Below are 230,686 nucleotides of genomic sequence, written 5' to 3' on the forward strand. Positions count from 1 at the left end.
AGAGGCAGGCCTTCAAAAGAATGACGTCGTCCAAAGCATTGACGGGAAAGAAATTTCCACTTGGGATGATATAGTGACGATTATTCAAAAGCACCCTGGAGACGAGCTGAGATTTAATGTTGACCGGGATGGCTCAAATGCTGAGATTCCCGTAACACCAAAGCCTCAGGAAATCGAGGGGGAAGAGATAGGTATCATTGGTGTTCATAGTCCTGTGGAGAAATCACCGCTTAAAGTAGTGTCAAACAGTGCACAGCAAACCTATGAATGGACCAAAATGATTTTCGTCCTTCTTGGAAAGCTTGTGTCTGGTGAATTTTCCATTGATGCCTTATCGGGACCTGTCGGCATCTATCAGTCAACAGATGTTGTGGCGAAATCAGGAATATACTATTTAATGAGGTGGGCAGCCATCCTCAGTATCAACCTGGGTATCATGAATCTATTGCCAATCCCCGCACTTGATGGAGGGAGACTTCTATTTTTTGCCGTTGAAGCTGTAAGAGGTAAGCCTGTGGATCGTCAAATGGAAGGCATGGTCCACTTTGTCGGATTTGCCCTTCTCATGGTACTTATGCTCGTCGTTACATGGAACGATATACAGAGATTTTTCCTATAAAATTCATCATAGGAATCAAAAACAGGCAGTTTCTCCCTTTGTAATCAAAAAATGAGGGTGTCACTGCCTGTTCATTTAAGTTAAAATAGTGAGAAGGAAATTCTTACACTACATAAATAATTCATATGGTAACTGAGGTGCTAATAAATGAAGCAACAACATACATTCATCCCAACGCTGAAAGAAACACCTGCTGATGCAGAAATAAAGAGTCATCAGCTTCTATTGCGTGCAGGATTCATTAGACAAAATGCCAGTGGTATCTATAGCTTTTTACCGCTGGGAAATAAAGTATTGAAAAAAGTGGAAGAAATCATCCGTGAAGAACTGGACGCGGCCGGTGGTGTTGAATTGCTTATGCCTGCACTTCAACCATCCGAGCTTTGGAAGGAATCGGGTCGTTGGGGAACGTACGGACCGGAACTGATGCGAATGAATGATCGCCATGACCGGGAGTTTGCCCTTGGAGCCACACATGAAGAAGTCATTACAAGTATAGTGAGGGATGAAATTAAATCGTACAAGCGCCTGCCACTAACTATGTATCAAATTCAAACGAAATTCCGTGATGAAAAACGACCGCGTTTCGGACTTTTAAGGGGAAGAGAATTCATCATGAAGGATGCGTACTCTTTTCATTCATCATTTGAGAGCCTGGACGACACGTATAAGGGGTTATTCCAGGCATATTCTAATATTTTCAATAGATGCGGCTTGAATTTCAGGGCGGTCATTGCTGATTCAGGTGCCATGGGTGGAAAGGATACACATGAATTCATGGTGTTATCAGAAGTTGGAGAAGATACGATCGCCTATTCTGATTCATCTGATTATGCTGCGAATATCGAAATGGCTGAAGTGGTTGATTCCTACAACGAATCAACGGAAGAGATGCTGTCATTGGAAAAGGTTTCAACACCAGAAAGCAAGTCCATTGAAGAGGTATCCACTTTCTTATCCGTAGAGAAGGATCAATGCATTAAATCTCTTTTATTTAAAGTCGACGATGAATATGTATTGGTATTATCCCGTGGTGACCACGAAATCAATGAGATAAAAGTGAAGAATCTTTTAAATGCTGAAGTGGTTGAATTGGCGTCAGCCGAAGAAACGAAAGAGGTAACCGGATGCGAAATTGGATCGATCGGTCCAATCTCGCTACCAGTTAAGATTGTAGCGGACCAGGCAGTTAAATACATTCGCAACGGTGTTACAGGGGCAAATGAAGAAGGATACCATTTTAAGAATGTAAACCCTGACCGTGACTTCGAAGTATCCCGATATGCAGACCTCCGTTTTATTCAGGAAGGGGATCCTTCTCCTGACGGAAATGGTACGATTGTATTCGCTAAAGGGATTGAAGTAGGACATGTTTTCAAATTGGGAACGAGATATTCAGAAGCTTTAGGAAGCTCATTCCTGGATGAAAACGGCCGATCTCAGTCCATCATCATGGGATGTTATGGGATCGGGGTTTCCCGTACCCTGGCTGCTGTGGCAGAACAATTCAATGATGATAGAGGTCTTGTATGGCCAGCAAATCTGTCTCCATATGACCTCCATTTAATTCCGATTAATATGAAGGATGAAGCCCAAGCATCACTCTCAAACGAATTATATGACTCATTCAAAGAAAACAGATATGATGTATTAATGGATGATCGAGCTGAGCGTCCAGGTGTTAAATTTGCCGATTCAGACCTGATTGGCCTTCCAATCCGTATAACGGTCGGGAAGAAAGCGGGAGAAGGAATCGTAGAAGTAAAGATAAGAAAAACCGGTGAAATGTTGGAGGTTCATAAAGATGAACTTCTAACTAAACTGCAAGAACTATTCAAGACTCTTTCGTAAATCTTAAAGGGCTCGACTTTAAAGGAGGCAATCCTTTTGCTGTCAGCCCTTTTTATTCTGTAAATAATATGATACACAAGTAGAAAAGGGGGAAAACGAATATGGAAGAAAAGCCCCTGGGCAAAAGAGAAAGGTTTCAATTGTTGCTTCAACAGTTAGGCTTAACTGAAGATGCCTTTGTCCAATATTTCAGACATGCTGAAATTGAAAAATTGGCGGTCTTTCGAAAAGAAAAGAAATGGCATTTCCACTTTACATTTGAAGAAATCATCCCTTGTAACGTGTGGAGTAAATTTTCCATTGCATTGCAAACATCCTTTAAGCATATTGCTAATGTAGGTTATACAATTAAAGTGTTGAACCCTAATGTAACGGACCAGCATATTTTGGATTACTGGCAGGACTGTGTGAAGGAAATTCAAGGAATAGCTCCGCCTTTATTAAAATTATTAAATACTCAAAAGCCTAAAATCAATGGAAACAAAATCATTGTTCAGGCTTCTAATGATACAGAAGCTACACAGTTGAAAAGAAAATACGGTGAAATGATCACCTCGACATTTGAAAACTTCGGTTTTCCCAAATTGGTCCTGGATGCAGAGGTAAGTCAGGTTGAAGAACAAAGCAATGAATATGAGAAATTTTTAGAAGAAAAGCTTAAAGAGGATCAGGAAAGAGCGAAACAGGCTCTTATTGAAATGGAAAAAGCCGAAAAAGAGGGTGCAAGTGATGCACCGAGCGGTCCTTTCATGCTTGGTCTTACAATTAAAGACGATGCTGACTTCCGAAAAATTGAAGAAATTTATGATGAAGAGCGGCGGATAGCCATTGAAGGATATGTGTTCGATTGTGAGACAAGGGAACTCAGAAGCGGCCGTACCCTACTAACATTTAAGGTGACGGACTACTCAAGCTCTATTCTGGTCAAAATGTTCTCCAGGGATAAAGAGGACGCCGCTGTCATGAATAATATGAAAAAAGGTATGTGGGTCCGCTGCCGCGGAAGCATCCAAAATGATACATTTGTTCGAGACCTTGTGATGATCGCAAATGATGTGAATGAAATCAAGCCGGTTCTTAGACTGGACACTGCCCCTGCAGATGAAAAAAGAGTTGAGCTTCACATGCATACCCCAATGAGTCAAATGGATGCCGTTTCCTCAGTGGCAAGTCTGGTGGCCCAGGCAAAAAAATGGGGGCATAAAGCGGTTGCGATAACTGATCATGCTGTGGCACAATCTTTCCCTGAAGCATACAACGCAAGCAAGAAAAACGATATTAAACTTCTCTATGGTGTGGAAGCGAATCTTGTTGATGATGGGGTTCCGATTGCCTATAATGACCGTGACCTTCCCCTTGAAAATAGCACCTATATTGTGTTTGACGTAGAGACAACAGGGCTTTCTGCAGTGTATGATACCATCATAGAGCTCGCTGCTGTCAAAATAAAAGATGGAGAGGTCATTGATAAATTCGAGTCCTTTGCAAATCCTCATCATCCGTTATCTGCTACGACGATTGAATTAACTGGAATTACAGATGACATGGTGCAGACGGCTCCAGAGATAAATGATGTCCTTCACAGATATCATAAATGGGTGGGGGATGATATTCTGGTCGCCCATAATGCATCTTTTGATATGGGGTTCTTGAATGCAGGGTATCAAAAAGCCGGGATTCAAAAGGCAACCAATCCGGTCATTGATACGCTGGAACTGGCAAGACTCCTTTACCCGCAATTCAAGAATCACCGCCTAAATACATTGGCAAAGAAATTCGATATTGAATTGACCCAGCATCACAGGGCGATCTATGATGCAGAAACAACCGGATATTTATTATTGAAAATGCTGAAAGACGCCGTGGAAAAAGGGATCACAAATCATAATCAATTTAATGATTATATGGGAAAAGGTGACGCATATAAGCGGTCAAGACCGTATCATTGTACATTGATCGCCCAGACGGAACAAGGATTGAAAAATCTTTATAAGCTGGTCTCAATCTCCCATATGAATTATTTTTTCCGCGTTCCAAGAATTCCCCGCTCTCAATTGCAAAAGTACCGTGCGGGCATACTGGTCGGTTCCGGTTGTGATAAAGGCGAAGTATTCGAAGGGATGATGCAGAAAGGAAAAGAAGAGGTCGAAGAGAAGGCTCAATTCTATGATTACCTGGAAGTGCATCCGAAAGAAGTGTACCAGCATTTAATTGAATTAGATCTTGTACAAAGTCAGAAAAACCTGGAAGATATTATCCAGAACATTGTTGAACTGGGCAGGGAATTGGATAAGCCTGTTGTGGCGACTGGAAATGTTCATTACCTGAATGAGACAGATAAGATTTATCGAAAGATCCTGGTAGGGTCTCAAGGTGGGGCGAATCCCTTGAACCGCCATGAGCTCCCTGATGTTCACTTCAGAACAACGAATGAAATGCTCGACGCCTTCTCCTTCTTGGGAAAAGACACGGCTAAAGAGATTGTAGTCGATAATTCCAATAAGATTGCCGATATGATAGATGTCATTAAGCCGATCAGAGATGATCTTTATACACCGAAAATCGAAGGTGCAGACGAAGAAATGCGCCGTATGAGTTATGCTATGGCAAAAAGCATCTATGGTGAAGAGCTTCCTGAAATTGTCGAAGCCAGAATCGAAAAAGAATTGAAGAGTATCATCGGACACGGTTTCGCGGTCATTTATTTAATCTCCCATAAGCTGGTTAAGAAATCGCTGGATGACGGATACCTGGTAGGGTCACGTGGGTCCGTAGGCTCTTCTTTTGTAGCGACCATGACAGAAATCACAGAGGTAAATCCTTTACCTCCTCATTATGTATGCCCGTCCTGCAAGAAGTCCGTGTTCTTTGATGATGGATCTGTTGGATCTGGATTTGACCTGCCTAATAAGGACTGTGACGAATGCGGCGTTCCATTTAAAAAAGATGGTCACGATATCCCATTTGAAACTTTCCTTGGATTTAAAGGGGACAAGGTTCCGGATATCGATTTGAACTTCTCAGGGGAATATCAGCCGAATGCACACAACTATACAAAAGTTCTGTTCGGTGAGGACAACGTATATCGGGCAGGTACAATCGGTACCGTGGCGGAAAAGACCGCTTACGGGTATGTGAAGGGATATGCGAACGATCATCAGCTCCAAATCCGTGGAGCGGAAATTGATCGTCTGGTCAGTGGGTGCACCGGTGTGAAGAGAACAACCGGACAACATCCCGGGGGAATCATCGTAGTACCGGATTATATGGATATCTATGATTTCTCCCCTATCCAATTTCCCGCTGACGATTCAAGCTCGGAATGGAAAACTACGCATTTTGATTTCCATTCGATACATGATAACCTTTTGAAACTGGATATTCTTGGACACGATGATCCTACAGTCATCCGTATGCTTCAGGATTTATCCGGGATCGATCCTAAGACGATTCCTACAGATGACCCTGAAGTGATGAAAATTTTCAGTGGTACTGAATCACTAGGTGTGACTGAAGATCAGATCATGTGTAAGACCGGTACTCTCGGAATCCCTGAATTCGGTACGAGGTTCGTCCGTCAGATGCTTGAGGATACTAAGCCGACAACGTTCTCCGAGTTGGTCCAAATTTCCGGACTATCACACGGCACCGATGTATGGCTTGGTAATGCACAAGAGCTCATTCATAATAATATATGCAATCTGAGCGAAGTAATCGGGTGTCGTGATGATATTATGGTGTATCTGATCTACCAGGGACTTGAGCCGTCACTTGCCTTTAAAATCATGGAATTTGTTCGAAAAGGAAAGGGTCTGCAGGATGAATGGGTAGACGAGATGAAGAAGAACGGGGTACCTGATTGGTACATCGATTCCTGCTTGAAGATCAAATATATGTTCCCGAAAGCCCATGCTGCAGCATACGTATTAATGGCTGTACGTATAGCATACTTTAAAGTGCATCATGCCCTCCTTTATTACGCGGCATATTTCACGGTTCGGGCTGAGGATTTCGATATCGAAGCGATGGTGAGAGGATCTCAGGCAGTGAGAGCCAAGATAGAGGAAATTAATAGTAAAGGTCTGGATGCATCACCGAAAGAAAAGAATACATTAACGGTTCTGGAGTTAGCGCTTGAAATGTGTGAAAGGGGCTATAAATTCCAGAAAGTAGATCTGTACCGTTCAGAGGCTGCCGAATTTGTGATTGATGGAGACACATTGATTCCGCCGTTTAACTCAATTCCGGGACTCGGTACTAACGCCGCCATTAATATAGTGAATTCAAGGAAAGATGGGGAATTTTTATCAAAAGAAGATCTACAGCAAAGGGGCCGGGTATCCAAGACCATTATTGAGTACCTGGATAATCATGGCTGCCTGGAAGCATTGCCGGATAAAAATCAATTATCCTTGTTCTAAGAGCGATATCATGGGAATTGTTTGCATAAAAATGTTGATTATGGTATATTTTTATTGGAAATACTAAAGATAGCTCTAAAGGTAGAAGAGTGGGGTCGCACCCCACTCTTTCGTTATTACATGGAGATTTTTTGAACTATCATTTCTAGTCTTGGTGCAAGATTTTCATATAGACCAGGAGGTAAGTATGAGCAAAATAACAACACTTGTAGAAGAAATTGTTACACCAATCTTAGATGACATGTCTCTGGAACTCATCGACATGGAATATGTAAAAGAAGGATCCAATTGGTTTCTTCGTGTATTCATTGACAAAGATTCAGGTGTTGACATTGAAGAATGTGGAATAGTAAGTGAAAGACTTAGTGAAAAGTTAGATGAAATTGACCCGATTCCTCATAATTACTTTTTAGAAGTTTCTTCACCGGGGGCTGAACGTCCTTTAAAGAAAGACAAGGACTTCGAGAAAGCCATTGGCAAAAACGTTTATGTGAAAACGTATGAGCCAATAAACGGCGAGAAAGCCTTCGAAGGGACACTTCTTTCCTATACTTCAGACGAATTATCATTAGAAGTAACCATTAAGACTCGAAAAAAGAAGGTTGAAATTCCAACAGATAAGATAGCCATCGCTCGATTGGCTGTTACCTTTTCATAGGAACTAACCGCATTATAAAGGGGGATGAAACCACCATGAGCACTCAGTTATTAGATGCTCTTACTGTTTTAGAGAAAGAGAAAGGCATTGCAAGAGATGTCATCATAGAAGCAATTGAGGCTGCCCTTGTGTCAGCTTACAAACGAAATTTCAACCAGGCACAAAACGTTCGTGTAGACCTTAACCTTGATACGGGTACAATGAGAGTTTTCGCACGTAAGGAAGTTGTGGATGAAGTGTTTGATTCCCGTCTGGAGATTTCAGTCGAAGACGCCGGGGAAATCAATCCAAGCTATGAAGTAGGAGACGTTGTTGAGCTTGAAGTCACACCGAAGGATTTTGGACGCATTGCAGCTCAGACTGCTAAACAGGTTGTGACCCAGCGGGTGAGGGAAGCTGAAAGAGGCATTATCTATTCTGAATTTGTTGACCGGGAAGAAGACATTATGACTGGGATCGTTCAACGTCAGGATAATCGTTTCATCTATGTGGCATTAGGCAAGATCGAGGCACTTCTTCCTGTGAGTGAGCAAATGCCTAATGAAACATATAAGCCTCATGACCGGATCAAAGTGTTCATTACAAAGGTTGAAAAGACGACAAAAGGTCCTCAAATCTTTGTTTCGAGAACACACCCTGGATTATTGAAGCGACTTTTTGAAATTGAAGTTCCCGAAATCTTTGATGGAACAGTAGAAATCAAATCAGTTGCAAGAGAAGCCGGTGACCGCTCGAAAATTTCTGTCCACGCGGAAAATTCCGAAGTGGATCCAGTTGGTGCTTGTGTAGGTACTAAAGGTGCCAGGGTACAAGCCATCGTAAACGAATTAAAAGGCGAAAAGATCGATATCGTCCAGTGGTCGGAAGATCCGGTTACTTTCGTAGCCAATGCACTGAGCCCGTCTAAAGTATTGGATGTTCAGGTGAATGAAGAAGATAAAGCAACAAGAGTCGTCGTTCCTGACTATCAACTGTCCCTTGCCATCGGTAAACGTGGTCAAAACGCTCGTCTTGCAGCTAAATTGACAAACTGGAAGATCGATATCAAGAGTGAGACGGATGCACGTGAATTAGGGTTGTATCCTCGCGAAGAGGCATTTTTACCTAAGGATGAAGAGGACGAGTATGACAATGAGCCTTTAAATATTGATTTTGAAAATCAAGATTAAGAGGTGAGTAAGATGAGTGTCAATAAGAAGATCCCATTGCGAAAATGTGTGGCAACGGGTGAAATGAAACCAAAAAAAGAAATGATACGTATTGTGAGATCGAAAGAAGGCGATGTTTCCATTGATCCGACTGGCAAGAAATCAGGTCGTGGAGCTTATCTCTCAAAGGATAAAGACATCATTTTACAAGCTAAAAAGAAAAATACTTTAGCCAATCAATTACAGGCGAAAATAGATGAATCTCTATACGATGAATTGATTAGCCTTGTGGAGAAGGAGTAACGTTTAGCGTATGAATCAGAATCGTTGGATGTCACTTTTAGGATTGGCGAATCGGGCACGTAAGATTATTTCAGGTGAAGAGCTTGTTATTAAAGAAGTTCGTAATGGACGAGCGAAACTTGTCATTCTTTCCAAAGATGCTTCTGCTAATACAAACAAGAAAATCACGGACAAATGTAAATCGTATAATGTCCCGGTGTGCTTAGTGGAAAACAGGCATGATTTAGGTCAAGCCATAGGAAAAGAGGCCAGGGTAGTCGTGGCCGTCCTGGATGCAGGCTTTGCCAAGAAATTATCCGAACTGCTCGATGAATCTCAGTGGGGGTGAACATATGAGCAAGATGCGTGTATATGAATATGCAAAAAAATATAATGTTTCAAGTAAAGATGTAATCGAAAAATTAAAGCAACTGAATATTGAGGTATCAAACCATATGGCAACTATAGAAGACGACGCAGTAACGAAATTAGACGCGATGTACAAAGGTGATTCAAAAGGGCAAGGGAATAAAGCTGTCCAAAAAGACTCCAAAACAACTGCATCCAAGTCAGAGGAAGCTCCAAACAAGGAGAAAGTAAAAACAGCACCGAAAAGTCGTGAAGGTAAGAAACACGAACAACAGCACCAATCAAAGGAGAAGAAGGTCTTCAATAATAACAACAACAAAAACAAAAACAACAAACAAAATAAGCAGAACAAAAATTTCAGACAGGCACCTCAGCAGCAACAGCCTGTAAAGAAAAAAGAGCTTCCTTCCAAAATTACGTTCTCAGAGTCTTTAACAGTTTCAGAACTTGCCAAAAAACTTCATAAAGAGCCTTCTGAAATCATAAAAAAATTATTCATGCTTGGTATCATGGCAACAATCAACCAGGAGTTGGATAAAGACTCAATCGAATTGATTGCAGGTGAATACGGGGTCGAAGTGGAAGAAGAAATTAAAGTGGATGCTACCGATCTCGAAGTGTACTTCACTGAAGATACAGAAGAACAAGTTGAAGAACGTCCTTCTGTTGTTACCATAATGGGTCACGTTGACCATGGTAAAACTACGCTTCTTGACTCAATCCGTAATACGAAGGTGACCGCAGGGGAAGCTGGAGGTATCACTCAGCATATCGGTGCTTATCAAGTTGAAGTGGATGGAAAGAAAATCACATTCCTTGATACTCCCGGGCATGCTGCCTTTACAACAATGCGTGCACGTGGTGCCAAGGTTACGGACATTGCGATTATCGTTGTAGCTGCTGACGATGGTGTCATGCCTCAAACGGTCGAAGCAATCAATCATGCGAAAGCCGCTGAAGTACCGATCATCATTGCGGTTAATAAGATGGATAAAGAAGCTGCCAATCCAGATCGAGTGATGCAGGAGTTGACGGAATATGAATTAGTTCCTGAAGCATGGGGGGGAGACACGATCTTCGTACCATTATCCGCATTGTCTGGAGAAGGAATCGACAATTTACTTGAAATGATCGTACTTGTAAGTGAAGTGGAAGAGCTTAAAGCCAATCCAAATCGTCTTGCACAAGGAACGGTTATTGAAGCTCAATTGGATAAAGGCCGTGGATCTGTTGCCACTTTACTCGTTCAAAATGGAACGCTGAAAGTAGGGGATCCCATCGTAGTAGGAAATACATTCGGGCGTGTACGTGCTATGGTCAATGACCTTGGACGTCGTGTGAAAGAAGCCGGTCCTTCTGCACCTGTTGAAATCACGGGATTGAATGATGTTCCACAAGCAGGGGATCGATTCGTCGTATTTGAAGATGAGAAGACAGCACGTTCTGTTGGTGAATCACGTGCATCCCAGGCTCTTCAAGCCCAGCGTGGAGAAAAGTCCAAAGTAAGCCTTGAAAACCTGTTCGAACAAATGAAACAGGGTGAAATGAAGGACCTTAACCTTGTGCTTAAAGCGGATGTTCAAGGATCGGTTGAAGCCCTGGCAGCTTCATTGATGAAGATTGAAGTGGAAGGTGTAAATATCCGAATCATCCACACCGGTGTGGGCGCGATCAATGAATCGGATATTACACTGGCGTCAGCTTCTAATGCCATTGTCATCGGCTTTAATGTACGGCCTGATGTAAATGCAAAACGTACTGCCGAAGCAGAAGGTGTGGAAATTCGATTACACCGCATTATCTATAAGGTAATGGAAGAAATCGAAGCAGCTATGCAAGGAATGCTTGATCCTGAATTCGAAGAAAAAATCATTGGTCAGGCAGAAGTCCGTCAAACATTTAAAGTGTCTAAAGTCGGTACAATTGCGGGAAGCTATGTAACAGAAGGTAAAATTTCACGTGATAGCGGAGTTCGTCTCATTCGCGACGGAATTGTTATCTTTGAGGGCGAACTGGATGCCCTTAAACGCTTTAAGGATGATGCGAAAGACGTAGCAAAAGGGTACGAGTGTGGAATTACGATCAAGAACTTCAATGATGTGAAGGAAGGCGACGTCATCGAAGCCTTCATCATGGAAGAAATCACACGTAAATGATCACATATGTTGAATGTGAGTGCATGATTTATGACTCTCACTCATTAAAAGAAAAGCGGGCTGTCCTGCAGAGGATCCTGTCACGACTTAAACAAAAATTTAATGTATCTGTTGCTGAAATCGGACATCAGGATGTATGGCAACGCACAATGATTGCCATCGTCGTCGTCGCTTCCTCCAAAGGAGCGAGTGAAAGAGAGATCGAACATGCATTGAAGTTCATAGATTCTTTTCCTGAGTGGGAACGACTTGAAACCCAAATCGAGTCATTATAATGAACGGCTTATATCAACGTATAACCATTAACGAAATATAAGAGGTGATATTGATGAGCCATCGTGCGAATCGTGTTAGCGAGCAAATGAAGAAAGAGCTCAGCGATATTATCGGACGAAAAATAAAGGATCCACGCATTGGCTTTGTAACGGTTACAGATGTACAAGTATCCGGTGACTTACAACAGGCAAAAGTGTATATTACCGTTCTGGGTGGAGAAGACCAAAGAGAAAACACTCTTAAAGGTCTCGCGAAGGCAAAAGGATTCATCCGTTCTGAAGTAGGGCAGAGAATTCGTCTTCGTAAAACACCTGAAATTATTTTTGAGTTTGATGAATCGATTGATTATGGTAACCATATTGAATCTTTGCTAAGAAAAGTTCAAGATGAACCAGAAGAGTCTAAAGATACAGAAGAGTAACATGAAAGGGCTGATCCGGACGGAAGTACAATTCCTTAGGATCAGCTCTTTGTGTTTTCTATGTTTAACATCCAACAATGCATACCTGGAGGTAATGAAAATGAATGGAATCCTGCCCTTGTGGAAGCCACGGGGAATGACGTCCCATGATTGCATCTTTAAGTTGAGAAAACTCCTCAGAACGAAAAAGGTTGGCCATACCGGCACGCTGGACCCGGAAGTCTCAGGTGTCCTGCCCGTGTGTATTGGAAGAGCAACCAAAATAGCGGAATATATTACCGCATCCGGAAAGACTTATGAAGGAGAGGTTACCTTTGGATTTTCCACTACAACAGAAGACGCTTGGGGGGAGAAGGTTGAAGAAAAAAAAGTGGACCGGGTAATAACGAGAGTGGAGGTTGAGGAGGTCCTTCAACGTTTGACAGGAGACATCACCCAGACACCACCAATGTTTTCAGCTGTAAAAGTGAATGGAAAGCGATTATATGAATATGCAAGGCAGGGCATAGAAATTGAAAGACCATCAAGAACAGTTCATATCCAAAGGCTGCAATTACTTGAAAATTGGCATGAGTTAGACGGTGATTATCCTTCTTTTTCCTTTGAAGTGGTTTGTGGGAAAGGGACTTATGTTAGAACACTTGCTGTTGAAATCGGGAAAAGTCTGGGGTATCCTGCTCATATGTCCGCTCTTACACGGACGCAGTCAGCCAGTTTCAGAAAAGAAGATTGTTTCACTTTCGAACAAATTCAAGAATTCGTCTCGAATGAACGTCCACAAGACCTTCTTCTTCCACTGGAAATGGGGCTTTCTCATTTGCCGAAAATGACAATTAGTGATACATTAGCAGAGAAAGTGAAGAACGGAGCACGCTTAGAAGAGCCTGAGGATTGGCAGGATGGCCCCGAGGTAGTGATGGAACACCGAGGTAAGGTCATTGCCATCTATCAGCCGCATCCGGACAAGCCTGGGATTATCAAGCCTGTCAAAGTGCTTTTCAACGACTAGTGAAAAAGGTGAAATACTGTGAAAGTAATAACTGTACATCATCCCCATTCAATTAGTAAAAATGAGTTTCCACCCCTGGTACTAGCTCTCGGATATTTCGATGGAGTACATAAAGGACATCAAAGGGTGATCAGGTCAGCAGTAGAAAAAGCGGAAGAAATGGACATCAGCAGCGCAGTTATGACATTTGATCCTCACCCTTCCGTGGTTTTAGGTCATAAACATAAGCATATCCATTATATAACTCCTTTGGAAGATAAAATAGAAATCATAAAAGAACTCGGTGTGGATTATTTATTTATTGTCCGCTTCACATCAGAATTTGCAAGTTTGATCCCACAGGACTTCGTTGATCAATATATTATTGGGCTCAACGTAAGCCATGTAGTTGCAGGCTATGACTATTCCTACGGAAGATTAGGGAAGGGGACGATGGAGACCTTGCCATTCCATTCCAGGGGGATGTTTACTTCCACAACCATTCCCAAGCTGACAGACGATGATCTGGATTTGAAAGTGAGTTCTACATTTATAAGGGAAAGTCTTAAAGAAGGCGATGTAAATAGGGTGCACAACCTTCTTGGCAGACCTTATAAAATGAAAGGGACGGTCATTCACGGAGATAAAAGAGGGAGAAAAATCGGCTTCCCCACAGCTAATATTGAACTATCTGACGATTATCTGACACCCAGGGTAGGCGTCTATGCGGTGAGGATGAAAATTCATGATAAATGGTTCAATGGTGTATGTAATATCGGGTATAAGCCGACCTTTAAGAATCCAGACGACTATTCCCTTTCAATTGAAGTTCACCTTTTTGATTTTCAAACTTCCATATATGGAGAAGAAGTGTTCATTGAATGGTATGATAGAATCAGGGACGAGCAAAAGTTTGCCGGAATTGAGGAACTAATCTCTCAGATTCAGAAAGATAAGGACCATGCGATTCACTACTTTACGAAAATTTAAGGATTACACTTGATTTTTACTTGAAAGAGTAGTATTCTAAATAGCGTATGAAATGAACCTTTGCTTGGCATCTCGATTCACCAACGGCTGCTCAGTAACAGGGGATTTGAAAGAAATTATTAGGAGGTGAAAAGGATGGCTATCACTAAAGAGCGTAAAAACGAACTTATCAGTGAATACAAAGTACATGAGAACGATACTGGATCTCCAGAAGTTCAAATTGCTGTCCTAACTGAAGAAATTAACAACCTGAACGATCACTTACGCGTTCACAAGAAAGATCACCACTCTCGTCGCGGTCTTCTTAAAATGGTAGGTCACCGTCGTAATCTATTATCTTACTTACGTAAGAAAGATGTACAACGCTACCGTGAGTTAATTAACAAATTAGGTTTACGTCGATAAACAGACAAGGAAGCGGGATTATGTCCCGCTTTTTCTTTAGCTTTCATAAGTGGAAATCTTTGTATGATCCTCCACATCTTTTTATACATTTTCATCATTTAACGTATTCATTTTTCTCGTTTTTGTCTAAAATACATAATATGTATACTGAGTGGGTGGCACACCATCGTTAATGGGTCAAGCATCCGCAGTGATACAACATCCTGTATTTACATAGTCAGCAGGGATTCAAATCAAACGAATATAACAGCGCATATGTGCATGATATAGATTATTTTTTATGTTTATCAGGGTTGGGTACAGGCCGAACCTTTTAGTGATATATAAAGAGAGGGGTACACTTTATGGAACAAACTAAACAAACCTTTTCCATCGAATGGGCCGGAAGAGAATTGACGGTCGAAGTTGGCCAATTTGCCAAACAAGCGAATGGAGCGGTAATGGTACGTTATGGAGATACTGCGGTACTTAGCAGTGCAACAGCTTCGAAAGAGCCAAAACCTTTGGATTTCTTCCCATTAACCGTTAACTATGAAGAGAGATTATATGCAGTGGGTAAAATCCCTGGAGGATTCATTAAACGTGAGGGGCGCCCGAGTGAGAAAGCCATCCTTGCGAGCCGCTTAATAGATCGTCCCATCCGTCCATTGTTCGCAGATGGATTCCGTAATGAAGTACAAGTAATCAGCATTGTGATGAGTGTAGATCAAAATTGTTCATCCGAAATGGCTGCTATGTTTGGTTCTTCATTAGCGCTATCTGTTTCGGATATTCCGTTCGAAGGTCCGATTGCAGGAGTCATTGTTGGTCTAGTTGATGGGGAATTCATCATCAACCCTTCTGTCGAGCAATTGGAGAAGAGTGAGATTCATTTATCTGTAGCTGGTACGAAAGATGCCATTAATATGGTAGAAGCGGGAGCAGATGAGGTTCCGGAAGAGACAATGCTTGAAGCGATCATGTTCGGTCATGAAGAAATTAAGCGTCTGGTAGCTTTCCAGGAAGAAATCGTCGCTAAAGTCGGTAAAGAAAAATCTGCTATTCAACTTGTTGAATTGGATCAAGACGTTGAAGCAGAGGTTCGTTCCATATGTGAAAGTGAATTAATTCCTGCCATTCAAGTTCAGGAAAAACATGCACGTGAAGAAGCAATTGGAACTGTTAAAGATAAAGTGATGGCCGTTTATGAAGAAGAGAAGGAAGCCGATGAAGCTACCTTGAAACAAGTGAAAAAAGTATTGGATATGCTTGTGAAAAATGAAGTTCGCCGACTGATCACAGAAGATAAAGTACGCCCTGATGGCCGTAAAGTTGACGAAATCCGTCCACTGTCTTCAGAGGTCGGTTTATTGCCAAGAACTCATGGCTCTGGACTGTTCACACGTGGACAAACCCAGGCGCTGAGTATTTGTACACTGGGTGCTTTAGGAGATGTTCAGGTGCTTGATGGCCTGGGAATCGAAGAATCAAAACGATTCATGCACCACTATAATTTCCCTCAGTTCAGTGTTGGGTCCACAGGACCGATCAGAGGACCGGGTCGTCGTGAAATTGGACACGGGGCATTGGGTGAGAAGGCTCTGGATCCAATTATTCCAAACGAAAAAGATTTCCCTTATACAATCCGACTTGTATCGGAAGTACTCGAATCAAACGGTTCAACTTCTCAAGCAAGTATTTGTGCAAGTACCCTTGCAATGATGGATGCCGGTGTCCCGATTAAAGCGCCTGTAGCCGGGATTGCAATGGGTCTGATCAAGTCAGGTGAAAACTATTCCATCCTGACAGATATTCAAGGGATGGAAGATCACCTTGGTGACATGGACTTTAAAGTAGCCGGAACTTCTAAAGGTGTAACCGCTCTTCAAATGGATATCAAAATTGATGGATTATCCCGTGAAATTCTTGAAGAAGCACTTCAACAAGCTAAAAAGGGAAGAATGCAGATTCTTGATAGCATGTTAGCAACAATCGGTGAAGCTAGAACGAGCCTGTCCCAATACGCTCCAAAAATCCTGACCATGCATATTAATCCTGATAAAATCCGCGATGTCATTGGACCAAGTGGTAAGCAGATCAATAAGATTATTGACGAAACAGGCGTTAAGATTGATATTGAGCAGGACGGAACGATCTTCATCTCATCTACTGATGAAGAGATGAATAAAGTAGCTAAGAAAACGATTGAAGATATCGTAAGAGAAGTTGAAGCTGGGCAAATGTATCTTGGAAAAGTGAAACGAATTGAGAAATTCGGTGCATTTGTAGAAATCTTCAGCGGTAAAGATGGACTTGTCCATATTTCAGAACTTGCAGAAGAACGTATCCGCAAGGTGGAAGATGTAGTGGCGATCGGTGACGAGATCCTTGTGAAGGTTCTGGACATCGATAATCAAGGAAGAGTCAACTTGTCACGAAAAGCAGTTCTTAAGGAACAGCGCGAAAAGGAAGAACAAAACCAGGGTTAATCTTTTAAGATTGGCAGGCTGTCCTGTAGGGAGTATACTCTCCTCCGGGACGGTTTTTTTTATCTGTGCCGCCGTTAACTTTACCATATGCTCGTCGCCTCTGGTCAAAGCCCCTCCGCTTTTGTGTCATCCAGCTGCGGGGCTTAGAGGCTCGAGGTCATATGTCAAAGAGATCAAAAAGGCAAAAGAAGCCTTTCCGATCTCTTCGTCATATGCTTGTCGCCTCTGGTCAAAGCCCCTTCGCTTTTGTGTCATCCAGCTGTGGGGCTTAGAGGCTCGAGGTCATATGTCAAAGAGATCAAAAAGGCAAAAGACGCCTTTCCGATCTCTTCGTCATATGCTTGTCGCCTCTGGTCAAAGCCCCTTCGCTTTTGTGTCATCCAGCTGCGGGGCTTAGAGGCTCGAGGTCATATGTCAAAGAGATCAAAAAGGCAAAAGAAGCCTTTCCGATCTCTTCGTCATATGCTTGTCGCCTCTGATCAAAGCCCCTCCGCTTTTGTTCTACTAAGTCCTCTTCCCTCATATGTTTTTAGGAGAAGGAAGGTGGACAGGTATGGAAAAAAAATACTTGATTGGAATTGGTCTAATTGCTATTCTGACTTTAGTAGTGGTAGAAAATCCTTTATCTGATCAGTACGTGACTGGGTTAAAACAAGATGCAATTGAAGTGAACGGGGTAAGTGAGCCTACCAACCTATCCCGTATGATAAAAGAGGAAGCGAAATTGAGAGAGATCCCAGCACAGGATGCTGTGATAGATACAATTTGGAAAGCTACACCGGGATATAATGGCTTAAAAGTAGATGTAGAAGCGTCACTACAAAATATGAAGAAAGAAAAATCTTTTAATGAAGATAAGCTTGTTTACAAACAAATCCCTCCTGAGAAGCATTTGCCTGATCTGCCGGCTTCCCCTGTCTATAGGGGGAACCCTGATAAGCCGATGGTGTCCTTTATTATAAATGTTGCGTGGGGGAATGAATACATCCCTGATATGCTGGCAACTTTGAAAAAGCACCAGGTATATGCTACGTTCTTTCTAGAGGGGAGATGGGTAAAGAATAACCCGGACTTGGCGAAGATGATCGTGGATGCCGGACATGAGGTTGGGAATCATTCCTATTCTCACCCGGATATGAAAACGTTGGAATCAGCTAAGGTAAGAGAAGAATTGAAAAAGACGAATGAAATGATAGAAGTGACCACTGGTGAGAAAGTGAAGTGGTTTGCTCCGCCAAGTGGCAGTTACCGGGATGAAGTAGTGAATATCGCAGATGAAATGCATATGCGAACGATCATGTGGAGTGTCGATACGATTGATTGGCAAAAGCCACAACCTAATGTGTTAATCGAGCGTGTGATGGGAAAAGTGCACAAGGGAGCTATTGTGCTCATGCACCCTACTGCTTCAACGGCAAACTCATTGAATTCGTTGATCCTTCAGATTAAAGAAAAAAATTTAAGACTTGGTACGATCTCAAGCTTAGTGAAAGAAGAGAGAATCGTAGAAGAAGCCGATAATTCGTCACAACAAGGAAATAATAAGATGAAGCAGTAACTTTGCATCATGAATAGGAGGAGCTTTCTTGATTAAGAAATACACATGCCATAATGGACTGCGAATCGTGTTGGAAGAAATTCCACACGTTCGCTCCGTAGCAATTGGGGTCTGGATTGGAACCGGCTCACGTAATGAAACAGAACAAAATAACGGAATATCCCATTTTCTGGAACATATGTTTTTTAAGGGAACAAAGACCAAAACGGCGCGTGAAATAGCAGAGTCCTTCGACAGCATCGGCGGACAGGTCAATGCATTTACCTCAAAGGAATATACATGCTATTATGCAAAAGTATTGGACAATCATGCGGATTACGCATTACATACCCTTTCAGATATGTTTTTTAATTCCACTTACGTAGAAGAGGAATTAGGTAAGGAAAAAAATGTAGTGTATGAAGAAATTAAAATGTATGAAGATACACCAGACGATATCGTTCACGATTTACTCAGTAAGGCAATATATGAAGAACATCCACTTGGCTATCCGATCCTTGGAACGGAAGAAACACTGGATTCATTCAACCAGGCTAAATTAAAAGAATACATGCATCACATGTATACGCCTGATCAAGTAGTAGTATCTGTCGCAGGTAATGTGGATGAATCATTCATAAAAGAGGTTGAAAAGTTGTTCGGTTCTTATGAAGGCGGGAAAGGACCAGAAGATCGGATCAAGCCGGCATTTCATAATAATAAGCTTGCCCGTAAGAAAGATACGGAACAAGCGCATCTATGCTTAGGCTTCGATGGACTTGAGATCGGTCATCCGGACATCTACAACCTTATCGTACTTAATAATGTGTTGGGCGGCAGTATGTCATCCCGTCTGTTTCAAGAAGTACGGGAGCAGAGAGGACTCGCCTACTCGGTATTTTCTTATCACTCCGCATACGAAGACAGCGGCATGATGACCATTTATGGGGGGACGGGGGCAAATCAATTAGATCAATTATTTGATACGGTATACAGTACACTGCAGGCCCTTAAGGCAGAAGGTATTACGTCTAAAGAATTGCTTAACAGTAAGGAGCAATTAAAGGGAAATCTTATGTTGAGTTTGGAGAGTACCAATAGCCGCATGAGCAGGAACGGAAAGAATGAACTTCTGCTGAAACGACACCGGACCCTGGATGAAATCGTCGAAGAAATTGATGGAGTAACAATGGAGAAAGTCAATCGATTGGCGCTTGACATCTTTACAGAGGATTATGCTGCATCACTGATCAGCCCGGATGGGAATCTGCCTCAAAATATGAAAAAGTGAATGTGAAAAGCAGACCTTCAGAAGGTCTGCTTTCTTTATGGAACTTAAAAGTTTTTCTTCTAAAAAAAGTGGACAGTAAGTATACATTGTACTAAACAGCTTTTTTAGGGAGGTTATCTGCATGAGATTAAGTGAATTAAGCGGGAAAGAAATCGTTGATTATAAAAAAGCGGAACGTCTTGGCATTCTGGGACAGACTGATCTTGAATTTAATGATAAGTCAGGCAGTATTAGTGCACTAATTATACCGACCGGGAAATGGCTGAGAAAGCAAAGTGGAGAAATCTGGGTGCCCTGGCATCAAATCAGGACAATCGGTGCAGACATGATCATTCTCGAAGTATCCGATGATGAATAAATAAATCATGGCACCAAAACGAAAACGGGTCTTTACCCGTTTTTTTTTTTGCATTTTTTCTCAAACAATCATTCCCTGCTTTTCTTCTCACCCATTGGGGATGTGCAACATACACTGTTGAAGTGAAAAGGGATTTAGAATAGCGATTATGTAAAAAGTAGGTGAAATCAGTGATGCTGACCGGAATGCAGATCGCAGTTCTAGGCGGAGATGCTCGTCAACTTGAGATTATTCGGAAGCTTACGGAGTTGGATGCCAAAATATCTCTCGTAGGTTTTGAACAATTAGATCATGCCTTTACAGGAGCTACGAAGGAAAAACTTGATGAAGTGGATTTTTCGATGATAGATGCCATTATCTTACCTGTACCCGGCACGAATCTACAAGGAGAGATAGATACGATTTTTTCCAATGAAAAAATCATGTTAACCGAAGAAATTGTATCTGAAACGCCAGAGCACTGTACGATCTATTCAGGAATTAGTAATGCGTACTTGGATCAAATTATGTCTTCAACGAACCGTAAACTTGTTCAGTTGTTTGAAAGAGACGACGTTGCCATCTATAATTCCATTCCTACAGTAGAGGGAACGATTATGATGGCTATTCAACATACAGACTTCACCATCCACGGATCTGACATCGTCATATTAGGTCTAGGGAGAGTGGGTATGAGTGTAGCTAGAACATTTCATCATCTAGGCGGAAAGGTCAAAGTCGGAGTGCGTAAAAGTGAACATCTGGCACGGGTGACCGAAATGGGGTTAGTGCCATTCCACTTGGATGACTTGGAAAAAGAGGTTGAGAATTGTGATATTTGTATTAACACAATTCCAGTGCATATAGTGAAGGCTGCTGTCATAGCCAAAATGCCTGCCCATACATTAATTATTGATTTGGCTTCAAAGCCTGGTGGTACAGATTTTCGCTATGCTGAAAAGCGTGGGATTAAAGCGTTATTAGCTCCGGGTTTGCCAGGGATCGTGGCACCGAAAACCGCAGGACAGATCCTGGCGAATGTTCTTTGTCAATTATTAGAGGAAGATTTTGATTCAGGAAAGGAGAGTTCATCATGAGTGTGAAAGGAAAACGCATCGGGTTTGGTCTGACAGGGTCTCATTGTACGTATGATGCAGTATTCCCCGAAATCGAGCGATTAGTGAATAATGGAGCGGAAGTCATACCGATTGTAACATCAACCGTTATGAATACCGAAACAAGATTCGGTAAAGGAGAAGATTGGATCAAACGAATAGAAGACGTAACCGGTCATAGAGTAATCGATTCAATCGTCAAGGCAGAACCACTTGGTCCAAAAATTCCATTGGATTGCATGGTCATTGCACCTCTTACTGGAAATTCAATGAGTAAGTTTGCCAATGCCATGACCGATTCCCCTGTATTAATGGCGGCTAAAGCAACTATACGTAACCATCGTCCAGTAGTGCTCGGTATTTCCACAAATGATGCCCTTGGATTGAATGGTGTGAATCTGATGCGGTTAATTTCGACAAAGGATATATATTTTATACCTTTTGGGCAGGATGCCCCAGAAGCTAAACCGAAATCGATGGTGGCCAGAATGACGTTAATTCAGGAAACGGTCGAAGCGGCGATGGAAGGAAGGCAGCTTCAACCTGTCGTTATCGAAAGATATTTAGATTAATACTTGAAGAAGGTCATCGCCTTGTCAATTTCAGATGACCTTCTTTTCATGCAGATAGAACCAGATACCTGAAATGAACGAACCCCAGAAAAAATATTCCTATTGTCGAATAATTGTTTATGTTAAAATATTCTTTATTATAGTAATAGACTAAATTAATTACCTATTGTACTATGAAAATATTGACTGGTTGGAAGGAGAGAAGATTTTGAATACATCGGGATTTCATGTAGCTGTTGTGGGTGCCACCGGTGCCGTTGGACAGCAAATGCTACAAACATTAGAAAAAAGGGATTTTCCAATAAAACATTTGACCTTATTATCGTCAGCACGTTCTGCAGGATCCACAGTTATGTTTAGAGGGAAAGAATGGACGGTTGAAGAAGCGAAGCCTGAAAGTTTTGAAGGAGTCGATATCGCTTTATTTAGCGCAGGTGGAAGTGTATCCAAACTTCTAGCTCCAGAAGCCGTAAAACGCGGGGCGGTCGTTGTCGACAATACGAGTGCGTATCGTATGGATCCGGATGTTCCTCTCGTTGTACCGGAAGTGAATGAAGAAGACATAAAGAATCACAAGGGAATTATTGCCAACCCTAACTGTTCGACGATACAAATGGTTGCGGCATTAGAACCGATCCGCAAGCAATTCGGCTTGCAGAAAGTAATCGTATCTACTTATCAAGCTGTCTCAGGTGCCGGTGCCGTTGCGATTGATGAACTACATGCGCAGTCACAAGCCATATTGTCCGGGGAATCATTTGAGCCTGGTGTCTTACCTGTTAAAGGGGACAAAAAACATTATCAAATTGCTTATAATGCCATTCCTCAAATTGATACTTTTCAGGACAATGGCTTTACGTATGAAGAAATGAAAATGATCAACGAAACAAAAAAGATCATGCATATGCCTTCTTTAAAAGTATCAGCAACATGTGTCAGATTACCCGTTGTAACAGGTCACTCCGAAAGTGTATATATTGAAGTTGAGAAGGATTCTGTATCAGTGAAGGATATTCATTCACTTCTTCAAAATGCACCCGGTGTAACTCTGGAAGACATCCCTGAAGAGCAGATCTATCCGATGCCTGCACATGCCGTTGGGAAACCGGATGTATTTGTAGGTCGCGTGCGAAAGGATCTTGATGAAGACAACGGCTTCCATATGTGGGTAGTGTCTGATAACTTACTGAAGGGAGCGGCTTGGAACTCAGTTCAAATCGCAGAAAGTTTAATGAAGCTTGATTTAATTTAGTAATGAAGAGGGATCATTCCAGCTGAAAATCTGAATAATTCCACTAATCGTCTTCTAGATACCTCTTGAACATATGACAATGAGGTGTAGTCATGAAAGTGATCGTTCAAAAATTTGGTGGAACTTCTGTACGTGATGAGGCAAGTCGTTTGAAGGCAATTGCCCACACGAAACAGGCAATAGAAAAAGGCTATAAAGTAGTGGTAGTCGTTTCAGCCATGGGTAGAAAAGGTGAACCATACGCTACAGATTCCTTATTAACATTAATCGGTGGCAGAAACACTTCAATCAGTAAACGGGAGCAGGACCTTTTATTGTCCTGTGGAGAAATCATTTCGAGTCTGGTATTTTCTAACATGCTTCTTGAGCAGGGAATCCGTTCAACTGCCCTTACCGGAGCCCAAGCAGGATTCCGGACCAACAATGATTTTAACAATGCAAAAATTATAGAAATGAAATGCAGCCGATTGGTAAAAGAACTGGAACACAATGATGCCGTAGTGGTTGCAGGCTTCCAGGGAGCGACGAAGGATGGGGACGTCACAACCATTGGAAGAGGAGGAAGCGATACCTCTGCATCTGCACTCGGAGTCGCATTAAAAGCAGACTACATCGATATTTTTACAGATGTGGAAGGCGTCATGACTGCCGACCCGCGTATTTCAACTAAAGCAAGACCCATAACAGTTGTTTCGTATAATGAAGTATGTAATATGGCATACCAGGGAGCAAAAGTAATACATCCCAGGGCGGTTGAGATAGCTATGAACTCAAATGTTCCCATACGGATTCGTTCAACCTACTCAACAGGTGAAGGCACTCTTGTGACGACATTGGAAAATACAAAAGCACATAAAGAGTTCAGGAGTCATCCAGTCACAGGGATCGCTCATGTATCCAACCTCACACAATTTAAAGTTTTCGCTAAGGAAGATCAGTATAATCTTCAAGCTGAGGTTTTTAAAGCAATGGCAAAAGAGGGAATAAGCGTTGATTTTATTAATATTTCCCCGAGGGGTGTCGTCTACACTGTAGGTTCATCAGTAGCGGAAGATGCAATCAAAGTTTTAAGAAAGATAGGACATAACCCCTTAGTAGAGTCAGAGTGCGCTAAAATTTCCGTAGTGGGAGCGGGTATGACGGGTGTCCCCGGTGTAACTTCTGCCATCGTTTCCTCCCTTTCCAACGAAGGGATTCGCATACTTCAGTCTGCAGATAGTCATACCACCATTTGGGTTCTGGTAAAGGAAATGGATATGATCAAAGCCATTAATGCACTCCATGATACGTTTCAATTACAAGAGAGAAATGCTACATTCAGAGTGGGATAAACATACGAGGAGAGTGACTAGATTGAATTTTGGCCGCGTTTCTACGGCGATGGTTACGCCATTCGACCGTAAAGGGAATATTGATTTTACTAAAACGACGCAAATAATTCAGTATCTGATCGATAATGGATCTGATTCGTTAGTAGTAGCGGGTACCACAGGGGAGTCGCCAACTTTAACGAAAGAAGAAAAGATTGCCCTATTCCGACATGTCGTGAAAGTAGTGGATGGGAGAATTCCAGTCATTGCCGGGACGGGAAGCAATAACACCCATGCTTCAATCGAACTTACCAAAAAGGCAGCGGAGACAGGTGTGGATGCCGTCATGCTCGTGGCACCGTATTATAATAAGCCGAGTCAGGAAGGAATGTATCAGCATTTTAAGGTGATTGCAGAATCAACTGCCTTACCTGTCATGCTGTATAATATTCCGGGCAGATCAAGCGTCAACGTGTCGCCTGAAACGATTATTCGTCTCTCAAAGGTTGCGAACATCGTGGCCGTTAAAGAAGCAAGTGGTGATCTGGATAGCATGACTGAAATCATTTCACATACGTCCGACGACTTTATGTTGTATAGTGGTGATGACGGGCTTACTTTACCGGTATTATCCATAGGGGGGGCAGGGATTGTGTCAGTTGCCTCCCATGTCATCGGGAATGAGATGCAGGAGATGGTTTCAGCCTTTTTAGGAGGAAACCTCTTACATGCATCACAAATGCATCAAAGGCTCCTTCCGATTATGAAAGGGCTGTTTACGAGTCCGAACCCAACCCCGGTCAAAACTGCTCTGCAGATGAGAGGACTTGATGTAGGCTCGGTTCGTCTCCCATTAATACCCTTGACAGAAGTCGAAAGAGCAAAACTTTCTCACTTGCTGGAAGGGTTATCTTAATACAGAACAACTGCTAAATCCAAAAGACTGTGAAGATATGTCCTTCACAGTCTTTTGTGTGTTTCTATCAATAAGGATTTTTTCGATGGGATTGTTGTGTAGAGACAATCAATAATGAAGACAATCCTGTCTTTCACTTGGAAGAGATATTATTCCTCAAAAGAAGAAGGATTTATTCTCCCAGTATCGAAATAGTAACGTAGAATAAATGATTGCAGTCTTTTTCCTAATCCTGATTAGGAAGGATATAATTGGTTGTACTCCCAAAATAGTATCAAGTATAATGGATATAACTGATTGAAGATCGGGGAAGGAACAGCATAGGAGGACATAATAGTGAGTAAGACAAAGAATGAGAGCATTAAGGTGATACCCCTCGGTGGAGTGGGAGAAATCGGTAAGAACATGTACGTGGTCGAAGTGGATCATGAAATATTCGTAATCGACGCAGGACTGATGTTTCCGGAGAACGAAATGCTGGGGATCGACATTGTCATCCCTGATATTCAATATTTAATTGAAAATAAAGACCGTGTAAAAGGAATCTTCCTGACTCATGGACACGAGGACAGCATCGGTGCGATATCGTATGTAGTAAGTAAGATCAAGGCTCCTGTTTACGGGACGCGTCTGACAAATGCCCTTGTAAGGGCCCGTTTGAAGGATGAAAATGTCAGGGAAGACGTGAAATTCTATACAGTTCACTCAGACAGCTACCTTACTTTTGACGGTGTGAATGTGACATTCTTTAAAACCACTCACAGCATTCCTGATTCCGTCGGCGTTTGCATACATACATCCGAAGGGGTTATCGTCCATACGGGTGAATTCAAATTTGATCAATCTGCCAAACATCTTTACCGCCCGGATTTAGGCAAGATGGCGCAAATCGGTGAGAAGGGTGTCCTTTGTCTGTTGTCTGACAGTAAAGAGGCGGAGAGACCCGGGTTTACAACATCAGAAGCTGTCATCGAACAACATATCACAGACTCCTTGCGTACAGCATCAGGGAGGGTGATCGTGGCGTGCTTCGCTTCTAACTTAATAAGGCTGCAGCAAGTGTTTGATGCGGCAGAACAGAATAACCGAAAAGTGGCTGTGGTTGGAAAGAGTTTGAAACGGGTGTATGATGTAGCCTTGAAACTCGGCTATCTTCATGTCCGGGATGAAATGATCATCGGAATAGACGAAATTGGTAATTACCCAAAAGATGAAATCCTCATCATCGCAACTGGAACCCAGGGCGAACCATTTGAGGCACTGCAACGAATGTCCAAGCGTTCCCACCGCCTTGTAAACATTGAAGAAGGTGACACGGTCCTCATAACGGCCACACCATCTACCGGCATGGAAGTGATTGTAGGAAGAACCATCGACATGCTTTATAGAGCCGGGGCAAATGTATTAACAGCAACAAAAAAAGTCCATGTTTCGGGTCATGGAAGTCAGGAAGACTTAAAATTCATGTTGAATATCATGAAACCTAAATATTTCATACCCATCCAGGGTGAATATAAGATGCTTGTAGCCCATACTCAGCTTGCTCATGATACAGGACTACCTTATAAGCAGATCTTCATTTTGGATAAAGGAGATGTTCTTCAGTACAAGGACGGCAAGATGAGAATGAGCGGCCGTGTACAGGCAGGGAATGTATTGATCGACGGAATCGGGGTTGGAGATGTAGGAAACATTGTCCTTCGTGATCGGAAATTATTATCAGAAGACGGTGTTTTTACCGTTGTCGTCACCATCAATCGCCGTTCCAAATCAATCATCGCCGGACCTGAAATCATCTCCCGGGGATTCGTATACGTAAGGGAATCCGAGGAATTGATTGAAGGAGCAGGAAGCATCGTGACGGATGTGGTCCATTCCTATTTGCAAAAGGGTTCATTTGAATGGACAGCCATCAAACAGGATATCCGGGATCAGCTGAATTATTATCTATTTAATAAAACTCGAAGAAGACCGATGATTTTACCGATTATCATGGAAGTATAAAGTTTGAGGCTATTTGTTAGAAGCAAATAGCCTCATATTTATTTGAACCTTAAAGAATAAAGTATGAAAACACTCCCATATTAAAATAATAACAAGAGAATGGGAATGAAAAGGAGATGTTTTCATGGAACAAAATCGTGAACATATGCAGGATGAGCCGAATAAAGGGCAGGATGATCAAAAAGACAAACCATCTGGATTAATGGAAAAGATTCAACAATTAGGTCAAACGAACGTTCCACAGCTTTCTCAAGACTCTAATATTCATTGCCTGACAATTGTAGGGCAGATAGAAGGACATATGCAGCTGCCTCCACAAAATAAAACAACAAAGTATGAACACGTCATTCCGCAGCTGGTAGCCATCGAACAAAATCCAAAAATTGAAGGTCTGGTGGTGATTTTGAATACGGTTGGGGGAGATGTAGAAGCAGGATTGGCCATTTCTGAAATGATCGCCTCATTATCTAAACCTACCGTATCTGTTGTGCTTGGAGGAGGGCACAGTATTGGTGTTCCTATTGCTGTTTCGTGTGACTTCTCTTACATCGCAAGTACGGCTACCATGACGATTCACCCTGTACGATTAACCGGTTTGGTTATCGGGGTACCTCAAACGTTTGAGTATCTCGATAAGATGCAGGAGCGGGTGGTCAGTTTTGTCACGAAACACAGCAATATCACAGAAGAGGATTTTAAAGACCTAATGTTTGCAAAAGGGAACCTCACCAGGGATATTGGTACCAATGTGGTGGGAGATGATGCAGTGGAATATGGATTGATCGATGGAATAGGTGGAATTGGAACGGCAATACGAAAGATCAATGAATTAATAGAGATGAAAAAACAGACCGATCAACAAGAGGGGCTGGTCCAATGATACTCTATACTGTGGTTCCAAATGATCTCGTGTTCCCTACAGATGGAAGTGAATTTAGCGGCCAAATGATGATGGACTACCAGGGGGTCCCCTTACTGGTTCAGCAGGAGGAGAACAATTATAGGATCATCAGAGTCATGAGCAGTGATCCCGCACATTACCTGAATGATCAAATATGCCCGGGGGAATTTATCAACAATTAAGTGCCAAAGAGGATTTTCCCGGAATAGTGTATATGATATAATATACAGTATAATGTTACGATAAGTTCATGGGAAGGGTCTGACACCTTAGGCACAATGAATGCCCCAAAGGATCAGCCCTTTCTTCATCTTTATGTACATAACTCAGGTAGACTTCAATAGAATTTAGGTGAATGGATTGGCAAAACGAAAAAAAAGAAAAAAACGTTCTCAAACCGGCTCTACATTAAAACAGACGATTAAATATGAGATTATTGGACTGATCCTCGCGGCATTAAGCTTAATTTCCATCATAGAGCTTGGCGCCGTGGGGAAAGCACTGGTATATTTTTATCGATTCTTCCTTGGGGAATGGTACATGATTGCCCTCCTATGGATGCTCTATGTAGCGGGCTACCTTATGATTAAGCGAGAGGTTCCTATGTTATTCAGCCGCAGACTGGTAGGCGTTTATATCATGATTGCAAGCTTCCTTCTTCTAAGTCATGTGAAATTATTCGATCTTCTTTCAAATGGTGGGTCATTCGCTAATCCAAGTGTCATCATGAATACATGGGATTTGTATTGGATGGATGTCAGTGGTGAAACGAGTACATCGGATCTGGGGGGAGGTATGATCGGGAGCGTTCTATTTGCCGTTTCTTACTTTCTCTTTGATTCACAAGGGGCAAGGATTGTGAGCGCAACCTTCATCATGATCGGCATCATTTTAGTGACTGGTAAGTCCTTAGGGGATGTGCTGGGAAGGGCGGGGAAGCGCTTCGGCTCATTCATGAGTGGGCAATGGTCAGCATTTAAGCAAGATATGAATGACTGGAAAGAAGAGCAATCTAAGAAAAAAGAGAACAAAGAGAAGAAAAAGCAAGAAGCACCGAAGAAATCTGAAGAAGCGGCTGAACCAATGATTCCTCAGGAAGAAGAAACGCGGGAACCGATCATCTCAAATTTCGCAGAGCGTGCATATGGCGTGCAGCCTAAAGAAACCTCCGTTTCATCAGGAGCTCGTGCTGCTGACGAAACGGATGATGTTCCAACAGAGAAAAAGTCGGATTCAGGAGGGGAAACGGATGCCGCCCCGCCAATTACCTTCACGGAAGTGGAAAATAAAGATTATAAGCTCCCCTCTATCTCTTTATTAAAGAGTCCAAGAAAAACGGATCAAAGTAATGAGTATCAATTGATACATGCCAATGCCGCAAAGCTTGAGAGAACGTTCCAGAGTTTCGGGGTAAAGGCAAAGGTGACACAAGTTCATCTCGGCCCTGCTGTTACTAAATATGAAGTACATCCCGATGTAGGAGTGAAAGTCAGCCGTATCGTCAACCTGAGTGACGACCTGGCATTAGCCCTTGCAGCGAAAGACATCCGGATTGAAGCTCCGATTCCGGGGAAATCTGCCATCGGTATAGAAGTTCCCAATTCAGAAGTAGCTATGGTATCCCTGAGGGAAGTTCTCGAAGCGAAGGAACAGAATAAACCCGATGCCAAACTGCAGATTGGTTTAGGGCGTGATATCACAGGTGAAGCGGTTCTGGCCGAACTGAATAAAATGCCTCACCTATTAGTTGCAGGTGCAACAGGAAGCGGGAAGAGCGTGTGTATCAACGGAATCATAACAAGTATTCTTATGAGAGCAAAACCCCATGAAGTAAAACTTATGATGATTGACCCGAAAATGGTGGAACTAAATGTATATAATGGAGTTCCCCATCTCCTGGCACCTGTTGTAACGGATGCGAAGAAAGCATCACAGGCTTTAAAGAAGGTTGTAAGTGAAATGGAGCGAAGGTATGAGCTGTTCTCTCATACTGGAACAAGAAATATTGAAGGCTACAACGATTACGTTAAAAGACAAAATATGGAAAATGAAGATAAACAGCCTCTCCTTCCATATATTGTTGTCATTGTAGACGAACTGGCCGACCTCATGATGGTTGCCTCGAGCGACGTGGAGGATGCCATTACAAGGCTTGCACAGATGGCACGTGCTGCCGGGATTCATCTTATCATTGCGACACAGCGTCCATCTGTAGATGTCATAACAGGGGTCATTAAAGCCAATATCCCGTCACGGATTGCCTTCGCAGTATCCTCCCAAACCGATTCCAGAACGATCTTGGATTCCGGTGGGGCTGAGAAACTATTGGGACGGGGGGATATGCTCTTCATGCCAGTTGGGGCATCCAAGCCAACAAGGGTGCAAGGGGCATTTTTATCAGATGAAGAAGTAGAAGAGATCGTTGATTTTGTCATCTCTCAACAAAAGGCACAATATCAGGAAGAAATGATTCCCGATGAAGTGCAGGAGAATGAGAAGTCAGGAGAAGCGGAGGACGAATTATATAATGATGCCGTCCAGTTAATTGCTGAAATGCAAACAGCATCCGTTTCTATGCTTCAGAGAAGGTTCAGGATCGGCTATACGAGAGCCGCAAGATTGATCGATGAAATGGAAGTAAGAGGGATCGTTGGCCCTTATGAAGGCAGCAAACCGAGAACAGTCTTGGTCGGCAAACCTTCTGAAGAGCAAAGCTCATAACAGAAGGTGTGTTACCCTATTCAAAACGAATGGGATAACACACCTTTTTTAGTGAGTGAGATTATAGGGTATTTCTATTTTTAATACGGATGAATGAAAGTGATACGAGTTTATCCACGAATGTGTTATACTATTAAAAGCGTTTACAAATGTAACGACTTTGTTTAATGGGTGTAAAGAATGATAACGTAAAACAGTCTGACTGTAAAAAAGTAGTTAAAATATCCCATGTAAACCCATACAGAGCTCTGTTTTTTTCTATTTTTTTACATAAATAGATTCTAAATTGTCATTCTAATCATTTTTTTCGACAAAATCACACAATGCTATTTATTTATCAAAAGAAAAGTGTTATAGTATTTTCGATTAGTAGGAAAGATATACATCAGAGGTCTGATGTCTTGAGAAAATGTGGTGGTGGTTCCAGTGACAATAAAAACAGACAATCGGCATTTATACTTACAAGTAATTGATCGGTTGAAGAAGGATATCGAAGCGGGAATATATAAAGAAAAAGAGAAACTCCCATCTGAATTCGACCTTTCCAAACAATTAGGCGTAAGTAGGGCTACTCTTAGGGAAGCTCTCAGAATTCTTGAGGAAGAAAGTGTCATCGTACGACGTCATGGAGTAGGTACATTTGTAAATGCAAAGCCGCTCTTTACTTCTGGTATCGAGCAGTTGAACAGTGTAACGAACATGATTAAACAGGCTGGTATGGAGCCAGGGACCATTTTCTTAAGCTCAACAACTCAAGAAGCTACTGAGGATGATGTGCTGAGGTTTACGTGCAATGAAGAGGACGACGTGATCCTGATTGAGAGGGTTCGTACTGCAAACGGGGAACCGGTTGTATATTGTGTGGATAAAATTCCGGAAAAGGTCATGCCGAGGAATTTCACACATGAGGATAATTCGATTTTCACCGTTTTGGAAAAACGAGAGAATAAGAGAATAACTCATGCAGTGGCACAAATTGAACCGATGGGGTATCACGATAAAATCTCCCCTATTCTAAATTGTGAACCGGAAACGGCTTTACTCGTTTTGAAGCAAATGCATTTTGACGAAAACGATGAGCCTATCCTGTATTCAGTAAACTATTTCCGATCAGACAAATTTAGCTTCCAGGTATTAAGAAAGCGTGTATAACAGCAATCCATCTTACTACTAATTTATTACAATAATAGGGGGTACTCTAGGTGAAAAAACGTAAATTTGGTTTAGCGTTGTCATTTGTTTTGGCAGCAGGTACATTGTTAGGTGCTTGTGGAACAAGCGAGGACAAAGAAGGTGCATCTAGTGGTGAAGGTAAGAAAGAAGATCAATTTACAGTAGCGATGGTTACAGATGTTGGTGGAGTAGATGACAAATCATTTAACCAATCGGCATGGGAAGGTTTGAAAGCCTTCGGTAAAGAAAATGACATGGAAAAAGGTAAAGATGGATTTGACTATTTACAGTCACAATCTGATGCTGACTACGCTACAAACTTAAACAAATTAGCTCGTCAAGATTTTGACTTAGTATATGGTATCGGTTTCCTTATGGAAGGTGCGATCACTGAAATTGCACAACAACAAAAAGATTCGCACTTCGCAATCGTTGATGCTGTTGTAGATCAACCAAACGTTGCAAGCATCATGTTCAAGGAACAAGAAGCTTCTTTCCTTGCTGGTGTAACAGCCGGGTTAGCGACTAAAACAAATAAAATCGGATTCCTCGGCGGTATGGAGATTCCGGTAATCGAACGTTTCCACTCTGGTTTCATCGCTGGTGTGAAAGCAGTCAATCCAGATGCTGAAATCGTTTCAGACTATGCAGGTGCTTTCGATAAAGCTGAACTTGGACAAACCATCGCTTCAAAAATGTATACTCAAGATGTAGATGTAATCTTCCACGCAGCTGGAGGAACAGGTAATGGTTTATTCAAAGAAGCGCGTGACCTGAAAGAAAAAGATCCTTCACGTGAACTTTGGGCAATCGGTGTTGACTCTGATCAATCTGCAGAAGGTAAAGTAGGAGATCATAATATCATCCTTACATCTGCTCTTAAACGCGTCGATAACGCAGTAGTGGATCTTTCCACTAAAGCGAAAGAAGGAAACTTCCCAGGTGGGGAACAAATCCTTTACGGTCTTAAAGAAGACGGCGTAGGACTTGCTGAATTAAATGACGAACTTTCCAACAAAGACGAAGTCATGAAAAAAGTCGATGAGTGGAAAGAAAAGATTACTAGTGGAGAAGTAACAGTTCCTGAATCGATTAAAGATGCGGAAGCTTTCTCAGCTAACTAAATGAACATGTTGGATAAGCCGGCCAGAAAAATCTGGCCGCTTGTCCCTATAATAAGCAGGACAATGAATATTAATAGAAATTTAATTGAAGTATAGAACATTTCTATCTTTCATTTAGATTTTTATTCGGGGAAACCCCTTTTTTTCTGAGTAGTGAAGGTCTGACCTCTAACTACTAGATAAATATCCCTAGTCTATGCAAGGAGTGATTCGCAATGGATTATGTAATCGAGATGCTTAATATTCGCAAAGAATTTCCAGGCATCGTAGCAAATGACAATATTACCCTTCAGCTCGGAAAAGGTGAAATTCATGCACTTCTTGGTGAAAATGGTGCAGGTAAATCGACATTAATGAACGTGTTATTCGGGCTGTACCAACCTGAACAAGGAGAAATACGGGTAAAAGGACAAAAGGTAAATATCACCAATCCGAACATAGCCAACGATCTCGGAATTGGTATGGTCCATCAGCATTTTATGTTGGTCGATACCTTCACTGTAACAGAGAATATAATTCTCGGAAGAGAGCCGAAATCCGGAGCGACAGTGGACATTAAAAAAGCTGAAAAAGATATTCTCGATATTTCTGAGCGATATGGATTAAAAGTAGATCCAAACGCCAAGATTTCTGAAATTTCAGTAGGTATGCAGCAACGCGTGGAAATATTAAAGACACTTTATCGAGGAGCAGAAATCCTCATATTCGATGAGCCGACAGCTGTATTGACACCACAGGAAATCAAAGAACTCATACAAATCATGAAAACCCTTATTAAAGAAGGAAAATCAATCATTCTGATCACCCATAAGTTAAAAGAAATCATGGAAGTGTGTGATAATGTAACCGTTATCAGAAAAGGAAAGGGGATTGGGACAGTAAAGGTTTCAGAAACGGATCCTAATCACCTTGCCTCTCTGATGGTTGGACGTGAAGTGACGTTCAAGACGGAGAAGAAAGAAGCGAACCCTGGTGATAATGTATTGGAAATACGTGATTTGAACGTGAAAGACAATCGAAATGTACCTGTTGTGAAGGGTTTGAATCTTGAAGTGAAGGCTGGAGAGATCCTTGGAATAGCAGGGGTCGATGGTAACGGCCAGAGCGAGTTGATTGAAGCCATCACTGGTCTTTATAAAGTTGACAGTGGTTCCGTCAAGTTGAACGGGAAGGAAATAGCTAATATGAAACCCCGCAAAATCTATGAATCTGGTGTAGGTCATATTCCTCAGGATAGACATAAGCACGGACTTGTACTTGATTTTCCAATCGGGGAAAATATGGTTCTTCAGACCTATTATAAGAAGCCGTATTCCAACAAAGGCGTACTGAGTTATAAAAACATTTACAATCAGGCAAGAAAGTTGATTTCGGAGTTCGATGTGAGAACTCCTTCAGAGTACACCCTTGCACGTGCATTGTCAGGGGGGAATCAGCAAAAAGCCATCATCGGCCGTGAAGTGGACCGTGATCCGGATTTACTGATTGCTGCCCAGCCGACCAGGGGTCTTGATGTAGGAGCGATTGAATTTATCCACAAGCGTCTCATTGAGCAACGAGATAATGGGAAGGCGGTTCTTCTCCTATCATTTGAACTGGATGAAATCATGAACGTAAGTGACCGTATTGCCGTTATATACGAAGGACAGATTGTTGCTATTGTCAATCCTAAGGAAACAACCGAACAGGAACTTGGATTGTTAATGGCAGGTTCAAAGAGGAAGGAAACGGGAGGGAACACACATGTCTAATCGATTAACAAATATATTAATCCCGGTAATCTCAGTCCTTTTGGGTATCATCGTCGGTACGATTATCATGCTGGTAAGTGGATATGATCCGATTGCGGGTTACTCCGCATTATGGAATGGTATCTTCGGAGAGATTTATTATGTCGGGGAAACGGTGCGTCAAGTGACACCGTACATTTTAGCAGGATTGGCTGTTGCTTTTGCCTTTAGAACAGGATTGTTCAATATAGGGGTGGAAGGCCAATTGATTGTAGGGTGGCTTGCCGCTGTCTGGGTAGGGGTCGCATTCGACGACTTACCTAGGATGATCCATCTACCCCTTGCCATCATTGCTGCGGCATTGGCAGGTGCATTATGGGGATTCATCCCCGGGCTACTTAAAGCGAAATTCCGGGTACATGAAGTCATCGTTACGATCATGATGAACTATATTGCCCTACATGTTACGAATGCCATCATCCGTGATGTCATTACTGACCGTAAAGACCGTACGGGGAATATTGCTGATACAGCTTCACTGAAGTCTCCATTTTTTGAAAGCTTAACGGATTATTCCCGTCTGCATTGGGGAATTTTCATCGCACTGGCGTGTGTATTCATTATGTGGTTCTTGCTCGAAAAAACAACTCGTGGATATGAACTGCGTTCTGTAGGTTTCAATCAACATGCTTCTCAGTACGCCGGAATGAACGTGAACGGGAACATCATTCTTTCCATGGTCATTTCAGGCGCGTTTGCCGGACTTGCAGGAGCAATGGAGGGACTCGGAACATTTGGTTATGCTTCAATCAAAGGAGGATTTACAGGGGTCGGATTCGATGGGATCGCTGTAGCCCTTCTCGGAGGAAACGCGGCCATCGGTGTTGTGTTCGCCGCACTTCTATTTGGTGGACTTAAAGTAGGTGCACTGAATATGCCGCTGGATGCAGGAATCCCCAATGAACTGGTAGACATCATTATTGCTCTTATTATTTTCTTTGTAGCATCTGGTTATATGATTCGGTATCTGATTCAACGATTTAGTAAAAAGGGGGTGAAATAAGTGGGTTTTTTTGATATTTTGACAATTCTCATCCCATCAACATTGCTTTGGGCAACACCACTTATTTTCACTGCTTTAGGTGGGGCATTCTCAGAGCGTTCAGGCGTCGTGAATATCGGACTTGAAGGTCTGATGGTCATTGGTGCATTCTCAAGTATTGTATTTAACCTTGCTTTCGCGGATACTTTCGGTTCATCAACACCTTGGGTCGCGCTCCTCGTGGCCATGGTCATGGGAGGGCTGCTTGCCGTCCTGCATGCTGTTGCTTCCATTACATTCAGGGCCGACCAGGTTGTATCAGGTGTAGCCATCAACTTACTCGCAGTAGGACTGACTCTTTTCTTAGTCAAGCGTATTTATGGGAAAGGTCAGACGGATATTATTTCTGAAGGATTCGGTAAGGTCGATGTACCTTTGCTTCATAAAATCCCGGTCATTGGGGATATCTTCTTTTCTAACACATATTGGCCGCCTTTTGTCGCGATACTGGTATCCTTCATTGTCTGGTTCATTATGTTCAAGACCCCATTCGGTTTAAGGTTGCGTTCTGTAGGGGAACATCCTATGGCGGCTGACACAATGGGGATCAATGTAACGAAAATGCGCTATATCGGTGTCGTGATTTCCGGAGCTTTTGCAGGTGTCGGTGGTGGAGTTTACGCACAGGCGATTTCTTCTGACTTCAGCCATGCAACGATCAGCGGACAAGGGTTCATGGCCCTTGCAGCCTTGATCTTCGGAAAATGGCATCCACTTGGAGCCATGGGAGCGGCTTTATTCTTCGGATTCGCTCAAAGCTTAAGTATCATCGGATCTAGTATCCCGTTATTTGAGAACATTCCAAGTGTATTCCTACTGATTGCACCATATGTATTAACCATCCTGGCACTTACCGGCTTCATCGGTCGTGCAGATGCACCAAAAGCGTTAGGTACACCATACATTAAAGGAAACCGTTAATAAATCTAAAATACCAATCAAAAGGATATCCCGAATGCCGGGATATCCTTTTTTCAATAGGTAAGGTACTGAACGGGTTCTTTCAATCAGTTTAGGCTGGTTGGTGGGGCGAAAAATCCTCCTCACCCGGCGGAAAGTAAGTACATGCCGCGGAAAGGAACGGTCCAGGTTTCACACTTCACTCATCCAATGTGAAAATTTCTTTCAATCGTAATATACATAGAGGCAAGAAGGTTGTTACTCCGAAACATAATGAAAAAACCACAAGCATATAATAGTTTACTCGAATGGGTATTTTTCCAATAGAGGAAGATGCTTGAAATCAATCTCTCACTACATGTATAGTTATACATAAATACCGCACAATAAGGGTGTTTATTAATTTTGTTATTAAATTGAAGGAAGTATGGAACTAAGGAGGACGGTACGATGACAGCCATAAACGAAATAGTCAAGAAGAAACATGGGTACACGCTACATATCGTTCAAACGGATAAGTATAAAACCAACAGCCTCGTATTAAAGATGAAAGCACCCCTTGATCCTGAAACAGTCACATTACGGGGATTGCTTCCGCATGTAATGCAGAGCAGTACAAAGACCTATCCAAGTACCACTGAATTGCGCTCCTATTTGGATGAGTTATATGGAGCGAACTTTTTTGTGGATCTGGGAAAAAAAGGTGAGTACCATGTGGTCAGTATGTCTGTTGAAATCGCCAACGAAAAGTTTCTGAAGGATTCTGAACCACTGCTTCAAAAAGGAATCGAATTCCTGGCGGATGTCCTGCAAAACCCTCATATTGAAAGTAATGAATTTGACAAGAATACAGTTGAAAAAGAAAAACGGAACCAAAAGGTCAGAATTCAAGCAGTATATGACGATAAAATGCGCTATGCCAATTCACGACTCGTGGAAGAAATGTGTAAGGGTGAGCGATTCGCCCTCCATGTAAACGGTGTCAGTGAAGAAGTGGAGTCCATTACAGCGAAGAGTTTATATGAATACTATCAAAAAGTGATGTCTGAAGATCAGTTTGACCTTTATGTGATCGGTGATGTCGACGTCCAGGAAGTCGAAAGTCTCTGTGATCAACTCCTTGAATTAAGTGAACGCACCCCTAAAGAAGTGGATGCTTCTCAAGTGGAGCGAAAAGAAAACGAAAACATCGTGAAAGAAAAACAGGATGTGAAACAAGGAAAGCTGAATATAGGATACCGTACACATACTCAATATGGTGACGGTGACTACTTCGCTCTTCAAGTATTCAATGGTATATTCGGTGGTTTCTCCCATTCTAAATTGTTCATTAACGTGAGGGAAAAAGCGAGTCTTGCTTATTATGCAGCAAGCCGCCTTGAGAGTCATAAAGGATTATTGATGGTGATGTCAGGTATTGAGTTTGAGAAGTATGATCAAGCGGTAGGAATCATTAAAGAGCAACTGCAAGCAATGAAGGATGGGGACTTCACAGATGGGGAGATCGACCAAACCAAAGCGGTCATCAGGAACCAGCTCCTTGAAACCATCGATACATCGAGAGGTTTGGTAGAGGTACTTTATCATAACGCCGTAGCTCATGAAGAAATCGATTTGAACCATTGGTTGGATGAGATTGAAAAAACAACGAAAGAAGATATCGTGAAAGCTGCAAATAAAGTTGAACTTGATACGATCTACTTTCTAACAGGAATGGAGGGATAATGATGAAGAAAATTTCCTTCGATCAATTACAAGAAAATTTGTACTATGAAAAAATGTCAAATGGGCTGGACGTATACATCCTCCCCAAAAAAGGTTTTAATAAGACGTATGCTACCTTTACGACGAAATATGGAAGTATCGACAATCACTTCGTCCCTCTTGACGAAGAGGAATTCGTCAAAGTCCCTGATGGCATCGCCCATTTTTTAGAGCATAAATTGTTTGAAAAAGAAGATGGAGATGTCTTCCAACAATTCAGTCGCCAGGGTGCATCGGCCAATGCTTTCACCTCTTTTACACGGACTGCTTATCTATTCTCAAGTACAACGAATGTAGAACGAAATTTAGAAACACTCATTGATTTTGTTCAAGATCCGTACTTTACAGAAAAAACGGTGGAAAAAGAAAAAGGCATTATCGGACAGGAAATTACCATGTATGATGATAATCCGGACTGGAGATTATACTTCGGTGTAATCCAGAATATGTATAAAAATCATCCTGTGAAAATTGATATTGCAGGAACGATCGAATCCATAACCCCGATTACGAAAGATATGCTTTATCAGTGTTACAACACATTCTACCACCCAAGCAATATGCTTCTATTTGTGGTGGGCTCAGTAGATCCAGATCAAATCATGAATCAAATTCGCTCGAATCAGGAAAAAAAGGATTATGAAAAAATGCCTGAAATTAAGCGCAAATTCGAAGATGAACCTGAAACAATTGCGGAGAAAAAGCAGGTTCTTAAGATGAATGTTCAAAGTCCTAAATGCCTGGTCGGACTCAAAGCTCCGGAACCGAACCAACAGGGCCAGGAAATGCTCAGACAAGAGCTTTCCATGAATGTTTTCCTGGATATGCTGTTCGGGAAGAGTTCAACATATTATTCCGAACTTTATAATGAAGGATTAATCGATGAAACATTCCACTATGATTATACACAGGAAAATGGCTTTGGTTTCCTTACTGTGGGGGGAGATACGGAAAAGCCTGATGAACTGGCGGAGAAGGTACAATCACTGCTTCTGAAAGCAAAGCATGAGTCCCTATTTACAGAAGAAGGACTTGAGAGAACGAAAAAGAAGAAGATCGGTGCATTCTTGCGTGCCATTAACTCTCCGGAGTATATCGCGAATCAATTCACCCGCTATGCCTTTAATGAAATGGATTTATTTGAAGTCGTACCGACCCTTGAATCATTGAAATATGATGATATTCAGGCGGTTGCTGAGTCCATCATCAGTGAAGAACGATTTACCGTGTGTCAGGTAGTACCTAAATCATGACAGAAGGGGAGCTGCTCTTTTTCAAAGGGTAGTTCCTCTCTTTATGTGATCAATGTTTGGAGTGAAACAAATGAAATATGCATTAATTACTGGTGCCTCTGGGGGAATAGGAAGTAGTACAGCCCTTACGCTTGCAAAAGAGGGGTGGAATGTCTATTTACATTACCATTCCAATGAAGTGGCAATCAAGGAATTAGTCCATGAAATTGATGGCCTCGGGGTGGAGGCGATCCCCATTCGTGCAAATCTTGCCAATTCAAGAGAAGTAGGAAGACTTGTGGAGAATATCTTTCAACTTGATGCGATTGTTTATTGTAGTGGGAATTCTACCTGGGGTCTTTTTCAGGACCATTCTGAAGATGAAATGGATCAAATGATCAACCTTCATGTAAAAAGCCCTTTACTTCTTGTTCAAAGACTATTGCCGAAGTTGATTGACAAGAAAGGAACCATTGTCATGGTAAGTTCGATTTGGGGTCAGATTGGTGGTGCTTGTGAGGTTGTTTATTCTACGGTCAAAGGTGCTCAATTAGCATTTGTGAAATCTTTAAGCAAAGAACTCGCGTTAAGTGGCGTAAGAGTTAATGCCATTGCACCGGGGGTTGTAGAGACCTCCATGATGAGCTCATTCACTGATGAAGATAAACGTGGGATCCGTGAGGAAATCCCTATGGGCCGTTTCGCTCGCGCATCAGAAATTGCGGACTCCATTCAGTTCCTTCTTTCAACCAGAGCTTCTTATATTACAGGTCAAACCATTTCAGTCAACGGGGGATGGCATACATAAAAAGTTTTTTCTGTCAATTGATTATCACGCATAATTTTTTCTAAAGGGATACAAACTAAGGTTGTATTTCAATAAAGGAGGTCATGACAAATGTCTGTATTAGATAACTGGTCTGATTGGAAAAACTTTTTAGGGGACCGCCTTAACCAGGCTGAGCACGGCGGAATGGAGAACGAAACGGTGAACGACTTGGCTTATCAAATCGGTGATTACTTAGCCAATCAAGTCGAAGCTAAGAACGATCAGGAAAAAGTATTAGCGGATTTATGGTCTGTCGCGTCTCCCGAAGAGCAACATGCCATCGCAAACATGATGGTGAAACTTGTAAACAACAACGGTACTCGTTAAGGAGAGGGAATTCCCTCTCCTTTTTCTTATATAGGAATGATCAAATGTTCGAATCAGGGATGCTCCTTAAGGAAACGCCACCTTGTTAAATGAGAAATTGTACATATTTATATAGGTTTTGCTTTTCTATTGCCTCAAAATCATTTATTATAATACCTAGATGTTTAATTAATTTTTCGAATTATGTCTATTTATATCGAAACGGAATGTCACAGTTTTTAGGAGGGTACCGATGGAACGCAAAGAATGGTATTTAGAATATGAAATCCAGAAGAATCGTCCTGGCCTCTTAGGTGATATCTCCTCGTTATTAGGAATGCTTTCTATAAATATAGTGACGATAAATGGTGTAGATGAAGGAAGAAGGGGAATGCTTCTCCTCTCAAATAATGATGAACAGATCACGAGGTTGGAATCCATCCTGCAAACCATGGATACAATCAACGTAACAAAGCTCAGGGAACCAAAATTAAGGGACCGGCTTGCCGTTCGACACGGCCGGTATATCCAGCGGGATGCCGATGACAAGAAAACGTTTCGGTTTGTTCGTGATGAACTGGGCTTATTAGTGGATTTTCTGGCTGAGTTATTTAAGCAGGAAGGACATAAGCTTGTCGGGATCAGAGGGATGCCGCGTGTAGGGAAGACTGAATCCATCGTTGCATCAAGTGTATGTGCGAATAAGAAATGGCTATTTGTCTCTTCCACATTATTAAAGCAGACGATTAGAAGCAAACTGATAGAGGACGAATATTCGTCCGAAAACTTATTCATTATAGACGGGATTGTTTCAACACGCCGTGCAAGCGAGAAGCACTGGCAGCTGGTAAGGGAGATTATGCGATTACCTGCTGTGAAAGTAATCGAACATCCTGATGTTTTCGTTCAAAACTCGGAATATTCACTTGAAGATTTTGATTATATCATTGAACTTAGAAACGATCCTGATGAAGAAATTACATACGAATTAGTAGAACAAAATAACTTATTTCAAAATTCCGATTTTGGAGGTTTTGATTTTTAATATTGGAAGGTGTTAAGTAGTGACGGAATTAGGAAATCGTTTAAAGGAAGCAAGAGAGGCGAAAGATTACAGCCTTGATGATTTACAAAGAATAACAAAAATCCAAAAACGCTATTTGATCGGAATTGAAGAAGGCAATTACGATGCCATGCCCGGTAAATTCTATGTGCGGGCATTCATTAAACAATATTGTGAAGCGGTAGGACTTCCTCCGGAGGTCATCTTTGAGGAGCATAAGGAGGATATTCCAACTACCCATGAAGATGAAATACCTGTCTCCCTCTCAAGGGTTCAGTCCCGTAAGAGTGTTTCAGAAAGCTCAACAAAGGTATTTGACTTTTTACCGAAGCTGCTCATTGCTCTGTTTGTGATAGGAGCACTGATTGCACTGTGGGTATTTTGGCAGGGTAGAGTAGGAGACAAGGAACCGGAAGCCAATCCATCAGAAAATAGAACGCAAGTCGATGTTGATGAAAATCAGAGTGCTGAAAGCGAAAAGCCTGAAGAAGCGGCCGACGATGACAAGAAAAAAACTGATGAAAATAAGCTTTCCGACGATCAAAATGCAGGTGAAGAGAAAGAACAAAAGCCAGAACAATCCTTGGATGCAGTGAATACTTCGGGGTATAAAACCACTTATGAACTGAAAAATGCAGATGAGTTCAAGCTGCAATTATCAGCTAAGGGAGACACCTGGGTAGGCGTTTACAACACCGACGATGAATTGTTGTTTGAAGGTTTATTAAAAAAGGGTAATAAAAAGGATTTTGACTTCTCAGGGGAAAAGCAGGCATATCTCGTAATCGGGAATGCTTCGAACACAGATATAATAGTGAACGGCAAACAGCTCGAATACAAAGTCTCTGCAACGGATGTCGTAAGGCAGGATATTATCATTAATTACGAACCACAATCGGCTAATAATTAACATGAGAGGAGTTTTAATAACTCCTTTTTCTTACATACTAATAGTAGACAGGTTTTTTAAGTATTGGAGGTAGAAAGGTGAATTTACCTAATAAGATTACAGTATCAAGGATATTTTTAATTCCATTATTTTTAATCATTATGCTTTCACCCCTAAACTGGGGTGAAATGATGTTTCTCGGGGCAGAAATGCCGGTCAAGCATTTTGTTGGTGCCTTGATTTTTATCATAGCGGCAACGACGGATTGGATAGACGGTTATTATGCAAGGAAACTTGACCTCGTGACGAATCTGGGGAAATTTTTAGATCCCCTGGCTGACAAACTGCTTGTTTCTGCAGCATTAATCGTGCTGGTTGAGTTGGGTCTTGCTCCTTCTTGGATCGTCATCATCATCATCAGTCGGGAATTTGCTGTAACAGGTCTTCGTCTCGTATTAGCGGGGGAAGGGGAAGTGGTTGCTGCAGGTCAACTCGGTAAGATTAAAACTTGGGCACAGATCATTGCGATTTCAGCGCTTCTTCTGCACAATGCCATATTTGAACTGGTCAATCTGCCATTTGCGACCATTGCTCTCTGGATAGCTATGTTCTTTACAATTTGGTCAGGTTGGGACTACTTCAAACACAATAAAAAAGCATTTGTGAATTCGAAATAATAGAGTATACCAGGGGATTGATTCAAATTGAATCATCCCCTTCTTTTCAGCAAATTTAGGGGGAATATAGATGAATGCAGAAATTATCGCCGTCGGATCCGAACTGCTACTGGGGCAAATCGTCAATTCCAATGCTCAGTTCATTTCGGAGCAATTAGCAGAAATGGGAGTGGATGTGTATTATCACACAAGCGTGGGAGATAACCCTTACCGTTTGCAGTATGCCATTGAGGTAGCAAAGAAACGAGCAGACTTACTGATATTTACAGGTGGCCTTGGCCCCACAAAAGATGATTTAACAAAAGAAACGATTGCGAAAGCATTAGGTACGACTCTGAGCATTGACAAAGAGGCATTGGTATCGATACAAAGCTATTTTCAAAAAACCAATCGTGAAATGACACCGAATAATGAAAAACAGGCCCTTATATTAACCGGGGCTCAAGTACTGAAAAATGAAAACGGTATGGCTCCCGGGATGTTATTGAAGAAGGACGCCAAAGCCTATATGCTTCTTCCGGGTCCACCGTCTGAAATGAGGCCGATGTTCCATAAACACGGTAAACAGGCGATTCTAAATTTAATGAAGAAGAAAGAAAGCATCTATTCAAGGGTACTTCGTTTCTTTGGAATTGGAGAAGCGCAGCTCGAAACGGAATTAGAAGACCTGATCGACAAACAAACCAATCCAACTATTGCCCCTCTGGCAGGTGAAGGGGAAGTTACGTTGAGGCTGACAGCCAAGCACGAATCCCGGGAGATTGCCATGGCATTATTGGATTCGGTAGAAGCGGAGATCTTGAACACGGTCGGAGAGTATTTCTACGGATACAATCAGGATTCACTTGTCGATGTAGGGGTCAATCTGTTGAAAGAGAGGGGCCTTACTCTATCATGTGCTGAAAGTTTAACAGGTGGGCTGTTTCAGGCTCAATTGACGTCCATACCCGGGGCATCAGAGATCTTGAATGGTGGGGTGGTCTGCTATCAGGATGAGGTCAAGAAAAAGATTTTATCGGTAAAAGATTACACATTGGAACAATATTCATCAGTAAGTGGGCAATGCGCCCGTGAATTGGCGGAAAATGTGAGGGAGCTTTTTTCTTCCGAAATCGGGATCAGCTTTACAGGTGTAGCAGGACCGGATTCACTCCATGGCCAGCCTCCAGGTACTGTTTGGATTGGGTTGTCCATGGAGGGTGAAACGACGAAAGCATTCCGATTAAATCTAGCGGGTGGAAGAAATGGGAACCGTATGAGAACAACGAAATATGGCTGGCATTATTTGCTCAAGGAATTGAGTTAAGTTAGGTCTTAAACCGGCTGTCTTCTACTTAGGAGGCGGCTATTTACGTCTCCGGGTGAAAATCTGTTATTCTCTAAATCTCAGCATGGATGATTCCCTCTCTATTTCTACTACAAACCGATCTTTACATCCAAGATACCTATAGAAAAAAACCGAATGAATGTTCGATTTTTTTCTTGTTTTCTATTATAAAAACGTTTATAGTATAGATAGGTTGGATTTGAGACAAGCTTATAAGTTGTCAATTTCAAGTTCTATATTCAAAGGAGGAAGATTTGTGAGCGATCGTAAAGCAGCCTTAGATATGGCGTTAAAACAAATAGAAAAGCAGTTTGGTAAAGGCTCAATCATGAAGCTTGGGGAGAAAACGGATAGAAACGTAGTAACATGTCCAAGTGGTTCACTTGCGCTGGACGCTGCTCTTGGAATAGGCGGATATCCACGTGGAAGAATCATCGAGGTATATGGTCCCGAATCATCCGGTAAGACAACAGTAGCACTTCATGCGATTGCAGAGGTACAGGCTCAAGGAGGTCAAGCAGCGTTCATTGATGCTGAGCACGCACTTGATCCCGAATATGCTCAAAAGCTTGGAGTAAACATAGATGAATTATTGCTTTCACAACCTGATACTGGTGAGCAGGCATTGGAAATCGCTGAAGCACTTGTACGCAGTGGGGCGGTGGATGCCATCGTTATCGACTCCGTTGCTGCTCTTGTACCGAAAGCAGAAATCGAAGGAGAGATGGGAGATGCTCACGTAGGTCTTCAAGCCCGTTTAATGTCACAGGCACTTCGTAAACTTTCCGGTGCCATCAACAAGTCGAAGACCATTGCGATTTTCATTAACCAAATCCGTGAAAAGGTCGGTGTCATGTTCGGTAATCCTGAAACGACTCCAGGTGGACGCGCACTAAAGTTCTATTCTTCTGTACGTTTGGAAGTCCGTCGTGCTGAAACTCTAAAGCAGGGCAATGAAATGGTAGGGAATAAAACGAAGATCAAAGTTGTGAAAAATAAAGTGGCTCCACCTTTCCGTGTAGCTGAAGTCGATATCATGTACGGGGAAGGGATTTCTAAAGAAGGTGAAATCGTCGATCTTGGTTCTGAATTGGACATCGTTCAGAAAAGCGGTGCCTGGTATTCCTACAACGAAGAGCGCTTAGGTCAAGGCCGTGAGAATGCTAAGATTTTCCTAAAGGAAAATCCTGAGGTCCGTAATGAAATCATGCTGAAAATCCGTGAACATTACGGTTTGGATACCGGCCGTGCAGAAACGGATGATCAAGGTGAATTAAGTCTTTTAGAAGACTAAATGTGTGGATGAGAAGCAGCCGTGATTTGGTTTGCTTCTCTTTATTATGTATGGGAATAGAGGTATTGGTGGAAAATAGTAACAATCCTATTTCTCAATAACAGAGTGCAATCAGTGTAAATGAGAGATTACATACCTTGATTGTCCAGTTATACTTGCAACGGGTCAAAAAATTTGAAAAAGATGGTTTTGGTAAAAAAGCATTCTTAAGCCCACTGTAACAGTGTCATTTTTTGTCGATTGCAAAAAAACCCTTGAGAAATCTAGTGATAGAGGGCTCAACCCCTTGACAATAAATTTTCAGAGATTTAAAATTAACATGTATATTTTACAAATTTTTCGAATGAATATTTGAAAGCCTAGCGCTGTATATTTTGTTCAAAGTGAGCAATGTACAAGCCGACATGTAAAAAACATGATGACAGTTCATAGCAAGAGGAGGTGAAATAATGCAACCTATTACAATCATCTTCATTTTGCTTGGCCTAATCGTCGGTGTAGTTGTTGGATACCTAATTCGTAAGTCCATTGCTGAAGCAAAGATTGCTGGTGCTAAAGGTTCAGCGGAGCAGATTTTAGAAGATGCGAAGCGCGAGGCAGATGCTCTGAAGAAAGAAGCACTTTTGGAAGCAAAGGATGAAAATCATAAACTTCGCACTGAAATGGAAAATGACCTTCGTGAACGAAGAAATGAATTGCAAAAACAAGAAAATCGTTTGATGCAAAAAGAGGAAAACCTCGATCGGAAAGATGAAACGCTTGATAAGCGTGAAGCCTTACTCGAGAGAAAAGAGGGGACTCTTAACGAGAGACAACAACATATTGAAGAGACGGAAAGCAAAGTGGACGAGATGGTACGATCACAGCAAACAGAGCTAGAACGTATCTCGAGCCTGACTCGTGATGAAGCGAAAGGAATCATTCTTGACCGCGTTGAAAATGAACTCTCCCATGATATTGCTATTATGGTCAGAGAGCATGAAACCCGTGCGAAGGAAGATGCGGATAAGAAGGCGAAAGAAGTCCTTTCACTGGCTATTCAACGTTGTGCTGCTGAACATGTGGCAGAAACAACTGTTAGTGTTGTGAACCTACCGAATGATGAGATGAAAGGTCGAATTATTGGGCGAGAAGGACGTAACATTCGTACGCTGGAAACACTTACGGGTATTGATTTGATTATTGATGATACTCCTGAGGCAGTTATTCTTTCTGGTTTTGATCCGATTCGTAGAGAAACGGCTCGAATTGCATTAGAGAAATTAGTACAGGATGGTCGTATCCACCCTGCACGAATTGAAGAAATGGTGGATAAATCCCGCCGTGAAGTGGATGAATATATCCGTGAAATTGGTGAACAGACAACATTTGAAGTTGGTGTTCACGGTCTTCACCCGGATTTAATTAAGATTCTAGGACGTTTAAAATACCGTACTAGCTACGGTCAGAATGTTCTAAAACACTCAATGGAAGTAGCATATCTTTCTGGATTACTCGCAGCAGAGCTTGGCGAAGACGAAAGACTTGCTAAACGTGCCGGATTACTTCATGATATCGGAAAAGCGATTGACCATGAAGTGGAAGGAAGCCACGTGGAAATTGGTGTTGAACTTGCAACGAAATACAAAGAACACCCTGTAGTCGTCAATAGTATCGCCTCTCACCACGGAGATACTGAACCAACGTCAATCATTGCGGTCCTTGTTGCAGCAGCTGATGCATTGTCCGCTGCCAGACCTGGAGCAAGAAGTGAGACGCTTGAGAACTATATCCGTAGACTGGAGAAGCTTGAAGAAATCTCAGAGTCTTATGAAGGCGTCGAGAAATCCTTCGCGATACAGGCTGGCCGTGAAGTCCGTATTATGGTACGACCGGAAGCCATTGACGATTTGGAATCTCACCGATTGGCAAGAGATATCCGTAAACGGATCGAAGATGAACTTGATTATCCAGGCCATATAAAAGTAACGGTCATCCGTGAAACAAGGGCTGTCGAATATGCAAAATAAGAGGTTGACTTGAAAAGGGATATCCCTTTTCAAGTCAGCTTTTTTTATCGTCTATATGATCCTGGAATGGATGAATAGATGGCAAGTTATTTGTGTTACAATAACCACAAGACTGAATACATATGGAGAAGGGAATTTACATGAAAATATTATTTGTTGGAGATGTTGTCGGTTCAATGGGCCGAGAGATGATTAAAGAATACCTGCCAAAGCTGAAAAAGAAGCATTCACCTGATTTTACGATCGTTAATGGCGAGAATGCAGCATCAGGCAGGGGGATTACAGAGAAAATATATAAACAATTTTTACAAGATGGTGCAAATATGGTTACCCTGGGAAATCACACGTGGGATAATAAAGATATCTTCAATTTTATCGATTCCTCTAAGCAAATGGTACGACCAGCCAATTTTCCTGATGGAACCCCGGGAAGCGGTCTGGTGTTTGCTGAGGTGTATGGCAAAGAGGTTGCCGTCATCAACGCTCAAGGAAGAACCTTTATGCCTCCTCTGGATGATCCGTTTAAGGCACTAGATGAACTGGTTGATGAAGCCAAGAAGAGAACATCCATAATCTTTGTTGATTTTCATGCAGAAGCCACAAGCGAGAAGCAGGCGGTCGGATGGTTCTTGGATGGCCGTGTGTCAGCAGTAATTGGAACCCATACGCATGTACAAACGGCAGACAACCGCATACTACCGAATGGGACAGCCTTTATGTGTGATGTTGGTATGACCGGTCCTTACGATGAAGTATTAGGAATGAGTAAGGAATCCGTCTTAAAAAGGTTCCAAACCAGCTTACCTGTCCGTTTTGAAGTACCCAAAACGGGACGTAAGATTTTAAGTGCATGTTTAATCGATATAGATAACAAAACAGGTAAAGCGAAAAAAGTTGATCGTATTTTAATTAACGAAGATCATCCATTTATGGCAGAATATTAAATGTTTTCTCTCCTTTTTCGGTGTAGCCGGAATGATTTGTCCATTTCCTGAATATAGTATCAGTGGAATCATTTATACCAAGTTTGTTCTTTACCACGGACATACGGTATGGGGGAAATGACAAGGAGGAAAAGGAATGGAAATATTAAAAGTTTCAGCAAAATCTAATCCTAATTCTGTAGCTGGTGCACTCGCCGGTGTTCTTCGTGAGAGAGGAGGGGCCGAGATTCAAGCAATCGGTGCAGGAGCTTTAAATCAAGCTGTTAAAGCTGTTGCCATTGCAAGAGGATTTGTGGCTCCCAGTGGTTTAGATTTAATATGTATCCCGGCATTTACAGATATTCTGATCGACGGAGAAGAGCGTACGGCGATAAAGTTGATCGTGGAACCAAGATAATAAATCAAAGGCTGTTCATTAAAGGAGACTCTTTAGTGGACAGCCTTTATATTATTTATTAACATACTTACAAGGAAAAGGACTGAAAGGAAGAGCAAATATGATATTCGATGCACACTGTGATGTACTGCTAAAGCTTTACTTAGAAAAAGGGAGTGGGGCATTTCAATCCAAGAATTCATTACATATTACATATCCTCAATTACAGCAAAGGGAGAGTAAAGTTCAGCTGTTTGCAATCTATATCCCATCCAGCCTTAAGCCGGGGCAACGTTTTCAAGCAGCACTTGAGATGGTGAACTTGTTTCATAATCAGGTTCTTATTCCGAATCCTAAGATGAAATTAGTCACCTCGAAAAAGGAAGTAGAACGTCTTTCGCAAGATGAAATAGGGGCGATGCTCACCTTGGAAGGTGCTGAAGCAGTAGAAGAGGATCTCACGAAACTAGAGATTCTGTACAGGCTTGGTGTCCGTTCCGTAGGTCTGACGTGGAATTGGGCCAATGCTGCTGCAGATGGGGCACTTGAACCAAGAGGCGGAGGGTTGACCAATTTCGGATATGATATCGTCTCGTTCCTTAATAGGAAGAGACTTTGGACAGATGTCTCCCATCTTTGTGAAAAAGCATTCTGGGATGTGATTGAATCTGCTGAATATCCGATAGCCTCCCATTCCAACGCCTACTCTATTTGTCCCCACCCTCGAAATTTAAAAAATGATCAAATAGAGGCACTTATTAAAAAGAACAGCGTAATGGGTATTACCTTTGTACCACCATTTTTAAACAAAAGAGGTGCAGCGGAAATCTCTGATGTGATCAGACACATCGAACATGTCTGCAGTATTGGTGGGGAGGACCATATCGGATTTGGTTCAGATTTTGACGGCATATCCGAAACCGTCCAAGGACTATCCTCATACATCCAATATGATAATTTAATCAACACTCTCCAACGATACTACAATGAAAAGCAAGTGGAGAAATTCTTATTCCAGAACTTCTTTGAGAGATTACCTGATTGATTACAATTCAAGCCATTAAAGGGAAAACCTATAGTGGCTTATTATTTTGCCAAAGTGGACGTGCTTACTATCTTAATCTCTTTAATACAGTAGTGATTTAAATAGAAAAGTGATAAACTGATAGAGAGAATAAATTGAATAGATTGCAACAGTAATAGATGAATGATCCTAATGAAGAGAATATGCTTCAAAGATAGATGTTGCAAATAATGATTGAAGGGGTGTAGTAAATGAAGGAACAGCTTTCATGGAAAGTCGGCGGCCAGCAAGGTGAAGGAATTGAGAGTACAGGTGAGATCTTTTCCATGGCCCTCAATCGCCTTGGGTATTTCTTATATGGTTACCGCCATTTCTCCTCTCGTATAAAAGGAGGACATACAAACAATAAGATTCGTGTAAGTACTACTCAAGTACGTGCAATTGCTGACGATTTAGATATTCTGGTCGCATTTGACCAAGAAACGATTGATGTGAATTATAAGGAATTACATAGCGCAGGTGTCATTATCGCGGATGCGAAGTTCAAGCCCGTGAAGCCTGAAGATACGGAAGCTTCCCTATATGTTATTCCGTTCACTGAATTAGCGACGGAACTGGGTACTTCCCTTATGAAGAATATGGTGGCAGTAGGTTCGACATGTGCCGTATTAAATCTCGATCCAACTGTTTTCAAGGAAGTCGTGGATGAAATCTTCGGCCGCAAAGGTGATACGGTAGTAGAGAAAAACATGGAAGCCATTAAGCAGGGATTCCAAACGATGAAATCAGAACTCGGAGACAAGGTCGGTTCCCTGCAACTGAAAGAAGCTGACGGAAATAAACGCATGTTCATGATCGGAAATGACGCCATTGCTCTTGGAGCGCTGGCAGGAGGTGTTCGATTGATGGCTGCCTACCCGATCACGCCGGCATCTGAAATCATGGAGTACCTCATTAAAAAACTGCCAATGGTTGGTGGTACTGTCATTCAAACGGAGGATGAGATTGCCGCGGCCACAATGGCTATCGGAGCGAACTATGGAGGGATCCGTTCCTTCACGGCTTCAGCCGGACCCGGCCTTTCATTAATGATGGAAGCGATAGGACTATCCGGAATGACAGAACAGCCCCTTGTAGTAGTGGATACGCAGCGCGGGGGACCCTCGACAGGTCTGCCGACCAAACAGGAACAGTCTGATTTGATGGCGATGATTTATGGCACACATGGTGAGATTCCTAAGATTGTCCTGGCTCCAAGTACTGTTCAGGAGGCTTTCTATGATACAGTTGAAGCCTTTAACCTGGCGGAAGAATATCAATGCCCGGTCATCATTCTTTCCGACCTCCAGCTCTCTTTAGGGAAACAAACCGTGGAACCCCTCGATTACAGTAAAGTCGAGATACGCAGAGGAAAGCTTGCAGCGAACGAATCTGAATTAGAGGAATTAGAGCCTAAGAAGTATTATAAGCGATTTGAAGTGACAGAAGATGGTGTATCGCCTCGTGTCATCCCGGGGATGAAAAACGGTATTCATCACGTCACAGGTGTAGAACATGATGAAACCGGAAAACCATCTGAATCTCCGGTGAACAGACAAGCACAGATGGATAAACGTATGCGTAAACTTGAGAAAATCAAATTCCAGAAACCGATCCATACCCGTGCACCTCATGAAGAGGCCGACTTATTATTAGTTGGATTTAACTCAACACGAGGAGTGATTGAAGAAGCGATGGGGCGTTTGGAAGCAGATGGATTGAAAGTGAACCATGCCCATGTCCGTTTGATTCATCCTTTCCCGGCAACGGAACTGGAACCACTTATGCAATCTGCGAGGAAAGTGGTTGTGATCGAGAATAATGCCACCGGTCAATTAGCCAACATTATCAAAATGAATGTAGGGTATGGGAATAAAATCGTTAAAATGACAAAGTATGATGGAACACCATACTTGCCAAATGAAATTCATTCAAGATGTAAGGAGTTGAACTAATCCATGGCTACCTTCAAAGATTTCAGGAATAACGTTAAACCAAACTGGTGTCCTGGGTGTGGAGACTTCTCAGTACAAGCAGCGATCCAACGGGCGTCTGCTAATATAGGTCTTGACCCGGAACAGTTAGCGGTCGTTTCAGGGATCGGATGTTCAGGTCGTATATCAGGATACATTAATTCGTACGGTTTTCACGGAATCCATGGACGATCGCTTCCGATTGCCCAAGGATTAAAGATGGCCAACAAAGATTTAACGGTCATCGCTTCAGGAGGGGATGGTGATGGATTTGCTATCGGTCTTGGTCATACGATCCATGCGATCCGTCGTAATGTCGATGTGACATACATCGTCATGGACAATCAAATATACGGATTAACCAAGGGACAGACGTCTCCGCGTTCGTCTTCCGGTTTCAAAACCAAGTCAACGCCGCAGGGATCAATCGAGCCTGCCCTAGATCCAATGGAAATGGCCTTGTCAGCTGGTGCAACCTTTGTAGCCCAAAGCTTCTCCTCTGACTTGAAAGAGCTGACAGCATTGATCGAAGCAGGACTTAACCATAAAGGTTTCTCCCTGATTAATGTGTTCAGTCCTTGTGTAACCTATAATAAAATCAATACGTACGATTGGTTCAAAGAAAACCTCACAAAACTTGCTGACGTAGAAGGCTATGACCCATCTAATCGGGAACAGGCCATGAATACGCTAATGGAGAAAGATGGACTGGTCACTGGTTTGATTTATCAAAACAAAGAACAGCCTTCCTATCAGGACCTCGTGTCAGGCTATTCAGAAGAGCCTCTCAGTACTCATGATTTAAGATTAGATGAAAGTAAATTTGATGAATTAGTAAAAGAATTTATGTAATGGAAGAAACCGGACATCTTTAGGGGTCCGGTTTGTTTTTTAATTTGTTGATTTCTTCATTCAGGAGTGCGTTGGTAAATTGAAGGTGATGAATAGTATTCTCATAATTTTTCAGAGTATCTTTCATCGTGCCAGAGTCTTTATCATCGAAGGCGAAGACTTCATCCTTCATTTCTTTGATGCTCATTCTTACTGTTTGGAGTGAATGGGTGTATAGATTTTTATCATCCTGCAATTTTTGAACTTCTACCTGTAATTGCTGAATGGATGCTTCGTTGCATTTTTGTATTTGAAGTGCATGTTCGAGTTGTTCCTTTTGAAGCTTTATGACATATTCATAATAGAGCTTGGATTCAGTCAGAAGCTTATGGGATTCATATATTTCAACCTCACTTAAATAAAGCCGGTCCCTTAAGCATTCATTGTCATTCATGAGTCGATTATTTTCTTCTTCGTCAAAGCTTCTCTCCATCAACAAGTGTTGATACTGTGATGCCACCACTTCATTTAAATCCTTTTCAAGCTCCCATAACTCGATTTCCTTTTTATATAACTGTAAATGTAAAGCCTGGTTAGTCTTTAGTAGGAGATCCTTCTCTTTTAATAGGTAGCTATTCTCATCTTGTAATGTATTGATTTGATTTTCAAGGGACTCCGTTTTTTTAAGGTCTTTTTCTGTTTGTGTACTTGAATCCTTTACATAATGAAGAATATGCTTGCGAAGTTGATCCTTGACTTGGTTCAGGAGGGAGCGAAGCTTTTTCACTTCTCTTTCCTGTGCTGTAAAAAGAGCCTGGTATTTTGAAGACTCTTGGTTTTTTTCCAAATCCTTGCTTTTGAGTTGTTGAAGATACGTTTCCATCTGGCTTCTTAAGTGATCATTTTCTTTCTCTAAGGTGATATATCTTTGGGTAAGGTATTTGTCTTCTAACGATTCACATTTATTTTTGTACTTATTCATTTCAGATTTGTAATGGATGATTTGCTGCTGAAGCTGGATGGGAGAAAGCTGTCTCATGTCTATAAGCTCCTTTCGGCAGTTTTCTAATATAATATGTAATCAGGCGCATGAACGGTATTTGTCCATGAAAGAAGCCATGTAAACTTCCCAGCGTTTACATGGCTTTTATATATATATAATTAATATCATTGCAATGATAGGATAATCGTTCACGTTCGTAATATTCATTTAAAGGAAGCAGCGTAACCGTAAGAGTTGAATCAATCTATATATGAATGTGTCATTTTTGATGTCAATATAATTATCAGGCATGTTTCATTCAATTTTTGTGTAACATTCCTCCTTTCCTTATGGTATATGATATGTCGGTTGAGATGCCGATGTACTGTCAAACGTCTATAGAATCAGCCTATTTTTTAGTAGTATTTAAAAAACTATTAATACGCCTATTAATTTTTTTTTTGAATAAATAGGTATTTACTCTATACCAATTTCCTCCTCGTCCATAGGATATAGTGTGATATAAATATTCATTAAAAGAAAGGAAGATTTGTTTGAAGAAGCGTAAACAAATTAGGGGTTCCCAGACTCCTACACCATCACCGTCACCAATCCCTTTGGATCCCAATGATTTAGCACCGGAATGTATCCGTGTAGACAAAGTATATGACTGGGTATTCTTTGCGAACAGATACGAAAACAAGAACTTCATTCCTGATGAAGCATGCCGTGCAGCAGTCAGTGCAGCATTGGCGGCTGGCCAAAGAGTAGAGGTGCAAACAGCTCCAGTTGATCCCGCTGACGTCAGCGTTTCTGGTTCCATCATTGAGAACGGTAACCCCGGTAAGGTCCTCATCGTCTGGACAGTACCAGTTGATGTAACAATCCTGATCGAAGGAGTAGCCGAATGTTCCTTCACTGTACGTACTCAATTCACTGATGAAATCATGCTTTGTGTACCGGTCGGAATTACAAATGCAAACTTAAACATCAGAGCGACTCAAGTCATCGCGACTTCTGGTGGAGTTTTAATGGGACCAGATCCATTTGGACCAATGATTCCATTGAAGGTAGTCCTTTGTAAAGATGTTCAAGTAGAGTATCCGGTTAAACTTGAAGTACTGGCTAAATTCTGTTTCCCTCGTCCAAATAATATTCCTGTGCCTGAAGAGAGACTTCGGTGCGATCTTAGTTTACTAGAATTCCCTCGCCAATGCCCTGGATTATTCCCGGTTGCCAACTGTGAATGTCAAGCGACGGCCCTTGCTAGAAATGAAGATACCGAGGCAACATTTGGAACAGGAGGAACAGCAGATATCGTAACAGGCCTATCAACATTGAGAGCAGAAATTTGTCAGGAATGTTCACTTGGAGACAGCACATTCTCCTATTCCTTTACAGATACAGAAGTTGGTCCTACTCCAGCTCCGACTGCTACTGGCTTCCAGCCTGACTTCAGCTTTACTTTTGATCCTTCCTCTATTGATAGAGTTACTTGTGGAGATACGGCACTTACTGCTGTTGGAGAAGGAATCCGTTATTTTGACGGAGCGCCTGAACAATTATTCTATGAGCTGCAAATCTTTGATGCACCAACTGAAGGTTTCCGCTTAATCCTAAGAAATACAGCAAACGTTGTAATCTTTGATAGTGGTGTTGTAGATGCACTTGTTGAGTTTGGTGAGTGTGAAACATTCGCTGATTTACTTGGAGATTTAGATGACTAATTAAATGAGGGAGAGAGGTATCTCTCTCCTTTTTTTAACATGTAAACAAACCATACATATGATAATAAAAAAAATCAATGGAGGTGACAGAAAATGATTGAGGAGGCAAATATAGCGGGATCCCAAGTTGAACATCATGAATTATTGAATGACATCCAAGTCCTTTCCAATGATTTGGAGTCTTTATATACTCATTATTCAAATCGGATCCGAAATGTGTCGGAGGAATTGTCAAGAGAGAGATCCAAACATAAAGTTTATCAATTGGAGATTGCAGAGAATCATCATACGATTCAGATGCTGACTGAACAAATTGACTATTTACTTCAAGATATTGAGGTGAAACATGAGCTTTATCTTCAAGTACAACACCAGTTAAACGTTGATTCCGTAACAACCGAAGTGCCCTTGATCGACCCGGCTATGGATGAACGAAGTAATCGGTACCCGGACAATGACAATCATGAAGGTATCATGCCGGAGAAGGATACTCCCATTCTTGCTACCTCTATTCCTGAAATAAGGGTCATTTATGAAAGCATTCCAAGTGAAGAGAAATCTTATCTAGAGGAATTAAAGAATGAGGTTATATTGCTGCTAATGGAAGCCAATGAATATTTTTTAACAGAAAGTCAAGTATCTACAGAGTTTGAGCTGTATCAACATGCATTTTATGTTCATATAGGTTGGTTGCAAATGGAGAAGCATAGGCTAATGGTATTAAAAAGAGAAAGGTGGCATAACAAAGTGTGGAAATTTTTATGGGGTAAGGAAGAGGGAAACAATCACCCGGAAATCATCAAAAAGCTTGATTTGATTGAGGATCAATTGGTTTCATATTCGACAAAATTCAATGAAGTGAAAGATTCCCTACAACAGAGCAAAGAGCGGGGGGAAACCACTCAGGATTACTTGAAGAAAATGACTGCTTTATATGATGAATTGAAAAAAATCGAAGGGTATTACGAGGAAAAACTCCATGGATTGAGGAGTCAGGTGGAAGAATGTAAACAAAGAGAAAATGATCTCGAACGACAAGTAGACTTACTAAATGAAAAATATTCGGGAAAACAAAAGGAAAAAAGTCAGCGTGAAGTGGAGCTTGAAAAGGAATTAGCCATACTTCGTAAAGACATTCAATCTCAATCCAATAAGAAAAATGATTTATACAACAAAATGAAGCAACAGAGCTCCCCAAAGAAGCAAAGTTCTCAAGTCAACCCTCAATTCGATGAATATGGCAGTATTCCAATGTCTTCAGACTCTAAACGTACTATGTTCAATCCAAATAAATATATGCGGTGAAATTGAAAGGGGGGATAATCATGCAGTCCAATGATCTAAATAAAATTTATAAGCAGAAAAAGAGAATACCCTTGGGAATTAAAAAAGAAGAAAGAATGCAAATGGAAGCCAAAAGGACGAAATTCAAATACAAAGGATGCGGATGCAACGCCTAAAGAATCGGTCATACTCTCCAACCGTATCTATTCCAGAATCATGTTGGAAGTCAAAAAAGATCTTCCAAATGAATCATGTGGATTGATCTCAGGGAAGGAAAATCGGTGTTTGGCCGTTTGGCCCATGCAGAATATAGAACCTACACCGCATTCTTTCGCTATGGATCCAAACGAACAAGACCGGGTCATATCCCATATGCTTAGAAGAAACGAGTCCTTTGTCGGAATATATCATTCCCACCCATTTGGCAGACCTGTACCTTCGAAGGATGACGTATCATTTTCTCTTTATCCGGATGTTTATTATTTCATTGCTTCCGTTGGGGGGAGAGATGAAGAGCTGCGCTGCTACAAGATTAATAATGGCAAGGTAAAACATATAAATATTGTTATTCAATGAAAGAGTGCTATAGGCACTCTTTTTTTTGGGATAGTGGTACAAGCAACTTCGAGGAATTGACATATAGTATTATTATCACTTCCTACGAAAGCGGTGAACGAAAGTGAAAGTATCAATCATTATACCTTTTTACAATTGTCCTTATATCGATCAAGCTATCAATAGTGCTCTTCGTCAAACCTATAAAAATATAGAAGTCATCGTTGTGGATGACGGCTCAACTCAGTATGTAGAAAAAATTCAACCTTTCAAAAACAGAATAAAATATATAAGGAAAGCAAATGGTGGGACGGCTACTGCTTTGAATACCGGCTTAAGGCATGCAACTGGAAAGTACTTTGCGTGGCTGAGTTCAGATGATATGTTCCTGGAAAGCAAGGTAGCGAAACAACTTTCATATATGCAGTCTGTAGGGGCGAGACTGTCTTATACTGCATTTAAAACCATCGATCGTCATAATAAAGTAGTAAATGAGATTCACTCGAGGAAAATGAGTAAAAACGTGTTTCAAAAACTCCTATTAAAGGCATGTCCTGTAAACGGCTGCACTGTGATGGCTGAAACGGATTTACTAAAACAGGCAGGTTGGTTCGACGAAAGATTGAAATACACACAGGATTATGAAATGTGGTGTCGGTTGACACAGCACACTCACATGCATTATTTGGATGAAGTACTTGTATTATATCGGGTCCATTCCGATATGGGCTCTGCGAAAAATGGGGGAGGAATGGTAAAGGAATCACAATATATTCAAAACAAATATCGAAATTTCTTTAAGATGTCCCGCAAAAAAGACTTGTGAAAAAGACAAAAATCATCAATCAAGTAGTGAATCTTGATTGATGATTTTTTGCTTCTGTCATTTAATTGAAAAGGGATAAGTGCGTTTCCTTCAGACCTTCTTCAATTGAATAGTGAGGTTTCCAGTTTAATTCACGTTTAGCAAGACTGTTATCTAAACAGCTATGCTTTATATCTCCCTGCCGATCGGTTGTATGAAAGGAAAGGATTTCATTTGAATGGTACCTTTTTAGTAATGCAATCAATTGGAGAATGGATGTCCTTTCCCCTGTACTGATGTGCATCGTCATTTGCTTTCCTTTAACAGCTGCATCAATATTTGCATCCACCACATCCTGTACGTAAACATAGTCACGCGTTTGCAGTCCATCACCGTTAATTTTCAGCTTTTCATTCCTCAGGAGCTTTTCGAGAAATACGGCTATGACCCCTCCTTCTCCTTTAGACGTTTGCCTAGGTCCATACACATTTCCATACCTGAGGATGGAGAAGGGAACCTCAAAAGTATCGCCATACAATTTTATATAGTTTTCCGAGGTTAGTTTAGATAACCCATAGAAGGATATGGGAGAAGGGTGGCAGGTTTCGTTAATGATATCACTTGATACATTACCGTAAACGGCTGATGTAGAGGAAAAGACAAAGTTTTTCACAGGGAAGTGTCTGCACGCCTCCAATAAGTTGAGTGTTCCAGCTATATTCGTTTGCATATCTTCGAATGGAGAGCTGGTGGAACGTGAAACATCGGCTTGAGCAGCCATATGAAAAATATAGTCGGGTCTTTCTGAAACTATGACATTATATGCATCAGACGAAGAAATATCTATATTATGGAATTCTGCTGATCTATTCAAGTACTCTCGCTTTCCGCTGCTTAAATTATCGATTACATGAACACAAGAACCTCTGGAGATTAACGTATCTACTAAATGGGAACCGATAAAGCCGGCTCCTCCTGTAACGATTGCTTTCAACTGGCATCTCACCTTTTACTATTTTTAATAGCATATGCGCAAGATCACACTTTTGATGGAACACAAGCCCCAAGCCTAGAAAACTAAAGGTTTATTGACTTTAGCATGTTGGCGAAATGAATACTGTACTGTTGGTGACTAAATTGCGATTCTAAATGAAGCAGGGCGTTTTCGATTATATATTGACGAAGCTTTGTATTGTTCATCAATTCTTCAGCTTGTTGCACCGCGTCCTGAATATTCCCTATCTGATAGTATTTACCCGACTGATTATGCAAAATCGAACTTCTGACTCCATCGGAATCAGTCGTAAGGACCGGACATCTGCAACTCATGGCTTCCAATAATGAATAAGGAGCACCTTCCACTTTAGAGGTAGAGCAAAGGAAGCCCCCTGAATCCCCAATTCTGGAGAAGTAAGCAGGCATCTGATTATGAGGTACATTTTGCAAAACATGCACGTGCTTATCTAAATTTAACCTGCTCTTTAATTGAATAAACTCATTTCTCTCCTTGGGGGTTGACAAGCTTGGATCTTCAAACATATATAAATCGATTGCTTGATTTTTTTTAGTTAATTGATGACCAATGTGTAAAAACTCACGCCAATTTTTGTTATCTTCTAGCCGGCCGATCCATGCCACAATCGGTTTTTGCTGCTTCGGTAACTTCTGATAAGTGAAGGCTTTATGATCAAAACAATTATTAAATTCAAAGATGGGTGTGGTTTTGAAGAACTCCCTGAATATGGAACCGATATGTGGTGTTTTAGGATATAAGAGTGCATCGCAATAGTTTTGTACAAAGGGAATGGCAAGTTGTAATTGCTGCCTCGCCACGGCCTGTGGACCGAACCCTTGAATTTCAAGAATTAATTTCCCTTTGTACCCCAATTTCCGAAACCTTTCCATAGCAGCATAATCCGAAGTGATTACGATCGCGTCATATCTCGTTTTTTGTAATATACTCTTTATTTCATGATCACTATTTGTGATGAAGACATTTGTGTGCTCATGATTCATTAAGTTTCTCCGTTTACTATAATATAAAAAGTCACATGTAATACCAGCATGCTTAAGGGCAAGGGCTCTTTGTCTGTTTAACGTTTCAACACCACCGCTGGGTACGTAAAAAACGAATAGTACTTTCATATGTCATCCTCCAATCATTTTACGTTTCCAAAAATACAATCCTATTATTTTTATATGTGAATGGAATTAGATTGTAGAGGGCTATCCGGCTATTTTCAAAAAAATGGTCCTATTTTATTTCATAGGTATGTCAAAAGAAACAAGCTGTACATAGAATATTGAGATACGTCTATCGGGTTAAGAACTGAATCCAATTGAACTTTAATCCGGACATGGTGCAAAACGATATAAAGAGTATCATTTTTATCAAAATGAGGTGAGAATACTTGAAAGATTTATTCCTTGTCGGAGCAGAACAAAAGTCCAAAGTAATGAACGATTGGGAACAATTTAGAAAAGCGGTCGTATTGAGAATGGATGGTGCGACGAAAGAAATAAAGAGAGTAATTGAATATATTTCTCCACAGGAAGTGTGTCCTGAGCATGAAGCGTCGATTTCATTTACAGCAGGAACATTAAGAGAAAATAAATTATACGTTGGTACCCAAACGGAAATCCTTATATACAATGTCATAACCAAAACATTGATAGATTACGTGAGCTTGCCATTATTCAATGATGTTCACCATGTCACTTCCAGGAAGAATGGAAATCTTCTGGTCGCTAATACGGGGCTGGATATGGTCGTGGAACTTGATCTGAAGGGCAATGTTATTAATCTTTGGAATGTGATGGGAGGAGGACCGTGGAGTCGATTCGATCCTGACACTGACTATAGGAAGATCTCCACCACTAAACCTCACATGTCCCATCCCAATTTTGTCTTTGAACTTAACGGTGAAGTGTGGGTGACAAGGTGCTTACAAAAAGATGCTATATGTTTGACAGATAGACAAAAGCGAATAAATATTGGTCGTCAGCTTATTCATGACGGGGTCGTTTATAACGGGAAAATCTATTTTACACAGGTTGACGGAAGAATCGTTATAGTTAATGCCTCCACATTAAAGGTTGAAAGAGAAGTGAATCTGGTTGAAATAAGCAGGCACAACGAGAAAATCGGATGGTGCAGGGGAATTAAGCCATTATCGGAAGAACTGATCCTAATAGGTTTCTCGCGGATAAGACCATCCAGTAAGAAGAGAGCGGATGGATCTACCTATTATGTTGGTGATTATGGTGTAATGCCGACAAGACTTGCTTGTTATAATATTAAGTCGAACACACTCCTATGGGAAAAAAACCTTGAGGAGCAAAACATGAATGTCATTTACTCTATTCATTGATTCGCAACAAAATATCTTTTTCTCATAGGAGTGAACTGCATGTTACCGAGAAAGAATTACTTTAGGCATGTTTATGGAAACCCCAAGCCGACTGTTACCAACCATCAAATTAGGGCAGCCGGACCATTAAAACAAAAAAGATTATCCATACCTGATGATAGATTAAAATCCATTTTTGATCTATGCCCAAAGGTTTGATGAAATATGAAAATACTAATCGCCACCGTCTTCCCGCTGCCTGGAGGAGGCATATGGTCGTTTGTCTCAAACCTAAGGGAGAATCTCATCAAGCAAGGCCATCAAGTGGATATACTTTGCACCAGGGATGATAATAGGAAGGTGGTCATTCTTGGTTCGAACAAAATCATCGACCTATGCCAGTACCGCACCCGAGTCAATAAGAAATTAATGCGTACTGTGCCCCATTTGGCGAAAGAATCATGGGTGTATCATGTAGAGTTGAACCGGTATATCTTTGAACAAGGCGTCTCTACTATAGATTTGACGGCTTATGATATCATCCATGCACAGGATGTCATCGCAGCCGTAGCGCTGAGCCGAATTAAACCTCTTCATGTTCCTCTCGTTACGAGTGTTCATGGCTTTTTGACAGGAGCAATCTTTCATCAGTATAAGTCAAAGCACATGACCTTGGGTGATCGAGAAATCTGGAACTCCTTTCTTCTTCAATATTATTCCCGTCTTGAACAAGTTGGATATGAAACCAGTGACTACATCCATACATCCAGTCAATGGATGAGAGGGATCATAGAAAACGAATTCAAAGTCATCCCTTCCAAGATCCATACCCACAGATATGGCGTGGAACTTTCTAAATTTAATCATGGCTTACTGCCAAAAAAGAATAGAAGTAAGAAAATTATTCTAGTCATCAGTCGACTTGTCTACCTTAAAGGCCTTCATCACCTCATTGAAGCATTATCATTCCTGAAGAATAAGGATACATGGGAGTGCAGGATTTTGGGGGAAGGGGAGATGGAAAAAGAGTTAAAAGCCGAGTGCAGGAGACTCGGCATCGAGGGGAATGTGAAGTTTTTGGGTAATACCACCAAGGTGAAAGAACATTTACAACAATCGGATATGCTTGTCCTTCCAAGTCTTCAGGAGAACCAGCCGTTTGCAGTGATAGAAGCGCAGCTGCTCGGCGTACCTACAATTGTAAGCAATGTGGGCGGACTTCCCGAAATGGTAGTGAACTACAAGAATGGGTTGATTACAGAAAGAGCAAACAGCAGACACTTGTCAGAAAAAATGGGCTACCTTCTGGACAATCCGCATATTCGTGAACAAATGAGTCAATTTGCTGTCCAAAGGGGAAGAGAAATGTGGAATGTCAATGCATTGGGACTTTCTATGTCTCAGTTGTATGTTCAAGCCATTCAGAGAAATCATCGGGTAAGATAATATTTTTAAAATTGTGGATACAAAATACAGGTAAAAGCCTCTATCTAAGGGGGCTTTTATCGTTTAAGAAAGTTAAAAACCGGACACCAGCCTTTTTTGAAAATAGAGAGACTAGTCTAGGACATGTCCCGATTCTTAACATAAATATAATAAGAGAAAGAAAAAGGAGAGGTGATCATGAAGATTGTAACTGTCTTGGGAACAAGGCCGGAAATAATCCGATTAAGTCTTATCATGAAGAAACTGGATTTACTTGCGGATAAACATATCATTGTTCATACAGGTCAGAACTTTACCCATTCCTTAAATAATGTCTTTTTTAAAGAACTGGGGTTAAGGGAACCTGATTATGTGTTGGCGGATAAACAGAAATCACTGGGTGAACAACTTTCATCTTTATTTACCGAATTGGAAAAAATTCTAATGAAAGAAAAGCCGGATAAAGTATTGGTGCTTGGAGATACAAATAGCGGACTTGGTGCCATCCTTGCCGAAAGAATGATGATTCCAGTCGTCCATATGGAAGCGGGGAACCGTTGTTTTGACTTGAATGTACCAGAGGAGAAAAATCGTAAAATCATTGATGCGGTATCTTCCTACAATCTCGTATACACTCCTTACAGCAAAACCAACTTGCTAAAAGAAGGAATGACAGCAAGCAAAATCATCATAACAGGAAACCCGATTTTTGAGGTGCTTACCCACTATGATCAACAGATTGAAAAGAGTGCCATCCTTCAACAATTAACACTGGGGAGACAAGAATATTTCCTGGCAACGATTCATCGTGCTGAAAATGTTGATATCTCCGCTCATCTTACCTCCATTGTCAACGCATTGAACCAGCTGGCAGACAAGTATAAAAAAAGAATCATCCTGAGCACACATCCAAGAACTCGTTCAAAACTGCACTCAGCCTCACATTTACACTTACACCCCCTCATTGAACTACATGAACCATTTGGCTTTTTTGATTTCATTAAGCTTGAGAAAAATGCATTTTGCGTATTAACGGACAGCGGTACCGTTCAAGAAGAATGTTGTATTTTTCATATTCCAACCGTAACCGTAAGAAAGACAACGGAGAGACCGGAAACCGTGGATTGCGGGAGCAATTTCATATCCGGCATAAAGGAAACCAACATCTTAAGCGGTGTAAGGGTGATGAGTTCGAAACCATCTAACTGGACATGTCCTCCAGAGTATCTAGATACAAATGTTTCAGATAAAGTGATTAATATTTTATTAGGGGGTTCTGACATTGTTTACTAATAAGACCATTTTAGTGACTGGTGGTACCGGTTCATGGGGAAATGAACTGGTATCTCAGCTGCTTGAAAAAGATCCGAAAGAAATCCGTGTATTCTCGCGAAATGAAACGAGCCAGGTATTAATGAAGCAAAAATTTGAAAGTCATCCTAAATTGACTTTTGTCATAGGGGATGTAAGGGACAAAGAAGCCGTTTCGGAGGCTTCCCAAAAAGTTGATTATATCTTTCACCTTGCTGCGCTTAAACATGTCCCTGTCTGCGAATTTCAGCCATTAGAAGCGCTGAAGACGAATGTTTTGGGAACGCAGAATATCATTGATGCAGCAATCGAAAATAATGTAGAAAAAGTCATTAATATTTCTACTGATAAAGCAGCGAATCCTTCCAATTTTTATGGATTCACAAAAGCCATGGGAGAAAAGTTAATTATCAATGCAAATGTACTAACAGATAAAACGAAGTTTGTATGTGTACGTGGAGGAAACGTCTTGGGTACAAATGGGAGTGTTATCCACGTATTTAAGCATGGTATCAAAACAAAATCCAAAATCGGCATCACTGATAAAAAGATGACCCGTTTCTTTCTGACGATAAAAGATGCTATTAAACTATTATTCAAGGCTACGTATGAAAGTCATGGAGGAGAAATCTTCGTCATGAAGATGCCAACGTGTAAAATCATTGATCTTGCCCAAGTATTAATCGATCAATATTCACCAAACCAGGAAGTGGTCATTGAAGAACTCGGGATACGTCCGGGAGAGAAACTGCATGAGCTTCTATTAACAGAATTTGAGAGTCATAATACTATCGTTTATGACAATGAGTATTTTGTAATCCTGCCGACCATTCCGATCAAAGGCCTCATGGAGTATTATGAAAATTTCCCTCAAGTAGATCTTGATACGTATTCTTCCAGTGATAACATCATCCCTTACGGTCAGATTAAGACAATGCTGAAAGATGGAGGGTTTCTAGAATGAAGATACTTGTTCTAGGAGGCCACGGAATGGCTGGTCACGTCATCGTTGACCATATGAAACGATGTGGTCATCAGGTGTTATATTCAGTAAGGAAAGAAGATCCTGAAGGGATTCTATTGGATGTAAGGGATGTTCAAGATGTAAGGAAGGTCTTGGTTGACCAAAAGGCTGACATCGTCATTAATGCAACGGGTCTCCTAAATGAGTATGCTGAAACGCACGTAATGGAAGCGATCCAGGTAAACAGTTTATTACCTCATACTTTGGTGGAGATAGTAGATGAATACGGTGGTAAACTTATTCACATTAGTACTGATTGCGTGTTTTCAGGAGATAGGGGAAGGTATGCAGAAGCGGACATTAAAGATGGTACAAACGTATACTCCAAATCAAAGGCATTGGGAGAAATTGAAGACATTCCACATCTGACGGTACGCACTTCCATCATAGGGCCGGAATTGAAAATGAATGGCATTGGTCTTCTGCACTGGTTTCTTCAACAAAGCGGAAAGATCTATGGCTATCAGAATGTCTACTGGAATGGCGTCACTACATTGGAACTGGCAAAAGCGATTCAATCATTTGTTAAAGATGACGTTTCAGGGCTTTATCATTTAAGTTCAGTTCAAAGAATTTCTAAATACGAACTCCTGCTTCTCTTTAAGGAAATCTTCAAGCATGATGATGTTGATATTACACCAGTTACGGAACCGGTCCATGACAAAACCCTTATTCACACAAGAAAAGATTATAAATACTCCGTACCAAGCTATAAGGAGATGCTTAATGAACTCCGTGAGTGGATGAAGGGAAGATGAACAGAGTATTCATCACCGGAGCGACGGGTTTCACAGGAATCCATGCTTGCGAGTATTATAACAAGATGGGCTTTGAAGTTTATGCTGCGGTACGCAGCCAAACTCATCCAATAAAAGAAGTTCGGAGTGTGCATTGCGATTTAATGGATGCAGAAGCTATGAAGGCACTACTTAAAACCATTCAACCTCATTTGATCCTGCACTTTGCTGCTCAGAATCACAGCGGTCGATCATGGACAGAGCCGTTATCCACGTTAAATACGAATGTAATAGGGACGTTGAACCTTCTGGAAGCAGTTAAAGGTGCCGCTCCATATGCACGCACGCTCATCACAGGCTCAGTAATCGAATACGATCCATGCCACTCCAATGAGCCGAATCACCCATATGGGTTATCAAAGTATATTCAGGTACTTTTATCAACAAGCTGGTCAACGTTCTATGACCTGGATATTCGAGTTGCCAAGACGTCCAATTTAATCGGCCCCGGTCATTCCAATGGCATTTGCTCATTGCTTGCACAAAAATGTGTACAGTATCGCAAAGGAGGAGGGGAAGGTTTTCACTTCCATAATATACTGGACCATCGGGATTTTCTGGATGTAAGGGATGCTGTAAAAGCATATGATTGCATACTCCAAAAGGGTGGTAAAAATGAGACCTATGTCGTTGCATCAGGGAAAAGTCATAGATTTATAGATATGGCAAAAGATTTGAAGAAATTAACTCAAAGTGACATTCCATTAACGACGGAATATTTTTACCATTCCCCAAGTGTTCATTATGTAAATGATAAACTGACAAATCTCCTCTGGGAACAAACTTTTTCCATGAATCAAAGTTTGGAAGATATTGTAAAATATTATGAAAACCAATAATCATGTATCTCATGACAGCTGAGAACCTTTATGGCTGTCATGAGATTTTTTTGCTTTTTCTAGAAGTAGATGTTGAACTTCTTAAATAAATCTTCTATGTCCATTTTTCTTCTTTTTAGATATTGAGCCCTTTTACGTAATACCCCATCTTTGATCACTTTTTTTTCTATTGTTGTTGCTGATCCATGAACAACCAGGGATTTTGCTTTTTTTATTCTCTTATCATCAAAATGAAGATAAGCCATTCTGATTAAATTATAATAAATCCCTTCATAATTCACATTATAAGGATGACTTGTTCTAAATAGATGCAGGACGGAAACTTGAGGATCACAATGACACCGATATCCAAAAAGCCACAGCTTAAGGGATAACTCAACATCTTCATGTCCCCAGGTCGAAAAACCTGTCTCAAAACCGCCTATGTCATTAAAGACCCGTTTTGAAGTAATGATACAGGCGCCAGGTAAGACGGCCGTTTCGAATACTGTTTTACGTTTCTGATGCCATTTGATCTTGAGTGACGGGGTCAGGGACTGTCCATAGCCCTTAATGGCCGGGGCCCCAATGGATCCGATGGCAGGACAGACGGCGTCGCTTGTCCCCTTGGCGATATGATAGACCAAACGATCTATCCAAAAATTTTCAAAAGTCATATGAGCGTCACAAAAGGCTAAGTAGTGATGCTGAGCATTTTCAGCTCCAAGATTTCTGGCATTTGCAGGCCCCACACCATTTGTCCGGATATACGTTACTTTGTCACGGAATTGGTAGTTTGTTAGAAAGTTGCAGCATTGATCAGTCGAAGCATCATCCACTAGGACGGCTTCCATTTCAATGTTAGACTTCACCGAGAACAAAGAATCCAGAGTCATTTTTACATTTTTACCTTCGTTACGCACTGGGAAAATGATGGATACCTTCGGGGGCATATTTCCCATATTCTCGCTCCTTTGCTCTGAAATATTCTACGTTAGTGTATGTAAGAAGCGATTATCCGTGAATAAAGAAAGAGGCTGCGTCTCTTGCCGCAACCTCATGAATCATGATTACATGGAACATAGGAAAGAGGGATTCGTAAGGCATTCTTTATTGTATACCAGGGGATTACCGGTGTCATATACTATCACCTTGCCATTCGCTTCCTCCACAATGATCTGACCGGCAGCTGTGTCCCATTCCATTGTAGGATCCAGTCGGGGATAATAGTGTGCACACCCTTCTGCAATCATACAAAACTTTAATGAACTTCCTATTGAAACAAATTCAAGGTTCCCCTCTTGCAACTGAAGGTCGTTGATATAATCTTGAGTTGCTTCTGAAAGATGGGACCTGGAAATGACGACTTTCTTTTCCCCAGTTGGGGAGGTAGTAATCTTTTCAGTCCTTCTTCCCAATGAGGAGCCGGCATGTGAGAGTTTATAAGCCCCTTTGTCCTTTTCAGCATAATAAAGTGTATCCAATACAGGGGCATAAATGACGCCAAGTACAGGTGTCCCCCTCTTAATGAGTGCGATATTAATAGTGAATTCACCGTTCTTCTTAATAAATTCTTTCGTTCCATCCAGAGGATCAATCAGCCAAAAGGAAGACCAATCCTTTCTCTCTGTGAAGGGTATTTTAGCTCCTTCTTCACTGAGTAATGGCATAGAATTGAGTTTGCTTAATTCGACTTGTATATGTTCATGGGCTATCTGATCTGCAACAGTCAAGGGGGACATATCCTCCTTTTCATGAATCGTATACACTTTGTCGTAAACTTCCAATACTTTTTTTCCTGCTCCGATCGCGATTTCAATAACGTCCTTCAGCATGTTCATATCAACTCCTAATCTATTCCATAATAAAGTAGGTGTACATATTGATTGATTCCGATTAAACCAATCGTTTCATCTTTAAATAGTCTACAATTTGCCTGGCTGATTCTTCAATATTCTGCTTTTCAGTGTCGATGATCATTTCAGGGGAGGCGGGGATTTCATAAGGCGAATCAATCCCTGTAAAGCCTTTTAACTCACCATTCTTCACCTTTTCGTAGAGCCCTTTTGGATCTCGGTTGGCACATGTCTCAACGCTTGCCTGAACATAAATCTCAATGAATTCTCCCTTCGGCAAAAGAGATCTGACGAATTCCCGATCCGCTTTTAAAGGAGAAATAAAAGCAGCTAAAGTTAAGATACCTGCATCGACAAAAAGTTTCGACACTTCTCCAATTCTTCGGATGTTTTCTTTTCGGTCCTCTTCTGAAAAAGTCAAGTCATGGTTTAAGCGGTGACGGACATTATCTCCGTCTAATCGGTATGTGTGTATCCCCAGCTCATACAGAGCCTTTTCGACCTCTACTGAAATTGTTGACTTTCCAGAACCGGATAACCCTGTAAACCAGAGCAGCGCACTCTTATGCCCATTTAGATGTTGCCGGTCTGCCTTCATGACTTTGCCCTCATGCCATGTAATATTCTTCTTATTCATCGTTTCACCTCCATCAGAAATTTACAACCAGAAGTAATAGATCAATGCTACAGTGGTGATCATGGTTAGGATGTTTAAGGGAATCCCCACCTTTAAAAAGTCTTTGAATTGATATCCTCCTGGACCGTATACAATCAAGTTTGTTTGATAACCGATCGGTGTCGCAAAGCTGGCAGAAGCGGCAATGGTGACGGTTACGGCCAATGCAATGGGATCTAAATCCGTAGATTTCGAGATTTCCAGGATAATAGGGAACATCAGGACAGATGCAGCGCTGTTCGTCATCATTTCCGTAAATACATTGGTTAATAGATAGATTGCCGTAATCATAGCAAATACTCCAAATGGTTTCGAAGCATCCATTAACAAATTGGCCAGGAAAGTGGCAACTCCGGAGTTAATCATGGCATATCCGATACCGAAGGAGCAGGAAACGACCATCAATACATTCCATTGAATTGCATTCTTTGCTTGTAGGGGGCTAACAATCCTTAAAATAAATAATAGTAATGTGACTAATGCCATCCCTTTAAGCATCGATATAACACCCAATGTTACGAGAAGGATGATGGCTCCTAATAGTAAGATAGAAAGCCAGCCCTTTGCCTTTTGTTTTCGTGTGATCATGGTATGTTCTAGGGGGGCGGCAATGTAGAAGTCATTTGTATGGGTTTCCTTATAAAAATCCGTTCCAGTGACAAGTAATAAAATATCACCAGGCTTTAAGATGATGTCACCGATTTTGGCCTTCAAGCGCTGGTTCTGTCTGTGAACAGCTATAACTGCTGCATTATATCTGCTCCTGAAATTCGTATGCTTAATCTTCTTATATAGCAAGGATGAATGATGGGAAACTACTGCCTCTGTCAACTGATGATGTTTTGGAAATGAGGTTCCACCATTACTTTGTAATTTTAGGCCTTTATGAGATTGAAGCTCAGTAATAGTCGTAATATCCCCAGTGAAGATCAGGCGGTCATTTCCTTTTAATACCGTTGCATTTGATACAGGAGAGATGATCTCATCATCCCGAATGATACTGACAAGAAACAGACCTCTTAAGCTTCTTAAACTGGCTTGCTCAACGGTTTTATGAATAAAAGGAAAGTCATCTTGGATAAATATTTCACCTGTAAACTCTCTTAAAGATTCTAAAGTAACCGGTATGCTTTGCCGGGACGGAAGTAAGGAAGAACTAAAGAAAATGAGATAACATAAACCAATAAGTGTAATAGGTAACCCTATTTTACTTAGTTCAAAAAACGTGAAGCCCTGCAGATCAGAGTCAAGAAGTAATCCGTGGACAACAAGATTCGTGGAAGTACCAATGATTGTAATAGTACCACCGAGAATCGTGGCATATGAGAGTGGGATCAGAAATTTTGAAGGGGGGTATCCATGATTTTCACACCATTTCTTTACAAGGGGAGTGAATGCAATGACAATTGGAGTATTGTTTAGAAAAGCGGATAGGAAAGATATAGGGAAAAGTAATTTGGCAAGTAAATGTTTTCTCGAAGATGTCCTATCTAATAGCTTCTGAAAGGCATGATCCACAATCCTGCTGTTTTGGATACTGCCTGCTATGATGAACAGTAGCCCGATGGTCAGCATCCCTTCATTGGAAAAGCCTCTTGTAGCTTCCTGAGGCGTAATGATGCCGGTCATAACAAAGAGGAGGAGAATAGAGGGAAGAATGATTTCCGGGCGCTCCACTTCAAAGACCATGAGCGAAAGCATTGCGATCATTCCAAATATAACAATATAAAATTCAATCATGATGCTGTCTCCTTAATCATGATCCCTCTAAGAATCTTTTCTCATTTCATGCAAAAGAACCTCAATCACTTCCGGTCTTGAAAATTCTTTAGGGGGCATCATTCCGTCTTTTAACATTTTCCGTACTTTTGTTCCACTGAGATGGATATGACATTCATCTGTATGGGGACATGTTTTGGAGGTAGCCATTGTTCCACACTTAACACAATAGAAAGCATGCTCAAACTTCAAGATCTCGATTTCTATCTCGTCCCTGGAAAATTGATTGAAGATTTCCTGGGCATCGTAAGTTCCATAATAATCCCCGACCCCTGCATGATCCCTGCCCACAATAAAGTGGCTGCAACCGAAATTTTTTCTCACAAGACTATGGAAAACGGCCTCACGTGGTCCGGCATATCTCATCGCTGCAGGGAAGGTGGATAACAGAACCCGATCTCTTGGATAGTATTCATCGAGTAATACCTTATAGCTTTTCATCCGTATATCTGCGGGAATATCACCTTGTTTTGTATCGCCAACCAACGGATGGATCAGTAGACCATCTACATTTTCCAGAGCCGTTTTTTGTATATATTCATGAGCACGATGAATCGGGTTACGGGTCTGAAAGGCAGCGACTGTTTTCCAGCCCAATTCCTCAAATCGTTCCCTTAGTTTTTTGGGAGTTTGAAAGCCTTTCAAAAAAGTACGAGGGAATTGAAGGAGTTTAACTGGCCCAGCAACATATACTTCATCTTTTTGGAAGGTTCTCTGAACACCAGGGTGGAGTTTGTCCAATGTTTTAAATACAAAAAGGGCTTCCGCTTCTTTACTATATTCATATATTTCTTCTATATCTAATGTACCGTAGGTCTTTCCATCTTCACCTTTAAGGGAAACTGTCTCCCCGATGGATAATGAATCAATCGATTGTTTGGGAACTGTAAGGGTAATGGGCAAACTCCAAACAAGCCCATTTGACAGCCTCATATCTTTCAGCACTTGTAAATAGTCTTTCTGCTTCATGAAACCGGTTAAGGGACTGAAAGCTCCGGTTGAGATCAATACTAAGTCGGACAGCCCCCAAGAATCCAACGTAATTGCGGGGAATGTGGACACTCTGTTCAGTAACTCTTCACGCTCCTTCCCTTTGACAACTTGATCAACGAGTTTACCTCCGTGTGGGGATATCATATAAATTCTCCTTTCCAATCAATAGAGTGAATGTAACGTAATAATGGAAGACAAGAAACTTGTTCCATCTGCCCAAATAGTGAAGTGTAAAAAACTAACTCCTTTACTTTTACTAGTCTATGTGAAAAATATCCGGGGGAGAGGGCTGTCATATAAAACAAACATCAGCCTACACCCAAAAGCGAAAGCGACTTGAACAGAGGCGAAAAGCATAAGCTGAGCCTGACAAAAAGGCATTTTTTGCCTTTATGTCAGGGTTAGCTAATGACCTCGAGCCTCTAGTCGCTGCAGCTGGATGACCCAAAAGCGAAAGCGACTTGAACAGAGGCGAAAAGCATAAGCTGAGCCTGACAAAAAGGCGTCTTTTGCCTTTATGTCAGGGTTGGCTAATGACCTCGAGCCTCTAGTCGCTGCAGCTGGATGACCCAAAAGCGAAAGCGACTTGAACAGAGACTTCAAGCAATTCATATGCAGAAATTCATATTTCATTTCCGGTATTCATATGATACAAAGACTACAACTTAAGGGCGGTGAGCCTGTACATGAAATTAACTATCAACAACCATGATTGGGGAACGATTCCGGTACATTCCATAGCTGCCATCCAATTTTATTGTGCGGAGAACAATCATCAATTTCACTTGAACGAAGAAGAACAAAAAGTGGATGTGAAAAGTTCCCTTCACGGAAAGAAAGTATGGTTATCAGTAAACACACCAAATGCGAACGTAAACAAGGAAATAAATGAAAAAGTAATCGGTGTTTTAACCCATTATGGAATTGACGTTTCTACAAAAAGTGATACTGACAGAATTAGGGACGGGGATTTATTTGTTGACTTAGTGTCGAGTAAATCAAAGGGAGATAACAGGTCTATATCTGTTGGTTATAATGAAAGATTGAATTCCATTAATGTGAAAAAAAATCTCTCAATATATAAGCATGAGCTTCAGTTTAAAGGATATTATTTGATCCCTGAGCACCACGCCATTCCCCATCTAAGATGTTCTTTAAAGTGTAAGGACGATGAGTTCCTGCTAAAAGAAGCCCCTGACATTCTAACGCATTGTGTACTTAAAACGTTACTTGGAAACCAAAAGCCCAGCTTACTGGATTTAAATGTTCTTCATTTAATTCAAGCAACGAGTAATCAGACAGGGGAATCAGACACAAATACGGTTGAGAAGAAGCCAACGAAAGATATCCAAATGGATGAAAAAACGTATGAAGAAATCAAAATACGAAAAGCAAACCGGAAAGTCCGTGAAGCCCAGGAAAAAAAGCCATATGCGGAAATATATTTTGATTACAATGTAATACCCAATCGGAAATCAGAACGCTATTCCATTAAAGCTGATTTCTTCATAAAGAACACTGGAAATGTAGACTTAACGAATCCGAAAATCTGTTTTCGCATGGATCCACCTGATAAGATTGAAATCGGTGGACAGATCCTACCCCCTGAAATGAGCGAGATCTTTTCACTCCAAGGTCAAAACGGTGCACAAGGGTGGAAGTATATGGGGAAGGATTGGTTGGAGAAGGCTTATTCCACAGGAGAATATTGGATAGAAACTATACAGGAATCTTTTATTCCCCCTGGTGAAACGATAAAAGTGGAAGGACTGCAATTTACGGTTGAAAGTCTTGAAGAACAGGAAGCTTCGACCATTTTAGGGTTTGTTTTATTTGAAGCTGAGGAGCTCCAGCTTAGCTCAAATAATAAGATCAAGATTACGTTTTAACCAAAAAAGATGCCACGGAAATTCTGTGGCATCTTTTTTTTATTCCTCTTCAACGTCATTATAATGATGATCTACGGGTGCTGGGAATTTCTCTATAGAAGGTTTTTGACGGGCTTTAATGATATGAGTCTGACTTCGTTTTTGGCTTTCCACCAGCCTCTTTAGCTCCAATAGATTATGAGTCAATATGGAATTATAGTCCCGAATAGAGTCAACCTCAGTAATGAATTCCAGAAACCTTTCCTCTACCTGCTCAAACTTCCCCTCTAGCACTTCATTCTGTAGAGTAAAGTGAATTTCCTGCTCCTGCTCAAATGCTTCAATTCGTTCATCCTGTTGTTTCGTTCGTTGATCGATATCTGCAAATTGTGAGGATAGCCACCATTCATTTTCTTCAAAATGTTTTTGATATTGACTGATGAATGTTTTAAGATATTCCATCTTTTGCTTTTCAGCTTCTATTAACTGATCCTTAGCGAATTGCAACGAATCAAGAGTATGATTTCTTTCAGCCATTACCTTTTCTAACTCTTCAGCTTTTGATATCAGTTTATAAAACATTTCTTTTTTCGTATCTTCAGAACGAGCTAATGCAGAATTCAAATCCGAAATATGGAGTTTTTTGCTTTGGAGTTCACTGTCCAAGCTGTCTAGTTTTCTTAGGTGCAGGATCGTTTCCTCAGATAATACTTTATTTTCACTAAACAGTTCTTGCTGGTTCTTCTCTAGTTCAGTTAGTTTTTGAGTTAGTTGTCTTTGTTCGAGCTTAGTAGAAAGGAGCTCTTGTTGGAGTTCATTTTTAGCAACTTGTTGCTGTTGTAATAACTCCTCCTTTACATGTAGAGCGTCGTGAAGTGCACGAACTTGACTTTCTAATTTCTCTTTCCCTTCTTTAAACTGATTTCGATCTACAATGAGCTCTCGTTCAACTGAATCGTTCTCTTCTATTCGAAGGTGAGCAAGTTTTAATTCTTCCTGTACCTTTTTAAGTTCGGCCTTATGATACTCATTTTCAGCGTACAGATAACTACTTTTCAGAGTTCGAATCGTTTTATTCAGGTTCTCTATTTCAGATTTTAGATAAAGGACTTCTTGATCAGAAATCGCGTACATCGGTGATAAATTAGCTTCCTCCTTTATTATAATCTCCTCCTATAGTTTTTTACTCTATTGTATGGATTCCTTTAAGAAAAGGTTACAAAAACCCAATCTGAGTATATGATTCAACTAATTGCCTCAAAAGTTTTCGTTACGTTTCATAGATTAATAGAAGTAATGCTAGAAATATGTTGAAGCCTACCGACACTCGTCCACTCATTTATGTGGAAATAATCATAGATTATAATAAGTCAATAGAAAGGGGATATTTATTATTTCCTCTACACTTAGGCCCTTTCTATTGATTAATTTATGACTATCAGGAGTGAATTAATATGAAAAAGAATACAGGGTGCGGGTTCGGCGGCCATCATGGATGCCCTCCACAACCATCTGGTGATAAGGCAAAGTCAAAAAGCTTATTTACAGAAACATATGTACCAGACCTTGATTTAGAAGAAGTAACGGTTGTTCTTGGAGATGTATTTCTTCAATCTCTAACTGAAGCAGAGATTTATCTTCCGACTTATGCAAGGGCAATTAAAAATATTGAGAAAAACGTCTCACTAACCCAGTGTAAAGCCATTCCTATACCAGGCTTTCCGGAATATGTTAAATTATTCGTAGAGGGAATTGTCCACAAGAATATTCAATATGTAGAAGGTTCTTACGGAGTGGTAAAAGACTATAGTGTTGACATTCCTTTTAAAGCGTATGATCGAGTAAGACTTGCTAATCCTGTCAACAAACCATTTGGAATTGACTTCAGCATTAAGGAAAATGTCTTGCAAAGAAGAGAACTTGCCAAAGATGGAATGGGTGCAAGCCGTTGTGAATTCGGATCATTAACATTTGAAATCAATAATGAGCCTATCAACTGCAAACTACTTGCATCTGCAGTAAATCAGTGGGACATTACTGAAAACTTTGATAATTGGGGACGATTTAATAAAATCACAGAAAAAATGGACATTAACCTTTTGATTAAATTAACGCAAAAGAAACAAGAGTTCGCTGGAGATGCGAATACTGGTGAAGGAGAAGCTCAGCAAGGTCCTGAAGCAGTCTTTAATCGTTTCAGAAATATTATCCAACAATAATGGTTAGCACAAAATGCCATAGGCAGACTCGTATTGAAAGACGAGAGTCTGCCATAACGGCATTTTTATTAAGGAATATTGAGATATCAGAGTAAAAAAGGATTTCACAATGAGTGGGTATACCTTCCTCTTTATACATATCATTAAATCTCTTCATTCACATTGAATTGGACAAATTGTTCTTGCGTTAAATGGAGGCATAAAGTTAAACACCCTTGGACTTTCAGGGTGGCCTTTTCTTCTTGTGTTAAACACTCCTGCTGACTAATAAACTTGAAATCGTGTAGAGAATGGTTGATTGAATCACAATAAGAATAATGACTTTCATTATGAGTGGTCATTCCTTGGTTGCTTTGAGCAATGAAAGTGTATTCTCTGTGAAAACTCTTAGGGATTTTTGGTGGGATTTTCCAACGAGTATGACTGGTGTGATTCCATTCAATTGGGATTTTCACTGAATGTACAGAACTTGTTTCTCCTGGATTTACATATTCAATCGCAGCAACAAGAATCCCTTTCACAAATACAACCGAAGAAGGCGAAGGGATATGTGTGTGAAGAGAATGAATGGACCAATGGATTGTCTGTATATATTCAATTGGGAAGGGGAGATCAATATTTTTAAAGATGGTTACTTCAATGCGTATAGTAGACAATACAACTGGAATTTTTACAGTTAATGAATGACACCCTGGTGATTTAATTTCCTTCACTTCTTCGGTATGGTTCTCCGCTGTAAGTTCATTTTCGAAATGCTTTTTAAGATCAGTTAGTTTCGGTTGGTCTTGTTCGATTTCCTCTACATAATCTTGACGGGTATTCATCAAATCAAGTTCAGTTGAAATCTTTTTAAGAACAGAAGTTAAGCAACCTATGGAATGAACGAAATCCTCCTTTTCATTATTAATTAAAGTAGGCTTTTTTTTACAGTATATCGTTTCTAAAAAATGAGTAAATGGAGAGTATTGATTTCCTTCGTTGTCAAGGTCCAACGAAGAGGAATAATGATCGTTGAACATACAAATTTGTTCGTGATGATGTGGAACGTGTGGATTATCATTTCCATTTTCTTGTAGGAAGTTTCCTACTTCGTTCGCATTCGAGTACTCTTCTGAAGATATACTTTCATGGTTTGTCATCTTTGACATGGAGATATCCTCTGAACTGCCATCAGTTCGTTCCTCTTCCAACTCTTCATTCAACATCATGAATATTTCTTCTCGTATCGACACAGATTCATTTTCATTGGCTGAAATCCTTTTTTCAAATTCATCATCCATAGATGGCTCGATACCTTCATTATAATCTGGGGTCGAAAGCTCAATCTTGTTCCTTTCATCAGGAAGATCCTCTTTGGAATGATTGGGGATCAGGTACTCCTCTTCCTTCTCATCACCCCGATCATCAGAAGTGCTTAGTTTGTCTTCTTGGCCGATTTCCATATCCATGACCTTAGGAGGAGGGAAAAATGTTGGGTGCGTAAGAATTTCTTCCTGAGACTCCTTTGGAGGAATTATATCATTTGATGCCATTTTATCGTTATTTACACTTTTTTCAATTGAAGGATCATGCTTTTGATTAAGATTAAATAAAGAAAATGAATAATGAGGTTGATTTTTTTGAGTCGGTTCATGTTTGTTTGTTTGTTTTTCTTCCATCTTATTTAGAAAATGTTTTTCTATATCATCATATTTATCATTTCTCATAATTATGGTGATTGGTGCGCTTCAATCACACCTAATCCTTTACCTCCTCTCTAAAATGAATGGTCATTCTCAGTCGCAATCATCATTCGTGGTGGAGGTAACCCGAATTTGCTGGTTCTGTAGGACTTTCACACATATATCTATGACCATTTTTTCTTCGATTGTTCGGAAGTAACCTTCTCCAATCGGACCTGAATGAGGGAGTGGACAGCGATCGATGGCTTCATCCCATTCAATAATTTTACTGGAAACTATTTCACAGTAAGGTATTTCATTGTAATATTGATGACTTTCTTGATGAAACTGAGATAAATCATGTGATTGAAACTCATCCTTTTCTGGATACCCCGAAGGTAATGGTTTCGAAATAAAGAAATCAAATTCTTGACGATTATTTACTTCAGGCATCACAGGCATCGATAAGAAATGCTTAATATCTGTCACACATTGAAAAGGTATATCTACTGTATAAGAATGAAGATCTGAGGCAATAGAAGACTGGGAAGTATCTTCAATTTCTTTACAAGGGCTTGCATATTGGATGTTTTTTCGAACAAAACCTTTTACAAAGAGTTTATTAGAAGGAAGAAGAAGTCTGCACTGTGTTAGTTTAATCGTTTTTTTAATATCTTTAATTTCCAAGACGGCTTCTGGAAATGTAATCGTCGCATCTACATTTACCTCAAGTGACAGTTCAGCCAGTACGACAGGTACCTTGGTCACAATTTTACCAATACTAACATTCGGATGGTGACAATGGCTGTTACATTCATGCAAATTTGACGTAACGTTACATTCTGACATTTTATTATAGTTATCAAACATAAGGGGCCTCCTAAAGCAAGATACTGACATCTTATGATTAAGAATGATTGTTGTTTGGGCCGAAGCCTATATGTAAAGAGACTAATTATCGGGAACCCGTTACAAACACTTAGGAGAGTAGTATAGAATGAAAAAACACTCCCTCTACTGTTGTTCTTACAGTAAGGGGAGTGCCGGTTACATAACTATTATGCATCTGCGTCTAATGCATCAATACGAACCTGTTGTTTTTGTAATACTTTAATGGTGAAGTTAAGGGACATTTTTTCTAGCATATTGTAGAAGTATCCTTCACCTACAGGACCTTCAGATACACGATCTGTTGATTCATCCCACTCTAGAATGCTGCTGGAAAGCAGTTCACAATAGGGAAGCTGATTATAGTATTGCGTGCTATATTGATGGAATTGGGAGATGTCGTTTGACAAATATTGATCCTTCTCAGGATAGCCTGTCCCTAAATCTTGAGCTCTAAAGAAGTCAAATTCCTGTCGATTATTTGTTCTCGGAAGTTGGACTGGTGACTCGAGGGTAATCGTAGTCATACATTTAAAAGGGACGCGGACTGTTAATGATTTAATGTCAGAAGATACACATGATCCATCATATCCGGAACCTCCACAAGGTGTGGCATATTGAATGTTTTTGCGTACATATCCTGATAACAACAATGGAAATTGCGCACCAACACCACTGAAGTCACCATTACTGGTTGGAATAGTCATTAAACGGCACTGAACAATTTCCACCTTCTTTTTTACATCTTTAATTTCCATTACAGGTTCTGGAAATGTGATATGTGCTTCAAGATTACTGGATACATTATACACTCCTAGATCTACTGGAACATGGATAGTCCTTTCGCCTGCCGGGGTAAGAATGGGATCTACTGCCGTGTTATCGCAGTGATCGAGTGATGCAGATTTATCCACATTCACACAGTTTTTATTCTTATTATAATCACTCATTTTTTTTCCTCCTAATTAATTTACAATATTTAAACTACACTTTATAGTATGCTGAACGAATCTATTAAGAGTGGTTAAATGAATCAGTATAAGAGTGGAAATTTACAAGAGAAAACCATTCTAGTAGAAAATCAAATAATTCATTTCCATTTTACGTTACTAGACTGAAAAAATATGACTGGGTACGTGCACAGATGTTTTCTATCCATGCATAGGCTTTAAGGAAGGAGGCGGATGAAATGGATGGGCAAAATTATGTTGCTGTGGACTTAGGAAACAGCTTTTATAAAGTACTTGCTTCAATAAAAGGTGAAATGACTGAATATTGCATGCCAAATGCAATTGCTTTATTTGATGAAGAATTTTATGAAAAACCTTACGACGACGAGGATGTTTTATTACAAGACAATTTGATTGTGGAAGTGAACAGTCAAGCGTTGCATGAGAAAAGAGATATTTTCTATATTGGTAAGGCAGCAGCGAGACAGCGTAATGTGAGTTTAACATCCTTTAATAATCAGAAAGTAGATGAAGACCGTACTTACACTCTTTTATTCGGCATGGTGGCATTTCACGCTGTAATGAACAACCAATCAGAAACAGATGTATCCTTTGAGATAGATCAATTGGCGGTCTCTTTGCCAACTACTCAATATAAAGAGCGCAAAGATACGCTGAAAAGCCGTCTGATCGGTACTCATACTGTATATCTTCATAAGGTGCCAGGAATGGTCGCTTCTAAAGAAATAGTTGTCCGACTTCATATTAAAGATGTCATTATCGGGGCAGAAGGAGCCTGTGCATATCTGGCGTTAACTCGAGATAGTGAGACATTAGGTGTTAAAGATGAATCTCTCTTACAGGATTCTGCCAAAGGGATCCTAATCGGTGATCTGGGAGGGGATTCAGTGGATTTTGTAGGAATAAAAAACAATAAGCCAGTAGCCTCCATTGAAGGTGAGCCATTTGGGATTAACCAGTTTTTAGATCATATTATACAGAAAGTCAGTAAGTATGAGTTATACAAATTCGATTCAAGATCCGAACTGGAGGAAAAGCTGGTGGCCGGTCAATCCGAGTGGTATGTCGAACCCTTCGCGGGTGTGAAAAAGGATATAAGTAAATATATTATTCCACAGTTAAAATCATTGGCCATTAAATATCTGGAGCATTTCGATAGAGTTAGAAATAGCTCAAATGAAATCAAGGGGGCAGTCAAATACATTGCAGTAGGTGGTGCTGCTAAAATAGCCGAATCTCATATAAGGGAAGCGGCAGTGAAATGGGCAGAAAGAGGTCGCCCTATTGAATTATTCTTCCCTCCAAATATGGAAAAATTAAATGTGTCAGGATTAATGATACTTGCAAAATTAAATCAATTAAAAAACAATCCTGTACATGTCGAATATACAAAAAGCTAAAGGGTGATGGATATGCCTAAGAAATATACAGATTATTTTCATGATACGATTCTAACGATCCCCGAGAACTTTATTAATGTTAAAACAGGGGAAACAGAAGCCATCACTTCTAAGATACAAGATCAAATCGCTTATCATTCTAAAAATAATACGTTGATTCATCTTGTTTTTTCTGCTTTGCATGATTATTTTCACGGCACTGAACCTGTTCATAAAAATATGGCATCAGATGCCATATTGGAAGAACTATTAGAATTAAAAAGAATGCTGCTCCAAGATGGATATGATTCATCCAAGAGCTTGAAAGAATGCCCGATCGTTAGTCGAAAAGAACCAGACCATACCCCAGTGGAATTGAAAGATATTGAAGATCTGCTAGAAGCTTTTGGAGGATAAAAAAGGTGAACGACTTTTGTTCACCTTTTTTTAATAATGAATATATTCTAATGTTCCTATAGATGAACGGCGGGAAGACAGGTAATAGCACAGAAACAAGACAAGTCTACAGTTATACAAATACCTGTTTTCATCAAGTCCTCCACACTTTTGTGGTCTATTTGTTTACATGGTGATGAGAGAGCACACTTACTTTCATGTTTAAGGTGGGCATCGGCTTTATGGTGGTCGGATTTAAATGTCAATAATTCAAGAGTAGCACATTTATGATCAATTTCTTTTATTTTGAAGACGAAGGTTTCGATGCATTTGAATGTTTTATTCTTATCGGTAGGACAATGATAGGTGGTAACACCAGTACCCTTAAAAGGATGGCATCCACAATATAATAAAAAGGGGATGGTATTCTTTTTGTGCTTCTTTTTATCACACAATAAATCTTCAATGGATTTCTTGCAGGATGTATCGCAATCATGATCTTTTTTTACCTTTTCTTGAGCTTCCAGGATTGCTTCTAAAACGTCTTTGACACAATGATCATAATGCTTTGAATGTGATGTCCGGCATTTATGGTGTTCATAATCTTCATAATAATAGGTGTCATGGGTCAATGATTTTTGACTACAACTCATAGTTTTACACTCCTTTACAATTTACTACTAATTATCATACGTTCATAAGGGGAAATTCGATTGAGCCTCTAGCCTAAACGATAAAAATAGATTTTCTAGTACATATTTGATAGTTTTTAGTCTTTAAGTATTGCTCTTAGCGATGAGGGAGATTACATGTAGAATTGAGGGACTGAATTGAGAGTACATTGAATGAAAGCTATCAAGATAAAGTAGACTTAATAGCTAAAGATAAGATAGGAATGAAATATTTATCAACACTAACGCGCCTCTATTGTATGTAGCATTGAAAACCTTTATACTATTATAATGTGCAAGAATGTATATCCTGTTAATTCGGCCGGTTTTTTAATAGAAGATAAACGGTTTGGTTATAAAGGTAGAAAGGGGATTTTTCATGAACGAAGAACAGCGAAAACATGGACAACAATCGAAGTCTGTATCTCCAGCGGACCAAAAATCCGAAAAGGATTTCAGCAAGTACTTTGAAAGTGTCTATATCCCACCGTCGTTAAAAGATGCTAAGAAGCGTGGGAAAGAAGAAATCCAATATCATAATGACTTTACCATCGATGATCAATATAGGGGCCTCGGGGAAGGTAAGAAATTTTATATACGAACGTATGGTTGTCAAATGAATGAACATGATACAGAAGTAATGGCAGGTATCTTCATGGCACTGGGCTATGAAGCAACACATTCGACAGACGATGCCGATGTCATCCTTTTGAATACATGTGCGATTCGTGAAAATGCTGAAAATAAAGTGTTCGGGGAATTGGGACATCTAAAACATTTGAAAAGGGAAAAGCCGGAGCTCTTAATTGGGGTATGTGGATGTATGTCCCAGGAAGAATCGGTTGTAAATAAAATCCTGAAAACGTATCAGCAGGTGGACATGATCTTTGGAACGCACAATATTCATCGTCTTCCTAAAATTCTTTCTGATGCGTATATGTCTAAAGCAATGGTAGTAGAGGTATGGTCGAAAGAGGGGGACGTCATTGAGAACCTTCCGAAGGTCCGCCGTGGTAACATCAAAGCATGGGTCAACATCATGTACGGTTGTGATAAGTTCTGTACTTACTGCATCGTCCCGTATACCCGTGGTAAAGAGAGAAGCCGCCGTCCTGAAGAGATCATCCAGGAAGTCCGCCACCTTGCTGCCCAGGGCTATCAAGAAATCACTCTCCTTGGACAAAACGTGAATGCATACGGTAAAGATATCGAAGACCTCGAGTATGGTTTAGGTGATTTAATGGATGATCTTCGTAAAGTCGATATACCACGTATTCGATTTACAACGAGTCATCCAAGAGATTTTGATGATCATTTAATAGAAGTACTTGCCAAGAAAGGAAATCTGGTCGAGCATATTCATTTACCCGTGCAATCCGGTTCGACGGATGTTCTGAAGATTATGGCACGTAAGTATACCCGGGAACAATTCTTGGAATTGGTGGGTAAAATTAAGAAAGCTATGCCAGACGTTGCGCTTACAACTGACATCATTGTAGGATACCCAAATGAAACCAATGATCAATTTGAAGAAACACTTTCTTTATACAGGGAAGTGGGCTTTGAATCGGCATACACCTATATTTACTCTCCACGGGAGGGCACTCCTGCAGCGAAGATGAATGACAATGTGCCGATGGAAGTGAAGAAAGAACGACTTCAACGGTTGAATGCAGTTGTGAAAGAGTATTCTGCTGAAGCGATGAAGCAATATACGGGAAAAATTGTTGAGGTGCTTGTGGATGGGGAGAGTAAGAAAAACCCGGACATTCTTGCAGGCTACACGAGACGAAGTAAGCTCGTAAACTTCAAGGCTCCTAAAACAGCCATTGGAAAAATAGTGAAAGTAAAGATCACAGATGCCAAGTCATGGTCATTGGATGGGGAAATGGTCGAAGAAGGCTACATTGGAACAGAATTTCAAGAAGCGGTAGAGGTGAAATAATATGGCAAAGTACACAAAAGACGATATTATGAAGCGTGCAGAAGAGCTTGCAACAATGATTGCTGATACAGAGGAAGTTGATTTCTTTAAACGGGCGGAAGCACAAATCCATGAAAATCAAAAGGTCCGTGAAATGATCGCCAGTATCAAGAGCTTACAAAAGCAGGCCGTAAACTTCCAACATTATGGAAAGATCGAAGCTCTAAAAATGGTTGAGGCGAAAATTGAAAACCTCGAAAAAGAAATTGATGAAATTCCAGTGGTTCAACAATTTAAAGAATCTCAAACAGATGTGAATGATTTACTGCAAATTGTCGCTTCGGTCATCTCTAATAATGTGACGGATCAGATCATCGAAACCACCGGGGGAGACCTCCTCCGCGGTGAAACGGGATCACATGTAAAAAACTCAACGCCTGGAAGCTGTTCTTAACTCCAGTGCATGACTGAACGGTAAAATACCCAGACAAGATGGGAAAATTAAAAAACGATCTTTGCTTAAAGGAATATGCCTTTCTTGCAAAGATCGTTTTTTGTGTTTTGTCTGTTCTTTTAGCAATGATTCCTTTTTCGTTTTCGTTGTGCGAACCATGATCGAAAAATCAGGATTTTTGCCCCGGTGAATTGATGCGTCCCGACCTGTATTCCGAATTTGATGATCTCTTATTTTTCTTGCTTTGCTTTTCGCCATATGTGATTCCTCCTCATTAATATGAACATGAACTCTTGTTTAGTTTACCATTATTTCTATGCTGACGGATAGTGCATGTCGGAACATTCAATGGGTATTCGCATACAATACATTATCTAAGCAACAATCCCATTATGCAATAAAATTTACTCGCACAAACACCTAGATAGTCGCATAAGATGAATTGAAAATGAATGAGGAGGTTCGCTCGAATGGCAGAATATAGAGAGATTATTACTAAAGCGGTCGTAGCGAAGGGACGTAAATTTACACAGTCTCATCATACGATTTGCCCACCGCATAATCCATCGAGCATTTTAGGCTGCTGGATCATTAATCATCAGTATGAAGCACACAAAGTAGGCAAGAAGGTTGAAGTTCACGGTTCATACGATATCAACGTATGGTACTCCCACAGTGACAACACAAAGACATCTGTTGTAACCGAAAGAGTAGAATATACAGACTGCATTAAATTAAAATACCGTGATCCCGACTGCTTAGATGACATTGAAGTATGTGCCAGAGTACTACAACAGCCTAATTGCTGCGAAGCGGTAATTTCACCAAACGGTAACAAAATCATCGTTCACGTTGAACGTGAATTCCTAGTGGAAGTTATCGGAGAAACGAAAGTATGTGTCCTAGTGAATCCGGAAGGTTGTGACGATGAAGACTGGGATTGTGATTTGGATGATGAAGAGTTTGAAGAGTTAGATCCCGACTTCTTAGAAGGCGACGAAGAATAACATTTACTAGGAAGACGGCCTCTTCCTAGTATTTTCTTCTTAGCTAAAAGGCAGGCGGGGGAAGGGAAAGAGTCAGCGGGCATCTGTCCAGATGCTCTTTTTTTGTGAGAAAAACCAATCACAACGACCAAGTGATTGGTTTTCTCTTTAAAGAATGAGCAATAGACTGATGACAGCGCAAGTGATAGAAGCAATGAATCCTGTAAGGAGAGGCTTATACCCTAATTGGATAATGTCTTTCACTCTTACTTGAAGTCCTACTGCCGCCATGACCATGATGATCATAAATTTGGACGTGCTCGTAAGGCACGATTCAATAAATACTGGAATCAGTCCAAATGTATGAAGGACAGAAACGGATAAAAACAGGAATACAAACCACGGAAAAGCCTTCTTGTAGTTAGTGTCAACTGTACGTGTCTTCCTCCTCAAAATGAATGGGAGAATAAACATGACGGGAATAAGGAATAATGTCCTGGCAAGCTTGACCGTCGTCGCAACTTCCCCTGCTTCATTTCCAAATGCGTAACCAACTGCAACTGCTGAAGAAGTATCATGTACAGCCGTACCCGCCCAGATTCCAAACGATAACTCAGATATGTGTAGAAGATGTCCGATAATGGGATAGGTAACAAAGGCAATTAAATTAAAGAAGACAATTGTGGACAAGGCATAAGCGGTTTCGTCTTCTTTTGCACCGACAATTCCTTTAACGGCTGAGATTGCTGTGGCTCCACAAATACTTGTCCCGATTCCGATCAATAAGGTTAATCTTTTGTCGATACGTAGCCATTTACCCACGAAATAAGTCATGGTAATCCCAATGGAAACCGAGAAAAAGATGATCCAAAGTGCTTTCTGGCCAATATCCAGGATATCATAAAGACTTAATCCTACTCCTAGAAAAACGATTGCCACCTTCAATAGAACTTTTAAAGTGAAATTAATTCCCGGATTGAATGCTTCAGGGAGTTTCGTTGTGTTTTGGAGGATTGCTCCAATCATGATCGCGAATAATAAGCCCCCGATCAGTGGAAAAAGGGAACCTAAACTTTTAGATAGTAAACTGATTAATACAATGATGATCATGCCCCAAACTTCTTTTGGAAGAAAGGAATCTTTCTGTCTGTCATGCTGCAAAATTCATTAGCTCCTTTATAGAAAATGACCACCTTCTAGTATAGTACAATCTCTTCAAAGAGGTGAACCAAAATGCCCTACGCCATTTATTGTATGTTAAACTAGAAAAGATATATCAAATATACACCGAGTAATGAAAGGATTTTGAACATGAAAAAGATTTTGGTCCTGGCAGAAAAACCTTCTGTTGGTAGAGATATTGCTAGAGTACTTCAATGTACGAAAAATGGAAATGGATTTTTGGAAGGAAACGATTATATCGTTACATGGGCTCTTGGACACCTGGTGACCCTTGCAGAGCCTGAAAGCTATGACGATCGATATAAATCATGGAAGCTCGAGGACCTGCCCATGCTCCCATCATCCCTCAACCTTGTTGTGATTAAGAAATCAGGGAAACAGTTTAGTACCGTCAAAGCGCAAATGAACCGCTCAGATGTAAAAGAAATCATCATTGCCACTGATGCTGGACGTGAAGGTGAACTGGTTGCACGCTGGATCATCGAGAAAGCCCGTGTCAACAAGCCTTTAAAAAGGTTATGGATTTCTTCTGTCACTGATAAAGCCATCAAGGACGGATTCAGAAACCTCAAAGATGCAAAAAAGTACGAGAACCTGTATGCTGCAGCACAAGCAAGATCCGAAGCAGATTGGTATGTAGGAATGAATGCAACCAGAGCGCTGACTACCAAGCACAATGCCCAATTATCATGTGGTCGTGTTCAAACGCCGACTTTAAGCATTATTGCCCAGCGTGAGGAAGAAATAAAGAATTTTATCCCTCAAACCTTTTATGGGATACAAGCTTCGACTGATAAAGGGACATTTGTATGGTCTAATCAGAACAATAAAGATACTAGAACGTTTTCCAAGGAAGAAATAACGAGGATTACGGAGTCATTAAAAGGCAGTAAGGAAATCATCATTCGATCAGTGAAGAAAGCGTTGAAGAAAAAGCACGCACCTTCTCTTTATGATTTGACTGAACTGCAAAGAGATGCTCATAAAATCTTCGGATACTCTGCTAAAGAGACGCTATCGATCATGCAGAAGCTATACGAGCAGCATAAGTTAGTGACATACCCGAGGACAGATAGTAATCATCTGTCAAGTGATATGGTATCAACGCTTAAGGACAGGTTGAAAGCTGTGAACGTCCAGCCTTACCGCAAGATGGCTAATGTCGCATTACAAGGCTCTATTCAGCTGTCTAAAGCTTATGTGGATGATCAAAAGGTGACAGACCATCATGCGATTATTCCTACTGAAGAAACACCTTCTCTTCAGCGATTACAAGACAGAGAAAGAAAAATTTATGATCTAATCGTCAAGCGTTTCTTATCAGTATTCCTTCCTCCATATCAATTCGAGCAAACGACTGTAGAAGCGAAAATAGGTTCGGAATTTTTTCAAACAAAAGGAAAAAGGATCGTAGAGTCTGGATGGAAAGAAGTTTACGATTTTGATTCTGAGAAAGATCAACTCCTCTCAAAAATGGAAGAAGGGGGAACCTATTCTGTCCTCTCCATAAAAGAAACGGAAGGCCAAACGAATCCGCCAGGCAGATTTAATGAAGGTACCTTGTTATCCGCTATGGAAAACCCTAAAAAGTTCATGAAAGAAACCAATAAAGATTTACTCGCAACGATACATGAGGCAGGAGGACTGGGGACTGTCGCAACGCGAGCGGATATCATTGAAAAACTTTTCAATTCTGGAGTCATAGAGCCTAGAGGAAAAGACATTTATATGACGTCAAAAGGGAAACAATTATTGGAGCTTGCTCCTCAAGAACTTCAATCGCCTACTTTGACAGCAGAATGGGAGCAAAAACTTGAAAAAATCGCCAATGGCTCCCTTAAGAAACAGGATTTCCTGAAAGAAATTAAAGATTATACTAAAAAGTCAGTCAATGAAATAAAGAACACTTCAAAGAAGTTCTCCCACGATAATCTGACAGGAACAAAATGCCCGGACTGCGGGAATTTAATGCTTGAAATCAAAAATAAACATGGAAAGAAACTGGTATGCCAGGACCGGGAATGCGGTCATCGGAAGAATATTAGTAAAAAAACAAATGCCCGCTGCCCGAATTGCCATAAACGCCTTGACCTGCGAGGAGAAGGGGAAGGTCAGATGTTCACCTGTGTATGTGGACATAGAGAAAAGCTATCAACATTTAATGATCGAAGAAAGAAAGAAAAGAATAGTAAGGCAACAAAGAGGGACGTTAATAAATATTTGAAAACACAGCAGAAGGAAGAGCCTGTCAACACCGCATTAGCAGATGCTTTAGCCAAATTAAAATTAGATCAATAGTATTACATAGGGATGACTGCCTATTTTGGCAATCATCCCTATCTTTTATACGTATAAATTGGTAGAATATTTTTAATTATGTAAAAAAGAGGTGGGGAAATGACAACCATTACAATCCAAGAGTTTTTTGAGGCAATTGAAAAAGGGAATAAAGTGAAAGTGGAACAAACGTTAAGAAATGATACCAATCTTTGTAATGCAGATAATGAATATGGGCTGACAGCACTCGGGGTGGCTTCACATTTTGACCATTTGGAAATTGTAGAGCTCCTACTCAATTTTGGCGCGGACATTAATTCCGTTTCAAATTCTAACGTTTCCTACATTCCGTCTAACACGGCGTTGCACGCAGGAATTGCCGGGAAGGCTTCGAAAGAGTTAATTGAGTTCCTGCTGAATCAGGGAGCAAATGTAAATCAGACCGATTCTTCGGGTCACACACCATTGCATATTGCTGCATTTGAAGGAAGTGCTGAGATTGTATCTCTTTTGCTTGCCTATGGAGACGTGCAATCAGAAATTACACCTTCACCCCTGGAGATTGCCACTGAAAGAAATAATCATGAGTTCTTGAAGGCTCATGAGGAATTTCTGAAAACGAAGAATTAAAAGTGTAGATCACATGTGGCGCATACCTTAAGTGGGTGCGCTTTTTATTATGTTAAAAAATTTTCTCAGTATAATGTATACGTTTTCAAGGTGATGAAAATGAGTTTTACTTTTAAACATGAATAATTATTTATTCTGAAAAAATAATATTTTAAGAAAATTCTGTTGTTTTTTGTCGTTTTCCGTATTAAAATAAACGTTAATTTCAATTTCTGAAGGGAGGACATCGGATTGCTCACATTTCTTGTATCGATCTGTATTTTGGTAGTAGGTTATTTCATTTATTCAAAGGTGGTAGAAAAGATATTCGGTGTTGATGATTCCAATGTTACACCTGCATATGCTCAAGAAGACGGTTTGGATTATATGCCCATGAGCTGGTGGAAAGCAAGTTTGGTGCAACTGTTGAACATTGCGGGATTAGGTCCGATTTTCGGCGCGATACTGGGTGGGTTATATGGTCCTGTAGCCTTCCTGTGGATTGTAATCGGAACACTGTTTGCAGGTGCTGTACATGATTATTTTTCCGGTATGCTCTCTCTTAGACATCATGGGGCACAGTTTCCAACCATTGTAGGCAAATATTTAGGAAAGCCCGTTCAATCGGTCATGAACATTTTATCCATTGTGTTAATGATTCTCGTTGCGGCTGCCTTCACTTCGGGTCCTGCGCAACTTATGGCAGAGGTGACACCGCTTAATTTTATGACCTCTCTGCTCATCATCTTTACATATTTTCTTATTGCAACGATCTTACCAATCAACAAAATCATTGGAAAGATTTACCCTGTTTTTGGAGCAATTCTGATTTTTATGGCAGTAGCAATTGGGATCGGATTATTCTTCTTTGAACATCAGGTACCGAATTTAACATTTGAAAACATGCATCCAGGTGAACTGCCTCTATGGCCTCTCTTAATGGTTACTGTTTCATGTGGTGCCATCTCCGGTTTTCATTCCACTCAAAGTCCGATACTGGCCAGGACCCTTAAAAGAGAAAGTGAAGGGCGAAAAGTATTCTACGGAGCAATGGTGGCTGAAGGAATCATTGCGTTGATCTGGGCTGCAGCAGGTATGGCATTCTTTAATGGAACGGTTGGCCTTCAAGAAGCATTGGCTTCAGGCGGACCTGCAGGAGTAGTTAATGAAATTAGCAAAACGACACTTGGTACTTTGGGTGGAATCCTTGCCGTACTTGGGGTTATCATTCTTCCAATTACGACAGGGGATACTGCACTCCGGTCATCACGAATGATGCTTGCCGATTTGCTAGTGGATATACGAAAGAAAGAAATGAAAGGGAAATGGTTGCCGGTATTAATGGTTATTCCAGTAGCGGTACCTACCTTTCTGTTAACTCAAATTGATTATACTTTCCTTTGGAGGTATGTCGGTTGGTCAAACCAGGTAGTGGCGACTGTCATGTTATGGACAGCTTCCGTTTATTTATTGCAAAACGCAAAGTTCCACTGGATTTGCAGTCTTCCAGCATTGTTTATGACAGGAGTGGTAAGCTCCTACATTTTTTATGCACCTGAAGGATTTGATCTTTCCTATTCAGTTTCCATGGTTCTTGGATCGATCATTTGGTTGGCTGTTTTTACCTGGTTTATTGCACAAATAATAAAATTCAGACCTGAAAAACAGCAATCACTGAAAATGAAGTCAATAAATTCATAAAGTTAATCGACAAAAGAAGCAGGGCCAAAAGTGATTTAGTCAAACAAAAATCCGAACGATCATTCGAAATTCTTTTATGAAAATCGATATCGTTCGGATTTTTATTATTTTTACTAAAGCATACTTAGTGTATATAGCTGGTTCTAGCTATTGATTGGACTGCAAGATGAAGACACCGGCGGGAAAGTAGAAAAACGAAAGGGCTTTGACCAGGGAGTGACAAGCCCCCTAAGCCCTGTAGCTGGATATCTTGAGGAAAAGAGGAATCCCGGGGAAAGAGAAGTCTTGCACGAAATCTGGCAGCGTGTAACATAGTACAACTGGTGATCCCTTTCTTATGCATAATGAAAAGAAAAAAGAGGGAATTATGAATTTTGTCGATTGAAAACTGAATTTTTATAATATTTGGACAAATATTTCTACAAATTTCGCATTATAAGTATGCTACCTTATGAGAAACGGACAAGATGGATGAATCCATAGAATTATTTACATAGTGACAAATGGAAGAAGAAGTTCGTGTTACAAAACGTATAATGCAATCCATTTTTGTACGAGTTAAAATAAAGTGAAAATACTTAAAATTCTGAATTAATTTTATGAGTTGTGAAATCTAGTAAGTGTGCATCTAAAGCAAAAAATAATGAAAGCGCTTACTATTTTATAATAATCTAAACGTGTAGGGGGAATTGGTATGTCAGACATGGTTACAATTGGACTTATTCAGGCTTCCCATAATGTGGATGGAAAAGAAGGGGTGGAAGTCCACAAGGAGGAGGCAATAAAAAAGCATGTGGGATTAGTAAGAGATGCCGCGAAAAAAGGTGCTCAAATCATATGCCTGCAGGAAATATTCTATGGGCCATACTTTTGCTCAGAACAGAATCCCAAATGGTATGATTCGGCAGAAGAAATCCCTAATGGACGGACAACAAAACAATTTCAGGATTTGGCCAAAGAGCTAAGTGTCGTTATCGTTCTACCAATCTATGAACGGGAAGGAATAGCCACTTACTATAATACGGCAGCTGTCATCGACGCAGATGGATCTTACTTGGGAAAATACCGAAAGCAGCACATTCCCCACGTTGGGGTTGGTGAGGAAGGATATGGGTTCTGGGAGAAGTATTATTTCAAGCCGGGAAATCTTGGGTACCCTGTATTTGATACTGCTTATGCCAAGGTAGGGGTCTATATTTGTTACGACAGACACTTCCCTGAAGGGGCGCGCTTACTAGGGTTGAAAGGTGCGGAAATTGTTTTCAATCCGTCTGCAACCGTAGCGGGGCTATCCGAATACTTATGGAAACTCGAACAGCCTGCTCATGCAGTGGCTAACGGGTACTATTTAGGAGCCATCAATCGGATCGGCTTTGAGGGTCCTTGGAATATGGGGGAATTCTATGGTCAGTCCTATCTGGTCGATCCAAGGGGCAGTTTTGTTTCAATTGGGAGCAGAGACCAGGATGAGGTGATCATCGGGGAGATGAATAAAAAGTTATTAAGGGAAGTAAGGGATACCTGGCAGTTCTATCGGGACCGCAGACCCGAAACTTACAACGACATGACCGCGTTACTCCCTTAACTAAGCTGGTTTTGCGAACATTTTTTATCAAGGGGAGTGCTCCATCGTTATGATTCATTAAACGGAAATGAAGAGGGGGAAGTCAGTTTGTCCAATACACTTTCGTTACTCAATCTCGAGAAGAATTTTCAGGAAACTCATGAGGGGTTAACCAGTAGAGATGCATTGGAAGAAGCGAATCGTTGTTTGTATTGCTATGATGCACCATGCATCCAGGCATGTCCAACAAGCATCGATATACCTTCATTCATCAAAAAGATTGCATCAGGGAATTTAAAGGGATCCGCTAAGACAATCATGTCTGCAAATCCCGTGGGGGCCAGCTGTGCACGGGTCTGTCCAACGGAAGAATTATGTGAAGGGGCATGCGTCTTAAATTATTCCACCAAACCAATCATGATTGGGGACCTCCAACGTTACGCAACAGATTGGGCAAGACATAATGACACTGTGCTTTTTGAAGCGGGAGAGCCGAACGGAAAGAAAGTCGGAATTATAGGTGGGGGACCGGCCGGGCTTTCGGCAGCAAGAGAACTAGCACGCTTTGGATATGACGTAACGATTTATGAGGCAGAAAAAGAAGCGGGAGGCTTAAATACTTATGGCATCGTTTCGTTCCGTCTTCCTCAAAACATATCCTATTGGGAAGTGGAACAGGTGAAGAATTTAAATGTAGATATTCGTACCAATGTAAGAGTAGGTCAAGACATATCTGCCGAAGAAATCGTCGTGAAACATGATTTTGTCATTCTGGCCGCAGGAATGTCTTGTGTTCCTGATCTAATGATTGAAGGGGAAGGTTTGAAAGGTGTTCATGATGCCATTGAGTTTGTCAAGGCTACGAAAAGTGGGAAGTTGACCGATGAGTATGTCGGAAAAAAAGTGGTGGTGATCGGTGCAGGAAACACAGCCATTGATGGAGCCACATGTTCAGTACGTCTGGGAGCAGAAAATGTGAAGATCTTATACCGACGCACTAAAGAAGAAATGACAGCCTATGACTTTGAGTATGAATTTGCTAAGCAGGATGGGGTGGAATTCCGCTGGCTTACGGCTCCTCAAAGAATGATTGGGAATGAAAAAGGAGAGGTTACAGGCGTCGAGTGTATGAGGATGGAGCTTGGAGAACCCGGGGGAGACGGAAGAAGGCGACCTTTACCTGTGAAAGGTTCGGAATTTATTCTGGACGTTGACGTTGTCATCAAAGCCATTGGGCAGACCCGTCATCTGTCACTTATTGAGCAATTCGGATTGGAGCATTCTGATGGTGTGGTGAAGGTTGACCGTGATACCTACCAAACATCGAATCCAAAGATATTTGCCTGTGGGGATGTGGTATTTGGTAAAGGGGTAGGAGAGGCGATGGTTGTTACGGCAGCAGAACAAGGGAAGCAGGCAGCCTATCATTTACATGAAAAATATTCGTCAGTACAAATGAATTGAGATTGTTTTAAGAGGGGGGAAGTACATGGCAAATTTAAGCATCAATTTAGCTGGAATCAAGTCACCCAATCCTTTCTGGTTAGCGTCTGCGCCACCAACGAACTCAGGTTATCAGGTTCAAAGGGCTTTCGAAGCTGGTTGGGGAGGTGCTGTTTGGAAAACATTAGGTGAACCAATCATAAACGTCTCTTCCAGGTTTGCAGCAGTTAGCTTTAACGGGCATCGTGTAGCTGGTTTCAATAATATCGAACTCATAACGGATCGTCCATTGGAAGTGAATTTAAAAGAAATATACGAAACAAAGAAGAAATTTCCAGGTCACGCCATCATCGCTTCTTTGATGGTCGAACCGAAGCAGGAAAAGTGGCATGAAATTGTCAAGAAAGTTGAGGATGTTGGTGTTGATGGGTTGGAACTGAATTTCGGATGTCCTCACGGGATGGCTGAACGCGGGATGGGCTCGGCATCAGGTCAAGTTCCTGAGCTGGTTGAGAAACAAACCTATTGGGCTAAGGAAGTAGCTAAGACCCCGGTGATCGTGAAATTGACTCCAAATATTACAGATATAACCGTCACAGCTGAGGCGGCTGTGCGAGGCGGTGCGGATGCAGTCAGTATGATAAACACCATCAATAGCCTTGCAGGGGTGGATCTGGATTCATGGAATACAATCCCTCATGTTGCTGGTAAAGGAGCCCATGGAGGATATTGCGGACCTGCAGTTAAGCCTATTTCCCTGAACATGGTGGCGGAATGTGCAAGGAACCCGAGGATCAATGTTCCGATTTCAGGCATGGGGGGAGTATCAAACTGGCAGGATGCAGTAGAGTTTATGCTTATGGGTGCATCAGGAGTGCAGGTATGCACCGCTGCCATGCATCACGGATTCAGGATTGTAGAGGATATGTTGGATGGCCTGAATAATTACCTGGATGGGAAGGGCATTCCTTCCGTACAGGAGATTGTAGGGAAGTCAGTACCAAAATTTTCAGATTGGGGTAATCTGGATCTTAATTATAGTGTTGTGGCCCAGATCAATAATGACGTCTGTATCAATTGTAATAAGTGCCACATTGCATGTGAAGATACTTCTCATCAATGTATTGATATGCTGAAGGACCCAAATGGAAATAGTTACTTAAAAGTGAGGGAGGAGGATTGTGTCGGCTGTAATTTATGCTCTATTGTTTGTCCGGTTGATGGAGCCATAGACATGATTGAGGTGCCGAGTGGGCAGATGCCGATGACCTGGAACGACCGTCAAGTTGTAATGAGTAACCTATCAGGCTCTAAAGGGAATGCAGTGAAATTTTAGGAGGTACTGTAATGGATAAAATTATACAGAATGGAACAATTGTTACAGCAACAGACACGTATAAAGCAGACATTCTAATACAAGACGGTAAGATTGCAGCGATTGGGAAGGAATTTGATACAAGTAAGGCAGAAGTGATCGATGCCAGTGGGAAATTCATATTTCCCGGAGGGGTTGACCCGCATACCCATCTTGAAATGCCTTTTGGTGGAACCGTTTCAAAGGATGACTTTGAGAGTGGGACGATTGCCGCTGCATTCGGTGGCACGACCACACTCATTGATTTTTGCCTAACGAATAAGGGAGAACCGCTTCAGAATGCCATCGATACATGGCATGCCAAGTCAAGGGATAAAGCTGTAATCGATTATAGCTTCCATTTAATGATTGGAGAAATCAATCAGGACGTCCTCTCTCAACTCCCTGAAGTGATGAATCGAGAAGGAATCACTTCGTTTAAAGTTTTCATGGCTTATAAGAATGTATTTCAGGCAGATGATGAAACGCTATTTAGAACATTGGTTGCTGCAAGGGAACTTGGTGCTCTCGTCATGGTGCATGCAGAGAACGGTGATGTCATTGAATACTTAACCGAAAAGGCTTTAGAAGAAGGGAAGACGGAACCTATATATCACGCCCTCACCAGACCACCCGAACTTGAGGGGGAGGCCACTGGTCGTGCAGCGAAACTGACGGGATTAGCGGATTCACAATTATATGTCGTGCATGTCTCATGCTCTGAAGCAGTAAATCAAATTTCAGAAGCAAGAAGCAAAGGTTTGAATGTATGGGGAGAAACATGTCCTCAGTATCTTGTCCTTGATCAAAGTTATTTAGAGCGTCCCAATTTTGAAGGGGCAAAATACGTCTGGTCGCCTCCACTTAGGGAAAAATGGAATCAAGATGTTCTATGGAATGCATTGAAAAGCGGTCAACTTCAAACATTGGGATCTGACCAATGCTCATTTGATTTCCAAGGTCAGAAGGATCTGGGGAAAGAGGACTTCACTAAAATTCCGAATGGCGGGCCGATCATTGAGGACCGTGTATCCATATTATTCTCAGAAGGCGTAGACAAAGGACGTATAACCTTGAATCAGTTTGTAGATATCATGTCCACAAGAAGTGCCAAGTTGTTTGGACTGTATCCGCAAAAAGGAACCGTTGCAGTAGGGACAGATGCAGATATCATCATCTTCGATCCCGATGCTGAAAGAGTCATTTCTGCTTCGACCCACCACATGGCAGCAGACTATAATCCGTTTGAAGGCATGAAGATCAAGGGTGAACCGGTTTCTGTATTATCAAGAGGTGAATACGTCATCAAAGATAAACAGTTTACAGGTAAGCTTGGTTCCGGAAAGTATATAAAGAGAGCGAGATACGGTAAGTTGCTTTCAAATGAAGAGAGTGAAGCGCTTCAATCCTCCAAGTCCTGATAACCCTTATTGAAAAACATCCACCTTAAATGTAGAACGACTCCCGCGAGCCGGGTGCTGAGACATTGATACTCTGTGCCCACTCGCCTCTCTTGTACTAAGATTGGATTTGCCATTCGAAGCAAACGATAAGGGGTGTTCGTGTTGAAAAGAAGTTACTTAAAGTCTCCTGATTTATTACCGATTAAAGAAAGCGAGAGGAAAATTACAAAGCTTGGGTATTCATTTATGTGGGTAGGGATGGTAGTGGTACTCGCAACATTCGCGATCGGTGGAGCTGGAGTCGTTTCATTGCCATTACCACTCGTTGTTTTAGCCACGATCATTGGTTCAGTTGCCATCGGTTTTTTTATTACCTTAACTGGTGATATAGGAATCGAGCATGGTGTCTCTTTCCCGGTCTATATGAGAGCCCCATTTGGAACGATGGGCACGCATATTCCATCCGTAGTTCGGGGACTCGCTGCTTCCATGTGGTTTGGGATCAACACATATTTCGGTGCCACAGCGATGAATGGAATTCTAAATATATTATTTGGTTTTAATAATTGGTTTGTTTGTTTCATGATTTTTGCCGTTCTTCAGTTGGTGAATACGGCTCTTGGGATTAAAGCAGTAGAACGTTTTGCTGACCTTGCTGCCCCGGTTATCATCCTGATTTCAGTGTGGATGTATTCATCTCTATCTGACTCCGCGGCTTCTCAGGGGAGAGACATTTGGACCTGGGTTGAAAGTCCAGTAACGGGGGCAGCGACATTTACCGCTTTTCTGGTTGTTATTTTTAGTAATATGGGATTCTGGGCCACACTTTCAGCAGATATCCCTTCCATTTCCCGTTTTATGAAGGCCCCGAGCAATGAACGGAATTGGTTCAAGAGAAATCGGAGTTCTCTAATCGGAAATCTGGTAGCTCTTCCGATTACACAAGGATTTATGGTGTTAATAGGGGGAATATCGTATATTGCTGTTTTGAATTATGATCCTGTAGTGGCCCTGCAGGAAGCAGCAAGCGGATTCGTTTTAGGAGTTCTTCTCCTGATGATTGTCCTGGCACAATGGTCCACAAATATTGCAGCGAATATTGTCCCTGCGGCAACCATCTTTTCGAATGTGGGAGGACCTAAATTTCCCTTCTGGGCAGGTGTACTGACTGCCGGGATCGTAGGAACGATTGTCCAGCCCTGGAACCTTTTTGATGTCATCATACCGGTTCTACTATTTGTGGGTGGGATTCTGTCTGCAATCGTCGGAATATTGATATCAGACTACTATTTTATTAGAAAACGCCGTGTCAATGTGCCTGCTTTATATGAAGATAGAGGACAATTCAGCTATATGAATGGAATCAATCTCGCAGGATTTATATCATGGATACTGGGGGCAGTCGCTTCATATTTTGTACCAAACTTTTCATTTTTGGTTGGATTTGGAATAGGAGCCCTTTGCTATTATGTATTAGCAAAATACTGGTGGTTCAAAAAGTATGAGCAGGCAGAGCTATCGGATCCGAGTGATGAGAAATATCTGGGATTGTCTGTCGGACGTGACTGGGTGATTGAAGAGGAACAAGAACCCATCGCCGAAAAATCCCCAACGGGCACAAGCTTTTCCTGAATTAAATACAAAATTCCATTTAAGCTTACGAAAGGGTGTCGAGATGTCCGATTATCAAGAGTTCTTAAGTGAAAGGGATAAGATTGACTTTCTCTTGCAAAAGGGATTCAAAATTGAGAAGGTTACCGAAAATCTCAGTGGGGCCTTTGTCTTATTTAAACATATTGAAAATAAGAGAAGTGCCACTTTGCATGTGAAAACGGCCAATGCACGAAAGTATTTTTCAAACCTCTTATTTCATACTCAATAACTGAAAGGGGTCCTTGTATGAGTGATATAAGAGATTCGCATGCATATGAAGAATTGCCACTTAATCCGAGAAATATGCAAACGACGGATGAGTTAATACATTGGATATTAACCGTTTTGTCTTCGAATCACCTGTCAGAAGAAGAATTAGCAAAGTGGTGGAGTGAGGAGATACAGCTTGCAATCCCTGATATTGAAGAAAAGTGAAGGATTGGTTCCGCCAATCCTTTTTCTCCATTTCCTACGGCAAAATTAAAAGGAGAGAAGGATGAAGAGTCATTACTATTTTTCAGTAGAAGATATCATGGAGAGAAAATATTTTGAACATGCCAAAGTGATTGCTGGACGCAAGGGCCTGGGCAGACAAGTTAAATGGGTCCACATTGTCGAAGTCACTGCCATAAAAAATCTGCTTAACGGGAATGAATTGATCCTTTCTACAGGCCTTGTCCTGCAGGAAGAAGGCAGTTTTCTTTTTCTTATTCATCAATTGATAGAGTGCGATGCGGCCGCTATTTGTATCGAGCTTGGTACGAATATCTCAACGATACCGCCAGCTGTATTAAAATGTGCCGATGAGTTCAATTTCCCTATTATCGTTTTTGAAAGGGAGGTCCCATTCGTCAGTATAACGCAGGATATACACGCTGTGATTATCAATCAGCAATATGAGATGATCAAGAAACTTGATTCATTTGCTCAAAATTTAAATCAATTGTTGCTTTCAGTCAATCACAGTAGAGATATTCTTCAAATGTTACATAAAGAGTTGGATGTGCCGGTACTTTTTCAGTTGAAAGAACAAGATGTAGAGGTTCTTCCTCTTATGTGTTCACCTGATGAAGAGATTCTTCTACAGAAATTCCGCAGGCACAAAGAGACTCATGAGCAACACTTTGCTTCGACGAAGGTGATCCTTTTTGACCAGGAATATGCAGAGCTTACCATCTACAGGTTCGATCACCCTTTTAGTGAATATGAGCTGTTAATTCTTGACCGAACGTCAACGGCACTCGCTCAATATCTAATGAGGGAACTGTATTTTAATGAACAAAAACGATTGGAAGAATCGAAATGGATCATGTCGTGGTTAAAAGGGGATCACTCATATGACAGACTTGCCGCATTTATGGATGAGCAGAAAAGTGCGATTCATGGTGCTGTCGTATGTATTTGCAAGACTCCCAGGTTGGAAGAGAAAGAGTCATTGGATTTCACCTTTTTTAATCTGCTGACAAGAAGTATTTTCGAACAATTCGGTTTCCAAGTGGTACCTGAAAGGCTCGGAAATGAATTAATCTTAATACTCCTAGATACCCGGAGAACCGGCGATTGGAAGTCCAGAGTAACCAATGCATATGAAAAGATCCTTAAATCAGGGTTCTTTAGAGACTCTACCCATGCTGTATTTGCTACAGGTAAGTATCAATTGGAGATGATGGACATTCATAAGAGCTATGAAACTGCCAAAGAAACACTTAAGTTCCGTTCGAAAGTCGATGGAGAGGGAAATTATTATTTCTTTGATGACCTTCATTTATTCAGGTTGATTTCGATTGTAAATGAGAATGTGAATCTTTGGGAAATGATAGAGGAATATCTTTCTCCCTTACTACATTATGATCGGGAGCATGATGGGAACTTAATGAAGACACTTAAAGTTTTTCTGTCATGTCAGGGGTCCAAACAAGAAACCTCCAAAAGGTTATTTATTGTAAGACAAACACTTTATCATCGACTTAAGAAAATGGAAGATCTACTCGGAGAAGATTTCATGACATCGGATAAACGTGTAACAATCGAATTTCTACTTGCGGCTCATGATTATTTGCAGCCGCATAGCTTTATGAAAAAGACAAAGATAACGTAAGAGTGTCAAATGGTAGTGCATGGTTATTTTACACAATGTCTAATGAAAGCCCTGCCAATTTCTTTCATAATGAAAGTATCAAGAACACATAAAATTCTGCACTTCCATGAAAATAATTAATATAAGGAGGAACTGAATATGACTGTAATAAACAAGGATGTAGCGGTATTGAAGAATTATATTGGTGGTAAATGGGTGGACTCCCTCAGTTCACAAACATTGGAAGTCTTAAATCCAGCTACGAATGAAGAGATTGCAAGAGTGCCGATATCTACTAAAGAAGATGTGGCGATGGCTGTGAAAGCGGCTAAGCTTGCGTCACAAACCTGGAAGAAGACACCTGTGCCAAAACGTGCCCGCATCCTTTATAAATATCATTCCCTGCTTTCAGGTCATCACGATGAGTTGGCTAAGCTTGTAGTACAAGAAAATGGGAAAGCATTCAAAGAAGCTTATGGAGAAGTACAGCGTGGATTAGAATGTGTTGAATTCGCTTGCGGAGCACCTACGTTAATGATGGGTGAGACGCTCAGTGGGATCGCGGAAGATATCGACTCTGAGATGTTTAGGTATCCTCTTGGAGTTGTAGGAGGGATTACTCCGTTCAACTTCCCGATGATGGTTCCGTTATGGATGTTCCCTCTTGCTATCGCATGTGGAAATACTTTCGTATTGAAGCCTTCTGAAAGAACCCCCATATTAGCTAATAGACTTGCAGAACTGTTGACAGAGGCGGGAATGCCTGATGGAGTCTTCAACGTGGTGCACGGAGCCCACGATGTGGTGAATGGCATATTAGAGAATAAGGATATCGCCGCCATATCGTTTGTCGGATCCCAACCAGTAGCAAAATATGTATACCAACAAGCCGCTTCGCAAGGGAAAAGAGTGCAGGCATTGTCCGGAGCCAAGAATCATCATGTCGTCATGCCGGATGCAGACCTAAATAAAGCTGCGGAGCATATCATCAGTTCAGCATTCGGAAGTGCAGGACAGAGATGCATGGCATGTAGTGCAGTAGTGGTAGTTGGAGATAATGATGAGTTCGTCCGGGCATTAAGTAAAAAAGCAGATGAGTTATGTATTGGAAATGGAATGGATGATGAAGTGCTCCTTACGCCGGTCATTCGTAAGGAAAATCGTGATAAGACTCTTGGATATATCGATAAAGGTATTAAAGAAGGGGCCTCCCTCATAAGAGACGGCCGCAAAGAGATGGAAGATTTCAAGGAAGGTAACTTCTTAGGTGCAACCATCTTCGACCATGTGACACCAGAAATGACAATTGCAAAAGAAGAAATGTTCGCTCCTATCCTCAGTCTATTGCGAGCAGATGATCTGGACCAGGGGCTGGATTACATTCGTCAGTCAAGATATGGGAATGGTGCCACAATTTATACGAAAGACGCGAGCGCCGTACGTCAGTTCAGAGAGGAGGCAGACGCAGGGATGCTCGGTATCAATGTGGGGGTTCCTGCAACAATGGCTTTCTTCCCATTTTCAGGGTGGAAGGATTCTTTCTATGGGGATATGCATGTAAACGGAAAAGACGGAGTAAATTTCTATACTAGGAAGAAAATGATCACATCTCGATTTGATTTTTAATCAAAGTAAGGGGGAACCTCCATGGTAAAAGCAGGTCAATCTCAAGATGTATGGTTAAAACGGGATGAGAAACTTATCTGGCACTCCATGAAACCATATAATCCCGATGGAACAATGGTTGTGACAGAATCCAGTGGTTCCTGGGTAACAGACCAGGATGGACAGAAGTATCTTGATGGGATGGCGGGGTTATGGTGTGTAAACGTTGGATATGGGCGACAGGAATTAGCAGAAGCTGCTTACGAACAGCTCAAAAAAATGGCTTATTTTCCTCTTACCCAAAGTCATCAGCCGGCCATTGAACTTGCAGAAAAATTAAATCAATTACTTGGTGACGACTATGTGATTTTCTTCTCTAACAGTGGGTCTGAAGCCAATGAAACGGCTTTTAAAATGGCCCGTCAGTATCATCAGCAAAAAGGTGAGCACGGAAGATATAAAATTTTCTCCAGGTATAGAGGGTATCATGGTAATTCTATGGGGGCATTAGCCGCTACAGGGCAGGCTCAGCGTAAATATAAATATGAACCATTGGCTCCGGGATTCCATCATATTGCTCCACCAGACACGTATCGGGATAATGACTCGGGGGGAGATCCCCGTGATCTTCCCGGGGTAAAGGCCATAGATCAAGCCATGACATGGGAACTCAGCGAAACAGTGGCTGCACTGATTATGGAACCGATTATTACAGGCGGGGGAGTACTCATGCCACAGGAAGGGTATATGAAGGCAGCCAAAGAAGTGTGCGAGAAGCATGGTGCTCTCATGATAGTAGATGAAGTCATTTGTGGATTTGGTAGGACCGGCAAGGCATTTGGTTTTATGAATTATAATGTGAAGCCTGATATCATTACGATGGCAAAGGGGATCACCAGTGCGTATCTCCCCCTTTCCGCCACTGCTGTGAAACGTGAAATCTATGAAGAATTCAAGGGTTCTGAAGAATATGATTATTTCCGCCATATCAATACATTCGGTGGGAACCCTGCCGCTTGTGCCCTTGCTTTGAAAAACATTGAAATCATGGAAGATGAAAAACTTTTTGAACGGTCGGCAGACCTGGGGGAAAAAGCATTAAACACATTGAAGAATCACCTACAGGAACATCCGTATGTAGGGGATGTAAGAGGAAAGGGCCTCTTGATCGGGATTGAGATGGTTACTCACAAGGATACCAAGGAACCATTAGATCTGGATAAAGTAAATGCTGTCATAGGATATTGTAAGAAGGAAGGTATCATCATCGGGAAAAATGGTGCCACAGTCGCCGGGTTCAATAATGTCCTGACAGTATCCCCTCCATTAAACATCGAAGAAGAAGATTTAGATCGTTTAGTGTCTACGGTCATTGAAGGAATTCAACAACTAACCTGATCAGGGTGAGGGCATCTGCACGTGCAGGTGCCTTTCATTATGTTATGAAATTAATCTTCAATGGAGTGATCAACTTGCCTTTCCTGAGGTAATTGCTTTGAGGCACTGGGTACCTTCCTCCTTTTTACATTGATAAGATCGGATGAATGAACGGTAATGATAACTTGTCCACCCAATATTTTGGCCCGTATGAGAAGAGGTTGATTATAAGCATTTCTAAAAGTAAAATCGGGACCGTACCAGCTTACCGTAGCATCTCTGCCCTTAGGAACGTAAGGAACCCGTTTCGAATGATGATACCGCTCCAGTATAATAACACCGGCTTGATCTACCGCATTGAATAATGTAGATGATACCTGACAGATTCCCCCTCCAATATCTTCTGATAGTTCCCCTTTTACAATAACGGGTGCTTTCTTATATCCCTTTTCTTTCGTTCTTTTTCCCACCACTCCATTAAATGAAAACACTTCACCGGGAAAAACAACTGTATTATTGATTTTTTCCGTTGCCAAGGCTATATTTTGTGTGCGCTCCTCATTATGTTTATTGAAATACGTGACATATTGTCCAATTTTTTGCGTTCGTATGTGGGCTAGAATTTCACTATCCACCTTTGGGTAAAGCGTCAACAAGGGAGGCTCGATTTGTACTGATCCGTTTGAGAACAGGAAACCATCGACCAGATCACGAAATTTTCTTTCATGGAGCTTATATCCGGCCTCTTCGGAAATTATCCGGCCATGTTCGTTGATATAGGCGTCATGTGGAGGGGTATAAACCATATTCTGGACATGAGAAACTACATCTTCATAGTGACCTTCGTTCATTAAAGGTACATCCAGCAATTCTACATCTAAATAATGACGGTCAACAGAAACGGGTGTATGATTTGAAATTTGGATATGTAATTGATCATGACTTTCTATTGCCGGGAACACTAACAGACCAATTGCTGTCATTTTAACTAATAACATGTGAATCCTCCCTTTCGTGGGTAGTATCCGTAAAGGAAGACTATTTCATGTCTGCCTTATTTGCCAAAAATTGAGTGAATGAATCGGCAAGCGGAGGACAAAGACTAAGGAAAAAAGAGGTTTCGTACATGCTCTTAATGTTGAGGTTCGCGATTGTACTTTCCCTGCTCTTAGTCTTAGGAGCAAGGCCGGCAGCTGCCATGCCAAGTTTTCAAGTCAAGATTCTTCCTTGGGAACAAGTAAAGGAAATCATTCCTAATCAATCCTATTTTACTATTATTGATGTAAATACCGGACTCTCCTTTACCGTTCAAAGAAGGGCAGGAAGCAAACATGCCGATGTGCAGCCGGTTACAGAAAAAGATACGAAAATAATGAAAGATATCTATGGAGGGAAGTGGAGTTGGGATCGCCGTGCGATTCTTGTTTTAACCCATGACCAGCTCATCTCTGCTTCTATGAACGGAATGCCCCACGGTGCAGGAGCGCTCCAAAATAATTTTCCAGGACATTTTTGTGTTCATTTTTATGGCAGTACAACCCATAAGACACCGACACCAGACTTAGCACATAAGCTCATGATATTGAAAGCAGGTGGTGAACTGGATAGGTTCTTATACAAATTGGATCCATATGAATTGATCAGTGTGCTGGAGATTGCCATCAATCAACAGGATGAAAAACTTCTTTCACAAATCATGACTGGTAACAAACGTTCAATCAAAAAGACCCTGTCATCCGTTAAACATATTCGCATTACCCAACGCTCAATTCTCCCTGTAGAGGATCTCCCTGTTCTCGTGGCAATGAAACTTAAGTTCAGGGTGATTTGGGTCCGGCCCGATCATTCTCAAGAGGAAAAAAATGTTCATTTATTTTTGTGGAAAGATTCGTTGGAGGATCAGTGGAAAATAGATGGTCAAACATTTGCTGGTGAATTACTTTAATGGACTTTCAAACTAACAATATTTCCCTCCAATGGTTGAAACCTTATCCTTCTTCAGCGTTTTTAAAAATGCAAAATAGGGAATAGGGTAGGTAATGTGAATTGTGGAGGGATATGATCGATGATTGAGTTTGTCATGAATCTAATAAAGGAGTTAGGGATGTGGGGGTTGTTTGCTGGAAATGCCATTGAAGCGTCCTCCTTACCTTTTCCAGGTGCCCTTGTGACGCTGACTTATGGGTATGCACTTGATCCATCCTGGATAAAGTTATTGATATTAGCCGTCTCAACTAGTGTAATCTATACCATATTTAGTTACATACCATATGGTATTGGATTTAAGCTAAAGGATAAGATCAAAGAGAAAACAAGCTCGAAAAAAATAGAAAAAGGACAAAGATGGTTCCGGAAATGTGGCTTATGGAGCATAGCGCTTACGAGGCCACTCGGCATTGGTAATTATATTTCCTATGTTGCAGGTATTAGTAAAGTGAATAAATGGAAATTTGGAGGTTTAACCTTCATAGGAATATTCCCCATTACCCTTTTGATGTTAATAATCGGAAAAAATGGAAATTTAAAATCTGTTCAATCCATGATGGGCCATGTCCAAACCTACCTTCTGATTGGAGGGGGACTCCTCGTTATCAGCTACTTACTATATCACTTTATGTACAAACCGAAATCAAAGTCCAATTGTTTACACGATGAATCAAGTATCCCAAAACAAGTAGAATAAATAAGGTGAAGGTTCGCTCCTGATTATAGGAAGCGGATTTTTTTATTGAAATCGTGGGAATCAAAAGCACTTCCTCAATCTACTACATGCTAAAACCTTACTCCATATGGTATAATGAATAGTTGAGAATAGCAGATTCACTTGGAAAGGTTTGAATGAAACCATGACACAATATACTCCAATGATAAAACAATACTTACAAGTAAAGGCAGAATACCAGGATGCCTTTTTATTTTTTCGTTTAGGCGATTTTTATGAAATGTTTTTTGACGATGCGGTTGCTGCATCGCAGGAACTTGAAATAACTTTGACAAGCCGTGATGGGGGAGGAAAAGAACGAATTCCTATGTGCGGTGTCCCTTATCATTCTGCTCCTAATTACATAGAGCAACTGATCGATAAAGGATATAAAGTAGCTATATGCGAACAGACCGAAGATCCAAAACAAGCCAAAGGTGTCGTAAGGAGAGAAGTGGTTCAACTCATTACACCTGGTACGGTTATGGATGGGAAAGGCCTGAATGATAAAGAAAATAACTATATTGCTTCTGTAACTGATTTTGATGATCACACATTTGGACTTGCTTATAGTGACCTGACGACAGGGGAAACCAAAGTGACAGTCGTCACTGAGGGACTTCAAGCTTTGTTGAATGAGCTGTCTACGATAGGTGCCAAAGAAGTGGTCATTCACCCGGATCTGGAAGAAGAGATTCAGGCAAAGATGAAAGAAAGAAGCGATGTGACCTTATCTTTTGAGAAAGATACATGCTCAGGACAAGCTTTCGACCATCTTGTTGATCCTTTGAAGCAAGAGAAACTCATAAACGCTTCTTCCCTCCTTTTTCATTATCTATTCAGGACTCAGAAAAGAAGTTTGGATCACCTGCAAATAGTCCAACCGTATCAGCTCCATCATTTTATGAAAATGGATTACTATTCAAAGCGGAACCTGGAGCTGACAGAGACCATCCGGTCCAAAGGGAAAAAAGGGTCTCTTCTTTGGTTACTAGATGAAACGATGACTGCTATGGGAGCCCGACTTTTAAAGCAATGGATCGATCGTCCACTTATTCATAAACACGAAATCGAAAAGCGTCAGACTGTAGTGGAAGTATTATTGGAACGTTTCTTCGAAAGGCAGGACCTGAGAGAACGTTTAAAAGAAGTGTATGACCTGGAGAGACTGGCGGGTCGCGTCGCCTTCGGAAATGTAAACGGACGCGATCTGATCCAGTTAAAAAAATCTCTGCAACAAATACCCGTGTTAAAGCATTTGATCCAATCCTTGGAGAATGATGCAACCGATGAGCTTGTCGTCAGGTTTGATCCATGTGAAGAATTGACAGACCTTCTGGAAAAGGCATTGATAGAAAATCCTCCATTGTCTATAAAAGAAGGAAGCCTGATTCAGGATGGGTATCACGATGAACTGGATCAATATCGTGATGCAAGCAAAAACGGAAAATCTTGGATTGCCAAACTTGAACGGGACGAAAGGGAACGTACTGGAATCAGGTCTCTTAAAGTAGGGTTTAACCGGGTATTCGGCTATTATATTGAAGTAACACGAGCAAACCTTCAACACCTTGAAGAAGGACGCTATGAGCGGAAGCAGACGTTAACTAATGCTGAGCGGTTCATCACTCCTGAATTAAAAGAAAAAGAATCCCTTATCCTTCAAGCTGATGAAAAGAGTGTGGATTTAGAATATGAACTGTTCCTTGGAATCCGTGAACGGGTAAAGGAATATATTCCTCGGCTGCAACAACTTGCGAAACTCGTCAGTGAGCTTGACGTACTGCAGTGCTTTGCAACAGTAAGTGAGAAACGTCATTACACACGCCCTTTATTCAATGAAGAAAGAAGGATCCTTCTGAAAGACGGAAGACATCCTGTAGTGGAAAAGGTGATGGGCGCCCAGGAATATGTTCCGAATGATTGCTATATGGATCAGGAAAGAGAAGTCTTTCTCATTACCGGTCCGAATATGTCAGGTAAAAGTACCTTCATGAGACAGGTTGCACTAACGAGCATTCTGGCACAAATCGGTTGTTATGTGCCTGCAAGTGAAGCAAGCCTGCCTATATTCGATCAAGTATTCACCCGCATTGGAGCAGCTGATGATTTGATTTCCGGACAGAGTACATTCATGGTAGAAATGCTTGAGGCGAAGAATGCGATCATTCACGCCACTCAACAAAGTCTGATTCTATTCGATGAAATCGGACGTGGCACGTCTACTTATGACGGGATGGCACTGGCACAGGCAATCATTGAATACATTCATGAACATATCGGGGCGAAAACCTTGTTCTCCACTCACTACCATGAATTGACCGTGCTTGAAGAAGAGTTGCAAAAGGTGAAAAATGTTCATGTAAGTGCAATGGAACAAAATGGAAAACTTGTTTTTCTTCATAAGATCAAAGAGGGAGCGGCAGATAAAAGTTACGGAATACATGTTGCCGAGCTTGCCGAACTGCCCCAACCCTTAATTCAGAGAGCGAATGAGATTCTTCTTGAGCTTGAACGGAAGGAAGCCCCTTCATCCTTAAATGAAGTAGCCGCTTCGAGGGAATCACTTCCAAAAGAGCAAGTAGCAAGTGAAGAAGATTTAGCCCAGCTATCCTTTTTTGGAGCTGATAAATCGGAAAAGAAAGGAAAGCTCACTTCTAAAGAAAAGAAATGTATAGAGGAATTAAAAAAATTGGATATCCTTGAAATGACGCCATTAGATGCCATGAATACACTGTACGGGATCCAAAAAAAGTTAAAACATTAAGGAGGTGAAACTGTGGTGAAAATATTTCAGCTTGATGATACCCTTTCTAATAAAATCGCTGCGGGGGAAGTGGTGGAACGGCCGGCTTCTGTCGTGAAAGAACTCCTGGAAAACAGCATCGATGCAGGAAGTACCGTTATTGAGATTCACATCGAGGAAGCTGGCCTTCATTCTATACGTCTCATAGATAATGGGGACGGAATTGAAAAGGATGATGTTAAAACAGCCTTTAAGAGACATGCAACAAGTAAAATCAAAGACGAAAATGATTTATTCCGCATCCGTACATTAGGATTTAGGGGAGAAGCCCTTCCTAGTATCGCTTCCGTTTCTCATTTTACGTTAAAAACGAGTACGGGGGATGGTCCGGGTACGAGCATTGAACTTGAAGGTGGAAAAGTGAAATCTATTGAAAGTACGTCTTCGAGAAGAGGAACCGATATCACAGTTTCACAACTGTTTTTCAACACACCTGCCCGGTTGAAGTACATGAAAACGATTCATACAGAGCTTGGGAATATAACGGATGTTGTGAATCGGATCGCTCTTGCTCATCCATCTGTTTCAATCAAGCTGCTCCATAACGGCAAATCCCTCATGCACACGAATGGAAATGGAGATGTTCTACAGGTTCTTGCTGCGATTTATGGAGTCGGAATAGCAAAGAAAATGGTCCCGATTGAAGTGGACTCCCTGGATTTTAAAGTGAAGGGGTATATATCCCTGCCTGAGGTCACCAGGGCATCAAGGAATTATATTTCGACGATGATCAACGGGAGGTTCATCAAGAGCTATGCACTGGCAAAAGCAATCGGGGACGGATACCATACCCTTCTACCTATTGGGCGACACCCTATCGTGCTCCTTAGCATAGAGATGGATCCGATCCTGGTAGATGTGAATGTGCATCCATCCAAGATGGAGGTCCGTATCAGTAAGGAAGGGGAACTTAATAAGGTAGTTACAGAAGGGATCAAACGGGTGTTTAAAGGGAAGGAATTAATCCCTTCAGGATCTATTACCCCTAAGGCATCCCAACCGAAGTCGGAGCAGACGTTCATGAACCTGGATCATTCGGCAAAACGACAAGAGGTTAGACCGATAACAGATTCCGTTCGGGAACGGCCGCTTCCTAAAGAAGAGATGGTTAAGCTGTATGAGCCACACCAATCTGTCAAGGAAATGAGTGAAACAACGAGCCCCGTTTCGAATGAAGCACCCGATCGAGCGAACCCGTATGAGGTTGTGGAAGATGTCGGTGAACAAGAGTTTCCAGGTTTCGAGGAAGATAAAGAAACACCACGGGTTCCCGCTCTTTATCTTGTAGGTCAGATGCATGGCACGTATATTTTCGCCCAAAATGAACGGGGTCTATATATCATCGATCAACATGCTGCTCAGGAACGGATCAAGTATGAATTTTATAAAGAGAAAGTGGGGGAGGTTGCAAAGGAGCTTCAAGAACTCCTTGTTCCCCTTACCCTTGAATTTTCCACGGATGAGTATATTAAGATCAATGAACACCGTTCCCTTCTGGAAGAGGTCGGGGTGTTCCTGGAGGATTTCGGATACAACAGTTTTATCGTACGGGCACATCCCCAATGGTTTCCTAAAGGAGAGGAGCAGCAAACCATCGAGGATATGATTGAGCAAATCATCAAAATGAACAGGGTCGATATTAAAAAACTGCGAGAGGAAGCAGCCATCATGATGAGTTGTAAAGGATCTATTAAAGCAAATCATCATTTGCGAAATGAGGACATGCAGGCGTTACTGGATGAATTAAGAAGGACAAGTGATCCATTCACCTGTCCCCACGGTCGCCCAATTATTATCCACTATTCAACTTACGAAATGGAAAAAATGTTCAAACGAATTATGTAAAGGATGAAAGGTGCCGGGACATAACTAAATCGATTCAATCTAAATACGAACCATCACTTGTTACACCGCTGCTATGATTCTATGCAAGACTTCGCTTTCCTCGGGCAGAAGGCGTACCTCCTCCTGTCCACAAGATGTCCAGTTACAGTACTTAGGGGCTCGAGTTCATAAGTCAAGCCTGCCAAAACGGCAAAAAAAGCCTTCCCGGTAGGCTCGTCTTATGCTTGTCGTTCGTGGTCCTAGCCCTTTCGCATTTCTACTTTCCCCCAGGAGTCTTCTCCTTGTACTCCAATCAACAGCTAGAACCAGCCATATACACTATGTATGCTTAATTAAAAATAATAAAAATCCGAACGATATCGAATGATCGTTCGATTTTTTTTGAATAAAACACATTTGTCTCAGCCTCAAATTTGTTTAGATGATCCTTCTTTTATTTTAGGTGGATATCAGCTTATCCATTTATCAGAATGTTTCCGTAAATCAATGGGTTCAATTCAAAATCGTAATCAAGGGCACGTCCTTTACCTCCGAATACTTTTGTACATTGGAATGAACTAAATGGATTATTCTTTTATTCACAGTAATATTATTATGGTAACTAAAATGAATCTTTGTTCACTGACATTGAGAATAAAAAGAGGGTTTTAAGATTCTTTAGTTAATGTATATAGTAAGTGTTCTTTTCAGGAGGGAAAGTGCGGATGATTGAGATCGAAACGTCTTTAAAGAATGAACCTGTACGGGAAGAAACATATCTGGAAGCAACTCATCGAGTGGACAAAAGGCAGTTTTCTGAGAAGGAATATAATAAATTTGTAAAGTTGAAGGGTGTAAGGGATTGGTCTACTTTGACTTGGAAAGACGTTGGCAAGCCCTATGAGGTAACGACCTTTGCCAAAGAAAAAAAATACTGGGAATGGGAGAATGGAAAATCTCTTCCTATTCATACATCATGGGAAATGTTTAACCGTTCTTTCCACAAATGGTTTGTAAAGGATATCCCTGCTGAATTAAAGGAGAACAGAAGCTCCATTGTCAGGAATGCATTGAAATTGAATGGGAAAAAAACGGCAGCGGCATTAGCAGATCATCTTAGATTGCATCTATGGAATTATGTGCATCGTATTCAGGATGGAGTGTGGGATCCCAGAGGTAAGAGAGCATTGTTCAACGGACTTGACGTGATTAAGCCCAGAATACTATTTTTGGGAGCGGCAGAAGGGTATGAAGCAATGCAGCTCTCAGCTCTTTATCCTGGTAGTGAAATTGTGATGGTAGATTATGACCCATTTTGTCGCGATACCCGTTATCAGGAATTTCCGGAATCGTATCCATTCCTGGGACCAAATCCCTCAACCGGTGGGTTTAAAGCGTATTATAAGGGTGACTTTAAGATATCATACATTGTTGAGGATATCAGGAACTTAACCTTTGGTAAAGAATTTGATATTGTGTTGAGTGTTGGACTATTAGAGCATTTTCCGGATGAATTTAAGTCAGAAGTGGTAGAGTGGCACAGGAAGTTTTTGAAGCCTAACGGATACATGGTGCTTACTACACCAAGGGCTCAGCTTAAATCGAAGCTGTACTATGAAGTGATGGCGGATGTGATGAACCACACATACAGGGAACTGATGACCGTTGAACAAATGGGTCTTTATCTATATGAAAATGGGGCGGATATTGTACAACATGGATATATAAAGGTTCATAACGGTATCATTGCGAAAGTAAGGTAAAGAATGAAAAGCTTTTGATTAAATCAATCAAAGGCTTTTTATTTTTGAAAAGTATATTGAAAAATTCTATTTTTAGTGTAAAATTACTCTAAAAGAGAAAGGGAGGGTGGGGTGGTATGGTACCATCTATCGAGAGGAAGAGAAGATTATGGTTGTTAATCGTTCTTATTGTCTTATCATACATTCTGATATTTCAGTGGGAATTGAATGAAAGTGAATCGGAAAACACCATTACTGACGTCAGCAGATTAATGCCCACAAAAATTAATAGTATCGTTAATGGCAGTGAAGAAAAGGGCATTGTTGAAGCACTTTCTAAAGCAAGAAAAGAAAATCTGAAAGTATCGATTGCAGGTAAGAGACACAGTCAAGGCGGGCATACGTACTACCCTGATGGGGTGGTATTGGATATGACGGACTTCAATAAAGTGCTTAGTGTGGATCCTGTCCATAAGACTGTTCATGTGCAGAGCGGAGCTACTTGGGATGATATACAGAAAGAGGTGAATCCCCACGGTCTTTCAGTGAAAGTGATGCAGTCTCAAAATATATTTACAATAGGCGGATCATTATCTGTAAATGCACATGGCAGGGATATACGAAATGGATCGTTAATTGAAACGGTGAATTGGTTCCGGTTGTTAAAGTCCAATGGCGAGATTATAACCGTTTCCAGAAAAGAAAATGCAGAATATTTCCCTTTAGTCATTGGAGGATACGGATTGTTCGGGGTGATATTGGATGTTGAACTTCAACTTACATCTGATGAATTATTGACATTAGAGACGGAGGAAATGGACTATGATGAATATGAAGATTATTTTAAGCAGGATGTCTTAAAGGACGAAAACGTGAAAATGCACTTAGCACGATTGTCAACTGCACCAGATACGTTCCTCCAAGACATGTACGTGACCAACTACAGGGGCAGTGATAAACAGGAACAATATCCTGACTTTAATCATCTGAAAAGAGATAAATTCACCTTTTTAACAAAATTTTTGCTTGGCCTTTCCAGAGACTTTGATTGGGGGAAAAATCTTTTTTGGGAGATGCAGAAATCTTTTTTTGATAAGAAGGATGGTGATTTAGAAACCCGAAATAATGTCATGCGTTCAGAATCTGAATTTTTAGAATACAAAGGTAAAAGTGATACAGATATTTAACAAGAGTATTTTGTTCCAGTGGAAGAGTATGATGAATATATCGATGATTTACGAGAGTACTTAGTTGAAGATGATATTAATATAATGAACATCACTGTAAGATATGTGAACGAGAGTGAAGAAGCTGTATTATCTTATGCGAAAGAAGATATGTTTGCTCTTGTTCTCTTAATCAATCAGGAGATGGGGGAAAAAGCAAAAAAGAAAACGGGTGATACCATTCGTGGAATGATCGACATCACCATTGAACATGGCGGAAGCTATTATCTTCCTTACTATAAATATCCCACTGATGAACAGTTACACGAGACTTACCCAAATGCAGAAGAATTCTTCAATTATAAGCGGCAGTTTGATCCTGACGAACGGTTTATGAATCTATTTTATGAGGAGTATGGTAAATGAGATGGTTAATTGTTTCTCAAAGTTTTGCGATGGCAGCGGCAAGTGTGTCTTTTCCTTTTTATTTACTTTTCATTCAAAATATCGGAAGTGATTTTTCGAGTTTTGGATTTGCATACGGATTGTTTACGTTAAGTGCAGCCATCAGCCATCGCTTCATAGGAAGGTTGTCAGACTTATTTGGAGGTCACCTTCTACTCATACTATACAGTGTAGGAATGAGTTTCCTGTTTCTGTTCATCCCTTCTACAAATTCCATTCAAGAGGTATATATCATTCAGGTTTTACTTGGACTGTTAGGTGCTATGCAAAAGACGTCAGAGAAAGTCGTGATCAGTGACATGACTGAACAGCCTTCCAGAGGGAGAAGTATAGGTCAGTATCATTTTTGGACCGCTCTATTCTCAAGTATTGCCGTGATGGGAACAGGATTCTTATTGGAATATTTCACCATTCATTTCCTTTTCTATGCATGTTCTATTTCCTTTTTAACAAGTGGAATCGTATTCTTGATTTTTTGGTCTAAATGGAAACAGACTGTAACCACATAATAAATTTTCCCTTCGTAAGAGAAGGAATTCCCCTCCTAAAAGGCTAATAATAGAGATATAGTTATTTTTCAGAAAATTCTATATATACCATAGGGGGAAATGGAATGAATGGAGGCATTGAGCTTCAGAAACAGAAGAAAAATAAGCGTCTTAAAATTATATTATGGACGACAGGGGTCATTTTCTTTATTCTTCTTGGACTCCTAATTTTTGCAAACTATTACATTGACAGGTCTCTTCCGGTTACATCGGGCACGATTTCGATAAATGGTTTATCAGAGGATGTAAAAGTAATAAGGGATAAAGAAGGTGTGCCTCATATTCATGCTCAAAATGAAAAAGATCTCTACATGGCTCAAGGGTATGTTCAAGCACAGGATCGTTTATTCCAAATGGATCTAAGCAGGCGCCAGGCATCAGGACGATTGAGTGAAGTGGTAGGAAAGAAGGCGGTGGACCGGGACAAATTCTTCCGTACTTTTGGTTTGAGAAGGGCAGCGGAGGTTTCCTTTACCGCCTATCCTGATGAAGCAAAGCAGCTTCTCGAATGGTATGCCGATGGAGTCAATGCATACATGGATGAAGCGAAACATGAGGGCAGACTTCCTGTAGAGTTCACTCTTCTGGGGTACAAGCCGGAAAAATGGACACCCATCGATTCACTGACCATTGGTAAGTATATGGCTTTTGATTTGGGCGGTCATTGGCAGGGGCAGGCTTTTAGATATTGGGCACTCGAAAATCTATCAAAGGAGAAGGCGTATGATCTCTTTCCTTCCTATCCTGAAGGAGCACCTGCCATTCTATCAGAAATAGGCGATATACAACTCGATTTGAAGGAATCCTTTGCAGCAGCGATTATTCCACCTGAATTTAACGGAAGCAATAACTGGGTGGTAAGTGGAGAGAAGACTAAGAATGGAAAGCCTTTACTCGCAGATGATCCCCATCTTTCCTTAGGGACTCCTTCCATATGGTATCAGATGCACCTTGAATCCCCTGATGTCAACGTGAGCGGGGTGATTTTTGCCGGTATACCCGGGATTATCCTCGGTCATAATGAACAAATTGCATGGGGGGTCACTAACACTGGGCCTGACGTCCAGGACTTGTATATAGAGAAACGAAATGAAGAAGATCCCACTCTGTTTCTTTATGATGGAAAGTGGGAAAAGGCGACCATCATACAAGAACCGATTAAAGTAAAAGGTGGTGGGTCCATTCCTTATAAAGTAACAATAACGAGACATGGTCCAGTGATTTCGGAGTTTGCTCATCAAAAGGAGGGCGAGCAGGTGATGGCAATGCGCTGGACGGCATTGGATCCGAGTCTTGAACTCTCTGCTATCATCAATATCAATAAAGCAAAGAATTGGGAGGAATTCGAAGAGGCCCTGAAGGACTTTCATGTTCCTACCCAAAACTTTGTCTTTGCGTCCAAAGATGGCACGATTGCATACAAAGCAAATGGGAAAATTCCAATCAGAAAAAAAGGGGACGGACTTCTGCCCGTTCCAGGATGGGACCCTGATTATGAGTGGCAGGGCTTTATACCTTTTGAGGAACTTCCGAAAGTAATCAATCCTGAATCAGGCTTTATAGCGACTGCGAATAATAAAATAGTGACTGACGAATACCCTTTTCATATTAGTCATCACTGGGCACAACCTTATCGTTATATGAGAATCTCAGAGTATCTGGAGAAAAAAGATAAACTGACTCTTTTGGATATGGAAAAACTGCAAATGGATCAAAAGAATTTACACGCCAGGGAATTCCTCCCTATCATGATTTCGGATTTGGAGAAAGGGTCAATGACATCCCAACAGGCAGTTGCTCTTGAGATATTAAACTCATGGGATTATCGGGATGATAAAAGCTTGGCGGCTCCATTGATATTTCACCAGTGGATGAACGAAATATCATCTGGACTCTTTCAAAAAGAAGTACCTGATGAAATGATGAAACTGTTTGAAGGCCGTCAAAGTGTTGTAGATGAACTCATTCGGAAAGCACACATTGGGGAAGAGTCTCAGTGGTTTACGGATCGTGGGGGGTATAACTCATTCTTAACTGCATCCCTTACAAATGCTCTGAATGAGCTCAATGAGGCATATGGATCATCGATGGATGAATGGCAGTGGGGCATGTATCATAGAGTCTATTTCGAACATCCATTATCAGGCGCTTCACCGATTTTAAAAAGGTTCTTGAATGATAAGGAGCCTGTACCAGTGGGGGGGAGCAGGGTGACAGTGGAGGCTGCAAGCTATAATGAAGATGGAATCGTCAACCACGGTGCTTCCTGGAGGTTCGTGATCGATACTTCGGATATGGGGAACGGTTATCATATTGTCGGCCCTGGACAGGCAGGTCACTATAAAAGTGAATGGTATCAAGATCAAATTGATGCGTGGGTAAAAGGAGAATATCATAAAACCTCTCTTGAAGGCTCTTATGGAGATCAATTGTTCTTAACGCCGGAATAATAAAATACTGCTTGAAGGGGCCCCTTTAAGCAGTTTTAAGTTTCATTATTTAAAGAAACGGGTACATTCACTTCAAAGAAGAAGGAGGGAAAGTTATTTTCTTGAATAAGCCTGATAGAAATGGAAATAATGTCAAGATGTGATTTCATACAAATTATTATTATGGTACGATAATATGTAAAGAAACAGTTACATAGAAAGCAGTGAACATATGACAAGTTTGGAAAAAGAGAAAGTGATTGTCCTTATTGGACCTACTGCAGTGGGGAAAACCAATACGAGTATAGAACTTGCTAAAAGGTTTGATTGTGAAATTATAAGTGGTGACTCCATGCAAATATATAAAAGAATGGATATCGGTACTGCAAAAATCTCCACTAGCGAAATGAAAGGCGTACCCCATCACTTGATTGACATTAAAAATCCTGAAGAATCCTTCTCTGTGGCTGAGTTTCAGCAGCTTGTAAGAAGGAAAATTTCTGACATTCATTCACGTGGGAAGGTCCCTCTGATAGTGGGAGGGACTGGCCTTTACATTCAAGCGGTCTTATATGATTATCAATTTACAGAAACCCCGGGTGATGCACATTATCGTGAGGAGTTAGAAGCAGAGCATGAAAAGCATGGGTCCGAGTGGCTACATCAAAAGCTTTTTAACGTCGATCCTGCTTCTGCTGGGAATATTCATCCGAATAATACGCGACGAGTGATCCGTGCCTTGGAAATTTTTCATTGCACCGGTAAGACCATGAGTGAATATCAAAATGGCCAAACACATGAGCTGCAATACAATGTAGCGTTAATTGGATTGACCATGGATCGGGATAAACTGTATGAGAGAATCAACCTTCGGGTAGACCTGATGATACAACAGGGCCTTTTAGAAGAAGTTAAAGCATTATATGATGATGGTGTGAGAGATGTTCAGTCTGTACAGGCGATTGGATATAAAGAACTTTATGACTACTTCGAGGGTTACGTCAGCATGGAGCAGGCAATAGAAAGCCTCAAACAAAACTCAAGAAGGTATGCCAAGCGTCAACTCACCTGGTTTCGAAATAAAATGAACGTTGCCTGGTACGATATGACAGACGGTAGTTCCTACGCCAAAAATATTGAGGGCATTTCAGAATTTATTGCAGGAAAGCTTCAATTAAAGTCGAATAAGTAATGTAGAGATAGAAGAGGAGGACTAACCATGAAACAATCCATTAATATCCAAGATCAATTCCTTAATCAATTACGGAAAGACGGTTCACTCGTAACAGTGTTCCTTTTAAATGGCTTCCAGATTCGCGGCCAGGTAAAGGGGTTTGATAATTTTACCGTTCTGTTTGAAACAGAGGGTAAACAGCAACTGGTATATAAACATGCCATTTCAACTTTCGCTCCACAGCGGAATGTTCAAATAAATTTTGAAGAACAAAATAATTAGTAATCTTGCGAAAGCTGCCCGTAGTGGCAGCTTTTTATTTAGGTCCGATGGTGAATACTGCAAGAATAATTAATGAAATGAAAGGTTAGTGAATAGGATGATAAGAGAGGCTTTTTGTTTCTCACTTTATTCCTTCGATTAATATAGAATGGATACTGGAATTGTATACCTCGAGGGACTTCTATAAATGATTAGGGAGTTTATCGATAAACAGACAGTATGAATTGAAAACATGTTTCGTAGCGTAATTCTATTTATTTCTTGGGAAAGCGCAGGAATAGACAGGATTCTTTTTATTTGTCGAAAAATAACCAGTTGAAATAACAGGCATATATCACCCTTATATCTTAGATAAGTATATTGTCTTCAGAATGGTGAGGTGAAACCTTTGGAACAACCAATGAGAATGAAAAATAATGGTCAAATCAGCATTGTATTGAATTCTCAAAAAAGGAGTTCAGTACGTGAAACGTTAGATTCGACCCCTCAGTCTCTCCCTCAAGAGCATGTAGCATTGAAAGAAATTGAAGAGGAACTTGGATCTCTTGTCGGAATGGAAGAAATGAAAAAAATGGTGAAAGAAATTTATGCATGGATATATGTGAATAAAAAACGGGAAGCTATGGGACTGAAGGCTGGAAAACAAGCACTTCATATGATGTTTAAAGGAAATCCGGGGACCGGAAAAACGACCGTGGCGAGAATCATAGGAAAACTGTTCTTAAAGATGAATGTGCTCTCAAAAGGACACTTGATCGAGGCTGAAAGGGCTGATTTGGTTGGGGAATATATTGGCCATACTGCACAGAAAACAAGGGATTTAGTGAAGAAAGCCCTGGGGGGAATCCTTTTCATTGATGAGGCTTATTCACTTGGCAGAGGAGGAGAGAAGGATTTTGGAAAAGAGGCCATCGATACGCTTGTAAAACATATGGAAGATAAGCAGCATGATTTTATCTTGATCCTGGCAGGGTATTCAAGGGAAATGGAGCATTTTCTCACCTTAAACCCAGGTCTCCAGTCACGATTTCCCCTTGTATTTCATTTCCCTGATTATTCAGTAGACCAACTGATGGAGATCGGAAGAAGGATGTTAGATGAGAAGCAGTACTTATTGAGTCATGATGCCGAAAGAAAGATCCGTGAACATTTGAATGCGGCTAAAAACACCTTATCCCCCATGGCATTTTCCAACGGTCGGTATGTGCGAAATGTCCTGGAAAAATCGATAAGGGCCCAGGCGATGAGGCTATTGATGGAAAATTGTTATGATCGACATGATCTCTTGACCATCCGGAGCAACGATCTAGTGTTTACTAGAAGTGCCATGAATAACGATAATTAAGAAAACAGGAAAAAAATGCATTCAATATTGAATGCATTTTTTTGTTAAACATGTGCCCGTAAGCTTCTATTCGGTAATCTCCATTTATATAAGTAGGAGAGTACGCGTAAAGTTGTCGTAATCACAAATAAAGAGTAAAGTTCAAAAGCTGAATGAACAATTCCAAGTCCGACCGCCGCCCCGCAAAGTACTGCCCACACGGCATATATCTCCGATCGGAGGACTAATGGTTTCCGCCCGGCTAGAAGATCACGTATGATTCCGCCGCCACTCCCTGTTAAAACGGCAGCAACAATAATCGCACTTATTGGGTGGTTCATTTCTGAAGCATATAATGCCCCTTGGATAGCGAACGCCGATAGACCGATGGCATCGAAGAAATTCCCCCATCTTCGCCAGTGTTTTAAAAGATTATTGGGGAATAAAAAGACAGCTGTTATAGATAGCAGTGCAATCTGAAACAGCATTCCCTGCTCCCATAAAGCGGAAACCGGTACACCAATCAGTAAATTTCGGATTGCGCCCCCTCCGAATGCAGTGACAATTCCTAATATATAAACACCGAGGATATCATATTCCTCTTCCATGGCAATGATAGCTCCTGAAATAGCAAAAGCAATGGTACCGATAATGCTCAGTACTTCCCACGTCATACACATTCCTCCTCACCCTATTACAATATGCTACATGCCATTATGTAGAATCTTGAAGTAGTGATAGTCATAATCAAACATAATGATTTTAACACGTATGTGCTTATTTGCAACCATTTTTCATTACATTTTACATAGAGTTTGCAAGGCGGATTTGATATGATGAGAAATAGAATAATAAGTACAGAAAGAAGGATGATGATTGAAGAATGATGCGAAAGAAAAAGTCATACTGGTTGGCTGTCAACTGGAAGATGATGACTTAGGTTTTCGATATAGTCTAAATGAGCTTAAAGAGCTTACTGAAACGGCACAAGGCCAGGTTGTTGCCACGCTCACCCAAAAGCGTGACCGGGTTCACCCTGGGACGTATATCGGGAAGGGGAAAGTGGAAGAACTGATGCTCTTGGAGGAGCAATTTGAACCTGATATCATTGTATTTAATGATGAATTATCCCCCAGTCAAATAAGGAATTTATCAAGGGAGTTAGATTCAAGGGTGATTGATCGTACACAGTTGATATTAGACATTTTTGCTCAGCGTGCCCGTTCAAGAGAAGGGAAATTACAAGTAGAGCTTGCACAACTGCAATACTTGCTGCCTAGACTAATTGGTCAAGGAGCATCTCTTTCAAGGCTGGGGGGAGGGATCGGAACCAGGGGTCCTGGTGAAACCAAGCTCGAAAGTGATCGTCGGCACATCCACCGAAGAATAGACGATATTAAGAAACAGTTACAAACGATAGTCGATCATCGAGAAAGATACCGTGAACGAAGAAAACGAAACAAAACCTTTCAAATTGCTCTGGTCGGGTACACCAATGCCGGAAAATCCACTTTGTTCAACAGAATGTCATTGGCGGATTCCTATGAAGAAAACCAATTATTCGCTACACTGGATCCTATGACGAGGAAAATGCCTTTACCCAGTGGATATTCAACTTTGCTTACCGATACAGTAGGTTTTATTCAAGATTTACCGACTACACTCGTAGCGGCATTTCGTTCCACCCTTGAAGAGGTAAGAGAAGCAGACCTCCTTCTTCATATAGTAGATTGTTCCAATCCTGATCACAGTCAGCACGAAAAGACTGTACAATCGTTATTGAAGGATTTACAAATGGATGGATTACCACAATTGACGGTGTACAACAAGCGGGATGCGATGGATCCTGAATTTGTTCCTTCCACCGAATCTGAGCACATCATGATCAGTGCTTTAAACGAACTGGATCGTGGAAAGCTTTTAGTGAAAATAGAAGAAATCGTAAAAAAACAAATGATGCGTTATCATGCACTTATTCCTGCAAATGAAGGGAAGCTCCTATCACAATTAAAGAATGAAACGATCCTGACAGGACTGGAATTCCTTGAAGAAAGCCAGGTGTATGAAATGATCGGATTTCACCTTGAAGATCATCCAGTCTCAGGTAGCATCAAGAAATTCCAAAGGTAGAAGGGAAACAAAAACCAAATGTTTGAACAATTAGTTAATGGAAAGAATTTAAAATCACTTGTAAAGAAAGTGGAAGCAGATATAAACGACATTCACAAAAAAATTGACGAACGTTCTGAAAGCAACCAATTCAGTGTTTTAAAAGCATTTCAGAAGCACCGGGTAAGTGATTCACACTTTATCCCGTCAACGGGTTATGGATACGATGATGCAGGAAGAGACACACTTGAAAGTATCTACGCCGATGTATTCGGAGGAGAAGCGGGACTTGTACGACCACAAATTATTTCAGGTACTCACGCTATCTCCATCGCCTTGTTTGGAATACTTCGACCGGGAGATGAGCTAGTGTACATAACTGGAAAACCGTATGATACGCTAGAAGAAATTGTGGGGATACGTGGAGAGGGGACAGGCTCCCTTAAAGACTTTCAGATTGCCTATCAGAGCGTTGACTTAAATGAGTCCGGCAAAGTGGATTTTGAAGAGGTGGCACGGACCATTTGTTCAAGAACGAAAATGGTTGGAATCCAGCGCTCGAAAGGATATGCGAACCGGCCATCCTTTACTATAGAAGAAATAAGGGAAATGATAGATTTCATTAAAGAAATCAATCCAGAGATCGTGGTATTCGTGGACAATTGTTATGGGGAATTTGTCGAAGAGAAAGAACCTTGTCATGTTGGGGCAGACCTGATGGCGGGCTCACTTATTAAAAACCCTGGTGGTGGACTTGCAAAAACAGGGGGCTATATTGTCGGAAAAAGAGTCTACGTGGAAGCCTGTTCGTTCCGAATGACCTCTCCGGGAATCGGGGCAGAGGCAGGGGCCTCCCTTTACAGCCTACAGGAAATGTACCAAGGGTTCTTTTTGGCACCTCATGTGGTGGCGCAATCATTAAAAGGAGCAGTCTTCACGTCTGCTCTGTTGACTGAGCTGGGTATGGACACGAATCCCTCTCCCCATGAAACCCGGACAGATTTGATACAATCGGTTCAATTCAATGACAGAGAAAAAATGATCGCATTTTGTCAGGCAATCCAATTTGCTTCACCGATTAATTCTCACTTCACTCCATATCCAAATTATATGCCTGGTTATGAGGATGATGTCATTATGGCTGCAGGAACGTTTATTCAGGGATCGAGCATTGAATTATCAGCTGATGGCCCAATAAGACCGCCATACGTTGCTTACGTTCAAGGCGGTTTGACCTATTCGCATGTGAAAATCGCTGTCTGCACGGCAGTAGATCATTTAATTGAAAAAGGTTTAATCGCCATTTTAAAAGGATAATTAAGTAATAATTGGATAGTCTATAGCCGACTATCCTCTTCTTTTGATTACTTATGTTAGAAAAACTAACATTTTATTGACAGAACTTCTAACATTACATATAATATACTCAAGAAGGAAAACAAAAGGAGGAATCAAGATGAGCGGGAGTGAAATTCGTCGAACGATGGCATTGTTTCCAATCAGTATTGTCATGCAGCTCACGGACTTAACGGCTCGTCAGATTCGATACTATGAAGAGCATCAGCTGATAACGCCGGCTCGGACCGAGGGTAATCGCAGGCTCTTTTCCTTGAATGACATTGATAAGTTATTAGAAGTAAAGGATCTGTTAGATCAAGGTATCAACATGGCCGGAATTAAGAAAATCTTTTCTGTATCCAGTCATAATGAAAGCAAAGTAGTATCTGACGTAAGTAAAGAAAAGGAAGAAAAAGCACGACAGGATTTATCTGACGACGAGCTGCGCAAACTACTTCGAAATGAATTGATGCATTCCGGTCGATTCAATCGATCATCTCTGCGTCAAGGTGATATGTCCCGCTTTTTTCATTAAATAAAACCTTTAATAAACTTGAGGAGGAATTACGTAAATGGCAAAGTATACTCGAGAAGATGTGTTAAGATTAGCGAATGAAGAAGGAGTTAAGTTCATTCGACTACAATTCACTGACATTTTAGGGACGATAAAAAATGTAGAAATCCCTTTAAGTCAGCTTGAAAAAGCATTGGATAACAAGATGATGTTTGATGGATCTTCAATCGAAGGATTTGTTCGTATTGAAGAATCAGATATGTACCTTTTCCCTGATATAGATACATGGTTGGTTTTCCCATGGACAGCCGAAAAAGGTAAAGTAGCCCGATTGATCTGTGATATTTACAATCCGGATGGTACTCCATTTGAGGGAGATCCTCGTAATAACCTAAAACGTATCTTAGGTGAAATGGAAGAGCTGGGGTTTACTGACTTCAATCTTGGACCTGAGCCGGAATTCTTCCTCTTTAAATTAGATGTTAATGGCGAACCTACTCTTGAGTTAAACGATAACGGTGGATATTTCGACTTGGCTCCTACCGATTTAGGGGAGAACTGCCGCCGTGATATCGCATTAGAATTAGAAGAGATGGGATTTGAAATCGAAGCTTCTCACCATGAAGTAGCTCCTGGTCAACATGAAATCGACTTCAAATATGCAAATGCATTAAAAGCTTGTGACGATATTCAGACATTCAAATTAGTAGTAAAAACAATTGCCCGTAAACACGGTTTGCACGCAACATTCATGCCAAAGCCATTATTCGGGGTGAATGGTTCAGGAATGCACTGTAATATGTCCTTATTCACAAATGGTGTGAACTCTTTCTTTGATGAAAAGGGTGACTTGCAACTTAGTGATACAGCTCGACAATTCCTTGCAGGTATCATTAAGCATGCGACTGCTTTCACTGCAATCACAAACCCGACTGTAAATTCATATAAGCGTTTAGTTCCCGGGTACGAAGCGCCTTGTTATGTTGCATGGTCTGCTCGTAACCGAAGCCCGTTAATTCGTATCCCTGCATCCCGCGGGTTAAGTACACGTGTGGAAGTGCGAAGTGTCGATCCGGCAGCTAATCCTTACCTGGCGATGGCAGTCCTTTTAGCAGCAGGGTTGGATGGCGTTAAAAATAACATGGAAGCTCCTAAGCCGATTGACCGTAATATCTATGTCATGGACAAAAAAGAGCGTGAGGAAGCAGGTATTGTAGACCTGCCAGCAACATTGCATGCTGCACTTGAAAGCCTTAAAACAAATGAAGTAATCGTTAAATCCCTTGGAGAACACATCTTTGAACACTTTGTGGAAGCGAAGGAAATCGAATGGGATATGTTTAGAACACAAGTGCATCCTTGGGAGCGCGAGCAGTATATTCAAATGTATTAATAGAGGGATCCCTTGACACTACTGGTGTTGAGGGATTTTTTTATTTTGGTCCAAGAAGAAAAGAGGGGGCTGGATTATTAAATGACCAAAATACGGCCAAAATAAAACTCAAAAAAATTAGGGTTTCTTATTTTGTTCATGTATTCTTTAAAACTTGATACTGATGGATCGGACTACAAATAAAACCGGACGTATCGTCCAGTAATCGGCAATGGGCTTTAAAAGTGCAAAAATTAATACGCTACCTGGCTGAGAAGAAACACCGGTTTTATTTGAAGATTTGCTAAGTGAATTTGGCAACAAGGTTATTTACGCCACTGAACTTAAAAGAGATGGCATAGATGAAATTGTTGTAGATACGATAATAAAGCATAATCTTCAAGAAAATGTCATTATCCAGTCCTTCAGTGCTCCTGATTTAACCTATGCAATTAGTAAAGGAATACCCGTCATTTATCTGAAATCCCAGGCGGACTATACGCCAGAAACCATTTAGGGTGGGGGATCAATCATTTAGGACTATCTACTTCCTTACCTGACTCCTATGTAACAAACTGTATTAATGCAGGATTGAAGGTGTATATGTTTACAGTCAATCAAAGATACCAGTACGATCATTACATGAGTTTAGGAGTTCATGGTTTCTTTTCGGATGATCCAAAGTGGGTTGATGGAAGCTCTCCAATCTTGAACTGGGATCCATACAGAGACCAAGTATTTACTCATGAACACTTCTCTCCTCCAGTAATTACACCGGAGGGGATAGAGTGACCTTTATCAACCTTAATAAATTCGGATGGCCATCAGCAAGTACAAGAGCAGACTAAGGGTGGATTGGTGAATTGAGTGAGGTATTCACTCTTACAGCTACAGTGACCTTAGAGGAATCGGTTTCCAGTGTAAGATGGGGATCCATTGCTTTTTGTACTATTAATGATTATTACGATGATTACACGGACAATTTATCTCAGGGAGACGATCTATTGATTAGAGAGGACGCACAATTGATGTATAACTGGTAAGGCGGCCCTGCCGCATCACTCAATTCAATGCAGACTACTGAGGTATCAGAAGGGCAATCTATTGACATTAAAATACAAGTAATGAGCACTCAGATAATTATTACTAGAACGGACAGCGGTAATTCGATGACTATCAATAATTCTGTCCATAGAGGCGGTTATGTACACTTCGGAAGAAGGCTGTCAGGTATTACGTTTGAAAATGTAAATGTTATTAGGGGATAAAAGTCTAGTGTAAAAAGACATTAATATCTTTATTGTGTGTATTTTGAAAAGGAAATTAGTTCTTGTAGAGTATTGAAGATAACCGCCTCCTTCTCTAACATTTATAATAGGGGGTGTGGGAAATGGAGAAAGATAATAAACTTAGTAATGCTAAAGGGGTCCTGATATTATTTGTGGTATTTGGACATGTAATAGAAATGTACAATGGGCAGTTTAAAAATTTATATATTTTCATTTACGCATTTCACATGCCGCTATTCGTTTTCTTAAGTGGATACTTAGCAAAACGAGTAAAACTTAGTAAGGTTATAAACTTTTTATTCTTATACCTGATCTTTCAGACATTTTTCAACTGGTTTAAAAATGTTTTAGGGCAATTTGATGGATCTCCATTTCAGTATGAAACACCTCAATATCACCTCTGGTATTTAGTGAGTATGGTTGGTTGGTATCTGATTGCTCTACTATTGACTCGAGTAAAAGTTTTATCAAAAATCTCTAAATGGAAGAAATACATTGTAATATTTATATTGTGTTTTTTTTCAAGGTGGTTTGTAGAAGAAGTTTATGCTGCAATTAGATTCTTTTATAGAGACTTTGATACTTACACTTTAAGTTACCAGAGAACCATAACGTTTGCGCCATTCTTTTTTGCTGGTTTTTATATGTCAAAAGGAACCCTAATGAAATTATATAGTTCAATAAATAATGTGAAGATTAAATTCTCCTTGATTTCTGTTGTATCCTTAATATCTTTCATCATATTTCAAAATGATACTATAATCGAAAATGCTTTTAGAGGTAGTTACGGATTCGAGTGGTTTATTGGCCAAGATGGAAATATGGGAGAGTACTTAGCTACAGTAGGAATTCAATATTTCATTTCATTTTTATTATGCTATATTTTGATGAATTTGATATCATCAAAGCGTTCAGTCCTAACCAAATGGGGAGATAATTCCTTAGCAATATTTCTGTTCCACCCCATATTTGTATTTTCTTTATGGCAGTTTGAGTTATTAAAAACTTGGGATACAGATACGAAATTAATATTTTTTATATTCGTTTCAGTGGGAATAACGTTGTTTTTAGGTACGAATATGTTTAGTAGCATTACAAAGTATGTTTGTAACCCAAATATAAGTGCAGAAAAGATGGTAGGTTATGTAAAGCTATTTAAAAGAAAAATTACTACTACGGAATAAACCAAGACACTCAGAAGGTATCTTTATTATTTTCAATAATTAAGTTAGGTGTTAATATTCTTTGAATGATTAATTAGTTTTCTTAACAGATTTAATAATAATGGTTGTTTGAAGAGTAGAATAAATCAATCCTAAGAAAGTTAATATGATTCCACTTACAATAAATCGTTTTCTGTTTAGTTCTAGACTTAAATGTGTGAAGTAGAAATGGACTAAAGTGCAGAATACCATTAACAGTAAAGAGGGTAATGTTTTTTTCATTGGTGTACTCCTTTGTTGTTAGCTATTAATTAGAATACCCTGAGAGTCAAATTATATTCAAATGTGAATAGAGGTGAGCTGTTCATGATAAAGAGAGAAGGGGGCAATATCCATGTCAAATACAGTGGAGGGACATCATGAAATGAACCTATATGAGAAAGATATTGTGGAAATGAAGAGCGATATCAAAATTCTTGAGAAACAAGTAAGTGATCTAAAAGTACAACCATTAGGCACGAAGAACAGATTACCACGCTTAACAAAACCTTAAAGAAAATCGATGAAAATACAACGTGGATCAAAAGAAAAATAACTGGTGCCATAATTACAGCGATTGTCCCTCTGAGTCATAGGAGGAGCAATCGCTGTTTTTTATGGTTTTTTAAAACAATAAGGGGGAATGTAAATTGGAAAAACTATTATCTTTGGACTTTGGAGCCTATGTCGCACTTGCGTTTATCCTTTATGTAATTTTCTGAATGGTATTGCTAGGGTCCACAACAGGATAGATATTGCTCAAATTGGCGTAAATGAGGTTGTTGCTTCTACTAGTGGAAAGGTATCAGAGTCTTATTTATCGTCCTCGTATGGTGAGTGGGTACGTGTTTTTCACGAAATCAAAGGGCAGACTTGGGAAACACTTTACGCACACATGAGAACAGGGTCCAGGAAGGTAAGGGTAGGTGAATACGTCAAACAGGGACAACCTATCGGAATCATGGGAAACACAGGTTATTCTTTTGGTCAGCACCTTCACTTTGAGCTTCATAAAGGAAGATGGATACTGGTAAGCATCGTCCACTTTCAATTTCCTCACGATCGTTGGGAACTCATAACCTTCTGTAAGATAATCCACAACATACTTATCTATCCCAGGATGGCTTAGAGTAGAATCTCAGTTTGGCCACTTTACATTCTGCCCTTTCACCTACATAGGACGATGGTCCGCTTAATGATAATATATCTCCCGGATGAATCACATCAGACTTTAATCCGTTCCATGATTTTAAATCACTTACTGAAAGATGATTGTCCTTAGCAATACCCCAAAGAGTATCACCAGACTTTACTGTATGAACACTTGAAGATGATGAAGGAGAAAGATCCTTGAAAAGATAATCTAATGGATCCCTTTAAATATTGATATTAAATTTTGCTGTGTAATTCAAATTTCACCCTTTCTGACTTTTGAAATTCTTCCTCAATAATTCTAGGTACAGAAGTTTTAAGAAAAAACTCAAGCATCTTAAGCTTAATTTCTTCACTAGGTTCATTAATTGAACCATATCTGAAATGCTTCATTCCTTAGTATATGAATCCTCTTATGACCAAAATTCGACCCAAATATATAGATATCTGTATATAATTTATTATTAATTTAAATACTTTCTTCTACTATATACCTACTTTTTAAAGTACTTTTGTTTCTAAATATTCATTATTTATTTCCCAAATTAAGTTTCGCACCCAAGTGCATCCTTGGGAGCGGGCGCAGTATATTCAAATGTATTAATATTAATAAAAGACGACCCTTTTTGACACTTTTGGTGTAGAGGGTTTTTATTTTGTCATAAATGGCGAACTGAGGATTCTTGGTTTGAGTTGCACTCTTCTTATCTACATTACACGAAAACGTATTCATCATTACTTTCTGGGCAAAATAGTTGTCATCAGGAAGGGGGATTTTATGACTACAATATTTGAAACAGTAAAAGACTATCTGCAAATGAATTTAGACAATGAACAGAAAAATCCATTACATGTCGGAGAAGTCATGAGTTGTTGGATGTACCTCGCCTTGATGGACGAGGCAACAGTTTATATACAAATTGGAGTGAATTCTACAACGGATGATGAAGTTAAATCATTGCTTATTGAAAGCTTGAAGCAATGTGAATCCCAAGGGGAGAGATTTAAGGAGTTTATGAAAAAAGAGGGTGTGCATTTACCGGCAACAAGTGAAGAACGTCCTGATTCTGATCCCAACGGTGTTCCCTTGGGGGTTAAGCTTACAGATGAAGAAATAATGAACGGATTGAGTATAAAAACAGTTGCAGCGGTTGTTCATTGTGCTACGGCTGCCAGTCAGTCGATTCGAAATGATGTAGGGTCTTTATTCATTCAATGCTTATTTGAAAAGATGAAATATGGAACCTCTTTAAAGAATGCTATGAGAAAGCGAGGGTGGATTAAGGTCCCCCCTTATTATTACCCTCCCGGAATGCCTAAGCAAAACTGAAGAAAGAAACCTATAGACAACCCCATGACAACTTAATGTCATGGGGTTGTTGATTCGCTGACAATTTATTAAAAGGGGGCGGTACGGTCTCACGAAACTTCTATGCTTACAATCCCATGCATATTAATAGTGAGTAAATTAGTGGACTTGACGGTAAACTCCTACAACTTTACCTAAAATAGAAACATTTCGCAAAATGATCGGTTCCATGGTCGAGTTTTCGGGCTGAAGTCGAACATAATCCTTTTCTTTGAAGAAACGTTTAACCGTTGCTTCATCTTCATCGGTCATCGCAACAACGATGTCCCCATTATTTGCTGTTTGCTGTTGGCGTACAATGACAAAATCACCGTCCAGAATACCGGCTTCTATCATACTGTCCCCCATAATTTCCAGCATAAAGACCTGCTCATCGGAAGGGGCCATCCGTTCAGGAAGAGGGAAGAATTCCTCCACGTTTTCAACAGCCGTGATTGGTTGACCGGCTGTAACTTTACCGATTAATGGAACGTTCACAACTCGTTGTCGAGGAATAGTATCCTCTTCAAGGTCCAGAATTTCAATTGCTCTTGGTTTAGTCGGATCTCGGCGGATCAGACCTTTACTTTCCAACCTGGCTAAATGTCCGTGTACGGTGGAACTAGAAGCAAGACCTACGGCTTCCCCAATTTCCCGTACGGAAGGCGGATACCCTTTTTCTCTTACTGCAACTTTAATATATTGTAGTATGTCCTGCTGTCTTTTCGACAATTTTGTCATGTTCACGCACCTCTATTATAGATCTTATGTTCCCATTATAGCATGTCCCTCAACTTGATACAAACATAAGTTCGAATTTTTGTTGACACCAAACGGATGTTCGTATTACAATGAATGTAACAAAACAGAACAAACATTCGCATGGGGGTAAATTTTATGTTAGCACATATTTGGACTCGATTCTCTTACATTATAATATTATTTGTTTTAGCTTTTTTATCAGCATGCTATTTACTGATCAATATAATGAATCAGCCTAGTTATCAAAGCATTACCGTTGAAGACGGTGATACTCTTTGGACGATTGCCAAACAGTATAATGAGGAATATTCTATGACTGTGGAAGAATTTATCGACTGGGTGGGTAAGGAAAACGATTTAACCTCTTTTGCTATTAAACCGGGTGAATCACTTGTGTTACCGATAGAAAATCCAACAATTTCAACCCAATCAGATTTCGAACTGGTAATGAATGAAGAATAGAGGGATAGAAGATGAAGGCAGTAATATACTGCAGGGTAAGTACGAAGAAAAATACACAGGAAACATCCCTGGAACGTCAGGAATCAGAACTCATTAAATTGGCGCGGGATCATCATTATGAAGTAAAAGCGATCATTAAGGATCAGGCAAGCGGTTTTGAGTTGGACCGACCTGGTGTTTTAGAGCTCTTGGACCTGGTTAGAGATGAATCGATTGAGGCTGTACTTATTCAGGATGAGACAAGAATCGGCAGGGGAAATGCAAAGATAGCACTTATTCACTGCCTGTTAAAAGATGAAGTAAAGATCATCAGTCAGACTCATAGTGGCGAACTTCACTTATCAGAGTCCGATTCAATGGTCATTAACATTGTCAGTATGGTAGAGGAATATCAACGTAAACTTCATAATTTAAAAATTAAGCGCGGCATGAAAAGAGCTGTAGAAAATGGCTTTCAACCACATAAAAATTTAAAAAACAAAGGAAATGCCGATGGCAGGGAGCGTATTGACGTTCCTGTTGAAGAAATCGTTCGATTAAGGAAAAATGAATTAACGTTCGCCGAGATCGCAGCCACTCTTAGAGGATTTGGATATGATGTCTCCAAAGCAACGGTTCATAGGCGATTTAAGGAATATATGACATCCCTTGATAATGCGTAACTCTTGTTTTATCTCCTTAAATCTAGTAACATGACGATAGTATATTGTATAGCTTTGAGTTATGTATTTGATTTTGCCGACTTTGCAATAAGGGAGTTTTTATAGATGCTTTCAAAACCAAAAATGAATCGAATCAACGAGCTTGCCAAAAAGGCGAAAAGCAGTGGTCTTACAGAGCAGGAAGCGAAAGAACAGACAAAACTTAGAAAAGAATACCTTGAAACGTTCCGTCAATCGATGAAGGGTACAATAGAAAATACAAGAGTCTTTGATCCTGAGGGTAATGAAGTAACACCGAAAAAGATTCAGGATATACAAAACAAGAAGAAAATGCATTAAGTATGGGAAATGAGCTGCCAGGTCTATCAAAGAGACTTGGCAGCTTTTTTGAATTGATTCATCCCAGTATGGTCACTACTATAAATTTTTAACCCGCTTTCCATGCCTCCGCTTTGAGTTCTACAAGGGTTTTTATTTTTCAAGGATGATAAAGTCATGTTATCATTCAAGATAGTTGTATAAACTACCAAAGAAGATTAATATTAATAAGGTACATTAAAAGGAAGGATGTCTGACATATGTTTGATAACACAGATCAGTTAGCAATTAATACAATTCGTACACTTTCAATTGATGCAATTGAAAAAGCAGGTTCCGGGCACCCGGGAATGCCTATGGGGGCAGCTCCAATGGCGTATGCACTTTGGACAAGGTTCATGAACCATAACCCTAAAAATCCAGAGTGGTTCAACCGGGATCGTTTCGTTTTATCAGCGGGACACGGATCTATGCTGTTGTATAGCCTGCTTCATCTTTCAGGCTACGATGTTTCGATGGATGACCTCAAAAATTTCCGCCAATGGGGAAGCAAGACTCCAGGACATCCAGAGTATAAGCACACTCCTGGTGTAGAAGCAACCACAGGACCACTTGGTCAAGGGATTGCTATGGCAGTAGGGATGGCTTTAGCTGAAAGACATTTGGCCACTACATACAACAAAGATCAATATAATATGGTTGACCATTTTACATACTCCATTTGTGGAGATGGCGATTTAATGGAGGGGGTTTCCTCTGAGGCAGCTTCTTTTGCTGCTCATTTAAAGTTAGGTCGCCTTGTTGTCCTTTATGATTCCAACGATATCTCCCTTGACGGTGAATTGGATAAATCTTTCTCTGAAAGTGTGAAGGGCCGTTTTGAATCATATGGATGGCAATATATCCGTGTTGAGGACGGGAATGACCTTGATGAAATTTCCAAAGCAATTGAAGAAGCGCAAGGGGACACATCTCGCCCGACAATGATCGAAGTAAAAACAGTCATTGGTTATGGAGCTCCTAATAAATCAGGAAAATCCGCCGTTCATGGAGCTCCTCTTGGTGAAGACGAAATGAAGCTTACGAAAGAAGCTTACAAGTGGACTTTCGAACAGGATTTCCATGTCCCAGATGAGGTATACAGCCGCTTCGAGGAAAAAATACAACAAGCGGGTTCTGAGAAAGAACAGGATTGGGCCAACCAATTCATTAAATACAAAGAAGAACACCCTGAATTAGCTACTCAATTAGAAGCAGCGATAAAAGGAGAACTTCCACAAGGATGGGATAAAGACATCCCTGTTTATGAAGAAGGAAAAGCACTGGCGAGCCGAGCTTCTTCCGGGGAAGTCTTGAATGCGATTGCTAAAAACCTTTCTTCATTCATAGGTGGCTCTGCTGACTTGGCAGGTTCTAACAAAACGATGATTAAAGATGAGAAAGACTTCATGCCAGAATCATATGATGGGCGTAATATCTGGTTCGGAGTTCGCGAATTCGGTATGGGTGCAGCCATGAATGGTATGGCTCTACACGGAGGACTTCACGTATTCGGAGGAACATTCTTCGTATTCAGTGATTATTTAAGACCTGCTATCCGCTTGGCGGCAATAATGGGATTACCTGTGACATATGTATTTACGCATGATAGTATTGCTGTCGGAGAAGATGGACCTACGCATGAACCTGTAGAACAGCTTGCTTCTCTACGGGCTATGCCTAACCTTTCTGTCATCCGCCCTGGTGACGGGAATGAAGTGGCAGCAGCTTGGAAATTATCCCTGGAGTCTACGGAGCAGCCTACCATGTTGGTGCTATCCCGTCAGGACCTTCCAACTCTTAAAGGTACAGCTGATAAAGCATACAACGGTGTTGGTAAAGGGGCTTATGTTGTTTCAGCTTCGGGCAAAGAACAGCCGGATGCATTACTGATTGCTACCGGGTCTGAAGTGCATCTTGCTGTAGAAGCCCAAAATGCCCTTGAAAAAGACGGCATCAGTGTTTCTGTTGTGAGTATGCCATCTTGGGATCGTTTTGAAAAACAGTCAAAAGAATATAAAGAATCTATCCTGCCTAAGAGCGTTAAAAAACGTCTGGCAATCGAAATGGGATCCCCGATGGGCTGGGATCGCTACGTTGGAGATGAAGGTGACATCCTGGCTATAAATGGTTATGGTGCATCTGCTCCTGGAGAGAAAGTCATGGAAGAGTATGGCTTCACTTCTGAAAATGTGGTTTCAAGAATCAAAGCTTTACTTCAGCAATAGTGAATGTAAAAGGTCAGCTCCTTACACTCTTTAAGGAGTTGGCCTTTTTATTTGGCCAAAGCAGTCTGAAAGCTCTTGCTTTTAATGACGAGTATGTTTTGTCAAGTATGGGTAAAGGGATAAGTAACTTTAAAAGTTTTCTATTCGTATACGAAGAGGTAAATTTCGTTCGACAAAACTAGTGCAGATTTTCAACATTTTGTGACAATGACTCCCTTCTAGTTGATTTATACTATATGAAAGAAAGGTAGGAGGGAGTAAAGGTGCGAAATTATCAAATCTATTGGATTGAAGAATTGTTTGTCCAGCACTACTATGGTCGGGAAAGAATGTTCTATCAGTTGTTTTCTGATTGGGATGAAAGTATAGGTGATCTTCACGAAATCGTCTCTAAACAAGTAGATTACATTACGAAACCTATCCCATACCTTCCTACACAAAGACTCCTGCAACACGAAATCACGAAGGTTGAGGGGGCAGCATGGATTGACTCTGTTGCAACAATTGAAAGAAAGAAAACAGGCGCTACACTTGTTTTGAATGAAAAGTCGATGACCTTGAATGCCTGGGGCCACGATGAATCAGAGTATATCTTTTTTGAAATTTTACGGAGAAATATGGGCCAGCTCTTGGCAGTGGACATTAAAAATGAACGTTTCGGATGGTTAAAACCGATAAAACAAAGAAAGTTTATATATTAATATGAAATTTTGACCAAAATATTGTATAATGTTTCAGGGTTTAGTACACTTTTAGAAGGACAACACGAAGGAGGAAGTAAGAGTATGGGAACGACTGGGTTACTTATTCTAGTAGGAGTTCTGGCATTACTTGCTGGAGTTGCACTAGGATTTTTCATTGCTCGTAAATATATGATGAGCTACCTTAAGAAAAATCCACCAATTAACGAGCAAATGTTACGCATGATGATGATGCAAATGGGTCAAAAACCATCCCAAAAGAAAATCAATCAAATGATGAATGCCATGAATAAGAACATGAAGTAATAGTTAGAAGCACTCAGGTGATGAGTGCTTTTTCTATTTATAGGGCATCCTGATGTGTAAGTTGCATCCTATTATTTTTAGGATAATGTGATTATTTTTGTAAATTCATAAAAACTTAAAGGTTCTGGGACAGATTGAAATTAAATGTATGATAAAATATAGTCCGGAGGGAGTCATATGAATAAATGGATGATTGTTTCACTGTCTCTTTTAATTCTTGTTGCCGGATGCAGCAATAAGCCTCAAGAAGTGATAGATGAAGAAACGCTTGAAATTCAAAATAGTGCTGCAGGTGATGCACGTGAATATTTAAATTATAAAGTGAACAAAGAAAAAAAATCGGTAAATCGTGGTCTTATAACAATGACAATCAACAACCGCAGTGATATGGATGAAATCGAGACGGGTCTTATGTCACTGTCCACCGAGCATTTTTCCCCTGAAAAGTATATCTATCAAGACGGTCAGTATTTAAAAAAACTAAGTTCATGGTTAGGAAGAGAGTCTAAATCCAATAAGTTAGGGCTTAACCCCGCTTTAAAGATTACTGACGATATGCCGTGGGAACAGCAAATGGAACTGGAAAAGAAAAATCCCATGTACCTTGCCTATATTCATGAGCAAAATTATGTAGATGCAGATGGAAATATTAAAGGGATCTCACTTGGTCTGGCAATGAATTCAGTCGATTACATTCGTGTGGAAGATGAAAAGAAGCTCATGCATTTTGATGAAGCGAACATTAACGAGAAAATGATGGAAGAGTACGGGAAAAAAGTGGCTGGCACTGTCGTTAATCGGGTCAGGGCAATCAAAGATTTAAAAAATGTACCCATCATGATTTCGATTTATAAACTTCAGCCGTTAAACAGTGTGGTCTCAGGTAATTATATCGCTACAACTTACTTGGATGATAACGATAATAAAATTAAAAAATGGGATGATCTATCAGACAAATATTTTTACTTTCCCAGTGATGAAGGGGAAGAAAAGGATCGCGATTTATATAATAGAATCCGTGATTTAGAAGATTATGTTTCGAAATACTTCTCTCATCAGGATATCGAATTTGTTGGAAAAGGCCTATATAAGAAAGACACGTTAAACAAACTGGTCATTGATGTACATACTGGTATGGTGAAAGAAACAGAGCTAATAGGGTTCGCACAGGCGATCGGGCCTGAAATTGTCGATTACTTCCCGCACACGCCGGTCTACCTTTATGTAAAAACACCAAAGGGCCTTAAAGCCACCATTGTCAAAGAAGTAGACCAAGAACCATTTGTACAAATTCACTAAGAAAATTGTGATCGTAAGAGGCTGGGATATAACTATATCGATCCCAACTAGATACGAACAATTCAGATTCAAAAGTCTTTATTTCAACACTGTTGAATTACGTACTAGACTTCACTTTCCTTGGGCGGAAGTCTTTTTCTACACTTCATTTAACAGCTGGAACCAATAATGGACACTAATATGCTTTATTTAAAATGAATAAAAATCCGAACGATCTCGATTTTCCTAAAAGAATTTCGAATGATCGTTCGGATTTTTCTTTGCCTAATACATTTTTATCTCAGCCTCTTTATGTAGTGAGAATTATCAACCGGTTCCATTAATTAAAAAAAAGTCATTTCTCATTTTTCTGAAATTTGGTAAAATAATGATTCGATTTTATCATGATTCGGGGGAAACAGAATGAAGGTGTTTTTAGATTTAAAGTGGTTTTTTATACAGGAGAAAAAGTCATACATCACAGGAGCGATCCTTCTGTTATTGGTGGCATTTCTTCAATTGATTCCACCAAAGGTAGTTGGGATTGTGGTCGATCGTATAAAGGGACATTCGTTGATCACAGAAGACATGGTGAAGTGGATCCTGATTCTGATATTAACCGCACTATCCATGTATGGCCTCCGATTTGTATGGAGAATCATGATCTTCGGTTCCGCTACCAAGCTTTCCCGTTTACTGAGGAACGAGCTTTATCATCATTTCACTAAAATGTCCCCTGCCTTTTATCAAAAAAGGCGTGTAGGGGATTTGATGGCTCACGCAACGAATGACATTCAAGCGATTCAACAGACTGCGGGTGTAGGAGTACTCACCCTGGTCGACTCCTTAGCAACTGGAGGATTTGTCATATTGGCCATGGCTTTTACAATTAGTTGGAAGCTGACCCTAATTGCGCTCATTCCGATGCCCTTGATGGCGATTTTGACAAGTTACTATGGGACACTCCTGCATAAACGATTTCATAAAGCTCAAGAAGCATTTTCGGCATTGAATGATAAAACCCAGGAAAGTGTAGCAGGAATTAAAGTCCTGAAAACGTTTGGTCAGGAGAAAGAGGATATCGAGTCCTTCAGGCTGCATTCGGAAGAGGTGGTACAGAAGAATATTTCTGTTGCAAGAGTAGATTCATTATTTGATCCGACTATATCCATTATTGTAGGAATTTCATTTTTCTTGTCGATTGTATTCGGTTCAAAGTTTGTTATAACCGGGGGAATGACAATTGGAGAATTGATTTCATTCACCACTTATCTCGGGCTTTTAATATGGCCGATGCTTGCTTTTGGATGGCTTTTTAATATTGTAGAAAGAGGTCGTGCTTCATATGACCGCGTTGCCGCACTACTCAATGAAAAGGTGGACATAGAGAATTCAGGAGTATTGGAACAAGCCCCGACAGGAGATATCGATTACCGTATTTTCTCTTTTTCTTACCCTGGTGAAGATGTGAATACACTGGAAGAAATTCATTTTTCCATACAAAAAGGTCAAACTATCGGAATCGTTGGAAAAACAGGGGCAGGAAAAACCACTCTATTAAAACTCTTACTGAGAGAGTTTGAAGGATACAAAGGAGAGGTGAGATATGGGGGTAACGTGATTCAGAATTATAAATTACGGTATTTGCGGGACTGCATAGGATATGTCCCTCAGGATCACTTTCTATTTTCTGCTACCATTCAGGAGAATATTGCCTTCTCGAATCCTATGACATTAGTGGCACAAGTCCAGTCAGCAGCAGCACAGGCACACATTCATGAGGATATCAGCAGGTTCCCTAATGGATATGCCACAGTCGTCGGGGAAAGGGGAGTTTCTCTATCAGGTGGCCAAAAGCAGAGGATATCGATTGCAAGAGCTCTCTTAATGGACCCTGAAATACTTATTCTCGATGATTCCCTGTCAGCGGTGGACTCTAAAACAGAAGAATCAATCCTGACTTCACTGAAGCAAAATCGTGCCGGTAAGACGACGATGATCACTTCTCATCGACTAAGTGCCATTCAACATGCAGACTTGATCATTGTCCTTGAAGCAGGGAAAATCATCGAGAGAGGTAGTCATCTTGAGTTGATGAAGGAAAATGGCTGGTATAGAGAAATGTATCTCAGCCAACAACTGGAAAAACTTGTAGAGCATGGAGGGTAAGAAATGGAACGCATAGAGACATTGACGCCTAAAGAGCAGCGAATTATTTTTTACCGCCTCATGAGATACGCAAAGCCTCATAAAAAAACGATTGTGGTCGCTTTTTCATTATTGCTCTTGGCGACTATCGGTGATATTTTGGGACCAATCATCATAAAGGTCTTCATTGACGATTACTTAACGCCAAGGTTGTTTCCATATGGTCCACTAACAGGTTTAGCTTCAGCGTATTTATTGATTCAGGTAGGGAATGTATTGATTTCCTATTTTCAGATATTGAAGTTCCAGGAAATCGCCCTGAAAATCATCCAGCAATTGAGGGTAGATGTCTTTACGAAGGTGCAGGGTCTTGGAATGAAGTACTTTGATCATACTCCTGGAGGGAGCATTGTCTCCCGGGTAACGAATGATACAGAAGCAATCAAGGATATGTTCGTAAGTGTACTGGTATCATTTATTCAAGGGGCTTTTCTTTTGACGGGAATATTCATTGCCATGTTCATCCTTGATGCCCGTTTAGCTTTCTTTTGTCTATTCATTTTACCGGTCATTCTCTTGATTATGAAAATGTATCGCACTTATAGCTCCATCTTCTATCAGGATATCCGTGAGAGATTGAGTCAGCTCAACGCAAAGCTCAGTGAATCCCTTCAAGGAATGTCAATCATCCAAGTATTCCGCCAGGAGAAAAGACTAAGAGAAGAGTTCGGGGAAATAAATGAAAAACATTTTTTCGCAGGTATGAAGAATATAAAGGTGGATGGGTTATTATTAAGACCCGCAATCGATCTCGTGTATGTCATGGCCTTAATTGTGGTCTTGAGCTATTTTGGAATCACTTCTTTCGATCAGCCGATTGAAATAGGTGTCCTTTATGCTTTTGTGAATTATCTGGACCGATTTTTCGAACCGGTTAATCAAATCATGATGAGATTATCCATGTTTCAACAGGCCATCATTGCGTCTTCACGCGTTTTCAAGCTGTTGGATGAAGAAGAGGATTCTCCGGGACAGATGATAGAAAACGAAAAGAAGTACTCGATTCGGAAAGGGGAAGTTGTATTTGACAATGTTTCGTTCTCATATGATGGGGTGAATGATGTACTAAATAATATATCCTTCACAGCAAAGCCTGGTGAAACAGTCGCACTTGTCGGGCACACAGGAAGCGGTAAGAGCTCAATCATCAATTTACTGATGAGATTCTATGAATTTCACCGGGGTGACATTTCAATAGATGGCCGAAGCATAAAATCTTATCCAATAGAAGAACTTCGTCAGAAGGTGGGCCTGGTCCTTCAGGATCCATTCCTATTCTTTGGGGACATAAGGTATAATATTAAGCTTCATGACGATCAAATGTCTGATAAAGAGGTGGAAGCGGCGGCTGAATTTGTACAGGCGAATGCCTTTATTAAAAAACTTCCTGGAGGGTATTCTCACCCTGTGGTTGAAAGGGGTTCTACACTTTCAAGCGGACAGCGGCAATTGATCGCGTTCGCTCGTACAATTGCTACCAAACCGAAGATTCTTGTCCTTGATGAAGCAACAGCGAATATTGATACTGAAACGGAAGAAGCGATTCAAAGTGCCATGAAGAGCATGAGAACAGGCAGAACGACCATTGCCATCGCCCATAGGTTATCAACCATTCAGGATGCAGATCTCATCTTGGTACTGCATCAAGGGGAAATTGTAGAGCGTGGCAGCCATAAGGAATTACTTCTTCACAAAGGGATTTATCATAAAATGTATCTTCTTCAAAATGGTTTGGTCCATGGTATAGAGGATGCCACCTCTGAAATGTAAGAATGAAACAGGAAAAGGGAGACACCATATAGCAGGAGTCTCCCTTTTCCTGTTTCATTATATAAGGAATAATGTATTTATATGTAAGGTTAAGTTCAGCTCATTTGTGGAGTGCAGCATTTTTTTATGTATCGGGAGTTGTAGCTATTTAACAGACGATCAAGTTCCTGACTAAATTGAATAGCTTGAGGTGACGTGAGTCCATTTTCAGCAACAATATCAATTAATTGAGCACGCTTTTTTTCAATTCGTTCGAGAAGCTCTTTTTTAGACACGGCTGTTTCCTTTCTTTTGTATATCCTGACAAGTGGAATACAAAACTAGTAATAACTGTAACTTTTTATTAGTATAACGAAAACAACACTTATTTTCAAAGTAAAATTAACGGTTTTCTAAAAAGAAAAGAGACTTTAATACAATTGAAAGAGTAAATATAGGTTGTAACGAAATGGTCACAAATCTTTCACACAAACATTCCTCATAGTTTGAAGCATTGTTTGATAGAATAAGGATATATACTGAAATGTAGGAGATGTAGAAATGTCTGATATTAATATTTTTTTAGCCTTTGGGGCAGGTTTTCTCAGCTTCATATCCCCATGCTGCTTACCCTTATATCCCGCTTTTCTTTCATATATAACCGGGATGAGTGTCAATGAACTGAAATCGGATAATGCCATGCTCCAAAGAAGAAGTTTATTACATACGTTATTTTTCTTGATCGGTTTCTCAGCCATTTTTATAGCCATTGGTTTTGGGGCGTCCTTTGTTGGAAACTTCTTTTTGAATTATAAAGACCTGATTCGACAGCTTGGGGCGATTTTTATCGTCATATTTGGTTTGGTGGTCATTGGAGTCTTTACCCCGGAGTCCTTGATGAAGGAACGCAGATTTGAGTTTAAGAATAGACCTGCGGGATTTATAGGTTCTATCCTGATTGGAATGGCATTTGCAGCAGGGTGGACTCCATGCACAGGACCGATCCTTGCTTCAGTGCTGGCACTCGCAGCAACCAATCCAGGTTCCGGCGTCATGTATATGGCAGCTTACGTATTAGGTTTTGCTATTCCTTTCTTCATTCTTTCATTTTTTATAGGAAGAATGAAGTGGATCAGAAAGAACAGTGGAAAGATAGTGAAAGCAGGTGGATTTGTCATGATTGCTGTAGGGATCATGCTATTCTTTGACTGGATGACCGTCATTCTTGCTTACTTTACATCCATTTTCGGCGGCTTTCAAGGATTTTAGAAAAGCGGCGGCTAATTTACAGAATAAATTGAATAAACATTACATTATATGGTATAGTTTAGATGGATGAATTAGGTAAATATACTCATTAGACATCGAAAGTATATACGAGGAGGAAACATCTGTGGCAACGATACTTGTAGTGGATGATGCAAAATTTATGAGATTGACTCTGGGAAACATGCTTTCCTCCGGCGGGCATGAAGTCGTTGGTGAAGCTGAGAATGGACTTTTGGCCGTTGAAAAGTATCGTGAGCTTCAGCCTGACCTGGTAACGATGGATATCACCATGCCGGAATTGAATGGAATAGAAGCGGTTAAGAAGATTCTAGCCGAGTTCCCTCAAGCGAAGGTTATTATGTGTTCGGCGATGGGGCAGCAAAAAGTCGTAGTGGAAGCAATTGAAGCAGGGGCGAAAGACTTTATTATAAAACCCTTTGACGAAGTCCGTGTAGACGAAGCTATTAAAAGAGTATTAGGATAATATCGAAAGAGAGATTGAAGCTTCCATTCATTCTCTCTTTTTTGTATTTTCGTTTTTCCTTCATTTGGGCTATAATAAGGGAAGGTATGAAAGTAGATGATAAAAGGATGATGATGCTTTATGATGATTGCTTCATCCATTGTAGCGATTTGCATGGGATTTATGGTGATATTTATTAGGATGAAGGCTCAGAAAAGACCGGTAAGCGGCAAGAAGATTATACTCCCACCACTCTTTATGAGCACAGGTGCATTAATGTTCTTATTTCCAGCTTTTCGGGTCAATGTTAGTGAATTTTTAGAGGCCCTTACAGTAGGCATGCTATTCTCACTATTGTTAATCAAGACGTCGAAGTTTGAAATTCGTGAAAATGATATTTATTTAAGACGCTCCAAAGCGTTTGCCTTCATTTTGATAGGCCTCTTGTTCATTCGAATTGTGGCCAAGTCGATCCTTAGTACTTCAATTGATTACGGAGAACTGAGCGGAATGTTCTGGATACTGGCATTTGGTATGATCGTCCCGTGGAGGATAACTATGTATATCCAATATAGAAAGCTGCATCAGGAAAATCAAGACCTGACGACAAATTCAATTTAATACACCGGTAAAAAGCAGGGGGGTCTCCCTCTGCTTTTTTTGTTTTAGAGTGATAACAGCAGGATTAAAATTTTATTACAATGCTGATAGATAAGCTTACTGGTGAATCGAGTTGGGCAAAAGGAGAGAAGATGAAAAAAAGATATTGGTGGGATAGCGATTGTTTACGTTAGCAGATATATGGACATTTTTTCTGGCCTTCTTTTTTACATTGCCATTGGTCACCATATTACACGAAGCAGGTCATATCCTTGTTGCAAGGATATTCGGTGCCAAGATAAAATTTACCATTGGAACTGGAAAGCATCTCATAAATATTGGCCCTTTGGAAGTGAAGAGGATGTATTTTATGGAGGGGTGGTGTCAGTATAAGGAGTTACAATACAACAAGGTCTGGGTGCATGTTCTTATTTATTTATCAGGAAGCTTATTCAATTTGATTGGGATTTTATTGATAAATTTTCTGATCTATGAAGGGGTCATACCTGTTCATATCTTTTTCTATCAATTTGTTTATTTCTCGGTTTACTTTATTTTCTTTTCATTGTTTCCATTTAGGAACGGTGAAGGAAAACCGAGTGATGGCCAAGCGATTATGGACGTCATTCGATTTGGTAAGGCAGAAGATCCCATTGATTGATGATCATAAAACGAGACTAAAAAAGGTAAACGATTAACGTTTACCTTTTTGGGATTTCTTCCATTTTGCATACAGAAAAGCCGCACCAACAATCATTATGAAATATAACACAATCGGAATAATAAGTATTGATCCCATTTAGTTCCCTGCCTGTTATTTTAGAATAAATGTTCATAGGGGGTAACTTCTATCCTCATCTCATCAAGTTTTTTTCTCAAAAACTTATGATCCCGTTTCGGAGTCGCAAGAATATATCCTTTGATGACTAATTCTTGGGTAATGGCTTCGGCCCTTTCATTTAGTGCCATTTCCCCGATCTTTCCGGCGATTTTTTGCTTCGCTACATCTCTGAATAATTCAGGGACGGGGGTAACCAATTCATTAAGCATGTTCTTTTCGTCATCGCCCCATAGGTGGATGGTTTCATTCACATAATGCTCCTCCCAATCCAAATCAGATTTGCCATCCTCTTTTGGAAACCTCTTTAAGAATTTTCGGAACATGAAGAATCCCCCGATGGCAAATGAAGCTACTAAAAAAACGACCCAAAAAAGGATGAAATATAAGAACCAACCTTCAAGCATGTTTTTCACCTCAGTTTAAAAGCGAGTGTATCGTATACAATTATAGACAAGGAGATTGCCTGTGACAAGAATATCATTGAATTTACAAAAAAGAAGGCTATACTGTTCTTAATTAGAAATGATATACTAATAAATAACAAATATCGTGAAAATTCTTTCTATTTCGAATGTATTTTTAATTTTGTACGGATAGGAGGCTCGAAGGGTGAAATATGGAGGTAGGATTGTATCTGTCCTTACTGGACTTATATTAGTCATTACGTGGGATTTTATTTATTACTTTGTTCTCCAATATCCAGTGGATTTGAAGGTGGATATGGTCTTTACTCTCTTGATTCTCTTTATCAGCTACTATATGGGGAAACATTATGACATCAGTCATAACACCCTGGCAGCTTTAAGAAAGAGTGAGGAGAGGGTGAAGCTTCTCAATGAAGAAATGCAACATGTTCTTCAAAGTATTGATGAAGTGGTGTTTCACACAAATGCCAAGGGCGAGTTTCAATTCCTCAATCAATCCTGGGAAGACTTTACGGGATATTCAGTCAAAGAAAGCCTACATAAGAATGCGCTGCATTTCATCTCCCTCAATGAACGTCATGAAATTCTCCGACTGGTAAGACAAAGCGTCAGCATGAAAAGGGAGAAGACCAGGATGGATTTCTCTTACCAAAAGAGGGATGGACAGTATCGTTGGGGTGATGTCAATATCAAATTGAACTATAATGAAAATGGTGATCTGCTCGGTACAGTCGGTACCATTTCAGACATTACTGAAAGAGTACATAATGAAGAAGAATTGATGGAAATGAATGAAACACTGGCGATTGAATCTCAAAAACTCTCAGTTGCAGGGCAACTAGCTGCCGGGATCGCTCACGAAGTTCGGAACCCCCTTACGTCAATCAATGGATTTTTGCAATTATTAAGAGATGATGCCAATGAGAAAACGAAGGAATATTTAGGGATTGTCTTTTCTGAAATCAAGCGAATCGAGTTGGTCCTGAGTGAGTTATTGATTCTTGCAAAGCCGCAATCTGTCACGTATAAACGGATTAATATCATCGAGACACTGGAACAGGTATCGAAATTATTAAATACGAATGCCATTTTATATAATATCGAAATTCAAACGAATTTTCATGAAAGAGAGCTTTATATCCGCGGCGATGAAAATCAGTTAAAGCAGGTTTTTATAAATTTAATTAAAAATGCCATAGAATCCATGCCTCACGGGGGAACGATTACTATTGACGCGGATATCAACTCTCATAACAAAGTACAATTGATATTTAAAGATGAGGGTGTAGGAATGAAGAAGGAAACCCTTGATAAACTCGGTGAACCTTTCTTCACGACTAAAACTAAAGGAACCGGACTGGGCCTTACAATTTGTTTGAGAATTCTCCGAGATCATGGAGCTGATATCCGTGTACAAAGTGAACTGGGGGAGGGGACAACTTTTCACATTTTGTTTGAAGGCGTGCAGGCTTCAGAAAGAAGGAAACGTGAATTTTTGCAAAAACAATGAAAAAGAACCCTTATGTGTGCATAAGGGTTTTTAAGTATGTAAATGAGCCTTTTCTAATTGGCGGGACTGCCTGGGAATCGAACCCAGCGGAGACGGCACGCGCCTCCCAAAAGTTTTGAAGACTCAGGCAAGCACCAGCTCAACAATCAGTCCCGAACATGTAGCATACATAAGTTATACCATGTGATAAAAACAAGTTCAAATAATTAAAATGCTCCTTCATACCAATGACCTATAACTATAGTTAGAAGGAGTAGTAAATGAATGCTGTTTATTTTAAATATTTATAAGATTTAAACTTTGGTGAAATCTGCAAATATTTCTTTACCATTTGAATATCTCCATGTTAAGATACTTTTTGCCGGCTAAAAAAAAGTGAAGTAAGCGATTTCCTGATAGAGTTGCTTGCTCGTTAAATACTTGAACATATTGATAGAGACAGAGAGGGGAAACAACTATGAAAAAAGTATGGTTATTAGGTCTGGGATTAACATTAGCACTTGCAGGATGTTCCGATTCAGGTTCTGACAAAGAGAAAAAAGATGAAGCGGCAAGCACGGAAGAGAATACGGATGCTGCTGGAGATTTAATGGATTTCTACTTGAATTTAACAACAACCGTTAATGGTGTTGATATGGATTTAAATGGCTATGAAGGAGCAATGGCTGGGGAAGAGCCTCCAGCTGGAGACGAATTGGCTAAATTGAAAGAATCTGCTGCAGCATCGGCGAAAGCATCAGCGGAAGCGGTAGAAGGCATGGAGATCCCTAAAGGTTTGGATGATCAAAAGGAAGCGGTTGAAACATTCAAATCTACCTTGGCAGAATCGTATAACATGAAAGCTGATGCACTGGCAAAAGAGGGCGAAGCAGATATGACAGCAGCAGATGAAAAATTAAACGAAGCAGAAAATCAAATCAAGGAAATTCTTGATGAGGCTGGTCTGGTAAGCTCAAGCTTAATCAGCGATATTAACGGGTAATACCATAACCCGGAAAAGTATTCCCATCATAAAAATGTTTTTACAACATTAATATAAAAAGCGAATCCATCGTTACGGATTCGCTTTTTTTGTTCATGAGTGTACCCTTTTCCTCACCAGTTTCCTATATAAATAATGAAAGGAGGGAGAGGATGGAATCGATTATTTCCTTTGTTTCTGAAGTAGGCTTTCCGATTGTGGTCACGATGTATCTTCTTTATCGGATCGAGACTAAGCTTGATGCCGTCATCACGTCGATCCAAACACTACCTCAGCAACTCAAAGAATAATGAAAAGGGGGCCGTTTTATAGGGTCCCCTTTTTATGATGTTTTATAGTGGAAAAAAGAGAAGGTTAGTATGATTATTATATCAGTGTTTTCCATACACGTAGACCTTGAGAGTTTGATATAATTTAGATAGCAGAAAGACCCGAGAGGAGATACTTGTAGTGAAATTCATTCATACCGCTGATTGGCACCTGGGTAAATTGGTGCATGGCATATATATGACAGAAGAACAAAGGTACATATTGGAGGGATTCATTGAGCTTGTGAAAGAGGAAGAACCGGATGCAGTTGTCATTGCAGGGGATCTCTATGATCGATCAGTTCCACCTACAGAAGCAGTGGAACTATTAGATGAAGTATTATTTCGTATCAATGTTGAGCTTGACACACCGATTGTGGCTGTGTCAGGCAACCATGATAGTGCAGAGAGGTTGTCATTTGGATCGTCATGGTACAAACATAGCCAATTTTTTATAAAGGGGAAAGTCTCTACAGATTTTACACCCATCAATATAAAAGGTGTCAACTTCCACTGCGTTCCTTATGCTGAACCAGGAACCGTCAGACAAATACTGGAAGATGACTCAGTCATTAGTCACCATACAGCGATGGAAGCCATTGTAAAGAGAATGGAAGAATACATGGAACCTGATGAACCACATGTTTTTGTTGGTCATGCATTCGTACTTGGAGGGAAAACGACGGATTCGGAACGTACCCTTTCTGTCGGGGGGTCAGGTTGTGTGGGAGCTGACGTGTTCCGTTCTTTCCATTATACTGCCCTTGGACATCTTCATAGCCCTGATGCCATTAAACATGAAACGATAAGGTATTCCGGCTCCCTATTGAAGTACTCTTTTTCAGAAGCTTCCCAGAGGAAATCTGTCACCATTGTTGAGATGGAGGAAGACGGAACTTTCCGATTGAGGGAAAAAGTGCTTCAGCCTAAACAGGACATGAGGGAACTGCGGGGTCTGATGAAAGAGTTGCTCGACCCAGCTTTTTATCAGTCTCAGAAGGTGGATGATTATCTGAAGGTAACACTTCATGACGAAGGTACCTTGATTGATCCGATCAATCAACTGAGACAAGTATATCCCAACGTCCTTCATCTTGAGCGGAAAAGGGATCTAACAGATGCTAAAAAGAAAAACACGTTCCAGGTGTTGGAGGATAAAAGAAGGTCGGAACTGGACTTGTTTAAAGAGTTCTACAATGATATGACAACGGGTGAATTCACTGACGAAAAGGAAGACGTGATACAAAATGTAATTGATATCGCCAGAAGGGAGGTTGACCAGGCATGAAGCCCCTTCAACTAGTGTTGCAGGCATTTGGACCATATGCAGGTAGAGAAACCATTGACTTCCGTACCCTGGGTAACCGTACTATGTTCGTTATATCCGGGAAAACCGGTTCAGGAAAGACAACGATCTTTGATGGGATTTCTTATGCTATTTACGGAAAGGCAAGTGGAGAAGATCGAAGTCCGACTGAATTGAGAAGTCAATTTGCTAATAATGATGACATAACAGAAGTAGAACTTCTATTCAGTTTACGTGGAAGAAAGTATCGTATATGGCGTTCACCACAACAAGATAAAAAGAAAGCAAGGGGTGAAGGGTACACAACCATCAACGCCCGGTCCGAATTATATGTATACGATGATGATGGGGTAGAACAGCTTCTAGCTGCAAGTGTTAGAGAGGTTGACGAGAAGATAAAAGAGATGATCCAGCTAGATGCCAACCAGTTCAGGCAGATTCTTATGATTCCACAAGGGGAGTTTCGTAAGCTTCTCACATCAGATAGTAAAGATAAAGAACTTATATTACAACGCCTGTTTCATACAGAACTTTATAAGACGATTCAGGAGAAATTGAAATCTGAGGCTGATGATTTGAAAAAATCCGTCCAAACCTCAATTGAAGAACGAACAAGAGAATTGCTCAGAATCCATTTTGAAGAAAATGAAGAACTTCAATCGCTATTATTAGAAAATCCATTGAATGATCATCGCATTCTTCAACTACTATCTCCTCAGATTCAAAAAATGGAAGAAATGGAGAAAAAGCTTCAACAACAATATGAGATTGTTCAGAAGAAACGAGATGTCCTACAGAAGGATCTCGCAGAAGGAAAAGGTTTGGTCGAGAGATATGATCTTCAGGAAAAATTAAAGAATCAAAGAGAATACCTGTTATCAATAAAACCGGAAATTGATTCCATAGATCAAGATATTTTATTGGCCCAGCGAGCTTCCCGTTTAGTACAACAAGATGAGTATTGCCACAAACTTAATCGGGATCTCAGTGAACTGAAGAGTCAATTAGCCAAACTTTCCGAGGAAAAACAAACAATATCAGAAAAACGATTGATAGCTAAATCGACATTAGAAAAAGAAATGAAAAATGAGAATTTGAGGGAACAAGTTTCAAAGAGAGTTACTCAGCTTGAACATATGGAAAAAGATATAGACTCTTTAGATACTTTAATGAAGGAAACGGGTGAATTCAAAGAAAGGTACGAAAATCAACAGGAGATTGTCAAGAAACAGACCGAGCAGATTTCATTTTTGCAACAAGGTATAAAAGAACGTGAAAAATGCCTTAAAGATGGAGAAATGGCTCAGGAAGATTTATTTCAACTTGAAAAAAACCTACAGGAAAGGCTTTCCTTACTAGAACAGCTAGGCGAGATCCAAAGGATGGAACGAAATCTTCTTGATGTCACATCCCGGAGTGAAACATTAAAAAAACAATATAGTCAACTTCAGCTTGATGTTCAGGATGCGTCTGAAACACTAATCTTCTTAGAAGAAAAGTGGAATTCTGCTCAAGCTGCCTTGCTTGCTAGGGGTTTAACAGACCATTCTCCATGTCCAGTATGTGGCTCAGTGCATCATCCCAGTCCTGCCGCTGAGGCAGATTCTTTACCTTCCGGGGAAGATCTGAAGGTGGCCAAAGGAAAGCAACAGGAATTGGAGCATGAAGAGAAAAAAATGAGCTTGGTCATTGCCCAAGAAGAAACGAAAATGCAAAGTATTCAGGAACAGATTGAATACTCTATCAAAAAAATGAGTGAAAAGAAACCTGATTTTAGTGACCTTGAAATCGGGGATCTCCTCTTGGAGACGAAGAAAGAGATCGAAACTTTGAAAACTGTCATCACTTCTAAGAAAAAAGAAGTGGAGCAGGTAAATATCATGCGAGAAGAAGTGAGAAATGGAAGGGAAAAACTCGAAGAACTTGAGGGTGCAAAAGGAAAGAACCAGCAAAGGCTACAAGAACTTAATACTTTATTTCACACAAAGAATACAACTCTTGAAAAGGTGAAAGAGTCAATCCCAAATGAACTCAGAACAAAAGCTCTATTTCTACAAGTGTTACAGGGAGAAAAACATAAACTAAAAGGTTTAAAGGCGTCATTTGAACACGCTCAAAAGCAATATTATGAACTGACAAACCTAGATAGTGTAAAGGAATCGCAAGTTAGAGAGAAAGAAATCCAAATAGAAAAAGTGAACAAAGAGATGAAAGATGAAAGGGATGCATTTCTCGCTCTACTCACGGAACAAGGGTTTTCCCATTACAAAGCCTTCCAGAAAGCGAAAAAGACAGAAGGGGAAATTATGGTACTTCAAGAAAGAGTGAAGAAATTCGGGGAGGACCTGCGCTCGGTTTCTGATCGTTTATCTGATATTGATCAACACTTAAAAAATAAGCAGCGGCCAGATGTGCAAAAGATTGAAGAAAACATAATTAAAGTTACAGATGAATTAAAGAGAGTAAATGACGAGTTAAATAAGGTCAGTACGAATAGAAAGGAAAATAAGCTCATTCTGTCCAGGGTCATTGGAATAAACGAAGAGATAAAGCATTTTGAATCAAGGTATCAAACCGTCGGTCATTTGGCGGAAGTAGCTCGGGGGCAGAATGCAAATCGCATCACATTTGAGAGGTATGTTCTGGCATCATTTCTGGAGGATATCCTTCAAGTAGCCAATGAGAGATTGATTAAAATGACTTCTGGCCGATATCAATTGATTCGAAAAACAGACAGAAGTAAAGGTAATGTACAGAGTGGTTTAGAACTGCTTGTCTTTGATCAATACACAGGTCAGGAGAGACATGTAAAAACCTTGTCGGGTGGAGAAAGCTTTAAGGCATCCCTGGCTTTAGCCCTTGGCCTGGCAGATGTGGTCCAGCAATACGCTGGTGGAGTATCTCTAGAAACGATGTTTATTGATGAAGGGTTCGGGACACTCGATCCGGAATCACTTGATCATGCCATCGAAGCACTGATGGATATACAAAGCAGCGGGCGGTTAGTAGGGTTAATTTCACATGTTCCGGAGTTGAAAGAGAGAATCGATGCCCGGCTTGAGGTCATATCTTCACAAAGTGGAAGCAGGACTGAATTCCAATTCTTAGCATAGGCGCACATTACGCATTTAAAAAGGTCAAGGATCATAATCCTTGACCTTTTTGCTATGGGATCTCGAGTCTTGTATAACTCCACGATGTTTTCAAACAAGATAAGTGGGACATAAATATAGGTAAAATGACTAAACAAGTGGAGAGTTCAAATGAAGAGTATCCGTAAAATTTTAATTCCAAGACAATTATTACTGCTGTTGATTCTCTCAACAGGCTTATTAAATCATGTCATGTTGATCCCAAGTATCCTCCAAGCAGCGGGCCGGGACGGGTGGATCAGTATCCTTGCAGTCTATCCCATCCTTTTTCTCCTAACATTATTAATCTTTTACATCATTAAGCATTCTCCAAATGAAGGCTTCTTTCATTTGCTTCAGCAGAAATGGCCAAGATGGGCAGTACTATTATTTTCCCTCCCTATCGGTTTATTTTTGTTTTCAAGTGCATACATAACCTTTCTTGATTTAATACTATGGCTAAGTGCCTATTTCCTCGCAGATGTCCCTTCATTCATTGTTTGGGGGGGAATTTTGCTTATTTGCTTTCTGATTACCTGGGCAGGGATTAAACACATGGCGATCGCAAGCGGGATATTATTACCTCTAGTCATGATATTCGGTTTTTTTATTGCAATTACGAATACAAATCTCAAGGATCCAAGCCTGTTGTTTCCAATCCTTAGCAATGGATATATTCCAGTCATAAAAGGGATGATTTATGTCTTGAGTGGTCTACTAGAATTGTACCTGGTTTTGCTGATTCAGCCATACAGTGAAGGGAAAATAAGGCTACATCACCTAATAGTGCTTGGCTTAATCTTTATGGGGCTGATGTTCGGTCCTCTTACTGCATCCCTAATGGAATTCGGACCGATAGAATCAGCTAACTTGAGATACCCTGCGTACGAGCAATGGAGAATTCTTTCCATAGGAGAGTTCATTACTCATTTGGATTTCTTTGCACTGTATCAATGGCTATGCGGTGCACTAATAAGGATCAGTCTGTTCATGTTCCTTCTGGGGGCACTTCTTATTAAAAAGAAAGGTCAGTACAGATTGTCATTAAAGGTATTGATACCTATTTTCATTGTTTTTTTCGGTCTGGTGCTGATCAAAATTGATACATATGACTTTTATATGTTTCTGTTTAATATCTTTTTTCCCCTTACGGTCATCCTATTCATCATACAAATCATTGTTTCAGCCACCATTATCCGATTTATCAAATAGGGTTTTTTTGAAGTTTTGTAGTTGGTGGCGGCGAAAGGATCTTGTCTTCCACGGGGCAGGCAAGTGAGTCCCTTCTGAACCAAAAATTGAGGACTGAGCAGAAGACAAACAGCTATCTTAGGGAACAAAGCCATTTAATGAGGAAAAAAGAGATAGAAACCAGAATGAACAACAGAGCGAATACGTAAAGGATGTTCTCTATGAAGAAAGTCTCAAATGAGAAGCATAATAATAAATCAAAGGTTAATACCCTGGAAGAAGTGAGGGATTTATTCTCTCATAGTCAGGATTTATTGATCAAATCCCATTACTTTAAAGAAGCGGAAATTACCATCATTTATTTTGACAGCCTGGTGGACCGACATTATTTAGACCAATTTATATTCCCGAAATTGGAAGATACTTCCGGTGATTCTTATGTTGAAAAAATTGAGAACATGTTTCAGGCTGGGGAGGTTACGAATCATTCCATTGATGATATCTCTTCTGCTCTTTTTTCAGGGTTTGTCCTTTTTTTTATTGAAGAAAGAATTTTATCCATTCATGCTGGAAATTTGCCAAAGAGGCTGCCAGAAGAATCCTCATTGGAAACATCCATACGTGGTCCGAAAGACGGGTTCGTTGAGGACTTAAATACAAATATATCTCTAATAAGGAGAAGATTGTTCACGCCATCTCTCTGTGTGGAAAAGTTTAAAGTGGGTAAACGATCACATACTGACATTGCTGTAATGTATCTTGATGATGTCATCGATAAAAGAGTGTTGAATGAAATTTATAGTAGACTTGAAAAAGTAGACATAGATGTACTGACTGGAAATCAACATCTTGAATCACTTATTGATGATAATCCTTATTCAATATTTACCAGTTTTGACTACACAGGCAGACCGGATTTCATCGTAGATGCGTTAAATCAGGGAAGATTTGCCCTGATAGTAGACGGATTTCCCACCATTTCTTTAGCACCGGTCAATTTACTGTTGCAAATTAAGTCCCCGGAGGACTCCAGTATAAATTACGTTTATGTATCCTTGGAAAGAATCATAAGGATGGTCGGAATATTAATTTCGGCTTTCTTGCCTGGCTTATGGGTGGCATTCTCTGCATATAACATTGAACAGATTCCTTATCTACTCGTAGCAACCATCTCGATGTCACGATTCGGGCTTCCTCTGTCAGCACCAGTGGAAATGTTTATTGTCTTGTTTCTATTCGAGTTTTTCAATGAAGCAGGTGTGCGACTTCCTAGGGCGATTGGACAGACGGTTTCAGTATTAGGCGGTCTTATAGTAGGGGATGCTGCCATACGGGCAGGGCTGACCTCTCCCACAATGCTGGTCATTGGTGCCATTACGTATATATCGTCCTTTACTCTCGTCAATCAATCCTTGAAATACGGAACTACGGTATTGCGATTCATTGTGTTGCTGGTAAGTACCTTCTTTGGTTTGTTTGGTGTGGTGATGATCTTCATCCTGACGGTGATTTATTTATCAACTCTCTCATCATTTGGGACTCCATATTTAGGAACGGTTGCTCCTTTAGGCTGGAATGAAGCCATTCGCTCCTTTTTCAGGCTCCCGATCCAATTTTATAAGCAGCGAACTTCTTCTACTAGTCCAAATGACCAATCGAGGAAAGGGATGGATCCACATGAACAAGAAGATAACTAAATTCATGACCATTCTTTCGCTCCTTTTGTTATCAGGTTGTACAGGATCAAAAAATATTCAGGATTTAACCTATATTGTCGCAATTGGTTTGGATTATGATGAGACGAAAGATGAATATACAGCTTTCCTCCAGGGTTTGAATTTTGCTAATGTGGCGAAGCAGGAGGGAAGCCGACCAACTGAACCTATTCCGACATATGTCGGTTCTGCAAAAGGTAAAACACTGAACATGGCAGTCAGCAATCTTTACAGAGTATCAAGGCCACCATTGTTTTTTGGTCACACGAAAACGCTTGTCCTGTCCAAGAACCTATTGAAATATAAGTTCAAGGAAGTGTTGGAGGACATTGGCAGAAACCGTTCATTGCGGCCGAGTCTCCAATTGTTCGTGACGGAAACGAGCATAGAAGATATTTTTAGTACGAAGGGATTATTTGATTATCCCCCTGTTTATACAGTTCTTTTGACAGAAGAAAAAGCGGAGGGAATACAAAATGACATTGATTCGACGAATTTAATGCATTTTTTAAGAGAATATTACGAACCGATGGGGACTGCAATGATTCCAAACATCCAAGTTAACCGTCATTCATGGCATACAAATGAAGAAGTTGCTTCTCTATATCTAGATGGGTATAGTGTCTTTCAAGATGAAACATTAAGAGGGGAAATTTCGGCAAATGATTCCATGACTGTGGACTGGCTTCAAAATAAGAAAAATACCCTCGACTACGCTCTATATGAAGATGGTGAGATTCTGTCAACGTTCAAACTAACCGCAGATGAACCGAAAGTGAAATATAATAAAAATCACTCGAATTTTCCCGAATTTTCACTGGAAGTAAGTGTGGAAGCGGAGATGCTGGAAAAGATAAAGGATATGCCTTTCAAAGAATTACATGCTAAGCTTCAAAAATCGTTAGAAAAAAAAATAACAAGGGTTTATAAGAAGGGGACCGAGAAAAAAATGGATCTTCTTGATGTCGGTGAACGGTGGTATCGCTCACATCCAGACAAGTTTAATGAGTTGAATAATAGTAGTGATGAATGGTTTTACCTGTCAGACGATTCATTAAATCAAGTAAATGTGAAAGTGGATATTAAACATTTCAATGCATATCGATATATTAAAGAAAAGAAATAAATATGAAAGAGAAAAGGAAAACTTAGATGTATTTTCCTTTTTCTCTTTCATTTTCAAATTGGAATGCATAACATGGAGGTAGGTCAACAGAAAGGGGAGTAATCACAATGAAATTAAGCATTTATATATTATTATTAATCGTCTCTGCTGTAGTTGCAATCGGTTGGAGCTGGAAGAGATTATTGGATTTTAACACCTACAAGAAACCTTTTCTAGAAGGGGTCGCACTCCAATTTCTTTTCCTTATCTTTGCGTCTGTCTGGTGGCTCATTACGGAGGACATCTCGGACGGAGTGATGGGAGTTTTTTATTATTTCCTAGCCTTTGTTACGATTATGGTCGTGCATGGGTTTACTTTGCACTATTTATTCTCAAAGAAGAAGATGTTGGAGCGGGAAGAATGAATCGAACAAAATGGACTATCGGTGAACATTGACAAGAATGTGGTATGAAAGATAGGGAGGAGGTTTCACAAAATAGACAATGAATCTTTCCTGGGGGAATTGTAATTTCATTCTCTTTTTACTAACATAGAGTGGGAGAGATAGATAAAGTCGGAGGAGATAAAGATGTCAAAAACCAAAACATGTATTGTGGTGATGACCATTATCGGCATTCTCCTTGCAGGTTGCAGCAATAGTGACTTTCAAGCAGAAACAGATTATGAAGTGAAGGATTTTTCCTATACGAACCAAAATAATCAACAAGTAAGTCTAAAAGATTTAAAAGGCAAAGTGTGGATTGCAGATTTTATTTTTACAAGCTGTGAAACGGTTTGCCCACCAATGACATTTAACTTAACCAAGTTACAGAAACAGCTCAAAGACGAGGGTGTACAGGATTATAAAATTGTTTCATTCAGTGTAGATCCTGAACAAGATTCACCAGATGCATTAAAAGAGTACATATCAAATTTTGAAGCAGACACAAGTAAATGGGAACTCCTTACAGGATATGAATTCGATGAAGTGAAAGACCTTGCGGAACACTCCTTCCGTTCGATCGTAGCGGACGACCCTAATTCTGATCAAATGATTCATGGGACCAGCTTCTACCTGGTGAACCAGGAAGGAACCGTCGTAAAAACCTACAGTGGCAACAGCGATGTCCCTTACGATGAAATTGTACAAGATATGAAAACATTGATTAAGGAAGGATCTGAATAGATTTTTTCAGGAGAATCACAGGATCTCAGGTGATTCTCTTTTTTTGTATTTTTCCATTCCAATATTAGGATGTTACCGATTATAATAATGAAAAGGATGAGGGAGCTGACATGATGAAGAGTCGGCCGATAGAAGTGAAGGATGCTGAAAAATTAGTAGAAATTATGCGTCAAAGAACCGTTTTTACCTAATATCATCGCTTTACCTAGCTTGAGGATCGGAAAATTTGAGGAGAGATTAAAGAACCCATCTCCCAACCAACATGACTTTGTAGCAGAAATAGATGGAAAAGTAGTAGGATTATGCGGCCTTAACCAAGGGGGCGGCAGACGCGCCCATACCGGAAGTCTATTTGTATTCATAGATGAAGAGTATCATGGGAGGGGAATCGGTACGAGTCTTATTCAAAACGCCATCGATTTAGCGGATAATTGGTTAATGATTGAACGGATTGAATTGACCGTCATCGACGTCAACACCAAAGCGAAAGCAATATATGAGAAATTAGGATTTGAAAATGAAGGATTCAAACATGGCTCCATTGTTCAAAACGGTCGTTTTGCGGGGGAATATTGTATGGCAAGATTTCGTCCTGGTGGAGCTGTGAAGAAGGAATATGATAAAGTGAAGGAATCTGCATTTTATTATAAAGGACAGTAGGTGAAGGCATATTCGAAATTCTAAAGGAATACTGATCTTTGATGTATTGATCACGTTATTTATTTTCATCTGGGTTATAAAATCCTTTTCAGATGGGGAAGTATGGAGGGCTATTCTGTTTGGCGTTTGCTTTGCGATCATGGCAGGAGTACTATTTTTGAGGGTCAATAAGAAAAGATAGAGAGTGGTGGGATAGTGGGAAAGAGGTATTTTACGATTGGGATGGCTGGACATATCGATCATGGAAAAACGACTCTCACAAAGGCTCTTACGTCTGTTGATACGGATCGTCTTAAAGAGGAAAAGGAGCGTGGCATCTCAATCGAACCCGGGTACGCCCCTTTGTATCAGAATGAGTATCTGGAAATATCCGTAGTGGACGTCCCCGGACATGAGCGTTTCATCAGACAGATGATCGCAGGTGTGGCAGGAATTGACCTGGTTGTTCTGGTTGTTGCCGCTGATGAAGGTGTGATGCCGCAAACCAGGGAGCATCTTGATATTCTGTCCCTTCTGGGAATAAACAAAGGCATGATCGTCTTGACAAAAATTTCAAAAGTCGATGAAGATTTAAGAGAGCTTGCTATTGAAGAGGTCATCGATGAAATGAAGTATACCGTTTTTGAAGGCTCTCCGATTCTGTTAGCAGATAGTTTAACGGGTGAAGGAGTGGATGAACTTAAAGAAACGATAATATCCCTCTTAAATGAGATGCCTTCAAGGGATAGTTCCGGTGAATTGCGACTTCCTGTCGATCAGGTATTTACAATAAAGGGGCAGGGAGCCGTGGTGAGAGGAACGATTTATGAAGGAAGTCTTGAGACGGGAGAGGAACTGACAGTCCTTCCACAAGGAATACATACGAAAGCGAAACAAATTCAGATCCATCATCATAAGTCTGAAAAGGGATACGCTGGTCAAAGGGCTGCTGTCAATCTATCAGGAGTGGATTATAAGGAGCTTAAACGGGGAAATGTACTTGTCAGTTCTCATCATCTTATTTTAACGAACACCGTAGACGTTTGTCTCAAAGTATTAAGTTCTGTCCACTATGATCTTAAGCAGAGAATGTCGGTCACTGTTCATGCAGGGACTTCTGAGGTCATGGGGAAGCTTGTATTTTTTGACCGAAATAAAGTGCAGGTTGATACTAATACAGGCACTATTCTTTGTCAGCTTCGCCTTGATGAATCCATCATGGTTAAACGGGGAGACCGGTTCATTGTAAGGAGACCCACTCCAGTTGAAACCATCGGTGGTGGATGGATCATCCAACCCAATGGAGGTAAATACCGGTTTGGAGAAAAAACGATTGACTTTCTTCGGACTGAAATGGAGGGAACGCCTGGGGAACGGGTACTTAGAGTACTCGATCGATATAAATCTGTAGATAGAGACTTTTTATTGAAAGAAGTATCCCTTCAAGGGGAAAGGTTAAGTAAATTACTCGAGGAAGCGGAATGGATCAAGATTTCCGATTCCACGATCACTCATCATAAGATTGTTAAAGAATGTCAAAACAGGATCGAACAAGTCCTCTCCAAATTTCATAAGGAAAACCCCTTATTGAAGGGAATCAATCGCGCAGAATTAAAGCAGCACTTGAGTGAGTATCCTACAGGTCTGGTGGATTATGTGTTGACACTAGCGAAGTTGGGGCAAGAAAAAGGACTTATTCATTTAGAGGGATTCTCTCCCCGCTTACCACCTGAATGGGAGAAGCGGTGTACGCAGCTTCTCTCTTTCCTGGAAAGTGATGGAACACAGGTGAAAGACATGGAAGAGTATTTTAAGCAGGTGGGGATACCCGGGAAATGGTATTCGGATTTTTATCATTTTTTTGTGCAAGAGAAGAAGATCGTCCCTTTGGATGATCGGAAAGCTTATTCAATCCAGGTTTTTTACGACTTAATATTACGGTTGAAAAAGGGAACAGATGAAGTATTTCATGTGGGAGAAGCTAAAGAAGTATTGGGCTTATCCAGAAAATATATGATCCCGTTTTTAGAAAAGCTTGATAAGGAAGAATTGACGGTTCGTATAGATGGGAAACGTAAGTGGATTGGCTCTGTAGATCAAGGTTTGACAAGGAAGTTTGAAATATAAATGTATCATGATAATAAAATGAATTTGTTGCTAAAAAGTCTATAACACAGAGGAAAGGATCGGAAATGATGAAAGAATTATGGAGCGCATTTGGTTGGGTTCTTCCCATTATTATCATAGTGACGGTTACCCTTTTCTTTGCGATCTCCTTTTGGAAGAAAAAAAGAGGGAAAGGGAGATGGGTGAATTTACTTCCTGTATTATTTACATGTATTTCAATTGGAGGCATCTGTTTGATCACCTTAACTCCTTTTGACAACGTGTCCGAGGGGTCCGTGAATTTCGATCCTTTTTCCAATCTTAAGTTAAATTTGATTTATCGCAATCATTTGGATGTACCGATCCGGAATCTCCTGGCCAATATATTATTGTTTATTCCTTTCACCTTTTTTCTCGCCTGGTGGATGAGACATTCGAAACAACTGATTTTAATGGTTACTTTTATAGGAGGGATGTTTTCCTTTGGGATTGAGTTCGCCCAATATTATCTCCCCTTGGGAAGAGCAACGGATATCGATGACTGGATCATGAATACAATAGGTGCCTATATTGGAGGTGCGCTTTTCGTCATAGTTCGTTATATCTATAAATTTTTAAAAATGAACAAGGTTTTAAGATGAAAGCGTCGACATATTGTTGACGCTTTTTTGAATTCGACTGACCTGTTGCTCCCTGGAGTCTTCTATTTATTTTTACGTGTATGTATAGTCCTTCTCCTTAGACAAAAGCTATCATTAGGGCTGACGGGAGGGAGTTCTCATGTTGAAAAAAGGAATGAAAGGGATTGCGGTAACGCTTGCGTTCTTAGTAGTAATGTTCCTCATCATGAATTGGGATGTAAGGCAAGGTGTGAAACATTATACAAGTACTCATCCAATGACAGAAACTCTTTCAAGCAGCGCTTCAATTGATATTTTCAATACAGGTAAAAGTTTTTATGCATCATTTTTTCAAGATATTGAAAATGCGAAAAATCACGTATGGATTCATTTTTTTATCATTCGGGATGATGATATCTCTAATGAGTTCTTTGATTTATTGATTGAAAAAGCTAAAAATGGTGTTGATGTTCGATTATCTGTAGATTTTCTTGGTTCGGATATTCATAAAAATACAATCAAGAAAATGGAAAATAGCGGAGTGAAGTTCGTGAACAGCAGACCGATTTCCTGGAATAATGTTTTCTATTCCCTCCATCATCGGAACCATCGCAGGCTAATCTCTATAGATGAAGAAATTGCCTATATTGGAGGGTTCAATATGGGTAAGGAATATCTGGGAAAAGATCCTGAGCTTGGTTACTGGAGGGATTACCATATACGCTTGGCAGGACAGGCAGGAACAGAAATATATAAACAGTTCAAGCGCGATTGGATTGAGGACGGTGGAGAAAGTATAAAGAGTGTTCCCTTCCCATACATGTCAAATGGAAAAAATGAGGGGGATATTCACTTCGTCTTTTCCACTGGTCATTCTCTGGTTGGTAGAACCATTGATTGGATCACTGGAGCAAAAGAAAGCGTGACTATCACGACTCCCTATTTCATACCAAACAAAAAACTTATCACCGCATTGAAAAAGGCAGTGAAGAGAGGTGTCAAGGTGAATATCCTTGTACCTGATCACACCGATGCATGGTTCACCAAACCTCCAAGCTATCGGATAGAAAAAAGCCTCATAAAAGAAGGGGTGAATTTTTATCTGTATCAAAAAGGATTTTTTCATGGGAAAGTCATGGTTATTGATCATGAATGGGCCGATGTAGGCACAGCAAACTGGGATCCACGCAGTTTCCGCTTAAATGACGAAAGCAACTGTATCATTCGGAATAAAGCAGCGGCCAGGCAATTGGAATCCCTTATCGAAAAAGATATAAGGGATAGTGAAAAGCTGACGAAAAAAACTTTTAGTGAGTTACCGGTCTGGGAAAGGTTATTACAAAAAACACCTGCGTGGTTATATAATTATTTTTAATATCCATTTTGTATGGTCACGAATTAAATAATTTTTGTTGAATAAGAAAATATGGTAAAGTGTTCTCATATAGTAAAGATACACACATCTTACTTAAGAAAGGGATTGTCCATGAGCGAGCTCTTGTTTATAGCTTTGTTTGTTCTTTCGTTAATGGCATTTACGTTTTTTAACGTGTCGAAGAAGAAACATGTTTCAAAGTATCACAGATCGGTAGCAGTCACAATTGTGATCTTCTCTGTGATTGGCATGATGTTGACGGTCCTCTTTTACCTTCCGAACGCGTCTTAGAAAATACGGATAATAACTTGAAAGTAAAAGGCACAAGAGGGAGGACTCAAGTGTCTTTTTTTATGTCTATAAAATGATGTATAAGCGTTCTAAAGCTGGTCGGGTATAACCATTCACACCCATATCACTAATAGTATTGGACACATAACAGGCGTAAATTTGATATTAGGGCTGTCTTTAATCAAGTCAATAGAAAGTTCAAAATTTTCATCAAAGAATATAATCGTTCGAACGGCAATAAAGGAGAATATAGATGAAAGCTGCAATGATTTTTGACATGAATGGTACGTTGTTTCAAACAAATCGTATACTAGGAGCATCAATTCAACAGACCTTCCAAAAACTTAGAGATGAAGAAATGTGGGAGGGGGAGCCCCCTCTAGAATCATATAGAGAAAAGAAGGGTCACCCCCTTTCAGTTGGGTGGGAGAGCCATTTGTCCCATCATCCCATACATGTACAAGGTAAAATGAATGACGCATTTCAGGATATTCTTATCCAAAATATCTTGAGCGGAATGGGGGCCCTTTATCCTAATGCTGAAGTATTATTATCCTACTTGGACGATAGGGGATTTCCAATCTTTGTGGCAAGTAACGGATACCCTCATTATTTACAAACGATTATGGAATATTACTCGTTGGATCGATGGATCTCTTCCTGCTATAGTATTCAGGATATTGGATCTGAAGATAAAGGTGAGTTAATTCGGAGAGTGAAGGAGGATCATAATCTCACTCACGGGGTTGTGATAGGGGATAGTAGGTCTGACTTCAAAGGGGCAGAGAAGAACCACTTTCTTTCTATCGGCTGTGCATTTGATTTTTCACAGGAAAAAGAAATGCTTGAAGCCGACATCGTCGTCAGTGATTTGATGGAGATTAGAGATTATTTGGAGAAAGTTAAATGAAATGATAAAGAAGGAGGGATTCCGTGGAGCAAGAAAAATTGACCGTTTTGAATGAATCAGGGGATAGGATTGGGGTTGCAAGCCGTTCAGAGGTCCATGAAAAGGGGTATTGGCACGAGACCTTTCACTGCTGGTTTGCCCATTATGATGAGAGCAGGAAGGGTTCCTTTATCTATTTTCAATTAAGAAGTGACAATAAAAAGGATTATCCAAGTCTTTTGGATATTACAGCCGCAGGACACCTCTTGTCTGATGAGAAGATTGAAGATGGTGTAAGGGAAGTACATGAAGAGTTAGGGATCATCGTCGGATTTGAGGAATTGCACTCTCTGGGAATAGTGAAAGGGGAACTTTTCCAAGAAGGGATGGTAGACAGGGAGCATACAAATGTATTTCTCTATTCAAATCCAATATTATTTGAAGAATTTCAGCTTCAGCAGGATGAAGTCGCAGGGATCTTTCGTTCAAGCCTGGAAGATTTCAAATCACTTATTCAACAAGTTACAACGGAAATTGATATCGAGGGATTTATTGTAGGTAAAGATGGGGATAAAGCCTATACCGGGCAAAAGGTGGGTTACCATCATTTCGTCCCACATGCAAGGGCCTACCTTTTAGAAATAATTGAACGCCTAGAACAGCAGCTAACTTTAAAAAAGTAATGCATCTTTCCCATAGTCATGAAAGATAATGAAGGCTATTATAATATCTGATACATACATAACTGATATAAGAGAGTAGGAGGACACATTTGAACGGCACAGCGCATATGGCAATAGGAGCAGGAACGGGATTTATTGTAGCGAACTCATTTGGATCGGGGCCAGGTATAACGGCCACACTTGTAGCAATAGGCGGGGTATCAGGGCTCATACCTGATTTGGATATTGACGGAAAACTTAGTAACAAAGTTACTTTTTCACCCAAAATGATCAGAGCAGTGGCACAAATCATTGGTTGTTTAATGATGGTTTACAGCTACCTTGAAGGAAGTGGGAAAGAACAATGGCTTGGGATTGGATATGGTGCAGGAATGATGATTCTTGCAAGTTTCATTACCCAGAGAAGAATGCTGATGATTACGGGCATCGGTGTGACAGCATGCGGGTGGCAGTTGAATGAAACATGGTTATGGTTGTTGGGTATTTTTATTCTCATTGCCTCATTCGTATCACATCGCAGTTATACCCACTCTGTTCTTGGAATCATTTATTATGGCATAATGGCTCAGTATCTGGAGTCATCTTTGATGATTGACGGGGTATTTGAAGCATGTGTGATCGGGTATGTGAGTCATCTGATCGCAGATATGAAAATCCTCCCTTTTAATAAGCGAGGAATAAAGCTTTTCCTTCCCCTTTCATCCAAAGAAATTTAAAATGTGTTCACACCCACTTGACCATTATTTCCCGATACTTTAAAATAATGGAAATACATTAAATAGTTAATTGCGATGAGGAAGAAGAGTAGGCGAAAGGAACACTTCAGAGAGCTGATGGTTGGTGGAAATCAGTGTGAGGAAATCGTCGAATGGGCTTTTGAGCATCCAAACCGAAATGAAGTAGGTATGGCGGAGATCTCACCGATAAAAGAGAGCGATGTATCGAAGGGGATTTCTGTACAGATGAGTGCGTTTACTAAATGTAAGCGAATGAAGGTGGCACCACGGGTTTCCCGTCCTTTTTGAGGACGAGAAGCCTTTTTTGTGTTTTATTTATATTTGAACGGAGGGGATTGTAATGAACAAACAAGTCTTGACAGGTATTAAACCAACTGGACGGATTCATTTAGGGAATTATATTGGCGCAATCAAACCGGCATTACAACTGGCAGAGAAACAATCCTGCGACACCGCATATTTTGTTGCGGATTATCATGGTTTAACGAAGATACATGATAAACAAGAAATGAAAGAATTATCTTATGGAGTAGCAGCAGCTTGGTTGGCATTAGGTTTGAATCCTGATCGAGCGATCTTTTACCGCCAATCTGATGTTCCTGAAATCTTTGAATTAAGCTGGATCCTCGCTTGCTATGCACCGAAAGGATTAATGAACCGGGCCCATGCATATAAATCATTGGTCGAAGAAAATAAAGAAAGCGGCAAAGAAGTTGATGCTGGAGTCAATATGGGTTTATTCACATATCCAATTTTAATGGCAGCTGATATCCTCCTATTTCAAACCGAGATAGTCCCTGTCGGAAAAGATCAGATACAACACGTTGAAATTGCCCGAGACATAGCTGAAAACTTTAACAAACAATATGGAGAAATATTTGTCATCCCTGAATATGTCATTCAAGAAGAAACAGCAGTTCTCCCGGGACTGGACGGACGTAAAATGAGTAAAAGCTATAACAACACCATTCCATTATTTGAAGAACCAAAGAAGCTTCAAAAATTAATTAATAAAATCAAAACAGATTCTTCACCCCCTGAGGAGCCTAAGGATCCTGACTCCTCCGTCATTTTTGCGCTATATAAAGAATTTGCAACTTCCGGTCAAATTAAAGAAATGAGAAGGAGATTCCAAGCAGGAATAGGCTGGGGAGAAGCGAAAAAAGAGCTATTTCAAGTAATGAATTCTTTTGTCGAAGAACCGCGTAACAGATACAACGAATTAATGAGTAATCCTGAAGATATTGATTTTATTTTAGATAAAGGAGCTGAAAGAGCAAGAAATAAAATCCTCCCTTTTATGAGGGAAATTAAAGAAAATATCGGATTGTATCATTGATGTAACATTTTTATACGAGAGGCATACTGGTGAAAAATGAAAAAGGCCGCATTTTGGACTGAATGCGGCTTTTTTCCTATGGTTTAAGAATGACTTTTATATTTCCATCCGATTTTTTATCGAAAATATCATACCCTTTTGCCGCATCTTCTAATGATAACGTGTGGGTGATGATATCAGTCGGGTCGAATTCGTTTTCTTCGATCATATCATATAATTTTGGCATCAAATGAATTACTGGAGCCTGTCCCATTTTAAGGGATACATTCCGGCTAAAGAAGTCCCCTAAAGGAAATCGATTTGCTTCTGTTGCATAGACCCCGGTCAGTTGCACAGTCCCAAACTTACGAACTGATTCTGATGCAGTCTTAATTGGACTGATTGTCCCAAACTGATTATCAAAGTCTGAACCGAATGATTCATTTGGTTGAACTGTTCCATCCATTCCCACACAGTCTATAACGACATCAGCTCCACCTTTTGTATTTTCATGCAAAAGAGAGCCAATATCGGTATGGTTTTGAAAGTTGTATATTTCTGTCTGATTGGTCCGTTTCGCATGGGCAAGCCTATGGTCGACCTGATCAACAGCGATGACTCTTTCGGCACCTTTCAATTTAGCGAATTTTTGTGCCATTAAACCGATTGGTCCGCTTCCCAATACTATGACCGTATCGCCTGCTTTGACGCCACTGTGCTCTACACTCCAGTAAGCGGTGGGTATTACATCAGAAAGAAACAGTACACTTTCATCTTCCAATTGACTTGAATCAGGCACTTTAAACGATGTGAAGTCTGCATATGGCACGCGTAGATATTCTGCTTGCCCCCCAGGATACCCACCATTCATTTTGGTGAACCCGAAAAGTCCACCAACCTCTCCATGTGGATTGGATTCATCACATTGACTTTCCATTTGATTTTCACAGAAAAAGCATTTTCCACACCCAATGTTAAAGGGGACAACGATACGGTCCCCCTTTTTAAGTGTCTTCACTTCCGTTCCGACCTCTTCCACTATACCCATTGGTTCATGTCCTACAACGTAATCTTTTTCGGGTTCGATTCCACCTTTGTACAGATGTAGATCTGAACCGCAAATTCCGCTTGCTGTAATCCTTACAATCGCATCCGTATTCATTTGAATGGAAGGATTTTCTACTTCTTTAACGACCATTTTTTCTTTTCCCTGAAACGTAACACCCTTCAATCTTATCACTCCTATATTTTTTGTAAGATTCTTCTATGTGTTTAGACGCTAAATGCGTGAACTAAACATAAAAGGTGGCCAATTTAGAAAGAGGAATGAAGTCATTCGGGGTTCCGGTAAAGGTGTACCTTGATTGAAAAGGATTCCACCCTTTAAGTAGTGGAATAAACTGCCATATTAGATGAAAACCAGTAAGAAGATCATTCCCTTTAATATAAAAATTTTATTTAAAAATTCTTACTTTTCATTGACAGTTTCTTCTGTTTGTTATAAGTTATGGGAAAGTTATATTTCACAAAATCATATAGTTTCTTATCAAGAGAGGTAGAGGGACTGGCCCGAAGACACCTCAGCAACCAGCCGCGAGTTTTGGTATGGTGCTAATTCCAGCAAGTTGATGTCAACTTGGACGATAAGAGGGAGAACGAACGTACAAAACCTTCTTATTTTCATTAAGAAGGTTTTTTTGTTTTTCCCCTTTTCATATTCAAGATAGAAAAGGAGAGAAGAATGTTGAAAAAACATATTGATACAATGCTTGTCCAGGCGGGAAATCGGAAGGACCCTGCATCTGGCGCCGTCAGCCTGCCCATTCATTTATCGACTGCCTATGAACATAAGGGGATTGGGCAATCGACAGGCTATGATTATACAAGAACAGGAAATCCAACCCGCACCACCTTGGAAGACATCGTCACTCAATTGGAGGAAGGCCACAGTGGCTTTGCCTTCAGTTCGGGGATGGCAGCGATTCAGGCAATCCTTAGCTTGTTTTCAAGCGGGGATGAATTGATTGTTTCGAAAGATCTATACGGTGGGAGCTACCGTTTGTTTGTGCAGTATGAAGCACAATATGGGATCAAATTTCATTTCGTCGATACAAGTGATGCCGGATCCATAGAAGAACAAATTTCTAACAAAACAAAAGCCATCTTTCTTGAAACGCCGACTAATCCATTAATGAATGAAGCAAGTATTCCTGAGGTTGCTGGACTCGCTAAGCAAAACGGATTGCTTTTAATTGTAGATAATACCTTTTACACACCTATCCTTCAGAAGCCACTTACTGAAGGAGCAGACATTGTTATTCACAGCGCTACGAAATACTTAGGGGGACATAATGACGTACTGGCAGGTGTTGTGATCGTAAACACTGAGGAGTTAGGGGGAAAAATCTACACCGTTCAAAATTCAATCGGTGCAGTTCTCTCACCCTTCGATTGTTGGCTCTTATTAAGAGGGATGAAAACCCTTAGCCTCAGAATGGCTCAGCACGAAAAAAACGCAAAAAAAGTCACGGAGTATCTTGAATCGCATGAATGTGTTACAGACGTTTTATATCCGGGGAAAGGCGGCATGCTTTCTTTTCGTATCGCAAAGGAAGAATGGGTGGCTCCCTTTCTCCAACACCTAAGGGTTATTACGTTTGCTGAAAGTTTAGGAGGGGTTGAAAGCTTTATCACTTATCCCGCCACTCAAACACATGCAGACATTCCTGATGAAGAGCGAAACAGGTTGGGTATCTGCAACAGACTTCTACGCTTCTCAGTAGGAATTGAATATATTGATGACCTGATTGAAGACCTGGAGAATGTTTTTCAACAATTGGAAAAAGAGGTGCTTACGTATGAGTAAAAAACCATTTTCACTTCAGACGTCACTCATTCATTCTCACGGATTTGATAAAGAAACAGGAGCAGTATCTACACCACTTCATCATGCTACCACCTTTCATCAACAGGATTTTGATCAATATGGAACGTATGACTACAGCCGTTCTGGAAATCCGACGAGGGAAACCGTTGAAGAAACGATCGCAGAATTGGAAGGTGGAGTAAGGGGCTTTGCCTTTTCATCAGGGATGGCGGCAATCTCCACGAGCTTTTTATTATTGTCCAGTGGAGATCACGTACTCGTTTCAGAAGAAGTGTACGGTGGGACGTACAGGATGATTACAGAGGTCCTCACAAAATTTGGGATTGAATATTCATTTGTGAACATGAAGGATCTCCATGAAGTGGCGTGTTCAATCAAGCACAATACGAAGGTGATTTATATGGAGACACCATCCAATCCGCTTCTGAATATCACCGATATTGAAGGAGTCGTAAAGCTCGCCAAGGCTAATGGATGTTTAACATTTCTTGATAATACATTTATGACTCCCCTGCTGCAAAGACCGATTAGCCTTGGTGTAGATGTTGTCCTTCACAGTGCCACGAAGTTCCTCGCAGGGCATAGTGATGTCCTGGCGGGGCTTGCGGTAACGGGAGATGAAGAGATCGCCTCGAAGCTTGCATTCCTACAGAATTCGTTCGGAGCGGTACTCGGTGCCCAGGATTGCTGGCTTCTCTTGAGGGGACTCAAAACTCTGCATGTACGATTGAAGGAATCCTCAGAATCCGCATATAAGATTGCTAGCTTCCTGGAAAACAGAAAGGAAGTAGAAGAAGTGTACTACCCAGGATTGAGCTATCATCCCGGTCGTGAAATACAAGTTCGACAAGCAGAGGGTCCTGGAGCGGTTCTTTCCTTCCGATTAAAGGGGGAAGAGGAAGTGAAGCAACTCATACAAAATGTAAACATTCCCGTATTCGCCGTCAGTCTAGGAGCTGTTGAATCAATTCTCTCCTATCCATCAAAAATGTCACATGCTTCCATGCCAAAAGCAGAACGTGAAAAAAGAGGGATAACAGATGGTTTATTACGATTATCAGTAGGACTTGAAAACGTGGATGAATTAATTTTTGATCTTCAAAAAGGTTTAGATAGTATACAAAAGATCAAAAGAAATAACGTGATAATTTTATAAAGGTTGTTTGCGTAAACTTTGTTGCTTTTAAAGGAGAGTGGTGGTTGATTTCCGCTCCAGGTGCTCGCTTTCCCCGGGGCGTGAGTAGAGCCTTCTCGGGCTTTTGCCCTGCGGGGTCTCAACTTGTCCAGCTCCGGTGGTTAGCCCCTCGAGGTCATAAGCTAAATGGTTCAAGAAGGCAAAGAACGCATTCTTAGCCCATTCATCTTATGCTTGTAGGGACTGAACGAGCCGCCTCCGCTTTTCTGCCTTTCCAGCTATTCCCGTAGGAGTCGAGCACCTTCCGCTCCAATCTACTTTCAAAGCGTGATTCTCTGAAAATAGATAAATATAAATACATGCACGTTTTAACTTTAACAGCCTGCTTTTTTCGAAGTGTTGAGCCATTGATATTAGCTATAGCAGATATCCTTTTCTGTCGAAAGCTTTTAGTCACTTTTGAGCTCTGTCACGCAAATTTTGTTTAGATGGTGAGGGGAACTGCGTAGACTCCTGCGGAAGAACGGGCGTGCCGAGACCCCGGAAGCGAAGCTGAGGAGGCTCGGCCGTACGTCCGCGGAAAGCGGAGCAGTTCCCCTCACCATACAGCAAACACCGTTTGACAGAGCCAAGTCAGACAAATTGTTCAAAACAACAATCTTTACGAAAAGAGCCTATATAAAAAGGAGGGAATGTCATGAAGCCGTTGCTGGAAGCACTGAAAGAGAGAATCTTAATTGCAGATGGTGCCATTGGAACGTTGTTGTATTCATATGGAGTGGACAGATGCTTTGAGGAGCTGAATCTTTCTCACCCAAATGAAGTGTTGAAAGTTCATAAAGAGTATATTGCCGCTGGAGCAGATATCATTCAGACGAATACCTATGGAGCCAATTATCAAAAGCTTTCCAGATACGGATTGGAGGATTCGGTTAAAGAAATAAATACAGCTGCAGTACGTCTGGCAAGGAAGGCTGCCGGAGATGATACCTATATTCTGGGAACCCTCGGGGGAATCAGGGGCATTAAACAAAATGTGTCGCTGGAAGAAATCAAAAGAAGCTTTAGGGAACAATTATACTGTTTATTATTAGAGGGTGTAGATGGCATTCTGCTAGAAACCTACTATGATTTCGAAGAATTAACCACTGTATTGAACATTGCTAAACGTGAAGCAGACATTCCTGTTATTGCTCAAGTTTCTCTACATGAAACGGGAGTTCTTCAAAATGGAATGGAGATAAAAGACGCTCTTCAACAATTAGAGTTATTGGGTGCCGATGTTGTCGGCATCAATTGCCGCATGGGCCCATTTCATATGGTGAACTCATTAGATGAGGTTCCATTACCTAAAAGGGCGTTTCTATCCGTCTATCCCAATGCCAGTCTGCCAAACTATGAAGAAGGTCGATTCTATTACTCTGCTGAGCCTGATTACTTTGGGGATATAAGCAACGAATTGCGACTGCAAGGTGCAAGAATCATTGGGGGATGCTGTGGAACCACACCTGATCATATTCGTTCTGTAGCAAGCAGGTTAAAAAGCCGGGAGCCTGTGAAAGAAAAAGTGGTGAAAGTAAAAAAAGTTGTTCAGTTATCGTCACCTTCTATCAAGGGAAGCTTGCTGCATGAGCAAGTAAGGGAAAAGAAAACGATCATTGTTGAACTCGATCCACCTAAGCATCTCGACACGAAGCTGTTCTTCCAAGGGGCTGAGGCATTAAAAGAAGCTGGAATTGACGCACTCACGCTTGCAGACAATCCGCTAGCATCCCCTCGTATCAGTAATGATGCCATTGGCAGCCTGGTAAGGTCCAAATTTGATCTCACGCCATTAGTTCACATTACTTGCCGGGATCGAAACCTGATTGGACTACAATCCCATTTAATGGGGTTACACACGTTAGGAATACACAATATATTAGCCATTACGGGTGATCCGGCCAAGATTGGGGATTTTCCTGGTGCAGCATCTGTTTATGATTTATCTTCCCTTGAGCTCATTGAATTGATTAAACAGAACAATGAGGGGATATCCTTCTCGGGTAAATCACTCCGAGAGCGCACTCAATTTTCAGTAGGTGCAGCCTTTAACCCCAATTTCCGTCATTTGGACGCTTCTGTAAAAAGGCTCGAAAAGAAAAAGAAAGCCGGTGCTGACTATTTCATTTCTCAACCGATCTTTGGAAAAGAACAACTGATTCAAGTACATGAAGCGACGAAGCATTTGGGTGTTCCGATCTTTATCGGAATCATGCCATTAATCAGTTCAAGAAATGCAGAGTTTCTACACCATGAAGTGCCTGGAATCAATGTTCCGGAAGAAACAAGACAAAGAATGAAAAAAGCGGGTAAGGATCCCGTAGTTGCTAGAGCAGTTGGAATGGAGATAGCAAAAGACTTACTTGAAACCGCAATAGACCTCTTTAATGGGATTTATCTTATTACGCCTTTTGTCAGGTACGATATGAGTATTGACCTGATTCATTATATACAAAAGAAAACCAATACAGAAAGAGAGGTCCCCTATGACCATCACCTTGTTTGAAGAACAGCTTAGGAAAAAAATACTCGTACTCGATGGAGCAATGGGAACGATGATTCAACAAGCGAATTTATCACCAGAGGATTTTGGAGGAGAAGAGCTCGAAGGATGTAATGAAAATCTGGTATTGACAGCGCCGGAGGTCATCTATCAGATCCATCTGGAATATTTGAAAGCAGGAGCTGATGTAATTGAAACGAATACATTTGGTGCAACCCCCATTGTGCTGGACGAATATGATTTAGGATCTAAAGCATACGAAATCAATAAAGTAGCAGCTGAAATCGCCCGAAAAGCAGTAGAAGGCGTCTCAACTCACGATTGGCCAAGGTTTGTAGCTGGATCTCTCGGCCCGACTACGAAAACACTATCCGTAACGGGTGGAGTAAGCTTTGATGAGCTAGTAGACAACTACCGTGTTCAAGCAGAAGGTCTTCTCGATGGAGGAGTGGATGTACTGCTGCTTGAAACAAGCCAGGATGCGTTAAATGTAAAAGCAGCAAATCTCGGAATTCAAACTGCTTTTGAATCAAGAGGGAAAGAGGTTCCCATTTTGTTATCCGGAACCATTGAGCCTATGGGCACAACACTTGCCGGTCAGAACATCGAAGCCTTTTACTTATCCCTGGAACATTTAAATCCTTTGGTAGTAGGTCTGAATTGCGCAACAGGACCTGAATTTATGCGTGACCATATCCGTTCCTTATCCAGTTTAGCCACAACGTATGTCAGCTGTTACCCGAATGCGGGACTTCCAGATGAAGAGGGAAATTACAATGAGACCGCCGATTCCCTCAGTGTAAAGATGAAGGGTTTTGCTGAGAAAGGCTGGCTGAATCTTGTTGGAGGGTGCTGTGGAACCACACCGGAACATATCCGTGCCATTTCAGAAGTAGTGAAGGGTCTACCTCCTCGAAAGCCTAGTGGGTCTCATCCTCATGCGGTATCAGGTATTGAAGCGTTCGTCTATGAGGATGAAGACAGGAGACCGATTCTGGTCGGAGAACGGACGAATGTCATCGGTTCCCGAAAATTCAAACGGTTGATTGCAGAGAATAAGATAGAAGAAGCATCTGAGATTGCGAGAGCGCAGGTGAAAAATGGAGCTCAGGTAATCGATATCTGCCTTGCAGATCCTGATCGTGAAGAAGTAGAAGATATGAATGTATTTATCCAAGAAGTGGTGAAAAAAGTGAAAGTTCCACTTGTCATTGATTCGACGGATGAGAAAGTGCTTGAGACTGCATTAAAATATTCTCAAGGGAAAGTGATCATTAACTCGATTAATCTTGAAGACGGAGAAGAGCGGTTTGAGAAGATTACGAAGCTAATAAAGGAATATGGGGCGGCAGTTGTAGTTGGAACGATTGATGAAGAGGGAATGGGTGTGTCAGTAGGTCGTAAGGTAGACATTGCTCTTCGTTCTCACAAACTATTAACAGAGAAATACGGGATAGCCTCAGAAGATATCATCTTTGATCCTCTCGTTTTCCCTGTTGGGACGGGAGATCAGCAATACATTGGATCAGCCAATGCCACCGTCGAAGGGATTAGACAGATTAAGGAAGTCCTACCTAAATGCCCTCATATCTTAGGGGTTAGTAACGTTTCATTTGGACTGCCTCCTGTCGGAAGGGAAGTCCTGAATGCGGTATATCTTTACCACTGTACCAAAGCGGGGCTGGATTATGCCATAGTCAATACGGAAAAACTAGAGCGTTTTGCCTCCATTCCTGAAGAAGAGGTTCAAATGGCGGAGAAACTCTTATTCGAGACGACAGATGAAACACTGGCAGAATTTACAGCGTTTTATAGAGGTAAAAAGAAGGAAGTAAAGGTACCCGTCAACACTATGACACTGGAAGAAAGACTTGCTCATTATGTGGTGGAAGGGACGAAGGAAGGTCTGATTGCCGATTTAAATATCGCTTTGGAAAAATATGAGGCACCCCTTGAAATCATCAATGGACCCCTTATGGCCGGAATGAGTGAAGTCGGAAGGTTGTTTAATGATAACCAGCTGATTGTAGCGGAAGTATTACAAAGTGCCGAAGTCATGAAAGCATCCGTTGCACATTTGGAACCGCATATGGAACAAACGGAGAGTTCGTCTTCGAAAGGAAAAGTGATCTTAGCTACGGTTAAGGGAGATGTTCATGATATCGGTAAGAATCTTGTTGATATTATCCTCAGTAACAATGGATATGAAGTGATTGATTTAGGCATTAAAGTGACACCTCAGGAACTGATCGGGGTCATACGGGAACAAAAGCCCGATATCGTAGGTTTGTCCGGTCTCCTTGTGAAGTCTGCCCAGCAAATGGTCATGACTGCCCAAGATTTAAAACAGTCTGATATATCAGTTCCTTTAGTAGTAGGAGGTGCGGCCCTCACACGAAAATTCACAACAAACAAAATCGGCAGGGAATACGATGGGCTTGTTCTTTATGCGAAGGATGCGATGGATGGACTTAGCATCATGAACGGGATTCAACATGAGGAAACGAGGCTGCTGCTGGAAGAAGAGAGTCGCGAAAAGTTAAGAAAAGTCGTTACGACTGAAGAGTCTCCAAATCGAAATACATCTTCTGTTGCGGTGAAAGTACGTTCTACCGTTTCAAAAGATGTAAAAGTACATGTTCCTTCTGACTTGTTTCCGCATACCATTAAAGAATTTTCACTTGATCAAATTCACCCCTACATTAATCAGCAAATGCTCCTTGGGCATCATTTAGGGATCAAAGGGAAAATTTCAAGATTACTGGAAGAAGGAGACGAAAGAACGGTGGGCCTTAAAGCAGTGACGGATGAATTGTTCCAAAAAGCAAAAAGGAAAGGGATGATTCAGGCATCCGCTCGATATCAATTCTTTCCTGCTCAAGCAGAAGGTGATGATGTTGTTATATATCACCCGGACGATTCTTCAACAGAAATAGAACGATTTCATTTTCCAAGACAAGCAGGAAATCAGCATTTGTGTTTAGCAGATTACTTGCGGACAGTAGAAAGTGGGGAAATGGATTATGTCGGATTCTTTGCCGTTACGGCTGGTGTGAAAATCAGGCAGTGGGCAAGAGAGATGAAAGAAGAAGGCAGATTTCTTGAAAGTCACGCCCTGCAGGCTTTAGCCTTAGAAACAGCAGAAGGACTGGCTGAAAGAGTACATGAGATGATGAGAAGCAGGTGGGGGTTCCCTGATCCCGTTGATCTTACAATGCAGGACCGGTTCAGGACGCATTACCAAGGACAGCGTTTTTCATTTGGTTATCCCGCCTGTCCCGAACTTGAAGATCAGAAGAAGCTATTTAAGCTTATTCAACCTGAAAGAATCGGTATCCAATTAACAGACGGATGCATGATGGAACCGGAAGCATCGGTAACAGCAATGGTTTTCGCTCATCCAGATGCAAGATATTTTAATGTACTATAAAATCCTCTTCAAAAGGCAACTTACCAGATTGGGGTTGCCTTTTTTACTTTTAGCGAATAGTAATAATCTATTCTTAATAGACTGCTGGTTCGGGTGGCAGGGATCTACTGTAATAAAAAACGGGGTTTTTGAAAGAACTTTCTGTTAAAGGTAAGGGGATGAAGGGGAGACAAAGAGTTAGAAAGAGTGATCTATTCATTACTGGAATATACTCTAAAATGACAATAGGACACGAATGTGATATATAATAGTAGTAGATGGTATAGGTTAATATTGAAAAATTTTTGAGAAGAGTTTTATTTGGACAATTTGAAAAGAGAAAGATTTTCCGATGTCTCATAACGTCAGAGAGGCAGCAATGGTTGATCATTTTGATGGATATCATAGGAGGAATCATTTATGCATAGAAGCAAAGAACTACATACATTTTTATTAAGCAAATGCCGTCAATTGACTGATGATTGGTATGACTCCTTGGATAAAAACAAGACAACCGGTGTTTATTCTTCAGAGAATCCAAAGGTTATTGAAAAATTAAAAATGCAAAATTTTAGTTTTCATGGAATTCTTTGCAATGTTTTTGCAGAGGACCGGGAAACGTTTAATCAAAAAATTTATGAATGGGTTTCTTCCATTGCTAATGATCAAGACCATTTAGAGACCCCAACTCATTCTATTCTTAAGGAATTTATGAGGGTAAGAAATCAATATCTAGACTTATTGAAAGAATATGCCGGGGATCATGTACAAGAGGATATGTTTGATTCATTTAACTTATGGAGCACGGTGCTCATTGAAGCATTTGATCGTGTGATGTTGCGTTTTGTCGAGTTACAGTCTGAAGTCATGGACCGGCAGCTGCAGAATCAGCAGGAAGTTATTAATGAATTAAGCTCCCCGGTCATATCATTGAACTCACAAATAGCTCTATTACCTCTGGTTGGGAACATTGATCCATCCAGAGCCGAACTGATCTTAGAAAATGCCTTGGACCAATGTGTCAATATGGAAGTCTCCCATTTGTTCATCGATTTGTCGGGTGTTGTATTAATTGATACGATGGTTGCCCATCAAATCTTTCAGCTTATCGATGCACTTCAGCTTATCGGAGTGAAACCGATTCTTTCAGGACTTCGCCCGGAAATTGCCCAAACTGCGGTACAACTAGGTTTGAATTTTGAAAATCTGACCATCACTTCCACACTGTCACAAGCACTAACGATTAAAAACAATGAAATAGAATAATAACCAGATTGAAAGCATCCTTACATTTGGATGCTTTTTTAGTTGTAACCTGATCGCTCCTTCAAGACCAGAAAGAAACGGAATTCCCGAAATAACCTTCGAAATAAAATATCTTGAATTAAAGATATTAATCGTGTATGATACAACTATAAGGTAATACTATCTCTAAAGGAGTGAAAATAAGATGAATTTAAAACCATTAAAAGGGCAGCATCACGTTTCTGCCATTACGGCAAATGCAAAGAAAAACTATGAATTCTATACCAATACACTAGGATTACGATTAGTGAAAAAGTCCATTAACCAAGATGATACCTCTGTTTATCATCTCTTCTATGCAGATGAACGAGGTAATCCAGGGACGGACCTAACATTCTTTGAGATTCCACATGCAGGACACACCTATACAGGTACGAATAGTATTTCATTAACGGCACTAAGAGTGAACACAGATGAATCACTTTCTTATTGGAAAAAGCGGTTTGAAGAGTTGGGTGTCGAGCATGATGATATTTCTCATCACACTGGTCGCTCTACATTATGCTTCCGTGATTTCGAAGGTCAGCGGCTTATGCTTGTATCGGATGAAAAGAATAAAGGAGTAGCCGGCGGGAACCCATGGGATAAGAGTCCAGTTCCAGTAGAATATGGGGTGGTGGGTTTAGGTCCCATTACATTAACTGTTGCACACGGTGAGAACACAGCGGTTGTATTGACTGATGTTTTAGGGTTTAAAGAAACGGGAAGCTTTCCTTCTGGCATTGAAGGGCAGGCAGATATCCGGGTATTTGAAACAGGTGAAGGTGGAACCGGTGGAGAAGTGTATCTGGAAGAAAGAAGTGACATCCCTCAGGAAAGACCGGGGAGAGGAAGTGTCCACCACGTTGCATTCCGTGTTGAAGACGAAACTGAATTGCATAAGTGGGTAGAGTGGATCACTAAGAATCGTTTACCGAATTCAGGGTTTGTTGAGCGCTACTATTTCCGATCCCTCTATTTCCGTGAACCTAATGGAATTCTGTTTGAACTTGCAACAGATGGTCCGGGATTTGAAACGGATGAGGATTTCGATACATTAGGGGAAAATCTATCGCTGCCGCCATATTTTGAAGACCAAAGAGAATCTATTGAAGCGAAATTGAAACCATTAAATACGAAAGAAACGGGGGAACAATAATTTGAAGCATATTTTTAAACAAGGGAAAAAAGAATTACCGATACTATTATTGCTTCATGGGACAGGTGGAGATGAACGTGATTTACTTCCTCTTGCTGAAATGATTGCACCAGAAGCTTCCGTTTTAAGTGTGAAAGGAAACGTGGATGAGAATGGAATGCACCGTTTTTTTGCCCGTTTACGAGAAGGAGTCTTCGATGAAGAAGATTTATTATACCGTACGAAGGAATTGCATCAATTTATTGAAAAAAGCGCGAAAGACTATGAATTTGATCGTGACAATGTAGTAGCATTGGGCTATTCCAATGGAGCAAACATAGCAGCAAGCATGATGTATCACATTAAGAAATCATTAAAAGGTGCTATTTTGTTTCATGCAATGGTTCCCAGACGAGGAGTCGAACTCCCTGATTTAGACGGGATTCCTGTCTTTATAGGTGCCGGGAAGAGTGACCCCCTTATACCAATGGATGAAACAAAGGTACTTGTAGAAAACCTGAAGGATGCGCATTCTCCTGTTACTGAGTTTTGGACAAATGGAGGACATGAGCTTCGTCGTGAAGAGGTGGATGAAGCAACACGATGGTTTGAGAAGAATTTTTTGTGATTAGAAAAAGACTCCGGGAGGAACTTATCTCCCGGAGTTTTTTGATGGAAAAAAGGGGATTCTACCTTTCATATGGGATGACTGTCATATTATACGCTCTGAAGACTCTTAACATATCCAGTGTCAAAATTCCTCGCCATTCCTTTTCCGCAACAGGCCATGTTTCCGTATAGTGCCCAAACCAGGACCAATTAGGCTGCCAGAAACCATCAGGGTGTTGCAATTCAAGCTCGTTCCCCAATTGAATCTGTATTATTTCCTTCAATACCCTAAAAAAGGGAGAAGTTGGCCCACTCGCTACTTGCAGCGGTTTTGCCACGTATTCATTCCACCTAGATGGATCCATGCAAACGGTACTTCGTACATTTGATGAGAGAATCTTGAACAAAGTGGATTTCGTATCCCCACCCACTTCATGTAACATCCGGTCGTAACAGAGAAAATCATGCATGTCGATTGGAGTTTCCAATTTTGTTAGCTCATTGACAGCTCTATCCGTCCATTCTTGAAGCCGGTGATGCTCTGGTTGAAACCGATGGAAATAACCTACGATTTCTGCATTGGGATTGGCCCAGGCAGTTTGAACACCGCAATGTCCTTTTTCAGGATCGAAATGCCACCAAGGAGCATGAGGGACTGAATTGACTTTCTCCGGAACAGCACTCCATCCGTGGATTTCTTCGAGGTAGGTGTTGTTCAAATAATCCATTGCCTTTTGGACGATAGGATGACCGGCAGGTAGTTTTAAGTCCTTTGCCTTTTGTAATCCAATGGTTGTAGCGAGTGGGGAGGAATTGTCCAGGCGATAGTCGGGTTCGATTGACTTACCGAAGCCTCCATCTTCATTTTGGTAGCACGATAACTCATAGATGGCTTCATCTTTACTTCCTCCCTCAAAGTAATAGATGAATAACTTCTGCTCAAGGGGTCTTGCATTCTGATGGATATAGTCTTTTGCCTTTTTCCATTGCTTTGTGGAAAGCTTCATGTGAATAAACTCCTACTCTACTTATTTAATGGTTGTAGTAATATATTGTCTGTTGGCAGGGGAAATCCCTGCTTATTGAGTGATAAAAATGAGAGGTCCGTCCCTCTTGGAATTTAAAAACGAAACTTTTCTTGGGGTGCTTCGTATGTATGGTTAAAAGGAAGAAAAGGGAGGGGAAGGTATGTTTTTGGTGTTGGGGTGTATGTTGCTGGTGATTGTGGGCGTTTTTCTTGTAGCGGGGAGAGTAGCTCCCCAATCTGAATTGATGAATTCATTTAAGAAAACAAACTCATTTAGAAATATTATGCTCTCTTTGTTAATCATTTCAGGAATTTTATTTATTTTGAATTATTTTGTTGTGAAGAATGAGGATTGGCGTGAAAACAGGATAATCCAAGTCGAAAACGAGGAAGGTGAAGTTCACTTATTCCAAGGAGAGGAAAATGAAGCAGCTGTAGCAATGAATAAGATTTTTAAAGTAAATAAGGAATATCAGACATCATTATTGGTGTGGGAAAACCCCGAAAACCTGACCATCTTTCTTGAGAAAAAAGGTGAAAAGAATTCATTGGAACAAGTAGATATGAAGGGTGGATTATCAAGATATGCTCAAGGATCTTATACTGTACCTATAGTTTTATCGTTTAAGGAAGCGGGTTTATGGAAGATATCGGTTGAGGACAACGGTAAACGGATTGGGGATATCGTGATAAAGATAGATAAATAATAAATGACTGATATTAATACTTCTTATATTGTTCAAGGTCCCATTACATCCAAAAATCGATGCCTGATTTTCGGCGGCATCGTTTTTGTGGTGTATGTATAATAAAAATATGAACAACAGAACGTGGGGGGATTCTAGGATGATATCGTTTACATTGCAAACGGAATATTATCAGGCATTGGTAGAAAAGAGAACGGACTATGAAGGTGTATTTTATGTTGGAGTGAAAACAACGGGTGTTTTTTGCCGACCCGTTTGTCCAGCCAGGAAACCAAAATTTGAAAACTGTGAATTTTTCGAAACAGCTGAGCAAGCTTTGCTGGCATCCTATCGACCTTGTAAGAGATGTAAACCTTTATTTCACCCGAATAGTGTATCGGAAGTGGTGAAAAAGTTAGTAGAGGCCGTAGAGGAAAATCCGGAAAGGCGCTGGAAAGGGAAGGATTTTCAGGAGTTATCCATTGATGAATCCACTGCAAGGCGCCAATTTAAGAAAAGATTCGGCATGACATTTGTTGAGTATGCGAGAGCACGCAGGATGGGGATGGCCATGAAGGAAATTAGATCTGGAGCTCCTGTCATTGATGCCCAACATGCAACCGGTTATGAATCCGGCAGCGGGTTTAGGGATGCGTTTTCACGGATAATGGGATCTGCACCGGCTTTCTCCGAGCACAATCCTGTGTTAAAAGTAACGTGGATTGATACTAAGCTCGGACCCATGATTGGGATTTCAGACGAGAAATCTCTATATTTATTAGAGTTTGTTGACCGACGTGGACTCGAGAGAGAAGTGGAAAGGTTGAGGATAAAAACACAGGCGGCAATTATCCCGGGAAATACAGGGCCACTACGCTCAATTGAAAGGGAACTTGAAGCTTATTTCAATGGAACCCTTTCAGCGTTTCAAACCCCTCTCTCAATGATTGGTACACCCTTTCAATTGAGAGTTTGGAATGAATTAAAGAGAATACCGATAGGGGAAACAAGATCTTATACCGAGGTGGCAGAAAGCCTTGAGCATCCTTCAGCGGTACGTGCAGTGGCAAGGGCAAATGGTTGTAACCAGCTCGCTATTATCGTACCTTGTCATAGAGTGATTAGAGCAAGTGGTGACCTTGCAGGATATGCAGGGGGTCTAACCCGGAAGAAATGGTTGATAGAACATGAAAGGAAAATGGTAAGTTTGCTTAAGTAGTATGTTAATGATAAAACAGGTTTACCATCGAGGGGGATATGGGGAGAGCTGGCAGTTCATGAATACTGGGTCTTGCAGATTCTATGAAGAGCAACTAGACTATGAAATAGAGTCCTCTATAGAATCGGGAGCAATGTTCAAATGGGTGTTTTGAGAAAAGCTGTTATATTAGGGTTGGCATCAAGTATACAAGGTTTGGCCATGTCTGTGTTTTTGTTTCCCCACTTCATTCCTTCCGGGGGTGCAGCAAGTGTGAGTGTACTATTAAACTACTTACTGCATATCCCATTTGCTGTTACCTTGTGGGTATTGAATGTATGTTTATTGGGCGCAGCTGCTAAATGGCTGGGTAAGGATAACGCCCTCTGGACCATGTTCTGTGTAACAGTCACATCAGTGGTAGTAGATGCGGTAACGCCATTTATTACAGGAGCTGTTTCATATGTATTGGTGGATCTTTTGATTGGAAGCCTTCTTTTTGGGATCGGGGTCGGGATCCTATTTCGGATGGGAGCATCCTCTGGGGGAATGGACATATTAGCCCTTATTATTTCTAAGATGAAAGGGTTCTCCCCAGGGAAAACGTTATTCATAATAAATGGAAGCGTGTTACTTCTAACTGGAATTGTCGTCGACTTTAGCATCATTCTATATGCTATAGCTTGTCAGTTTATCGGAACGAAGATGTTAGATATCATTATTAACCTCCAAATCAAAGGAAGACTACCCCGTCTGGGAAATTATTAAAGAAAAGGTCCGTCCCTAAAACTTGAGGGACGGACCTTTTCTTCAGGATATTTCTTTAATGATGGATTTGACAGTGTGTGTGGGGGAGTTTTCAAAGAATGAGATGTATTGAAAAAGTTTGTTTTTAGGCAATAGGTGTTTGCGTATCTCTTTAGCAGACTTCCCCTCCATATGAGCCTGCGTAACGGAATCTTGAAGTCGAAGCAGGTAATCCCTTTTTTGTTCTAGCAACTTTCTCCCGTGTTTTAAATGACCTTGATGAGAACAATATACTTCCTGAAAAGAGTACGACAGGGTTTTGTTAATAGAACGGATCAATTCAGGAACAGATTCAAATGAGAAATTAGATGTAGGTGAATGAAATAAGTATAAATCTCCCGATAAACAAATGCCCTTTTCTTCATCAATCAGGACGATGTGATCCTCGGCATGGCCTGGTGTATGTACTATTTGAAACGTATGGTGTTCGGTCTTAAATAAATTATGCTGTAGGGCTATTGGATGAAAAGATGAGCGGTTATGCCAAAACATTGCCCTGTAGAATGGAAGTTTGGTGCTCAGATTACATTTTTCAACTCCCAAGGGATGAATCCATTGAGGAATGGAGTAAAATCTTTCAATCCAGGCACTATTGCCGGTATGATCTTCATGATGGTGAGTGTGAATCACCCTTTTGATGGGAAGCTCTTTAATAATTTTTCGAACTTCATTTTTCATACTATATGGTCCCGTATCGACAAGAACATCATCGACTTGAAAAAGATAAACAGGCATTTTTTGACCGAATGCTTGAACATTTAATTTGAATGATTGTATCAATGGAGTGACCCCTTACGAATTATTGTTATAGTACAATATTCGAACGAAATGTAGAAAATCCTGCTTAAACCTTAATTTTTTTTCGTGATTTAGAGGGACGGACCTCAAAATTTCATCTATTACTCATATGCTGAAAATGGTAGACTAGAGAAAAAGTACTCGTTTTACTTAGGGGGAAATGTTTTTGCAGAAGTGTAATGTTTGTAAGGAGCAGTTTAAATGGAAAGAGTTACTATTTTCAATATGGAGGTCGTACAAGCCAATTGAATGCAGTCATTGTGGAAAAAGACATGTAATCAGTTTTGTTTCGAAATTCTTTGTATCTTTTCTCATTGTCATTCCTGCTGTGGTGTTCGGTTTAGTGATTGCACCGGAACAAGGTTTATCAAAGCCCGTGACATTTGTCATCATTGTCTTAATGGCATTCGTTATTTCACTTTTTCTCCCGCTATTAGTGAAATATGAATATAAGGGAGGATAATAAAGAGAGAGCTGCCAATCAATCAAGGCGGCTTTTTTCTTATTATCAAGTATCTTCATTCATTTTTGTGAGGTATAGATTATCGAGTGTGCTATATCAACTTTTTATGACATGAAATCGTACTGATTTTGAAGCTTCATAGTCACGGGCAAATGAAAGGAATACTTATAAATAAAGAGTCCTCATTCTTTCATCACAAAAAGTTCGGAATTTCTTATGATTGTATATGACAGAGAACCTATAGATAGGATAGAATAAAGGTACACTAAGGTAAGGCTTCAAGAGCGTAGAGTAGATCATACGTATGGACCATAAACCGATTTTCTTATAAATAAAAGAAATAGAAGCAAAACGGTCCTTGGTTCATTCACATGATTCATTCCATTCTTTTGGTAGGTTGTGCTGTTTTTAAGGAGAAATGGATGCTAGAATACATCGTACATCAGGGAGTCGGCAAAGAGTATGTGGTTTTCCTCCACGGGATCGGAGGGACCTCAAGGATCTTCTGCAAACAATTGGAAACCTTTAAGAAATATTATAATGTAGTGACAATTCACTTGCCTGGTCATGGAAAATCACCAGGAATCGAAACCTATAATGAGACATTTACGATTGATTTAATTGTTCGTGAAGTAGTAGAAGTGCTGGATGAGATCGAGGTCGATCAAGCCCATTTTATTGGTATATCTCTCGGGTCAGTGGTTATTCATGAATTAATGCAACAAGTTCCACATCGGGTGAAAACGGCGGTTCTAGGAGGTTGCATTACTCGTTTTACATTATTTTCAAACACTCTGCTGCAGATTGGTCATGCAGTTAAAAGCATGATTCCATTCATGTGGTTATATAAACTATTCGCTTATGTCATGATGCCTAAAAGCAATCATAGAATTTCGAGGAAGTTATTTATTCGGGAAGCAAAGAAAATGAAGCGGAAAGATTTTTTAGGGTGGTATCAACTTACACCTTTAGTGAAATCGACCTATGCTTCCGTTCAGGAAAAGGCATCACATATTCCAAAGCTCTACATATCTGGAAAAGAAGATCATCTGTTTGTATCTTCACTTGATGAAGATACAAAAGGGGATCCTTCTGCCACGAAAGTATTTCTTGATGACTGCGGACACGTATGTAATGTAGAAAGACCAACTGAATTCAATCGATTGGCACTTGAATTCATATACAATAATCAGAATCTTCCTATGCGTAAGGTTCAATAACATGGATTCATCCCATTTCATAATCCGAAATGGGAGATTTTTTATGTGGATAATATAACCATGGGTAATTCTTGTGAAGAAAAGATTTTAGATCATGGCTGTATCAGTGCCTTCGATACGAGCCGATTACAAGGGTATTGCAGAAAGGATTCAATATGTAAATTTGTCAAATTAACAAGGTAACATATCTCTGGAAATCGATGGGAGTACTTTAAGGCTGTGAATAAACGTGCGCGAGGGTCTGTAGTCGAAGAGCTTGAAAGGAAATTGATTTTCCATTGAATGACGTGAATCCATTGTGTATTTGAGAAACCCCTGTGAGTAACTTGATCTGTTCTTAACAGGGATTTTTTGAGTTCCTTTTTTATGATTTGCTTGTCTCAAAGATAGATAGGTGGAAGTTTGGAGAATATCAGTCTTAGGAGGTCCGTCCCTATAGGAATTGAACTGAAATGCATTAAATAAGGGAAATGGGTGGGGAAATTGAGGTCCGTCCCTATTGAAGGAAATGAAGGGGCGTGGGGAGAATATAGTATAGGTGGATGTATGTTAGGGGGTTCTGAGGTTTGGTTCGGGAGGTTTTGAATTTCAGGTATGAGGATTATCCATTTGAGTTGTTTTCGGTTTCTCATTTGACTGCCATCATTGTTTCTGTAGGATGCATAACGGGATTATATATATGTAGAAATCGTGTACAAGGAAGAGTGAAGAGTCTGTTGAAATGGGTTCTGATTATTTTGCTCGTATTGAGTGAAGTGACTTTTCAGACTTGGTATATCATAAACGATCAATGGGATATCACCATTAACCTACCTTTTCAATTATGTTCAGTATCATTGTATCTTTGTACCATCATGCTCATAAGCAAAAGCTATAGAATCTTTGAGGTCAGTTTCTTTGCCAGTATGTCAGGTGCATTCATTGCAATTGTCACACCGGAATTATTTTTTGGGTTTCCCCACTTCCGGTATTTCCAATTCTTTCTGGCACATGTGACTATTGTGTTAGCTTGTTTATACATGGTATGGATAGAAGGGTACAAGCTGACATTCTGGTCTCTCGTAAGGGCTTTTCTTGCATTGAATGGGATTGCTGTCATCGTTTATGCGGTAAACAAAATGGTCGGAGCGAATTACATGTTTCTCATGCATAAACCGTATAACGCAAATCCGATTGATTTCCTGGGGCAATACCCATGGTACTTACTTTCTCTCGAAGGAGTCACCTTGCTTATTTTTTGCATTCTTTACGCTCCTTTTTTCTTACTCGGGAAGAAAAGAAAGGGAAAAAGGTAAATATATGAAACTTTTTTCATTATTCAATCGTCTATTAACATATAAGAATTGCAGGGAGCAGGTATGATGAATCATAGTTTAATCTTAATTATAATCATGTTGCTTTCATACGGACTGGGCAGTATTACAGGTGCTTATTATATAGTGAAAATGCTCACTGGAAAGGATATCCGAGTGGTGGGTAGCGGAAATGTCGGGGCAACGAATGCAGGAAGGGTCTCAGGTAAGAAAGGGTTTTTATTGACTCTCCTGATTGATGCAGGCAAAGTGATTTTGGCATTGTCCTTCACATCCATAGTGATGAAGGGAGAGGCCTATTTAATCCTAAGTTCAATATTTGTATTGGTTGGCCATTTGTTTCCCTTTCAACTCGGATTTCATGGTGGAAAGGGGATTGTCGCCTATTTGGCATCTGCATTATTTCTCTGTCCGCTGAGTATTGTTGTTTTCGCCATCGTAATGGGTGGAGTATATATAATCATTAGGAAGTACACGTTATCTGGTTTTCTTTCAATGGGAACCATCCCGATAGCTGCCTATGTGATTGAGGGATCATTCACATTATCTGCAGGCTTAGTGGCTTTATTTGTGATTGTTGTAGTGTTCCATAACCGATCATTTCATCATTCAGTCGAAACATAGGAGGCATGAGAATGAAGAATCATACGCTGATATATAAAATTGCAAGCGATCAAGATGAATTCCAACAAATTTATTCGTTAAATTATGAAACATTCGTTGAAGAGATCCCTCAGCATGAAGAAAATTCCACACGTATACTGGTGGATAAATTTCACGAAGAGAATACATATGTGATTGCAAAAGCTAAGGATGAAGTCGTAGGAATGATCGCTGTAAGATCTGAACGGCCTTTCTCATTGGATCAAAAGTTGATTAACCTGGATAAATATTTACCTGAGCATGCAGTTCCTTGTGAAATCAGACTGCTATCAGTGAAAAAAGCTTATAGGAGTACCAGGGTGTTCTACCAATTATGCGATCGACTAGTTTCTTATTGTTTGGAAATGGGATATACCATGGCGCTGATTTCCGGGACGGTGCGTCAGCTTAAATTATATAAGCGGATCGGCTTTCTGCCGTTTGCTGAACTCGTTGGTGATGAGGCTGCAAGATTCCAGCCCATGTATTTGACTCGTGAAAGCTTTGAAAATTCGACAAAAGCGTTTAATCGTTTAATGATCCGAAAGACGGAAGAAGCACCCACACAATCATTTTTACCAGGTCCTGTATCCCGTCATACAAGGGTAGAAGAGGGATTTAAAAGGGATGCATCTTCTCATAGAAGCAGTTCATTTATCCGGGAAATGGAGGAAGTGAGAAAGAGTTTGCGTGAAATGACACATGCCAATCATGTACAGTTGGCAGTGGGTACTGGCACCTTGTCCAATGATATGGTGGCCGCCCAACTGAAAAGAATTTCAGGAAGAGGTCTCATTCTTGCAAATGGAGAATTTGGCTGCAGGTTGATAGATCACGGTAAACGATTCGGTTTATCCTATCATACAATTGAAAAGGACTGGAATGAAGAGATCACATTGGAGGAAATAGAAAACGTACTTCAATGTGATTCCGGTATAAAATGGCTTTGGACGGTCCATTGTGAAACATCAACAGGGTACTTATTCGATATCAAGAAAATTCTTTTACTTTGTCAAAAATACAGTGTTGAACTTTGTGTTGATGCATGCAGTTCAGTCGGAACGGTTCCAGTCGATTTCAAAGACGTATTCCTTGCCACTTCTGTTAGCGGAAAGGGCCTGGGTTCATATCCTGGCCTTGCCCTTATTTTCCACCGGGAAGCAATCAATCCATGTACTTCCATCCCAAGATACTTGGATGTGGGCATGTATGCTACGAACGAAAGCGTTCCTTATACTCACTCATCCAATCTTTTAGGTGCTCTAAAAGAAGCTCTTCAGGTGGTGGACTATGAAGAATCCTTGAGAATTTCCAATAATGTAAGGGGAATGCTCACGCAAGGAGGGTTTCAAGTACTGGGGAATGAATTTTATTCTCCCGGGGTGATTACTATTGCACTAAATAGGGAACAGTGTAGTAAACATTTTGGGGATGCCTGTAAAAATAAGGGTATCTTATTAAGCTATGAAAGTGAGTACTTAATCAATAGAAATTGGGTGCAAGTAGCACTTATGGGAGCGCATATTGAACGAAGGGTTTTGAATGCAATGACAATAATCATCAGAGAGTTTAACAGCAATATAGAGTCAAAGGTAGTGAAATGAGCAGGGTGAAAGATTTCTTCTCACATTTTTTATCATTTAAGTTGGGTGGCTTTGCCATCTTTTCTCTATGGATCAAAACCGTTTTGGTATCCTTCATAGGGTTCAATCTCCATGTAGAGTCTTTTTTGGATTTATTACTCATACTATTTAATCCAGTGGGTTCATTAATGCTATTGATCGGATTCAGCTTTTTTTTCTTTAAGAAAGTTAAGGGGGTCCTGATAGTCCTTTTGATGGGGATTGCCACGGGGCTCCTATATGGAGATTTGCTGTACTTTCGGTTTTATTCAGATTTTGTAACGGTCCCTATTCTTTTTCAGTTTAAGAACGTTGGGGGTATCGGGCCAAGTACCTTCGAATTGATGAGCCCGTGGGATCTCCTCTTATTGGTTGATATCATCCTTGCCGGATGGTTATTAAAGAAGATGGGGAAAGAATCGGTCACTGTATCACGAAGATGGAAGTTTACCTATCTCGAATTAAGTGTAGCATTAATACTGATTACTATTGTAATGGGTTTGGTGAAATCCCCCTATTTATTCGCCGAGTCCTATGACAGAGAACAAATGGTCAAATCCGTTGGACCATACAATTATCACCTGTACGATATCGGGATTGCTGCAACGAACCCATTTTCACATCTTCTTGCGAGCAAATCTGATACGGAGACATCCTTTAAGTATATAAAATCAACGAAGAAAGACCCATCGGCACTATTTGGGGCTGCCAAAGGGAAAAATTTGATCTTAGTCAGCATGGAATCTACTCAGAACTTCGTCATAAACGAAAAAGTTAATGGAAAAGAAATTACTCCGTTTTTAAATTCCTTGATTAAGGACAGTTTTTATTTTAGTAATATATACGACCAGACCGCCCAGGGCAAAACGTCGGATGCAGAATTTATGATTGATACGGGATTGTACCCTTTATCAAGCGGGTCGGCTTTTGTGAGGAAACCAGATAATGTATACAAAAGCCTTCCTCATATCCTGAGAAAAAGAGAAGATTATTATGCAGCTGTATTCCATGGGAATGACCGGACATTTTGGAACCGTGAAATGATGTATGAGACGCTGGGGTACGATCGCTATTTTTCCAAGAGGGATTACTCAGTAACTGAAGAAAATTCGGTTAATTATGGGATTAAAGACATTCCATTCTTTCAACAGACAATTTCCCACCTGGAGAAGGTACCACAGCCATTTTATACTCGACTCATTACGCTGACGAACCACTTCCCTTTTTTATTGGAAGAGGGTGATCAACTCATCGATAAAGGATCTACGAGTGAGGATGTAGTAAATCGATATGTTACAACCGTCCGTTATGAAGATGAAGCGATCAAGACATTATTTGAAAACCTTAAAGCAAACGGGATGTATAAGAATACGGTTGTGGTCCTTTATGGAGATCATTACGGAATTTCCGAAAAATATGAACAAGGCGTGTTTGAACTATTGGATCAGAAGGATACCCCAGTCAACCATGCTAAGCTTCAGCAGGTACCATTGATCATCCATGTTCCGGGTGAAGAAGCAAGAACGATTGAAACCAATGGAGGGGAGATCGATATTCGGCCGACTATACTACATTTATTGGGAATCGAATCGAAGGATACTCTCTCGTTTGGTCACAGTCTGTTTACCCGTAGAGAAGATCATCCCGTCATTTTCCGGGATGGGGATTTCATAACAGAGAAGTATGTTTTTCAAGACAATGTTTGTTACAGTAAAAAATCTGAGGAACCTGTCAGTGAATCATTATGCGAACCATTTAAGGAAACGGTAAGAAAAGAGTTGAGGATGTCAGATGATATTCTATACGGGGATTTAATGAGGTTCCTTGAATAAAAGCATGTAAAGAACCCCCGGCTAGGAAGTAGCCGGGGTTCTTCATGTAAGAAGGGCCTCTGTTAATAACTATAATATAATTATGTAAACAGTCGAGGTTAAACTTATTCAATATCCTCCCCTTGAAAGACAACCCCCATTGATTCCTATAACACCAATATTCATCAAATACTTTTTCTGGGAGCACTTTGCACATTTTTTTGTCTGTTTGGTGAAGTCGTGACAATACTGATCCCAAGGAATACAGCAAGTAGTAGAAATGTACTTCTTTTATAATAAGTGTCATAGTTTAAGGGGGAAGGGTGCAGGATTGCCCATAGAAAAAGAGCTTAGGCGAAATCCACTAAGCTCTTTACAAGGAATCATTATTTAGGAAAAGTGGCAGCTTTATTTTCACAACACTTCCCTTATTCAATTCACTTTCGTATTCAATCATTCCCCCCATTTCACGTATTAGCTTATTTGTCACCATGCTCCCCAATCCGGTACCTTTGGTTTTGGTCGTATAAAAAGGTAACCCGATTTTCTTTAATTCATCTCCGGTCATTCCCTTCCCGTTATCCGAGATAATGATGATGATAGATTGTGAGAAGGGGTCTTCTTTTAGACTGATCGAAATTTCGCCTTGATCTTCGATGGATTCGATTCCATTCTTAATGACGTTCATAATTGCTTGCTTCATATGGTCCTCATCACCCTTAATATAATGGGAACCGGTCCCGTGAAAGACAATGGATGTGTTGGAGTAGGCTGCAAAAGGTATTAACAAATCCACACAGTCCCGAATGATGTTTTCGAGGTTTAGCCTGGATAATTGGAATCCACTCGGTTTGGCTACATTCAGGTAATCCGATATTATTTTGTTCGTTCGATCCAATTCATTCAGAATGAGGGGGGAATAGCGCTTAAATCGTTCATCCTGTGAATCTTCACTTAGATGCTGAATGAACCCTCTTACAGTTGCAAGGGGATTGCGGATCTCATGGGCAATGGAAGCTGCCATTTGCCCGACCATATTCAATTTATCCAGGTATACCATTTCTTCTATTTGTTTATTAGTGCGGATTAAATGTTCGATGATAAAAACCAAAGCCAAAAATGTAAAGTAAAAGATAGTAAAATACGTAAAATAAAATGGCAAATGCAGAATTGGGATAAACACATTTATGATGACGATGTAAATGATGGCATGTATGAGAAAGATAATGGTACTCCCCAGTAATTTATACTTTGTCTTCAATAGCATTTTACGAAAGACTATGCCAATCACAAATGGCAGCACCGAAACAGCTATACCAACGGCAACGTATGGACCACCGATAAAATAGCGGAAAATGATGACACAGCAGAGTACAATCGAGCCTGACAAGAAGCCCGCATAAATGGTCACGATTAAAATAGCGATCATCCGTAAGTCGAAATGGGTCTCCCCGAGGGTTTCGATCGGATACAACATACATAATAGAGCACCGAATGATGCGACCAGTCCATAAGTTATCTTATGTTTGAATGCTGCTTCCTGTTTTTCTTTAAAAGGAAACAATACATTTGCATTATAAGTAAAAGAAAATAAAATTGTAATATTGACCAGTAGTGCTTTGATTAATGTAATCAAAAGAAAAGCCTCCAAAAATACTACTTAACTTAGGAGCAACTATCGCTCCCAGCTCGTACAAACATGAACATACAAGTAATAAAAATACTCCATTTTCCCGTATTAGTCAAATCTTACTATCGAATGAGGGACGGACCTTAAAATCGAACCATTATTTAAACCCACTAGTCACCGAAAATGTCGTGAAACTGCATGTTTAAAGCAAATTTCAGCTCCTTAATAATGGTCGGAAAAAGGAAAGTTGAAGGTCCGTCCCTCGCTATTTGAAGGTATTTTAGCTGGGAGAGTAGAATATATTCAGTATACAAGCCATATTTGTGAGGTTGGTTAGGAGAATGTAATGGGTGGTGTGGTATGGTGGACTGTGGATATTTCCGTCTTCAGCTGCTGATGAGTACAGTATCTTAAATGAGGAGGAAGGAAGATGGAAGGTCAGATCATATATGAACCTCAGCAAGTAAAGATCATGCATAAGAAGATTCCCCTGAAAGAAGTGGTGAAGCGGGCAATCCTGATTACGGCAGGAGCTGTAATCATGGCTGTCGGTCTTGAAATATTCCTTGTTCCCAACCAGGTAATCGATGGAGGGATCGTCGGTGTTTCAATCATGCTTTCTCACATTACGGGTATTAAGCTTGGACTTTTTATCTTCATCCTGAATATCCCCTTTTTCTTCATAGGATATAAACAAATCGGGAAAACCTTCGCTTTCTCTACGCTTTATGGCATTATCATTCTATCGATTTCTACAACTTTTTTACATCCTGTTGCAGCCTTTACACAAGATATTCTTTTAGCGTCATTATTTGGTGGAATTGTTCTTGGAATAGGGGTAGGGATGGTTATTCGTTACGGTGGATCACTTGACGGTACTGAAATCCTCGCGATCTTATCGAGTAAAAGACTACCATTCTCTGTCGGCGAAATCATCATGTTTGTAAATCTCTTTATTTTAGCCAGTGCAGGCTTTGTCTTTAGCTGGGATAGAGCCATGTATTCTCTACTTGCTTATTATGTAGCATTTAAAATCATTGATATTACGATAAAAGGGTTAGATGAATCAAAATCTGTTTGGATCATCAGTGAAAACTACTCAGAAATTGGGGATGCCCTCCTGCACCGGTTAGGAAGGGGGGTCACCTATTTGAAGGGAGAAGGTGCCTTTTCAGGAGATGATAAAAAAGTAATATTCTGTGTCATCACACGTCTTGAGGAGGCAAAGTTAAAGGACATCGTCGCCGAGCATGATCCTTCCGCTTTTCTCGCTATAGCGGATATTGCAGAGGTAAGAGGAGGAAGGTTCAAGAAGAAAGATATCCATTAACACCTCTAGAAAAAAGTAGGATATAGTTGATCGATTTATAAGCGCAGAATATGGAAATCTCCTGTTTCTGTGCTTTTTTATACGTGGAAATTTCCAGAAGCAGAATGCGACCCTATTTTAAACCCACTCAGAAGGAAAGTTTATAGTGAAAAAGTTCTTATTGTCGCCTGCATTGACTTGTAGTACTATATTCTAGAATTGTTATGAGATGGGACCATTTTTTCACAATGAGGACCCTTTCCCGTAGCAGTACAAAACATAATATCATCTTTATTAGAGGAGTAAACGATCCATGGAATGTGTAATACTGATTAAAGCATTTATTCTCGGGATGGTAGAAGGGTTGACGGAGTTTGCTCCAGTATCCTCTACTGGCCATATGATTGTAGTGGACGATCTATGGATCAAATCAAAAGAAGTGTTGGGACAGTATCCAGCAAATACATTTAAAGTAGTCATACAACTAGGATCCATTTTCGCGGTAGTCATAGTATTTCGTGACAGATTTAAGGATTTATTAGGGATGAATTCCTATAGTGAAAAGAGAGCATCAAAATTAAAAATAACACATATATTGGTTGGGTTGCTCCCAGCAGTAATCCTTGGGTTAATATTTGAGGATTATATCGATGAGCATCTCTTTTCACTAAACACGGTTCTTGCCGGCCTGGTTATCGGCGCAATTCTAATGATCACTGCAGATCTGTTACGTCCAAAAGTGAAAACCGTGGAAAACGTTGATGAAATCACCCATAAGAAAGCGTTGATGATTGGTCTCATTCAATGTTTCTCATTATGGCCCGGTTTCTCACGGTCGGGTTCTACGATTTCCGGTGGTGTATTACTTGGCTTAAGCTATCGCGCAGCATCAGATTTTACCTTCATCATGGCTGTACCGATTATGCTGGGAGCAAGTGGGCTGTCCCTCTTGAAAAATTGGATGTATTTCAATACTGAGTTCATGCCTTTTTTAGCAGTCGGGTTTATCAGTGCATTCCTGTTTGCTTATTTGTCAATCCACTTTTTCTTAAAGGCAATCAATAGAGTCAAGTTAATTCCATTTGCCATTTATCGTCTTATTCTTGTCGGCATTATTTTAGTTGTTTATGTTTAAAGTGACTCTTGACAGTTAGAAAATACTCCCATATAATTTCAATAACACTTTTATCAGAACTTGAATATACTATACGAAAGCAAAGAAGAGGACATGATTCATTCAATATTCTCTTAATCAGAGAACAGGGTCACTGGCTGAGAACCCTTAAGAGAAATGTATGTTTTACCACCTCGGAGCTATTATGGAGAAGTACAGTATCCATAATCGGGAAAACCGTTATCTTACTTAAGCGAAGAGTTTAATTTTTACACTTCGAAATTAGGGTGGAACCACGACCGTACTCGTCCCTTGGTTAGGGATGAGTGCGGTTTTTTTAATTATATTAAATAGAGCGCGAAGAAGAGGACATGAATCATTTAGGCTTTCTTACCAGAGAACAGGGCCATCAGGCTGCAAGCCCTGTAGAAAGGAAATGGTTTACCACCTCGGAGCTATTATGGTGAAATGACAGTATCCATAATCGGGAAAACCGTTATCTTACTTGAGCGAAGATCTAAGAACTTTTAGCACTTCGGAATTAGGGTGGTACCACGACCGCATTCGTCCCTTGGTTAGGGATGAGTGCGGTTTTTTATATGTGAAAATCATAAAGGAGGAACAGAAATGTCCATTCAATCAGATGTAGAAAAGAGAAATCACAGGAAATTAGGTCAGGAGCTTGAGTTATTCATCTCCATGGAGGAGGCTCCAGGCATGCCTTTTTATTTACCGAAAGGGATGTTGTTACGGAATGAGCTGGAGGATTTTTGGAAGAAGGAGCACATGAAGGCAGGGTATCTTGAAATCAGAACACCAATCATGATGAAACAGGAGCTGTGGGAGAAGTCCGGTCATTGGGATCATTATCATGAAAACATGTATTTTTCAGAAGTGGATGATCAGAAATATGCCATCAAGCCCATGAGTTGTCCGGGAGCCGTCCTGATTTATAAAAGCAAGAGACGAAGCTATCGTGAATTACCACTTAGGTATGGGGAGCTTGGATTGGTACATCGTCATGAGCTATCAGGCTCTTTAAGCGGATTATTGAGAGTCCGCTCTTTCACTCAAGATGATGCACATCTATTCGTTAGGGAAAATCAAATACGTGCAGAGTTGCACAAAGTACTCGATCTTATTGATCGTTTCTATGGAAAATTCGGTTTTCAATACAAAGTAGAACTATCAACTCGCCCAGAAGACTGTATGGGATCTATTGACCTTTGGAATCAAGCTGAAGGAGATCTTGAGGGAGTATTGCAAGAAAGGAGCGTCGATTATCATATTAACCCTGGGGATGGAGCCTTTTACGGACCGAAGATCGACTTTCATATTCTCGATTGCCTGGGGAGAAGCTGGCAGTGTGGAACGGTACAACTTGATTTTCAAATGCCTGAAAAATTCAATTGTGAATATATAGGAGAAGAAAATCAAGTAGAGAGACCGATTATGATTCATCGTGCTATTTATGGATCAATTGAACGGTTTATGGCCATTATCATTGAACATTTTGGAGGAGATTTCCCACTTTGGTTAGCTCCTCATCAGGTAAAGATCCTTCCAATTTCAGAAGCACATATCCTATACGCTCAAGAAGTTAAGTCCCAATTAGAAAGGGAAGGCTTTAGGGTGGAAATAGACGATCGCGTTGAGAAAATAGGATTGAAAATCCGAGAAGCCGAGATGCAGAAAGTTCCATATATGATGATTGTAGGGGATAAAGAAATCCAGCAACAATCGGTATCACTTAGAAAAAGGAAGGAGGGTAACATGGGAGTACTTAAAGTAAAAGATGTGATAAGGCAATTGGAAGACGAGATGATGTAACAGAATAAAAGGGTGATTTCTTCTGTAGCAGGGGAAAAAGGTGTTAGATACTCATTTTCACCTTGACCATTTCCTGTATTTTCTTTAAACTAACAGAAGGAAAATTCTGAATACAAAGAATGGGGGAGAAGAAATGAACATTATTTATCGGAATTACAGAAGTATTTCTTCTTCCCTATACAAGAGCTAAAAGGTATATCATTTACTTTTTAGCTTTTTTTATATCATGGGGGAATGAAAATGGGATATAAAAGAGTATTGATTAAGTTAAGCGGTGGCGCCTTGGCTGATAACGGTGGGAATAGTTTTGGAACAGCTGAGCTTGAGCATATTGCAAACGAGATCATGTCCATTGTGGATCTGGGTATCGAAGTGTCGTTAGTTGTAGGAGGAGGGAATATTTTTCGTGGAAGTTTAGCAGATACCTGGGGAATCGAACGGGTGGAAGCCGATAGTATAGGAACGCTTGGAACGATAATCAACAGTTTGATGTTGAGAGGCGTGTTGAAAAGTAAAACAGATAAAGAAGTCAGAGTCATGACATCGATCCCTGTCCCAACAGTAGCTGAACCGTATATACGCCTTAGGGCAGTCCACCATCTGGACAAGGGATACTTAGTCATTTTTGGCGGGGGAAACGGGCAGCCTTTCGTCACGACGGATTATCCGAGTGTTCAACGAGCAATTGAAACGAATAGTGATGCAATCCTTGTAGCGAAACAAGGAATCAACGGTGTGTTCACATCTGACCCTAAACGGGATAAAGAGGCGAAAATGTACCAAACGTTAAATTATGATGACGTAGTGTTGAACAATATCAAAGTCATGGATCAGTCTGCTCTCCTATTAGCACGTGATTATAACTTGCCTGTACACATCTTTAACTTTGACCAGGTGGGAATCATGAGAAAGATATGCTCCGGTCAGAAATGGGGAACTTTGATTAATCACGAGGAGACAAAAATATAAATTGTAGTTATAATATGGATCAAATTGAATGAGAAAAAGTGATGTACAATCAGAAGGAGAAAATGAGTAATATATTTCAAATTATGATCCAGGAACAGACTGAACACACAGCAGATACATGGAAATACGATGGAGAATATGCCTTTTATGATATGATAGCGGATTAGAAGACTTAGCAGAATTCTTAGATGTAAATCGGCGAGGAAACTCGACATTTTCAGTTTTTCAGATAAGGAGATGGTTGGTTCTTAATCCTTTCAATTAGTGAAGGACGGAACTGTTGATATCGGACTGGGAATGAAACAGAATGTCACTGGAAGAGGGAATGGGCAGAAGTTATGTAAGCTGGATTGGAATATGAAAGTGTATTAGAAGGTGGGGGTCAAATCCGTTGGTACATTCATTCAACAAACGAATGGAAGCAGCTATGAATTTATAAAAATGAAATACGTTATTCTTAACAAAGAGTAAGGAGGAAATGGACGGTGAACGTTAGAATCCTGAACCGATTTGAACCCGATAAACTGGATGAAATCAAAGAAGTTTATCATTCAGTAGGGTGGTTTCAGCATACAAATGATGTGATATCCAAAATATTTTACAGAAGTGATGTCGTATCCTTGGCTGTTTTTGATGGGCGTATTATTGGAGTGGGTAGAGCACTGACGGATGGTGTTTTCAATGCATCGATATATGATGTAGTCGTCCACTTGGATTATCAGCGCAACGGAATTGCCAGTATAATTATGAAAGATTTATTAGAACAACTAAAAGATATATCGTGTATATTACTGATCTCGACTACGGGGAATGAACCATTTTATAGAAAACACGGCATGAAAAATGTAAAGACCGGGATGGCAAGATATCTTAATCCAGCACTGGAGAAGGAATATTTGAAATGAATGATAGAGATGGGTCAGCCCCCACAGGTGACTGCCCCTTCTGATCAATTCATATCAAAATCCAATCATCGTTTTCTTCAAGGTAGAAATCAACATCCGTTAAAACTTGATTCAATTTAAAGGATATGGCAGATTCACTTAATGACTTCATACACTGACACCGTTCCTGCTGAAAATGATATCAAGACCATTTTGAATCAGTCGTTTAAAGCGATCCTGCTTACGTAACTCGTATAAATCCAGAAGGAGTTCATCTTTTAATATAGATTCGGGCTCATGTTCTTCCAGAAGTTCCAGGACTTCAAGTCTTAGTAGCCACTCTTCAGGAAAATCATTCTTCAGTTTGCCAACAATACTGGGAATGAGATCAATAGAGAAAGCCATATCCCTTAGTCCCCTTACTTCTGCAAACAGATTTTCCAATGGTGTTAATGCTTCAGGTACAACGTACTCTTCTTCCATGCAGGCCGTTAACCCAAAGAAAGCATCGTAATCAGCAGGATGAGGACGGGCAGAAACGATTTCAGAACCGATGGCTAAGTCATAGGTTCCCCATGATGGATGGAATAATATCTGATCTCTGAACGTTACCAGGCATTCATCAATGGATAGGAGAATGACTTGTTGATGGTGAAAGACGAGGTCCGTCACATGTCCCGAGACTTCAATGCCGCTTTCAAAGGTGATCTGCATCAGCTTATTCAATTCGATGCCAATTTTCTTCAAATCAGCTTCGGTACTATGTTCAAGTGTGGTCCCGCCATGGAGTACACCGATAGGAGCACCGAATCCATCTTCATGACGATCCGTTCCATGATGGACCAGTTGCTCATTTTGGATCGAAAGTGCAGTTGGTCCGGATGTCTTTATATAGATTGCATCACCATGTTCATCTCGAATCAATTCTTTGAAGACCCCTGTGATCTGTAAGCCCGAACTGTATTCGATATGAGCAATTTGATTGGATCGAATGGCTTTCTCGATTCCGTCCGTTCCACCCTTGCGAAAAGCTAATGTTTCTCCGAACTTCTCAACATCATTGATAAGTTGTTCAAAGCTTTCACACACGAATAACTGAGTTTGCAAAGATGTGACATCATAGCTTGTTTGAATGGCAGCTTCGATGGAGAATTCCTGCTTGGTTACTTCATTGGTTAAACAGTGCTTGCTCTCACCGACTGATGAAAGAAAGCCTGCACCGAAAATTCTTGGTTGATCTAGCTCACCGATCAAACCGAATTCGACGGTCCACCAAAAGATTCGGGAAACCTGTTCTGCTTCAGAAAGCCCGGTTACCAATTGTTGCTTTTCTTTCAGCACCTGTTTTGACTTAATGATCTCTTCGTCAGTCGAACTGGGATCTTCCATTACAATCGATAAATGTCTGGTTGCTTCGAACACTTCATGTTCCTCTTCGGTTGCAAAAGCATTAGCCCCGATATTTCCAATCATTTTAACAAAAGTTGAATATGTTTCATCAAACAGAATGGGGGCGTGACCAACTGCCTCATGGAGGATGTCGGGGGCAGGTGTATATTCGATATTGGATTTCTGACGAATGTCTGTAGCAATAGGCAAAATGCCATGTGCCTGGAAATCAAAGAAGGCTGTTCCGGGAATTAAACCATCGACAATCGCTGCTCCCCAGCCAATTTCGGCTAAATGTTTGTTCATTTCACTTACTCTAGGAATTTCCTGTATATTGATACCGGAAGAGTTTAATCCTTGCGTAAAAGCTTCATGAGCTGTCTCTTCAAGAAAGTGATGATTCTGTCGCATAACATACCGCCACACTGCATGGTCGATCGGAGTGTAGGCATGGTAATGCTGGCTTGCAACAAATGGACGTAAATGATTTGGTATAGATTGATTCATAATTAATTCTCCTCATTATTGTTTTGTTTAGCGCTTAAACGCTTTTATGTACGAAAGTACCATCATACAAAAAGTCCCTGCTGAAAAAATTCAGCAGGGACGAAAGAGATTCGCGGTACCACCCTCATTGTAAGCTTTGTGAGCTTACCACTTAATTAGATAACGGACAAAACCGTCCTGTTTCAATGAAGAACAGGAAGCTCCGGAAACGTAATTCATGAACCACCTATGTGCCAGCTTCCAGCAACACCAGCTCTCTATAACAGGGAGGAGTTCACTACTGCAAATCCATCGTAGCTTATTTACTCATATGTATGATCAAGACGCTTTATATCTTAAACGCTTTTAAGCGTTAAAGTCAAGAGGTATTATTGATGTTGGATAAGAAGGAAAGCATGTATAAAGAAATATTATAAAACTTAAATGAGTCAAAACCAAATAAAAACGCCGTAGTGGCGCTTTTATTATACAGTATGTGTTTTTTCATTAGGATCCTCGAGTTTCATTTTTTCTAATTCAAGCCTCATTTTTTGCGTTTCAATGACGAAATTTTCATGCTTCAATTTTTCAAGCTCGAGTTCACCTTCTAGCATTTTCTGTTTAAGCTTGGATTGCTTTTGGAAATGGTCTGTGATGATGCCGAGAATGGGTATGGAAAAAATCATGATTACAGCAATTGTACCAGTCATTTCAATCTCCTCTTTCTCTAGAATACTCGACTTGTAATAGTTAGATTATATCAAAGTGCGAGTTAAAATAGTGAAAAATGGTTATTTGAAGAAATTATTTTTATACTAAATATACGTATAAGAGAGGGAATAGTTTCAACCTTTTAATTGCGGTGGAACATTTTACAGAGATATACTGAATTTTTACCATATCTGTTAAATACGTTACTATATCAAAGGAAAATGGAATCCTTACACATTCCATTTCCTTTGAACGTATAAAAGGATTGTCTCACGATATTTTTTTACTGCAGAGTTCATAATAATATAGATCAGGATACCGAATATAGGGATATTGATGAGCATCCCTGTAAAGAAGGCTTTCCCAATTTGCAATCCCACTCCCACCGCATCATTCGTGGAATCCAAAGGAAAGAAAAGATGTCCCACGACCAGGTTCAGGTAAAAGAAAAAAGGGAACGCCCAGATTAAAGAAACCCCACCGACTAGTCCTGCGAATGGGTTGCCTTTGAAAATCTTTGCGCAAGCTGTCGAAATTACTGGGCCGATACCAAAGGAAGGAACAAAATTAATCAATAGACCAACAGTGAAGCCTATTGCGATGCTATGGGCGTTATCTTTAAGACGCAATAACTTTAAAGTAAGGCACTTAAGTTCTCTAAGTTTTTTTCTAATCATGCAATCATCACCATATATTTTAAGAATGTCATTCAGCTCAAATGTGTTAGTATCATCCTTGTTTATAGTATGTCTTCTTTTGAGGATTGTAAATTAAAAATGTCCTTTTTTATAGAATTCATTTAATTTTTTTCATGGCAAATCTTTATGAGTATAAATATAATGGTATTCTAGTAATAATAGAATCTTTGGCAGAGCGAGGACTAAAAAATGAAATTAACGAAAAAGATCCCCAATATGGTCACGTTGGGGAATTTATATTGCGGATTCTTATCCATCGGATTTGCAGCAAGTGGACAATTTAAAAATGCAGCGGTTTTAATCATTATTGGCATGATGCTCGATAGTATGGACGGGAGACTTGCAAGAATGCTCAATGCAGACAGCGTTCTTGGGAAGGAATTAGATTCATTGGCAGATATCGTGACATTCGGGGTTGCACCATCATTCCTTGTGTATTATACCTATTTTTTTCAATTCGGTTTATTAGGGTTTATCGTAGCGGGGCTATTTCCTTTATTCGGGGCGTACCGCCTTGCACGGTTTAACACAAGTCCGCCCAAATCTTCGATACATTATTTTATAGGGGTCCCCATAACGGCAGCAGGTGGGATCCTGGCCATATTAACACTATTTGGAGAATGGATTCCCAATATCGTGACAACCGTTATTTTTACTGCCATGTGCTTTCTTATGGTGAGCAGGATCAGAATCCCAAGTCTGAAAGAAGTACCATTACCTAAATATGGGACGATTGTGACGATCTTTATCGGGGCTTTATTATATGTTATCTATAAGGGTACTTATGAAGAGTTTCCTTATTTGATCTATATAGCAACTCCTCTGTATATTGCTTATCTAGCTTATCGTTTTATAAGGAGATAACCCTTTTTTCATTTTATTAAGATAGTGAGCAAATACAAGAGTGAGCCGGGAAATGCCCGGCTCACTTCTTTATTCATCATGGTGAAATATCGTTTCCTGCCATCTATGATATCCGTAAATGATAAAGGAGAGACCATAGATGACAAGGAAGTATTGCCACGGAGAAATCGAATGATAATCCGCAATTCCAAGTCGTGACAATAATGGAAGAGCCACGTAACACATAAAGGCATCCATGAGGATATTAACCGTGTATATAAGACGAATTTATGTGATGCCAATCGGAAAATCCAAAAGGTCCCTACTGTAAAGATCCTATATCCAAAGCTGAAATCGATCATATATCCCCAGGGTACGATATATTGATGAATGACCCACCACTTATAAGTATAGGCAATCTCAAAGATGATGGTCATCAGTAAGCAAGTGAAAATGGTGACAGGCATGAATCGCTTTATAGTTTTGGATGAAATGAAGAATAAACTCAACCTGGGAAAAAGAAAGGCAATGAAAAGAATCACTTTGGCATTCATAAAAAAACTCCAAACGTTTTGGTTTCGAATGGTTTTCCGCAACATTTGAAGTATATACTCTGTAACTTAAATCATCCTCATCAAAAAACCCCCCAGTGCCCCTGTAATCACTACAATCCAAGGAGGCAGCTTCCAGAATACCAGCATACTGAATAGAATCGCTGCGAAAGCAAAATCGGCGGGTACCAAAATCGATGATGTCCAGATCGGGTGATAAAAAGCTGCAATCAGAATTCCGACCACTGCTGCATTCACCCCCATTAATGCGCCTTTAATCTTTGGGTTTCGTCTTAAGGAATCCCAGAAAGGCAATGTCCCTATAATCAGCAGTAATGCAGGTAGAAAAATGGCAACCGTCGCAAGTACTCCACCTCTCCAACCGTTTATCACAGCTCCAATAAAAGCCGCAAAGGTGAATAGGGGACCCGGTACAGCCTGTGCCGCACCATATCCTGCTAGAAACTGTTCTTCCGTTAACCAGCCTGTCGGTACAAATTCCCGTTCAAGAAGAGGCAATACTACATGGCCACCTCCAAATACCAATGACCCCGATCTATAGAAACTATCGAAGAGAGCAATCCATTCAAACGTACTCAATTCCCTGCATATAGGGAGAAGAATCAATAATCCAAAGAAAATTGATAAGCAAATCATCCCAAATCTTCTGGAAATGGGAAACGCCACCCTTGAATCATCATCTGCTGCATAATCTCTATAAAGAAGGAAGCCGATAAGAGCAGATAGAAGGATCACCCCTGCTTGTGAGAAGGCTGTTTGCCATATTAGAGTGATCACCAAAGCGAACAGTGCGACAGCTTTTCTCTTTAAATCAGGCGTTAATTTTTTAGCCATACCTAATATCGCATGAGCCACAACTGCAACAGCCACGATTTTCAATCCGTGTATCCATCCGGCATCTGCCATGTCACTTCCTTGAAGGATCCTGGCAAATAGAATTAAGGCAATAACCGAAGGAAAGGTAAAGCCCAAAAATGAAACGATCCCGCCGAGTACACCTCCCCGTATAATGCCGATTCCAATCCCAACCTGGCTGCTGGCAGGTCCCGGTAGGAATTGACAGAGGGCCACGAGGTCGGCATAGCTTTTTTCATCCATCCATTTTCTCCTTCGAATATACTCTTCATGAAAATATCCCAAATGCGCCATAGGGCCACCAAAAGACGTAAACCCCAATCTTGTTGAAATAAGGAGGATCTCAACTAATGTTTTTATCTTTCTTGTTGTTTTCAAAGATTTTCACCTTCTTTATCAGTCTTTGATTTCTTTGAAAAGCTCAATTGCTTTATTTCGAGCTTCGATCAAAACCGCACTTCCTTTTTCAGTGGTTGAATAATATTTTCGAATTTTCCCATCTACGTTCCTATCTTCTTTTATCAGTAATCCATCGTTTTCCATCGAATGAAGAATCGGGTACAAAGTACCCGAACTGATGCTGTATCCATGTTCTTTCAGCTCCTCAAGCATCCATGTCCCATAAATGGGTAGATCCTTGGCGTGATGAAGAATGTGTATCTGAATGAACCCGAGGAAAAGTTTCCGTAGTACTTTATCTTCCACTTAATCACCTCTTTTTCATATTGAAAATCGATATCGGAAGCCGATATCGAATGTTTATAAAATGAATATATCATGAATTCTACCATTTTATAAGAATGAACTCTTTATAAGACGATAAAATCTTACTGAATGCACTCTATCTCTTTTAGTCCTTTCTACACATATTACGTTGAAACCGTCATATCTTCTTATACCGGTCTATATACTTTACAGGTTTAGTACATTGATAAAGGAGAGAGGGTATGATCAAAAAGATTAGTATGACTGTTTTGGTATTGTTTTTATTACTTCCGTCTTGGAGTCAGGCTGGTTCTTTCGGAGATGATGATCCATCCGGTGTCCCTGGACAATGGTATATAGGTACGACACCTCAGAATGTAGCTCCTTCAAAGCAGCCAATCCTCTTTGTTCACGGGCTAAACAGTTCTTCAAACACATGGTGGAGTGACAACAATATGTACGATACCGCTTATCAAAATGGTTATGAAACTGCTTTTATCGATTTGTTCCCTACAAAGAATATGTGGGATAACGGTGCTCTCCTTGCATCAAAAATACGAGATATATACAACTATTACGGAGAAAAAATAGTGATCGTGGCTCATAGTAAAGGAGGCATCGATACACAGTCTGCTCTCGTTCATTACGGTGCATTTCCCTATGTTTCAAGAGTGATTACCCTTTCCACTCCACATCATGGGTCACAACTTGCCGACCTTGCTTACAGCAGCTGGGCCGGTTGGCTGGCAGGTATTCTCGGTAGTAAGAATGATGCCACTTACTCACTGCAAACAGGGTATATGAGCTATTTTCGGTCTGAAACGGATCAACATTCAAATGTAAATATAAATCCAATCTTTACATTTGGAGGAACTAAATGGGGGGGCTTTGGCAGTTCTCTTTATTGGGGCGGACTATATCTTTGGGGGTATGGAAGCAATGATGGAGCGGTTACAGTCAATAGTTCAAGACTTCCATATGCTCATGAATTGAAGGTAGGGGATTGGAATCATTTCACTATAAAAGAGGGATCATCAACGTTTAATTTATTTGAAAATTATTTGAATGAAACAGTGGTTAATTCATCTGACTTACTCTCTCAAAGTGCAAAACAAAGCTACTCCTCCAACAGTGATGGAGCCTCATATATCAGAGGTGGAGAATACAGTGGGAAAACACAAGAAAAATTTCAGGTTGAAGAGGGTGCAGAGTCGATCACCTTGGATTGGATGAGTAGCAGTTCTTCTTCTCGCTTGATTTTAAAAGACCCTGGGCAGAAAATACATTCTACTTTTATTGTAAAAAAAGAAGAAGGTGAGTTTTTTAAAGGGGCTTATCATCATACTATTACGATTGAAAATCCGATTCCCGGGCAATGGACACTGGAATCCAACTCGTCTAATTCTGAAAAATATCTTCTGAATGTTTCTTTTGAGAGTAGGATGAATGATACTGTAAGTGTGAATATTGGTCAGGGTGAAATCAGCTTGAAAAAAGTGGACAGTAGACTAAAACTCCAACAAAACTTCACGATTGAATATTACAAAAACGGTAAGTTAAACAAAAGTAAGCTGAGAATTGAAAACGGAACATCAAACATACCGAAGTTGGGAGAAGGTGTGTATAATGTGACGGTAGATGTAAAAGGAATAAAGGACAAAGTTACGTTTAATCGTACATTCATCAAAACGGTATATGTAGATGGATCTGGAAAAGTGTATGGACAGTAAAAAGAGGATAAGGCGGTAGGATAGGAGGGAGGCTTATGATATAGGCTTCTCTTTTTTATTGTTATCCTTCCATTTTTCAGAACAAAAATTCAATAATAGTCTGACAAACATCAACATTGTGTGTTGATCTGTTGATTACTACCCTCCTGCATTCTTTATTTCACGATCATAACGGGACATTTTGCCCGTTTGGCTACTTTATGGCTGACACTTCCAAGTACCATTTCCTGAAAAGTATTCAAACCGCGGCTTCCAATGACGACTAGGTCAAATTCATGATTATTCGCATACTCCACAATTGTCGGTCCCGGTTCCCCATGTAAAAAGATAATTTCATAATCGATCCCATCATGTTTTGTCTTTTGCTCAATCAGTTGAAGTTTTTGCTTGCGTTTATCACTCGCATCCAGACCCCAATAATGCAGAATATCTTCTTTTGAATGCTTACCATCTATAACATATACAATATCCAATTTTGAGCCTTGCTGGCATTTCGCGAGAGCAATTGCCTTTTCTCCAGCTCGTAAGGAGTGTTCCGATCCGTCTGCAGCTAGAAGAATGTTTTTGAACATGAATTTTTCCTCCATCCATGAAAGCGTTTAGTACTTAGTTCTAGTTTATTCCTCAATTTCCTTTAAAGAAGTTCAATCAATTTTTACAAGTTTTTGAAAGATACCAGAAAAGTGACGAATACAGTAGAAAATGAAAGGGAAAACACATTGTTTGCGCTTTCATTACGATTTCACAAATGGATTCATCCATTATATAATGTGCCTTGTGTTCAACGGCCCCGACTTTCATGAGAGTTGAAAGTCACAATTAAATAGGAAGAGGTGCATTATGAATATAAGTGAAAAAATTAAATATGAATGGTTTGGAAATGTCAAAGGGGATGTGCTTTCAGGTATCGTCGTTGCCATGGCATTGATTCCTGAGGCAATCGCATTTTCGATTATTGCCGGTGTAGATCCGATGATCGGATTATATGCATCATTCTGTATTGCTGTTGTCATAGCGTTTGTAGGTGGGCGTCCGGGAATGATATCAGCAGCAACAGGGGCAACCGCTCTGTTGATGACAACACTTGTGGCTGATCACGGGTTACAGTATCTGCTTGCGGCAACGATTTTAACAGGAGTGATCCAGATTATCATGGGTGTCCTTAAATTAGGACGGTTAATGAAGTTTGTACCACGTTCTGTTATGGTTGGATTCGTGAATGCTTTGGCGATCCTGATTTTTTCCGCACAATTGCCTCATTTTGTCGGTGAGTCTTGGATAATGTATGCTATGGTTGCTGGAGCATTGGCGATCATATATCTTTTACCACGGTTCACAAAGGCTGTTCCCTCTGCCTTAGTGGCAATTATTGCAGTAACAATCTTTGCTGTGTTGACAGGAAGTGGTGTCCGTACTGTTGGAGATATGGGGGAACTAACACAAACTTTACCCCTTTTCTTAATTCCGGATATTCCTTTGACATTCGAGACGCTACAAATTATTTTCCCCTATTCTTTATCAATAGCAATCGTCGGATTAGTTGAATCCCTCTTGACTGCTTCTATCGTTGACGATATGACAGATACGACGAGTGATAAGAATAAGGAAGCAAGAGGACAAGGGATTGCTAATATCGTATCAGGATTCTTTGGAGGAATGGCTGGATGTGCGATGATCGGACAATCCGTCATTAACGTGAAATCGGGAGGAAGAGGAAGACTATCCGCTCTGGTTGCAGGTGTTTTCTTAATGATGTTAATTCTTGTCTTGAATGATTTCCTGGTCCAGATTCCCATGGCTGCCCTTGTTGGTGTCATGTTTATGGTATCGATTGGGACGTTTGATTGGTCTTCATTAAAGAACCTCCATAAAACGCCTTTTACGGATACACTTGTTATGCTCGTAACGGTGGGGACAGTATTATTGACCCATGATCTATCTAAAGGTGTTCTCGTAGGGATCATTTTAAGTGCAGTATTCTTCGCTTCTAAAATTTCGAAAGTGAAAATTTCGACCATGGCATCTGAGGAATCACATAAGAAAGTGTATAGAGTATCAGGTCAATTGTTCTTCGCTTCTGTCACTGAGTTTGTTGAAAGCTTTGATTTTAATGAAGATATCAAAGAAGTGACACTTGACTTGACACACGCTCATCTTTGGGATGATTCAGCAGTTGGTGCCATCGATAAAATTGTGATTAAGTATCATCAGAATGGTGTGAAAGTCAATCTGATCGGCTTGAATTCGGAAAGTAATAAGCTAATCGACAAACTGGCAGTCCATAATAAGCCGGGCGGATTAGGGAAAGTTGTAAACCATTAATTACGTATGATAAAAGTCCTTGGTCGATTTGACCAAGGACTTTTATTATGGGAAATAAAGGATAATCGGGCGTTGACACCATTATGATTGGAAAGAACAAATGTTTTTGTTCAAAAATTCTTTAATTGATACCGACAGCATCAAAAGAAAGCTTCACCGCATTGACTTCTGATGAATCGGTGCCATATAAGTCGGCAGCTGATTTTAGAGCAGCTGCCCTTGCCTGGCTGAATGTGGAGGAGGCGGTCAGGTAAACCGTGTTCATACGATAATAGATATCACCAAGCTTCTCACGCCCGATTCCAGGAACGTTCACACCATAATGCGTACCTCCTTCGCTCAGCAAGTAGGCTTGTTTGTTGATGATTCCGCTATTCGTATGAACTCCGCCATTATCTCCCGTACCAATATAACGCTTTGAATAATGATCTGGATCCCCATATTTTTCCGGGTTGCTCATAGAGCGAAGGGCATCTCCGGATATGCCGGGAGTGTAAATATCTTCCCCGATTTCAAAATCCGGATTCGATTCATTCTCGTATTCAACCAATGTTCCGAATATATCAGAAATTGCTTCATTCAAAGCTCCTGATTCATTTTCGTATACAAGATCAGAAGAGAAGTCCGTCACGGCGTGAGTAAGTTCATGGGCCACGACATCAATTCCTCCTGAAAGGGGAACAAAGGTAGAGCCATCACCATCACCATACACCATCTGGGAACCGTTCCAGAACGCATTGTTATATCCATTACTGTAATGAACAGAGGAAACTAATCGGGCTCCTTGATTATCATAGGAATTGCGATTGAAGTGTTCTTTATAATAATCATACGTAACCCCTGCGAAATGATGAGCGTCAACAGCTGGCGCATCGTATGAATCGTTCAACACATTATCGCTATCAGTCCACAGTGTTCCCGGTAAGAAAAATTGCGGGAAAAAGGTACGGTTGTTCATGTTGTATGTATACACCCCTTTTCCCCTCGTATTATCCTGCAAATAGTACTTACCGCTGGAAAGAGTAGTGTTTAGAAGCCTTGTGCCGCCCAATACACCTTTACCTGACCCGATTTGATTTGTTCCACTGACATCATGCATATCATTGTATTTATTTAGTATTGCACCTGTTTTGGCATCTATAAAGTAATTCCAGTTGCCTGGTGACGGTTCTAAATAATTCAGATTGATAAAGTAAGCAAAGGAAGCAGTATGCTCATCTGTATAAATGACTAATTCAGGCTTTGCTTCTTTTTCTAATTTTGGATGGAGTCCCAGATCATCCTTAGCAATTTTTAATGCTTTCTTCGCATGTATTTTCTTTTTTGATGAGGAAATTTTTTCATCCAATTCAGGCACTACGGTTCCAGAAAATGCCTGAAGGACTCCGTTTTCCTTTACGACTGCTGACTGAGTGGATCCCCAGACAGGAACACCTTCGTAGGTTTGCTGAATACGGACGACTGTGTTTCCAAGGCTGTCTTTTTCCACAGAAACCACGTTTAACTGCTCGTCCGCTTTTTTGTCAGAAAGCTTAAATATCGACTTATTCTGCTCAACAAAGGAAAGAACAACTGTCTCCGCTTTTTTATTGGTTGGAGCTGATAATGCACCAGTGACGAATTCAGGCGTTCCCACTTTTTTGTTCATCTGGAAATGAGCAGAGTCTGAAGGGGCAGCGAGACTCCCGGTTGCAAGCATTCCAGAAAGTATTCCGACTGATAGTCCCATGCTAATAATTTTTTTCTTTTTCAATCCAATTCCTCCTCTTTTTTTCAAAAAATTCAGTCAAATTAAGGGTATCACAGGATAGATGAAGAGGGTATTGAGAAAATACGGGACTATTTTCAGATAAGGATTGACCTGAAAACCAGTCAGTTCAGGAAAATTTTCATGATTACATCCTAATATTCTTGATGAATAAACGTTACTTCTCATAAATAGAAAAGAGAGGGACGGACCTCCAAATTCAAAATAAATAATCGATAGAACCCTATTTATTGCTATAATTAACATAATCAGGGATGAGATATTGGAGGTCCGTCCCTCAAATAGAGGGGGGATAAATTGAGTTCATTGTATCTTTCTGGCGGTGGGGATAAGGAGCAGACGCGGGGTATTGACAAGGTGTTTGCGAGTGAATTGGTCGGAGGGAAGCCATTATTATATCTCCCGGTTGCTATGAATCCCGGAGATATTTCCTACGAGGAGTGTTATAAGTGGGTACATGGTGTATTTTTACCCTTTGGGATAACTGACATTACCATGTGGGTGGACTTAAAGGGAAAGACCTTAAAAGATCTTATGGGGTTTTCAGCTGTGTATATAGGCGGTGGAAATACGTTCAGCTTGATGTACCACATTCTACAATCCGGCTTCCACACTCTATTGACCAACTTCATAGAAGAAGGGGGAATTGTCTATGGCGGTAGTGCAGGTGCGATTGTGATGGGGAGCAATATTTCAACATGCGTACATATGGATGATAATGATGTTATGTTGAAGACGAGAAAAGGATTCTCCTTTCTCAATGATTATTCCATTTGGTGTCATTACGTTGCTGAAAATGATCCTTTGATCGACCAATTTATAAACTCAAATCGCATGCCTGTCATAGCCTTAAGTGAAGAATCCGGTTTGCATATTAAAAGTGGAAGAATAGAAGTGTTGGGTACTCAGCCCGCCTTTGTATTTGATCTGAGCCTGAAGAAGAGAAGTATCGAGCCGGGTTGTACCATCTGAAATCAGCAAGTAATCTAAATGAGAAAGAGGGAGAAAAGTGAAACAAAACATTTACGATGACCCCATATTTTTTGAGGGATATATGAACTTGCGAGATTCGGGAAGAACATATAACGACTTTCTCGAACAGCCTGCCATCAGAGGAGAACTTCCCAATCTAAAGGGGAAACGGGTAATGGATCTCGGATGCGGTACAGGAGGCTTAGGGAAATACTGTATTGAAAAGGGTGCATCCTCTGTCGTTGGGGTGGATATTTCAGAAAAAATGATTAGCAGGGCATTAAAAGAAAATAAGGACGAAAAAATAATGTACGTTTGCAGCCCGATTGAAGACCTATCCAAGCAAACAGAGTCATTTGACTTGATTGTAAGCTCACTTGCATTCCATTATATAAAAGATTATGAATCCGTAATCCAGAAGCTTCACACCTTTTTAAAGCCGGGTGGTATGTTGATTTATTCAATTGAGCACCCAATCGTAACAGCACGTAAAGATATGAAAAATTGGTGGAGAAATGTTGATGGTGAGCGGCTGCATTGGGCACTTGACCACTACCGGGATGAAGGAAGACGGGAACAGCATTGGTATGTGGACGGTGTGATCAAATATCACCGGACTATACCGACCTTGATAAATGGCCTGATTGGTCAGGGTTTCGTGTTGGAAAAAATGCTTGAGCCCCTGCCCACTCCGGACGGCATGAACCAGATGCCCGATTTGAAAAATGAAGAAAGAAGACCTTCATTTCTCATTATTAAATCAAGAAAAAATGCTGAACCTCTGTGAAAAAGAATAGAAGGAATAAAAATATATGAAAGCAGGTAAGGATACGCATTCACGAATAAAAAAGGTCGGGACTAAATAAATAGTCCACAACCTAAAGAAGAACATTTCAGTGAAGGCTTTTAATACCGCTATTGATTTCCGTGTAAGACTTCGCTTTCCGCGGGCAGCCTGTGGGGTCTCACATATGCAATTTTCCCCTCAGGGATCTTCGTCTTACACTTCAATCAACCGCTGGAACAAATTAAAAACTCAACGGGGTTTATGGCACACTACTAATAAAACTACTATTGTCCCAGCCTCTTTCTAGAAAAGCACCAATTAATGAGCTTCTACGGCTTTGTTCAGAGTTTGATAGATTTTGATTGTTGAAAGGTTTATCCCTATTTGAACGAATTCGATGCTCATCTCTGGGCGCATTCCTGATAAAATAGGCTCTATCCCAAGTAATTTAAGGCTATCGATCAGTTTCATGATTCCTTGTTGGAATAACGGATTCACTTCATATACACCGGAGAGATCGATGATCAATTGGTGAATGGAAAGTTTTTTGCACTCAAGGAGAACATGTTCTGCCATCATTTCTCCACGCACTTCATCTACTTGACCAATAAGAGGCAATACAGCCAGATCTGAGAAGATGGGTACCACCGGAGTGGATAGGGAGAGATACTTTTCTTCTGAGATTTTTAGCTGCTCATCTGCATATTCACTATACGCTTCACAAAAAGCGGAAATCATCGTCGTGAATGATTGGTCAATATCATGGGTAATATCCAAGAGGATCTCTTTCGTCAATGTTTCTTCATTGTGAATGATAATATCCTTTAATACCACTTTTTTATATAAGGAGGATTTACTAATGGACATATTAAGAGGGACTCCTTGGCCGGAAGCGAGTCTACCAACTTCTTTTCCCCAGTCCCGTGTATGGTTTTCAAAACTTTCTCCTTTAATTAACCCGCTGCCAATGAGTTCGATCAGTTGAACAAAGTATGGCACTGAATCATTTCTTCTTTCTTCCACATAAAGGGTAGGGTATGTCGATGCAAGTTCAGAGAAAATGGTATTGGCGATTTCTTCCTTTCTCTCAATCAATTGATCCCCAATGGAAGTGGTTATAGTGTGGTGAGTCATTTTCATCCTCCAGTTGAATCTTTTTTCCTCTATTATATAGTACTATTTATGTTAAGTATAGGCGATTATGGTATGCAGGCTGAATTGACAAAAAGGTAGTTGTTGCCTTATAATTTCAATAATTTAAAATATTTCCAATTAGGCATTGACGGCTAGGGTATATTTGGGGAATTGATGAAAAGAGAGCCAGATCGGTGAAAAAACCATCATAATAAAAATGATATAAAGTCTCGGAGCATTGTATGAAACTGCAGCATGGAATAAATACATTTGTATCTCTACTTTAAATAGACAGGATGCACTGTATTCGTAAATGATTTATGGTGACATGCCATTCAAATGAGGTGATGACTCTCATCCTCAAGATGCAGTTCTTGAGGATGAGAGTCTTTTTTACTTTAACTACTTAAGAGGAGTTTTTTATATGAATCCAGTATTAGTTGATGTTCCAACAGTAATTGAAACAAAAAGATTAAAATTAAGGATGCCTCTGCCGGGTGATGGGCATGCAGTTAATGCAGCAATCAAGAACTCTTTGTCTGAATTACAGCCTTGGTTGGGTTTTGCCCGAAGTAACCCTTCCCTTGAGGATACGGAGACCAACACCCGTGAAGCACACGCAAAATTCCTGACCAGGGAAAGTTTGAGGTATCTTATTTTTTTGAAAAGTTCCGATGAATTTATCGGTTCAACTGGATTTCACAATATTGAGTGGAGTATTCCAAAATTTGAAATCGGATATTGGATCGACACCAGAATGAGTGGTAACGGATATATGTTAGAGGCTGTCGGCAAATTAACCGAATTCGCCTTGACCGATTTGAAAGGAAAAAGAGTGGAAATCAGATGTGAGTCCACTAATGATAAGAGCAGAGCGATCCCTGAAAGACTTGGATATGAACTGGAGGGGGTCCTTAGAAATGAAGATCTTTCCGTTGATGGTGAACGGTTAACAAATACGTGTGTATATGGGAAAATCGCTGAAAGCTAGAGTGACATCATTACGTTATGTGTTTAATAAATTCAATGGAAAATAGAATTGTTCAAATACAAGAATCTTCGGATAAAATGAAGTGGTGCTATTTTTCGAAAATTTTAAGAGGAGGTTTTCTTTTGCATCAATACATATGTGAAACATGTGGAGTCCAATATAAAGAATCGATGGAAGTACCTGAAAATTGCCTGATTTGTGAGGAGGAAAGACAATATGTTAATCCTGCCGGTCAATCATGGACCACTTTAGAGAATATGAAGGGGAAATCTTTCAGAAATAAGATCACACTTGAGGAGTCAGGATTGTATAGTGTGAAAACGATTCCTGATTTCGCGATCGGTCAAACAGCTTATCTCGTTCAACAAGAAGGATTCAACTTATTATGGGACTGTATCTCATATCTGGATGAAGAAACAATCAGTGAGATTACGAGAGTGGGAGGATTGGATGCCATTGCATTATCCCATCCCCACTACTATTCCACTCAGGTAGAGTGGGCAGAAGTATTTCAGGTACCGATTTATATACATGAGGATGACCGTGAATGGGTGATGAGGGAAAGCGAACAGATTGTGTATTGGTCCGGAGAGTCTCTAAAATTATACGAAGGAATAACCATTCATCGTCTCGGAGGGCACTTCAAAGGAGGGGCCGTACTTGAATGGAAAGGAGGCAGCAACAACAAAGGCATCCTTCTGACAGGGGACATCATCCAGGTTGTGGCTGACAGGGAGTGGGTCAGCTTTATGTATAGCTATCCAAACCTTATCCCCCTGCCGGCTTCAAAAGTAAGAGAGATTGCGTCGATTGTAGCTGACATGAATTTTGATCGGATATATAATGCCTTCCATCGGATTGTGAAGGAGAACGCACATGAGAAAGTACAGATGTCTGCTGAAAGGTATGTAAAGGCTTTGGAGGGGAGATTGTTTGAAACATGAACAGATGGAGACATTTCGTGGAAGCATAATCAGTTTGATTCCACCAAATACGAAATTCGGATTTTATCTGCATGACACGGAGACCATGGAAACCGTCACAATCAATGAGGAGAAGTGGTTTCCACTTGCAAGCATTGCAAAATGGGTAACGGCCATTCTTGTTTCCAGGAATGGCCATCCGGTAGTCAAAGAAGATGTATATTCTGCTATTTGTGAACACAACCATAAGTCTTACCTAAACCTTCTCCAGGAACATCCGGATCTGTCTATAAATGTATTATTAGAAGAAATGGGTATTGATTGTAAAGTTTCTTCTCAAAATAGAGATATAGTTAACAACACAGGAACACCAAAGGGTCTTTTTAAAATGATGGATATGTTATTACATGAAGGTTTAAACCGGGAATACAGAACGAACATCATAGAAGGGATGAAAAACCAGGTTGATCCCGACGGATTTCGGTTTTCAATTCCCTGGTTCCACATGACTGGTGGTTTAGAAGGGGTATGCAATGATGTAGGGTTCATAGAGAAAGAAGGTAAACAAATTATTGTAATCGGATTACTTTACTGTCAGGATCCTTCTGTTGAATGGACTGATCTAGAGAAAGTGATGAACAAGATTGGGGTAGCGATAATGGATCAATTAGGCTAAGAGTATAGCCCTGAATATTGGGGGAACAACCAGCTTCGAAGTCTGAAGCTGGTTGTTAAATTCCATCCATCTTAAGAAATCTGCCAATCCTTTTTCAGCAGACTATAGGTCACAAGGTCTTCGTAATGATCGTATAACCACTGTCCATCCCGAGTGATGCCTTCTTTTGAAAACCCTAATCGTTCCGGGATCCCCATACTTTTCTTGTTGTTGAGGGCACACTGGATTTCCACCCTGTTAAGACCCATTTCCTTAAATAGATAGTTTAAGAGAGAAGTTACGGTCCGTGTGATGATTCCATTCCCTTGCGCATTTTCCGAAAGGAGGTATCCAATGCTGGTGCTCCGTGTTTTCCAGTCGATAAAGTGCAGACCGATCATCCCGACTAATTGCCCTTGATAACGTATCCCTGCATCGAACCCATTGTTATCCGCGTAATTCCTGATCCAGATAGGAATAATCGGCTCGAAATCCTCTGGGGACCGACGTTTATCCACCCATAGAAGCCACTGGCGCAAATGATCCCGATTTGAATCAATCAGTGCATATAACTCCTCTTTATGTTGCTGTTGAAATAGCTCGATTGAAATTTCATGATCTACTGTGAACGAAAAAATGGGAATCATCTCCTTTGTAATATTTAGAAAATTATACCATATTTAAGGTGGTGTCACATTTCAAAAGCAAATAAAAAAAGTTATAAAGTGATGTGAAGTCAAAGGAAATTAATTATAATGGAAGAAAATGATTTAAAGGAGGTGGTGATATGGTTAAGAGTACAATCTTGCCAGAGTCCCGAGCGTCTCATGCGAAGCCTATTATTAGAAAGGCGATACTTTGCATGAGGCGGAATCTTATTTAATCGCCCTCAAAGTTCATTTCTAGTAAGTCGGCTTTGCACCTTATTGACTGAATTCACAAGAAAATAAGGAGCTGACAGAAATGAAATATGTGAAAGCGGAGAGTGTGTTACCTCAATCGTTAGTAGAAGAGATCCAAAAATACGTCCAAGGGAAAACCCTTTATATACCAAAAACGAAAGCGGAGCATCGAAAGTGGGGTAGCCGTTCCGGAACTAGAAAGATAATTGATGAACGTAATACCGAAATCAAGGCAGCTTTTTCAAGAGGAAAGACAGTAAATGAATTAGCCGCTGAATATTATCTTTCAAGTGAAACAATCAAGAAAATCGTTTACAAAAAACGCTGATGTATTAGTGCTTTTCTGTGTATTTATCAATTCTAAATGAAACTCTGCATATCCTAAATGACCTGTTAAGGCTATAGTATAAGAGAGCACGTGCTACATGCCCAGTCTTGAAAATGAATAAAAAAGAATGACAAATGTTTTAGGAGCGATTAAGATGGAGCCATTTATTCGAAATGATCAATACAATTTCATCACGTATCAAACTCAGGTGCTAATCAATGGATACGCCACCGTGAATGACCAGAGTGTCCTCCAAGCCTTGAAGGGACTGGTACACGACAAGGTGACAAACCTTATTGGTGAACTATCACTATCACAGCAAAAGGTACTTGAACCAATTGTCGATATCCGGGATACAGATCACGCAGAGGATTTTCTGATCGGGTTAAAGCCATTCGTGATACCTTTCCCGGCATTGAGTGATCATGCGGTAAAAAAATTATTCCCAAAGGTTAAAAAGTTAAAGTCTCCTGGATGGGATGAAATTGATTTAAGACACATTTCCTATTTAGGCTGGAATGATTACGGTCAAGAACGTAAATATATCGTCGCAGAATATGAAGGTAAATTGAAAGGTTTCAAAGGGACCTTTAAAAATAGCAGTAAAAAGGGAATTTGTACGATTTGTAACACTTTCAGTAGCATCGGATTTTATATGTCCGAATCCAAAACGTCTGCCAAGGGAACCTTTGTAAAGAAGGGGAATTATATTTGTCAGGATAGTACTGAATGTAATCAAAAGTTGAAGGATAAAGAAAAATTAGATGATTTCATTCATCGTATCAATCATTAAAAGTATGCACCGGGTATTTTACCCGGTGCATACTTTTAATGTTAGTTATACTTTATTACGGAATTCCAATTCTTCTCAACACTTATAAATCCCTTGAAACATTCCCATACTTTAAGTAGTATAGATAAGTAGAAAATTGTAGAGTTTTGAAATGAGGGTTTTAAATGGAAAAGAAATCCATATACGGATTAACATTAGATCAATTGACGACTTGGCTTGTTGAAAACGGACAAAAGAAATTCCGCGCAGCTCAAGTGTGGGATTGGTTATATAAAAAAAGAGTGACAAACTTTGCGGATATGAAGAATCTAAACGCTGATTGTGTACAATTATTGGACGATCACTTCTATCTTCATACACTCACTCAAGAAGTGAAGCAGGAATCTAAGGACGGCACCATCAAATTTTTGTTCAAGCTTGAGGATGGTAATCTGATTGAAACTGTCTTGATGCGTTTTAACTATGGTCTCAGTGTATGTGTCACGACACAGGTAGGTTGTAATATCGGTTGTACATTCTGTGCAAGTGGATTGTTGAAGAAGAATCGCGATTTATCCGGCGGTGAAATTGTGGAACAAATCATGAATGTTCAACATCATCTAGATGAAGCAGGGAATGGGGAACGTGTCAGTCACATCGTTGTAATGGGAATTGGTGAGCCCTTTGATAACTATGACAATATGATGGACTTCTTCCGTGTCGTAAATGATCAAAAAGGTCTTTCAATCGGAGCGCGTCATATTACCGTATCAACAAGTGGTCTTGCAGATAAAATTTACAAATTTGCGGACGAAAATATTCAAATCAATCTGGCCGTTTCCTTACACGCACCAAATAATGAATTGCGAACAAGGATCATGAAAATCAACCGTGCGTACCCACTGGAGAAATTAATGCCAGCCATTGATTACTATTTAGAAAAAACCAATCGACGCATTACCTTTGAGTATATCTTGTTGAGTGATGTGAATGATCATAAGGAAGAAGCCCTTCAGTTGGCCAAACTGCTGAAGAACAAGCGTCACCTTTCTTACGTGAACCTGATTCCCTATAACCCGGTTGACGAACACAACCAGTATCAAAGAAGTACGAAAGAAGCAATTGTTGAATTCTACGGTACATTACTTGAACATGGAATCAACTGCGGAGTCCGGGTAGAACAGGGGACTGACATTGATGCAGCCTGCGGTCAGTTGAGAAGTAAGCAGATAAAAAAGGATAAGATTAAATCTTAATAAAATTTATAGGTAGCACATAAATTCCTGCATGGGATTTATGTGCTTTTTTTTGAAGTTGAGACTGAGGGTGCCGTAGTAGGTTCCATTCTCCATTCTAGGAGCAGTTAAGTACACCTTTTTCCGAAGCGGTTTTCTTATCGCGGCCTATTATTTACAGCCTCTGTCATTGGAGTACTTTCCATTCTGTTTTTCGGTTTGATGGAGACCTATTTCTGGCTTGTAATCATGAATTCGGTCCGGACCTTCTGTGCTTCAATGATGAGTCCTTGTATCACCACAATACGGCAAACGAAGGTCCAGGGTGACAAGCCGCCTCATGCCTCCATTCTCAATCATCACAGTTTGAAAGATAAATAGAGGGACGGACCTCACAAGTATATTATGGTAGGATGGGAATAGATATCATTTTGGTGAAGGGAATGGAAATATGTGCACTGAAGGTCAATTGAAAGTGAAATTAGGAAAGTTAAATTTTAGTCATCCTGGTTTAATGAAAGAATTGGAACTGGACTCGCTTATAAATGAGATGACTTTACATATAGGCTCGACCGATGGGGAACTGAGAGATAAATTGATTTATACAAGTTTTTATAGACTGATGGAAGGTAACCTTCTATCAACCGAACAAATGTCTTTCCTTCTTGATACGTGTATGGATGAAAATCATTTGTTCTATGGTATCGGAAAGAAGGAAGATGATTCAGTTTTCACCCGGGGTTTTTCCTCATTAGTCTTGGCGTTGCTTCTGGATAAAGATCGTACTAACCCGTTTTTGCCAGCTGATAAGGTTCAAAATGCCATCGAAGCTTGTTTTCTTTATTTAGAGGCTGAAGAAGATACCCGTGGATATGTTGAAGGAAAGGGCTGGGCACATAGTATTGCACACGGAGCGGATTATTTAGTAGAAGCGATCCGTCACCCTTCATTTCCATCTGTTTTTCTTCATCGCAGTCTAAAGACGATTAAAGACTGCATATTGAAAGACGCTGCCTATGTGGACGATGAGGATGGCCGATTATTTTTCGCTATCGAAATTTTGCTGGATAAGATAATGACTGATGATGACCTCTTAATGTGGCTAATGGATTTGTCGAGTACCGTAAATAATCGTTACAAGGGAGAAGGCTATTCCTACTCTTTCTATAGAATGAAAATGAACATCGAAAATTTCTTTAAGACATGCTATTTCCGTCTGAAATGGAAAGACACAGGAAGCAAAGAGTGTGATTATATTGAAGCTGTACTGGAAAAGTGGCACAATCATGAGTACAACTAAGAAAGGAGTTCAGGGGATGCATTCCAATCATTATGACATCACAATCATAGGAGCAGGTGTGAGCAGTATTTTTCTTGCTTACACATTGATAAAAAACAATAAGCATGTCTCCATTCACATGATTGATCTCGGCAAAAAATTGAGTGAACGTACATGCGATATAGACGATGGTGGTGTCTGTACGTGTGAAGGAATGTGCAGTAAATACATTGGGTTTGCCGGTCTTGGGAAATCCGAGGGGAAGTTTAATTACACGAATGATTTCGGAGGAGAGCTCGGAAGGAAAATTGGAGATCAAGCTACACTTGATTTAATGAAGGAAGTAGACGCAATTCTCTGTGAGTTTGGGGGTGACTTCACCACTTCCTACTGCACGAAAAATGAGTCACTTTCAAATAGGGCACGGATGGCAGACTTGAAGGTGCTTTCAACTGAGGTCCGTCATTTAGGAACACGCTTAGCTAGCGAGGTTTTTCATAAAATGTATGAGGTACTGAAAAATCGTATTACATTCAGTTTTGAAACTCTTGTTGAAACAATTTCTAAACATGATTCGGGATTTCACTTGAAGTCCAATTCCGGTGATTTTCACACTGAGAAATTAGTGATCGGTACAGGTATGAGCGGAAGCACGTGGCTCAAAGAACAGGCAGCGTCACTTGGACTGTTTCCAGGAAAGACACGTCTGGATATGGGGATTCGTGTAGAAATGAAAGGTGATCAGCTTCAAATGATTTTACAAGATACGTTTGAAACAAAGTTACGGATTGAAAGGGACTCATTTAGTGCCACAACCTATTGTATGAACCCACAAGGGAGAATCATCCGGAAACATCAGCATGGACTTGTGATGCCGGACGGACAGAATGCCCGTGAAAAAGATACCCCAAGTGAGAATCTGAACTTCAGCTTGTTCGTTCCGCATTATTTTCAATCTTATGATGAGGCTATGGGTTATGCAGTTGACATTATAGGTGGAATCAATCAAGGGCAGGGAAGAATTGTCGTTCAGAGATTGGAAGACTTTAAACGACGAAGGCATACAGAATCGTTAGAGGGGAATTTGATAGGTCCGTCCCTCGAAGCGGAATGCGGGAATGTCCGTTTCGAGGTTCCTGAGTTATATGGAATGGCGCTTGAGGAGTTTTTAACTTCCTTGGAGAAACTTCTGGGGGAACCGATTCACCCTGATACACTCTTGTACGGGGTGGATGCTAAATTTCACGAACCAAAATTTTCGACAGATCCACACTTTGAAACGGCATTGCCAAACCTGTTTCTGATTGGTGATTGTTCAGGAGAAACCCATTCCCTGTCCCAGGCTGCGGCAAGCGGTATTTATTTGGGGAATTATCTGGGAGAATAGACTTCCAATAAATGATAAAATTAGAATAATTTGAAACCTTTGTGTCTGTTCTTTCGTATTAGTAGAAAGAACAGGCAGAAAGGATTTTTTTATGGGGTTACAAATAGAGAAAACTGGTTTTGACTACGAGACGGAGGTAGACAAACAACAAAAAAAGCACAGGAGTATGTATTCTTTCCTCCAATTGTTGGGGCTATTTATTTTCGGTGGGTGGGGTGTCATGTTTTTCACAGTTCCCATGGATCTTAATCAAACATTTGAATGGGTTCAAGTGAAGAGCATTCATATTCATCAAGTTCTTCCAATAAAAGTCCTTATTTGCTCGCTAGTTTGTTGTTTCTTGTAATAAGTTGGGGGATTTCATTCTGGAATGCGTATAGTTAGAAATGATAAGGAGGGAACTTATGTCTGAATGGGGTGTCTTGTTTGTCTTATTATTTATCATTATGACCATCTTAGTTCTGACCAATTTCACGGTCATGAAGATTTTAGTAAAAATAAAAAGAAGCGGATTTGGTCTGGAGTAATCTGTATATTGCTCACCCCCGCGGTTTTTTTCTTGACTGGTTTATCCGTAAGTCCATTTGATCCTTATGGGTTTGGGACAGGAATAATCATGATGATTTATGGTGCCTTTTTTGCTTTAAACGGGATAGGGATCATTGTGACGGGGCTATTTCTGTAAATAGGAAACCGCTAAACAAATTTACTATGAAGAGAAGGTTGATAAAATGTTAGAACTTTTTTCTTATAATTGGAAAATCCGGGAAGAATGGTTTGAATGGTGCAGAAAAATAGAACAGGGTGAATTGGTGAAAGAGCGTACAGGCGGGATGGGAAGCATTTTAAAAAACCTCTTTCATGTAGTGGATTGTGAACAGATTTGGATGAATCAACTACAAGGAAAATCTGTGATGGTTAAGGATGTCCGTATGGTTTCAAAGTTGGACGAGGTCATCACGTTTTCAGAAGTGACCCGGAAGCAAACGGAAAGCTTTCTTTCCTTATGGACCCCTGCCTATGAAAAAAAAGAAATTATTAGGACATCAAAATCGGGGAAAACATATCACTTCACATAACAAAAAGTGATGCAACATGTCGTTACTCATGAGATCCATCATATTGGCCAATTATCTGTGTGGGCAAGGGAAATAGGAGAGAAGCCGGTGTCGAGTGATATTCTTTTCAAATGAAAAAATTGATGGTGAACATCACCAATACATAAATAAAGTGGAAAGAACTATGAATCATTAACAAAAGGATCTGATAGAAAAAGTGATGATGTTCAGGGGGGATTGTACGACCATTAAAGGGAGATACACATGAGTCATCTAATATAGGAGGGTCATGGTCGTATAACACTATGATGATAAGAACCTTTCATGCAAATGTCTGTGAGTGAAGAATGTGAACCTGGTTCCAAAGAGAACTTTAGTAATACGAGCATCAGTGTTATAATTGATGAATTGTTCATATGAAAAGGGGAGTAATACCGTATGAGATATATGAAGTCACAAATGAAACTGTTAGTCAGAGATAATAAAGAATTGCAGGCACGACTGAAAGTATTGATGGAAGAAATGAATTTAGAGAGAACTTTTGCCCTTAAAGCCCTTTATCACTCGGAAGTTGCGGATGGTGGAAAATATCAGGCTGCCTATCAAGCCCTGGACTTACCAACGGAGTAAGTCTTTTTTTTGGATGGTTCTGTTATTTCTCTCATCTGGTAAAATCATACATATTGTGAGAGGGTGTTTACATGAAATTTATATTTGATTTGGACGGGACCATATGTTTTAAGGGGAAACCGGTCTCAGAAGATATTACCCATTGTTTGTTGGAACTACAATCGGATGGCCACGAAGTATTTTTTGCATCTGCAAGACCGATTCGGGATATACTTCCCGTCTTGGATAAAAGATTACATACTTTTCCTTTAATAGGGGGAAACGGATCTCTTATATTTCATAAGGGTGAAGTGATTCACTCAACCTCCTTTCATCGAAATGACTTAGTGAAAATTCTGAGTCTTATCGATCAGTATAAGGCAACTTATTTAATCGATAGCGAGTGGGATTACGCTTATACAGGTCCGACCGATCATCCAATCCTTCACTTCCTGGATCCATCCAATCTTGCCCGGAGGCTTCCCGTTGCTTCACTGAATTCGATTGTGAAGATATTATTATTAACCTCCACCAACCACATGGATTTAATAGATGATTTGAAATCCTTGGATATTGTTGTAAACATACATACGAGTGAAAAAGTAGTAGATATCAGTCCCCCCAATGTTCATAAGTGGAATGCACTCTCTAGAGTTGGAGTGGTGGAAGAAGATTTTATCGCATTTGGTAATGACTCTAATGATATCAGTATGTTCAGTAAAGCAAGACATGCTGTCATGATAGGATACCACGAAGGACTTTCAAGTTTTGCTGATGAACAAATCCCTCTTACAGGTGAGTATGAAGGTAATATCATAAGAAAATTGAAGGAATTGTCATTTGAATATAATGAGATTAGGAAATGAATGAAGAAAGCTGGTTGATTGAAAATCCCTGTTAGTCAGCTTTTCATTTTTCACCAGGATCTAAATGATTGACTTTAATATTCAATTATATTATATTAATTGACGGGTCAATGGTTGACCCGTCAATTGTTGAAAAGAGGGGATGCTTTGTCTAACTCATGTCGTGAAGAAGAAAAGATCATCGTTCAACTTAATGATATATATAAACAAATGAGTCCTAAATTTGAGCGGTGTACAGGTATTAGTCAGTCTCGACTGGACCTATTGCACAGACTTTTTGAAGTGGAAGAAATCAGTCAGACCGCTCTTCAGCGTGAAGTGAATATTGACAGTGCTGCCGTGACGAGGCACTTAAAACAGCTTGAAGCAAAAGGGATGGTTTTCCGTCGTAAAAATCCTGCTGACAACCGTTTTACATTTGTTCGCTTAACAGAAGAGGGAAGAATGAAGATAAAAGCTTACCGGGAAGAGAAAGACATTTTTATCTCTAAAGTCTTCAAAACATTCACTGAAGAAGAACGTACTATTTTATCGGGCATGCTAAACCGGATCCAGGATAATGTTCAAGGCATCGATTACTAATAAAAATTTACACATGAAGGAGAAATCATCATGAATCAAACTAAAATCAATGATTTTAATGAAATTATAACAGGTCGTCGTTCCATCCGTAACTACGACCCATCCGTGAAAATCAGCAGAGAAGAAATGACAGAAATCCTAAAGGATGCAACGCTTGCACCCTCTTCTGTTAACCTGCAGCCGTGGCGTTTTGTTGTAATCGACAGTCCGGAAGGGAAAGAAACTCTTACACCACTTGCCAAATTCAATCAAACCCAGGTGAAAACCTCTTCTGCGGTGATCGCTGTATTTGTTGATATGAACAGCCTTGACTATGCAGATGAAATCTACAACAAGGCAGTCGATGAAGGGTATATGCCTGCAGAAGTGAGAGATAGACAGCTCCCTGCCATTAAAGGTTTACTTGATACGATGCCGGTCGATCAGTTTAGGGAAATGAATCTCATTGATGCAGGATTAGTATCTATGCAGCTTATGCTTGCTGCACGTGCTCACGGATATGATACAAATCCGATTGGTGGATATGAAAAAGATCAAATTGCCGAAGCATATGGCATGGACAAAGGTCGTTATTACCCAGTCATGCTGATTTCAATCGGGAAAGCGGCAGATGAAGGCTATAAATCTGTCCGCTTACCGGTCGAATCCATTACAGAATGGAAATAATTCAAGGAAAAGAGGAGAACTAACATGATTATCATTCATGCAGAATTTCAGATTAACCCAATGAAGGAACAGGCATTTCTAGAAGAAATCCACCCGCTTGTCGCTTCATCCAGAGCGGAGGATGGCAACATCACTTATGATTTAATGAAAGATACAGAGAGAGAAAGCGTCTATACAATGGTGGAGGTATGGAAGGATTCCGCTGCTGTTGAGAGTCATAATACGAGTGAACATTTCACTTCATTCGTTGGAAAGGCACCTGATTATTTAGCGGCTCCTCTAAATGTGAAGATATACGAAGGAAATAAAGTAGAAAAATGATTGTTTTAAAAGCACCCTGCATGAGCTGGGTGCTTTATTGATGAAAATGCATCCTGACTAAATCTCAATAAGAATCGGCAAGAGAACAGGATTTCTTTTTAACTGCTTGAAAACGAATTGACCGACAACCTTTTTGATTGCTTGTTTCATTTCTTTCCAATCCCGGATATTCTCACCGGTTAGATCATCGACAACTTTTTTTACTAGATGGTTAATATCTCTCAAGAGTTCCTCTGAATCACGAACAAATACAAACCCTCGTGATATGGTATCAGGACCTGAAATAATCGTATGATCGGATTTATTGAGGGTTACAACAATAATCAGCATCCCGTCTTCAGACAATTGCTTGCGATCGCGTAAAACAATGGATCCAATATCTCCAACACTCAGGCCGTCTACATAGGTATCACCTGCAGGATGGGACCGGGTTTGACGAGCGATGGAATTCTTTATGTCAACGGCTTCCCCGTTTTTGATGATAAACGTATTTCCTTTCTCCACTCCTACTGATTCGGCAAGTAAACGGTGGTGGTGAAGCATTCGATATTCCCCATGAATAGGGATAAAGTATGTTGGCTTCATCAAAGTCAGCATGAGTTTAAGGTCTTCCTGGTATCCATGACCGGATACGTGCATTCCGGTAGAGCTTCCACTGCCATAAATGACGTGGGCACCCAGTTGGAAGAGGTTGTCTATAATGAGGGACACATCTTTTTCGTTTCCGGGAATGGGTGATGCTGCAAAGATGACCGTATCATCTGGATAGATGGATACACCACGGAAGTTTCCAGTCGATAAACGGCCGAGGGCAGCTCTGGATTCCCCTTGGCTCCCTGTACATAAAATGGCTACTTTTTCTGGAGGTAATGCATCGATTTCACCTGCATCTATAAGCATCCCGTCAGGAATCATCAAATAACCTCGTTCCATTGCAACAGATACAACATTAATCATGCTTCTACCTAATAATGCGAGCTTCCGATCCGTCTTAATGGATGCATCCACTACTTGTTGTACTCGATTCACATTGGAGGCAAAGGTGGAGACAAATATCTTTCCATTTGCTTTAAAGAATGCTTCATCCATATGATTGCCTACCATTTGTTCGGAAGGAGTCAAACCGCTCCTCTCTGCATTCGTGCTTTCAGAAAGCAATAAGAGTACACCTTTATCACCAATTCTTGCCATTTTATGGATATCGGTATACTGATGATTGGCAGGGGTCAGGTCGAATTTGAAGTCGCCTGTATGTACGACATTCCCCTCCGGTGTGTGAAAAACAATCCCCAGACAATCTGGAATGCTATGACTTACTTTGAAGAAAGATACATCCATTGCACCCAAATTGAGTGAAGTTTCTGAATCGATTTTAATGAGTTTCGTATCACGTAGAAGCTTATGTTCTTCTAATTTCAATTGAATTAATCCTAATGTAAAATGTGTAGCGTAAATGGGCATGTTGATTTTTTTGAGAAGATAGGGGATGCCTCCTATATGATCTTCGTGTCCATGAGTGACGATGAGTCCTCGGATTTTGTCTTTATTTTTCTCAAGATAGGAAACATCGGGAATAATTAAGTCGATGCCTAAGAGACTTTCATCGGGAAATTTACCTCCACAGTCGATGATGACGATATCATCACCATATTTGATGACATACATATTTTTTCCGATTTCATTAAGTCCACCCAATGCAAATATCGTTAAAGCCTGTTCATTTGTTTCCAATAATGAACCCTCCAAAACAAGTTTTCTTTATTATTCCCCAATATGCCGATTTCATAATGTTGGTTGGGGAGAAACAAAAGGTAACCTATTATGGTTTTCAAGTCAGCTTAAATACATGAATAAAGAAAAAAGAGTGGGACTAAACAAATTGACCAAAACTTAAAGACGAACAGATCATTGAAGCTTTAATACCATTCTAGATTTATAGGGAAGATTTCGCTTTTCGCGGGTAGACCGTGCTCCTCCTCCTGTCCTCAGGATGTCCATTTACAGGGATAGGTGCTCGAGGTCATAAGGCAAGGCAACCAAAATGGCAAAAAACGCCTTCCCGGTAGGCTCGTCTTATGATTATAACCCTTTGTCCAAGCCCTTTCGCTTGTCTACTAGTGGGTGAGGATCAGATTTATTCTGACCATCCTGTTTGAAACGATAAGTGTAATATTGAAAGGAGTTAAGAAATCATAAGTTGGGAGGTTGGCTGTTCATTGTAAAATGGATGGCTTTTCTAATGTATTAAACAGTAAATTTTGCAGGTGTAAACAATTTATTACTTGAAGTAAGTATACAAGAAGATTATAAAAGCGGATTTTTTTATGTCTGTAAAATTGTTTGTTGATTCAAAAAATATGTTAGGCGAGAGTCCCTGTTGGGATACAAATATGAACTTGCTTTATTGGGTGGATATCATCGGGAAAGAAATCTTACAATTCAACCCTGTTTCCGGCAGTACCCAAACGTTTAAAATGGATCAATTTGTAGGCTGTCTCTCTCTGACGGATAGTGATAATGGCCGAATGATTCTTGGTCTTCAGCACGGGATTTATTTTTTGAACTGGGAGTCAGGTCTTTTAGAAAAAGTGTGTGATCCTGAAAGCCACTTAGAAGAAAATCGTAAATGTGATCCGGAAGGAAGGTTTTGGGCAGGAACGACGGATACAACAGGGGTAAACGGAAAGGCGCTCTATACGTTATAAACTCACAATTACAAATTACGAAAATGGTTGAAAATGTGGGTACTTCCAACGGCCTGGCGTGGTCACCCTGCAATCAATTTATGTATTTCATCGATACCCCAACCAAGCAGGTCGTTCGATATCGATATGATGGACATACGGGTAAAATCGAACGTCCCGAAGTGGTGGTACACTTTCCTGAAGGTGTTGGAATTCCGGATGGTATGACCATCGATGTGGAAGGAATGCTTTGGATCGCCCATTGGGGTGGAAAGGGGATATCAAGGTGGAATCCATATAACGGAAAGCAGCTTGAATTCATAAAGGTCCCTGCTGTGAATGTGACGTCCTGTGCATTCGGTGGAGCGGATTTAAACGAATTGTACATGACCACAGCACGAACGAGAATGACAGATGAACAACTGAATGAATTTCCCCATGCTGGTGGGGTATTCACCATGAAGACAAATGTTAAAGGAATAGGGAATACTGTCTTCACTGAATTAGAAAATAACGTTGCTTCTCGTATTGCCGAAATATAGTCATCAAAAAATTAAATATTTAAATATGGTAAATTATGCTATGATGACAAGAGGATATTCAAAAGGAGTGGTGATGGTCGTGTCAATAGATGTATGGACAGAAGTCGATCAATATTATACTAGTAAACTACAAAAACCGGATTCCATTATGGAATCTGTCTTGAAAGAAAATAGTGAAGCCGGACTTCCAGCAATCGATGTATCTCCTAATCAGGGGAAATTTCTTTCGTTACTTGCAGAGCTTAAAGGGGCAAAAAGGATATTGGAAATTGGGACCCTGGGTGGGTACAGCACGATTTGGCTTGCCAGGTCCCTCCCGGAAGATGGACGTCTTGTCACACTTGAGTACAGTGAAAAACATGCAATGATCGCAGCACAAAACATTCGCCATGCTGGCATGGAAGAAAAGGTAGAAATTAAAGTAGGTGCCGCTCTTGACACGCTACCGTCTCTCGAAGGTACATTTGATTTCATATTCATAGACGCCGATAAACAAAACAATGCCAATTATTTAAAGTTGGCCCTTCAACTGGCAGAGCCCGGTGGGGTCATCATTACGGATAATGTGGTGCGTGCTGGGAGGGTGATTGACGAAAACAGTGAAGATGAAAGCGTTAAAGGTGTGAGAACATTTGCCGAAATGTTATCTCAAGAGGACAGGATCGATTCAACAGTCGTTCAAACAGTAGGATCGAAGGGTTACGATGGATTTATACTTGGAATAGTGAAAAAATCAT

General features: G+C 40.4%; 201 protein-coding genes, 1 tRNA gene, 5 pseudogenes, 1 riboswitch and 4 other annotated features (2 of these 212 only partly in view). Of the genes and pseudogenes, 171 read left to right on the forward strand and 36 right to left on the reverse strand.

What is annotated here, in order from left to right:
- The 46 genes from rseP to BAA9072_RS06425 all read left to right on the forward strand — a co-directional run.
- Positions 1-619: the end of an RIP metalloprotease RseP gene (rseP, locus tag BAA9072_RS06200; RefSeq protein ID WP_201713817.1), read on the forward strand. Its footprint begins 638 nt before the window's first position; the window shows 619 of its 1,257 coding nt (coding positions 639-1,257); the start codon falls outside the window, past its left edge; the stop codon is at positions 617-619.
- A 147-nt stretch (positions 620-766) separates the two neighbouring features.
- On the forward strand, positions 767-2,470 hold the full coding sequence (locus BAA9072_RS06205) for a proline--tRNA ligase (RefSeq protein ID WP_201713818.1): 1,704 nt from the start codon (positions 767-769) through the stop codon (positions 2,468-2,470).
- 101 nt (positions 2,471-2,571) lie between these two features.
- Positions 2,572-6,891 (forward strand): PolC-type DNA polymerase III, encoded by a 4,320-nt coding sequence (locus BAA9072_RS06210; protein WP_201713819.1) that lies wholly within the window; start codon positions 2,572-2,574, stop codon positions 6,889-6,891.
- A gap of 187 nt (positions 6,892-7,078) precedes the next feature.
- Positions 7,079-7,549, forward strand: a complete 471-nt coding sequence (gene rimP, locus BAA9072_RS06215; RefSeq protein WP_201713820.1) for a ribosome maturation factor RimP — start codon at positions 7,079-7,081, stop codon at positions 7,547-7,549.
- Between the two features lie 35 nt (positions 7,550-7,584).
- Positions 7,585-8,718 carry a transcription termination factor NusA gene (gene nusA / locus BAA9072_RS06220; RefSeq protein WP_201713821.1) on the forward strand — a complete coding sequence of 378 codons (1,134 nt, stop codon included), beginning with the start codon at positions 7,585-7,587 and terminating at the stop codon, positions 8,716-8,718.
- 12 nt (positions 8,719-8,730) lie between these two features.
- A complete protein-coding gene (gene rnpM / locus BAA9072_RS06225; protein ID WP_201713822.1) occupies positions 8,731-9,000 on the forward strand; it encodes an RNase P modulator RnpM in 270 nt (89 codons plus the stop codon).
- 10 nt (positions 9,001-9,010) lie between these two features.
- Positions 9,011-9,328, forward strand: coding sequence for a YlxQ family RNA-binding protein (locus BAA9072_RS06230; RefSeq protein WP_201713823.1), 318 nt, complete (start codon positions 9,011-9,013; stop codon positions 9,326-9,328).
- Between the two features lie 4 nt (positions 9,329-9,332).
- Positions 9,333-11,504, forward strand: coding sequence for a translation initiation factor IF-2 (infB, locus tag BAA9072_RS06235; RefSeq protein ID WP_201713824.1), 2,172 nt, complete (start codon positions 9,333-9,335; stop codon positions 11,502-11,504).
- A complete protein-coding gene (locus BAA9072_RS06240; RefSeq protein ID WP_201713825.1) occupies positions 11,501-11,779 on the forward strand; it encodes a DUF503 domain-containing protein in 279 nt (92 codons plus the stop codon). Before infB ends, BAA9072_RS06240 begins: the two co-directional genes overlap by 4 nt.
- Positions 11,780-11,832: 53 nt before the next feature.
- Complete coding sequence (gene rbfA / locus BAA9072_RS06245) at positions 11,833-12,201, forward strand: 30S ribosome-binding factor RbfA (protein WP_060669663.1); 369 nt, start codon at positions 11,833-11,835, stop codon at positions 12,199-12,201.
- A gap of 100 nt (positions 12,202-12,301) precedes the next feature.
- A complete protein-coding gene (truB, locus tag BAA9072_RS06250; protein WP_201713826.1) occupies positions 12,302-13,210 on the forward strand; it encodes a tRNA pseudouridine(55) synthase TruB in 909 nt (302 codons plus the stop codon).
- Positions 13,211-13,228: 18 nt separating this feature from the next.
- Positions 13,229-14,179, forward strand: coding sequence for a bifunctional riboflavin kinase/FAD synthetase (gene ribF / locus BAA9072_RS06255; protein WP_201713827.1), 951 nt, complete (start codon positions 13,229-13,231; stop codon positions 14,177-14,179).
- 135 nt (positions 14,180-14,314) lie between these two features.
- Positions 14,315-14,584: a 30S ribosomal protein S15 gene (gene rpsO / locus BAA9072_RS06260; protein WP_034760125.1), complete on the forward strand. Its 270-nt coding sequence runs from the start codon at positions 14,315-14,317 to the stop codon at positions 14,582-14,584.
- A gap of 344 nt (positions 14,585-14,928) precedes the next feature.
- Entirely contained in the window at positions 14,929-17,052 is a 2,124-nt protein-coding gene (pnp, locus tag BAA9072_RS06265; protein ID WP_201713828.1) for a polyribonucleotide nucleotidyltransferase, read from the forward strand.
- A 553-nt stretch (positions 17,053-17,605) separates the two neighbouring features.
- Complete coding sequence (locus tag BAA9072_RS06270; protein WP_201713829.1) at positions 17,606-18,610, forward strand: polysaccharide deacetylase family protein; 1,005 nt, start codon at positions 17,606-17,608, stop codon at positions 18,608-18,610.
- A gap of 28 nt (positions 18,611-18,638) precedes the next feature.
- Positions 18,639-19,880: a M16 family metallopeptidase gene (locus BAA9072_RS06275; RefSeq protein WP_201713830.1), complete on the forward strand. Its 1,242-nt coding sequence runs from the start codon at positions 18,639-18,641 to the stop codon at positions 19,878-19,880.
- Between the two features lie 121 nt (positions 19,881-20,001).
- On the forward strand, positions 20,002-20,238 hold the full coding sequence (locus tag BAA9072_RS06280) for a YlmC/YmxH family sporulation protein (protein WP_201713831.1): 237 nt from the start codon (positions 20,002-20,004) through the stop codon (positions 20,236-20,238).
- 173 nt (positions 20,239-20,411) lie between these two features.
- Positions 20,412-21,314 (forward strand): dipicolinic acid synthetase subunit A, encoded by a 903-nt coding sequence (gene dpaA, locus BAA9072_RS06285; RefSeq protein ID WP_201713832.1) that lies wholly within the window; start codon positions 20,412-20,414, stop codon positions 21,312-21,314.
- Positions 21,311-21,904 carry a dipicolinate synthase subunit B gene (dpaB, locus tag BAA9072_RS06290; protein WP_230980775.1) on the forward strand — a complete coding sequence of 198 codons (594 nt, stop codon included), beginning with the start codon at positions 21,311-21,313 and terminating at the stop codon, positions 21,902-21,904. The genes dpaA and dpaB overlap by 4 nt, the downstream gene beginning before the upstream one ends.
- A gap of 205 nt (positions 21,905-22,109) precedes the next feature.
- Entirely contained in the window at positions 22,110-23,156 is a 1,047-nt protein-coding gene (asd, locus tag BAA9072_RS06295; protein WP_201714047.1) for an aspartate-semialdehyde dehydrogenase, read from the forward strand.
- A 92-nt stretch (positions 23,157-23,248) separates the two neighbouring features.
- Positions 23,249-24,487, forward strand: a complete 1,239-nt coding sequence (gene dapG / locus BAA9072_RS06300; RefSeq protein ID WP_201713833.1) for an aspartate kinase — start codon at positions 23,249-23,251, stop codon at positions 24,485-24,487.
- Positions 24,488-24,509: 22 nt separating this feature from the next.
- Positions 24,510-25,382 carry a 4-hydroxy-tetrahydrodipicolinate synthase gene (gene dapA, locus BAA9072_RS06305; protein ID WP_269139918.1) on the forward strand — a complete coding sequence of 291 codons (873 nt, stop codon included), beginning with the start codon at positions 24,510-24,512 and terminating at the stop codon, positions 25,380-25,382.
- Positions 25,383-25,718: 336 nt separating this feature from the next.
- A complete protein-coding gene (locus BAA9072_RS06310) occupies positions 25,719-27,386 on the forward strand; it encodes a ribonuclease J (RefSeq protein WP_201713835.1) in 1,668 nt (555 codons plus the stop codon).
- Between the two features lie 145 nt (positions 27,387-27,531).
- Positions 27,532-28,266: a ClpP family protease gene (locus BAA9072_RS06315; RefSeq protein WP_201714048.1), complete on the forward strand. Its 735-nt coding sequence runs from the start codon at positions 27,532-27,534 to the stop codon at positions 28,264-28,266.
- On the forward strand, positions 28,263-28,469 hold the full coding sequence (locus tag BAA9072_RS06320; RefSeq protein WP_201713836.1) for a YlzJ-like family protein: 207 nt from the start codon (positions 28,263-28,265) through the stop codon (positions 28,467-28,469). The genes BAA9072_RS06315 and BAA9072_RS06320 overlap by 4 nt, the downstream gene beginning before the upstream one ends.
- A gap of 178 nt (positions 28,470-28,647) precedes the next feature.
- Entirely contained in the window at positions 28,648-31,008 is a 2,361-nt protein-coding gene (locus tag BAA9072_RS06325; protein WP_201713837.1) for a DNA translocase FtsK, read from the forward strand.
- 426 nt (positions 31,009-31,434) lie between these two features.
- Complete coding sequence (locus BAA9072_RS06330; protein WP_201713838.1) at positions 31,435-32,160, forward strand: GntR family transcriptional regulator; 726 nt, start codon at positions 31,435-31,437, stop codon at positions 32,158-32,160.
- 50 nt (positions 32,161-32,210) lie between these two features.
- On the forward strand, positions 32,211-33,305 hold the full coding sequence (locus BAA9072_RS06335) for a BMP family lipoprotein (protein ID WP_201713839.1): 1,095 nt from the start codon (positions 32,211-32,213) through the stop codon (positions 33,303-33,305).
- Positions 33,306-33,520: 215 nt separating this feature from the next.
- Positions 33,521-35,056: an ABC transporter ATP-binding protein gene (locus tag BAA9072_RS06340; RefSeq protein WP_201713840.1), complete on the forward strand. Its 1,536-nt coding sequence runs from the start codon at positions 33,521-33,523 to the stop codon at positions 35,054-35,056.
- Positions 35,049-36,098 carry an ABC transporter permease gene (locus tag BAA9072_RS06345; protein WP_201713841.1) on the forward strand — a complete coding sequence of 350 codons (1,050 nt, stop codon included), beginning with the start codon at positions 35,049-35,051 and terminating at the stop codon, positions 36,096-36,098. The genes BAA9072_RS06340 and BAA9072_RS06345 overlap by 8 nt, the downstream gene beginning before the upstream one ends.
- Positions 36,099-37,058 (forward strand): ABC transporter permease, encoded by a 960-nt coding sequence (locus tag BAA9072_RS06350; RefSeq protein ID WP_201713842.1) that lies wholly within the window; start codon positions 36,099-36,101, stop codon positions 37,056-37,058.
- 429 nt (positions 37,059-37,487) lie between these two features.
- Positions 37,488-38,762, forward strand: a complete 1,275-nt coding sequence (gene yfmF / locus BAA9072_RS06355) for an EF-P 5-aminopentanol modification-associated protein YfmF (protein ID WP_201713843.1) — start codon at positions 37,488-37,490, stop codon at positions 38,760-38,762.
- A gap of 2 nt (positions 38,763-38,764) precedes the next feature.
- Complete coding sequence (gene yfmH / locus BAA9072_RS06360) at positions 38,765-40,054, forward strand: EF-P 5-aminopentanol modification-associated protein YfmH (protein ID WP_201714049.1); 1,290 nt, start codon at positions 38,765-38,767, stop codon at positions 40,052-40,054.
- Positions 40,055-40,124: 70 nt separating this feature from the next.
- Complete coding sequence (gene ymfI / locus BAA9072_RS06365; RefSeq protein ID WP_201713844.1) at positions 40,125-40,841, forward strand: elongation factor P 5-aminopentanone reductase; 717 nt, start codon at positions 40,125-40,127, stop codon at positions 40,839-40,841.
- A gap of 90 nt (positions 40,842-40,931) precedes the next feature.
- The gene (locus BAA9072_RS06370) at positions 40,932-41,189 is read left to right on the forward strand and encodes a DUF3243 domain-containing protein (protein ID WP_201713845.1); all 258 of its coding nucleotides are present in this window, start codon (positions 40,932-40,934) and stop codon (positions 41,187-41,189) included.
- Between the two features lie 232 nt (positions 41,190-41,421).
- A complete protein-coding gene (locus BAA9072_RS06375; RefSeq protein ID WP_201713846.1) occupies positions 41,422-42,213 on the forward strand; it encodes a DUF3388 domain-containing protein in 792 nt (263 codons plus the stop codon).
- A 19-nt stretch (positions 42,214-42,232) separates the two neighbouring features.
- Positions 42,233-43,141: a helix-turn-helix domain-containing protein gene (locus BAA9072_RS06380; protein ID WP_201713847.1), complete on the forward strand. Its 909-nt coding sequence runs from the start codon at positions 42,233-42,235 to the stop codon at positions 43,139-43,141.
- 77 nt (positions 43,142-43,218) lie between these two features.
- Positions 43,219-43,797, forward strand: coding sequence for a CDP-diacylglycerol--glycerol-3-phosphate 3-phosphatidyltransferase (gene pgsA / locus BAA9072_RS06385; RefSeq protein ID WP_201713848.1), 579 nt, complete (start codon positions 43,219-43,221; stop codon positions 43,795-43,797).
- A gap of 70 nt (positions 43,798-43,867) precedes the next feature.
- Positions 43,868-45,103 carry a competence/damage-inducible protein A gene (locus BAA9072_RS06390; protein WP_201713849.1) on the forward strand — a complete coding sequence of 412 codons (1,236 nt, stop codon included), beginning with the start codon at positions 43,868-43,870 and terminating at the stop codon, positions 45,101-45,103.
- A 277-nt stretch (positions 45,104-45,380) separates the two neighbouring features.
- Positions 45,381-46,418, forward strand: coding sequence for a recombinase RecA (gene recA / locus BAA9072_RS06395; RefSeq protein ID WP_201713850.1), 1,038 nt, complete (start codon positions 45,381-45,383; stop codon positions 46,416-46,418).
- Positions 46,419-46,867: 449 nt separating this feature from the next.
- Entirely contained in the window at positions 46,868-48,427 is a 1,560-nt protein-coding gene (gene rny / locus BAA9072_RS06400; protein WP_201713851.1) for a ribonuclease Y, read from the forward strand.
- A 140-nt stretch (positions 48,428-48,567) separates the two neighbouring features.
- Positions 48,568-49,371 carry a TIGR00282 family metallophosphoesterase gene (locus BAA9072_RS06405; protein WP_201713852.1) on the forward strand — a complete coding sequence of 268 codons (804 nt, stop codon included), beginning with the start codon at positions 48,568-48,570 and terminating at the stop codon, positions 49,369-49,371.
- A gap of 136 nt (positions 49,372-49,507) precedes the next feature.
- Positions 49,508-49,768, forward strand: a complete 261-nt coding sequence (gene spoVS, locus BAA9072_RS06410; protein WP_034760060.1) for a stage V sporulation protein SpoVS — start codon at positions 49,508-49,510, stop codon at positions 49,766-49,768.
- Between the two features lie 100 nt (positions 49,769-49,868).
- Entirely contained in the window at positions 49,869-50,792 is a 924-nt protein-coding gene (locus BAA9072_RS06415; RefSeq protein WP_201713853.1) for a dipeptidase, read from the forward strand.
- Between the two features lie 230 nt (positions 50,793-51,022).
- On the forward strand, positions 51,023-52,765 hold the full coding sequence (locus BAA9072_RS06420) for a 2-oxoacid:acceptor oxidoreductase subunit alpha (RefSeq protein ID WP_201713854.1): 1,743 nt from the start codon (positions 51,023-51,025) through the stop codon (positions 52,763-52,765).
- A gap of 3 nt (positions 52,766-52,768) precedes the next feature.
- Complete coding sequence (locus BAA9072_RS06425) at positions 52,769-53,635, forward strand: 2-oxoacid:ferredoxin oxidoreductase subunit beta (protein ID WP_201713855.1); 867 nt, start codon at positions 52,769-52,771, stop codon at positions 53,633-53,635.
- Positions 53,636-53,654: 19 nt separating this feature from the next.
- Here the strand turns inward: BAA9072_RS06425 and BAA9072_RS06430 are convergent, their stop codons facing one another.
- Positions 53,655-54,653, reverse strand: coding sequence for a hypothetical protein (locus BAA9072_RS06430; RefSeq protein WP_201713856.1), 999 nt, complete (start codon positions 54,651-54,653; stop codon positions 53,655-53,657).
- Positions 54,654-55,150: 497 nt separating this feature from the next.
- Here BAA9072_RS06430 and BAA9072_RS06435 point away from each other — a divergent pair, with 497 nt between their 5' ends.
- From BAA9072_RS06435 to BAA9072_RS06450, 4 genes are all read left to right on the forward strand, one after another.
- On the forward strand, positions 55,151-56,323 hold the full coding sequence (locus BAA9072_RS06435; RefSeq protein WP_201713857.1) for a BMQ_0737 family morphogenetic spore coat protein: 1,173 nt from the start codon (positions 55,151-55,153) through the stop codon (positions 56,321-56,323).
- A 93-nt stretch (positions 56,324-56,416) separates the two neighbouring features.
- Positions 56,417-57,628 carry a hypothetical protein gene (locus tag BAA9072_RS06440; protein WP_201713858.1) on the forward strand — a complete coding sequence of 404 codons (1,212 nt, stop codon included), beginning with the start codon at positions 56,417-56,419 and terminating at the stop codon, positions 57,626-57,628.
- A gap of 180 nt (positions 57,629-57,808) precedes the next feature.
- The gene (locus tag BAA9072_RS06445) at positions 57,809-58,183 is read left to right on the forward strand and encodes a M67 family metallopeptidase (RefSeq protein ID WP_269139924.1); all 375 of its coding nucleotides are present in this window, start codon (positions 57,809-57,811) and stop codon (positions 58,181-58,183) included.
- Between the two features lie 103 nt (positions 58,184-58,286).
- On the forward strand, positions 58,287-58,988 hold the full coding sequence (locus BAA9072_RS06450; RefSeq protein WP_201713860.1) for a glycosyltransferase family 2 protein: 702 nt from the start codon (positions 58,287-58,289) through the stop codon (positions 58,986-58,988).
- A gap of 61 nt (positions 58,989-59,049) precedes the next feature.
- Here the strand turns inward: BAA9072_RS06450 and BAA9072_RS06455 are convergent, their stop codons facing one another.
- A complete protein-coding gene (locus tag BAA9072_RS06455; RefSeq protein ID WP_201713861.1) occupies positions 59,050-59,961 on the reverse strand; it encodes an NAD-dependent epimerase/dehydratase family protein in 912 nt (303 codons plus the stop codon).
- 83 nt (positions 59,962-60,044) lie between these two features.
- The gene (locus BAA9072_RS06460; RefSeq protein ID WP_201713862.1) at positions 60,045-61,112 is read right to left on the reverse strand and encodes a glycosyltransferase family 4 protein; all 1,068 of its coding nucleotides are present in this window, start codon (positions 61,110-61,112) and stop codon (positions 60,045-60,047) included.
- 266 nt (positions 61,113-61,378) lie between these two features.
- Between BAA9072_RS06460 and BAA9072_RS06465 the strand changes: the two genes are divergently transcribed.
- The 6 genes from BAA9072_RS06465 to BAA9072_RS06490 all read left to right on the forward strand — a co-directional run bounded on the left by BAA9072_RS06465 (position 61,379) and on the right by BAA9072_RS06490 (position 67,713).
- The gene (locus tag BAA9072_RS06465; RefSeq protein ID WP_201713863.1) at positions 61,379-62,338 is read left to right on the forward strand and encodes a YncE family protein; all 960 of its coding nucleotides are present in this window, start codon (positions 61,379-61,381) and stop codon (positions 62,336-62,338) included.
- 204 nt (positions 62,339-62,542) lie between these two features.
- On the forward strand, positions 62,543-63,763 hold the full coding sequence (locus BAA9072_RS06470; protein ID WP_201713864.1) for a glycosyltransferase family 4 protein: 1,221 nt from the start codon (positions 62,543-62,545) through the stop codon (positions 63,761-63,763).
- 177 nt (positions 63,764-63,940) lie between these two features.
- Positions 63,941-65,035, forward strand: coding sequence for a non-hydrolyzing UDP-N-acetylglucosamine 2-epimerase (wecB, locus tag BAA9072_RS06475; protein WP_201713865.1), 1,095 nt, complete (start codon positions 63,941-63,943; stop codon positions 65,033-65,035).
- Entirely contained in the window at positions 65,025-66,017 is a 993-nt protein-coding gene (locus tag BAA9072_RS06480) for an SDR family NAD(P)-dependent oxidoreductase (RefSeq protein ID WP_201713866.1), read from the forward strand. The genes wecB and BAA9072_RS06480 overlap by 11 nt, the downstream gene beginning before the upstream one ends.
- Positions 66,014-66,835, forward strand: a complete 822-nt coding sequence (locus BAA9072_RS06485; RefSeq protein ID WP_201713867.1) for a dTDP-4-dehydrorhamnose reductase family protein — start codon at positions 66,014-66,016, stop codon at positions 66,833-66,835. Before BAA9072_RS06480 ends, BAA9072_RS06485 begins: the two co-directional genes overlap by 4 nt.
- Complete coding sequence (locus BAA9072_RS06490; RefSeq protein WP_201713868.1) at positions 66,832-67,713, forward strand: NAD-dependent epimerase/dehydratase family protein; 882 nt, start codon at positions 66,832-66,834, stop codon at positions 67,711-67,713. The genes BAA9072_RS06485 and BAA9072_RS06490 overlap by 4 nt, the downstream gene beginning before the upstream one ends.
- Positions 67,714-67,772: 59 nt before the next feature.
- Here the strand turns inward: BAA9072_RS06490 and BAA9072_RS06495 are convergent, their stop codons facing one another.
- The 5 genes from BAA9072_RS06495 to sat form a co-directional block, all read right to left on the reverse strand.
- Positions 67,773-68,654, reverse strand: coding sequence for a glycosyltransferase family 2 protein (locus BAA9072_RS06495; RefSeq protein ID WP_201713869.1), 882 nt, complete (start codon positions 68,652-68,654; stop codon positions 67,773-67,775).
- A 108-nt stretch (positions 68,655-68,762) separates the two neighbouring features.
- Positions 68,763-69,533, reverse strand: a complete 771-nt coding sequence (cysQ, locus tag BAA9072_RS06500; RefSeq protein ID WP_230980776.1) for a 3'(2'),5'-bisphosphate nucleotidase CysQ — start codon at positions 69,531-69,533, stop codon at positions 68,763-68,765.
- 55 nt (positions 69,534-69,588) lie between these two features.
- Positions 69,589-70,185: an adenylyl-sulfate kinase gene (gene cysC / locus BAA9072_RS06505; protein WP_201713870.1), complete on the reverse strand. Its 597-nt coding sequence runs from the start codon at positions 70,183-70,185 to the stop codon at positions 69,589-69,591.
- A gap of 21 nt (positions 70,186-70,206) precedes the next feature.
- Positions 70,207-71,964 (reverse strand): SLC13 family permease, encoded by a 1,758-nt coding sequence (locus BAA9072_RS06510; RefSeq protein WP_201713871.1) that lies wholly within the window; start codon positions 71,962-71,964, stop codon positions 70,207-70,209.
- 27 nt (positions 71,965-71,991) lie between these two features.
- Positions 71,992-73,140 (reverse strand): sulfate adenylyltransferase, encoded by a 1,149-nt coding sequence (sat, locus tag BAA9072_RS06515; RefSeq protein ID WP_201713872.1) that lies wholly within the window; start codon positions 73,138-73,140, stop codon positions 71,992-71,994.
- Positions 73,141-73,682: 542 nt separating this feature from the next.
- Between sat and BAA9072_RS06520 the strand changes: the two genes are divergently transcribed.
- Complete coding sequence (locus BAA9072_RS06520; protein ID WP_201713873.1) at positions 73,683-74,885, forward strand: hypothetical protein; 1,203 nt, start codon at positions 73,683-73,685, stop codon at positions 74,883-74,885.
- A 39-nt stretch (positions 74,886-74,924) separates the two neighbouring features.
- On the opposite strand, the gene BAA9072_RS06525 is transcribed toward BAA9072_RS06520, so the two are convergent.
- Entirely contained in the window at positions 74,925-75,998 is a 1,074-nt protein-coding gene (locus tag BAA9072_RS06525) for a coiled-coil domain-containing protein (protein WP_201713874.1), read from the reverse strand.
- A gap of 320 nt (positions 75,999-76,318) precedes the next feature.
- Here BAA9072_RS06525 and BAA9072_RS06530 point away from each other — a divergent pair, with 320 nt between their 5' ends.
- Complete coding sequence (locus tag BAA9072_RS06530; protein ID WP_201713875.1) at positions 76,319-77,083, forward strand: CsxC family protein; 765 nt, start codon at positions 76,319-76,321, stop codon at positions 77,081-77,083.
- Between the two features lie 143 nt (positions 77,084-77,226).
- Here BAA9072_RS06530 and BAA9072_RS06535 read toward each other — a convergent pair whose 3' ends face one another.
- The 3 genes from BAA9072_RS06535 to BAA9072_RS06545 form a co-directional block, all read right to left on the reverse strand.
- On the reverse strand, positions 77,227-78,525 hold the full coding sequence (locus BAA9072_RS06535; RefSeq protein ID WP_201713876.1) for a hypothetical protein: 1,299 nt from the start codon (positions 78,523-78,525) through the stop codon (positions 77,227-77,229).
- Positions 78,526-78,858: 333 nt separating this feature from the next.
- Complete coding sequence (locus tag BAA9072_RS06540) at positions 78,859-79,614, reverse strand: CsxC family protein (protein WP_201713877.1); 756 nt, start codon at positions 79,612-79,614, stop codon at positions 78,859-78,861.
- A gap of 188 nt (positions 79,615-79,802) precedes the next feature.
- Entirely contained in the window at positions 79,803-80,582 is a 780-nt protein-coding gene (locus BAA9072_RS06545) for a CsxC family protein (protein ID WP_201713878.1), read from the reverse strand.
- Positions 80,583-80,821: 239 nt separating this feature from the next.
- On the opposite strand from BAA9072_RS06545, the gene BAA9072_RS06550 reads away from it, so the two are divergent.
- Positions 80,822-82,003 (forward strand): ParM/StbA family protein, encoded by a 1,182-nt coding sequence (locus BAA9072_RS06550; protein ID WP_201713879.1) that lies wholly within the window; start codon positions 80,822-80,824, stop codon positions 82,001-82,003.
- A 12-nt stretch (positions 82,004-82,015) separates the two neighbouring features.
- Positions 82,016-82,399, forward strand: coding sequence for a hypothetical protein (locus BAA9072_RS06555; RefSeq protein WP_201713880.1), 384 nt, complete (start codon positions 82,016-82,018; stop codon positions 82,397-82,399).
- Between the two features lie 56 nt (positions 82,400-82,455).
- On the opposite strand, the gene BAA9072_RS06560 is transcribed toward BAA9072_RS06555, so the two are convergent.
- Complete coding sequence (locus tag BAA9072_RS06560) at positions 82,456-83,031, reverse strand: CotY/CotZ family spore coat protein (RefSeq protein ID WP_201713881.1); 576 nt, start codon at positions 83,029-83,031, stop codon at positions 82,456-82,458.
- A 397-nt stretch (positions 83,032-83,428) separates the two neighbouring features.
- On the opposite strand from BAA9072_RS06560, the gene miaB reads away from it, so the two are divergent.
- A complete protein-coding gene (miaB, locus tag BAA9072_RS06565; RefSeq protein ID WP_201713882.1) occupies positions 83,429-84,994 on the forward strand; it encodes a tRNA (N6-isopentenyl adenosine(37)-C2)-methylthiotransferase MiaB in 1,566 nt (521 codons plus the stop codon).
- 1 nt (position 84,995) lies between these two features.
- Positions 84,996-85,427 carry a RicAFT regulatory complex protein RicA family protein gene (locus tag BAA9072_RS06570; protein ID WP_201713883.1) on the forward strand — a complete coding sequence of 144 codons (432 nt, stop codon included), beginning with the start codon at positions 84,996-84,998 and terminating at the stop codon, positions 85,425-85,427.
- Here BAA9072_RS06570 and BAA9072_RS06575 read toward each other — a convergent pair.
- A complete protein-coding gene (locus BAA9072_RS06575; RefSeq protein WP_201713884.1) occupies positions 85,404-85,685 on the reverse strand; it encodes a hypothetical protein in 282 nt (93 codons plus the stop codon). The genes BAA9072_RS06570 and BAA9072_RS06575 overlap by 24 nt on opposite strands.
- A gap of 212 nt (positions 85,686-85,897) precedes the next feature.
- Here BAA9072_RS06575 and BAA9072_RS06580 point away from each other — a divergent pair, with 212 nt between their 5' ends.
- Positions 85,898-86,434 carry an outer spore coat protein CotE gene (locus BAA9072_RS06580; RefSeq protein WP_138777630.1) on the forward strand — a complete coding sequence of 179 codons (537 nt, stop codon included), beginning with the start codon at positions 85,898-85,900 and terminating at the stop codon, positions 86,432-86,434.
- A 147-nt stretch (positions 86,435-86,581) separates the two neighbouring features.
- Here the strand turns inward: BAA9072_RS06580 and BAA9072_RS06585 are convergent, their stop codons facing one another.
- Positions 86,582-87,574, reverse strand: coding sequence for a YeiH family protein (locus tag BAA9072_RS06585; RefSeq protein ID WP_230980777.1), 993 nt, complete (start codon positions 87,572-87,574; stop codon positions 86,582-86,584).
- Between the two features lie 150 nt (positions 87,575-87,724).
- Between BAA9072_RS06585 and BAA9072_RS06590 the strand changes: the two genes are divergently transcribed.
- The 14 genes from BAA9072_RS06590 to BAA9072_RS06650 all read left to right on the forward strand — a co-directional run bounded on the left by BAA9072_RS06590 (position 87,725) and on the right by BAA9072_RS06650 (position 104,679).
- A complete protein-coding gene (locus tag BAA9072_RS06590) occupies positions 87,725-89,893 on the forward strand; it encodes a DNA topoisomerase III (protein WP_201713885.1) in 2,169 nt (722 codons plus the stop codon).
- 99 nt (positions 89,894-89,992) lie between these two features.
- Positions 89,993-90,502 carry an ankyrin repeat domain-containing protein gene (locus BAA9072_RS06595; RefSeq protein WP_201713886.1) on the forward strand — a complete coding sequence of 170 codons (510 nt, stop codon included), beginning with the start codon at positions 89,993-89,995 and terminating at the stop codon, positions 90,500-90,502.
- A 231-nt stretch (positions 90,503-90,733) separates the two neighbouring features.
- On the forward strand, positions 90,734-92,182 hold the full coding sequence (locus BAA9072_RS06600) for a carbon starvation CstA family protein (RefSeq protein WP_201713887.1): 1,449 nt from the start codon (positions 90,734-90,736) through the stop codon (positions 92,180-92,182).
- A 150-nt stretch (positions 92,183-92,332) separates the two neighbouring features.
- The gene (locus BAA9072_RS06605; RefSeq protein WP_201713888.1) at positions 92,333-92,497 is read left to right on the forward strand and encodes a hypothetical protein; all 165 of its coding nucleotides are present in this window, start codon (positions 92,333-92,335) and stop codon (positions 92,495-92,497) included.
- Between the two features lie 379 nt (positions 92,498-92,876).
- Positions 92,877-93,767: a nitrilase-related carbon-nitrogen hydrolase gene (locus BAA9072_RS06610; RefSeq protein ID WP_201713889.1), complete on the forward strand. Its 891-nt coding sequence runs from the start codon at positions 92,877-92,879 to the stop codon at positions 93,765-93,767.
- A gap of 87 nt (positions 93,768-93,854) precedes the next feature.
- Entirely contained in the window at positions 93,855-95,210 is a 1,356-nt protein-coding gene (locus BAA9072_RS06615) for an NAD(P)-dependent oxidoreductase (protein ID WP_201713890.1), read from the forward strand.
- Between the two features lie 25 nt (positions 95,211-95,235).
- The gene (gene preA, locus BAA9072_RS06620) at positions 95,236-96,525 is read left to right on the forward strand and encodes an NAD-dependent dihydropyrimidine dehydrogenase subunit PreA (RefSeq protein ID WP_201713891.1); all 1,290 of its coding nucleotides are present in this window, start codon (positions 95,236-95,238) and stop codon (positions 96,523-96,525) included.
- A gap of 11 nt (positions 96,526-96,536) precedes the next feature.
- Positions 96,537-97,964 carry a dihydropyrimidinase gene (gene hydA / locus BAA9072_RS06625; protein WP_201713892.1) on the forward strand — a complete coding sequence of 476 codons (1,428 nt, stop codon included), beginning with the start codon at positions 96,537-96,539 and terminating at the stop codon, positions 97,962-97,964.
- 144 nt (positions 97,965-98,108) lie between these two features.
- Positions 98,109-99,578, forward strand: a complete 1,470-nt coding sequence (locus tag BAA9072_RS06630; RefSeq protein WP_201713893.1) for an NCS1 family transporter — start codon at positions 98,109-98,111, stop codon at positions 99,576-99,578.
- Between the two features lie 43 nt (positions 99,579-99,621).
- Positions 99,622-99,828, forward strand: coding sequence for a hypothetical protein (locus BAA9072_RS24140; RefSeq protein ID WP_230980778.1), 207 nt, complete (start codon positions 99,622-99,624; stop codon positions 99,826-99,828).
- Positions 99,829-99,845: 17 nt separating this feature from the next.
- The gene (locus BAA9072_RS06635; RefSeq protein ID WP_201713894.1) at positions 99,846-100,034 is read left to right on the forward strand and encodes a hypothetical protein; all 189 of its coding nucleotides are present in this window, start codon (positions 99,846-99,848) and stop codon (positions 100,032-100,034) included.
- Positions 100,035-100,095: 61 nt separating this feature from the next.
- Positions 100,096-101,697, forward strand: coding sequence for a PucR family transcriptional regulator (locus BAA9072_RS06640; RefSeq protein WP_201713895.1), 1,602 nt, complete (start codon positions 100,096-100,098; stop codon positions 101,695-101,697).
- 138 nt (positions 101,698-101,835) lie between these two features.
- Positions 101,836-103,302 (forward strand): CoA-acylating methylmalonate-semialdehyde dehydrogenase, encoded by a 1,467-nt coding sequence (locus BAA9072_RS06645; protein WP_201713896.1) that lies wholly within the window; start codon positions 101,836-101,838, stop codon positions 103,300-103,302.
- A gap of 21 nt (positions 103,303-103,323) precedes the next feature.
- Positions 103,324-104,679, forward strand: a complete 1,356-nt coding sequence (locus BAA9072_RS06650; RefSeq protein WP_201713897.1) for an aspartate aminotransferase family protein — start codon at positions 103,324-103,326, stop codon at positions 104,677-104,679.
- A 50-nt stretch (positions 104,680-104,729) separates the two neighbouring features.
- Here the strand turns inward: BAA9072_RS06650 and BAA9072_RS06655 are convergent, their stop codons facing one another.
- Positions 104,730-105,656 (reverse strand): VanW family protein, encoded by a 927-nt coding sequence (locus BAA9072_RS06655; protein WP_201713898.1) that lies wholly within the window; start codon positions 105,654-105,656, stop codon positions 104,730-104,732.
- A 128-nt stretch (positions 105,657-105,784) separates the two neighbouring features.
- Here BAA9072_RS06655 and BAA9072_RS06660 point away from each other — a divergent pair, with 128 nt between their 5' ends.
- The 11 genes and pseudogenes from BAA9072_RS06660 (at position 105,785) to spoVK (ending at position 121,140) form a co-directional block, all read left to right on the forward strand.
- Positions 105,785-106,603 carry a hypothetical protein gene (locus tag BAA9072_RS06660; protein WP_201713899.1) on the forward strand — a complete coding sequence of 273 codons (819 nt, stop codon included), beginning with the start codon at positions 105,785-105,787 and terminating at the stop codon, positions 106,601-106,603.
- Positions 106,604-106,723: 120 nt separating this feature from the next.
- Complete coding sequence (locus tag BAA9072_RS06665; protein ID WP_201713900.1) at positions 106,724-107,341, forward strand: DedA family protein; 618 nt, start codon at positions 106,724-106,726, stop codon at positions 107,339-107,341.
- A gap of 163 nt (positions 107,342-107,504) precedes the next feature.
- Positions 107,505-110,126 (forward strand): DNA mismatch repair protein MutS, encoded by a 2,622-nt coding sequence (mutS, locus tag BAA9072_RS06670; protein ID WP_201713901.1) that lies wholly within the window; start codon positions 107,505-107,507, stop codon positions 110,124-110,126.
- Between the two features lie 12 nt (positions 110,127-110,138).
- Entirely contained in the window at positions 110,139-112,010 is a 1,872-nt protein-coding gene (gene mutL / locus BAA9072_RS06675) for a DNA mismatch repair endonuclease MutL (protein ID WP_201713902.1), read from the forward strand.
- Between the two features lie 704 nt (positions 112,011-112,714).
- Complete coding sequence (locus BAA9072_RS06680; protein WP_201713903.1) at positions 112,715-113,752, forward strand: class I SAM-dependent methyltransferase; 1,038 nt, start codon at positions 112,715-112,717, stop codon at positions 113,750-113,752.
- A gap of 116 nt (positions 113,753-113,868) precedes the next feature.
- Positions 113,869-115,323: pseudogene (locus BAA9072_RS06685) on the forward strand (FAD-binding oxidoreductase).
- A complete protein-coding gene (locus BAA9072_RS06690) occupies positions 115,320-115,871 on the forward strand; it encodes an MFS transporter (protein ID WP_201713904.1) in 552 nt (183 codons plus the stop codon). The pseudogene BAA9072_RS06685 and the gene BAA9072_RS06690 overlap by 4 nt, the downstream one beginning before the upstream one ends.
- Positions 115,872-115,975: 104 nt before the next feature.
- Entirely contained in the window at positions 115,976-118,360 is a 2,385-nt protein-coding gene (locus BAA9072_RS06695; RefSeq protein WP_408015209.1) for a penicillin acylase family protein, read from the forward strand.
- A 211-nt stretch (positions 118,361-118,571) separates the two neighbouring features.
- The gene (gene miaA / locus BAA9072_RS06700) at positions 118,572-119,531 is read left to right on the forward strand and encodes a tRNA (adenosine(37)-N6)-dimethylallyltransferase MiaA (RefSeq protein ID WP_201713905.1); all 960 of its coding nucleotides are present in this window, start codon (positions 118,572-118,574) and stop codon (positions 119,529-119,531) included.
- Positions 119,532-119,558: 27 nt separating this feature from the next.
- Complete coding sequence (hfq, locus tag BAA9072_RS06705) at positions 119,559-119,795, forward strand: RNA chaperone Hfq (RefSeq protein WP_201713906.1); 237 nt, start codon at positions 119,559-119,561, stop codon at positions 119,793-119,795.
- 388 nt (positions 119,796-120,183) lie between these two features.
- Entirely contained in the window at positions 120,184-121,140 is a 957-nt protein-coding gene (gene spoVK, locus BAA9072_RS06710) for a stage V sporulation protein K (RefSeq protein ID WP_201713907.1), read from the forward strand.
- Positions 121,141-121,184: 44 nt separating this feature from the next.
- Here spoVK and BAA9072_RS06715 read toward each other — a convergent pair whose 3' ends face one another.
- Positions 121,185-121,793: a trimeric intracellular cation channel family protein gene (locus BAA9072_RS06715; protein WP_201713908.1), complete on the reverse strand. Its 609-nt coding sequence runs from the start codon at positions 121,791-121,793 to the stop codon at positions 121,185-121,187.
- A gap of 202 nt (positions 121,794-121,995) precedes the next feature.
- Between BAA9072_RS06715 and hflX the strand changes: the two genes are divergently transcribed.
- The 9 genes and pseudogenes from hflX (at position 121,996) to BAA9072_RS06765 (ending at position 131,425) form a co-directional block, all read left to right on the forward strand.
- On the forward strand, positions 121,996-123,249 hold the full coding sequence (hflX, locus tag BAA9072_RS06720) for a GTPase HflX (RefSeq protein ID WP_201713909.1): 1,254 nt from the start codon (positions 121,996-121,998) through the stop codon (positions 123,247-123,249).
- An 18-nt stretch (positions 123,250-123,267) separates the two neighbouring features.
- Positions 123,268-124,545, forward strand: a complete 1,278-nt coding sequence (locus tag BAA9072_RS06725) for a methionine gamma-lyase family protein (protein ID WP_201713910.1) — start codon at positions 123,268-123,270, stop codon at positions 124,543-124,545.
- Positions 124,546-124,684: 139 nt separating this feature from the next.
- Positions 124,685-125,101 carry a MerR family transcriptional regulator gene (locus tag BAA9072_RS06730; RefSeq protein WP_201713911.1) on the forward strand — a complete coding sequence of 139 codons (417 nt, stop codon included), beginning with the start codon at positions 124,685-124,687 and terminating at the stop codon, positions 125,099-125,101.
- A gap of 37 nt (positions 125,102-125,138) precedes the next feature.
- Positions 125,139-126,473 carry a type I glutamate--ammonia ligase gene (gene glnA, locus BAA9072_RS06735; protein WP_201713912.1) on the forward strand — a complete coding sequence of 445 codons (1,335 nt, stop codon included), beginning with the start codon at positions 125,139-125,141 and terminating at the stop codon, positions 126,471-126,473.
- 842 nt (positions 126,474-127,315) lie between these two features.
- On the forward strand, positions 127,316-127,495 hold the full coding sequence (locus BAA9072_RS06740; protein ID WP_201713913.1) for a hypothetical protein: 180 nt from the start codon (positions 127,316-127,318) through the stop codon (positions 127,493-127,495).
- Positions 127,496-127,842: 347 nt separating this feature from the next.
- Entirely contained in the window at positions 127,843-128,925 is a 1,083-nt protein-coding gene (locus BAA9072_RS06745) for an acyltransferase family protein (protein WP_201713914.1), read from the forward strand.
- A 373-nt stretch (positions 128,926-129,298) separates the two neighbouring features.
- Positions 129,299-129,580 (forward strand): annotated as a pseudogene (locus BAA9072_RS06750) (hemolysin XhlA family protein).
- A 102-nt stretch (positions 129,581-129,682) separates the two neighbouring features.
- Positions 129,683-129,967: pseudogene (locus BAA9072_RS06755) on the forward strand (M23 family metallopeptidase); the annotation flags it as partial.
- A gap of 906 nt (positions 129,968-130,873) precedes the next feature.
- Positions 130,874-131,425 (forward strand): DUF3231 family protein, encoded by a 552-nt coding sequence (locus BAA9072_RS06765; RefSeq protein WP_201713915.1) that lies wholly within the window; start codon positions 130,874-130,876, stop codon positions 131,423-131,425.
- A 138-nt stretch (positions 131,426-131,563) separates the two neighbouring features.
- Here the strand turns inward: BAA9072_RS06765 and lexA are convergent, their stop codons facing one another.
- A complete protein-coding gene (gene lexA, locus BAA9072_RS06770; RefSeq protein ID WP_034759911.1) occupies positions 131,564-132,184 on the reverse strand; it encodes a transcriptional repressor LexA in 621 nt (206 codons plus the stop codon).
- 156 nt (positions 132,185-132,340) lie between these two features.
- On the opposite strand from lexA, the gene yneA reads away from it, so the two are divergent.
- From yneA to BAA9072_RS06815, 9 genes are all read left to right on the forward strand, one after another.
- Entirely contained in the window at positions 132,341-132,667 is a 327-nt protein-coding gene (gene yneA / locus BAA9072_RS06775) for a cell division suppressor protein YneA (RefSeq protein ID WP_201713916.1), read from the forward strand.
- A gap of 11 nt (positions 132,668-132,678) precedes the next feature.
- Positions 132,679-133,329, forward strand: coding sequence for a YneB family resolvase-like protein (locus BAA9072_RS06780; protein ID WP_201713917.1), 651 nt, complete (start codon positions 132,679-132,681; stop codon positions 133,327-133,329).
- A 105-nt stretch (positions 133,330-133,434) separates the two neighbouring features.
- Positions 133,435-133,668: a DUF896 domain-containing protein gene (locus BAA9072_RS06785; protein ID WP_201713918.1), complete on the forward strand. Its 234-nt coding sequence runs from the start codon at positions 133,435-133,437 to the stop codon at positions 133,666-133,668.
- Between the two features lie 239 nt (positions 133,669-133,907).
- On the forward strand, positions 133,908-135,914 hold the full coding sequence (gene tkt, locus BAA9072_RS06790; protein WP_201713919.1) for a transketolase: 2,007 nt from the start codon (positions 133,908-133,910) through the stop codon (positions 135,912-135,914).
- 263 nt (positions 135,915-136,177) lie between these two features.
- Entirely contained in the window at positions 136,178-136,615 is a 438-nt protein-coding gene (sirA, locus tag BAA9072_RS06795; protein WP_201713920.1) for a sporulation inhibitor of replication protein SirA, read from the forward strand.
- Positions 136,616-136,699: 84 nt separating this feature from the next.
- Entirely contained in the window at positions 136,700-136,921 is a 222-nt protein-coding gene (locus BAA9072_RS06800; protein WP_034759902.1) for a YneF family protein, read from the forward strand.
- A gap of 177 nt (positions 136,922-137,098) precedes the next feature.
- Positions 137,099-138,220, forward strand: a complete 1,122-nt coding sequence (locus BAA9072_RS06805; RefSeq protein WP_201713921.1) for a CamS family sex pheromone protein — start codon at positions 137,099-137,101, stop codon at positions 138,218-138,220.
- Between the two features lie 402 nt (positions 138,221-138,622).
- The gene (locus BAA9072_RS06810) at positions 138,623-140,368 is read left to right on the forward strand and encodes an ABC transporter transmembrane domain-containing protein (protein ID WP_201713922.1); all 1,746 of its coding nucleotides are present in this window, start codon (positions 138,623-138,625) and stop codon (positions 140,366-140,368) included.
- A gap of 3 nt (positions 140,369-140,371) precedes the next feature.
- Positions 140,372-142,177 carry an ABC transporter ATP-binding protein gene (locus BAA9072_RS06815; protein ID WP_201713923.1) on the forward strand — a complete coding sequence of 602 codons (1,806 nt, stop codon included), beginning with the start codon at positions 140,372-140,374 and terminating at the stop codon, positions 142,175-142,177.
- A gap of 95 nt (positions 142,178-142,272) precedes the next feature.
- On the opposite strand, the gene BAA9072_RS06820 is transcribed toward BAA9072_RS06815, so the two are convergent.
- On the reverse strand, positions 142,273-142,452 hold the full coding sequence (locus BAA9072_RS06820; protein ID WP_201713924.1) for an aspartyl-phosphate phosphatase Spo0E family protein: 180 nt from the start codon (positions 142,450-142,452) through the stop codon (positions 142,273-142,275).
- 265 nt (positions 142,453-142,717) lie between these two features.
- Here BAA9072_RS06820 and BAA9072_RS06825 point away from each other — a divergent pair, with 265 nt between their 5' ends.
- From BAA9072_RS06825 to BAA9072_RS06840, 4 genes are all read left to right on the forward strand, one after another.
- The gene (locus BAA9072_RS06825; RefSeq protein ID WP_201713925.1) at positions 142,718-143,425 is read left to right on the forward strand and encodes a cytochrome c biogenesis CcdA family protein; all 708 of its coding nucleotides are present in this window, start codon (positions 142,718-142,720) and stop codon (positions 143,423-143,425) included.
- Positions 143,426-143,549: 124 nt separating this feature from the next.
- Positions 143,550-143,909 carry a response regulator gene (locus BAA9072_RS06830; RefSeq protein ID WP_201713926.1) on the forward strand — a complete coding sequence of 120 codons (360 nt, stop codon included), beginning with the start codon at positions 143,550-143,552 and terminating at the stop codon, positions 143,907-143,909.
- 120 nt (positions 143,910-144,029) lie between these two features.
- Positions 144,030-144,509, forward strand: a complete 480-nt coding sequence (locus BAA9072_RS06835) for a CcdC family protein (RefSeq protein ID WP_201713927.1) — start codon at positions 144,030-144,032, stop codon at positions 144,507-144,509.
- A 160-nt stretch (positions 144,510-144,669) separates the two neighbouring features.
- Complete coding sequence (locus BAA9072_RS06840) at positions 144,670-145,149, forward strand: site-2 protease family protein (protein ID WP_201713928.1); 480 nt, start codon at positions 144,670-144,672, stop codon at positions 145,147-145,149.
- A 158-nt stretch (positions 145,150-145,307) separates the two neighbouring features.
- Here BAA9072_RS06840 and BAA9072_RS06845 read toward each other — a convergent pair whose 3' ends face one another.
- Positions 145,308-145,733 (reverse strand): DUF2621 domain-containing protein, encoded by a 426-nt coding sequence (locus BAA9072_RS06845; RefSeq protein ID WP_201713929.1) that lies wholly within the window; start codon positions 145,731-145,733, stop codon positions 145,308-145,310.
- 205 nt (positions 145,734-145,938) lie between these two features.
- On the opposite strand from BAA9072_RS06845, the gene BAA9072_RS06850 reads away from it, so the two are divergent.
- The gene (locus BAA9072_RS06850; protein ID WP_201713930.1) at positions 145,939-147,264 is read left to right on the forward strand and encodes an ATP-binding protein; all 1,326 of its coding nucleotides are present in this window, start codon (positions 145,939-145,941) and stop codon (positions 147,262-147,264) included.
- A 58-nt stretch (positions 147,265-147,322) separates the two neighbouring features.
- On the opposite strand, the gene BAA9072_RS06855 is transcribed toward BAA9072_RS06850, so the two are convergent.
- Positions 147,323-147,418, reverse strand: a tRNA-Sec gene (locus BAA9072_RS06855).
- Between the two features lie 303 nt (positions 147,419-147,721).
- Here BAA9072_RS06855 and BAA9072_RS06860 point away from each other — a divergent pair.
- The 17 genes from BAA9072_RS06860 to BAA9072_RS06940 all read left to right on the forward strand — a co-directional run bounded on the left by BAA9072_RS06860 (position 147,722) and on the right by BAA9072_RS06940 (position 166,868).
- Entirely contained in the window at positions 147,722-148,246 is a 525-nt protein-coding gene (locus BAA9072_RS06860; protein WP_201713931.1) for a lipoprotein, read from the forward strand.
- A gap of 152 nt (positions 148,247-148,398) precedes the next feature.
- Positions 148,399-148,536, forward strand: coding sequence for a YvrJ family protein (locus BAA9072_RS06865; RefSeq protein WP_201713932.1), 138 nt, complete (start codon positions 148,399-148,401; stop codon positions 148,534-148,536).
- A gap of 160 nt (positions 148,537-148,696) precedes the next feature.
- Entirely contained in the window at positions 148,697-149,842 is a 1,146-nt protein-coding gene (locus tag BAA9072_RS06870; RefSeq protein WP_201713933.1) for an exonuclease SbcCD subunit D, read from the forward strand.
- Entirely contained in the window at positions 149,839-152,973 is a 3,135-nt protein-coding gene (locus BAA9072_RS06875) for an AAA family ATPase (protein ID WP_201713934.1), read from the forward strand. Before BAA9072_RS06870 ends, BAA9072_RS06875 begins: the two co-directional genes overlap by 4 nt.
- A gap of 150 nt (positions 152,974-153,123) precedes the next feature.
- Positions 153,124-154,203: an endospore germination permease gene (locus tag BAA9072_RS06880; RefSeq protein WP_201713935.1), complete on the forward strand. Its 1,080-nt coding sequence runs from the start codon at positions 153,124-153,126 to the stop codon at positions 154,201-154,203.
- 200 nt (positions 154,204-154,403) lie between these two features.
- Positions 154,404-155,879 carry a spore germination protein gene (locus tag BAA9072_RS06885; protein WP_201713936.1) on the forward strand — a complete coding sequence of 492 codons (1,476 nt, stop codon included), beginning with the start codon at positions 154,404-154,406 and terminating at the stop codon, positions 155,877-155,879.
- A complete protein-coding gene (locus BAA9072_RS06890; RefSeq protein ID WP_230980781.1) occupies positions 155,860-157,023 on the forward strand; it encodes a Ger(x)C family spore germination protein in 1,164 nt (387 codons plus the stop codon). Before BAA9072_RS06885 ends, BAA9072_RS06890 begins: the two co-directional genes overlap by 20 nt.
- A gap of 107 nt (positions 157,024-157,130) precedes the next feature.
- The gene (locus BAA9072_RS06895) at positions 157,131-157,427 is read left to right on the forward strand and encodes a hypothetical protein (RefSeq protein WP_201713937.1); all 297 of its coding nucleotides are present in this window, start codon (positions 157,131-157,133) and stop codon (positions 157,425-157,427) included.
- Positions 157,428-157,592: 165 nt separating this feature from the next.
- Positions 157,593-158,189 carry an SCO family protein gene (locus tag BAA9072_RS06900; RefSeq protein ID WP_201713938.1) on the forward strand — a complete coding sequence of 199 codons (597 nt, stop codon included), beginning with the start codon at positions 157,593-157,595 and terminating at the stop codon, positions 158,187-158,189.
- A 210-nt stretch (positions 158,190-158,399) separates the two neighbouring features.
- Positions 158,400-158,849: a GNAT family N-acetyltransferase gene (locus BAA9072_RS06905; RefSeq protein WP_230980782.1), complete on the forward strand. Its 450-nt coding sequence runs from the start codon at positions 158,400-158,402 to the stop codon at positions 158,847-158,849.
- Between the two features lie 195 nt (positions 158,850-159,044).
- On the forward strand, positions 159,045-160,955 hold the full coding sequence (gene selB, locus BAA9072_RS06910) for a selenocysteine-specific translation elongation factor (protein WP_201713939.1): 1,911 nt from the start codon (positions 159,045-159,047) through the stop codon (positions 160,953-160,955).
- Between the two features lie 65 nt (positions 160,956-161,020).
- Positions 161,021-161,575, forward strand: a complete 555-nt coding sequence (locus tag BAA9072_RS06915; RefSeq protein WP_201713940.1) for a VanZ family protein — start codon at positions 161,021-161,023, stop codon at positions 161,573-161,575.
- A gap of 139 nt (positions 161,576-161,714) precedes the next feature.
- A complete protein-coding gene (gene cls, locus BAA9072_RS06920; protein ID WP_201713941.1) occupies positions 161,715-162,929 on the forward strand; it encodes a cardiolipin synthase in 1,215 nt (404 codons plus the stop codon).
- 544 nt (positions 162,930-163,473) lie between these two features.
- Positions 163,474-164,130 (forward strand): HAD family hydrolase, encoded by a 657-nt coding sequence (locus tag BAA9072_RS06925; RefSeq protein WP_201713942.1) that lies wholly within the window; start codon positions 163,474-163,476, stop codon positions 164,128-164,130.
- Positions 164,131-164,153: 23 nt separating this feature from the next.
- Positions 164,154-164,792: an NUDIX hydrolase gene (locus BAA9072_RS06930; protein ID WP_201713943.1), complete on the forward strand. Its 639-nt coding sequence runs from the start codon at positions 164,154-164,156 to the stop codon at positions 164,790-164,792.
- Between the two features lie 89 nt (positions 164,793-164,881).
- Positions 164,882-165,508 carry a metal-dependent hydrolase gene (locus BAA9072_RS06935; RefSeq protein ID WP_201713944.1) on the forward strand — a complete coding sequence of 209 codons (627 nt, stop codon included), beginning with the start codon at positions 164,882-164,884 and terminating at the stop codon, positions 165,506-165,508.
- A 66-nt stretch (positions 165,509-165,574) separates the two neighbouring features.
- Positions 165,575-165,815: a binding site (T-box leader), on the forward strand.
- A gap of 54 nt (positions 165,816-165,869) precedes the next feature.
- Positions 165,870-166,868 carry a tryptophan--tRNA ligase gene (locus BAA9072_RS06940; protein WP_201713945.1) on the forward strand — a complete coding sequence of 333 codons (999 nt, stop codon included), beginning with the start codon at positions 165,870-165,872 and terminating at the stop codon, positions 166,866-166,868.
- A 76-nt stretch (positions 166,869-166,944) separates the two neighbouring features.
- On the opposite strand, the gene BAA9072_RS06945 is transcribed toward BAA9072_RS06940, so the two are convergent.
- Positions 166,945-168,078, reverse strand: coding sequence for an alcohol dehydrogenase catalytic domain-containing protein (locus BAA9072_RS06945; protein WP_201713946.1), 1,134 nt, complete (start codon positions 168,076-168,078; stop codon positions 166,945-166,947).
- A 309-nt stretch (positions 168,079-168,387) separates the two neighbouring features.
- Positions 168,388-168,497, forward strand: a riboswitch (SAM riboswitch).
- Between the two features lie 91 nt (positions 168,498-168,588).
- On the opposite strand from BAA9072_RS06945, the gene BAA9072_RS06950 reads away from it, so the two are divergent.
- The 7 genes from BAA9072_RS06950 (at position 168,589) to BAA9072_RS06980 (ending at position 179,873) form a co-directional block, all read left to right on the forward strand.
- Positions 168,589-169,713 (forward strand): methionine biosynthesis PLP-dependent protein, encoded by a 1,125-nt coding sequence (locus BAA9072_RS06950; RefSeq protein WP_201713947.1) that lies wholly within the window; start codon positions 168,589-168,591, stop codon positions 169,711-169,713.
- A complete protein-coding gene (metC, locus tag BAA9072_RS06955) occupies positions 169,706-170,890 on the forward strand; it encodes a cystathionine beta-lyase (RefSeq protein WP_201713948.1) in 1,185 nt (394 codons plus the stop codon). Before BAA9072_RS06950 ends, metC begins: the two co-directional genes overlap by 8 nt.
- 676 nt (positions 170,891-171,566) lie before the next feature.
- Positions 171,567-173,417 (forward strand): bifunctional homocysteine S-methyltransferase/methylenetetrahydrofolate reductase, encoded by a 1,851-nt coding sequence (locus BAA9072_RS06960; RefSeq protein WP_201713949.1) that lies wholly within the window; start codon positions 171,567-171,569, stop codon positions 173,415-173,417.
- Positions 173,398-176,844: a methionine synthase gene (gene metH / locus BAA9072_RS06965; RefSeq protein WP_201713950.1), complete on the forward strand. Its 3,447-nt coding sequence runs from the start codon at positions 173,398-173,400 to the stop codon at positions 176,842-176,844. The genes BAA9072_RS06960 and metH overlap by 20 nt, the downstream gene beginning before the upstream one ends.
- Positions 176,845-177,243: 399 nt before the next feature.
- Positions 177,244-178,089 carry an STAS domain-containing protein gene (locus BAA9072_RS06970; RefSeq protein WP_201713951.1) on the forward strand — a complete coding sequence of 282 codons (846 nt, stop codon included), beginning with the start codon at positions 177,244-177,246 and terminating at the stop codon, positions 178,087-178,089.
- Between the two features lie 184 nt (positions 178,090-178,273).
- Positions 178,274-179,266, forward strand: a complete 993-nt coding sequence (locus BAA9072_RS06975; RefSeq protein WP_201713952.1) for a ring-cleaving dioxygenase — start codon at positions 178,274-178,276, stop codon at positions 179,264-179,266.
- Between the two features lies 1 nt (position 179,267).
- Positions 179,268-179,873: an alpha/beta hydrolase gene (locus BAA9072_RS06980; protein ID WP_201713953.1), complete on the forward strand. Its 606-nt coding sequence runs from the start codon at positions 179,268-179,270 to the stop codon at positions 179,871-179,873.
- A 61-nt stretch (positions 179,874-179,934) separates the two neighbouring features.
- On the opposite strand, the gene BAA9072_RS06985 is transcribed toward BAA9072_RS06980, so the two are convergent.
- Positions 179,935-180,861: a hypothetical protein gene (locus tag BAA9072_RS06985; protein ID WP_201713954.1), complete on the reverse strand. Its 927-nt coding sequence runs from the start codon at positions 180,859-180,861 to the stop codon at positions 179,935-179,937.
- Between the two features lie 181 nt (positions 180,862-181,042).
- Here BAA9072_RS06985 and BAA9072_RS06990 point away from each other — a divergent pair, with 181 nt between their 5' ends.
- From BAA9072_RS06990 to BAA9072_RS07000, 3 genes are all read left to right on the forward strand, one after another.
- On the forward strand, positions 181,043-181,588 hold the full coding sequence (locus BAA9072_RS06990) for a hypothetical protein (protein ID WP_201713955.1): 546 nt from the start codon (positions 181,043-181,045) through the stop codon (positions 181,586-181,588).
- Positions 181,589-181,727: 139 nt separating this feature from the next.
- Positions 181,728-182,786 carry a bifunctional transcriptional activator/DNA repair enzyme AdaA gene (locus tag BAA9072_RS06995; RefSeq protein WP_201713956.1) on the forward strand — a complete coding sequence of 353 codons (1,059 nt, stop codon included), beginning with the start codon at positions 181,728-181,730 and terminating at the stop codon, positions 182,784-182,786.
- 141 nt (positions 182,787-182,927) lie between these two features.
- Positions 182,928-183,533 (forward strand): YitT family protein, encoded by a 606-nt coding sequence (locus tag BAA9072_RS07000; protein ID WP_201713957.1) that lies wholly within the window; start codon positions 182,928-182,930, stop codon positions 183,531-183,533.
- Positions 183,534-183,575: 42 nt separating this feature from the next.
- Here the strand turns inward: BAA9072_RS07000 and BAA9072_RS07005 are convergent, their stop codons facing one another.
- Positions 183,576-184,352: an MBL fold metallo-hydrolase gene (locus tag BAA9072_RS07005; RefSeq protein WP_201713958.1), complete on the reverse strand. Its 777-nt coding sequence runs from the start codon at positions 184,350-184,352 to the stop codon at positions 183,576-183,578.
- Positions 184,353-184,536: 184 nt separating this feature from the next.
- Between BAA9072_RS07005 and BAA9072_RS07010 the strand changes: the two genes are divergently transcribed.
- From BAA9072_RS07010 to BAA9072_RS07035, 6 genes are all read left to right on the forward strand, one after another.
- A complete protein-coding gene (locus tag BAA9072_RS07010) occupies positions 184,537-184,833 on the forward strand; it encodes a TIGR04104 family putative zinc finger protein (RefSeq protein ID WP_201713959.1) in 297 nt (98 codons plus the stop codon).
- A gap of 422 nt (positions 184,834-185,255) precedes the next feature.
- Positions 185,256-186,053, forward strand: a complete 798-nt coding sequence (locus BAA9072_RS07015) for an alpha/beta fold hydrolase (protein WP_201713960.1) — start codon at positions 185,256-185,258, stop codon at positions 186,051-186,053.
- A 566-nt stretch (positions 186,054-186,619) separates the two neighbouring features.
- Positions 186,620-187,348, forward strand: a complete 729-nt coding sequence (locus tag BAA9072_RS07020) for a YwaF family protein (RefSeq protein WP_201713961.1) — start codon at positions 186,620-186,622, stop codon at positions 187,346-187,348.
- A 63-nt stretch (positions 187,349-187,411) separates the two neighbouring features.
- Positions 187,412-187,990 carry a glycerol-3-phosphate acyltransferase gene (locus tag BAA9072_RS07025; RefSeq protein WP_230980783.1) on the forward strand — a complete coding sequence of 193 codons (579 nt, stop codon included), beginning with the start codon at positions 187,412-187,414 and terminating at the stop codon, positions 187,988-187,990.
- An 11-nt stretch (positions 187,991-188,001) separates the two neighbouring features.
- Positions 188,002-189,612, forward strand: coding sequence for an aminotransferase class V-fold PLP-dependent enzyme (locus BAA9072_RS07030; protein ID WP_201713962.1), 1,611 nt, complete (start codon positions 188,002-188,004; stop codon positions 189,610-189,612).
- A complete protein-coding gene (locus BAA9072_RS07035; RefSeq protein WP_201713963.1) occupies positions 189,609-191,462 on the forward strand; it encodes an LTA synthase family protein in 1,854 nt (617 codons plus the stop codon). Before BAA9072_RS07030 ends, BAA9072_RS07035 begins: the two co-directional genes overlap by 4 nt.
- Before the next feature lie 352 nt (positions 191,463-191,814).
- Here BAA9072_RS07035 and BAA9072_RS07040 read toward each other — a convergent pair whose 3' ends face one another.
- Complete coding sequence (locus tag BAA9072_RS07040; protein ID WP_201713964.1) at positions 191,815-193,077, reverse strand: ATP-binding protein; 1,263 nt, start codon at positions 193,075-193,077, stop codon at positions 191,815-191,817.
- 466 nt (positions 193,078-193,543) lie between these two features.
- On the opposite strand from BAA9072_RS07040, the gene BAA9072_RS07045 reads away from it, so the two are divergent.
- The 5 genes from BAA9072_RS07045 to BAA9072_RS07070 all read left to right on the forward strand — a co-directional run bounded on the left by BAA9072_RS07045 (position 193,544) and on the right by BAA9072_RS07070 (position 199,198).
- Positions 193,544-194,401 (forward strand): YitT family protein, encoded by an 858-nt coding sequence (locus tag BAA9072_RS07045; protein WP_408015214.1) that lies wholly within the window; start codon positions 193,544-193,546, stop codon positions 194,399-194,401.
- Between the two features lie 292 nt (positions 194,402-194,693).
- Positions 194,694-195,515 carry an undecaprenyl-diphosphate phosphatase gene (locus tag BAA9072_RS07050; protein ID WP_201713966.1) on the forward strand — a complete coding sequence of 274 codons (822 nt, stop codon included), beginning with the start codon at positions 194,694-194,696 and terminating at the stop codon, positions 195,513-195,515.
- 73 nt (positions 195,516-195,588) lie between these two features.
- Positions 195,589-195,810: a binding site (T-box leader), on the forward strand.
- A gap of 35 nt (positions 195,811-195,845) precedes the next feature.
- Positions 195,846-196,069 (forward strand) — a binding site (T-box leader).
- 52 nt (positions 196,070-196,121) lie between these two features.
- Positions 196,122-197,324: a threonine--tRNA ligase gene (gene thrS / locus BAA9072_RS07055; RefSeq protein ID WP_201713967.1), complete on the forward strand. Its 1,203-nt coding sequence runs from the start codon at positions 196,122-196,124 to the stop codon at positions 197,322-197,324.
- Between the two features lie 240 nt (positions 197,325-197,564).
- Positions 197,565-198,293, forward strand: a complete 729-nt coding sequence (gene pyrH, locus BAA9072_RS07060) for a UMP kinase (protein ID WP_408015210.1) — start codon at positions 197,565-197,567, stop codon at positions 198,291-198,293.
- Between the two features lie 485 nt (positions 198,294-198,778).
- Positions 198,779-199,198 (forward strand): GNAT family N-acetyltransferase, encoded by a 420-nt coding sequence (locus tag BAA9072_RS07070; protein WP_201713969.1) that lies wholly within the window; start codon positions 198,779-198,781, stop codon positions 199,196-199,198.
- A gap of 147 nt (positions 199,199-199,345) precedes the next feature.
- Here the strand turns inward: BAA9072_RS07070 and BAA9072_RS07075 are convergent, their stop codons facing one another.
- The 3 genes from BAA9072_RS07075 to BAA9072_RS07085 all read right to left on the reverse strand — a co-directional run bounded on the left by BAA9072_RS07075 (position 199,346) and on the right by BAA9072_RS07085 (position 202,440).
- On the reverse strand, positions 199,346-201,073 hold the full coding sequence (locus BAA9072_RS07075; RefSeq protein ID WP_201713970.1) for an aromatic amino acid hydroxylase: 1,728 nt from the start codon (positions 201,071-201,073) through the stop codon (positions 199,346-199,348).
- A gap of 92 nt (positions 201,074-201,165) precedes the next feature.
- Positions 201,166-201,377, reverse strand: a binding site (T-box leader).
- 160 nt (positions 201,378-201,537) lie between these two features.
- Entirely contained in the window at positions 201,538-201,762 is a 225-nt protein-coding gene (locus tag BAA9072_RS07080; RefSeq protein WP_201713971.1) for a hypothetical protein, read from the reverse strand.
- Between the two features lie 231 nt (positions 201,763-201,993).
- Positions 201,994-202,440: a DUF2062 domain-containing protein gene (locus BAA9072_RS07085; protein WP_201713972.1), complete on the reverse strand. Its 447-nt coding sequence runs from the start codon at positions 202,438-202,440 to the stop codon at positions 201,994-201,996.
- Positions 202,441-202,650: 210 nt separating this feature from the next.
- Here BAA9072_RS07085 and pssA point away from each other — a divergent pair, with 210 nt between their 5' ends.
- Entirely contained in the window at positions 202,651-203,325 is a 675-nt protein-coding gene (gene pssA / locus BAA9072_RS07090) for a CDP-diacylglycerol--serine O-phosphatidyltransferase (RefSeq protein ID WP_201713973.1), read from the forward strand.
- An 8-nt stretch (positions 203,326-203,333) separates the two neighbouring features.
- On the opposite strand, the gene BAA9072_RS07095 is transcribed toward pssA, so the two are convergent.
- The 3 genes from BAA9072_RS07095 to BAA9072_RS07105 form a co-directional block, all read right to left on the reverse strand.
- Complete coding sequence (locus tag BAA9072_RS07095) at positions 203,334-203,858, reverse strand: hypothetical protein (protein ID WP_201713974.1); 525 nt, start codon at positions 203,856-203,858, stop codon at positions 203,334-203,336.
- Positions 203,859-203,924: 66 nt separating this feature from the next.
- Positions 203,925-205,091 carry a chromate transporter gene (locus tag BAA9072_RS07100; RefSeq protein WP_408015215.1) on the reverse strand — a complete coding sequence of 389 codons (1,167 nt, stop codon included), beginning with the start codon at positions 205,089-205,091 and terminating at the stop codon, positions 203,925-203,927.
- 36 nt (positions 205,092-205,127) lie between these two features.
- Entirely contained in the window at positions 205,128-205,436 is a 309-nt protein-coding gene (locus BAA9072_RS07105; protein WP_201713976.1) for a PadR family transcriptional regulator, read from the reverse strand.
- A 242-nt stretch (positions 205,437-205,678) separates the two neighbouring features.
- Between BAA9072_RS07105 and BAA9072_RS07110 the strand changes: the two genes are divergently transcribed.
- The gene (locus BAA9072_RS07110) at positions 205,679-207,166 is read left to right on the forward strand and encodes an esterase/lipase family protein (RefSeq protein WP_201713977.1); all 1,488 of its coding nucleotides are present in this window, start codon (positions 205,679-205,681) and stop codon (positions 207,164-207,166) included.
- 155 nt (positions 207,167-207,321) lie between these two features.
- Here the strand turns inward: BAA9072_RS07110 and BAA9072_RS07115 are convergent, their stop codons facing one another.
- A complete protein-coding gene (locus BAA9072_RS07115; RefSeq protein WP_201713978.1) occupies positions 207,322-207,738 on the reverse strand; it encodes a universal stress protein in 417 nt (138 codons plus the stop codon).
- Positions 207,739-208,006: 268 nt separating this feature from the next.
- On the opposite strand from BAA9072_RS07115, the gene BAA9072_RS07120 reads away from it, so the two are divergent.
- Positions 208,007-209,488: a SulP family inorganic anion transporter gene (locus BAA9072_RS07120; RefSeq protein ID WP_201713979.1), complete on the forward strand. Its 1,482-nt coding sequence runs from the start codon at positions 208,007-208,009 to the stop codon at positions 209,486-209,488.
- 121 nt (positions 209,489-209,609) lie between these two features.
- Here the strand turns inward: BAA9072_RS07120 and BAA9072_RS07125 are convergent, their stop codons facing one another.
- On the reverse strand, positions 209,610-211,217 hold the full coding sequence (locus BAA9072_RS07125) for a M4 family metallopeptidase (RefSeq protein WP_408015216.1): 1,608 nt from the start codon (positions 211,215-211,217) through the stop codon (positions 209,610-209,612).
- A 336-nt stretch (positions 211,218-211,553) separates the two neighbouring features.
- Here BAA9072_RS07125 and BAA9072_RS07130 point away from each other — a divergent pair, with 336 nt between their 5' ends.
- Together BAA9072_RS07130 and BAA9072_RS07135 are read left to right on the forward strand one after the other, a co-directional pair.
- Positions 211,554-212,228 (forward strand): Type 1 glutamine amidotransferase-like domain-containing protein, encoded by a 675-nt coding sequence (locus BAA9072_RS07130; protein ID WP_201713981.1) that lies wholly within the window; start codon positions 211,554-211,556, stop codon positions 212,226-212,228.
- Between the two features lie 37 nt (positions 212,229-212,265).
- Positions 212,266-213,015: a class I SAM-dependent methyltransferase gene (locus BAA9072_RS07135; RefSeq protein ID WP_201713982.1), complete on the forward strand. Its 750-nt coding sequence runs from the start codon at positions 212,266-212,268 to the stop codon at positions 213,013-213,015.
- A 318-nt stretch (positions 213,016-213,333) separates the two neighbouring features.
- Here BAA9072_RS07135 and BAA9072_RS07140 read toward each other — a convergent pair whose 3' ends face one another.
- A complete protein-coding gene (locus BAA9072_RS07140) occupies positions 213,334-214,149 on the reverse strand; it encodes an STAS domain-containing protein (RefSeq protein WP_201713983.1) in 816 nt (271 codons plus the stop codon).
- A 424-nt stretch (positions 214,150-214,573) separates the two neighbouring features.
- On the opposite strand from BAA9072_RS07140, the gene BAA9072_RS07145 reads away from it, so the two are divergent.
- The 3 genes from BAA9072_RS07145 (at position 214,574) to BAA9072_RS07155 (ending at position 216,739) form a co-directional block, all read left to right on the forward strand.
- Complete coding sequence (locus BAA9072_RS07145) at positions 214,574-215,140, forward strand: GNAT family N-acetyltransferase (RefSeq protein WP_201713984.1); 567 nt, start codon at positions 214,574-214,576, stop codon at positions 215,138-215,140.
- A gap of 122 nt (positions 215,141-215,262) precedes the next feature.
- Positions 215,263-216,084: an MBL fold metallo-hydrolase gene (locus tag BAA9072_RS07150; RefSeq protein WP_201713985.1), complete on the forward strand. Its 822-nt coding sequence runs from the start codon at positions 215,263-215,265 to the stop codon at positions 216,082-216,084.
- Complete coding sequence (locus tag BAA9072_RS07155) at positions 216,074-216,739, forward strand: serine hydrolase (RefSeq protein WP_201713986.1); 666 nt, start codon at positions 216,074-216,076, stop codon at positions 216,737-216,739. Before BAA9072_RS07150 ends, BAA9072_RS07155 begins: the two co-directional genes overlap by 11 nt.
- 71 nt (positions 216,740-216,810) lie before the next feature.
- Here BAA9072_RS07155 and BAA9072_RS07160 read toward each other — a convergent pair whose 3' ends face one another.
- Positions 216,811-217,365 (reverse strand): GNAT family N-acetyltransferase, encoded by a 555-nt coding sequence (locus BAA9072_RS07160; RefSeq protein WP_408015211.1) that lies wholly within the window; start codon positions 217,363-217,365, stop codon positions 216,811-216,813.
- Positions 217,366-217,681: 316 nt separating this feature from the next.
- On the opposite strand from BAA9072_RS07160, the gene BAA9072_RS07165 reads away from it, so the two are divergent.
- From BAA9072_RS07165 to BAA9072_RS07220, 12 genes and pseudogenes are all read left to right on the forward strand, one after another.
- Positions 217,682-217,948 (forward strand): CD3324 family protein, encoded by a 267-nt coding sequence (locus tag BAA9072_RS07165; RefSeq protein ID WP_230980784.1) that lies wholly within the window; start codon positions 217,682-217,684, stop codon positions 217,946-217,948.
- 154 nt (positions 217,949-218,102) lie between these two features.
- Positions 218,103-218,741: a FusB/FusC family EF-G-binding protein gene (locus BAA9072_RS07170; protein ID WP_201713987.1), complete on the forward strand. Its 639-nt coding sequence runs from the start codon at positions 218,103-218,105 to the stop codon at positions 218,739-218,741.
- Between the two features lie 164 nt (positions 218,742-218,905).
- Positions 218,906-219,976: a 23S rRNA (adenine(2503)-C(2))-methyltransferase RlmN gene (gene rlmN / locus BAA9072_RS07175; RefSeq protein ID WP_201713988.1), complete on the forward strand. Its 1,071-nt coding sequence runs from the start codon at positions 218,906-218,908 to the stop codon at positions 219,974-219,976.
- Positions 219,977-220,406: 430 nt separating this feature from the next.
- Positions 220,407-221,255, forward strand: coding sequence for a DUF2785 domain-containing protein (locus BAA9072_RS07180; protein ID WP_201713989.1), 849 nt, complete (start codon positions 220,407-220,409; stop codon positions 221,253-221,255).
- The gene (locus tag BAA9072_RS07185) at positions 221,242-222,621 is read left to right on the forward strand and encodes an NAD(FAD)-utilizing dehydrogenase (RefSeq protein ID WP_230980785.1); all 1,380 of its coding nucleotides are present in this window, start codon (positions 221,242-221,244) and stop codon (positions 222,619-222,621) included. The genes BAA9072_RS07180 and BAA9072_RS07185 overlap by 14 nt, the downstream gene beginning before the upstream one ends.
- Before the next feature lie 404 nt (positions 222,622-223,025).
- Positions 223,026-223,148, forward strand: coding sequence for a hypothetical protein (locus BAA9072_RS24435; protein ID WP_269139922.1), 123 nt, complete (start codon positions 223,026-223,028; stop codon positions 223,146-223,148).
- A gap of 204 nt (positions 223,149-223,352) precedes the next feature.
- Positions 223,353-223,814 (forward strand): annotated as a pseudogene (locus BAA9072_RS07190) (DinB family protein).
- 303 nt (positions 223,815-224,117) lie between these two features.
- Positions 224,118-224,309 carry a hypothetical protein gene (locus tag BAA9072_RS07200; RefSeq protein WP_201713992.1) on the forward strand — a complete coding sequence of 64 codons (192 nt, stop codon included), beginning with the start codon at positions 224,118-224,120 and terminating at the stop codon, positions 224,307-224,309.
- A gap of 71 nt (positions 224,310-224,380) precedes the next feature.
- Positions 224,381-225,154 (forward strand): HAD-IIB family hydrolase, encoded by a 774-nt coding sequence (locus BAA9072_RS07205; RefSeq protein ID WP_201713993.1) that lies wholly within the window; start codon positions 224,381-224,383, stop codon positions 225,152-225,154.
- Positions 225,155-225,301: 147 nt separating this feature from the next.
- On the forward strand, positions 225,302-225,736 hold the full coding sequence (locus BAA9072_RS07210; RefSeq protein WP_201713994.1) for a MarR family winged helix-turn-helix transcriptional regulator: 435 nt from the start codon (positions 225,302-225,304) through the stop codon (positions 225,734-225,736).
- Positions 225,737-225,766: 30 nt separating this feature from the next.
- Positions 225,767-226,402 carry a nitroreductase family protein gene (locus tag BAA9072_RS07215; protein WP_201713995.1) on the forward strand — a complete coding sequence of 212 codons (636 nt, stop codon included), beginning with the start codon at positions 225,767-225,769 and terminating at the stop codon, positions 226,400-226,402.
- Positions 226,403-226,426: 24 nt separating this feature from the next.
- Positions 226,427-226,723, forward strand: a complete 297-nt coding sequence (locus BAA9072_RS07220; RefSeq protein ID WP_201713996.1) for a putative quinol monooxygenase — start codon at positions 226,427-226,429, stop codon at positions 226,721-226,723.
- A gap of 57 nt (positions 226,724-226,780) precedes the next feature.
- On the opposite strand, the gene BAA9072_RS07225 is transcribed toward BAA9072_RS07220, so the two are convergent.
- The gene (locus tag BAA9072_RS07225) at positions 226,781-228,454 is read right to left on the reverse strand and encodes a ribonuclease J (protein ID WP_201713997.1); all 1,674 of its coding nucleotides are present in this window, start codon (positions 228,452-228,454) and stop codon (positions 226,781-226,783) included.
- A 593-nt stretch (positions 228,455-229,047) separates the two neighbouring features.
- On the opposite strand from BAA9072_RS07225, the pseudogene BAA9072_RS07230 reads away from it, so the two are divergent.
- Together BAA9072_RS07230 and BAA9072_RS07235 are read left to right on the forward strand one after the other, a co-directional pair.
- A pseudogene (locus BAA9072_RS07230) lies at positions 229,048-229,949 on the forward strand (SMP-30/gluconolactonase/LRE family protein).
- Positions 229,950-229,989: 40 nt separating this feature from the next.
- Positions 229,990-230,686, forward strand: the 5' portion of a protein-coding gene (locus BAA9072_RS07235; RefSeq protein WP_230980786.1) for an O-methyltransferase. The gene runs 2 nt beyond the window's last position; the window shows 697 of its 699 coding nt (coding positions 1-697); the start codon lies at positions 229,990-229,992; only part of the stop codon is in view: it crosses the right edge, with 1 base visible at position 230,686.

Source organism: Rossellomorea arthrocnemi (assembly GCF_904424705.1).
Lineage (GTDB): Bacteria > Bacillota > Bacilli > Bacillales > Bacillaceae_B > Rossellomorea > Rossellomorea arthrocnemi.

What these genes read in the sequence shown, in the direction of transcription:
- BAA9072_RS06205 (WP_201713818.1), top strand. Translation starts at nt 767, where the DNA reads ATGAAGCAACAACATACATTCATCCCAACGCTGAAAGAAACACCTGCT.
- BAA9072_RS06210 (WP_201713819.1), top strand. Translation starts at nt 2,572, where the DNA reads ATGGAAGAAAAGCCCCTGGGCAAAAGAGAAAGGTTTCAATTGTTGCTT.
- rimP (WP_201713820.1), top strand. Translation starts at nt 7,079, where the DNA reads ATGAGCAAAATAACAACACTTGTAGAAGAAATTGTTACACCAATCTTA.
- nusA (WP_201713821.1), top strand. Translation starts at nt 7,585, where the DNA reads ATGAGCACTCAGTTATTAGATGCTCTTACTGTTTTAGAGAAAGAGAAA.
- rnpM (WP_201713822.1), top strand. Translation starts at nt 8,731, where the DNA reads ATGAGTGTCAATAAGAAGATCCCATTGCGAAAATGTGTGGCAACGGGT.
- BAA9072_RS06230 (WP_201713823.1), top strand. Translation starts at nt 9,011, where the DNA reads ATGAATCAGAATCGTTGGATGTCACTTTTAGGATTGGCGAATCGGGCA.
- infB (WP_201713824.1), top strand. Translation starts at nt 9,333, where the DNA reads ATGAGCAAGATGCGTGTATATGAATATGCAAAAAAATATAATGTTTCA.
- BAA9072_RS06240 (WP_201713825.1), top strand. Translation starts at nt 11,501, where the DNA reads ATGATCACATATGTTGAATGTGAGTGCATGATTTATGACTCTCACTCA.
- rbfA (WP_060669663.1), top strand. Translation starts at nt 11,833, where the DNA reads ATGAGCCATCGTGCGAATCGTGTTAGCGAGCAAATGAAGAAAGAGCTC.
- truB (WP_201713826.1), top strand. Translation starts at nt 12,302, where the DNA reads ATGAATGGAATCCTGCCCTTGTGGAAGCCACGGGGAATGACGTCCCAT.
- rpsO (WP_034760125.1), top strand. Translation starts at nt 14,315, where the DNA reads ATGGCTATCACTAAAGAGCGTAAAAACGAACTTATCAGTGAATACAAA.
- pnp (WP_201713828.1), top strand. Translation starts at nt 14,929, where the DNA reads ATGGAACAAACTAAACAAACCTTTTCCATCGAATGGGCCGGAAGAGAA.
- BAA9072_RS06270 (WP_201713829.1), top strand. Translation starts at nt 17,606, where the DNA reads ATGGAAAAAAAATACTTGATTGGAATTGGTCTAATTGCTATTCTGACT.
- BAA9072_RS06280 (WP_201713831.1), top strand. Translation starts at nt 20,002, where the DNA reads ATGAGATTAAGTGAATTAAGCGGGAAAGAAATCGTTGATTATAAAAAA.
- dpaA (WP_201713832.1), top strand. Translation starts at nt 20,412, where the DNA reads ATGCTGACCGGAATGCAGATCGCAGTTCTAGGCGGAGATGCTCGTCAA.
- dpaB (WP_230980775.1), top strand. Translation starts at nt 21,311, where the DNA reads ATGAGTGTGAAAGGAAAACGCATCGGGTTTGGTCTGACAGGGTCTCAT.
- dapG (WP_201713833.1), top strand. Translation starts at nt 23,249, where the DNA reads ATGAAAGTGATCGTTCAAAAATTTGGTGGAACTTCTGTACGTGATGAG.
- BAA9072_RS06315 (WP_201714048.1), top strand. Translation starts at nt 27,532, where the DNA reads ATGCAGGATGAGCCGAATAAAGGGCAGGATGATCAAAAAGACAAACCA.
- BAA9072_RS06320 (WP_201713836.1), top strand. Translation starts at nt 28,263, where the DNA reads ATGATACTCTATACTGTGGTTCCAAATGATCTCGTGTTCCCTACAGAT.
- BAA9072_RS06340 (WP_201713840.1), top strand. Translation starts at nt 33,521, where the DNA reads ATGGATTATGTAATCGAGATGCTTAATATTCGCAAAGAATTTCCAGGC.
- BAA9072_RS06345 (WP_201713841.1), top strand. Translation starts at nt 35,049, where the DNA reads ATGTCTAATCGATTAACAAATATATTAATCCCGGTAATCTCAGTCCTT.
- yfmF (WP_201713843.1), top strand. Translation starts at nt 37,488, where the DNA reads ATGACAGCCATAAACGAAATAGTCAAGAAGAAACATGGGTACACGCTA.
- yfmH (WP_201714049.1), top strand. Translation starts at nt 38,765, where the DNA reads ATGAAGAAAATTTCCTTCGATCAATTACAAGAAAATTTGTACTATGAA.
- ymfI (WP_201713844.1), top strand. Translation starts at nt 40,125, where the DNA reads ATGAAATATGCATTAATTACTGGTGCCTCTGGGGGAATAGGAAGTAGT.
- BAA9072_RS06370 (WP_201713845.1), top strand. Translation starts at nt 40,932, where the DNA reads ATGTCTGTATTAGATAACTGGTCTGATTGGAAAAACTTTTTAGGGGAC.
- BAA9072_RS06375 (WP_201713846.1), top strand. Translation starts at nt 41,422, where the DNA reads ATGGAACGCAAAGAATGGTATTTAGAATATGAAATCCAGAAGAATCGT.
- BAA9072_RS06390 (WP_201713849.1), top strand. Translation starts at nt 43,868, where the DNA reads ATGAATGCAGAAATTATCGCCGTCGGATCCGAACTGCTACTGGGGCAA.
- rny (WP_201713851.1), top strand. Translation starts at nt 46,868, where the DNA reads ATGCAACCTATTACAATCATCTTCATTTTGCTTGGCCTAATCGTCGGT.
- BAA9072_RS06405 (WP_201713852.1), top strand. Translation starts at nt 48,568, where the DNA reads ATGAAAATATTATTTGTTGGAGATGTTGTCGGTTCAATGGGCCGAGAG.
- spoVS (WP_034760060.1), top strand. Translation starts at nt 49,508, where the DNA reads ATGGAAATATTAAAAGTTTCAGCAAAATCTAATCCTAATTCTGTAGCT.
- BAA9072_RS06415 (WP_201713853.1), top strand. Translation starts at nt 49,869, where the DNA reads ATGATATTCGATGCACACTGTGATGTACTGCTAAAGCTTTACTTAGAA.
- BAA9072_RS06420 (WP_201713854.1), top strand. Translation starts at nt 51,023, where the DNA reads ATGAAGGAACAGCTTTCATGGAAAGTCGGCGGCCAGCAAGGTGAAGGA.
- BAA9072_RS06425 (WP_201713855.1), top strand. Translation starts at nt 52,769, where the DNA reads ATGGCTACCTTCAAAGATTTCAGGAATAACGTTAAACCAAACTGGTGT.
- BAA9072_RS06430 (WP_201713856.1), bottom strand. Translation starts at nt 54,653, where the DNA reads ATGAGACAGCTTTCTCCCATCCAGCTTCAGCAGCAAATCATCCATTAC.
- BAA9072_RS06440 (WP_201713858.1), top strand. Translation starts at nt 56,417, where the DNA reads ATGATTGAGGAGGCAAATATAGCGGGATCCCAAGTTGAACATCATGAA.
- BAA9072_RS06460 (WP_201713862.1), bottom strand. Translation starts at nt 61,112, where the DNA reads ATGAAAGTACTATTCGTTTTTTACGTACCCAGCGGTGGTGTTGAAACG.
- BAA9072_RS06470 (WP_201713864.1), top strand. Translation starts at nt 62,543, where the DNA reads ATGAAAATACTAATCGCCACCGTCTTCCCGCTGCCTGGAGGAGGCATA.
- wecB (WP_201713865.1), top strand. Translation starts at nt 63,941, where the DNA reads ATGAAGATTGTAACTGTCTTGGGAACAAGGCCGGAAATAATCCGATTA.
- BAA9072_RS06485 (WP_201713867.1), top strand. Translation starts at nt 66,014, where the DNA reads ATGAAGATACTTGTTCTAGGAGGCCACGGAATGGCTGGTCACGTCATC.
- BAA9072_RS06490 (WP_201713868.1), top strand. Translation starts at nt 66,832, where the DNA reads ATGAACAGAGTATTCATCACCGGAGCGACGGGTTTCACAGGAATCCAT.
- BAA9072_RS06495 (WP_201713869.1), bottom strand. Translation starts at nt 68,654, where the DNA reads ATGGGAAATATGCCCCCGAAGGTATCCATCATTTTCCCAGTGCGTAAC.
- cysQ (WP_230980776.1), bottom strand. Translation starts at nt 69,533, where the DNA reads ATGAACATGCTGAAGGACGTTATTGAAATCGCGATCGGAGCAGGAAAA.
- cysC (WP_201713870.1), bottom strand. Translation starts at nt 70,185, where the DNA reads ATGAATAAGAAGAATATTACATGGCATGAGGGCAAAGTCATGAAGGCA.
- BAA9072_RS06510 (WP_201713871.1), bottom strand. Translation starts at nt 71,964, where the DNA reads ATGATTGAATTTTATATTGTTATATTTGGAATGATCGCAATGCTTTCG.
- sat (WP_201713872.1), bottom strand. Translation starts at nt 73,140, where the DNA reads ATGATATCCCCACACGGAGGTAAACTCGTTGATCAAGTTGTCAAAGGG.
- BAA9072_RS06520 (WP_201713873.1), top strand. Translation starts at nt 73,683, where the DNA reads ATGAAATTAACTATCAACAACCATGATTGGGGAACGATTCCGGTACAT.
- BAA9072_RS06525 (WP_201713874.1), bottom strand. Translation starts at nt 75,998, where the DNA reads ATGTACGCGATTTCTGATCAAGAAGTCCTTTATCTAAAATCTGAAATA.
- BAA9072_RS06530 (WP_201713875.1), top strand. Translation starts at nt 76,319, where the DNA reads ATGAAAAAGAATACAGGGTGCGGGTTCGGCGGCCATCATGGATGCCCT.
- BAA9072_RS06535 (WP_201713876.1), bottom strand. Translation starts at nt 78,525, where the DNA reads ATGGAAATCGGCCAAGAAGACAAACTAAGCACTTCTGATGATCGGGGT.
- BAA9072_RS06540 (WP_201713877.1), bottom strand. Translation starts at nt 79,614, where the DNA reads ATGTTTGATAACTATAATAAAATGTCAGAATGTAACGTTACGTCAAAT.
- BAA9072_RS06545 (WP_201713878.1), bottom strand. Translation starts at nt 80,582, where the DNA reads ATGAGTGATTATAATAAGAATAAAAACTGTGTGAATGTGGATAAATCT.
- BAA9072_RS06550 (WP_201713879.1), top strand. Translation starts at nt 80,822, where the DNA reads ATGGATGGGCAAAATTATGTTGCTGTGGACTTAGGAAACAGCTTTTAT.
- BAA9072_RS06555 (WP_201713880.1), top strand. Translation starts at nt 82,016, where the DNA reads ATGCCTAAGAAATATACAGATTATTTTCATGATACGATTCTAACGATC.
- BAA9072_RS06560 (WP_201713881.1), bottom strand. Translation starts at nt 83,031, where the DNA reads ATGAGTTGTAGTCAAAAATCATTGACCCATGACACCTATTATTATGAA.
- miaB (WP_201713882.1), top strand. Translation starts at nt 83,429, where the DNA reads ATGAACGAAGAACAGCGAAAACATGGACAACAATCGAAGTCTGTATCT.
- BAA9072_RS06570 (WP_201713883.1), top strand. Translation starts at nt 84,996, where the DNA reads ATGGCAAAGTACACAAAAGACGATATTATGAAGCGTGCAGAAGAGCTT.
- BAA9072_RS06575 (WP_201713884.1), bottom strand. Translation starts at nt 85,685, where the DNA reads ATGGCGAAAAGCAAAGCAAGAAAAATAAGAGATCATCAAATTCGGAAT.
- BAA9072_RS06580 (WP_138777630.1), top strand. Translation starts at nt 85,898, where the DNA reads ATGGCAGAATATAGAGAGATTATTACTAAAGCGGTCGTAGCGAAGGGA.
- BAA9072_RS06590 (WP_201713885.1), top strand. Translation starts at nt 87,725, where the DNA reads ATGAAAAAGATTTTGGTCCTGGCAGAAAAACCTTCTGTTGGTAGAGAT.
- BAA9072_RS06595 (WP_201713886.1), top strand. Translation starts at nt 89,993, where the DNA reads ATGACAACCATTACAATCCAAGAGTTTTTTGAGGCAATTGAAAAAGGG.
- BAA9072_RS06610 (WP_201713889.1), top strand. Translation starts at nt 92,877, where the DNA reads ATGTCAGACATGGTTACAATTGGACTTATTCAGGCTTCCCATAATGTG.
- preA (WP_201713891.1), top strand. Translation starts at nt 95,236, where the DNA reads ATGGCAAATTTAAGCATCAATTTAGCTGGAATCAAGTCACCCAATCCT.
- hydA (WP_201713892.1), top strand. Translation starts at nt 96,537, where the DNA reads ATGGATAAAATTATACAGAATGGAACAATTGTTACAGCAACAGACACG.
- BAA9072_RS24140 (WP_230980778.1), top strand. Translation starts at nt 99,622, where the DNA reads ATGTCCGATTATCAAGAGTTCTTAAGTGAAAGGGATAAGATTGACTTT.
- BAA9072_RS06635 (WP_201713894.1), top strand. Translation starts at nt 99,846, where the DNA reads ATGAGTGATATAAGAGATTCGCATGCATATGAAGAATTGCCACTTAAT.
- BAA9072_RS06640 (WP_201713895.1), top strand. Translation starts at nt 100,096, where the DNA reads ATGAAGAGTCATTACTATTTTTCAGTAGAAGATATCATGGAGAGAAAA.
- BAA9072_RS06645 (WP_201713896.1), top strand. Translation starts at nt 101,836, where the DNA reads ATGACTGTAATAAACAAGGATGTAGCGGTATTGAAGAATTATATTGGT.
- BAA9072_RS06650 (WP_201713897.1), top strand. Translation starts at nt 103,324, where the DNA reads ATGGTAAAAGCAGGTCAATCTCAAGATGTATGGTTAAAACGGGATGAG.
- BAA9072_RS06655 (WP_201713898.1), bottom strand. Translation starts at nt 105,656, where the DNA reads ATGTTATTAGTTAAAATGACAGCAATTGGTCTGTTAGTGTTCCCGGCA.
- BAA9072_RS06660 (WP_201713899.1), top strand. Translation starts at nt 105,785, where the DNA reads ATGCTCTTAATGTTGAGGTTCGCGATTGTACTTTCCCTGCTCTTAGTC.
- BAA9072_RS06665 (WP_201713900.1), top strand. Translation starts at nt 106,724, where the DNA reads ATGATTGAGTTTGTCATGAATCTAATAAAGGAGTTAGGGATGTGGGGG.
- mutS (WP_201713901.1), top strand. Translation starts at nt 107,505, where the DNA reads ATGACACAATATACTCCAATGATAAAACAATACTTACAAGTAAAGGCA.
- BAA9072_RS06680 (WP_201713903.1), top strand. Translation starts at nt 112,715, where the DNA reads ATGATTGAGATCGAAACGTCTTTAAAGAATGAACCTGTACGGGAAGAA.
- BAA9072_RS06690 (WP_201713904.1), top strand. Translation starts at nt 115,320, where the DNA reads ATGAGATGGTTAATTGTTTCTCAAAGTTTTGCGATGGCAGCGGCAAGT.
- BAA9072_RS06695 (WP_408015209.1), top strand. Translation starts at nt 115,976, where the DNA reads ATGAATGGAGGCATTGAGCTTCAGAAACAGAAGAAAAATAAGCGTCTT.
- miaA (WP_201713905.1), top strand. Translation starts at nt 118,572, where the DNA reads ATGACAAGTTTGGAAAAAGAGAAAGTGATTGTCCTTATTGGACCTACT.
- hfq (WP_201713906.1), top strand. Translation starts at nt 119,559, where the DNA reads ATGAAACAATCCATTAATATCCAAGATCAATTCCTTAATCAATTACGG.
- BAA9072_RS06715 (WP_201713908.1), bottom strand. Translation starts at nt 121,793, where the DNA reads ATGACGTGGGAAGTACTGAGCATTATCGGTACCATTGCTTTTGCTATT.
- BAA9072_RS06725 (WP_201713910.1), top strand. Translation starts at nt 123,268, where the DNA reads ATGTTTGAACAATTAGTTAATGGAAAGAATTTAAAATCACTTGTAAAG.
- BAA9072_RS06730 (WP_201713911.1), top strand. Translation starts at nt 124,685, where the DNA reads ATGAGCGGGAGTGAAATTCGTCGAACGATGGCATTGTTTCCAATCAGT.
- glnA (WP_201713912.1), top strand. Translation starts at nt 125,139, where the DNA reads ATGGCAAAGTATACTCGAGAAGATGTGTTAAGATTAGCGAATGAAGAA.
- BAA9072_RS06745 (WP_201713914.1), top strand. Translation starts at nt 127,843, where the DNA reads ATGGAGAAAGATAATAAACTTAGTAATGCTAAAGGGGTCCTGATATTA.
- BAA9072_RS06765 (WP_201713915.1), top strand. Translation starts at nt 130,874, where the DNA reads ATGACTACAATATTTGAAACAGTAAAAGACTATCTGCAAATGAATTTA.
- lexA (WP_034759911.1), bottom strand. Translation starts at nt 132,184, where the DNA reads ATGACAAAATTGTCGAAAAGACAGCAGGACATACTACAATATATTAAA.
- yneA (WP_201713916.1), top strand. Translation starts at nt 132,341, where the DNA reads ATGTTAGCACATATTTGGACTCGATTCTCTTACATTATAATATTATTT.
- BAA9072_RS06780 (WP_201713917.1), top strand. Translation starts at nt 132,679, where the DNA reads ATGAAGGCAGTAATATACTGCAGGGTAAGTACGAAGAAAAATACACAG.
- BAA9072_RS06785 (WP_201713918.1), top strand. Translation starts at nt 133,435, where the DNA reads ATGCTTTCAAAACCAAAAATGAATCGAATCAACGAGCTTGCCAAAAAG.
- tkt (WP_201713919.1), top strand. Translation starts at nt 133,908, where the DNA reads ATGTTTGATAACACAGATCAGTTAGCAATTAATACAATTCGTACACTT.
- BAA9072_RS06800 (WP_034759902.1), top strand. Translation starts at nt 136,700, where the DNA reads ATGGGAACGACTGGGTTACTTATTCTAGTAGGAGTTCTGGCATTACTT.
- BAA9072_RS06805 (WP_201713921.1), top strand. Translation starts at nt 137,099, where the DNA reads ATGAATAAATGGATGATTGTTTCACTGTCTCTTTTAATTCTTGTTGCC.
- BAA9072_RS06810 (WP_201713922.1), top strand. Translation starts at nt 138,623, where the DNA reads ATGAAGGTGTTTTTAGATTTAAAGTGGTTTTTTATACAGGAGAAAAAG.
- BAA9072_RS06815 (WP_201713923.1), top strand. Translation starts at nt 140,372, where the DNA reads ATGGAACGCATAGAGACATTGACGCCTAAAGAGCAGCGAATTATTTTT.
- BAA9072_RS06825 (WP_201713925.1), top strand. Translation starts at nt 142,718, where the DNA reads ATGTCTGATATTAATATTTTTTTAGCCTTTGGGGCAGGTTTTCTCAGC.
- BAA9072_RS06835 (WP_201713927.1), top strand. Translation starts at nt 144,030, where the DNA reads ATGATGATTGCTTCATCCATTGTAGCGATTTGCATGGGATTTATGGTG.
- BAA9072_RS06845 (WP_201713929.1), bottom strand. Translation starts at nt 145,733, where the DNA reads ATGCTTGAAGGTTGGTTCTTATATTTCATCCTTTTTTGGGTCGTTTTT.
- BAA9072_RS06860 (WP_201713931.1), top strand. Translation starts at nt 147,722, where the DNA reads ATGAAAAAAGTATGGTTATTAGGTCTGGGATTAACATTAGCACTTGCA.
- BAA9072_RS06865 (WP_201713932.1), top strand. Translation starts at nt 148,399, where the DNA reads ATGGAATCGATTATTTCCTTTGTTTCTGAAGTAGGCTTTCCGATTGTG.
- BAA9072_RS06875 (WP_201713934.1), top strand. Translation starts at nt 149,839, where the DNA reads ATGAAGCCCCTTCAACTAGTGTTGCAGGCATTTGGACCATATGCAGGT.
- BAA9072_RS06880 (WP_201713935.1), top strand. Translation starts at nt 153,124, where the DNA reads ATGAAGAGTATCCGTAAAATTTTAATTCCAAGACAATTATTACTGCTG.
- BAA9072_RS06885 (WP_201713936.1), top strand. Translation starts at nt 154,404, where the DNA reads ATGAAGAAAGTCTCAAATGAGAAGCATAATAATAAATCAAAGGTTAAT.
- BAA9072_RS06890 (WP_230980781.1), top strand. Translation starts at nt 155,860, where the DNA reads ATGAACAAGAAGATAACTAAATTCATGACCATTCTTTCGCTCCTTTTG.
- BAA9072_RS06895 (WP_201713937.1), top strand. Translation starts at nt 157,131, where the DNA reads ATGAAATTAAGCATTTATATATTATTATTAATCGTCTCTGCTGTAGTT.
- BAA9072_RS06900 (WP_201713938.1), top strand. Translation starts at nt 157,593, where the DNA reads ATGTCAAAAACCAAAACATGTATTGTGGTGATGACCATTATCGGCATT.
- BAA9072_RS06915 (WP_201713940.1), top strand. Translation starts at nt 161,021, where the DNA reads ATGATGAAAGAATTATGGAGCGCATTTGGTTGGGTTCTTCCCATTATT.
- cls (WP_201713941.1), top strand. Translation starts at nt 161,715, where the DNA reads ATGTTGAAAAAAGGAATGAAAGGGATTGCGGTAACGCTTGCGTTCTTA.
- BAA9072_RS06925 (WP_201713942.1), top strand. Translation starts at nt 163,474, where the DNA reads ATGAAAGCTGCAATGATTTTTGACATGAATGGTACGTTGTTTCAAACA.
- BAA9072_RS06940 (WP_201713945.1), top strand. Translation starts at nt 165,870, where the DNA reads ATGAACAAACAAGTCTTGACAGGTATTAAACCAACTGGACGGATTCAT.
- BAA9072_RS06950 (WP_201713947.1), top strand. Translation starts at nt 168,589, where the DNA reads ATGTTGAAAAAACATATTGATACAATGCTTGTCCAGGCGGGAAATCGG.
- metC (WP_201713948.1), top strand. Translation starts at nt 169,706, where the DNA reads ATGAGTAAAAAACCATTTTCACTTCAGACGTCACTCATTCATTCTCAC.
- BAA9072_RS06960 (WP_201713949.1), top strand. Translation starts at nt 171,567, where the DNA reads ATGAAGCCGTTGCTGGAAGCACTGAAAGAGAGAATCTTAATTGCAGAT.
- metH (WP_201713950.1), top strand. Translation starts at nt 173,398, where the DNA reads ATGACCATCACCTTGTTTGAAGAACAGCTTAGGAAAAAAATACTCGTA.
- BAA9072_RS06970 (WP_201713951.1), top strand. Translation starts at nt 177,244, where the DNA reads ATGCATAGAAGCAAAGAACTACATACATTTTTATTAAGCAAATGCCGT.
- BAA9072_RS06975 (WP_201713952.1), top strand. Translation starts at nt 178,274, where the DNA reads ATGAATTTAAAACCATTAAAAGGGCAGCATCACGTTTCTGCCATTACG.
- BAA9072_RS06985 (WP_201713954.1), bottom strand. Translation starts at nt 180,861, where the DNA reads ATGAAGCTTTCCACAAAGCAATGGAAAAAGGCAAAAGACTATATCCAT.
- BAA9072_RS06990 (WP_201713955.1), top strand. Translation starts at nt 181,043, where the DNA reads ATGTTTTTGGTGTTGGGGTGTATGTTGCTGGTGATTGTGGGCGTTTTT.
- BAA9072_RS06995 (WP_201713956.1), top strand. Translation starts at nt 181,728, where the DNA reads ATGATATCGTTTACATTGCAAACGGAATATTATCAGGCATTGGTAGAA.
- BAA9072_RS07000 (WP_201713957.1), top strand. Translation starts at nt 182,928, where the DNA reads ATGGGTGTTTTGAGAAAAGCTGTTATATTAGGGTTGGCATCAAGTATA.
- BAA9072_RS07015 (WP_201713960.1), top strand. Translation starts at nt 185,256, where the DNA reads ATGCTAGAATACATCGTACATCAGGGAGTCGGCAAAGAGTATGTGGTT.
- BAA9072_RS07025 (WP_230980783.1), top strand. Translation starts at nt 187,412, where the DNA reads ATGATGAATCATAGTTTAATCTTAATTATAATCATGTTGCTTTCATAC.
- BAA9072_RS07030 (WP_201713962.1), top strand. Translation starts at nt 188,002, where the DNA reads ATGAAGAATCATACGCTGATATATAAAATTGCAAGCGATCAAGATGAA.
- BAA9072_RS07035 (WP_201713963.1), top strand. Translation starts at nt 189,609, where the DNA reads ATGAGCAGGGTGAAAGATTTCTTCTCACATTTTTTATCATTTAAGTTG.
- BAA9072_RS07045 (WP_408015214.1), top strand. Translation starts at nt 193,544, where the DNA reads ATGCATAAGAAGATTCCCCTGAAAGAAGTGGTGAAGCGGGCAATCCTG.
- BAA9072_RS07050 (WP_201713966.1), top strand. Translation starts at nt 194,694, where the DNA reads ATGGAATGTGTAATACTGATTAAAGCATTTATTCTCGGGATGGTAGAA.
- thrS (WP_201713967.1), top strand. Translation starts at nt 196,122, where the DNA reads ATGTCCATTCAATCAGATGTAGAAAAGAGAAATCACAGGAAATTAGGT.
- pyrH (WP_408015210.1), top strand. Translation starts at nt 197,565, where the DNA reads ATGGGATATAAAAGAGTATTGATTAAGTTAAGCGGTGGCGCCTTGGCT.
- BAA9072_RS07075 (WP_201713970.1), bottom strand. Translation starts at nt 201,073, where the DNA reads ATGAATCAATCTATACCAAATCATTTACGTCCATTTGTTGCAAGCCAG.
- BAA9072_RS07080 (WP_201713971.1), bottom strand. Translation starts at nt 201,762, where the DNA reads ATGACTGGTACAATTGCTGTAATCATGATTTTTTCCATACCCATTCTC.
- BAA9072_RS07085 (WP_201713972.1), bottom strand. Translation starts at nt 202,440, where the DNA reads ATGATTAGAAAAAAACTTAGAGAACTTAAGTGCCTTACTTTAAAGTTA.
- pssA (WP_201713973.1), top strand. Translation starts at nt 202,651, where the DNA reads ATGAAATTAACGAAAAAGATCCCCAATATGGTCACGTTGGGGAATTTA.
- BAA9072_RS07095 (WP_201713974.1), bottom strand. Translation starts at nt 203,858, where the DNA reads ATGAATGCCAAAGTGATTCTTTTCATTGCCTTTCTTTTTCCCAGGTTG.
- BAA9072_RS07110 (WP_201713977.1), top strand. Translation starts at nt 205,679, where the DNA reads ATGATCAAAAAGATTAGTATGACTGTTTTGGTATTGTTTTTATTACTT.
- BAA9072_RS07115 (WP_201713978.1), bottom strand. Translation starts at nt 207,738, where the DNA reads ATGTTCAAAAACATTCTTCTAGCTGCAGACGGATCGGAACACTCCTTA.
- BAA9072_RS07120 (WP_201713979.1), top strand. Translation starts at nt 208,007, where the DNA reads ATGAATATAAGTGAAAAAATTAAATATGAATGGTTTGGAAATGTCAAA.
- BAA9072_RS07125 (WP_408015216.1), bottom strand. Translation starts at nt 211,217, where the DNA reads ATGGGACTATCAGTCGGAATACTTTCTGGAATGCTTGCAACCGGGAGT.
- BAA9072_RS07140 (WP_201713983.1), bottom strand. Translation starts at nt 214,149, where the DNA reads ATGACTCACCACACTATAACCACTTCCATTGGGGATCAATTGATTGAG.
- BAA9072_RS07145 (WP_201713984.1), top strand. Translation starts at nt 214,574, where the DNA reads ATGAATCCAGTATTAGTTGATGTTCCAACAGTAATTGAAACAAAAAGA.
- BAA9072_RS07160 (WP_408015211.1), bottom strand. Translation starts at nt 217,365, where the DNA reads ATGATTCCCATTTTTTCGTTCACAGTAGATCATGAAATTTCAATCGAG.
- BAA9072_RS07165 (WP_230980784.1), top strand. Translation starts at nt 217,682, where the DNA reads ATGAAATATGTGAAAGCGGAGAGTGTGTTACCTCAATCGTTAGTAGAA.
- BAA9072_RS07170 (WP_201713987.1), top strand. Translation starts at nt 218,103, where the DNA reads ATGGAGCCATTTATTCGAAATGATCAATACAATTTCATCACGTATCAA.
- rlmN (WP_201713988.1), top strand. Translation starts at nt 218,906, where the DNA reads ATGGAAAAGAAATCCATATACGGATTAACATTAGATCAATTGACGACT.
- BAA9072_RS07180 (WP_201713989.1), top strand. Translation starts at nt 220,407, where the DNA reads ATGTGCACTGAAGGTCAATTGAAAGTGAAATTAGGAAAGTTAAATTTT.
- BAA9072_RS07185 (WP_230980785.1), top strand. Translation starts at nt 221,242, where the DNA reads ATGAGTACAACTAAGAAAGGAGTTCAGGGGATGCATTCCAATCATTAT.
- BAA9072_RS24435 (WP_269139922.1), top strand. Translation starts at nt 223,026, where the DNA reads ATGTCTGAATGGGGTGTCTTGTTTGTCTTATTATTTATCATTATGACC.
- BAA9072_RS07200 (WP_201713992.1), top strand. Translation starts at nt 224,118, where the DNA reads ATGAGATATATGAAGTCACAAATGAAACTGTTAGTCAGAGATAATAAA.
- BAA9072_RS07205 (WP_201713993.1), top strand. Translation starts at nt 224,381, where the DNA reads ATGAAATTTATATTTGATTTGGACGGGACCATATGTTTTAAGGGGAAA.
- BAA9072_RS07215 (WP_201713995.1), top strand. Translation starts at nt 225,767, where the DNA reads ATGAATCAAACTAAAATCAATGATTTTAATGAAATTATAACAGGTCGT.
- BAA9072_RS07220 (WP_201713996.1), top strand. Translation starts at nt 226,427, where the DNA reads ATGATTATCATTCATGCAGAATTTCAGATTAACCCAATGAAGGAACAG.